The sequence below is a fragment of the Devosia honganensis genome (assembly GCF_042648785.1).
Lineage (GTDB): Bacteria > Pseudomonadota > Alphaproteobacteria > Rhizobiales > Devosiaceae > Devosia > Devosia honganensis.
This window is the reverse complement of sequence record NZ_JBHRYD010000001.1, coordinates 1,015,692-1,239,434: the sequence shown is the minus strand read 5'-3', so window position 1 is coordinate 1,239,434 and position 223,743 is coordinate 1,015,692. Positions and strand designations below refer to the sequence as shown.

General features: G+C 66.3%; 218 protein-coding genes, 2 tRNA genes and 3 pseudogenes (2 of these 223 running past the window's edge). 111 read left to right on the top strand and 112 right to left on the bottom strand.

The genetic code is table 11. The features are described 5' to 3' along the window. Both ACFOOL_RS05950 and ACFOOL_RS05945 read right to left on the bottom strand, forming a co-directional pair. A protein-coding gene (locus ACFOOL_RS05950; protein ID WP_323042947.1) for a multicopper oxidase family protein crosses the window boundary here: on the bottom strand, positions 1-132 show its start. Its footprint begins 1,377 nt before the window's first position; 132 of the gene's 1,509 nt are visible here — the first part of the coding sequence; it begins with the start codon at positions 130-132; its stop codon lies off the left edge, out of view. Positions 133-207: 75 nt separating this feature from the next. Further along, positions 208-588, bottom strand: a complete 381-nt coding sequence (locus ACFOOL_RS05945) for a hypothetical protein (protein ID WP_380095760.1) — start codon at positions 586-588, stop codon at positions 208-210. A gap of 94 nt (positions 589-682) precedes the next feature. Between ACFOOL_RS05945 and ACFOOL_RS05940 the strand changes: the two genes are divergently transcribed. The 9 genes from ACFOOL_RS05940 (at position 683) to ACFOOL_RS05900 (ending at position 13,801) form a co-directional block, all read left to right on the top strand. Next, on the top strand, positions 683-1,144 hold the full coding sequence (locus tag ACFOOL_RS05940) for a c-type cytochrome (RefSeq protein WP_197644582.1): 462 nt from the start codon (positions 683-685) through the stop codon (positions 1,142-1,144). 231 nt (positions 1,145-1,375) lie between these two features. Beyond that, the gene (locus ACFOOL_RS05935) at positions 1,376-2,653 is read left to right on the top strand and encodes a hypothetical protein (protein ID WP_380095758.1); all 1,278 of its coding nucleotides are present in this window, start codon (positions 1,376-1,378) and stop codon (positions 2,651-2,653) included. Positions 2,654-3,280: 627 nt separating this feature from the next. Continuing rightward, positions 3,281-3,487, top strand: coding sequence for a cold-shock protein (locus tag ACFOOL_RS05930; RefSeq protein WP_323013040.1), 207 nt, complete (start codon positions 3,281-3,283; stop codon positions 3,485-3,487). A 74-nt stretch (positions 3,488-3,561) separates the two neighbouring features. After that, entirely contained in the window at positions 3,562-3,810 is a 249-nt protein-coding gene (locus ACFOOL_RS05925) for a hypothetical protein (RefSeq protein ID WP_323013041.1), read from the top strand. 265 nt (positions 3,811-4,075) lie between these two features. Further along, entirely contained in the window at positions 4,076-4,342 is a 267-nt protein-coding gene (locus ACFOOL_RS05920) for a hypothetical protein (RefSeq protein ID WP_323013043.1), read from the top strand. A gap of 95 nt (positions 4,343-4,437) precedes the next feature. Continuing rightward, the gene (locus tag ACFOOL_RS05915) at positions 4,438-4,788 is read left to right on the top strand and encodes a hypothetical protein (protein ID WP_323013044.1); all 351 of its coding nucleotides are present in this window, start codon (positions 4,438-4,440) and stop codon (positions 4,786-4,788) included. Positions 4,789-4,845: 57 nt separating this feature from the next. Then, a complete protein-coding gene (locus ACFOOL_RS05910) occupies positions 4,846-5,070 on the top strand; it encodes a hypothetical protein (protein WP_323013045.1) in 225 nt (74 codons plus the stop codon). Positions 5,071-5,192: 122 nt separating this feature from the next. After that, entirely contained in the window at positions 5,193-5,327 is a 135-nt protein-coding gene (locus tag ACFOOL_RS05905; protein ID WP_323013046.1) for a hypothetical protein, read from the top strand. After that, positions 5,324-13,801 (top strand): GH36-type glycosyl hydrolase domain-containing protein, encoded by an 8,478-nt coding sequence (locus ACFOOL_RS05900; protein ID WP_380095755.1) that lies wholly within the window; start codon positions 5,324-5,326, stop codon positions 13,799-13,801. Before ACFOOL_RS05905 ends, ACFOOL_RS05900 begins: the two co-directional genes overlap by 4 nt. Before the next feature lie 90 nt (positions 13,802-13,891). On the opposite strand, the gene ACFOOL_RS05895 is transcribed toward ACFOOL_RS05900, so the two are convergent. Further along, positions 13,892-14,173 carry a hypothetical protein gene (locus ACFOOL_RS05895; protein ID WP_323013048.1) on the bottom strand — a complete coding sequence of 94 codons (282 nt, stop codon included), beginning with the start codon at positions 14,171-14,173 and terminating at the stop codon, positions 13,892-13,894. Between the two features lies 1 nt (position 14,174). Continuing rightward, positions 14,175-14,432: pseudogene (locus tag ACFOOL_RS05890) on the bottom strand (hypothetical protein); the annotation flags it as partial. A 128-nt stretch (positions 14,433-14,560) separates the two neighbouring features. Between ACFOOL_RS05890 and ACFOOL_RS05885 the strand changes: the two are divergent. Continuing rightward, positions 14,561-14,779 (top strand): hypothetical protein, encoded by a 219-nt coding sequence (locus tag ACFOOL_RS05885; RefSeq protein WP_380095753.1) that lies wholly within the window; start codon positions 14,561-14,563, stop codon positions 14,777-14,779. Between the two features lie 200 nt (positions 14,780-14,979). Here the strand turns inward: ACFOOL_RS05885 and ACFOOL_RS05880 are convergent. From ACFOOL_RS05880 to ACFOOL_RS05860, 5 genes and pseudogenes are all read right to left on the bottom strand, one after another. Further along, positions 14,980-15,780, bottom strand: a pseudogene (locus ACFOOL_RS05880) (IS91 family transposase); the annotation flags it as partial. After that, on the bottom strand, positions 15,714-16,649 hold the full coding sequence (locus ACFOOL_RS05875; protein WP_380095751.1) for a tyrosine-type recombinase/integrase: 936 nt from the start codon (positions 16,647-16,649) through the stop codon (positions 15,714-15,716). The pseudogene ACFOOL_RS05880 and the gene ACFOOL_RS05875, both read right to left, overlap by 67 nt. A 560-nt stretch (positions 16,650-17,209) precedes the next feature. Continuing rightward, positions 17,210-19,174: an AAA family ATPase gene (locus ACFOOL_RS05870; RefSeq protein WP_380095749.1), complete on the bottom strand. Its 1,965-nt coding sequence runs from the start codon at positions 19,172-19,174 to the stop codon at positions 17,210-17,212. An 86-nt stretch (positions 19,175-19,260) separates the two neighbouring features. After that, on the bottom strand, positions 19,261-20,496 hold the full coding sequence (locus tag ACFOOL_RS05865; protein ID WP_380095747.1) for a DUF4357 domain-containing protein: 1,236 nt from the start codon (positions 20,494-20,496) through the stop codon (positions 19,261-19,263). Between the two features lie 291 nt (positions 20,497-20,787). Continuing rightward, a complete protein-coding gene (locus ACFOOL_RS05860; protein ID WP_380095745.1) occupies positions 20,788-21,696 on the bottom strand; it encodes a helix-turn-helix domain-containing protein in 909 nt (302 codons plus the stop codon). Between the two features lie 154 nt (positions 21,697-21,850). Between ACFOOL_RS05860 and ACFOOL_RS05855 the strand changes: the two genes are divergently transcribed. Both ACFOOL_RS05855 and ACFOOL_RS05850 read left to right on the top strand, forming a co-directional pair. Continuing rightward, positions 21,851-22,450: a DNA-binding protein gene (locus ACFOOL_RS05855; protein WP_380095743.1), complete on the top strand. Its 600-nt coding sequence runs from the start codon at positions 21,851-21,853 to the stop codon at positions 22,448-22,450. Continuing rightward, the gene (locus tag ACFOOL_RS05850; protein ID WP_380095741.1) at positions 22,450-23,100 is read left to right on the top strand and encodes a hypothetical protein; all 651 of its coding nucleotides are present in this window, start codon (positions 22,450-22,452) and stop codon (positions 23,098-23,100) included. The genes ACFOOL_RS05855 and ACFOOL_RS05850 overlap by 1 nt, the downstream gene beginning before the upstream one ends. A 380-nt stretch (positions 23,101-23,480) precedes the next feature. Here the strand turns inward: ACFOOL_RS05850 and ACFOOL_RS05845 are convergent, their stop codons facing one another. The 9 genes from ACFOOL_RS05845 to lepA form a co-directional block, all read right to left on the bottom strand. Beyond that, complete coding sequence (locus ACFOOL_RS05845; protein WP_380095739.1) at positions 23,481-24,509, bottom strand: IS110 family transposase; 1,029 nt, start codon at positions 24,507-24,509, stop codon at positions 23,481-23,483. 586 nt (positions 24,510-25,095) lie between these two features. After that, on the bottom strand, positions 25,096-25,449 hold the full coding sequence (locus ACFOOL_RS05840; RefSeq protein ID WP_380095737.1) for a septal ring lytic transglycosylase RlpA family protein: 354 nt from the start codon (positions 25,447-25,449) through the stop codon (positions 25,096-25,098). Between the two features lie 435 nt (positions 25,450-25,884). Further along, positions 25,885-26,520 (bottom strand): peroxiredoxin, encoded by a 636-nt coding sequence (locus ACFOOL_RS05835; protein ID WP_380095735.1) that lies wholly within the window; start codon positions 26,518-26,520, stop codon positions 25,885-25,887. A 166-nt stretch (positions 26,521-26,686) separates the two neighbouring features. After that, a complete protein-coding gene (locus ACFOOL_RS05830; RefSeq protein ID WP_380095733.1) occupies positions 26,687-27,220 on the bottom strand; it encodes a CreA family protein in 534 nt (177 codons plus the stop codon). Positions 27,221-27,293: 73 nt separating this feature from the next. Then, positions 27,294-28,112: an amino acid ABC transporter permease gene (locus ACFOOL_RS05825; RefSeq protein ID WP_380095731.1), complete on the bottom strand. Its 819-nt coding sequence runs from the start codon at positions 28,110-28,112 to the stop codon at positions 27,294-27,296. Positions 28,113-28,258: 146 nt separating this feature from the next. Further along, a complete protein-coding gene (locus ACFOOL_RS05820) occupies positions 28,259-29,047 on the bottom strand; it encodes a substrate-binding periplasmic protein (RefSeq protein ID WP_380095729.1) in 789 nt (262 codons plus the stop codon). 75 nt (positions 29,048-29,122) lie between these two features. Beyond that, positions 29,123-29,491: a YegP family protein gene (locus tag ACFOOL_RS05815; RefSeq protein ID WP_380095727.1), complete on the bottom strand. Its 369-nt coding sequence runs from the start codon at positions 29,489-29,491 to the stop codon at positions 29,123-29,125. A gap of 103 nt (positions 29,492-29,594) precedes the next feature. Then, on the bottom strand, positions 29,595-30,215 hold the full coding sequence (locus ACFOOL_RS05810) for a DUF1236 domain-containing protein (RefSeq protein WP_380095725.1): 621 nt from the start codon (positions 30,213-30,215) through the stop codon (positions 29,595-29,597). A gap of 362 nt (positions 30,216-30,577) precedes the next feature. After that, entirely contained in the window at positions 30,578-32,383 is a 1,806-nt protein-coding gene (gene lepA, locus ACFOOL_RS05805; protein ID WP_380095723.1) for a translation elongation factor 4, read from the bottom strand. 234 nt (positions 32,384-32,617) lie between these two features. On the opposite strand from lepA, the gene ACFOOL_RS05800 reads away from it, so the two are divergent. Beyond that, complete coding sequence (locus ACFOOL_RS05800; protein ID WP_380095721.1) at positions 32,618-33,871, top strand: NAD(P)/FAD-dependent oxidoreductase; 1,254 nt, start codon at positions 32,618-32,620, stop codon at positions 33,869-33,871. Between the two features lie 31 nt (positions 33,872-33,902). Here the strand turns inward: ACFOOL_RS05800 and ACFOOL_RS05795 are convergent, their stop codons facing one another. The 3 genes from ACFOOL_RS05795 to ACFOOL_RS05785 are packed head-to-tail and all read right to left on the bottom strand — an operon-like array spanning position 33,903 to position 35,754. Next, positions 33,903-34,136: a Trm112 family protein gene (locus tag ACFOOL_RS05795; RefSeq protein WP_380095719.1), complete on the bottom strand. Its 234-nt coding sequence runs from the start codon at positions 34,134-34,136 to the stop codon at positions 33,903-33,905. Then, on the bottom strand, positions 34,136-34,801 hold the full coding sequence (locus ACFOOL_RS05790) for an LON peptidase substrate-binding domain-containing protein (RefSeq protein ID WP_380095717.1): 666 nt from the start codon (positions 34,799-34,801) through the stop codon (positions 34,136-34,138). The genes ACFOOL_RS05795 and ACFOOL_RS05790 overlap by 1 nt, the downstream gene beginning before the upstream one ends. An 11-nt stretch (positions 34,802-34,812) precedes the next feature. Further along, positions 34,813-35,754 carry a tetratricopeptide repeat protein gene (locus tag ACFOOL_RS05785; RefSeq protein ID WP_380095716.1) on the bottom strand — a complete coding sequence of 314 codons (942 nt, stop codon included), beginning with the start codon at positions 35,752-35,754 and terminating at the stop codon, positions 34,813-34,815. Between the two features lie 193 nt (positions 35,755-35,947). Between ACFOOL_RS05785 and ACFOOL_RS05780 the strand changes: the two genes are divergently transcribed. Continuing rightward, positions 35,948-36,022, top strand: a tRNA-Gly gene (locus ACFOOL_RS05780). Between the two features lie 139 nt (positions 36,023-36,161). Next, positions 36,162-36,548 (top strand): transposase, encoded by a 387-nt coding sequence (locus ACFOOL_RS05775; RefSeq protein ID WP_380095714.1) that lies wholly within the window; start codon positions 36,162-36,164, stop codon positions 36,546-36,548. Positions 36,549-36,648: 100 nt separating this feature from the next. Here ACFOOL_RS05775 and ACFOOL_RS05770 read toward each other — a convergent pair whose 3' ends face one another. Continuing rightward, a complete protein-coding gene (locus ACFOOL_RS05770; protein ID WP_380095932.1) occupies positions 36,649-37,257 on the bottom strand; it encodes an IclR family transcriptional regulator in 609 nt (202 codons plus the stop codon). Next, positions 37,258-37,413: pseudogene (locus tag ACFOOL_RS05765) on the bottom strand (helix-turn-helix domain-containing protein); the annotation flags it as partial. Positions 37,414-37,534: 121 nt separating this feature from the next. Here ACFOOL_RS05765 and ACFOOL_RS05760 point away from each other — a divergent pair. The 15 genes from ACFOOL_RS05760 (at position 37,535) to ACFOOL_RS05690 (ending at position 51,548) form a co-directional block, all read left to right on the top strand. Next, positions 37,535-37,915, top strand: a complete 381-nt coding sequence (locus ACFOOL_RS05760; protein WP_380095712.1) for a hypothetical protein — start codon at positions 37,535-37,537, stop codon at positions 37,913-37,915. Then, positions 37,912-39,327, top strand: a complete 1,416-nt coding sequence (locus tag ACFOOL_RS05755) for an MmgE/PrpD family protein (RefSeq protein WP_380095710.1) — start codon at positions 37,912-37,914, stop codon at positions 39,325-39,327. Before ACFOOL_RS05760 ends, ACFOOL_RS05755 begins: the two co-directional genes overlap by 4 nt. Then, the gene (locus tag ACFOOL_RS05750) at positions 39,324-40,661 is read left to right on the top strand and encodes an FAD-dependent oxidoreductase (protein WP_380095708.1); all 1,338 of its coding nucleotides are present in this window, start codon (positions 39,324-39,326) and stop codon (positions 40,659-40,661) included. Before ACFOOL_RS05755 ends, ACFOOL_RS05750 begins: the two co-directional genes overlap by 4 nt. Positions 40,662-40,715: 54 nt before the next feature. Then, positions 40,716-42,254: an ABC transporter substrate-binding protein gene (locus tag ACFOOL_RS05745; RefSeq protein ID WP_380095706.1), complete on the top strand. Its 1,539-nt coding sequence runs from the start codon at positions 40,716-40,718 to the stop codon at positions 42,252-42,254. A 63-nt stretch (positions 42,255-42,317) separates the two neighbouring features. Next, entirely contained in the window at positions 42,318-43,256 is a 939-nt protein-coding gene (locus tag ACFOOL_RS05740; protein WP_380095704.1) for an ABC transporter permease, read from the top strand. Continuing rightward, positions 43,256-44,089 (top strand): ABC transporter permease, encoded by an 834-nt coding sequence (locus tag ACFOOL_RS05735; protein ID WP_380095702.1) that lies wholly within the window; start codon positions 43,256-43,258, stop codon positions 44,087-44,089. The genes ACFOOL_RS05740 and ACFOOL_RS05735 overlap by 1 nt, the downstream gene beginning before the upstream one ends. Continuing rightward, complete coding sequence (locus tag ACFOOL_RS05730) at positions 44,089-45,099, top strand: ABC transporter ATP-binding protein (protein ID WP_380095700.1); 1,011 nt, start codon at positions 44,089-44,091, stop codon at positions 45,097-45,099. The genes ACFOOL_RS05735 and ACFOOL_RS05730 overlap by 1 nt, the downstream gene beginning before the upstream one ends. Beyond that, on the top strand, positions 45,096-46,100 hold the full coding sequence (locus ACFOOL_RS05725; RefSeq protein ID WP_380095698.1) for an ABC transporter ATP-binding protein: 1,005 nt from the start codon (positions 45,096-45,098) through the stop codon (positions 46,098-46,100). Before ACFOOL_RS05730 ends, ACFOOL_RS05725 begins: the two co-directional genes overlap by 4 nt. 230 nt (positions 46,101-46,330) lie before the next feature. Further along, positions 46,331-47,065 carry an SDR family NAD(P)-dependent oxidoreductase gene (locus ACFOOL_RS05720; RefSeq protein WP_380095696.1) on the top strand — a complete coding sequence of 245 codons (735 nt, stop codon included), beginning with the start codon at positions 46,331-46,333 and terminating at the stop codon, positions 47,063-47,065. A gap of 19 nt (positions 47,066-47,084) precedes the next feature. Next, positions 47,085-47,828 (top strand): carboxymuconolactone decarboxylase family protein, encoded by a 744-nt coding sequence (locus ACFOOL_RS05715; protein ID WP_380095694.1) that lies wholly within the window; start codon positions 47,085-47,087, stop codon positions 47,826-47,828. A gap of 118 nt (positions 47,829-47,946) precedes the next feature. Then, the gene (locus ACFOOL_RS05710) at positions 47,947-48,915 is read left to right on the top strand and encodes a Bug family tripartite tricarboxylate transporter substrate binding protein (RefSeq protein WP_380095692.1); all 969 of its coding nucleotides are present in this window, start codon (positions 47,947-47,949) and stop codon (positions 48,913-48,915) included. 56 nt (positions 48,916-48,971) lie between these two features. Then, complete coding sequence (locus ACFOOL_RS05705) at positions 48,972-49,667, top strand: hypothetical protein (RefSeq protein WP_380095690.1); 696 nt, start codon at positions 48,972-48,974, stop codon at positions 49,665-49,667. Beyond that, positions 49,664-50,629, top strand: a complete 966-nt coding sequence (locus ACFOOL_RS05700) for an SDR family NAD(P)-dependent oxidoreductase (RefSeq protein WP_380095688.1) — start codon at positions 49,664-49,666, stop codon at positions 50,627-50,629. Before ACFOOL_RS05705 ends, ACFOOL_RS05700 begins: the two co-directional genes overlap by 4 nt. A 19-nt stretch (positions 50,630-50,648) precedes the next feature. Next, on the top strand, positions 50,649-51,089 hold the full coding sequence (locus ACFOOL_RS05695) for a hypothetical protein (protein ID WP_380095686.1): 441 nt from the start codon (positions 50,649-50,651) through the stop codon (positions 51,087-51,089). Positions 51,090-51,101: 12 nt separating this feature from the next. Beyond that, positions 51,102-51,548 (top strand): MaoC family dehydratase, encoded by a 447-nt coding sequence (locus ACFOOL_RS05690; protein WP_380095684.1) that lies wholly within the window; start codon positions 51,102-51,104, stop codon positions 51,546-51,548. A gap of 163 nt (positions 51,549-51,711) precedes the next feature. Here ACFOOL_RS05690 and ACFOOL_RS05685 read toward each other — a convergent pair whose 3' ends face one another. Continuing rightward, the gene (locus ACFOOL_RS05685; RefSeq protein ID WP_380095682.1) at positions 51,712-53,784 is read right to left on the bottom strand and encodes a 3-hydroxyacyl-CoA dehydrogenase NAD-binding domain-containing protein; all 2,073 of its coding nucleotides are present in this window, start codon (positions 53,782-53,784) and stop codon (positions 51,712-51,714) included. Between the two features lie 207 nt (positions 53,785-53,991). Between ACFOOL_RS05685 and ACFOOL_RS05680 the strand changes: the two genes are divergently transcribed. The 5 genes from ACFOOL_RS05680 to ACFOOL_RS05660 all read left to right on the top strand — a co-directional run bounded on the left by ACFOOL_RS05680 (position 53,992) and on the right by ACFOOL_RS05660 (position 59,298). Beyond that, positions 53,992-54,438 carry a tripartite tricarboxylate transporter TctB family protein gene (locus ACFOOL_RS05680; protein WP_380095931.1) on the top strand — a complete coding sequence of 149 codons (447 nt, stop codon included), beginning with the start codon at positions 53,992-53,994 and terminating at the stop codon, positions 54,436-54,438. A gap of 15 nt (positions 54,439-54,453) precedes the next feature. Continuing rightward, positions 54,454-55,983, top strand: coding sequence for a tripartite tricarboxylate transporter permease (locus tag ACFOOL_RS05675; RefSeq protein WP_380095680.1), 1,530 nt, complete (start codon positions 54,454-54,456; stop codon positions 55,981-55,983). 2 nt (positions 55,984-55,985) lie between these two features. Next, positions 55,986-56,954 (top strand): LysR family transcriptional regulator, encoded by a 969-nt coding sequence (locus ACFOOL_RS05670; RefSeq protein WP_380095678.1) that lies wholly within the window; start codon positions 55,986-55,988, stop codon positions 56,952-56,954. A 150-nt stretch (positions 56,955-57,104) separates the two neighbouring features. After that, positions 57,105-58,328 (top strand): CaiB/BaiF CoA transferase family protein, encoded by a 1,224-nt coding sequence (locus tag ACFOOL_RS05665; protein WP_380095676.1) that lies wholly within the window; start codon positions 57,105-57,107, stop codon positions 58,326-58,328. Then, positions 58,321-59,298, top strand: a complete 978-nt coding sequence (locus ACFOOL_RS05660; protein ID WP_380095674.1) for a D-2-hydroxyacid dehydrogenase family protein — start codon at positions 58,321-58,323, stop codon at positions 59,296-59,298. The genes ACFOOL_RS05665 and ACFOOL_RS05660 overlap by 8 nt, the downstream gene beginning before the upstream one ends. Here the strand turns inward: ACFOOL_RS05660 and ACFOOL_RS05655 are convergent. Beyond that, positions 59,291-60,268, bottom strand: coding sequence for an MBL fold metallo-hydrolase (locus ACFOOL_RS05655; protein ID WP_380095672.1), 978 nt, complete (start codon positions 60,266-60,268; stop codon positions 59,291-59,293). The genes ACFOOL_RS05660 and ACFOOL_RS05655 overlap by 8 nt on opposite strands. Positions 60,269-60,467: 199 nt before the next feature. Here ACFOOL_RS05655 and ACFOOL_RS05650 point away from each other — a divergent pair, with 199 nt between their 5' ends. Further along, positions 60,468-62,081, top strand: coding sequence for a GMC family oxidoreductase (locus tag ACFOOL_RS05650; RefSeq protein ID WP_380095670.1), 1,614 nt, complete (start codon positions 60,468-60,470; stop codon positions 62,079-62,081). Position 62,082: 1 nt separating this feature from the next. Further along, positions 62,083-63,285: a 3-oxoadipyl-CoA thiolase gene (gene pcaF, locus ACFOOL_RS05645; RefSeq protein ID WP_380095668.1), complete on the top strand. Its 1,203-nt coding sequence runs from the start codon at positions 62,083-62,085 to the stop codon at positions 63,283-63,285. A gap of 81 nt (positions 63,286-63,366) precedes the next feature. On the opposite strand, the gene dmpG is transcribed toward pcaF, so the two are convergent. The 8 genes from dmpG to ACFOOL_RS05605 all read right to left on the bottom strand — a co-directional run bounded on the left by dmpG (position 63,367) and on the right by ACFOOL_RS05605 (position 71,783). Next, positions 63,367-64,389 carry a 4-hydroxy-2-oxovalerate aldolase gene (gene dmpG, locus ACFOOL_RS05640; RefSeq protein ID WP_380095666.1) on the bottom strand — a complete coding sequence of 341 codons (1,023 nt, stop codon included), beginning with the start codon at positions 64,387-64,389 and terminating at the stop codon, positions 63,367-63,369. A 7-nt stretch (positions 64,390-64,396) separates the two neighbouring features. Continuing rightward, positions 64,397-65,320 (bottom strand): acetaldehyde dehydrogenase (acetylating), encoded by a 924-nt coding sequence (locus ACFOOL_RS05635; protein ID WP_380095664.1) that lies wholly within the window; start codon positions 65,318-65,320, stop codon positions 64,397-64,399. A gap of 46 nt (positions 65,321-65,366) precedes the next feature. Then, a complete protein-coding gene (locus ACFOOL_RS05630; RefSeq protein WP_380095662.1) occupies positions 65,367-66,164 on the bottom strand; it encodes an HpcH/HpaI aldolase family protein in 798 nt (265 codons plus the stop codon). 30 nt (positions 66,165-66,194) lie between these two features. After that, positions 66,195-67,073 (bottom strand): LysR family transcriptional regulator, encoded by an 879-nt coding sequence (locus ACFOOL_RS05625; protein ID WP_380095661.1) that lies wholly within the window; start codon positions 67,071-67,073, stop codon positions 66,195-66,197. 104 nt (positions 67,074-67,177) lie between these two features. Beyond that, positions 67,178-67,843, bottom strand: coding sequence for a 4-carboxy-4-hydroxy-2-oxoadipate aldolase/oxaloacetate decarboxylase (locus ACFOOL_RS05620; protein ID WP_380095659.1), 666 nt, complete (start codon positions 67,841-67,843; stop codon positions 67,178-67,180). A 22-nt stretch (positions 67,844-67,865) separates the two neighbouring features. Then, positions 67,866-69,539 (bottom strand): ABC transporter permease, encoded by a 1,674-nt coding sequence (locus tag ACFOOL_RS05615; protein ID WP_380095657.1) that lies wholly within the window; start codon positions 69,537-69,539, stop codon positions 67,866-67,868. Further along, positions 69,536-70,693 carry an ABC transporter ATP-binding protein gene (locus ACFOOL_RS05610; protein ID WP_380095655.1) on the bottom strand — a complete coding sequence of 386 codons (1,158 nt, stop codon included), beginning with the start codon at positions 70,691-70,693 and terminating at the stop codon, positions 69,536-69,538. The genes ACFOOL_RS05615 and ACFOOL_RS05610 overlap by 4 nt, the downstream gene beginning before the upstream one ends. Before the next feature lie 64 nt (positions 70,694-70,757). Then, on the bottom strand, positions 70,758-71,783 hold the full coding sequence (locus ACFOOL_RS05605; protein WP_380095653.1) for an ABC transporter substrate-binding protein: 1,026 nt from the start codon (positions 71,781-71,783) through the stop codon (positions 70,758-70,760). Positions 71,784-71,923: 140 nt separating this feature from the next. On the opposite strand from ACFOOL_RS05605, the gene ACFOOL_RS05600 reads away from it, so the two are divergent. Beyond that, the gene (locus tag ACFOOL_RS05600; protein ID WP_380095651.1) at positions 71,924-72,958 is read left to right on the top strand and encodes an Ldh family oxidoreductase; all 1,035 of its coding nucleotides are present in this window, start codon (positions 71,924-71,926) and stop codon (positions 72,956-72,958) included. A 169-nt stretch (positions 72,959-73,127) separates the two neighbouring features. On the opposite strand, the gene ACFOOL_RS05595 is transcribed toward ACFOOL_RS05600, so the two are convergent. After that, the gene (locus tag ACFOOL_RS05595) at positions 73,128-73,694 is read right to left on the bottom strand and encodes a NifU family protein (RefSeq protein ID WP_380095649.1); all 567 of its coding nucleotides are present in this window, start codon (positions 73,692-73,694) and stop codon (positions 73,128-73,130) included. A gap of 123 nt (positions 73,695-73,817) precedes the next feature. Between ACFOOL_RS05595 and ACFOOL_RS05590 the strand changes: the two genes are divergently transcribed. Further along, a complete protein-coding gene (locus tag ACFOOL_RS05590; RefSeq protein ID WP_380095647.1) occupies positions 73,818-74,117 on the top strand; it encodes a DUF3817 domain-containing protein in 300 nt (99 codons plus the stop codon). 17 nt (positions 74,118-74,134) lie between these two features. Here ACFOOL_RS05590 and ACFOOL_RS05585 read toward each other — a convergent pair whose 3' ends face one another. From ACFOOL_RS05585 to ACFOOL_RS05540, 10 genes are all read right to left on the bottom strand, one after another. Further along, complete coding sequence (locus tag ACFOOL_RS05585) at positions 74,135-74,608, bottom strand: universal stress protein (RefSeq protein ID WP_380095646.1); 474 nt, start codon at positions 74,606-74,608, stop codon at positions 74,135-74,137. 19 nt (positions 74,609-74,627) lie between these two features. Further along, entirely contained in the window at positions 74,628-75,668 is a 1,041-nt protein-coding gene (gene trpS / locus ACFOOL_RS05580) for a tryptophan--tRNA ligase (RefSeq protein WP_380095644.1), read from the bottom strand. Between the two features lie 72 nt (positions 75,669-75,740). Beyond that, positions 75,741-77,318: a murein biosynthesis integral membrane protein MurJ gene (gene murJ / locus ACFOOL_RS05575; RefSeq protein WP_380095642.1), complete on the bottom strand. Its 1,578-nt coding sequence runs from the start codon at positions 77,316-77,318 to the stop codon at positions 75,741-75,743. Beyond that, complete coding sequence (locus ACFOOL_RS05570) at positions 77,311-80,106, bottom strand: [protein-PII] uridylyltransferase (RefSeq protein WP_380095640.1); 2,796 nt, start codon at positions 80,104-80,106, stop codon at positions 77,311-77,313. Before ACFOOL_RS05570 ends, murJ begins: the two co-directional genes overlap by 8 nt. Next, positions 80,087-82,798: a DNA mismatch repair protein MutS gene (mutS, locus tag ACFOOL_RS05565; protein WP_380095638.1), complete on the bottom strand. Its 2,712-nt coding sequence runs from the start codon at positions 82,796-82,798 to the stop codon at positions 80,087-80,089. The genes ACFOOL_RS05570 and mutS overlap by 20 nt, the downstream gene beginning before the upstream one ends. 120 nt (positions 82,799-82,918) lie before the next feature. Next, positions 82,919-83,740: a DUF2189 domain-containing protein gene (locus tag ACFOOL_RS05560; protein ID WP_380095636.1), complete on the bottom strand. Its 822-nt coding sequence runs from the start codon at positions 83,738-83,740 to the stop codon at positions 82,919-82,921. A 159-nt stretch (positions 83,741-83,899) separates the two neighbouring features. Next, a complete protein-coding gene (locus tag ACFOOL_RS05555) occupies positions 83,900-85,171 on the bottom strand; it encodes an O-acetylhomoserine aminocarboxypropyltransferase/cysteine synthase family protein (RefSeq protein WP_380095634.1) in 1,272 nt (423 codons plus the stop codon). A gap of 315 nt (positions 85,172-85,486) precedes the next feature. Next, positions 85,487-86,794, bottom strand: a complete 1,308-nt coding sequence (xylA, locus tag ACFOOL_RS05550; RefSeq protein ID WP_380095632.1) for a xylose isomerase — start codon at positions 86,792-86,794, stop codon at positions 85,487-85,489. Further along, entirely contained in the window at positions 86,791-88,254 is a 1,464-nt protein-coding gene (gene xylB, locus ACFOOL_RS05545) for a xylulokinase (protein ID WP_380095631.1), read from the bottom strand. The genes xylA and xylB overlap by 4 nt, the downstream gene beginning before the upstream one ends. Before the next feature lie 65 nt (positions 88,255-88,319). Then, entirely contained in the window at positions 88,320-89,363 is a 1,044-nt protein-coding gene (locus tag ACFOOL_RS05540) for a LacI family DNA-binding transcriptional regulator (protein WP_380095629.1), read from the bottom strand. Between the two features lie 134 nt (positions 89,364-89,497). On the opposite strand from ACFOOL_RS05540, the gene ACFOOL_RS05535 reads away from it, so the two are divergent. The 3 genes from ACFOOL_RS05535 to cfa all read left to right on the top strand — a co-directional run bounded on the left by ACFOOL_RS05535 (position 89,498) and on the right by cfa (position 92,557). Then, on the top strand, positions 89,498-90,508 hold the full coding sequence (locus ACFOOL_RS05535; RefSeq protein ID WP_380095627.1) for an aldose epimerase family protein: 1,011 nt from the start codon (positions 89,498-89,500) through the stop codon (positions 90,506-90,508). 155 nt (positions 90,509-90,663) lie between these two features. After that, positions 90,664-91,347 (top strand): helix-turn-helix transcriptional regulator, encoded by a 684-nt coding sequence (locus ACFOOL_RS05530; RefSeq protein ID WP_380095625.1) that lies wholly within the window; start codon positions 90,664-90,666, stop codon positions 91,345-91,347. A 97-nt stretch (positions 91,348-91,444) separates the two neighbouring features. Continuing rightward, positions 91,445-92,557, top strand: coding sequence for a cyclopropane fatty acyl phospholipid synthase (cfa, locus tag ACFOOL_RS05525; RefSeq protein WP_380095623.1), 1,113 nt, complete (start codon positions 91,445-91,447; stop codon positions 92,555-92,557). A gap of 39 nt (positions 92,558-92,596) precedes the next feature. On the opposite strand, the gene ACFOOL_RS05520 is transcribed toward cfa, so the two are convergent. Beyond that, positions 92,597-94,123 carry a YifB family Mg chelatase-like AAA ATPase gene (locus ACFOOL_RS05520; protein WP_380095621.1) on the bottom strand — a complete coding sequence of 509 codons (1,527 nt, stop codon included), beginning with the start codon at positions 94,121-94,123 and terminating at the stop codon, positions 92,597-92,599. A 189-nt stretch (positions 94,124-94,312) separates the two neighbouring features. Here ACFOOL_RS05520 and ACFOOL_RS05515 point away from each other — a divergent pair, with 189 nt between their 5' ends. From ACFOOL_RS05515 to ACFOOL_RS05500, 4 genes are all read left to right on the top strand, one after another. Continuing rightward, positions 94,313-95,152, top strand: a complete 840-nt coding sequence (locus ACFOOL_RS05515; protein WP_380095619.1) for a glycoside hydrolase family 25 protein — start codon at positions 94,313-94,315, stop codon at positions 95,150-95,152. 87 nt (positions 95,153-95,239) lie between these two features. Beyond that, on the top strand, positions 95,240-96,244 hold the full coding sequence (locus ACFOOL_RS05510; RefSeq protein WP_380095617.1) for an SPFH domain-containing protein: 1,005 nt from the start codon (positions 95,240-95,242) through the stop codon (positions 96,242-96,244). 10 nt (positions 96,245-96,254) lie between these two features. After that, the gene (locus ACFOOL_RS05505) at positions 96,255-96,728 is read left to right on the top strand and encodes an NfeD family protein (protein ID WP_380095616.1); all 474 of its coding nucleotides are present in this window, start codon (positions 96,255-96,257) and stop codon (positions 96,726-96,728) included. An 89-nt stretch (positions 96,729-96,817) separates the two neighbouring features. Continuing rightward, positions 96,818-98,077 carry an outer membrane beta-barrel protein gene (locus ACFOOL_RS05500; protein ID WP_380095614.1) on the top strand — a complete coding sequence of 420 codons (1,260 nt, stop codon included), beginning with the start codon at positions 96,818-96,820 and terminating at the stop codon, positions 98,075-98,077. Here the strand turns inward: ACFOOL_RS05500 and galU are convergent. Beyond that, complete coding sequence (galU, locus tag ACFOOL_RS05495) at positions 98,067-98,957, bottom strand: UTP--glucose-1-phosphate uridylyltransferase GalU (protein ID WP_380095613.1); 891 nt, start codon at positions 98,955-98,957, stop codon at positions 98,067-98,069. The two genes, ACFOOL_RS05500 and galU, sit on opposite strands and share 11 nt — an antisense overlap. Positions 98,958-99,059: 102 nt before the next feature. On the opposite strand from galU, the gene galE reads away from it, so the two are divergent. Beyond that, positions 99,060-100,046, top strand: coding sequence for a UDP-glucose 4-epimerase GalE (gene galE / locus ACFOOL_RS05490; protein ID WP_380095611.1), 987 nt, complete (start codon positions 99,060-99,062; stop codon positions 100,044-100,046). Positions 100,047-100,143: 97 nt separating this feature from the next. After that, positions 100,144-101,310: an SGNH/GDSL hydrolase family protein gene (locus ACFOOL_RS05485; RefSeq protein WP_380095609.1), complete on the top strand. Its 1,167-nt coding sequence runs from the start codon at positions 100,144-100,146 to the stop codon at positions 101,308-101,310. Between the two features lie 233 nt (positions 101,311-101,543). Here the strand turns inward: ACFOOL_RS05485 and ACFOOL_RS05480 are convergent, their stop codons facing one another. From ACFOOL_RS05480 to rsmI, 4 genes are read right to left on the bottom strand one after another with little or no spacing between them, the layout of a single operon-like run. Next, entirely contained in the window at positions 101,544-102,170 is a 627-nt protein-coding gene (locus ACFOOL_RS05480) for a MarC family protein (protein WP_380095607.1), read from the bottom strand. After that, on the bottom strand, positions 102,170-103,111 hold the full coding sequence (gene gshB, locus ACFOOL_RS05475) for a glutathione synthase (protein ID WP_380095605.1): 942 nt from the start codon (positions 103,109-103,111) through the stop codon (positions 102,170-102,172). The genes ACFOOL_RS05480 and gshB overlap by 1 nt, the downstream gene beginning before the upstream one ends. Before the next feature lie 7 nt (positions 103,112-103,118). Beyond that, positions 103,119-103,505 carry a YraN family protein gene (locus tag ACFOOL_RS05470; RefSeq protein ID WP_380095604.1) on the bottom strand — a complete coding sequence of 129 codons (387 nt, stop codon included), beginning with the start codon at positions 103,503-103,505 and terminating at the stop codon, positions 103,119-103,121. After that, positions 103,474-104,385, bottom strand: a complete 912-nt coding sequence (gene rsmI / locus ACFOOL_RS05465) for a 16S rRNA (cytidine(1402)-2'-O)-methyltransferase (protein ID WP_380095602.1) — start codon at positions 104,383-104,385, stop codon at positions 103,474-103,476. The genes ACFOOL_RS05470 and rsmI overlap by 32 nt, the downstream gene beginning before the upstream one ends. Before the next feature lie 112 nt (positions 104,386-104,497). Here rsmI and ACFOOL_RS05460 point away from each other — a divergent pair, with 112 nt between their 5' ends. Beyond that, complete coding sequence (locus ACFOOL_RS05460) at positions 104,498-105,670, top strand: penicillin-binding protein activator (RefSeq protein WP_380095600.1); 1,173 nt, start codon at positions 104,498-104,500, stop codon at positions 105,668-105,670. On the opposite strand, the gene hemW is transcribed toward ACFOOL_RS05460, so the two are convergent. The 3 genes from hemW to rph form a co-directional block, all read right to left on the bottom strand. Next, positions 105,667-106,866: a radical SAM family heme chaperone HemW gene (gene hemW, locus ACFOOL_RS05455; RefSeq protein ID WP_380095929.1), complete on the bottom strand. Its 1,200-nt coding sequence runs from the start codon at positions 106,864-106,866 to the stop codon at positions 105,667-105,669. The genes ACFOOL_RS05460 and hemW overlap by 4 nt on opposite strands. A gap of 81 nt (positions 106,867-106,947) precedes the next feature. After that, entirely contained in the window at positions 106,948-107,595 is a 648-nt protein-coding gene (locus tag ACFOOL_RS05450) for a non-canonical purine NTP pyrophosphatase (RefSeq protein ID WP_380095599.1), read from the bottom strand. A gap of 40 nt (positions 107,596-107,635) precedes the next feature. After that, positions 107,636-108,352 (bottom strand): ribonuclease PH, encoded by a 717-nt coding sequence (gene rph, locus ACFOOL_RS05445; RefSeq protein WP_380095927.1) that lies wholly within the window; start codon positions 108,350-108,352, stop codon positions 107,636-107,638. A gap of 141 nt (positions 108,353-108,493) precedes the next feature. Here rph and hrcA point away from each other — a divergent pair, with 141 nt between their 5' ends. Both hrcA and grpE read left to right on the top strand, forming a co-directional pair. After that, positions 108,494-109,579: a heat-inducible transcriptional repressor HrcA gene (hrcA, locus tag ACFOOL_RS05440; protein WP_380095597.1), complete on the top strand. Its 1,086-nt coding sequence runs from the start codon at positions 108,494-108,496 to the stop codon at positions 109,577-109,579. Positions 109,580-109,641: 62 nt separating this feature from the next. Next, complete coding sequence (gene grpE / locus ACFOOL_RS05435) at positions 109,642-110,235, top strand: nucleotide exchange factor GrpE (protein WP_380095595.1); 594 nt, start codon at positions 109,642-109,644, stop codon at positions 110,233-110,235. Between the two features lie 67 nt (positions 110,236-110,302). Here grpE and pncA read toward each other — a convergent pair whose 3' ends face one another. Further along, a complete protein-coding gene (gene pncA / locus ACFOOL_RS05430; RefSeq protein WP_380095593.1) occupies positions 110,303-110,938 on the bottom strand; it encodes a bifunctional nicotinamidase/pyrazinamidase in 636 nt (211 codons plus the stop codon). Further along, positions 110,928-112,712 (bottom strand): aminodeoxychorismate synthase component I, encoded by a 1,785-nt coding sequence (pabB, locus tag ACFOOL_RS05425; RefSeq protein WP_380095591.1) that lies wholly within the window; start codon positions 112,710-112,712, stop codon positions 110,928-110,930. The genes pncA and pabB overlap by 11 nt, the downstream gene beginning before the upstream one ends. Positions 112,713-112,941: 229 nt before the next feature. On the opposite strand from pabB, the gene dnaK reads away from it, so the two are divergent. Beyond that, positions 112,942-114,858, top strand: a complete 1,917-nt coding sequence (dnaK, locus tag ACFOOL_RS05420; protein WP_380095589.1) for a molecular chaperone DnaK — start codon at positions 112,942-112,944, stop codon at positions 114,856-114,858. Positions 114,859-115,083: 225 nt separating this feature from the next. Then, entirely contained in the window at positions 115,084-116,214 is a 1,131-nt protein-coding gene (dnaJ, locus tag ACFOOL_RS05415; RefSeq protein WP_380095588.1) for a molecular chaperone DnaJ, read from the top strand. Between the two features lie 94 nt (positions 116,215-116,308). Here the strand turns inward: dnaJ and ACFOOL_RS05410 are convergent, their stop codons facing one another. After that, a complete protein-coding gene (locus ACFOOL_RS05410) occupies positions 116,309-116,719 on the bottom strand; it encodes a VOC family protein (protein WP_380095586.1) in 411 nt (136 codons plus the stop codon). 123 nt (positions 116,720-116,842) lie between these two features. Here ACFOOL_RS05410 and ACFOOL_RS05405 point away from each other — a divergent pair, with 123 nt between their 5' ends. Both ACFOOL_RS05405 and pyrF read left to right on the top strand, forming a co-directional pair. Beyond that, on the top strand, positions 116,843-117,388 hold the full coding sequence (locus ACFOOL_RS05405) for an NADPH-dependent FMN reductase (RefSeq protein WP_380095584.1): 546 nt from the start codon (positions 116,843-116,845) through the stop codon (positions 117,386-117,388). Positions 117,389-117,461: 73 nt separating this feature from the next. Beyond that, entirely contained in the window at positions 117,462-118,163 is a 702-nt protein-coding gene (gene pyrF, locus ACFOOL_RS05400; RefSeq protein WP_380095582.1) for an orotidine-5'-phosphate decarboxylase, read from the top strand. A gap of 16 nt (positions 118,164-118,179) precedes the next feature. Here the strand turns inward: pyrF and ACFOOL_RS05395 are convergent, their stop codons facing one another. Together ACFOOL_RS05395 and ACFOOL_RS05390 are read right to left on the bottom strand one after the other, a co-directional pair. After that, positions 118,180-119,184: an adenosine kinase gene (locus ACFOOL_RS05395; RefSeq protein WP_380095580.1), complete on the bottom strand. Its 1,005-nt coding sequence runs from the start codon at positions 119,182-119,184 to the stop codon at positions 118,180-118,182. A 90-nt stretch (positions 119,185-119,274) separates the two neighbouring features. Continuing rightward, positions 119,275-119,838 (bottom strand): TetR/AcrR family transcriptional regulator, encoded by a 564-nt coding sequence (locus ACFOOL_RS05390; protein ID WP_380095578.1) that lies wholly within the window; start codon positions 119,836-119,838, stop codon positions 119,275-119,277. A 52-nt stretch (positions 119,839-119,890) separates the two neighbouring features. Here ACFOOL_RS05390 and ACFOOL_RS05385 point away from each other — a divergent pair, with 52 nt between their 5' ends. Continuing rightward, the gene (locus ACFOOL_RS05385) at positions 119,891-120,343 is read left to right on the top strand and encodes a DUF2214 family protein (RefSeq protein WP_380095576.1); all 453 of its coding nucleotides are present in this window, start codon (positions 119,891-119,893) and stop codon (positions 120,341-120,343) included. 3 nt (positions 120,344-120,346) lie between these two features. Here ACFOOL_RS05385 and nth read toward each other — a convergent pair whose 3' ends face one another. After that, on the bottom strand, positions 120,347-121,021 hold the full coding sequence (gene nth / locus ACFOOL_RS05380; RefSeq protein ID WP_380095574.1) for an endonuclease III: 675 nt from the start codon (positions 121,019-121,021) through the stop codon (positions 120,347-120,349). 48 nt (positions 121,022-121,069) lie between these two features. On the opposite strand from nth, the gene ACFOOL_RS05375 reads away from it, so the two are divergent. Then, a complete protein-coding gene (locus ACFOOL_RS05375; RefSeq protein ID WP_380095572.1) occupies positions 121,070-121,549 on the top strand; it encodes a DUF2244 domain-containing protein in 480 nt (159 codons plus the stop codon). 99 nt (positions 121,550-121,648) lie between these two features. Next, the gene (locus ACFOOL_RS05370; RefSeq protein WP_380095570.1) at positions 121,649-122,518 is read left to right on the top strand and encodes a methylated-DNA--[protein]-cysteine S-methyltransferase; all 870 of its coding nucleotides are present in this window, start codon (positions 121,649-121,651) and stop codon (positions 122,516-122,518) included. Between the two features lie 78 nt (positions 122,519-122,596). On the opposite strand, the gene ACFOOL_RS05365 is transcribed toward ACFOOL_RS05370, so the two are convergent. Then, a complete protein-coding gene (locus tag ACFOOL_RS05365) occupies positions 122,597-123,211 on the bottom strand; it encodes a 2,3-bisphosphoglycerate-dependent phosphoglycerate mutase (RefSeq protein ID WP_380095569.1) in 615 nt (204 codons plus the stop codon). 18 nt (positions 123,212-123,229) lie between these two features. Then, on the bottom strand, positions 123,230-124,039 hold the full coding sequence (gene dapB / locus ACFOOL_RS05360; RefSeq protein ID WP_380095567.1) for a 4-hydroxy-tetrahydrodipicolinate reductase: 810 nt from the start codon (positions 124,037-124,039) through the stop codon (positions 123,230-123,232). A 125-nt stretch (positions 124,040-124,164) separates the two neighbouring features. Here dapB and ACFOOL_RS05355 point away from each other — a divergent pair, with 125 nt between their 5' ends. Then, positions 124,165-124,515, top strand: coding sequence for a VOC family protein (locus ACFOOL_RS05355; protein WP_380095565.1), 351 nt, complete (start codon positions 124,165-124,167; stop codon positions 124,513-124,515). Here the strand turns inward: ACFOOL_RS05355 and coaA are convergent. The 8 genes from coaA to hisB all read right to left on the bottom strand — a co-directional run bounded on the left by coaA (position 124,512) and on the right by hisB (position 129,582). After that, positions 124,512-125,462 carry a type I pantothenate kinase gene (coaA, locus tag ACFOOL_RS05350; RefSeq protein WP_380095563.1) on the bottom strand — a complete coding sequence of 317 codons (951 nt, stop codon included), beginning with the start codon at positions 125,460-125,462 and terminating at the stop codon, positions 124,512-124,514. The genes ACFOOL_RS05355 and coaA overlap by 4 nt on opposite strands. Beyond that, complete coding sequence (locus tag ACFOOL_RS05345) at positions 125,459-125,779, bottom strand: phosphoribosyl-ATP diphosphatase (protein ID WP_380095561.1); 321 nt, start codon at positions 125,777-125,779, stop codon at positions 125,459-125,461. Before ACFOOL_RS05345 ends, coaA begins: the two co-directional genes overlap by 4 nt. Before the next feature lie 137 nt (positions 125,780-125,916). Beyond that, entirely contained in the window at positions 125,917-126,711 is a 795-nt protein-coding gene (gene hisF / locus ACFOOL_RS05340; protein WP_380095559.1) for an imidazole glycerol phosphate synthase subunit HisF, read from the bottom strand. 73 nt (positions 126,712-126,784) lie between these two features. Continuing rightward, positions 126,785-127,114, bottom strand: coding sequence for a hypothetical protein (locus tag ACFOOL_RS05335; RefSeq protein ID WP_380095557.1), 330 nt, complete (start codon positions 127,112-127,114; stop codon positions 126,785-126,787). Continuing rightward, positions 127,111-127,839, bottom strand: a complete 729-nt coding sequence (gene hisA / locus ACFOOL_RS05330) for a 1-(5-phosphoribosyl)-5-[(5-phosphoribosylamino)methylideneamino]imidazole-4-carboxamide isomerase (RefSeq protein WP_380095555.1) — start codon at positions 127,837-127,839, stop codon at positions 127,111-127,113. The genes ACFOOL_RS05335 and hisA overlap by 4 nt, the downstream gene beginning before the upstream one ends. A gap of 34 nt (positions 127,840-127,873) precedes the next feature. Next, positions 127,874-128,515 carry an imidazole glycerol phosphate synthase subunit HisH gene (gene hisH / locus ACFOOL_RS05325; RefSeq protein ID WP_380095553.1) on the bottom strand — a complete coding sequence of 214 codons (642 nt, stop codon included), beginning with the start codon at positions 128,513-128,515 and terminating at the stop codon, positions 127,874-127,876. Further along, positions 128,512-128,868 carry a hypothetical protein gene (locus ACFOOL_RS05320; RefSeq protein WP_380095552.1) on the bottom strand — a complete coding sequence of 119 codons (357 nt, stop codon included), beginning with the start codon at positions 128,866-128,868 and terminating at the stop codon, positions 128,512-128,514. The genes hisH and ACFOOL_RS05320 overlap by 4 nt, the downstream gene beginning before the upstream one ends. A gap of 126 nt (positions 128,869-128,994) precedes the next feature. Continuing rightward, positions 128,995-129,582: an imidazoleglycerol-phosphate dehydratase HisB gene (gene hisB / locus ACFOOL_RS05315; protein ID WP_380095551.1), complete on the bottom strand. Its 588-nt coding sequence runs from the start codon at positions 129,580-129,582 to the stop codon at positions 128,995-128,997. A 158-nt stretch (positions 129,583-129,740) separates the two neighbouring features. Here hisB and hslV point away from each other — a divergent pair, with 158 nt between their 5' ends. Further along, on the top strand, positions 129,741-130,298 hold the full coding sequence (gene hslV, locus ACFOOL_RS05310; RefSeq protein ID WP_380095550.1) for an ATP-dependent protease subunit HslV: 558 nt from the start codon (positions 129,741-129,743) through the stop codon (positions 130,296-130,298). A 74-nt stretch (positions 130,299-130,372) separates the two neighbouring features. Next, entirely contained in the window at positions 130,373-131,683 is a 1,311-nt protein-coding gene (gene hslU, locus ACFOOL_RS05305; RefSeq protein ID WP_380095548.1) for an ATP-dependent protease ATPase subunit HslU, read from the top strand. A 98-nt stretch (positions 131,684-131,781) separates the two neighbouring features. On the opposite strand, the gene ACFOOL_RS05300 is transcribed toward hslU, so the two are convergent. Genes ACFOOL_RS05300 through ACFOOL_RS05290 form a run of 3 tightly spaced genes read right to left on the bottom strand, consistent with a single transcriptional unit; the run spans position 131,782 to position 133,475 of the window. Beyond that, positions 131,782-132,153, bottom strand: a complete 372-nt coding sequence (locus ACFOOL_RS05300) for a helix-turn-helix domain-containing protein (protein WP_380095546.1) — start codon at positions 132,151-132,153, stop codon at positions 131,782-131,784. After that, entirely contained in the window at positions 132,150-132,731 is a 582-nt protein-coding gene (locus ACFOOL_RS05295; RefSeq protein ID WP_380095544.1) for a Smr/MutS family protein, read from the bottom strand. Before ACFOOL_RS05295 ends, ACFOOL_RS05300 begins: the two co-directional genes overlap by 4 nt. A gap of 27 nt (positions 132,732-132,758) precedes the next feature. Further along, positions 132,759-133,475 (bottom strand): Tim44/TimA family putative adaptor protein, encoded by a 717-nt coding sequence (locus ACFOOL_RS05290; RefSeq protein WP_380095542.1) that lies wholly within the window; start codon positions 133,473-133,475, stop codon positions 132,759-132,761. 163 nt (positions 133,476-133,638) lie between these two features. Between ACFOOL_RS05290 and ACFOOL_RS05285 the strand changes: the two genes are divergently transcribed. Together ACFOOL_RS05285 and secB are read left to right on the top strand one after the other, a co-directional pair. Continuing rightward, positions 133,639-134,100 carry an FxsA family protein gene (locus tag ACFOOL_RS05285; RefSeq protein WP_380095540.1) on the top strand — a complete coding sequence of 154 codons (462 nt, stop codon included), beginning with the start codon at positions 133,639-133,641 and terminating at the stop codon, positions 134,098-134,100. 86 nt (positions 134,101-134,186) lie between these two features. Next, the gene (secB, locus tag ACFOOL_RS05280; RefSeq protein ID WP_380095538.1) at positions 134,187-134,708 is read left to right on the top strand and encodes a protein-export chaperone SecB; all 522 of its coding nucleotides are present in this window, start codon (positions 134,187-134,189) and stop codon (positions 134,706-134,708) included. 72 nt (positions 134,709-134,780) lie between these two features. Here the strand turns inward: secB and dnaQ are convergent, their stop codons facing one another. Genes dnaQ through ACFOOL_RS05260 form a run of 4 tightly spaced genes read right to left on the bottom strand, consistent with a single transcriptional unit; the run spans position 134,781 to position 137,513 of the window. After that, positions 134,781-135,479 carry a DNA polymerase III subunit epsilon gene (gene dnaQ / locus ACFOOL_RS05275; protein WP_380095925.1) on the bottom strand — a complete coding sequence of 233 codons (699 nt, stop codon included), beginning with the start codon at positions 135,477-135,479 and terminating at the stop codon, positions 134,781-134,783. Continuing rightward, positions 135,479-136,075, bottom strand: coding sequence for a dephospho-CoA kinase (gene coaE, locus ACFOOL_RS05270; protein ID WP_380095536.1), 597 nt, complete (start codon positions 136,073-136,075; stop codon positions 135,479-135,481). Before coaE ends, dnaQ begins: the two co-directional genes overlap by 1 nt. 2 nt (positions 136,076-136,077) lie before the next feature. Then, positions 136,078-136,908, bottom strand: a complete 831-nt coding sequence (locus tag ACFOOL_RS05265; protein WP_380095534.1) for a shikimate dehydrogenase — start codon at positions 136,906-136,908, stop codon at positions 136,078-136,080. Then, complete coding sequence (locus tag ACFOOL_RS05260; protein WP_380095532.1) at positions 136,905-137,513, bottom strand: Maf family protein; 609 nt, start codon at positions 137,511-137,513, stop codon at positions 136,905-136,907. Before ACFOOL_RS05260 ends, ACFOOL_RS05265 begins: the two co-directional genes overlap by 4 nt. Before the next feature lie 439 nt (positions 137,514-137,952). On the opposite strand from ACFOOL_RS05260, the gene hemE reads away from it, so the two are divergent. From hemE to ACFOOL_RS05220, 8 genes are all read left to right on the top strand, one after another. After that, on the top strand, positions 137,953-138,987 hold the full coding sequence (hemE, locus tag ACFOOL_RS05255) for a uroporphyrinogen decarboxylase (protein ID WP_380095530.1): 1,035 nt from the start codon (positions 137,953-137,955) through the stop codon (positions 138,985-138,987). Positions 138,988-139,000: 13 nt separating this feature from the next. After that, entirely contained in the window at positions 139,001-139,426 is a 426-nt protein-coding gene (hemJ, locus tag ACFOOL_RS05250; RefSeq protein ID WP_380095528.1) for a protoporphyrinogen oxidase HemJ, read from the top strand. A 295-nt stretch (positions 139,427-139,721) separates the two neighbouring features. Then, on the top strand, positions 139,722-140,987 hold the full coding sequence (gene rho / locus ACFOOL_RS05245; RefSeq protein ID WP_380095526.1) for a transcription termination factor Rho: 1,266 nt from the start codon (positions 139,722-139,724) through the stop codon (positions 140,985-140,987). A 21-nt stretch (positions 140,988-141,008) separates the two neighbouring features. After that, complete coding sequence (gene mnmE, locus ACFOOL_RS05240; RefSeq protein ID WP_380095524.1) at positions 141,009-142,301, top strand: tRNA uridine-5-carboxymethylaminomethyl(34) synthesis GTPase MnmE; 1,293 nt, start codon at positions 141,009-141,011, stop codon at positions 142,299-142,301. A 164-nt stretch (positions 142,302-142,465) separates the two neighbouring features. Next, positions 142,466-144,331, top strand: a complete 1,866-nt coding sequence (gene mnmG, locus ACFOOL_RS05235) for a tRNA uridine-5-carboxymethylaminomethyl(34) synthesis enzyme MnmG (protein WP_380095522.1) — start codon at positions 142,466-142,468, stop codon at positions 144,329-144,331. Next, entirely contained in the window at positions 144,331-144,978 is a 648-nt protein-coding gene (rsmG, locus tag ACFOOL_RS05230; RefSeq protein ID WP_380095521.1) for a 16S rRNA (guanine(527)-N(7))-methyltransferase RsmG, read from the top strand. The genes mnmG and rsmG overlap by 1 nt, the downstream gene beginning before the upstream one ends. Positions 144,979-144,992: 14 nt before the next feature. Next, positions 144,993-145,793 (top strand): ParA family protein, encoded by an 801-nt coding sequence (locus ACFOOL_RS05225; protein ID WP_380095519.1) that lies wholly within the window; start codon positions 144,993-144,995, stop codon positions 145,791-145,793. 10 nt (positions 145,794-145,803) lie between these two features. Next, positions 145,804-146,676, top strand: a complete 873-nt coding sequence (locus tag ACFOOL_RS05220) for a ParB/RepB/Spo0J family partition protein (RefSeq protein ID WP_380095517.1) — start codon at positions 145,804-145,806, stop codon at positions 146,674-146,676. A 49-nt stretch (positions 146,677-146,725) separates the two neighbouring features. On the opposite strand, the gene holA is transcribed toward ACFOOL_RS05220, so the two are convergent. Both holA and leuS read right to left on the bottom strand, forming a co-directional pair. Continuing rightward, positions 146,726-147,748 carry a DNA polymerase III subunit delta gene (holA, locus tag ACFOOL_RS05215; protein ID WP_380095515.1) on the bottom strand — a complete coding sequence of 341 codons (1,023 nt, stop codon included), beginning with the start codon at positions 147,746-147,748 and terminating at the stop codon, positions 146,726-146,728. Between the two features lie 15 nt (positions 147,749-147,763). Next, a complete protein-coding gene (gene leuS / locus ACFOOL_RS05210; RefSeq protein ID WP_380095513.1) occupies positions 147,764-150,385 on the bottom strand; it encodes a leucine--tRNA ligase in 2,622 nt (873 codons plus the stop codon). A gap of 130 nt (positions 150,386-150,515) precedes the next feature. Between leuS and ACFOOL_RS05205 the strand changes: the two genes are divergently transcribed. From ACFOOL_RS05205 to ACFOOL_RS05195, 3 genes are all read left to right on the top strand, one after another. Further along, complete coding sequence (locus ACFOOL_RS05205; RefSeq protein WP_380095511.1) at positions 150,516-151,202, top strand: YggS family pyridoxal phosphate-dependent enzyme; 687 nt, start codon at positions 150,516-150,518, stop codon at positions 151,200-151,202. A 150-nt stretch (positions 151,203-151,352) separates the two neighbouring features. After that, entirely contained in the window at positions 151,353-152,036 is a 684-nt protein-coding gene (locus ACFOOL_RS05200) for a response regulator transcription factor (protein ID WP_380095509.1), read from the top strand. 119 nt (positions 152,037-152,155) lie between these two features. Further along, entirely contained in the window at positions 152,156-152,608 is a 453-nt protein-coding gene (locus tag ACFOOL_RS05195) for a Crp/Fnr family transcriptional regulator (protein WP_380095507.1), read from the top strand. Positions 152,609-152,618: 10 nt separating this feature from the next. Here ACFOOL_RS05195 and ACFOOL_RS05190 read toward each other — a convergent pair whose 3' ends face one another. The 4 genes from ACFOOL_RS05190 to rimM form a co-directional block, all read right to left on the bottom strand. Then, positions 152,619-153,431, bottom strand: coding sequence for an exodeoxyribonuclease III (locus ACFOOL_RS05190; RefSeq protein WP_380095505.1), 813 nt, complete (start codon positions 153,429-153,431; stop codon positions 152,619-152,621). A 138-nt stretch (positions 153,432-153,569) separates the two neighbouring features. After that, positions 153,570-154,124, bottom strand: a complete 555-nt coding sequence (gene rplS / locus ACFOOL_RS05185) for a 50S ribosomal protein L19 (protein ID WP_380095503.1) — start codon at positions 154,122-154,124, stop codon at positions 153,570-153,572. A 186-nt stretch (positions 154,125-154,310) separates the two neighbouring features. After that, positions 154,311-155,006, bottom strand: coding sequence for a tRNA (guanosine(37)-N1)-methyltransferase TrmD (trmD, locus tag ACFOOL_RS05180; RefSeq protein WP_380095501.1), 696 nt, complete (start codon positions 155,004-155,006; stop codon positions 154,311-154,313). Continuing rightward, entirely contained in the window at positions 155,003-155,539 is a 537-nt protein-coding gene (rimM, locus tag ACFOOL_RS05175; protein ID WP_380095499.1) for a ribosome maturation factor RimM, read from the bottom strand. Before rimM ends, trmD begins: the two co-directional genes overlap by 4 nt. A gap of 163 nt (positions 155,540-155,702) precedes the next feature. Between rimM and ACFOOL_RS05170 the strand changes: the two genes are divergently transcribed. Next, the gene (locus ACFOOL_RS05170; protein WP_380095497.1) at positions 155,703-156,002 is read left to right on the top strand and encodes a hypothetical protein; all 300 of its coding nucleotides are present in this window, start codon (positions 155,703-155,705) and stop codon (positions 156,000-156,002) included. A gap of 106 nt (positions 156,003-156,108) precedes the next feature. Here ACFOOL_RS05170 and ACFOOL_RS05165 read toward each other — a convergent pair whose 3' ends face one another. From ACFOOL_RS05165 to htpX, 7 genes are all read right to left on the bottom strand, one after another. Beyond that, the gene (locus ACFOOL_RS05165; RefSeq protein WP_380095923.1) at positions 156,109-156,483 is read right to left on the bottom strand and encodes a metallopeptidase family protein; all 375 of its coding nucleotides are present in this window, start codon (positions 156,481-156,483) and stop codon (positions 156,109-156,111) included. 53 nt (positions 156,484-156,536) lie between these two features. Next, positions 156,537-157,943, bottom strand: a complete 1,407-nt coding sequence (gene leuC / locus ACFOOL_RS05160) for a 3-isopropylmalate dehydratase large subunit (protein WP_380095495.1) — start codon at positions 157,941-157,943, stop codon at positions 156,537-156,539. Positions 157,944-158,049: 106 nt separating this feature from the next. After that, positions 158,050-159,411 carry a lipopolysaccharide biosynthesis protein gene (locus ACFOOL_RS05155; protein ID WP_380095494.1) on the bottom strand — a complete coding sequence of 454 codons (1,362 nt, stop codon included), beginning with the start codon at positions 159,409-159,411 and terminating at the stop codon, positions 158,050-158,052. Between the two features lie 137 nt (positions 159,412-159,548). Then, on the bottom strand, positions 159,549-161,132 hold the full coding sequence (gene purH / locus ACFOOL_RS05150; RefSeq protein ID WP_380095492.1) for a bifunctional phosphoribosylaminoimidazolecarboxamide formyltransferase/IMP cyclohydrolase: 1,584 nt from the start codon (positions 161,130-161,132) through the stop codon (positions 159,549-159,551). Between the two features lie 117 nt (positions 161,133-161,249). Next, complete coding sequence (locus ACFOOL_RS05145) at positions 161,250-162,866, bottom strand: heparinase II/III family protein (protein WP_380095490.1); 1,617 nt, start codon at positions 162,864-162,866, stop codon at positions 161,250-161,252. 108 nt (positions 162,867-162,974) lie between these two features. Beyond that, a complete protein-coding gene (locus tag ACFOOL_RS05140) occupies positions 162,975-164,276 on the bottom strand; it encodes an RsmB/NOP family class I SAM-dependent RNA methyltransferase (RefSeq protein WP_380095488.1) in 1,302 nt (433 codons plus the stop codon). A 48-nt stretch (positions 164,277-164,324) separates the two neighbouring features. Beyond that, positions 164,325-165,302, bottom strand: a complete 978-nt coding sequence (gene htpX, locus ACFOOL_RS05135) for a zinc metalloprotease HtpX (protein ID WP_380095486.1) — start codon at positions 165,300-165,302, stop codon at positions 164,325-164,327. A gap of 99 nt (positions 165,303-165,401) precedes the next feature. On the opposite strand from htpX, the gene ACFOOL_RS05130 reads away from it, so the two are divergent. Next, positions 165,402-165,611 (top strand): DUF1674 domain-containing protein, encoded by a 210-nt coding sequence (locus ACFOOL_RS05130; protein WP_380095484.1) that lies wholly within the window; start codon positions 165,402-165,404, stop codon positions 165,609-165,611. 395 nt (positions 165,612-166,006) lie between these two features. On the opposite strand, the gene ACFOOL_RS05125 is transcribed toward ACFOOL_RS05130, so the two are convergent. The 6 genes from ACFOOL_RS05125 to ccmA form a co-directional block, all read right to left on the bottom strand. Next, positions 166,007-166,150, bottom strand: coding sequence for a Flp family type IVb pilin (locus tag ACFOOL_RS05125; protein ID WP_380095482.1), 144 nt, complete (start codon positions 166,148-166,150; stop codon positions 166,007-166,009). A 75-nt stretch (positions 166,151-166,225) separates the two neighbouring features. Next, positions 166,226-166,759 carry a DsbE family thiol:disulfide interchange protein gene (locus tag ACFOOL_RS05120; RefSeq protein ID WP_380095480.1) on the bottom strand — a complete coding sequence of 178 codons (534 nt, stop codon included), beginning with the start codon at positions 166,757-166,759 and terminating at the stop codon, positions 166,226-166,228. Then, positions 166,759-166,908: a heme exporter protein CcmD gene (ccmD, locus tag ACFOOL_RS05115; RefSeq protein WP_380095479.1), complete on the bottom strand. Its 150-nt coding sequence runs from the start codon at positions 166,906-166,908 to the stop codon at positions 166,759-166,761. Before ccmD ends, ACFOOL_RS05120 begins: the two co-directional genes overlap by 1 nt. After that, positions 166,905-167,666, bottom strand: a complete 762-nt coding sequence (ccmC, locus tag ACFOOL_RS05110; protein WP_380095477.1) for a heme ABC transporter permease CcmC — start codon at positions 167,664-167,666, stop codon at positions 166,905-166,907. Before ccmC ends, ccmD begins: the two co-directional genes overlap by 4 nt. A gap of 9 nt (positions 167,667-167,675) precedes the next feature. Further along, on the bottom strand, positions 167,676-168,341 hold the full coding sequence (gene ccmB, locus ACFOOL_RS05105; protein ID WP_380095475.1) for a heme exporter protein CcmB: 666 nt from the start codon (positions 168,339-168,341) through the stop codon (positions 167,676-167,678). After that, on the bottom strand, positions 168,338-168,964 hold the full coding sequence (ccmA, locus tag ACFOOL_RS05100; RefSeq protein ID WP_380095473.1) for a heme ABC exporter ATP-binding protein CcmA: 627 nt from the start codon (positions 168,962-168,964) through the stop codon (positions 168,338-168,340). The genes ccmB and ccmA overlap by 4 nt, the downstream gene beginning before the upstream one ends. 154 nt (positions 168,965-169,118) lie before the next feature. On the opposite strand from ccmA, the gene acnA reads away from it, so the two are divergent. The 3 genes from acnA (at position 169,119) to ACFOOL_RS05085 (ending at position 173,679) form a co-directional block, all read left to right on the top strand. After that, positions 169,119-171,872: an aconitate hydratase AcnA gene (gene acnA, locus ACFOOL_RS05095; RefSeq protein ID WP_380095471.1), complete on the top strand. Its 2,754-nt coding sequence runs from the start codon at positions 169,119-169,121 to the stop codon at positions 171,870-171,872. A 227-nt stretch (positions 171,873-172,099) separates the two neighbouring features. Then, the gene (locus ACFOOL_RS05090) at positions 172,100-172,837 is read left to right on the top strand and encodes a DUF1223 domain-containing protein (protein WP_380095470.1); all 738 of its coding nucleotides are present in this window, start codon (positions 172,100-172,102) and stop codon (positions 172,835-172,837) included. A gap of 458 nt (positions 172,838-173,295) precedes the next feature. Next, entirely contained in the window at positions 173,296-173,679 is a 384-nt protein-coding gene (locus ACFOOL_RS05085) for a DUF2794 domain-containing protein (RefSeq protein WP_380095468.1), read from the top strand. A gap of 33 nt (positions 173,680-173,712) precedes the next feature. Here the strand turns inward: ACFOOL_RS05085 and ACFOOL_RS05080 are convergent, their stop codons facing one another. Both ACFOOL_RS05080 and ACFOOL_RS05075 read right to left on the bottom strand, forming a co-directional pair. Then, positions 173,713-174,210 (bottom strand): GNAT family N-acetyltransferase, encoded by a 498-nt coding sequence (locus tag ACFOOL_RS05080; RefSeq protein ID WP_380095466.1) that lies wholly within the window; start codon positions 174,208-174,210, stop codon positions 173,713-173,715. A 97-nt stretch (positions 174,211-174,307) separates the two neighbouring features. Next, complete coding sequence (locus ACFOOL_RS05075; RefSeq protein ID WP_380095464.1) at positions 174,308-175,033, bottom strand: Bax inhibitor-1/YccA family protein; 726 nt, start codon at positions 175,031-175,033, stop codon at positions 174,308-174,310. Between the two features lie 193 nt (positions 175,034-175,226). Here ACFOOL_RS05075 and thpR point away from each other — a divergent pair, with 193 nt between their 5' ends. The 7 genes from thpR (at position 175,227) to ACFOOL_RS05040 (ending at position 179,527) form a co-directional block, all read left to right on the top strand. After that, positions 175,227-175,766: an RNA 2',3'-cyclic phosphodiesterase gene (thpR, locus tag ACFOOL_RS05070; RefSeq protein ID WP_380095462.1), complete on the top strand. Its 540-nt coding sequence runs from the start codon at positions 175,227-175,229 to the stop codon at positions 175,764-175,766. 243 nt (positions 175,767-176,009) lie between these two features. After that, positions 176,010-176,531, top strand: coding sequence for an invasion associated locus B family protein (locus ACFOOL_RS05065; protein WP_380095460.1), 522 nt, complete (start codon positions 176,010-176,012; stop codon positions 176,529-176,531). 82 nt (positions 176,532-176,613) lie between these two features. After that, complete coding sequence (locus ACFOOL_RS05060) at positions 176,614-177,120, top strand: invasion associated locus B family protein (RefSeq protein ID WP_380095458.1); 507 nt, start codon at positions 176,614-176,616, stop codon at positions 177,118-177,120. Between the two features lie 105 nt (positions 177,121-177,225). Further along, positions 177,226-178,434: a 23S rRNA (adenine(2503)-C(2))-methyltransferase RlmN gene (gene rlmN, locus ACFOOL_RS05055; protein WP_380095456.1), complete on the top strand. Its 1,209-nt coding sequence runs from the start codon at positions 177,226-177,228 to the stop codon at positions 178,432-178,434. Beyond that, positions 178,434-178,832 (top strand): bleomycin resistance protein, encoded by a 399-nt coding sequence (locus ACFOOL_RS05050; protein WP_380095454.1) that lies wholly within the window; start codon positions 178,434-178,436, stop codon positions 178,830-178,832. The genes rlmN and ACFOOL_RS05050 overlap by 1 nt, the downstream gene beginning before the upstream one ends. Positions 178,833-178,895: 63 nt before the next feature. Beyond that, positions 178,896-179,129 carry a type II toxin-antitoxin system Phd/YefM family antitoxin gene (locus tag ACFOOL_RS05045; RefSeq protein WP_380095452.1) on the top strand — a complete coding sequence of 78 codons (234 nt, stop codon included), beginning with the start codon at positions 178,896-178,898 and terminating at the stop codon, positions 179,127-179,129. 5 nt (positions 179,130-179,134) lie between these two features. Next, positions 179,135-179,527, top strand: a complete 393-nt coding sequence (locus ACFOOL_RS05040) for a type II toxin-antitoxin system VapC family toxin (RefSeq protein WP_380095921.1) — start codon at positions 179,135-179,137, stop codon at positions 179,525-179,527. Here the strand turns inward: ACFOOL_RS05040 and ACFOOL_RS05035 are convergent, their stop codons facing one another. Beyond that, positions 179,528-180,376 (bottom strand): 23S rRNA (adenine(2030)-N(6))-methyltransferase RlmJ, encoded by an 849-nt coding sequence (locus ACFOOL_RS05035; protein ID WP_380095450.1) that lies wholly within the window; start codon positions 180,374-180,376, stop codon positions 179,528-179,530. Beyond that, positions 180,373-181,038, bottom strand: a complete 666-nt coding sequence (locus tag ACFOOL_RS05030) for a LysE family translocator (protein ID WP_380095449.1) — start codon at positions 181,036-181,038, stop codon at positions 180,373-180,375. The genes ACFOOL_RS05035 and ACFOOL_RS05030 overlap by 4 nt, the downstream gene beginning before the upstream one ends. Positions 181,039-181,135: 97 nt before the next feature. Between ACFOOL_RS05030 and ACFOOL_RS05025 the strand changes: the two genes are divergently transcribed. The 8 genes from ACFOOL_RS05025 to ACFOOL_RS04990 all read left to right on the top strand — a co-directional run bounded on the left by ACFOOL_RS05025 (position 181,136) and on the right by ACFOOL_RS04990 (position 191,208). Then, positions 181,136-182,359, top strand: coding sequence for an argininosuccinate synthase (locus tag ACFOOL_RS05025; protein WP_380095447.1), 1,224 nt, complete (start codon positions 181,136-181,138; stop codon positions 182,357-182,359). 32 nt (positions 182,360-182,391) lie between these two features. Further along, the gene (locus tag ACFOOL_RS05020) at positions 182,392-182,973 is read left to right on the top strand and encodes a phosphotransferase-like protein (RefSeq protein WP_380095445.1); all 582 of its coding nucleotides are present in this window, start codon (positions 182,392-182,394) and stop codon (positions 182,971-182,973) included. 80 nt (positions 182,974-183,053) lie between these two features. Next, on the top strand, positions 183,054-185,180 hold the full coding sequence (locus ACFOOL_RS05015) for a putative bifunctional diguanylate cyclase/phosphodiesterase (RefSeq protein WP_380095443.1): 2,127 nt from the start codon (positions 183,054-183,056) through the stop codon (positions 185,178-185,180). Positions 185,181-185,399: 219 nt separating this feature from the next. Further along, positions 185,400-187,214 carry a translational GTPase TypA gene (gene typA, locus ACFOOL_RS05010; protein ID WP_380095441.1) on the top strand — a complete coding sequence of 605 codons (1,815 nt, stop codon included), beginning with the start codon at positions 185,400-185,402 and terminating at the stop codon, positions 187,212-187,214. Between the two features lie 131 nt (positions 187,215-187,345). After that, the gene (locus ACFOOL_RS05005; protein WP_380095439.1) at positions 187,346-187,954 is read left to right on the top strand and encodes a DedA family protein; all 609 of its coding nucleotides are present in this window, start codon (positions 187,346-187,348) and stop codon (positions 187,952-187,954) included. A 365-nt stretch (positions 187,955-188,319) separates the two neighbouring features. Next, the gene (locus ACFOOL_RS05000) at positions 188,320-188,622 is read left to right on the top strand and encodes a YggT family protein (RefSeq protein ID WP_380095437.1); all 303 of its coding nucleotides are present in this window, start codon (positions 188,320-188,322) and stop codon (positions 188,620-188,622) included. After that, positions 188,603-188,923 carry a DUF167 family protein gene (locus ACFOOL_RS04995; RefSeq protein ID WP_380095435.1) on the top strand — a complete coding sequence of 107 codons (321 nt, stop codon included), beginning with the start codon at positions 188,603-188,605 and terminating at the stop codon, positions 188,921-188,923. Before ACFOOL_RS05000 ends, ACFOOL_RS04995 begins: the two co-directional genes overlap by 20 nt. A gap of 167 nt (positions 188,924-189,090) precedes the next feature. Next, complete coding sequence (locus ACFOOL_RS04990; RefSeq protein WP_380095433.1) at positions 189,091-191,208, top strand: sodium-translocating pyrophosphatase; 2,118 nt, start codon at positions 189,091-189,093, stop codon at positions 191,206-191,208. 127 nt (positions 191,209-191,335) lie between these two features. Here the strand turns inward: ACFOOL_RS04990 and ppa are convergent, their stop codons facing one another. The 3 genes from ppa to ACFOOL_RS04975 form a co-directional block, all read right to left on the bottom strand. Beyond that, positions 191,336-191,866 (bottom strand): inorganic diphosphatase, encoded by a 531-nt coding sequence (gene ppa / locus ACFOOL_RS04985; RefSeq protein WP_380095432.1) that lies wholly within the window; start codon positions 191,864-191,866, stop codon positions 191,336-191,338. Between the two features lie 108 nt (positions 191,867-191,974). Beyond that, complete coding sequence (locus ACFOOL_RS04980; RefSeq protein WP_380095430.1) at positions 191,975-192,424, bottom strand: universal stress protein; 450 nt, start codon at positions 192,422-192,424, stop codon at positions 191,975-191,977. 144 nt (positions 192,425-192,568) lie between these two features. After that, the gene (locus ACFOOL_RS04975) at positions 192,569-193,012 is read right to left on the bottom strand and encodes a tellurite resistance TerB family protein (RefSeq protein ID WP_380095428.1); all 444 of its coding nucleotides are present in this window, start codon (positions 193,010-193,012) and stop codon (positions 192,569-192,571) included. Positions 193,013-193,231: 219 nt separating this feature from the next. Here ACFOOL_RS04975 and ACFOOL_RS04970 point away from each other — a divergent pair, with 219 nt between their 5' ends. The 3 genes from ACFOOL_RS04970 to ACFOOL_RS04960 are packed head-to-tail and all read left to right on the top strand — an operon-like array spanning position 193,232 to position 199,006. Continuing rightward, positions 193,232-194,041, top strand: coding sequence for an ImuA family protein (locus tag ACFOOL_RS04970; protein ID WP_380095426.1), 810 nt, complete (start codon positions 193,232-193,234; stop codon positions 194,039-194,041). Then, positions 193,926-195,599 (top strand): Y-family DNA polymerase, encoded by a 1,674-nt coding sequence (locus ACFOOL_RS04965; protein ID WP_380095424.1) that lies wholly within the window; start codon positions 193,926-193,928, stop codon positions 195,597-195,599. Before ACFOOL_RS04970 ends, ACFOOL_RS04965 begins: the two co-directional genes overlap by 116 nt. After that, entirely contained in the window at positions 195,596-199,006 is a 3,411-nt protein-coding gene (locus ACFOOL_RS04960; protein ID WP_380095422.1) for an error-prone DNA polymerase, read from the top strand. Before ACFOOL_RS04965 ends, ACFOOL_RS04960 begins: the two co-directional genes overlap by 4 nt. A gap of 14 nt (positions 199,007-199,020) precedes the next feature. Here ACFOOL_RS04960 and ACFOOL_RS04955 read toward each other — a convergent pair whose 3' ends face one another. Then, on the bottom strand, positions 199,021-199,323 hold the full coding sequence (locus tag ACFOOL_RS04955) for a 4a-hydroxytetrahydrobiopterin dehydratase (protein ID WP_380095420.1): 303 nt from the start codon (positions 199,321-199,323) through the stop codon (positions 199,021-199,023). Between the two features lie 251 nt (positions 199,324-199,574). On the opposite strand from ACFOOL_RS04955, the gene ACFOOL_RS04950 reads away from it, so the two are divergent. Further along, positions 199,575-201,872: a putative bifunctional diguanylate cyclase/phosphodiesterase gene (locus ACFOOL_RS04950; RefSeq protein ID WP_380095416.1), complete on the top strand. Its 2,298-nt coding sequence runs from the start codon at positions 199,575-199,577 to the stop codon at positions 201,870-201,872. Positions 201,873-201,974: 102 nt separating this feature from the next. Then, a complete protein-coding gene (locus ACFOOL_RS04945; RefSeq protein WP_380095414.1) occupies positions 201,975-202,763 on the top strand; it encodes an N-acyl amino acid synthase FeeM domain-containing protein in 789 nt (262 codons plus the stop codon). 49 nt (positions 202,764-202,812) lie between these two features. Here ACFOOL_RS04945 and ACFOOL_RS04940 read toward each other — a convergent pair. The 5 genes from ACFOOL_RS04940 to hemC all read right to left on the bottom strand — a co-directional run bounded on the left by ACFOOL_RS04940 (position 202,813) and on the right by hemC (position 207,184). Beyond that, a tRNA-Thr gene (locus ACFOOL_RS04940) sits at positions 202,813-202,888 on the bottom strand. A 38-nt stretch (positions 202,889-202,926) separates the two neighbouring features. Continuing rightward, positions 202,927-204,306, bottom strand: coding sequence for a heme biosynthesis protein HemY (locus ACFOOL_RS04935; protein ID WP_380095412.1), 1,380 nt, complete (start codon positions 204,304-204,306; stop codon positions 202,927-202,929). Continuing rightward, positions 204,303-205,490, bottom strand: a complete 1,188-nt coding sequence (locus tag ACFOOL_RS04930; RefSeq protein WP_380095411.1) for a hypothetical protein — start codon at positions 205,488-205,490, stop codon at positions 204,303-204,305. The genes ACFOOL_RS04935 and ACFOOL_RS04930 overlap by 4 nt, the downstream gene beginning before the upstream one ends. A gap of 24 nt (positions 205,491-205,514) precedes the next feature. Then, positions 205,515-206,246 carry a uroporphyrinogen-III synthase gene (locus ACFOOL_RS04925; RefSeq protein ID WP_380095410.1) on the bottom strand — a complete coding sequence of 244 codons (732 nt, stop codon included), beginning with the start codon at positions 206,244-206,246 and terminating at the stop codon, positions 205,515-205,517. Continuing rightward, positions 206,246-207,184 (bottom strand): hydroxymethylbilane synthase, encoded by a 939-nt coding sequence (gene hemC, locus ACFOOL_RS04920; protein ID WP_380095408.1) that lies wholly within the window; start codon positions 207,182-207,184, stop codon positions 206,246-206,248. The genes ACFOOL_RS04925 and hemC overlap by 1 nt, the downstream gene beginning before the upstream one ends. 36 nt (positions 207,185-207,220) lie before the next feature. Between hemC and tsaD the strand changes: the two genes are divergently transcribed. The 4 genes from tsaD to ACFOOL_RS04900 are packed head-to-tail and all read left to right on the top strand — an operon-like array spanning position 207,221 to position 210,031. Beyond that, complete coding sequence (tsaD, locus tag ACFOOL_RS04915) at positions 207,221-208,321, top strand: tRNA (adenosine(37)-N6)-threonylcarbamoyltransferase complex transferase subunit TsaD (protein WP_380095406.1); 1,101 nt, start codon at positions 207,221-207,223, stop codon at positions 208,319-208,321. Continuing rightward, positions 208,311-209,297 carry an NAD(P)H-dependent glycerol-3-phosphate dehydrogenase gene (locus ACFOOL_RS04910; RefSeq protein ID WP_380095405.1) on the top strand — a complete coding sequence of 329 codons (987 nt, stop codon included), beginning with the start codon at positions 208,311-208,313 and terminating at the stop codon, positions 209,295-209,297. The genes tsaD and ACFOOL_RS04910 overlap by 11 nt, the downstream gene beginning before the upstream one ends. A gap of 1 nt (position 209,298) precedes the next feature. Next, complete coding sequence (locus ACFOOL_RS04905) at positions 209,299-209,592, top strand: YciI family protein (RefSeq protein WP_380095403.1); 294 nt, start codon at positions 209,299-209,301, stop codon at positions 209,590-209,592. 4 nt (positions 209,593-209,596) lie between these two features. After that, positions 209,597-210,031 carry an EVE domain-containing protein gene (locus ACFOOL_RS04900; RefSeq protein WP_380095402.1) on the top strand — a complete coding sequence of 145 codons (435 nt, stop codon included), beginning with the start codon at positions 209,597-209,599 and terminating at the stop codon, positions 210,029-210,031. Positions 210,032-210,054: 23 nt separating this feature from the next. On the opposite strand, the gene ACFOOL_RS04895 is transcribed toward ACFOOL_RS04900, so the two are convergent. The 4 genes from ACFOOL_RS04895 to dapF form a co-directional block, all read right to left on the bottom strand. Continuing rightward, positions 210,055-210,684, bottom strand: a complete 630-nt coding sequence (locus ACFOOL_RS04895) for a septation protein A (RefSeq protein WP_380095400.1) — start codon at positions 210,682-210,684, stop codon at positions 210,055-210,057. A 115-nt stretch (positions 210,685-210,799) separates the two neighbouring features. Further along, a complete protein-coding gene (ftsY, locus tag ACFOOL_RS04890; RefSeq protein ID WP_380095399.1) occupies positions 210,800-211,993 on the bottom strand; it encodes a signal recognition particle-docking protein FtsY in 1,194 nt (397 codons plus the stop codon). A gap of 23 nt (positions 211,994-212,016) precedes the next feature. Further along, complete coding sequence (gene mtaB / locus ACFOOL_RS04885; RefSeq protein ID WP_380095397.1) at positions 212,017-213,282, bottom strand: tRNA (N(6)-L-threonylcarbamoyladenosine(37)-C(2))-methylthiotransferase MtaB; 1,266 nt, start codon at positions 213,280-213,282, stop codon at positions 212,017-212,019. Continuing rightward, positions 213,282-214,130 (bottom strand): diaminopimelate epimerase, encoded by an 849-nt coding sequence (gene dapF, locus ACFOOL_RS04880; protein ID WP_380095919.1) that lies wholly within the window; start codon positions 214,128-214,130, stop codon positions 213,282-213,284. The genes mtaB and dapF overlap by 1 nt, the downstream gene beginning before the upstream one ends. A 307-nt stretch (positions 214,131-214,437) precedes the next feature. Here dapF and ACFOOL_RS04875 point away from each other — a divergent pair, with 307 nt between their 5' ends. The 8 genes from ACFOOL_RS04875 to ACFOOL_RS04840 all read left to right on the top strand — a co-directional run. Continuing rightward, a complete protein-coding gene (locus ACFOOL_RS04875; protein WP_380095395.1) occupies positions 214,438-215,397 on the top strand; it encodes a hypothetical protein in 960 nt (319 codons plus the stop codon). Then, a complete protein-coding gene (locus ACFOOL_RS04870; protein WP_380095393.1) occupies positions 215,394-216,596 on the top strand; it encodes a GNAT family N-acetyltransferase in 1,203 nt (400 codons plus the stop codon). Before ACFOOL_RS04875 ends, ACFOOL_RS04870 begins: the two co-directional genes overlap by 4 nt. 218 nt (positions 216,597-216,814) lie before the next feature. Next, positions 216,815-218,401, top strand: coding sequence for a signal recognition particle protein (gene ffh / locus ACFOOL_RS04865; protein ID WP_380095392.1), 1,587 nt, complete (start codon positions 216,815-216,817; stop codon positions 218,399-218,401). 31 nt (positions 218,402-218,432) lie between these two features. After that, positions 218,433-218,813, top strand: coding sequence for a 30S ribosomal protein S16 (rpsP, locus tag ACFOOL_RS04860; RefSeq protein ID WP_380095390.1), 381 nt, complete (start codon positions 218,433-218,435; stop codon positions 218,811-218,813). Between the two features lie 133 nt (positions 218,814-218,946). Next, positions 218,947-220,008 (top strand): aldo/keto reductase, encoded by a 1,062-nt coding sequence (locus tag ACFOOL_RS04855; RefSeq protein ID WP_380095388.1) that lies wholly within the window; start codon positions 218,947-218,949, stop codon positions 220,006-220,008. Then, a complete protein-coding gene (locus tag ACFOOL_RS04850) occupies positions 220,001-220,684 on the top strand; it encodes a fumarylacetoacetate hydrolase family protein (RefSeq protein ID WP_380095386.1) in 684 nt (227 codons plus the stop codon). The genes ACFOOL_RS04855 and ACFOOL_RS04850 overlap by 8 nt, the downstream gene beginning before the upstream one ends. Further along, positions 220,684-221,775 carry an ATP-dependent DNA helicase gene (locus ACFOOL_RS04845; protein ID WP_380095384.1) on the top strand — a complete coding sequence of 364 codons (1,092 nt, stop codon included), beginning with the start codon at positions 220,684-220,686 and terminating at the stop codon, positions 221,773-221,775. Before ACFOOL_RS04850 ends, ACFOOL_RS04845 begins: the two co-directional genes overlap by 1 nt. Before the next feature lie 213 nt (positions 221,776-221,988). Further along, positions 221,989-223,743 carry the 5' portion of a cation:proton antiporter domain-containing protein gene (locus ACFOOL_RS04840; RefSeq protein ID WP_380095382.1) on the top strand. The gene runs 426 nt beyond the window's last position, so the window shows 1,755 of its 2,181 coding nt (coding positions 1-1,755); it begins with the start codon at positions 221,989-221,991; its stop codon lies beyond the right edge, outside the window.

Below are 223,743 nucleotides of genomic sequence, written 5' to 3'. Positions count from 1 at the left end.
GTCCAGCGTCCGGGTGGCGGCGTGCAGCGACAGCGGGGCCAAGCCCTGCGCTGCCGCGATGCGGGGCAGATGCGCATGGGCCAGCACGGCTGCGCCAGCGGCAAGAAAGCCGCGTCTTGAAAGGGTATTCATGGTCGTCTCCTCGGGACAGCCTGTCCCGTTCATCAAAACCGACAGGACGCCGCGGGCCTCGGCCCGGACGCGTGATCAGAGGAGACGAAATTTGGGAGGTCGGTCGTTCAGCGCAGGTGCCCGGCTGGCGACGATTGCACCGGAGGGCAGGTCATGGCTGGCGGGCGCGTAATCGCTGCCAGAGCCTTCGCCAGGGGAGGTCAGGAAGACCGAAAGACCTGCGCAAAGCACCTCACAGGCTTCGGCATCACCTGAGCCGCAGTGCTGATCACCATCACAGGGATTTTCGCTGCCGGTCGCAACCTGCATCATCTCGCCGACATGCACCGAGTGATCCGGCTCTGCGCTCAAGCCCGCCGCATGCGCGGACGTCACCGTCGTTATGACGGCGATCGCGAGTACGGCAATCATGGTGATGAAGCGCGAGAACATGCGGGAAAGATAGGCGCTGGTCACGGGAATGTCCATTGCCCCCAACGTCGCGCCTCTGGCAGAAATTCAATCTCGGCATGTAGCCGATTGAAATTCTTCACCAGCAGTCATGCAACTCATGCGCAATGAACTCCGTAAGATCTTGTGGCTCGGGTTGCTCCTCGGCGGCCTGATCCTGGCGGTCCTCGTTGGATGGCATCAGGTCCGTACCGCGTCCACCGCCGCGTCATCTGCAGAAGTCTTCGAACAAGGCCGGCAGGTCTATGCGGACCAATGTGCGACCTGCCACGGTGCGCACCTCGAGGGGCAGCCGGACTGGAAGACGCCCCTTCCGTCCGGGCGTCTCCCGGCGCCACCGCACGATGCCGGCGGCCACACTTGGCACCATCCCGATGACATCCTGTTCCGCATCGTCAAGGAAGGCACGGCCGCCATCGTCGGGGGCGGCTATGAGAGCGACATGCCGGGGTTTGCCGATGTCCTCAGCGACGCCGAGATCCGGGCTGTCCTCGTCTATATCAAGAGCACCTGGCCAGCGCGCGAGCGGACCTACCAGGAGAATGTGTCGCAGGCACGCTGAGCGATGACGGCACCTTCGGGATGGAGCTTCGTTGCAGGCCGGAGCTGCCGAGCAACCGGCAGTTCAGTTTCACGAGGCCAGCCCGGTGACAGTTGAGACTGCCGGACAGAAGCGGCATATTTGGATCGGCATGATGGCGAAACTTTTGGGAGCGATTTTTGTGGGATTATTCATGGCTTACCTCGCGTTTGAAGCACGCTTGACCTTGGCGCAACCTCGGGGTTTCTCTCGATGAACAATCCGGGCTCCAGTTCATCGGATCGAGTTCAGGACCGCACGGAGCGGCTCAACAAGAACTGCTTCTGCGTTACACTGGACGTTCCATCGCTGCGCGAAGCGATGGAGCACGAGGCTGGTGAGCCGGCGTTCTTCGAGACGTTCATCCGCCCCAAAGCCCATCTGTTCTCGCACGTGCCAGTGTTCGTTTCGGCCACCACGGTGGATGAGATGCGCGCGATCGCAGTGGCCGTGGAGACCACCGCCCAACTCGCGACATACAAGGCCGCAGTCCTCTCCTGGGCGCCGGAAATCGCGCGGGCGGATCACGGCCCGCTCGGGGCTTTGATGGGCTACGACTTTCATCTTCGTGAAGACGGCCCCCGGTTGATCGAAATCAACACCAACGCCGGCGGCGCGTTTCTCAATGCCTTTCTTGCGAGGGCGCAGCGCGCGTGTTGCGCCGAAATGGACATCCCCCCGACGCTGCTATCCTTCGAGGACGCGGCGTTCCACATGTTCCAGAACGAATGGATTCGGCAGCGGGGAACGGGCGCGCCACAACGCATCGCCATCGTCGATGACAGTCCGCCGGAACAGTATCTCTATCCCGAGTTCGTGCTCGCGCGGCAGGTTTTCGCGGCACGAGGAGTAGACGCGGTCATCGCCGACGCCGGTCGCTTTCGCTACGACGATGGTCGGCTCAGCGTCGATGGAAAGGCAATCGATCTCGTTTACAACCGGGTCACCGATTTCGCCTTCGATCAGCCCGAGCACAAGGCACTGCAGGAAGCCTACCGGGATGGCGCGGTGGTCGTGACGCCGAATCCGCACAACCACGCGCTCCTTGCCGACAAGCGCAACCTTTCGCTTCTTTCGAATGCCGCGACGCTTGAGGCATGGGGAGTGGAGCCGAGATTTCGCGCCCTGCTCGATGCTGTGCCACGCACCGTCCTAGTCAATCCCGACAACGCTGATGCGCTTTGGAAATCCCGCAAGGATCTGTTCTTCAAGCCGACCGGCGGACATGGCGGCAAGGCGGTATATCGTGGCGACAAGCTGACGAAAGGAGTCTGGGCGGAGATCGCGGAGGGCGGATACGTTGCTCAGACGCTGGTCCGCCCCAGCGAGCGCATGATCAAGATCGACGCGACACCCCAGAGGCGCAAAATGGACGTGCGACTGTATACCTATGATGGGCAGGTGCTTCTGGTGGCCGCGCGCCTTTATCAAGGTCAGACCACGAACTTCAGGACGCCAGGGGGCGGGTTCGCGCCGGTGTTCGTGATCTGAAGCGAGAACCGGTGGGGTGCTGTAATAGCGTTGGACGACAATGTACTGCCTGATCCTGAACGGCTCGCTGGTGTGGGAGACGTCGCCGACATAGTAACGATCCAAGATACCGAGCGTCACCTGCTGTACGTAGCGTCGACGCGTGCGCGGGATCGGCTGGTACTCTCAGGTGTGGAGCCCGGCTCTGAATTCTTGGACGATCTCCGGTAGCGACCGGATCAGAGCCTGCCTTACAGCTGCGGTTGCCTCGCAATCCGCAAAAAATCTGAGGCCAACGCTGTCGGCTGCACTGCGCCCTCATTCCGGTCGTTCGAACATCTAATGCGTTTCGACAAAAGCGGAAGTGAACCTAGGCAGCCCAATGCTCTGCTTAATAATGTTCGGGCGGCGTTGGCGCTGCATGATCGCAGGTTCCCTGGAAATTCGAACTTGGCATGGCGTCGCCTTGCAAATGGTTCGTTGCATACCCATGTATCAATATACGTTTTCAGCCTCTATGGCGACCTGATCCCTCCGGCACAGCCGGGTGCTTAGCGATCCCCGATTTTGCGAACGTTTGTTCCTTGCCGCATATTGCGGCCGGGTAATAGTTCACGGCCATCGGCCGGGACTTTGAAAGACCAACATATGATCAGCGGCACCGTCAAATTCTACAATACCACCAAAGTTTTTCGCTTCATTGCGCCAGGTGATGGCAGCAAGGATGCCTTCGCCCATGCCAGCGCCGTCGAGCGAGCCGGGCTTTCAAGCTTGGGCGAAGGACAGAAGATTTCCTACGACATCGAAGATGGACGGGACGGCCGCGCTGCGGCCATCAACCTTAAGCTTCCCTGACCGGTAGTTTGCCTCCACATGACGCAAAACTGACATCGTTCAGATCCACCCGCCCATTGGAAGAAGAAATGGCTATGATCCGGTTCGATTATGCCGCCGCCGCCGAGCTCTTTCCAAGCAAGAGCACGTTTAAATCAGCCCGGGTCGGCTACCGGCGCTTCACCACCGCTGCCGAAGCCGTGCGGTATGCCATCGAGGACATGCCAGCTCCCCTGCTGCGCGGCTCCTCGCTGGAAGTTGAGGAGGAGCGCTTCGACGGCTTTCAGATACGCGGCCTTTATGATGCTGCCGCTTTCCCCCTCGTGCGCGTCGCGCGGACATAAAAGCAAACCAGCCGTCACAGTGAAAGTTCTTGCACCTGGCGGTTCGGCTCTAATTCGGCCGACGGCTCTTAAGCGGCGCTCGTGACGAGATAAACAACAACCCAAGGGAGAATATCGATGCCTATTCCGAGCAAGATCATTCCTTTCAAACGCCAGGTCTATCCCGCCTTGGCCTCGGCGCAGGGGACAGAATATCCCCGTTTCGAGGCGGAACGCGCGCGCCCGGGGTTGCCATTGCGGATTACCCCGGGCTCAAAGGAAAAGCATGAGCAGCACACCTTCAGCTAACCGGACAGTGACGTTCCTGCTCCCTTTCAAACTGCCGGGCATGCAGGAACCGCATATGGCGGGGACATTCGAGATTCTTGCGGAAGAGGAACAGCTCGACGTCATGTGGGACGCGCATCGCACAACATTAAGCATTCTGTTGCGTTATCCCGGCCGCACCGAAGCCTTGCCCGTTACCGCCGGCGATCTTGAAGAGGCGATCCTCAATGATCGCCATTCGAACATAAATTCAGCGCTGTCCTAAACCATCAGATCAGCGTTCGTATTGCGACAGCAGCATGCTAAGCTGATCCCGGCGCGCTATCCCGCGCGTTTTTCCCGATACAGATCGGATTTCTCGTGAACCTCCCGGATTGGACTAAACCCGCACTCTACGGTGCGGGTGTCGGCGCCATTGCCCTGGCCATTATTGGCTTCACCTGGGGTGGCTGGGTCACCGGCGGTAGTGCTCAGGACATGGCAACCAAACAATCGGCGGCTGATGTCGTCTCGGCCCTGACGCCATACTGCGTGCAGCGCTCCCTCGACGACATCAATGCCGCGGCGGTGCTGGTCGAGTTCAATGCGGCAAGTGCATCGGGGCGCCGAGCCGTCATCGAAAAAGCAGGATGGGCCACCCCGCTGGGATCTGATGTGCCCAATCGCGCCTTGGCGCAGGCCTGTCAGCTCGCCCTGCAAGCCGAAACCTGAGCGGCCGCGCTCTGGCGAGCATAGGGATGGCGATTTTGCGAGGCAGGAATGGCAACGATGTACCTGGTGCAGACGTTCAAGCAAGTAGGCCGGAAGCTTGTTGCCCATCCGATCCAAGCCGCCAAGACGGCTGAAAGCGCGATGGCAACGGCCGAGCGGCTCGCGCCGACACGTGCTGGTGTCATCGCCTTTTCCCAGGAGGTCGACGTGGAAACCGACACCTATGACGAGCCACGCGTATTGCTCAGGCTGGGCAATCTGCCACCGGGGCTCATGGAATAGGCGGAGTTGCGGGAACACGCGGTAGGCTGAGTCCTGCCCTCCCGGCCTGTCCCCTTTCACCAATAAATAATCCGGGCTTCTTCCGGACGGCCGCCCGGCCGCATCCGGGCCGAGGAGCAATCATGGCCAAGGAACATAAGCGCAGTAATCGCGAGTTCAAAAAGCCCAAAAAGGTGCGGGAACCGGTCGCCGAGGCAGCCGCGACGCTGTCGAGCAAAGCGGTGCTGGAACGGATCGACCCCAAGAAGAAACGATGACCAAAGCGGCCGCAGCCGCGGGCGGCCAGATGCGGGCCGCCAGTCCCTGGCTCGATTCCGCCCCGGTACGCGAGGAATTGTTCGGTGTTGAGCGGCTCGAACAACATGCGCGCAGCCTGGCTTCCGCCCAGCGCATAACCGACCGCCCGCCCGCCGTGCTCTCGCTGCACAAAAGACTGAGAAGCAATGCGGCCGTCCTGCTGGCGGCCTATCGTGCCAGCGCCATGGAGATGGACAGCGATCGTGGCGTCGTGCCGGCAGCTGAATGGCTCCTCGACAATTATCACCTGGTCGAGGAGCAAATTCGCGAAATCCACGACGATCTGCCGCCAAATTACTACCGGCAATTGCCCAAGCTCGCCGATGGTCCATTCGCGGGTTATCCGCGAGTTTTCGGGCTGGCCTGGGCGTTCATCGCCCATACCGACAGCCATTTCGACCCGGAAACGCTGACCCGGTTCATCGACGCCTACCAGCAGGTCCAGCCCCTGACCATCGGCGAATTATGGGCTGTGGCGATCACTTTACGCATCGTGCTGGTGGAGAATTTACGCCGGCTGGCGGACCAGATCACGGCCGGCCGCAAGGCGCGCGCCGAGGGCGACGCACTCGCCGACCTGCTGCTCGCCTCCGGCGGTGGCGCGGCAATGGCGCGGATATCCGAGGCGCCTCTCAACGAGCTGTTTGCAGCGCAATTGGCCAAGCGGCTGCGCGATCACGATCCGAGCACCACGCCGGCCCAAGGCTGGCTCGAAGCCCGTCTCGCCCGACAGAACAGCTCCATCGAGACGGTTGTGCTGCACGCCCAGCAGCGCCAGGGCGCATCCAATGTCACGGTGCGCAATATCATCACCAGCATGCGGCTGATCTCCGACATCGACTGGACGGACCTGTTCGAAAGCGTCAGCCTGGTCGATGCAAAGCTAGGCGAAGCCGATGGTTTCACCCGCATGGATTTCGTCACACGCGATCTCTATCGCGGCGCCATCGAGCATCTGGCACGCGGTTCGCAGCTCTCCGAGCTCGATATTGCCCAAGCAGCCCTGTCGGCCGTTCGACAAAGCGATACACGTGTCGAAGCGGACCGGCAGAGCGATACAGGTTATCACCTGTTGGGACGCGGACGGCCGGCGCTCGAACGGGCCATCGGTTTCCGCATGCCCGGCCGGCTGCGTTTCAGGCGGCTGGCCGGCCGCCTCGGAATAGGCGGATATGTCCTGTCCATCGCCATCATCACCTTCGCCTTGCTGGGGCTGACCGGCTGGAGCCTGGCGGGCCTGGGGCTTCCCATGGCGCTGCTCTGGACGTTTCTGGCATTGGCGCTGCTCCCGGCCAGCGAACTGGCGACCGCGCTCGTTAATCGCGCCATTGGCTGGGGATTGGGATCCTCAAGCCTGCCTGGTCTTGAACTGGCGGAGGGTGTGCCGCCGGAGCTGCGCACACTGGTCGTGGTCCCGACGCTGCTCGTGGATCAGAAAACTCTTCTCGAAGACATCGAGCGGCTCGAAGTCCATTACCTATCCGGCGCAGGCGGTGATATCAGCTTTGCCCTGCTTACGGACGGGCTGGACGCCAAGGAGCAAATCCTCGACGGCGATGCCGCGCTTCTCGGCCTCGGCCGGGAGGCCATCGCTGCGCTCAACGCCAGGCATGGTCGCGGTCCCGCGGGTGATCGCTTCCTGCTCCTTAACCGCGAGCGCCGCTTCAATGCCAGCGAAGGCGTGTGGATGGGCTGGGAGCGCAAGCGCGGCAAGCTGCATGAACTCAACCGGCTGCTGCGCGGAGCGACCGATACCAGCTTTGTTACCGAAACTGGGGACGTGCCGACGGTCCCAGCCGACGTGCGTTACGTCATCACCCTTGACGCGGATACGCGATTGCCACGCGATGCGGCGTTGCGCCTGATCGGCAAGATGGCCCACCCTCTCAACCGGCCCCGCTTCGATACGACAGGCCGCCGCGTCATCGACGGCTACGCCATCATGCAACCGCGCGTCACCCCATCTCTTCCCCTCGGGCGCGAGGGCTCGCTCTATCAGCGGGTCTTTTCGGCGCCCGGCGGCATCGACCCCTATGCGGCGGCTGTCTCCGACGTTTATCAGGATCTGTTCGGCGAAGGCTCCTATACCGGCAAGGGCATTTATGATGTCGATGCCTTCCAGACGGCGCTGGCCGGTCGCATCCCCGAAAATACATTGCTGAGCCATGACCTGTTCGAGGGCGTTTTCGCGCGGGCGGGATTGGCCTCGGACATCGAAGTGGTCGACGACTTTCCCGCGCGCTACGACGTGGCCGCACGACGGCAGCATCGCTGGACGCGCGGCGACTGGCAATTGCTGCCCTGGATCGGCTCGGATCGTTCCGTGCCGGCCGTGGGTCGCTGGAAGATGCTCGACAATCTGCGCCGGTCGCTGCTTGCGCCGGCCGCCTTTCTCGCATTGTCGCTTTGCTGCGTGATGCCGCTTCAAATCGGTATTGTCGCGGCTGCGGCGATCCTTGCCACGCTGGCAATCCCGGCACTGCTGCCGGCTCTGTTTGCCATCATTCCAAGGCGAGCTGGCCTGCAATGGCGCGCCCATCTGCGCGGCCTCCTTGGCGATCTCCGGATGGCGGGATTGCAGATTGGGCTTGGTCTTGCCTTTCTGCCCGATCAGGCCTGGCGCAATGGCGACGCCATCCTGCGCACGTTGTTCCGCCTCGCAGTGACGCGCCGGCATCTGCTCGAATGGACGACTTCGGCCAGTTCGGGCGGCCGGGCTCGACTTGCTCTCTCCGGCTTCTATCGAGACATGGCCGGGAGCACCGTTTTGGCGCTTCTCATGCTGGCTGCCGCGGTGATCGTCGCGCCGCTCACCTGGCCGCTGGCCGTGGCCTTCGGCACGATCTGGCTGGCCGCTCCTTCCATTGCCCTGCGCGTCAGCCGCGCGCCGCAGGCTCGGCTGGATAAGGCCCTTAGCGCCGCCGATGCCGACTATTTGCGCCTGACGGCGCGGCGCACCTGGCGCTTCTTCGAGACCTTCGTGACGCCCGAAGAGAACATGCTCCCGCCCGACAATTTCCAGGAAACGCCGCGTCCGGCCGTCGCCCACCGGACCTCCCCGACCAATATCGGGCTCTATTTCCTGTCAGCCGTGGCCGCACGCGATTTCGGCTGGGCCGGGACGCTCGAAACTATCGAGCGGCTGGAGGCCGGCCTTGCCACACTGGACAAACTCCCCCGCTACAGGGGGCATTTCTTCAACTGGTACGATACCCGTGAGCTAAGGGCACTCGACCCAGCCTATGTGTCGTCGGTCGATAGCGGCAATCTCGCGGGTCATTTGATCACCCTTGCCAATACCTGCGAAGATTGGGCGGAGGCGCTGCCGGCGGCCTCCTTCCAAGGGCTCTTCGATACGCTGACGCTTGCCAGACTGGCCTGCAAAGACGGCCCCGGTGAGGGCCATAGCGTGCTTTTGCCCGTTCTTGACGAAATCGCCGCCTTGCTGGCGGAGCCACGGTCCCTCGACCTCGTCACTCCGGCGCTGTTGCGCCTGATGGACAAGGCGCTCAAGTTGGTGAGTGCGTCGGCTCCGGTCCCGTCCGAGAGCGGCCCGAATCTTTTCTGGATCGTGGCCCTGCGCCGCGCCGTCGCGGAGGCAGCACGGGACCGGCAGGTTCTGCGCGACGATCCCGCGGCACCGGGAAATCGCCTCCTTACGCTGGCGCAGACCGCGCGCCGCATGGCGCTCGACATGGATTTTGCCTTCCTGCTCGATCCGGACAGGAAGCTGCTATCCATCGGTTATTCGCTGGCCGATAATGGCCTCGACAGCAATTGCTACGACCTGCTGGCCTCCGAGGCGCGGCTGGCCAGTCTCTTCGCTATTGCCAAGGGCGATGTCACCACCCGGCATTGGTTCCGGCTCGGCCGCACGGCGACCCCGCTAATGAATGGCGCGGCCCTGATCTCGTGGTCGGGCTCGATGTTCGAATATCTTATGCCCTCGCTGGTGATGCGCGCCCCGGCCGGTAGCCTTCTCGATGACACCAACCGGCTGATCGTTGGCCGCCAGCAGGCTTATGGCCGGGCGCGCAATGTGCCCTGGGGCATTTCCGAGTCCGCCTACAATGCGCGCGACTATGAGTTCACCTACCAATATTCCAATTTCGGCGTGCCCGGATTGGGGCTCAAGCGCGGATTGGCGAGCAATATAGTCATCGCGCCCTATGCCACCGGATTGGCCGCCATGGTCGATCCGCGGGAGGCAGCGGAGAATTTCCGGCGCTTCGAGGCCATGGGCGCCCTGGGCGTGCATGGTTTTTACGAGGCGCTCGACTTCACACGGTCAAGGCTGCCCGAGGACGAGGATGTCGCCATCGTGCGGTCCTACATGGCGCATCACCAGGGCATGACAATGGTTGCCCTGGCCAATGTGCTGGACAACGGGCGCATGCGGGAGCGGTTTCACCGCGAGCCGATCATCAAAGCCAGCGAACTGCTGCTGTCCGAGCGCATGCCGCGCGACGTCGCCGTCATCCGGCCGCGCGCCGAGGAGGTGAGGGCCTCCATTGGCCCGGCGATCAACGCAGTCCCTTCGGTCCGCCGCCTGAGCCTGCCGCGCGATGCGGCGCCCGCTACTCATCTTCTGTCCAATGGCCGCTATGCGGTGATGCTGACCGCATCAGGCAGCGGCTACAGCCGCTGGCGCGACATTGCCGTCACCCGCTGGCGCGAAGATGCCACCCGCGACGATTGCGGGGCCTATATTTTCCTCAAGGACACGCAGTCCGGCCTGGTCTTTTCTCCCACGGCGCAGCCGATGAACGAGGCAGGTGAAGCCTCTGTCATTTTCGGTGAGGACCATGCCCAGTTCCTGCGCCGGGACGGCACGCTGGCGACGGAAATGGATGTCCTGGTCTCGGGCGAGGATGATGGCGAGGTGCGGCGGGTTTGCCTGACCAATAGCAGCCGCAGGGCGCGCGAGATCGAGGTGACCTCCTATTTGGAGCTGGTTCTGACCACACCTGCAACCGACAATGCCCACCCCGCCTTTGCCAAGATGTTCGTGGAGACCGAATATGTCGCCGAATTCGACGCGCTGATAGCCACGCGCCGCCAGCGTTCGCCCTCTGAACCTGAAATCTGGGCCGCCCATTTCGCCGTCGTCGAAGGCGAAGTCATCGCCAACCCGCAGCATGAATCCGACCGCGCCCGGTTTCTCGGGCGCAACCGCGCCATTGGCAACGCCGCGGCCATCCATGACGGGAAAGCTTTGTCGAACACAGTAGGCACCGTGCTCGATCCGGTGTTCTCGCTGCGCCGGCATGTGCGCATACCACCCGGCAAGGTCGCCCGGATTACTTTCTGGACGCTGGTGGCTTCATCGCGGGCCGAACTGATGGAACTGATCGACAAGCACCACGACCGCAGCGCCTATGGGCGCGCCCGTACCCTGGCCTGGACGCAGGCTCAGGTGCAGCTCTATCACCTTGGCATCGCGCTCGATGAAGCTGCCGACTTCCAGCGGCTGGCCGCACCCATCCTTTACGCCGATCCGCGTTTCCGGCCCAGCTCCGACGTCATTGCCGCCGGCATGGGGCTGCAATCGGGCCTGTGGCCGCAGGCCATTTCCGGCGACCTGCCTATCGTGCTTCTGCGTATCGACGCGATGGAGGACATGGCGCAGGTGCGGCAAATCCTGCGGGCGCACGAATACTGGCGCATCAAACGATTGGCGGTCGACCTTGTGATCGTGAACGAGCGTGGTTCTTCCTATATACAAGATCTGCAGAACGCTATCGAAGCGGCCGTGCGCTCCAGCCAGTCCCGGCCGCGCTTTGACGACAGGCCGGCGCAAGGCTCGGTATATGTGCTCCGCGCCGACCTGATGACCCTGGAAACGCGCAACCTGCTCAACGCCGCCGCGCGCGTGGTGCTGGCGGCGCGTCGCGGTCCGATCAGCGACCAACTCGCCTACCATGCCGGCATGGACAAGACTTCTGTTCTTCCTATGGTGGTGCCCGGCAGCCTCGTCTCGGCCGAAAATGTTGAACAGCCCGACGATCTGGAATTCTTCAACGGACTGGGCGGCTTTGCCCGCAACGGCACGGAATATGTCACCGTGCTCGAAAACGGTGCCACCACCCCGGCGCCCTGGATCAATGTCGTCGCCAATGAAGGCCTCGGCTTTCAGGTATCGAGCGAAGGCAGTTTTCACGCTTGGGCGGGCAATAGCCGCGAAAACCAGATTACCCCTTGGTCGAACGATCCGGTCGTCGACCCAGTGGGGGAGGCGATCTATATCCGCGACGAGGAGACAATGGCGCTGTGGAGCCCTACGGCACAGCCCATTCGCGACCACGGACGGTATGTGGCGCGCCACGGTTTCGGCTATAGCCGCTTTAGTCATCGGGCTCACGGCATCGAAAGTGATCTGCTGTCCTATGTGCCGCTCGCCGACCCGATCAGGATATCGCGGCTCACCCTCATCAATCGCTCGGGACGAACGCGACGGCTGTCGGTCACCAGCTATGCCGAATTCGTGCTCGGCACGCAGCGCGGCGTCACCGCCCCATTCATCATCACGGTCATTGACCCGCAGACGGGCGCGCTGTTCGCGCGCAATAAATGGACGAGGGCATTTCCCAACCGGGTCGGCTTTGCTGATATGGGCGGACAGCAAACCGCCTGGACAGCCGACCGCACCGCCTTTCTCGGACGCAATGGCGATGCCGCGACACCGGCCGCACTCATTGGCCAGGCGGCATTGTCCAGAAAGGCCGGGGCCGGATTGGATCCTTGCGCCGCGCTGCAGACCAATATTGAACTGACGGCAGGCGAAAGCATCGAACTGGTCTGCCTTTTGGGCGAAGCGGAATCCGAGGCGTCGGCGCGCGACCTGATCGCGCGATATCGCGCTGCCGACCTCGACGCCGTGCTGGACGAAGTCACCGCGCATTGGCAATCGGTGCTAGGCGCAGTGCAGGTCACCACGCCCGATCGAGCCATGGACATCATGCTCAATGGCTGGCTGCTCTACCAGACCCTGGCCTGCCGCATCCAGGCGCGCTCCGCCTTCTACCAGGCCAGTGGCGCCTACGGTTTTCGCGACCAGTTACAGGACGGCATGGCACTGACCCTCTGCAGGCCCGGGGATACCCGCGCCCATATCCTGCGCGCTGCCGGACGGCAATTCATCGAAGGCGATGTGCAGCACTGGTGGCTGCCTCATTCCGGCCAGGGGGTGCGCACACGCATTTCCGATGATCGCGTGTGGCTGGCCTTCGCCGCTGCCAGCTATGCCACCACGACCGGCGACGAAAGCATCCTTAATGAAACCGTCCCGTTTCTGGAAGGCCAGAAACTCGCCGAAGGCGAGCACGATGCCTTCTTCCAGCCCATGGTGTCCGAACGTTCAGCGTCCTTGTTCGAGCACTGTGCCCTCGGCCTCGACCAGGCCGTCAAGCTCACAGGCGCTCATGGTTTGCCGCTCATGGGGACCGGGGACTGGAACGACGGCATGAATCGCGTGGGCGAGGGGGGCAAGGGCGAGAGCGTCTGGCTGGGCTGGCTGCTGATCAGTGCCATCGATCTCATCATGCCTTTCGCTGAACAGCGCGATCCCATGCGCGCCAAGCGCTGGAAGAACCATGCCGCCCGACTTAAGACCGCGCTGGAGCGCGAGGCCTGGGACGGCGCCTGGTACCGTCGCGCCACGTTTGACGATGGCTCCTGGCTGGGTTCGAAAGACAATGACGAGTGCTGCATCGATTCCATCGCCCAATCCTGGGCAGTGCTATCGGGTGCGGCCGATCCGATCCGCGCGCTCAACGCCATGGCCTCGCTCGACCGACACCTGATCCGCAGGGAGGATGGCATAGCATTGCTATTCACGCCACCATTCGACAAAACGTCACGCGACCCAGGCTACATCAAGGGCTATCCCCCGGGCTTGCGCGAGAATGGGGGGCAATATAGCCATGCCGCCATGTGGGCAATAATGGCGTTCGCCAGGCTTGGCCTCAGCGAAAAAGCCCACGATCTCTTTGCTCTGGTCAACCCTATTAACCACGCTTCGGATATTCAGTCCGTCGCGCGCTACAAGGTGGAGCCCTATGTCGTGGCGGCCGATGTCTATTCGGTGCCCCCGCACATCGGGCGCGGCGGCTGGACTTGGTACACGGGATCGGCGGGCTGGATGTATCGCGCCGGTATCGAAGGCATTCTGGGGCTGCGGCGGCAAGGCGACGTGCTGGTTGTCGATCCCTGCCTTCCGGCGGATTGGCCGGAGTTTTCCGCAACCCTAAGCCTGGCGGGTACAAGCTGCGAGGTCATCGTGCGTCGCCGAAATGAACCACTTGGAACACCCAGCAGCGCCACAATAGACGGGATAACGCTGCTGCCGCAAAAAGGTCTCTTCCAGCTCCCGCTCGATGGCGGCAAACATGTCCTTGCAGTGGAGCTGGAACGAAAGGCCCCGCCTGACCCTTGAGGCTGGCGAGTGGAGCCGATGTAAATTAACGGTTATGGACGCACACGCATCGCTTCCAGCAAATAGGCATCCGCTACGACGCGAGTTTTTTCAATGCAGCTGTAGTCTTGGCAGGTCATACGGCTTGGAAAAGAACAAGGCGCCCTGAGGAATATCCTTTGCCGTGACATTCCTGTGCCCTGAACCGACAATGACACCTGTGTTTGGATAGCTCTCGGCGACTCCGCGCGCAAGTTCGAGCCCGTCCATGGATCCGGGCATGTCCACATCTGAAAACAAAATGGAGATTTCTGTCGTCTGCTGCAGATAGGCGAATGGCTTCGATCTGCCACTGCGCTCGGCCATATGCTCCATATCGGGCATCGGGGCCATCAAGGTCTTCGGCGATGCAGACCGGGCAGACAAATACATTGCCGCGCGTCAGGGTCTCGCGGGTGAAGACCTGACCGGCGAGATCGTATGTGCGATCGCCCGTGCGAACCAATGTGCTCCTGCCGAAAATCGTGCCATCGGCTCCGCAGGCCTGAGCGAGGATCGCAACGCTGTCCGCCACGCCATCGACGATGGACTGGAAGGTGATGCCGATATCGTCGGCGAATTCACGGGCACCGCGACCGACCTTGAGGGCCACCCGCTAGCAGAAGCTCGCGGGCGTCTCGTCGGCTTGTGCGGGGAGCGAAAGGAAGGGATGGAGGATCATCAGCTGCTCCTCTTCATTTTCGCCGCAAGAGCAGCCTCGTCGTCGAGCATATCCAAGCGATGCGCCGCCACATCGATTTCCTATTCGTCGAAACCGCGCGACGTAAGGGACTCCAAGTGCTGCTGATCGAGCATGCCTATTTCGCCGACGATCCACGCTATGTCGCGGCGGAGCGGACAGGCGGCTACCGTGAAGAGTTTCGGCTGCCGGCAGGCGCCCGAAAGTCCCCGAAGAACGAACCCGCGGGCCACGGGATGGGGGCTATGGGTTTTTCCTGATTTGGCCAGTCTGGTGGCCGCCCAGATGGTGTGATCGGGCTGCAGCGCCAGGGTTGGACAGGTCTATGTTGCGGCCGTTGAGTTGGAGTCTGCCGCGACAGATAGGGCCGAGCGAGCGGGTGATGACGATCCATGTATGGAGGGGCGCGAGGTGTCTCGCAGGCTGCGATGGTGTTATCGCGGTCTGAGCACGTGATCGGTTAAGCCGGGTCATGGACGGTCTCCCGGGTTTGTGGCCTCGTGGTTGGCGGCGCCCGGGGCTGGCACCACGCCGCGAAGGTCTCGATGATCACCATGGTGCCGCCGCAGCAGGGACAGGGCGGGCGCGGGTCTGAGGTCTCGGCGGTCGGCGGTTCGTCCGTCGTCGGCGCCACCCCCAGCATGTCGCGGGCCCGGGCGAGGCAGTCCTTGCGGGCGGAGCTGGCGAGCAGGCCATAGTGCCGGATGCGGTGGAACCCACGGGGCAGAGTGTGCAGCAGGAAGCGGCGGATGAACTCGTCGGCGGCCAGGGTCATGACCTGCTGCCGGTTGGCGCCGCTGCGGCGATAATCCTTGTAGCGGAAGGTGATCTCGCTCCCGTCGAACCGGAGCAGGCGGCTGTTCGAGATCGCGACCCGGTGAGTGTAGCGGGAGAGATAGGCGAGCACGGCCTCAGGCCCTGCAAAGGGCGCTTTGGCATAGACCACCCAGCGTTTTCTGCGGACTGGTGCAAGGTGACGCTGGAAGGCTCGGCGATCGTTGAGCCCTGCCATCTGTCCGAAGAAGGCGAGCCGTCCGGCGTCGTGCAGCTCGAGCAGCCGGGTCAGGAATAACCGGCGGAACAGCGCCCCAAGGACCCGTACCGGCAGCAGGAAAGCCGGGCGCGACGAGATCCATCGCCCATCCGGTGTGATGCCGCCACCGGGCACGATCATATGGATATGGGGATGGTGGGTCATGGCCGAACCCCAGGTGTGGAGCACGGCGGTGATGCCGATGCGGGCGCCCAGATGCTTTGGGTCGGGCGGTCGAGCGGACTGGTAACGGCCCGCACCGTGCGCGTTGCCACCTTGGTGTAGAGGGCGGTGTTCTCCAGCTTGGCGTGACCGAGCAGCGCCTGGATAATGCGGATATCGACGCCGTCTTCCAGAAGATGGGTGGCAAAGCTGTGCCGCAAGGTGTGCGGGCCGACGCGCCTGGTAATCTCAGCCGCTTGGGCCGCCTCGACGACCACACGATAGAGCTGCCTGGTGCTGATCGGCTTGAGAGCGTGCTGGCCAGGAAACAGCCAGCCATCACGATGCAGTACGCCTTGGCGATGCCCGACCTGCCACCATTGACGCAACAGGGTCAGCAGATCGGGCGAGAGCATGGCGTTGCGATATTGCCCGCCTTTGCCGCGCTCGACCCGGATCAGCATGCGTTCGCTGTCGATATCGCGCGCCTTGAGCATGGCCACTTCGCCAACGCGCAGTCCGGCGCCATAGGCAACCGACAGCGCCGCCTGGTGCTTGAGGCTGGTGGTGGCGTTGAGCAGGCGCGCCACCTCGTCGCGGCTCAGCACCACTGGCAAATTGCGGGGACGGCTCACGCGCACCAGCTTGCGCGCCAGATCGGGCCGATCGAGGGTATTGGTGAAGAAGAACCGCAGCGCCGAGACCACGCTGTTCATGGTGGGCACCGGAACGCCGGCTTCACTCTGGGCCAGCTGGAACTGGCGCACATCCTCGGTGGTTGCGGTATCCGGCGATCGCCGAAGGAACGATGCGAAGCGTCCGACATCACGGATATAATTGCGCTGGGTCGCCGCCGAGAAGTGGCGCATGGTCATATCGTCGATCAGCTTCTGGCGCAGCGGGCTGACAGGGACGTTGGGAAGGATCGTAGTCATCGTTCGGCTCCTGAGTTGAAGGAGCCAAAAGGGAACGCCCGAACCACGCGATCCTCAATCCAACCGTGACGTCCGGTCCTTCGCCGTTATCTCACCGCGCGCCCTCCCGCGCCAGCGGGTTCGTTCTCCGGCCCCCAAGCGGTCCCCACACTTGGCACCGCGACAATGGTCCACAAGAGGGAGGGTACCACCATTCAGAGCTCCTTTGGTTCCCGTATGCCAACTCCGCGATCGGCTTGGTGGAATAAACACGTCTGAGATCATCGGACTCAAAAACCGATGGTAAGTACCCCCTGAACACCCCCGTTACTCCATCACTTTGTGACACTTTTCCGCAGATTGGTAACAGTTTTCTAGATCAAGAATCTGGAGAATACCGACCCCTCTCGGAGCCTGATTGGCGGCGAAGATGCCGTTGATCTCAATGAAGCCAGGTGCTTGAGAATCTGCGGTCTCGCCGCATCGGGTAGGCCACTTGGGTGTGGGGCGGAAGCTGCCACGCTGCCATGGGGCTCCGCTGAACCCGCATGGCAGCGAGAGCTTCGGTAATAGCCGGCCGACTACGGCTTGCTGGCGGCGTGCCCGGCAAGGAAGTCATCACCGAACAGGGCGGGACTGCTCCCGCTTGCTTCGATGCTCTGTTCCAGGTCGGCGGCATTCAGGACCCGCGCCTCAAGGAGGGCCTTCGCGACGTACATGATGGCGTCTCGTCGAGCGGAAACCATCTTGTCCACCTTGCCCTTGAGCCGCTGCAGGTCCTGTTCGACCTGCTGCTCCAGGGCAGGGTCCTGTCGCATCAGCTCAAGAGGATCGCCGGTACCGACCCGGTGCGAGAGGTAGCTGCCCAGACCCCATGCCGCATGCGCCGAGGCCAACAGGCTCGTGGCATTGCGCAGGTCCTGCTCAGCCCCAGCGCTCGCACCACTGCCCATCTGCTCGTCGGCTGATCGTCCGGCCAGTCCGACCATGACGAGTGTTTCGATGCCGCCGCGTGTCTGGGGGACGGTGGCGGTATCGAGCGTGGTGGTGCCTCTGGCATGGGCGGTCGGAACGATGGTCACGCGCCTGACAGGAATACCGAGCGCGTGCGCAATGACCGCATGTCCGGCCTCGTGAACGGCGCACGCCTCGAGCATGGACAGGGGGGTGTTGCCCTTGGGCGCTACGGCCTCTGTGAGATCAAGCAGGGCGAGAGGTCTGTTGCTCCTGCGTGCTGACCTACGGGCCTGCTTCACCCATGCCTCGATCGCGGCGGGCGTGGCGCCGTCTGCGAGGAGTGCAAGCGGGACCAGGTCCACCTGGGCGAGGTCGGACTTCAGATAGTAACGGAACACCGCACCGATCTCTTCGGTGGTAGACGGCGGCAGCAGCGGCACGAGCCGATCGAAACGTCCGGGGCGAACCAAAGCTGCGTCCAGACGGTCACCGAAATTGCTTGCCCCCAGGAGGATGACCGGACGCCCAGAAGCCTTCACTCGGTCGATGCCGGTCAGCACCGAATTGACGACAGGTTGCCACCATTCACGGTCCTTCTCCGACATGGCTGCCCGGTCCGGCAAGCTGTCCAATTCGTCAATGAATCCTATGGCTTGATGGTGCCTCAGCAGTTCCTCGAAGAAATCGTTCGCTCCCCGCATCACGCCGCCGAGGTACCCGTCTGTTGAGGTGAACCAGCGTCCGATCGTGGTGGTGACGAAAGGCCAGCCGGCGCTGCGCGCGACTGCCCCCGCCAACAGCGTCTTGCCCGTTCCGGGCGGACCCGTCAGAACAGCGTTCTGCAATTGCGACGCGGTGATCTCGCCGCGCCGAAGGCTCTCAATATCGTCCAGGATGGCCTCGCCGAAGCTGCGGGCAGAAGCGGTGAGCGGCAGTTCTTCGAAACGGGGGATGCGCGTGTCTGCCAATCTTGCCTTCGGCTGAGCCTTGGCCCGCCGCAGCCGCTGGGTGCTCTCTGCCGCGCTGGCGCCGAGCCGAATGGCGGCGGCGAGCTCGTGGAAGCCGAGTTCTTCGACATCGGCGTCGGTCAGCGAACGCGGCTTCTGGCCAGTGACACGCTTGATCATGCGGGAGACCAGCGTGCCGTTCGGCTTGGGGAGGGTTACAACGGCGTCGGCGGCGCCGAGCTGCACCCGGGTCAGCAGCCCGGCCGGATCATGGGTGATAATGGCGAGGCCGCGGATGTCACCGCGGGAATCGGAGAGGATCGCATCTTTAAGTTCCGGCTCGCCGCCGCGCGCCCGCTTGGTCACTGACCGGATCCGAACGCTGGAATTCATACCGGAGACCGCGAGACCCACGGCCTCACACCATTCGGCGGCGGGCACCTGGATGACCACCACAAAGGCCGACCTGCTGAAAAGAATCTGACGTGCCTTGGGTGTGAGTGCGGCATCAATCATGACCCGAGCGATGGCGGTCTGCACGCCGCCAATGGCGGCGAGCTCGCTCTCGAACTGGTCATCATCGAGTTCGGGGTCCTGACGAGATTGGGTGTGAGTGGGGCGGTTAAGGGTGTTGAGAGACATGACAGATCCTTTGCTGCGGCGGGAGCCGCGCATGAATGGGGAAAAGGGAGGTAGGGAGCTGCCCGCCCCAGGCGGGCAGCTAGGGGTCAGCGGGCGGGACCGAGGCGGCGCCCGGCGAAGGGTGCGAGGACCACATCGGGTATCTCGTCCACCTCCTGCCAGGCGGCGAGACCATGTCCCTTGCCGCCGGTCACGAACTGGGCAGCGCCTGAGCCGCTATCGAAGGCGAGATCGCGGGTAAGCCGGAGACAGGCGCCGTCCTCAACGAGGATCCCCGAGTAAAGGTACTCTGCGCGGAGGAGGCTGGTCGGGCTGTTGGCGGACGGCACGGCCTTGCGGCGCACCTGCGAGCCCGAAAGCACGGTCCAGCAGCCGGCCTGTTCGGCGGCATAGGCCTTGATGCCGACCGCAGAAAGCTCCAGCAGCCGGCCTTCGGGTGGACCACCAACGCGCAGGGGTGCGAGTTGTCCCCGTCCGGCGCGTGGACCGGCTGCATGGTGGCGGGCCGTACCGCCGAGACACAACAGCCCGTTTTCACGCAGGCCGAAAATCACCTGGGTGAGGAACTGGCGGAGCAGTGCGTACGAGGCCGGATCGGTGACGTCGCCGTCCGGAACGTTATCCTTGAGCAGATCCACGTCCCTTGAATGGTCCAGGGCCTGGTACGCCAGTCGCTCCAGTACCCTGGCTTCGGCCGCGCTGAGCTGGTCGTGCTTCTCAACAATACCGATGATCAGGTCCGGTACACTTGGTCTCGTCGCGTGTTCGCCGGCCAACAATCGCCCCGCCACGCTCTTGCCATAGCCGACATAGGCCCGGGGCCGATCACTGTCATACCAGACCAGCAAGTAGAACCCGGGTTGCGCGAGGGCCGCGATCTTGGCGATCTGGCGCCGCTCGTCACCAGGTACGGCGAAGATCTGCGGCTCCAGTGTGCGCAGCGCCAGCTCGAAAGGACTGGGCTCGCCGCCGGGCAGGCCAGCATGTCCAGGCTGCCCCTCGATCGCGGCGCCCTCCGCCTCCTCGGCAGTCTTGCTCACCCGGCGGATCTGCAAGTGCTGGTCGAAGGGTGCCGAGGTGTCGAATGCCAGCAGGCCGTGCTCGACCATGGCCAGCACCGCATCGACGGCGCCGGGCAGAGCCGCCATGCAGTCGCCGAGCGAAATGCCGTCGATCTCGTCGACCAAAGCAAGCACCTTTACCTGCAGCTCGGGCGTGATTGCCGGTGCGATCACAATGTCGGGGTGAAGAGGATGGACGGTGGAAGCGGAAGAAAGGGGGTTGCGAACGGACGCGCTGTCGCAATACTTGGCCTCAGCCATTTCGTGCTCCTGTGTACTCAGGACTATGGGATGGTCAGGTCGCTGATCAGAGGTACCAACTCTGATCGGCGGCCGCCCTGCTCAAGGCAGGAAGACCAGCTGAGGACGGAATTGTCCGTCAGCCTGTAAAGTTTGATCACCGGTTTCGGAAAACGCAAGCCTGAATCTTGCTGTCGTGTGAACATGGTTAACGAACAAACAGCAGTAACTGTTTTGGGCTAGGTCAGCCCGGCATCGGCATGCACGGTGGCACTGATCACCGCACAGGCTAGGCGCCGCGCGACCTGAACGTCATAGATCACCGTTTTCCCAGTGGATGTCCTCGGGTTGGTCCTGCCCTTCCGGCCCGTACAGGGCGGGATCCCGGCCAACTGCATAAACCGGATGGATCGAACGGACAGTGTCCAGGGGGATGAGTTGGGGCTGCCCGTGGGCGAGCGTAGCTACACAGAGGGACGTGTCCGTCTTTTCGAGCAGGGTGCGGACGAGGAACACAGGGCCAGCCTCTGGATCAACTACTCGCAGCGCTGCCATGCCCCCAAAGAAGAGGATGCTGGGCTTGGCGTAGACCAGTGAGTATGGCTCGATCGCAGGCATCATACTGTCATCGGGCATGGCGAGCGCGTAGGCGCCGGTGCTGCCCTCCAGCACCGGGAGGGACAAGGTCGACACTGGGAGCCCAGTCCCGCCCTGCACCGCCCCAGCGATGCCCTTGACCGGTTCGGTAAACAGGGGAATCCGGGTGCGAGGGTCGGGGCCAAGCGTTTCATCCCAGTGTCTACGCAGCGTCTGCAGCATTGCGGGCGAGATGAAGGATTGCGTGATCTTCGGGGTGTTGGCGCGGAATGGTCTTCTACGACCGGACTCCGTCGCTAGGTCAGCGTTCGGTGGCAGGCGCCGCGCGATTGGGGGAGCAGAAAGGAACTCCGGGAGAAGCTTTGCCAGCTCATCAGCGCTCTGGACTTCCCGTGGCGTCGGATCGGAGCTCTCACCCATTAAGTAGCTGGGCGTGGTGAGAAGGGCACGGGCCATTCTCGTCAAGTTATGGCTTTGAACGCTCTTTTTTCGCCCCTTTAAAAGGTCGCTCAACCAGCTCGGTGCAACGCCGGCACGGCGCGCTGCTTCTGCCTGGCTGATTTCCAGCACCGTGAGCCGTTCAAGGATTCGTTTACCAAGACGATCAACATCGTCGACGGGCATGTTGCAATTCTCCGCAACCTGAGCTAGGCCATCAGCATCATTCGATAAATCGTACGAAACGTAGCAAATGTAGGATGTGGCGTACACTCTACACGTGCCTACACCTCGACAGGCGTGATTTATCGTATATCAGCTGCCACCAAGGAGGGCAACCATGAACGACACGCGGACCGCGTCCGGCGGAGACGAAAAGACGAAGGGCTACGATCACGAGCTGGTGTGGGAAGCCTGTAACGCACTTGATGCAGAGGGGATCAAGCCAACGTATCAGGCCGTCCGGCAAAAGCTCGGCGGCAAGGGCTCCTTCTCCTATATTTCTGCAGGCATGAAGACCTGGACCCCGCCTCGCGCGGTGCCGGTGCCGGATCTGCCAGAGGAGATGGTGGAGCGCGTTAAGAGCTTCACGTCTGCCGTATGGCAAAGCGCAACTGCAGCTGCACGCGCAGAGTTCGCCATCGAACGAGAGTCACACTTGCAGCGTATCGGCGAATTGGAAACTGCTGTCGTTGACTATGAAACGGACCTGAAGGCGCTGAATGCGGAGGTTGCCAGCCTCCTCCAGCAAAAGAGTGCAAGCGACACTCGCATGGCGGAACTTGAGCAGCAGGTGATCGAACAGCGCGGCAAGATTGCCGTGTTTGAGCAGCTCGCATCGGGTCGTGGGTCCGCAAAGAAGCCGAGCCGAAGAGGGATCAAGCCGAGCCTTGTCCAGGAGGACACCCCGGCTCCATACAGCAGCGGGTTCACTTCCTGATGATCGTCACAACGCGGAATATGAAGGGTGGGGTGGGCAAGACGACGTTGTCAATGAACCTTCTCGCTGCTGCCCAACCTGGCGCATGTCTCATCGACGTCGAAGAAGAGGAGTGCGCTCAGTGGAGGCAGCGCGGTCGGCGCTTCTCCAAGAGCAGTTTCACCAACAGCCGGATGGCAGAGGCTGATTCTGAGGAAAAGCTCCACAGACTCCTTAGCGAGGCTCAACGGAGACGGTGGTCGATTATTATCAACACTCCTGGTGAGAGGGCGACGCCCCTGATCCGGGAAGCGGTAAAGGCCTCGACGCTGGTATTGATCCCGCTGACAGGCGATCAGGTAGAGCTGCCGAGGACCCTCAAGACTATTGAGGAGGTTCAGCAAAGCGGCACCGACTTCCTGCTTGTGCTGAACAAGGTAATGCCACGCGTCGCTGGCCGTGATGCGCGTAGTACTGCAGACATCCGGGAGATGCTTCAGCCCTACAGGAAGCACTTGTGGTCCGGCCAGATTACCCGAACATTGCTTTTCAATAGGGCTGCGATTGCTGGGGTGTCCGTATTCGATTTCACCAATCCGCCGCCCGCTGCAGCGGAGGTGTCAGAGCTTTGGAGGGCCCTTGTTCAACGCGCTCGCAGGTCTCAAAACTGATGGAAGGGTGGTCCGTTCGCGGTCATGTCGCTTCAGCCCCGCTTCGGCGGGGCTTCTTTTTTTGTCTCCCGCCATGGAAATGTTCATGCACCCAATCCAACTTGCCATCCACACTGTCAATCGTGTGTGGACGCCCGTCTGGATGCAAGCGGTTTTTCATTGGCTTTGGGCATGTGGTCAGGTGCTGTCGTGTGTCCGGCCTCATGATGCGGCCATTGCACGCCGCGGGCCCGTATGGAATACGCGGAGCGGATCCAAATCGGCGCGTCGCGCTGAGAATGCGCTTCGATTGACACTGGTTTTCCCGTTCCCGTCTCATTGACCGTTTACCCTTACCCTCCGATCGACCTGCTCACATCCCCCGACAACCCAGGTGCTGCTTACGCGGCGACAGCGCCTGGAACTCTGTAGATCCCGCCCTTCTGGATGAGGGCCCATGCGATCCTGGCGATACGGTTGGCCAGTGCCACCGCGACCACCATGCGCGGCTTTCTGGTCAACATGCGCGCCAGCCAGGATCCCTCGGGCGCTCCCTTCCGGTCGGCCCATCGAACAACCGTCATGGCCCCACTGATCAGAAGCCGCCGCAAGTCACGTTGCCCCATCTTTGAGGTGGAGCCCAGCCGTGTCTTGCCACCCGACGAGTTCTGCTTCGGCGTCAGCCCCAGCCATGCTGAGAAGTCGCGCCCTTTTTGAAAACTTTCGATCGGCGGCGCCAGGGCTTCGATAGCGGTTGCGCAGATCACACCGATGCCGGGGATTGTCATCAGGCGCTTTGCCGTGTCATCCCGGCGAGACCGGCCGCGCAATTCCTTTTCGAGTGAGCCGATGCGCTCGTTCAGCAGCGCAATGTGAGCGAACAGCATCTGGCACAAGGCGATGACGTCTGCCGACAATCCACTGTCGGGATCGTCCAGCGTTTCGGCGAGACGCTGGATATGAACTGGCCCATTGGCCGCCACAATGCCGTATTCGGCCATATGGCCGCGCAGCGCATTAATCGTCTGAGTGCGCTGGCGAACCAGCAGATCACGGGTTTTAAAGATCATCGCCGACGCCTGCTTTTCCACGCTCTTAACCGCAACAAAGCGCATCGTGGGGCGCATGGCTGCCTCCGCGATGGCTTCGGCATCGGCCATGTCGTTCTTCTGGCGTTTGACAAAGGGCTTCACGTAAATCGGCGCGATTAGGCGCACCTCATGACCAAGTCTCCCGATCTCTCGGGCCCAGTGATGCGCGCTGGCGCAGGCTTCCATCGCCACCGTGCATTTTGACATCGAGCTGAAGAAATCCAGCAGCTTTGCACGCGTCAACTTCGTGCGGAATGCCACCGACCCATCGGCTCGCGCTCCATGAGCCTGAAACACGTTTTTGGCCAAGTCCAACCCAATGATGCTAACCTCGTTCATGGACGCCTCCTCTGTAGCGGTTCTCGACACCGCAACCCTGGCATATAAATGCCGTCGGGGGGCGTCCACCCCATCGGCGCGGAACATTGACCCCCACTGGCGACTGTAACCATCAGGCCAGCAAGAGTCCCCCTCCTTTGCCGAGGCTGGTCGGCACCTCGGGCCATCGGGCGAGACCAAGGGTGGATGAAGGTACAAACCTGTGGTACAAAGACGCATACATTCGGGTGTGCCAAAGTGCCTGATTACCGGGACGACTGGCCAAAAGGTGGCGAGTCCCTCTCTCTCCGCCATTCATAACCGATTGATTTCGATAATCATTGATCAAATGGCCGGGCCTTCCAGCGGAAAGCCGGTCGCCGCCGCGTAGTTGGCGGGGCGACAGGCTTTAGCTGCGATTCCGGCAACCGCTCGAGGATTGCCCAGATCGCACCGGCCGCGCAAGGATATGGGGCGGTGGCGGAAGCGTTCTGGAGACTGGTTTCGACCTCTCCCTCACCCCTCGAAAGCCCGCGCTGAGCGCCACCGGGCAAGTCGCCGCCTCCCTGGAGGGAGGCTGCCTCATGGAAGTGCCGGAAGGGGTGGTTCAGCCTGCGGCGATGCACACCGAGGTGACCCCGCGGTTCTGGAAACCGAGGGCGGCGGCGGCGGCTTTGGAAAGATCGATGATGCGCTTGCCGTGGAAGGGGCCGCGATCGTTGATGGTGACGTTCACCGATTTACCGGTGCGCTGGTCGGTGACCTGCACCTGGGTCCCGAAGGGAAGGGTCCGGTGCGCTGCGGTCATGGCGTTCTGGTCGAAGACCTGGCCGGAGGCGGCTTTCTTGCCGTGGAATCCGGGGCCGTACCAGGAGGCGCCGCCACATTGGGCATGGGCCGCGGGGGAGAAGACGAGAAGGGCTGCGGCACATGCTGCGGCGATGACGGCTTTCTTAGTCAATGAACCTGGGCTCGCTGTAGTTGACGATGCCGGGCTGACTAGGAGGCGCGGGGGGCCAGAATGTGGGCATCGCCGCCACAATGCCGGCCGGCGGCCGCTCCGGCGGCGCAGCAGCAGGAAAATCCGTTAACCCTGACGTGAAGGAGGCTGTAAACCTTAGAATTCGAATCCGGTCTTTTGCCGAATCGGTTTCACGAAAAGGCCGGATTCCCGGAGCGGGTAAAATCGCTTTGCCCGGTGTGGCCGATGGGCAACGGTTCCGGGAAAGCGTGTCCGGCTGGCGGATTTTACCCGGAGCAGCGCGAAAAAGGCCGGAAAACCGGCTCCCGCAGACGCCAAGCGGGGCGAGAATGTGGCAAGAACGGGCCTTCACAGGCAAAAAAACGGGCGACGGCCATGCCATCGCCCGAGCGCATCAAGGCAGGAGGAAGAAAATCAGCCGCGCGGTTGCGGCACGATGCGCAGATATGGCTTCAACTCGGTCCAGCCCTCGGGATATTTCTGCCGGGCGGCCTCGTCGCTGACGGCCGGCACGATGATGACGTCCTCGCCCTGCTGCCAGTTGACCGGGGTAGCCACCTGATGCTCGGCAGTGAGCTGCAGGCTGTCGATGACGCGCAGCACCTCGTCGAAATTGCGCCCGGTCGAGGCGGGATATTCGATCTTGAGCTTGACCTTCTTGTCCGGCCCGATGACGAAGACCGACCGCACGGTGAGCGTATTGTCGGCATTGGGATGGATCATGTCGTAAAGGCGCGAGACCGTGCCGTCCGGATCGGCGAGCAGCGGGAAGTTGAGCGCCGTGCCCTGGGTTTCCTCGATATCCCTGGCCCAGCCGCCATGGTCCTCGAGCTTGTCGACGGACAGGCCCAGCACCTTGACGCCGCGCTTTTCGAATTCGGGCTTGAGCTTGGCGGTATAGCCCAGCTCGGTGGTGCACACGGGAGTGAAATTCTTCGGGTGGCTGAACAGCACCGCCCAGGATCCGTCGATATAGTCGTGGAAATGGATGGTGCCCTCGGTGGATTCGAGGGTGAAATCGGGGGCGGTGTCGCCGATCAATATCGCCATAATGGTATCCTCTTTGTCGCCCTCGGGCGAGACGCTGTGCCTGGCCCAGAATATCGTACCTGGTACCTGCGGTTAAAGGGTCGGTTTCCGGAACGGTTTTGCCTAGTTGGCCGTGCCGGCGCCAAGGCTTTGCCGGAAGCCGCCGAAAGCCGGAAAGCGGCGCCAGCTATTGGCCGGTCACCATGACCGAGCCCTGCATGGGCCGAGCCGCGGGAGCGCCGTGGGTCCAGGTGACGTCGCGCCCATCGAGCGGCACGACCGACAGGCTCATCTTGCCCGAGCCCTGCTGGATCTGGCGGGCATGGGCGAGATAGACGAGAGAATTATTGGCCGCGTCATAAAGGCGGGTGACGCGCAGCGACTTCCAGATCAGCGAGCGGCCCTGCTGGAAGATTTCCTCGCCCCCGCTCCTGAGGCTGATGTCTCCCACCACGATGGGGCCACCGTTGGCGGCGCAGTCGAGCGCCGAATAGGACGGGTCCTCGAACCAGTTGCCCTGGCTCAGGCGATCGATGAAGGAACGATTGAAAAAGGCGAGGTGGCACACGACCCCCTCCACCTCCGGATCGGCCACCGCCTCGATGGAAATATCGTTGCCGGTCCAGTCCACTCCGACGCTGCCCACATCGGCGGACCTGCCGCAGGCGGCAAGGGCGAGAGCAACGAAGGCGCCGAGCGCCAGACGGACAAAGGGATGCATGGGACGGCTCCGATCGGTGGTCGGCCTTAGAAATGGGACGGCAGCGGGCTTTGCGCAAGGCATCGCAGCCGGATCAGCGCCCGGCCTTGCGGTCCATGGTCCGCTCCAGCCAGCGCACCAGCAGCGAGAGCGAGATGGTCATGGTCAGGTAGAGGAAGGCGACGACGTTGTAGGTTTCGAAGAACAGGAAGCTGCTGGCCGCCGACAGCTTGCCCAACTGGGTGATGTCCTGCACCCCCAGCGCCGAGACCAGCGCCGAATCCTTGACCATGGAGACGAAATCATTGCCCAGGGGCGGCAGGATGGTGCGCAGCGCCTGCGGGAAGATGACGAGACGGAAGCAATGCCAGCGCGACAGGCCCAGCGAGCGGGCCGCCTCGATCTGGCCGCGCCCCACCGCCTCGATGCCGGCACGGAAGATCTCGGCGATGAAGGCCGAATAGCAGATGGTGAGCGCGAAAATGGCGCGCCAGACGAAATCGAAGCCGCGCACCGTGGCCGCCGGCACCCAGCCGGCCCCGATCAGCGGCGCCATGACCCAGTTGAAGGCCTCCACCATGGCCGGCGCGGCGACGAAGGCGATGTAGAACAGGAAGACCAGTATGGGGATGCCGCGGATGATCTCGACATAGAAGGTGGCGATCTCGCGCAGGACGCGGATGCCCGAGGTGCGCGCCAGGGCGATAAGGAGGCCGACAAGGGTGGCGGCGATGAAGGCGGCGAAGGTGACCCAGAGCGTGGTCAGCACGCCGCTCGACAACGCCCGGAAGATGCCGGCATAGGTGGAATTGCCGGTGATGGCCCACAGGCCGAGCACGAACAGCAGCAGGATGGCGAGCAGCCACCAGGGCAGGCGGGCGAAGAGCGAGGGACGGCGGGGGCGATAGGTCATCGGGCGGGTAACTCTTCGACCGGAAGGCCAGGGCCGTTGCGGCCGTCGCCGCCGGGACTGTCCCGGCGGCCCATGCATTTGATGTGCCATCGAAGGATTGCCGGGACAAGCCCGGCAATCCCATGCGGAGCGGGAAGGAAGGAAGCCTATTCCGCCGCGTAGTCGAAGAACCAGTAATTAATGCGCTCGTCGAGCCAGCCTTCCTCGCGCAACTGGTCGAGGGCGGCGTTGAAGGGCTCGACCAGGTCCGAGCCCGGCGTGAGGATGAAGCCGAGCGGATCGGACTTGATGCTCTCGCCCACCTGTTTGAAGGCGCCCGGGTCGGCGCCGATATAGCCGGTGGCGGCGGCCTGGTCGGCGATGATGGCGTCGACGTCCCCCGCCTTGACCGCCTGCACCGCGGCCCCGAAGCTGTCGAAGGTGCGGACGCGCGGATTGGCCTCGTCCCCGTCGAGCACGTCGTAAATGGCCGTGTAGAAGGAGGAGGTGCCGGCCTGGGCGCCGAACAGCAGGTCGGTATTCTCCGCGAAGCTCTCCGGCCCCTCGATGCGGTCCTCGTCGGCGCGGACGAGGAAATACTGCTCCACGGTGATGAACGGCTCGGTGAAATCGACCTGGCCGGCGCGCTCGGCGGTGATGGTGATGCCGTCGGCGCCGATGTCGAACTGGCCGGCGCGGACCGATTCGATCATGACGTCCCATGCGGTGAGATTCCAGTCCACCTCGGCATTGAGGCGGCGGGCCACCTCCTCGATGACGTCATATTCGAGCCCGATGCCCTCACCGCTCTCCGGATCGGCGAAATTGAGCGGGTAATAGGCGTTCTCGGTAACGGCGTGGATGGTGCGCCCGCCCAGATCGGGCAGGTCCTGGGCATGGGCAGGCACGGCAGCAAGCGCGAAGGCTGCGGCGAACAGGGCGAGGGTCTTGGTCATCTGGCGGTCTCCCGGAAACAGTCGCCGGGAGACTAGACCAACCGGCCCGACTTTGTGAATGGGCGGCGCTCCGGCTCAGGCCTCGTCGGCCAGTTCGGCGCCCGGGCCGTTCTTCTTCAGCGAGTCGATGGCGTTCTTGGCCGAGGCCTTGGAGGCGTAGGTCTCGGTGCGCACCATGGTTTCGCCATTGGAGGCGACGAAGCGCACGAAATGCTGGCCATCCTTGGAGGCGACGATCTCGAAGCGGTAGCCCGAGCCGGTCTCGTCCCGCGAGAGGTCGACGATGATGGCGTCCGGCGCGTTCTTTTTCAGCGAGTCGATGGCCGATCTGGCGCTGGCTTTCTGCTTGTAATTCTCCGACCAGAAGATCTTTTCCGAATTATAGGAAAAATCGAACTTGAACTGGTCGTTCGCGGCCGGAGTGATGTTGAATTTATGCGCCATGACGCTTGGCTCCCTTGAGTCTGGTGGGAGGAGACTAGCGCAATGGCAGGAATTGAAAACCCCGATATGCGTCGCCGGCGCGGGCATATCGGGGCAATGCGGGCTATTCGATCCACACGATGGTGCGGCTCGAGGGATCGATCAGCGCCGGCCGGTCATCGATATAAACATAGCCGTAATAAGGATCGTCCGGCAGCGGGGTGATGACCGTTCCTTCGGGCAGGACATAGCCCACCACGGGATCGCCCTGCGCATTGACCGGGGCCACCGGATTGGCGACGGCGAAATCGGCCGCTGACCGGCTCACCACATAGCCGGGCGAATAGACCAGGGTGGAACTGGCCATGTCCACGATCCATACCCGGCCATTGGCGTAGATATAGCCATGGGCCGGATCGCCCTCGACCGGATAGACGACGACGTCGGGCGGCAGCGCATAGCCGACGCCGAGCGCGCCATCGATATAGACCGGGTCGACTGGGGTGGCGGCGACATAATCGAGCGTCGAGGTTTCGATGCCCGCCTCGGCGCCGATCACCGCACCGGCGAAGCCGCCCACGATCGCCCCGATGGGGCCGCCAACCAGCCCGCCCACGACGGCGCCGGTCGCGCCGCCGCTGGTGGCACCGATGGCGGCACCGGCATCGGCATCGCCCTGGGCCATGGCCGGGACGGCAAGGACGAGCGAAAATGCGGCCATCGAGGCCAGAAACATCCTATTCATCTGATCTTCCTTTCCTGCAGCGCGGCCCGGACAGACCGCGCCTGCGGCTGGGGACGCCGCAGCGTCCGGTTTCGCCCCTGCACACGAACGGGGCGAAAAGGCCGAATGTTCCGGAAGCGGACGGAATGTGATGAAGGTGTGGAGCGGGTGCCCGCGGCCTGCCGCGGCGGCGCCGATATCTGTGCCCGCCCGCGAAGGGGGAGCAAAGGCCACGATTCCGCCTGACGATGAAAGGCCCTAAGATCGCTCCACCGGAGCGATTTTGCGCTTCTGGCCGGGGCTCGCCCTGCGAGCGCAGCTCTTCGGGCCTGACTGCCTAAAATCGCTCCACCGGAGCGATTTTGCGCCTCTGGCGCCGGCAGTCAGTCATCGCCCATTTTCAGGGCCTTGATGAAGGCTTCCTGGGGGATTTCGACCGAACCGAACTGGCGCATGCGCTTCTTGCCCGCCTTCTGCTTTTCGAGCAGCTTGCGCTTGCGCGTGGCGTCGCCGCCATAGCATTTGGCCGTCACGTCCTTGCGCATGGCGCGCACCGTCTCGCGAGCGACGATCTTGCCGCCGATCGCCGCCTGGATGGGAATGACGAACAGGTGCGGCGGGATCAGCTCCTTGAGCTTTTCGCACATCACCCGGCCGCGGCTCTCGGCCACCGAGCGGTGCACCAGCATGGAGAGCGCATCGACCGGCTCGGCATTGACCAGGATGGAGAGCTTGACCAGATCCCCCGGCCGATGCTCGGACAATTGGTAATCGAAGCTGGCATAGCCCTTCGAGATCGACTTGAGGCGGTCGTAAAAATCGAACACCACCTCGTTGAGCGGCAGGTCGTATTCGACCATGGCGCGCTGCCCCACATAGGAGAGGTTGCGCTGGATGCCGCGGCGGTCCTGGCAGAGCTTGAGGATCGCGCCCAGATATTCGTCCGGCGCCATGATGGTCGCCTTGATCCAGGGTTCGCGGATTTCCTCGATCTTCATCACGTCTGGCATGTCGGCCGGATTGTGCAAATCGATGGTCTCGCCGCTGGTCAGCTCGACCTCATAGACCACGGAGGGGGCGGTGGCGATGAGATCGAGATTGAACTCCCGCGAGAGCCGCTCCTGGATGATTTCCAGATGCAGCAATCCCAGGAAGCCGCAGCGGAAACCGAAGCCGAGCGCTGCCGACGTCTCCATTTCATAGGAGAAGGAGGCGTCGTTGAGCCGCAGCTTGCCCATGGCGGCACGCAATTCCTCGAAATCGGAGGCGTCGACCGGAAACAGGCCGCAGAACACCACCGGCTGGGCGGGCCGGAAGCCGGGCAAGGCCGCGGCGGTGGGCTTTTTGTCGTCGGTGATGGTGTCGCCCACATTGGTGTCGGCCACCTCCTTGATGGAGGCGGTGAACATGCCCAGCTCGCCTGGACCCAGCTCGGGCACTTCCACCAGCTTGGGGGTGAAGACGCCGACGCGGTCGAGCTCGTAGACGGCGCCCGAGGCCATCATGCGGATTCTCTGGTGCTTCTTCATCACCCCGTCGATGATGCGCACCAGCACCACGACGCCCAGATAGGTGTCGTACCAGCTATCGACCAGCAGCGCCTTGAGCGGCGCCCCGGCATCGCCCTCCGGCGCGGGCAGGCGATGCACGATGGCCTCGAGCACGGTGTCGATGCCCATGCCGGTCTTGGCCGAGATTTCGAGCGCGTCGGCGGCGTCGATGCCGATGACATCCTCGATCTGCGCCTTGACGCGCGGAATGTCGGCGGCGGGCAGGTCGACCTTGTTGAGCACCGGCACGATCTCGTGGTCGGCCTCGAGCGCGTGATAGACATTGGCGAGGGTCTGCGCCTCGACGCCCTGGGAGGCGTCCACCACCAGCAGCGAACCCTCCACCGCCGCCATCGAGCGGGAGACCTCATAGGCGAAGTCGACGTGGCCGGGCGTGTCGATGAGGTTGAGGATATAGGTTTCCCCGTCCTGGGCCTTGTAGCTCAGCCGCACCGTCTGAGCCTTGATGGTGATCCCGCGCTCGCGCTCGATCTCCATATTGTCGAGCACCTGCTCCTTCATCTCGCGCGTATCGAGTCCGCCCGTCGTCTGGATCAGGCGGTCGGCCAGGGTCGATTTGCCATGGTCGATATGAGCGACGATGGAAAAATTGCGGATATGGGAAAGCGGCGTTGTCATGCCGCGCTGATAGCAGAAGGCGCGATCCCCCGAAAGATGGTTTCCGTCACCTTAACCCGGCCTTCGGCGCCGCGGAGCGGCACGGACCTCGCGGGAGGGAATTTATTGTGCGTTTCCGCAATGAAATGCAGAAATTCCGGCGCAGTCGCGCCTATTGTCCGTCCGGATAGACTGAAAATGCCGTGACCGGTCTGCTAGTCTGGCGTGACGGGGTTGTCCGGCGTGGAGGGCGAGATGGACGATGTGATCATTCTGGGTGCGGGCATCGTCGGGGTGGCGACCGGTATCCATCTGCTGCGGCGCGGACGCGGAGTGACTCTCATCGACAAGAAGGAGCCGGGGCGGGAAACCTCCTTCGGCAATGCCGGCATCATCCAGCGCGAGGGGGTGCGGCCGCACCCGTTCCCGCGCGACCTGCAGACGCTGGCGCAGGTGGGGCTGCACCTGTCCACCGCCGCGCGCTACGAGCCGCTGGCGCTGCCCAGGCTGGCGCCGCCGCTTTTGCGCTATTGGTGGGAATCCTCGCCCGAGCACTATCGGCGCGTGGTGGAGAATTATGCGCCGCTGATCGGCCGCTCCATCCTCGCCCATGCCGACCTCATCGCCGAGGCCGGGCCGGACGCCGAAAAGCTGGTGGCGCGCAAGGGCTGGTATCTGGCCTTTCGCAGCCACGACAGGCTCGAGCGGGAAATCGCCAAGGCCGAGACCGACCGGACGCGGTTCGGCATCGGCTTCGAGGTGATGGACTGGCCGGAATTGAAAGCGGCCGAACCGCATCTGCGCGGCGGACTGGTCGGCGCCATCCACTGGACCGATCCCTGGACGGTACGCGATCCGGGGGCGCTGGTGACCGCCTATTTCAGGCTGTTCGAGCGCCTGGGCGGCAAATTCGTGCGCGGCGCCGCAGGGAAGCTGGAGCGCGAGGACGCCGGCTGGAGCGCCAGCGTCGAAGGGCAGCGCCATAGGGCAAAGCAGGCGGTGATCGCGCTCGGCCCCTGGGCGCCGGACGTGCTGGAGCCGCTGGGCTATCGCCTGCCGCTTTTCGTCAAGCGCGGTTATCACATGCATTATCGCGCCCCCGAGGGCGTCGCGCTCGAGCATGTCCTGCTCGATCCGGAAGTGGGCTATGCCATGGCCCCGATGGCGCAGGGCATCCGCATCACCACCGGGGCAGAATTCGCCATGCGCGACGCGGCCCCCACTCCCATCCAGCTCGGCAAGGCCGAAAAGGCGGCGCGGGAAATCTTCCCCCTCGGGGAACGGATCGACGGCCAGCCCTGGAAAGGCGCCCGCCCCTGCACGCCCGACATGATGCCGATCATCGGCAAGGCCCCGCGGCACGAGGGCCTTTACGCCGGGATCGGGCACGCCCATCACGGCTTCACCCTGGGCCCGGCCACCGGCGAATTGCTGGCCCAGGCTATGACCGGCGAGCCGACCGCCATCGACATCCACCCCTTCCGCATGGAGCGGTTCCTGGGGGGTTAGGCGCTTCCCCTGCCCGCAGGAAAGGTCGGCGTCAAGGCGCCCCCCCCGAATGCTTCCTGATCTCGTCGGGGTCGACATTGCGCGCCTCTTCGAGGCTGAGCAGGGGCACGCCCTTGACGATAGGGAAGGCGAGGCGCGCGGCGACGGAGATCAGCTCGGACCGGTCGGCGGAAAGGGTCAGCCGCGTCTTGGTGAGGGGGCAGACCAGCATTTCGAGCGCCCGCTTGTCCACCACGTGATGCGGTTCTGGCCGCGGGTCCGTCATCAGTTGATCGGCGCCGCGCCGGAGCCGCCGCGCGCCATCTCGTATTCGGTCATGGCGATCAGCGTCTCGGCCCGGGTCTCCAGCGTCGGGGCTTCCAGCAGGGCCTGTTTTTCTGCCGCGCCATAGGGCGAGACCATGCAGCAGAAATTGACCAGATCGGCCGTCCCGGTATCTTCGATCTCTTCCCAGTCGACCTCGATATGGGCGAATTCGGCATAGTCCCGCATCATTCTGACGAAGCGGGCGCGATCCACCTTGTCCTCGCCGAGATCGCGCGAGAAATCCGAGGCGAATTCCTCGACCGCGATCGCGCATTGGCGATAGGGCGTCGTCACCGTCAGCTCATGGGCCAGCCGGAAACGCGTCACTCCCTCGAGGATGATGAAATAGCGCTCCTCGCCGCTTTCCTCGAAATGGGTGATGCGCCCCAGGCAGCCGATCCGCTGCAGCGGCGCCCGGCCCCTGGGGCTTTCCTCGCTCGTGTCCTCGGGCTGGATGAGGCCGATCAGCCGGTCGCCGCGCAGCGCCGCATCCACCAGTTCGACATAGCGGGGTTCGAAGACGTTCAGCGGCCGATGGGCGTAAGGCAGCAGCAGGGCACCGCTCAGGGGAAAGACCGGAACGGATCTGGGCAGATCGGCCGGGCTGGTCGGTCGCCTGGACATGGCTCTTTCTCTCAGGAGAACAGCGCGGCCGACAGCAGCCGCCGGCCCTTGATCGTCGCCGGGTCCTTGGGGCCCCAGGCCTCGAAGAATTCCAGCAGCTTCTTGCGGGCGCCCTGCTCGTTCCAGTCGCGGTCCCGCTTGAACAGCGCCACCAGCGCTTCGGCCGCCTCGAGGCGCCGCCCCTCGGCGTTGAGCACGATGGCCAGCTCGAGCCGCGCCTGGTGGTCGTCCGGATTTGCGGCGATGGCCGCCTCCAGCGCCGCGGCCCCGGAAAGGCCGGCGGCCTCGTCGCGCAGGCGAATGGCATTGGCGAGAGCGGCATAGGCATCGCCCTCGCGCGCCGCCTCGGGCACCATGTCCAGCGTCGCCCGGGCCTGCTCCACCTCGTCGGCCTGCATATAGACCTCGGCCAGGCCGATCAGCGCCTCGGCATGGTCGGGCACGCGCTGCAGCACCATGGCATAGATCTGCGCCGCCTGGCCCAGCTCGCCCGCCTCGGCGGCCTGCCGCGCGGTCTTGAGCGCCTCGGCGATCTGGCCCTCGAGCGAATCGGCATCGGGCTGCCGCTCGGGCGCGGCGGCGATGACCCGTTCGGCAAAGCGCCTGACCTCGCTTTCGGGCATGGCGCCCATGAAGCCGTCGACGGGCCGGCCGCCGGAAAACGCGAAGACCGCGGGAATGGATTGCACCCCCAGCTGGCCGGCGATGGCGGGATGCTCGTCGATATTGATCTTGACGAGGCGGATCTGGCCGGCCTTTTCGGTGACCACCTTCTCGATCGCCGGTCCGAGCTGGCGGCAGGGGCCGCACCAGGGCGCCCAGAAGTCGACCAGCACCGGCGCCTCATGGGAGGCGTCGATCACATCGGCCTTGAAGCCGGCATCGCTGCCGTCGCGGACAAGGGAGGCGGTGGCGGTGGCGGCGGCGGGCGCGCCCTCGAAAGACATGGTCATGACAATGTGCTCTTCAGCATGGTGAATTGCGGGTCCAGCGATCCTTTTGCGCCGCCGGAGCCGCCGGTGGCAAGCCCCGATGCCCTCGGCCGCCCGACAAGATGGCACGGCGATGAAAATCCGGGTTGCAATCGGCGGGGCGATTGGGCATATAAGCGCGCGTCGAGGCACTTCCAAGTGCCCGGCGCGGAGCGCGGGTGTAGCTCAGGGGTAGAGCATAACCTTGCCAAGGTTAGGGTCGTGGGTTCGAATCCCATCGCCCGCTCCAAAATGCTCTTGTTAGCTCAAGGGTTTACGATCAAAAGGCTGGGCCTGGCGCCCGGCCTTTCGTTTTTTGGGCAGCACCGGGGCAGCACGCTAAAAGGCCGAATTGTGGCTAAAACCTGGCACTTCCAATACTCTATTCAATGCGGACATCTGTCGCGCGTCGGCGTGGTCAAATGCTGTGTCGGCCTTCGACGCAAAGTTTGAGGCACGATCGCGGAGATTGGCGTGGCGGTTGGACGCAAGCAATTGGCACGTCAAGTGGCGGAAGAACGAGCAAAACCCATTGCCTAGCCGATGATTTCAGCAGACCGGTCGCTATCCCCTTGTTGAAGGCGATTGCGCTTCCCAAGCGCCTACTCGCCGACAGGGCTTATGATGCCGACAGTCTCCGCAACTGGCTCAAGCGCACCAGGATCAAGGCCGCCATCCCGCCCTCGGCGGTATGCAGAACGCCATACCCGCTTCACCGAGAAGCCTATCGCCGCCGCAACGTCATCGAGCGCGTATTCTGCAAGCTGAAGAAGTAGCGACGCATCGCGACACGATACGATCGCCTCGCACAGAACCACATCTCAACTCTCGCTCTGGCCGCAATAATCTCAACCTGGATCTGAATGAGTCCTCAACTTAGTCCGACATCGATAATGCAGACGATACGCGTTCGGCTGTCTCGCGCAGCAGCGGGACGAGTTTCTCGGTGATCTCCGCGCTGGTGTAGTCAGTTGTCTGAACAGTCAGGCCGAGTGCTAGCCCCGGGAATTTGCTGGTGACGACGAGCACCGACGCGCCGGTGAAGCCGAGCGCGAGTTCTTCCTCCACGAGACTGTAGCCAAGTTCCTTCACCCGCTCGACCGCGCGCCGCAGGGTTTCCGGTGATGTGTTGGTTTTCGGAGTTAGCTGGGCCAGCGGAGCGGCCACCACGGCTTCGAGCGCCACATCCGAATTGGCGAGAAGAATGCGCCCCATCGCGGTGCAGTGAGCCGGAATGCGTGAGCCGACGCTTATTCGCATCGTGACCAGTCGTCGGATTTCCGGCGGAGGGGCGACGCGGGCCAGGTAAAGGATGTCGCGACCGTCCAGCACGCTCAGATTGGTGACGCCACCAGTCTGTGCTGCCAGTTGCTCAAGGAAAGGCGTCACCGTTGCTCCAATGCCAAGGCTGCGGAGCGCAGCATAACCCAGTTCCAGCACCGCAGGCGTCAGGTGGTAGCGCTTCGCGCCGGCGTCGACGGTCACATAACCCTCGGCAACCAGCGTTCTCATAAACCGCAGAACAGTCGGTTTGGGCAGTCCTGAGCCGTCAGCGATTTCGCCCAAAGTCGGAGTGGGGCGGTCATTGAAGAGGCGAAGAATCTGTAGACCTCGCGAAAGTGATCTGTTAAGAACATTCATTCTTCGAAACTCGATTTCATCTAGTGAAAAATAGGATGGTTTGACCTATGGCGCAAGAGAGAAAGTTCGGATCCCCAGAAAATGCGTTGACTCTGGTCAAAGTCGCTGAACTGGTCGCCCGATGAGCGAAGCAGATGTGCTCCGGCCGGGCCTCGATCGGCTTGTTGCTCTCTGGAACGAGCGTGGCGGCAGTCTCGTCTCGCGGCGCCTTGAGGGCGCGCTCGGTCGCAGTTTCCGGATCGAGGAGCTTGGTGGCCCTGTGTTTCACCTGCAGCTCACGCGTGAGCGGGCCTACCTCGGCGAAGGGCCGGGCGAGCACGCGCCTCATGCCGAAATCACTATGTGCCGTTCCGACTGGGCGCGCGTGCTGAGCGGCGAGTGGAGCATCATCGCCATCGTTCTCGCCGGCCGCGCTCCTTATCCAAAGCACCAACGTCGCTATCTCATGCAGCTTTCGCTCGTGCTGCAGACTCTCCTTCTGTCCGAGGCCAGTTCCAAATGACCGCCGCTACCGATCCTGCGCGCTACACTATTCCTCCGGCGACGGCGGAACTTGCGCGCTTTGCCACTGAATTGTCTTATGACGACATTCCCGCCGACGTGCTGACCATTGCCCGCGAGCAGGCCGTTGCAACCATCGGCTCATGTCTGTCCGGCAACCACATGGCGGCCATGGTCAGCATGGCTGACGGCATGGGTATCCTTGGAAGCGGTGAAGTTGCGACGGTCTTTGGCCGCGCCGAGCGCGTCCCGGCGCCGACCGCTGCGCTCTACAATGCCGGCACCGCCCAGGTCATCGAGTGGGACGACTGGGTCATCATCAGCCATTCCGGTGGCGCTGTTGTGCCCACCGCTTTCGCGGCCGGCGAGCAGGCCCGCGTCTCGGGTAAAGAGATTCTGACATCGATCGTCCTCGGCGATGAGGTGAATGCCCGTACGTCACGCGCCATGCAGCGCGGCGCGTATGTCGGCAATTCGATGCCCAACCACCAGATCGAGACTGCGCTGATGGCTGCCCGCCTGTTCGGCTGCGACTTGACCGAGACTCGATGCGCCGTGGGTCTTTCTGCATTCCTCGCGATGGAAAACTGCCCGATTGGCTGGACGTCGGACAGTAAGGTCCTCATCAATGGTCTCCCTGCGATGTGGGGTATTGTCTCTGCCAGTCTCGCCAAGGCTGGTCTGCGGGCCAATCAAGAAATCATCGAGCATCCCGCCGGCTTCATGAGCACGGTTTCCGAAGAAGTCGATGCTGACGAACTGGTCTTCGGGCTCGGCACCGAGTGGCATACGCGCACACTCAATACGAAACGGCATCCCTCCTGCGCCTACAATCTGCCTGCTATCGAATGCGCCATTGCGCTGCATGATCGCATTCCGGGCTTCGATCCCGCCCGCGTCGAGAACATCGTCGTTCATGGTCCCGGCGTGACGGCCTATGTCGCCGCCCGGTATCAGGCGGTAGAGCCGTCGCTTTACGAGGCGATCCGCGAAAAACGCTATTCGCACGTGCCGCTCTGCTTCGATGCCGGCTTTGCGACTGTCGCAAGCCTTGCCGATGGCGAGCTGACGTGGCGTCAGTACCAGGATGAGCGCATCTTCTCGCCAGAGATTCAGCGCCTCGCTGCGCGCGTCAGCTTCCGCACGGACGCCGCAATGCATCGCGCCTATTACGCCGACTATCAGTATGGCGCACGCGTTGTCCTGACGATGGATGACGGCCAGGAGTATGTGGAAGAGCGGCTGCAACTTCTCGGTGCGCGCGACCGCCCCTACGATCACGCTGACAAGTTCCGCGAGGGCGCTGAAGGCATCCTGTCGGCCGCCCAGACCGAAGAGGCGCTCGCAGCCCTCCGCGCGCTCGACACGGTCGACGACATCCGCGAAGTCGCGGCTCTGCTGAGGCCGAGATGACTGAGAAAAAGCACCTCGTTGAGCCGGCGCGGAAGACGCCTGTTCGTTATGAAGTCGATGTCCTTGTTGTCGGCGGTGGTTCTGCCGGGCTGATCGCAGCGGTTGCTGCCTCACGGCAAGGCGCGAGCGTATTGCTCGTGGAGCAGAACGGCTTCCTCGGCGGCACGCTGACCATGACTACGGTCGGCAGTATTTGTGGCCTCTATACCGTCGACGACGAGGAGGTGACTCCGATCATCGGGGGCATCGGCGCCGAACTGATGGCGCGCCTCGCGCAGGCTGGCGGGGCCCGTGGTCCCGAGCGCTGGTTGAAGACCGCGTCGATGCTCTACGACCCCGTGCTGCTGCGCCTGTTCGCAGACGACCTTGCGGCTGAAGCCGGTGTTGAGGTTGTACTTCACTCGACTGCCGTCGGGAGCGTGATCGAGGGAGAACGCCTAAACGGCGTAATCTTTGAAAGCGGAAGCGGACGCTGGGCGGCTCTTGCCAAGGTCGTGGTCGACACGACTGGCGATGGCGACATAATGGCGCTCAGCGGCGCGGCATTCGAGTATGACCGTGACGAGATTCAGGCCTCAACCGCGATGTTCCAGCTCGGTGGTGTCGATACAGAGCGCGCCATGCGCATCGGGCGCGAAGACCTCCATGGGTATCTCGAACAGGCGGTCGCTGCGGGCGTCGAATTGCCACGCACTGCCGGGGGGATGTTCAGTCTCCATCCCGGCTTTGCCCATATGAACATCACCCGCGTTCGTGGCAAGGATGCGGTGCTCGATCCGCTGGACGCAGCCGGGATTTCTGCCATCGAGGTCGAAGGGCGGAGACAGATTCAGCTCTACCACGACGCTTTCCGCCGCTTCGTGCCCGGTTTTGAGAGCAGTTTCGTAGCCGCAATCGGCTCACATATCGGGTTGCGGGAAAGCCGCCGCCTCTCGGGTGTCTACCGTCTCGAGCTCGAAGACGTGCTCGGCGCGGCGCGTTTCGATGATGTCATCGCCTGCGGAGCATGGCCGGTTGAAGATCATGCCGGAGGTCGTTCCACGCGGTGGGTCTTTCTGGAGCCAGGCACCTACTACCATCTGCCTTATCGCATGCTCTTGCCCCAGACCGTCGACGGCCTGCTAGTCGCCGGACGCTGCGCGTCTGCGAGCCACGATGCCCACGCCTCGATGCGTGTGGCAGGTATCTGTTTTGCGCTGGGTGAAGCGGCAGGCGTCGCCGCCGCCCAAGCAGCAGCTGGAGGAATTGCGCCGCGCGCCGTCGATGTCAGGCGGCTGCAGCGGCAGCTCATCGCTCAGGGGGCCTTCCTGGGTGATCCCGGAGGAGTGGGCTGAGCAGCGCTGCTGAACCCACGGTAACGACCAACAGAACTAACAGGGAGAAGAGAAGTGATCCGAATACTATCGGTCCTGACGGCCGCTTTGATAGGGCTAACGTCCATCACCGGCGCCCAGGCGCAAAGTTCAAACACGTTGACCGTGGCCGTGCCGTTCGAGCCGCAGACCCTCGACTCGATGTCGTCGACGACCGACCTCGTTGCGCTCATTACCGGCAGCGTGCTTGAGCCACTTTATGCATTTGATGCCGAGTGGAAGCCCGCACCTGTACTGGCCGCCCGCCTGCCCGAGATCAGCGCAGATGGCACTGAAGTCACCATTCCGCTGCGCACGGGCCTCAAGTTCCACGACGGCAGCAACATGGACGCCGCCGACGTTGTCGCTTCTCTGCAGCGCTGGATCAAGCTGTCCCCCCGCGGCCAGATCGCCGGGAAAGTGGTCACCGACATCGCCGCTGTCGATGACGCCTCGGTAAAGATCACGCTTTCGCAGCCCTTCGCGCCACTTCTGCCGCTGCTCTCCTTCAACACCGGCGCCGCCGTCGTGTTCCCCGAGGAAGTCATCGCCGGAAACCCGGACACTCCGATTACCGAGACGACTAAGATCGTCGGCACGGGCGTGTTTCAGCTGGCCGAACACGTGCCGGATCAATTCGTTCGCCTCGTGAAATACGAAGATTACACCTCCCCCGAGGGCGAGCCCTCGGGCTTTGCCGGGTCCCGCTCTGCAGGGGTCGACGAGATCCGCTTCTTCCCGGTGCCTGACGGCAATACCCGTCTGAGCGCCCTGATGTCGGGTCAGTATGACATCGTGCTCGGCCTCTCGCCCGAGGCCCACCCCCAAGTGTCCCGCAATGCCGACCTCGCGACCAACATCATCCGTCCCAGTGGCTGGCTGCTGTTCGTCGAGAACACCAAGAAGGGGCCAACGTCCAACGAGAAGTTTCGTCAGGCGGTGCAGGCTGCGCTGAACCACGACGACATCATGCTTGCCGCCTATGGCATCCCTGATTTCTACACGGTCAGCCCGAGCCTCTACGCCGAAGGAACGAGCTTCTACTCAGAAGCCGGTGCCGAACGCTACAATCAGAAGAACATCGAGACCGCAAAAGCGCTGCTGGCCGAGTCCGGCTACAATGGCGAACCGTTCCGCCTCCTGACCAGTCAGCAATACGACTTCGTCTTCAAAGCGGCTGTCGTAGCTTCAGAGAACCTTCGTGCCGCCGGCATCAATGTCGAGCTCGTCAACCTCGACTGGGCCAGCATGCTGCAGCAGCGCAACGACGACACGAGCTGGGAAGCGTTCATCAGCTTCTTCGGCTTCGTTCCCGAGCCCTCGCTGCTCGCGACGTTCAACCCCACCTGGTACGGCTGGTGGGATGACGCCGCCAAGACCGCCGCGATGGATGCGTTCACCTCTACCGTCGATCCGGCCGAACGCCTACAGAAGTGGGACGCGCTTCAGACCGAACTGCTGCAGCAGGCTCCATGGGTGCAGCTCGGCAGCTTTGCCGAAATGGTAGCGACGTCTGCGTCGGTTCAGGGTCTCCGTCCCGTTCCGTTCCTGCCGCTGTGGAACGTCACGAAGTAGTAAACGATAGCGGGCGCCCGGCCGATCGCCGGGCGCCTCCAAACCTCAAGGAGCGCCCTCGCGATGAGTTACACACTGCAGCGAATCGCCGGCATGATGGTCGTGATGTTCTTCGTCGTGAGCATCGTATTCCTTATCGTCCATATCGCCCCGGGAGATCCGGCGGTTGTAATGCTCGGTCCGAGCGCGTCCGAGGAACAGGTCGCAGCATTGCGCGCGGCCTGGGGCCTCGATCGGCCGCTGTTCGGCCAATATCTGCTCTTTCTTGGCCAGCTCGTGCAAGGCGACCTCGGACAATCCATCTTCCTTGGAAAGCCGGTGCTCGAACTACTCGCTGGACGCGCCGAGCCGACATTCTTCCTCACCATTTTCTCGACCGTTGTCGCCTGCCTCATCGCGATTCCGCTGGGGGTCTATGCCGCTTACCGGCGGAACAGTCTGTGGGATCGGCTCGCGACCTCGTTGGCAATGCTCGCCGCGAGCGTTCCGAGCTTCTGGCTCGGGCTCATTTTGATCCAGACGCTGTCACTGCAGTTCGGCTGGTTCCCGGTCTCCGGCTATGGCGGTCCCGGCGCCGACTTCATGACACGTCTTCACCACCTGTTTCTGCCGGCGGTTTCGCTCGGCATCTACTCGTCGGCTTTGATCCTCCGCTTCACGCGGGCAAGCATGCTGGACGTGCTGAGCGAAGACTACGTCCGCACGGCCCGCTCCAAGGGTATGGGCGAGTTTCGCGTCGTGATGAAGCACGCCTTCAAGAACGCGCTTGTTCCCATCGTCACTATTGTCGGTATGACCATGGCCTTGCTCGTTGCGGGGGCCGTCATCACTGAAATGGTGTTCGGTTTGCCCGGTGTCGGCAACCTCATTGTCACCTCGGTGCTGCGCCGTGACTATCCGGTCATCCAAGGCACGCTGCTCGTGGTTTCGCTGATCTACGTCCTCATGAACTTCCTGATTGACATGCTCTATCTCGTCATTGATCCGAGGGTGAAATACTGATGGGCGAAACGCTCTCGACGCTCCGCATGCGCCCGCTTGTTGCCACCGGGGTCCTGGTGCTCGGCACTATTGTCGTCCTCGCTGTGGCGGCTCCGCTGATCGCTCCGCACGATCCGGGTGCACTGGCAATTACCAACCGGCTTAAGCCGCCGGGCGGCGACTGGTGGTTCGGCACCGATGAGTTCGGGCGCGATATCTTCAGCCGCACTCTCCATGCAGGCCGGCTCTCGCTGCTGGTCGGCGCCGGCGTCGTCCTCATCTCGGGTATCATCGGCATTTTGCTCGGTATACTTGCCGGGTTCTTTCCACGGCTCGACACGATCGTCGCCCGCTTCATTGACGCGCTGATGGCGTTTCCGGACATTCTCCTCGCTGTGGCGCTGGTCGCTGCGCTTGGGCCCTCGCTTTTCACTGTCCTCGTGGCGCTGGGCGTAGTCTATGCGCCTCGTCTCGCCCGGGTCGTCCGCGCCTCGACGCTGATCATTCGCGAGTTACCCTATGTCGAGGCTGCACGCGCACTGGGCGTTCCCACATGGCGGATCATCGTCCGCCACGTACTGCGCAATCTGGCGTCACCGATCCTCGTGCAATGTACGTTCATCTTTGCCTACGCGATCCTCGCGGAAGCCGGCCTTTCGTTCCTCGGCCTCGGCGTCAACCCGGAGATTCCTACCTGGGGCACCATGATCGCCGGCGGCCGCTATTACGCCGGACAGGCCGACTGGATGACGGTGTTCCCGGGTCTTGCCATCATCCTCGCAGCGCTTTCGCTCCAGATGGTGGGTGACGGTCTTCGTGATCTTCTCGATCCGCGGCTGGGGCGCGACCTGTGATGGCACTCGACGAAGAACTCATCTTGTCAATCGACAACCTGCAGACGCATTTCGGCGTCCGGCAGATCGTCAAAGCGGTCGATGGCGTGCAGCTGCAGGTGCGCCGGGGCGAGACGGTCGCTCTGGTAGGTGAATCTGGTTCGGGCAAGTCTGTGACGAGCCTTTCCGTCATGCGGCTGCTGAGTCACCCCGGACGGATCGTAGGCGGCAGCATGCCGTTCCGGCGGACCGCTGGCGATGTAATTGATCTCGCCACCGCGTCAGAAAAGGAGATGCGTCGTATTCGCGGACGGGACATCGCGATGATCTTCCAGGAACCGATGACCTCGCTAAATCCGCTTCTAACCGTCGGTGACCAGATCGGAGAGATGATCGCGCTCCATTACCCGGTCTCCAAGTCCGAAGCACGTAGGCGGGCGAAAGAGATGCTGGAGCATGTCGAAATCCCTGGCGCCGCGAGCCGTCTCGACAACTACCCGCACGAGATGTCGGGTGGCATGCGGCAACGTGTGATGATCGCGCTTGCTCTTGCATGCGAGCCAGCCCTGCTCATCGCGGACGAGCCGACGACGGCGCTCGATGTTACTATCCAGGCACAGATCCTCGACCTGTTGCGCAGGCTGCAAGAGTCGAATGGTATGAGCGTCCTGTTCGTAACCCACAATCTTGGTGTCGTAGCGGAGATCGCACACAGCGTCGCTGTCATGTACGCAGGACGCATCGTCGAGCAGGCGCCGGTGGGCGATCTATTCGCCCAACCAAGCCACCCCTATACCCGTGGGCTCATGGCCTGCGTACCGAATGCTGCCTTACACCGGAGCAGCGATGGAGAGCGCCATCGGATGACGCCGATCCCCGGCGACGTTCCCAATCTTGTCTCTCCCCCTTCGGGTTGCGCCTTCCATCCGCGTTGTTCCTACGCCGTCGCACAGTGCACGACCGAACCGCCGTCACTCGCAATTGTCGGGGATCGACATTTGAGCCGCTGCTGGAGGAGCAACGAGGTATGAGTCCCAGCCCAGCCAATTCAGACATTCTTCTGTCGATAGAGGGCCTGAGCAAGGTGTTTCGCACCAAGCGCGGCACCGTGCACGCGGCCGAGGATGTGAGTTTCGCGGTCCGGCGTGGAAGCATTGTCGGCCTTGTCGGTGAATCCGGATCGGGCAAGACCACCGTTGGACGCACGCTGCTTCGGCTCACCGAACCGAGCGGTGGGCGGGCGATGTTCGATGGAGTCGATCTGTTCTCGCTACCGCCGCGAGAGATGCGTGACTACCGGCGCCGTCTGCAAATTGTCTTTCAAGATCCGATGTCGAGTCTCAACCCGCGTCTGAGGGTCGGTCAGATCATCGCCGAGGGCCTTGAGGTGCATGGCACATCGGCAGCGCGTCGTGAGAAGAGGGTCGCCGAACTCCTGTCGCAGGTAGGTCTCCGTCCAGAACACGCCACGCGCTTCCCGCACGAGTTCTCGGGCGGCCAGCGCCAGCGCATCGGCATTGCCCGCGCGCTGGCGGTGGAGCCCGAACTTATCATTGCCGATGAGCCGGTCTCCGCGCTCGATGTTTCAGTGCAGGCGCAGATCCTCAATCTGATCCTCGACCTGCAGCAGCGTTCGCCGCTCGCCATCCTGTTCATCGCTCACGACCTCGCGGTGGTCGAGTACATTTGCGACGAGGTTGTCGTCATGTATCTCGGCCGCATCATGGAGAAGGGGCCGAGTAAGGCCATCTACGCCGCACCACGCCACCCCTATACGCAGGCGCTGCTCGCGAGTGTGCCGCGGGCGGACCCTACCGCCACACGTGAGCGAGTGGTGCTGCAGGGAGATATTCCCAGTCCTCTCAATCCGCCCAGCGGCTGCGTGTTCCGTACCCGGTGCCGATTTGCGCTGCCGGTCTGCGCCGAGGCCGTGCCCCCGGCGGTCGACACGGGTGGCGGGCATGTTGTTGCCTGCATCCGCCGGGACGATCCGGAAGTGAAAGCTGCCGCCGGCGCTGTGGCGACAAACTAGCCGCCGAGAACGAGCGCTCAAAATTGAGGGCCGGCCTGTGCCACCCTGATCCACCTGGCAGTCCTGATCAGGTGTGCCGGTGCTGACGCCAATGGCGCTATCGTTTGGTCCTGGGATTTACGGTCCGTGTAAAGGAGGATTGCGCGACCGCCTATTGTTCCGGGATCGAAATTCCCCGTTCTTGTGTCGGAGAACCGCAAGACGATGACGAGCGGCCCAGGGAGACGATTTTGACATCTGTAGCTTTGGTGACGGGAGCGGCGGGAGGCATCGGGGCGGCGGCCGCCAGGCGGCTCGGGCGGGACGGGTTTGCCCTGGCAATTCACGATATCGACCCCGGGCGCGCCGGTGCGCTGGCCGACGAACTGGCCGCCGCCGGCGTCAGCGCCAGGCCCTATGTCGGGGACATCTCCGATGCCGCCTGCCTGCGCGCGCTGGCCGGCGAGATCGAGGAAGGGTTCGGCCCCATCGACCTGCTGGTCAACAATGCCGGCATCGGCGGGGACCGCGGCGGGATCGAAACGACGACGCCGGAGAGTCTCGAGCGGATGCTGGCCGTTCACGTCGCCGGACCGGTTTTCCTTACCCAGGCGGTGGTTGCGCATATGAAGATCAGGCGCCGGGGCCGCATCGTCATGATGTCTTCGACGCGGGGCGTCGCCGGCGCTCCCTATGGCGTCGCCTATAATGCGGCCAAGGGCGCCATCGTCAGCATCACCAAGGGCTGGGCGAAGGAGTTCGCCCCCTGGGGCATCACGGTCAATGCCGTGGCCCCCGGCTATGTCCGCACCGCCATGGCCGGCGCCGACGACGCGGCCGTCCGGGCCGGAAAAATCGCCGCTGTGCCCCTCGGACGCGAGGCCGACGCCGACGAGATCGCCGCGTGCATCGCGTTCCTGGCCGGGAAGGATGCCGGCTATCTCACCGGGCAGATCGTCGGGGTCAATGGCGGGTTGGTTATCTAGAAACCGGAGGCGAAACCGCATGGACAACACCCGGACCCGACTCGCCGACGAGGTTCGCCGGCTCCGCGGCTATTGGCATCCCTTCCATCAGGGCCTGCTGGAGCTGTCGCCCGACTATCTCGACGCCTATCTGCGGTTCCAGAACGCACCCGCCGAAGCGGGCAATCTCGAGCCCAAGCTGTGCGAATTCATCTATATCGCGGTCGATGGCGCCGTCAGCCACCTCTATGCCAGCGGCGCGGCGCGGCACATCCAGATGGCGCTGGAAAAGGGGGCGACGAAGGAAGAAGTGCTGGAAGTGATCCAGCTCACCACGCTTTCGGCGCATCTGACGCTGGAGACCGGCATGCCGGCGCTGCTCGCGGAAATGCAGTCGGCGGGGCAGTCCGCCGATATCGAGCTGGCGGCCGAACAGCAGGCCCGGAAGGAAAAGTTCATGGCGCTGACCGGTTATTGGCCGGAAGGAGCGGATGCCATGTTCCGCTATGCGCCGCGCTTCATCGACGCCTATTTGCGCTATGCCGAAATTCCCTATCGGGACGGGCCCTTGCCCCGCAAGGTCAAGGAGTTCGTCCGCATCGCCGTATGCGCCACGCCCGCCGGGCCGCAGCCCGAAAGCCTGCGCCGCCATATCGGCCTGGCCCTGCGCCATGGCGCCACGCCCGAGGAAATCGCCGATGTGCTGCAACTGAGCAGCGCCATCGCCATCCACACCTGCACCGCCACCATCCCCGCGCTGGTTGAAGCTGCCGGGCGGAAATAGCGCCATCTTTGCAGAAACAGCAAAGATGTTTGCCGCCGATTGCGCGTTGAGCCCGCTCGCGCGCTGTCCTTAGGTTCGTTACAGAATGCCGGTCGGCGTTCCCATAAGGAGGAGTTTCATGTCCATTCGTTTCCCAGCCGCGCTCGCGACGCTCGGCATGCTGTTGGTCGCGCCGGCCATCGCCCAGGACGCGCAAAGCTATCCCGAGCGCCCCGTCACCATCATCGTGCCCTATAATCCGGGCGGTTCCACCGATGCCGGCGCCCGCCTCATCGGCCAGTCCCTGAGCGAGCAGCTCGGCCAGCCTTTCGTGGTGGAAAACAAGCCCGGCGCGTCCGGCATCATCGGCACGGATTTCGTCGCCAAGTCCGATCCGGACGGGCAGACGGTGCTGGTGCACACATCCGCCATCGGCATCCATGCGGCGTTCAACGACAACCTGCCCTACGACACCAAGGACGATCTGCGCGCCGTCTCCATCATCGCCGGCGGCCCCTTCGTGCTGGTGGCCAATCCGCAATTGCCGGTCGAGAGCGTGCAGGAGCTGGTCGACTACGCCAAGGCGCATCCGGGCGAGCTCAATTTCGGCTCGGCGGGCGTGGGCGGCTCGGGCCACCTGATCGGCGAGCGCTTCAAGGCCTCCACCGGGATCGACATGGTCCACATCGCCTATGCCGGCGGCGGGCCCTCGCAGGTCGGCCTGATGGCCAATGAAGTGCAGATCGTCTTCGATACGCTGACCTCGATCCCGCTGATCAAGGAAGGCAAGCTCAAGGCCCTGGCCGTGACCTCCCAGGAGCGCTGGCCCGATCTGCCGGACGTTCCCACCATCGCCGAGGCCGGCTTCCCCGATGCCAGCGTCATGATCTGGATCGGCGCCTTCGTCCCCGAGGCGACGCCGGACGCGATCGTCGACAAGCTCAGCGCCGCCATCGCCGCCGCCGGTGCCGATGCCACCATCAGCGAGCGCCTGTTCGCCGTGGGCATGAACCCGGTGGGCAATACGCCCGAAGAGGCCGAGGCGACGCTCGATGCCGATATCGAGGGCTGGGAAGCGCTCGCGGCCACCGGCCTCACCATCAACTGATCCCTTCCTCCCCCGGCGAGGGCGGTTGCCGCCCTCGCCACCCCAGGCGGAAACCCATGTCCCAGAAATTGAGAATAGTGGTCGAAGCGGTCCCGCACGGGCCGTGGTCCGGCCTTGCCGACCATATCGAGGCGACGGGCGCCGAGGTGCTGGCCGTCTCCGGCGATGAAGGACCGATCGAGTTTCCCGCCGGCTGGGTCCCGGACGGTCTCGTCACCGTTCCCGCCCAGCACCAGCGCGCCCGGTTCGACCAGATCGACCTCGACCGCTGGGACACGGCGGCGCAGGAAGAGCTCGATCGGCGGTTCCATATCGCCCAGGCGGTGGCGCGCCGCATGCTCGAGGGCGATGGCGGCAGCCTCGTCCATCTGGTCGCGGCCGAGGGCCTGCCCGGACTGGCCGGAGCGGGCAGCGCCGCGAGCCTGTCCTATGCGGTGGCGGGCCTGTCGCGCGGCATCGCGCTCGACCTGCGCGACAGGGTGCGGTCCAATGTCATCGTGGCGGAGCCCGATGCGGCGGGCCTCGTGGCGGCAGTGACGCTGGCGCTCCATCTCTGCGGCGCGCAGGGGCGCGGCGTGAGCGGCCAGATCGCCGCGATCGATGCCGAAAATCTGCGGCTGTTCTCGCAATCGCGGCCCGTGCGGATCGCGCATCGCGACGGCGGCTGGGACGAAGCGAGCCTTGCCGCCCAGATCGGGCGCTGGGCGTCCTGCCTGCCGCGTCTCGAAGACATGGAAGGCGTGACGCAATGACGGCGCAGCCATCCACTCTCGAGGGCAAGGTCGCCATCGTCACCGGCGGGGGCGGCGGCATCGGCCGCGCCGTCTGCCGGCACATGGCGCGGCTCGGCGCGCACATCGTCGTCAACGATCTGGGCGTTTCCGTCGCCGGGGACAGCGAAGCGGCCAAGGCCGCCGACGTGGTGGTCGAAACCATTCGCGCCGAAGGCGGCGAGGCCGTCGCCAATACGCTCAGCGTCACCGAAAGAGCGTCGGGCCGGGCCATGGTCGAACAGGCCATGGACGTCTTCGGGCGCCTCGACATCGTCATCAACAATGCCGGCATCATCCGCATGGGCGCGTTCGACGAGGCTGCCGAAAGCGACTGGCAGGGCGTGCTGCGCACCAATCTCTACGGGGCGGTCTATCTCAGCCACGCCGCCGCGCAGGTGTTCGTGCGGCAGCGGAGCGGCGCCTTCGTGCATATGTCCTCGGCGGGCGGGCTGATCGGCAGCACCGGGCAGACCAATTACGGCGCCGCCAAGCTCGGCATTGTCGGGCTGTCGCAGACGCTGGCGCGGGATCTGGGGCCGCTGGGCATCCGCTCCAACTGCATGGTGCCCTCAAGCACCAGCCGCATGACCGAACTGACCGACAATGCGCGCAGGCATCTGATGACGCCGGAGGCGCTGGACAATCTGCGCCGCGCCCGGCAGGCCTCGGTGCCCGACCATATGGCCCCGGTCATCGCCTTTCTGGGCAGCGACGCGGCCGCCGGCGTCAACGGCCAGATCATCGGGGCGCGCGGCAGCGAGCTTTACCTTTACGGCCATCCCGCGCCCAGGCGCGACCTGTCGAGCCGCAATGGCTGGTCGCCCGGCTGGCTCGCGGACAATCTGGCCGCCGCCTGGGAGCCGTTCCTGACCCCGCTCGAAGTCATCACCGATGTCTTCCGCTGGGCCCCGGCGCCCGGCTCGGCTCCATCCGATTCCTAAATCAGCAAGAGAGGCAGAAATGGCCACGGGAAATTTCGTCACCGATCTGGACAAGGGCGACGTGCTCGGACCGGTCGAATATACGCTCAGCTCCTTCGTCATCCGCGAATATGCCCATATCGTGGAGATGCACCAGGAGTGCTTCCAGGGCGCCGACGACCTGATCATGCCGCCCACGCTGATCCATCTGGACAAGCTGCGGCTCTATAATGCCGCCTGCCCCGCCGGCACCGGTCCCACCGCCCGCATCCACTACGAATATGACGCCGAGGTCTTCGCGCCGGCGCGCGTCGGGGACCGGCTGAGCGTCGTCGGGCGCATCCTCGACCGCTTCCTCAAGAAGGGCCGCGAATATGTGCTGCTCGAAATGGAGCTGACCAATGTGGCCACGGGGCAATTGCTGCTGCGCTACCGCGATCAGGTGATCCTGGCCTATTCCCCCAAGTCCGACGCCGCCTAAGGAGTATCCGTCATGTCCCCCATCCTTGAAGCCGGCACCGAGTTCCGCACCCGTCCTCGCGCCATGACGCGCGAGCGCATGCGCTGGTATGTCGATGGCCAGCCCACCATCGCCGCCGATGACGGCCGCGTGCATACCCAGCCGCCCACCATCCATGACGACGACGACTATGCCCGCTCCCAGGGCCTGCCCGGCATCATCGCCGACGGCATGATCTCGACCAACTGGATCCAGGGGCTGCTGGTGGACGTGTTCGGGCCGCAATTCGCCTGCCGCAGCCGCCTCACCACCAAATATATCGCGCCGATCTACGAGAACATGCAGGTCATCGCCTGCGCCAGGGTCAGCAAAGTGATCAGCAACGAGGCCGGCAAGGTCGTCCACCATCTCGAGGTCTGGTGCGAGGACGACAAGGGCAAGAAGCTCACCGTCGGCTCCGCCATGGTCGAGGCCGCCTGAGTTCGACCAATGAGGGGGCGGCAGGTTCGCTCCGTCCCCTTACCGGCTTGGCGGGACGCAGACCCGGTCCAGTCGCCCTCCGATATCTCCCCAGCCGCCGCGAGCTGAATTGCCGGGACCAGCCGGCAATGACGAAGGAAACCCTCTCCCGATCCTTGCCCGCTCAATCCCTGTCGCGCAGGGGCGCGAGGAGAGCGGCGACATCGCCGCGGCGGAAGCCCCAGCCGGCACGATTGGCCGCCAGCTCGACCATGGCCTCCACCCGCCTGTTCTCCATCAGGGCGGCCTGGAACAGCGGGCCGCCCCTGGACTTGGAAAAGCCGTAGCCATTGGTCAGCACCACGTCGATATCCTCCGCCGAGCGGGCAATGCCCTCCTCGACGATCAGCGCCGCCTCGTTGACGATGGCGCCCAGGATCGCGTCCGCGATGGTCCTGGCGTCGGGAGCCGGACGGCCGTGCCGGGCGGCATTGGCCCGGACCAGCCCGGTGACCACGTCGGACGGCCGGGGGCCGCCCTTGTCGTCGTAATCGTACCAGCCGGCATTGGTTTTTCGGCCCAGCCGGCCCAGTTCGCACACCGCGTCGGGCAGGGTGACGTAGCGCTCGCGCGGATCGCGGCTGGCCGCCTTGCTCCGCCGCAGCCGCCAGGCGATGTCGAGCCCGGAAATGTCGGAGACGGCGAAAAGGCCCATGGCAAAGCCGAGGCCGGTGGCGGCCGCGTCGATCTCCTGGGGCAGCGCCCCGTCGTCGAGGGCATATTCGCACTGGGCCCGGTAGCGGGCATAGATGCGGTTGCCGATGAAGCCTTCGCCCGGCCGGGCCAGCACCGGCAGCTTGCCGATCCGCTTGGCGAGGGCGAAGGCGGTCGCCAGCACCGGCGCCGCCGTCGCCTCGCATTGCACGATCTCGAGCAGCTTCATGCGCGGGACGGGAGCGAAGAAATGCAGGCCCAGGAAATTTTCCGGCCGCCCGCTGGCCGCGGCCAGGGCCTCGATATCGAGATAGGAGGTGTTGGTGGCCAGGATCGCCCCGTCCTTCAGCACGTCGCCGAGCCGCGAAATCACCCCGGTCTTGATCTCCATGTCCTCGAAGACCGCCTCGATCACCAGATCGGCTCCGCCCAGCCGCTCCACCTCGGGGCCGCTGTCCAGCCCCGACAGGCGTTCGGCGGCGCTGGAGCCGGCGAGCTTGCCCAGCCTTTCCAGATCGGCCAGCGTGCTGCCGATGGCCTGGCGGGCGCGGTCCAGCGCCGCCGCGTCGCTGTCCACCAGCGTCACCGGCAGGCCGGCGGCGAGCAGCACCGCGGCGATGCCGGCACCCATCGTGCCGGCGCCGACCACGCCGGCGCTCCCGATGGATCGCGGCGCATCGGCGACCGGCGGCTTGGCGGCGGCCCTTTCGGCAAAGAAATTATAGCGCAGGGCGGTAGCTTCCTCCCCCACCCGCAGGCGCTGGAAGGCGGCGCGTTCGAGACGCAGCGCCTCCTCGACCGGCGTGGTTTCGATCAGCCGCACGGCGGCAATGGCCTCCTTGACGCATTCGCGCCCGCGCCCCCTGGCGAGGGCGGCAGCGGCGGCGGCCTCGATCTCGTCGGGACCGGCCGGCGGCGGCGTCAGGCGGGCGGCGAGACGCTTGCCCCGCCCCGCAAGGAAGGCGATGGCGTCGCCGACGAGGTCCTCGCCGGCCAGCGCGTCAATCATGCCGAGTTCCAGCGCCTCGGAGGCGGGCACGCGGCGGGAGGACGCGATGATCTCGATGCCGCGCGGCAGGCCGACAAGGCGCGGCAGGCGCTGGGTGCCGCCGGCGCCGGGGATCATGCCCAACCCCACCTCGGGCAGGCCGACCGTGGCGCCGGGGGCGGCGATGCGCCAGTCGCAGGCCAGCGCCAGTTCGTAGCCGCCGCCCAGCGCCGCGCCATGGATGGCGGCGATCACCGGAACGGGACAGGCCTCGATCGCGGCCAGCACCTCGGGCAGTTCGGGCGGGGGCAGGGCCTTGCCGAATTCCTTGATGTCGGACCCCACTATGAAAGTCCTGCCGGCGCCGGCGACGACGACGCAGGAGGCCTCGGCGCCGACCTGCCGCAAGGCGGCCATCAGCCCCTGGCGCACCGCCGCCGAGCTGGCATTGACCGGAGGATTGTCGATGATTATCACGGCGGCGTCGCCCCGGCGATCCAGCCATACGGCCGGGCTCGTGGGGATGGCGGCGGCTGAATATCGAATTTCGGTCACGGGCGGCCTCGCGGCGGAATGGCAGGATGTGCCAATGCTGTAGCGTGTTTGCCCGCGGCTTTATTTTGCAAATCCTGCAAAGATCGTTTGTGGCGTTTTGCAGTTTTTCTGCGGCCCGTGACCTGCACGATAGGCGGAACGGCTCACAGCAGCCGGTCAACACGGTCCATGCCGATCATGGACGAGAGGGAGGCACCGTTGAGCGCGATGGTCGTTTCGCCCCGGTCCGAGCGGATCGGTGGCCTGGTCATTCTTCTGATCGGACTGGGCATTGCCGGCCAGTCCTTCTCCTATCCCCTGGGCAGCCTCAACAATATGGGCCCGGGCTTCTTCCCGCTGATCGCCGGCCTGGCCATGGCGCTGCTGGGCGGGCTGGTGTTCTGGAAGGTTCCGGATGCGGGCCAGCCCATGGAGGGCGGACGGCTCTCGCTGCGCCCGGCCCTGTTCGTCTTCGCCGGCCTCCTGGCCTGGGCGCTGCTGCTGCGGCCGGCCGGGCTGATCCTGGCGACGGTGGCCATGGCGCTGCTGGCCGCCTTCGCCTATCCGCGCCCGAACCCGGTCCGCATCGCCATCACCGTCGTGATCTTGCCGGTCCTGGGCTGGCTCCTGTTCATCTACGGCCTGGGCATGCCCATGCGTGCCTTCCCCTGGTAAGTTAGGACAGCCATCATGGATTATCTGTCGGCCATTCAGTTGGGCTTTGCCACCGCGCTGCAATGGGACAACCTGCTGTTCTGCCTCGTCGGCGTGGCGCTGGGAACCGTGGTGGGGCTGCTGCCGGGCATCGGCGCGCTGTCCACCATTTCCATGCTGCTGCCGCTCACCTTCTACATGGAGCCGACCACGGCCATCATCATGCTGGCGGGCGTGTTCTACGGCGCGCAATATGGCGGCTCCATCGCCTCCATCCTGCTCAACATCCCCGGCACGGCGACCAATGCCATCACCTGTCTCGACGGCTATCCGCTGGCCAAGCAGGGCCGGGCCGGGGTGGCGCTGGCGGTCACCACGCTGTCCTCCTTCGTGGGCGGGTCCTTCGCCATTCTGGTGCTGATGCTGCTGGGCCCGCTGCTGGCCGAAGTGGCGCTGGCCTTCGGCGCGCCCGAATATACCGCCATCATGGTCTTCGGGCTCATCGCCGCATCGACATTGTCGGGCGGCTCCATGCTCAAGGGCCTCGCCATGGTCGTCGCCGGCGTCGCCCTGGGCAGCGTCGGCATCGACATGAATACCGGCGTGCAGCGCTTCCAGTTCGGCATGCCCGAGCTCTCGGACGGGCTCAGCATCGTGGCGCTGGCCATGGGCCTGTTCGGCGTCGCCGAGATCCTGGTCAACCTGATGCGCAGCGACGGCAGCCCCTTCAAGGTGCACGAGGTCACCCTGCGCTCGCTGATCCCGACCCGCAAGGACGTCAAGGAAAGCACCATGCCCACCGTGCGCGGCACGCTGATCGGCACCGTGCTGGGCGTTCTGCCGGGCACCGGCGCGACCATCGCCTCGTTCATGGCCTATGCCACCGAGAAGCGGGTCTCGCGCACCCCGGGCATTTTCGGCAAGGGCGCCATGGCGGGCATCGCCGCGCCCGAAGCCTCCAACAACGCCGCCGTACAATCGGCCTTCATCCCCACCCTCAGCCTGGGCATTCCGGGCGACGCGGTGATGGCGGTGATGCTGGGCGCGCTGATGATCCATGGCATCGCGCCCGGGCCGGGCCTCGTCAACCAGCATCCGGAACTGTTCTGGGGCCTCATCGCCAGCTTCTGGATCGGCAATGTGATCCTGCTGGTGCTGAACCTGCCCTTTATCGGGCTGTTCGTGCGCATCCTCAAGATTCCCTATGACGCGCTCTACGTAGCCATGCTGTTCTTCATCTGCGTGGGGGTGTTTTCCATCCAGAACAGCGTCTTCGACATCTTCGTGGTCATCGCCTTCGGCATTGTGGGCGTGTTCATGATCCTGGGCGGCTATCCGGCGGCGCCCCTCCTGCTCGGCTTCATTCTGGGACCGATGATCGAGGAGAACATGCGAAGGGCGCTGCTGATCTCGCGCGGCTCGTTCGAGGTCTTCGTGTCCACCCCGGTTTCGGCCACCTTCATCGTGCTGAGCGTGCTGACGCTGATTGCGACGGCGGGCCTGCCCCTGCTAAGACGGGGCATCAGGAAGGCGACCAGCGACGTCACCGTCGAGAACGAGGGATAGAAGTGAAGGACAAAGCCGTTCAAACGCCATCGGGGCAGGGTGAACGGCGCAATGTGCAGGACCTGCCCAGCCTGCGCGACATGGAATTGTTCGTCATCGTGGTGCAGGCCGGCAGCTTTTCGGCCGCCGGCCGCCGCGTTGGGCTCTCCCCCGCCTCGGTGTCGCGCTATATCAACGCGCTCGAGGACCGGCTCGGGGTACGCCTGCTCAACCGCACCAGCCGGAAATTGTCGCTGAGCGACATGGGCGCCATCTTCTTCCAGCGCGCCGAGCGCATCCTCAACGACGTGCGCGAAACCCAGATCGAGGTGACCCAGGAACATGTGCGCCCGCAAGGGACGCTGCACGTGCATTCGCGCATGCTGGTGGGGCTGCAATATATCGCCCCGGCCCTGCCGGCCTTTCTGGCGCAATATCCCGAGATCACCGTCGACCTGACGCTCTCCAACGACGATGTCGACATCATCGAGCACAATATCGACGTCGATATCCGCATCGGCCAACTGGCCGATTCCTCGCTGATCGCCCGCAAGCTGGTGGATAGCGAGCGCGTTTTGTGCGCGACGCCCGATTACCTCGCCAGCCGCCCGCCCATTACCGAACCCCGCGACCTGCTCGAGCATAATTGCCTGGCCTATCGCATCAATCTGGGCGGGGTGACCTGGCGGTTCCTGGCGGCGGACGGGCAGTTGATCGAGGTGCCGGTGACCGGCTCCATGCGCACCAATAGCGGTCCGGCCCTGCATATCGCCATGATGGAGGGGCTGGGCATCTCGCTCATGCCGGACTGGGCGGTGGCGCGCGAGCTGGCGGCGGGGCGGCTGGTCCGGCTCCTGCCGCAATACCGGATCAGCTTCACCTCCTTCGAGAACGCGGTCTATGCGGTCTATTCCCCGACCCGGCACCTGCCGGTCAAGGCCCGGGTGTTCATCGACTATCTGGCAAGGCACTTCCAGTCGGTACGCGTCTGAGGCGGACCGGCCCTTCGCCGACCGGCGGCGCCTTTTCATTTTCTGCAACAATTCTGCGCGCTTTATGCCCGTTATCGCCATGATGTGGCGATGCTAGCTCTTGGGGACGTCCGGGCCGGTGATGCGCCGGACGCCATCGGGAGTTCGGGTGTGTCGGTAAAAGTTCTGGGCGGAATCAAGGTGCTCGATTTTTCGCGTGTGTTCGCCGGTCCGGCGGCCACGCAGGTGCTGGGCGACATGGGCGCCGACATCCTCAAGATCGAGCCGCCCGGGGGCGACGAGGCGCGCTATTACGGGATGACCCGGGAGCGGCTGGAAAAATTCGGCGGCACCAGCCCCTCCTTCCTCGCCCTCAACCGCAACAAGCGCAGCATGGAAATCGACCTGCGCCATGAGGACGGCAAGGCCATCGCCCGCAAGCTGGCCGCCGGCGTCGACGTGGTGGTGCACAATTACCGCCCCGGCGTCATGGAGCGGCTGGGGCTGGGCTATGAGGCGCTGGCGGAGCATAATCCCCGGCTGATCTATGCCGAATTCTCCGCCTATGGCCGTCAGGGCCCGCTCTCGCATGTGGGGGCCAACGATCTGGCCCTGCAGGCCCATAGCGGCCTCATCAGCATCACCGGCGAGCCCGGCCGGTCGCCGGTGCGGTGCGGCTCGGCCATCGTCGACCTGCATGGCAGCCTGGCGCTGGTGGCAGGCATTCTGGGGGCGATCATCCATCGCGGCCAGACCGGCAGGGGCCAGCGCGTCGAGGCCTCGCTCATGCTCAGCGCCGCCCATCTGATGAGCTATTTCTATACCGAATACTGGATGGACGGCACCATGCACCAGCCCATGGGCACCGCCAACCATCTCAGCGTGCCCAACCAGGCCTTCCCCGCCGCCGATGGCGAGGTGGTCATCATCGCCTCGACCGACGAGATGTGGCAGCGCTTCGCCCATGCCATGGGGCCGGAAACGCTCGATATTCCCGAATTTTCCCACGTCTTCGCGCGGCGGCAGAACCGGGTGACGCTGGTGGAGGCGGTCTCGGCCATCACCCGCACCAAGACCTGCGCCCAGATCATCGACATCCTGGGCAAGGCCAAGGTGGTGGTCGCCAAGATCAACACGATCGGCGAGGCCGCCGACAATCCCCAGCTCGTCGCCGCCAATGGCCGCATCGACCTGCAGGTGGGCGAGCACAGCGTGGGCAGCGTCGCCTCGCCCTTCCAGCTCGAGGCGGTGGACATGAATAGCGCCACGACGCCGCCCGCCCTGGGCCACCACACCGACGATATCCTGGCCGAGTTCGGTTTTTCGCGTGACGAGATCGATAGCTTCCGCCAGTCTGGGGCTTTCGGCAAGGCCAAAGCGACCATGGATGCCTGACGCCCCGCAAGACCGTCCGCTCGTCTGCGTCGTCCTCGACGACTATCAGGACGCGGCCGCCGCCGCCGCGCCCTGGGAGCGCCTCGCCCCGCGCGTCGCGGTCAGCTTCGAGCGCCGCCATATCGGCCGCCGCGACGCCCTCGTCGAGCGGCTGGGCGATGCCGACATCGTCGTCGCCAATCGGGAGCGCACCCGGTTCGACGCCGCGCTATTGGCCAGCCTGCCGCGCCTCAAACTGCTGGTGACCACCGGCATGGGCAATGCCGCCATCGACATGGCGGCGGCGCGGGCGCGCAATATCGAGGTGCGCGGCACCGGCAGCGCCGGCGAGCCCACGGTGGAGCTGGCCTGGGCGCTGATCCTGGGGCTCGCCCGCCGGCTCGTGCCCGAAGCCAATGGATTGCGGGAAGGCCGCTGGCAATCCTCGCTCGGCTTCGGCCTCAAGGGCCGAACGCTCGGCCTGGTGGGGCTGGGTCGGGTCGGCACCGGCGTTGCCGCGGTGGGCCGGGCCCTGGGCATGGAGGTTCTCGCCTGGTCGCCCAATCTCACCCCGGAGCGCGCCCTGGCCGCCGGCGCGCGGCGCAGCTCCGGCCTCGAGGCCCTTTTCGCCGCAGCGGACATCGTCTCGCTGCACGCCCCGCTCACCGAAAGCAGCAAAGGGCTGGTCGACGCGCCCCTGCTCGCGCGGATGCGGCCCGGCGCCTATCTGGTCAATACCGCGCGGGCGGGTCTGGTGGACGAAGCCGCCCTGCTGGAGGCCCTGCGGAGCGGCCGTCTCGCCGGGGCCGCGCTCGATGTCTTCTGGGAAGAGCCGCTGCCCGCCGTCCATCCGCTGCTCGCCCTGCCCAATGTGCTGGCGACGCCACATCTGGGCTATGTGACCGACCACAATTACGCGCGCTATTTCAGCGACGCAGTGGAGAATATCGAGGCCTGGCTCGCGGGGCGGCCGATCCGCGTCCTCAACTGATTGTTTCGAAGCGGAAGACGCCCTCGTCATCGACATGCCGGCGCAGCCGGCCGCGATGCCAGAGGTGATTGGCGAGGCCGAGCGCCATGCCCGGGAGCAATTCGGCGAATCGCCGCCCCGCCTGTTCGGAAAAAACCAGTCCCACCATCTCCAGGGGCGACTTCGCCCCCGCCAGCCCAGCATGCAACCGCCCCAGCCGCTGCTCATGCCGGCGCCGCAGCGCCTCCGCCTGCGCACCAAGGCCGCGAAAGGGCGCCCCATGGCCCGGCAGCACCAGCAGGCTGTCGGGCAACACCAGCAGGCCCTCGAGAAAGACCAGGTAATCGGCAAGGGGATCGGCTTCGGGGGCGTCGGCCCAGACGGAAATATGCGGCCCCGCCCCGGCCAGCACCTGGTCGCCGGCCAGGAACAGGCTCCGGTCCGCCGCCAGCAGGCATGCCGCGCGGACGGAATGGCCCCCGCCCAGCACCACCTGCCAGTCCATGCCGCCCAGACGGAGCTCCATGCCCGCTTCGAGGGGCGTGAAGTCCTGTGGAAACGGGTCGAGGGCGGAATAGTCGATGGGCGATGCCGTGGCGGCAACGGCGGAAGCAATGCCCAACCGGCGGCGAAAGGCCTGCAAGCCCGCCCGTCCCGCTTCCGGCGCCGTGCCGATGGTTCGCGAGAGCCGGTCGTGCTCCTGCCTGGTCATCAGCAGCGGCACGCCGTGGCGGCGCATCAGGGCCGGGACCTGCCCGGCATGGTCGCGGTGCATATGGGTGCAGAGGATGGCCTCGACACCCGCCACCTCGCCCGCCGTCTCGCTTTGCGCCCAGAGCGCCGCGGTCTCGGCGCCCGGCATGCCGGTATCGACGATGAGCTGCGTGCCCTTTTCGCCCAAGATCCAGGCATTGACCGGGGCGAAGCGGTGCATGGGGCAGACGAGGCGCCTGACCGCGGGAGCGACATGATCGATCGGGGAAGGGATCACGGGGGAAAGGCCTTGACGATATCGGCGCCAAGATAAGCTTTTCGCGCGTCCCGGCAAGCCGTCATGCCGCGCAGCACCTTTGCAGGCCGGCCGGCGCAACCCCGCCCATCCCCCCGGATTCTTGCACAGCATATGCGCAAATCTTCCCGTTTTCGCAGCAATTTCCGCACGATAGAGTGCGGCGAAAAAGGAGCGCGGCATGAGCGATCAGGAATTTGATTTCGTCGTCTGCGGCGGCGGTTCGGCGGGGTGCGTGCTGGCCAACCGCCTCTCGGAGAACGGCAAATATACCGTCGCTTTGCTCGAGGCGGGCGGCAAGGACGACTGGATTTGGTTCCACATTCCGGTGGGCTATCTCTTCGCCATCGGCAATCCGCGTTCCGACTGGCTGTTCCGCACCGAGGGCACGCCGGGGCTCAACGGGCGGGAGCTCGCCTATCCGCGCGGCAAGGTGCTGGGCGGCTCTTCGGCCATCAATGCCATGATCTATATGCGCGGCCAGGCCGCCGATTACGACCGCTGGCGCGATATGGGGCTCGACGGCTGGGGCTGGGACGACGTGCTGCCGGTGTTCAAGCGGCACGAGGACAATTGGCGCGGGGCGGGACCGCTTCACGGCGCCGGCGGCGAATGGCGCATCGAGCAGCCGCGCCTGCGCTGGCGGGTGCTCGATTCCTTCATCGAGGCCGCCGAAAGCGCCGGCATTCCGCGCAGCGAGGATTTCAACACCGGCAGCAACGAGGGCTGCGGCTATTTCGACGTCAACCAGAAGCGCGGCCGCCGCTGGAGCGCGGCGCGCGGCTTCCTGCGCCCGGCGCTGGGGCGCCCCAATCTGACGGTGATGACCGATGTGCTGGTCGACCGGGTGCTGACGGAAGCGGGCAGGGCGCGCGGCGTCGGCATATTGCGGGGCGGCGTCCCCGGCACCATCCGGGCGCGGCGCGAGGTCATCCTCTCGGCGGGCGCGGTGGCCAGCCCCGCCATTCTGGAGCGCTCCGGCATCGGCGACGGGGGACGCCTGCAGAGCCTGGGGATCGCGGTGGTGCGGGACCTGCCCGGCGTCGGCGCCAATCTGCAGGATCATCTGCAGCTACGCCCCATCTACAAGGTCGCGAACGTCCCCACCATGAACATGCTCTACCGCTCGCTGCTGCGGCGCGGCATGATGGGGCTGGAATACCTGCTGCTGCGGCGCGGCGCGCTCACCATGGCGCCGTCGCAATTGGGGGCGTTCACCCGGTCTTCGGACCGGCACGCGACGCCCAATCTCCAGTTCCACGTCCAGCCGCTCTCGCTCGACAAGTTCGGCGACGCCATGCACGGCTTTCCCGCCATCACGGTCAGCGTCTGCAATCTGCGGCCGACGAGCCGCGGCAGCGTCCATATCCGCTCGCGGGACGCGCGGGACGCGCCCGCCATCGCGCCCAACTACCTCGCCTCCGAGGAGGACCGGCTGGTGGCGGCGGAATCGATCCGGTGCGCTCGCCGGATCATGCACCAGCCCGCCATGGCCGGATACCGGCCCGAGGAATTCCGGCCCGGCGCGCATCTGGAGAGCGACGCCGATCTGGCCAGGGTCGCCGGAGATATCGGCACCACCATCTTCCACCCCGTGGGCACGGCCCGGATGGGCGCCGCCGCCGATCCGCTGGCGGTGCTCGACAAGGACCTGCGGGTCTTCGGGGTCGAGGGGCTGCGCGTCGCCGATGCCTCCGCCATGCCCTTCATCACCTCGGGCAATACCAATTCGCCCACCATCATGATCGCCGAGAAGGCCTCCGCCGCCATTCTCCAGCATGCCGGAGCCAACTGACATGGCCGAAGCCTATATCTGCGCCTATCGTCGCACGCCCATCGGCCGCTTCGGCGGGGCGCTCTCTTCCGTGCGCCCCGACGATCTGGGCGCGGTGCCGCTCAAGGCGCTGCTGTCGGAACATGCCGGCCTCGATTGGGACGCGGTCGACGACGTGATCTTCGGCAATGCCAATCAGGCCGGCGAGGACAACCGCAACGTCGCCCGCATGAGCCTGCTGCTGGCGGGCCTGCCGGTCGGCATCCCGGGCACCACCATCAACCGGCTCTGCGGCTCGGGCATGGATGCGGTGCTGATCGCGGCGCGGGCGATCCGGGCGGGCGAGGCCGAGCTGGTGATCGCGGGGGGCACCGAATCCATGTCGCGCGCGCCCTTCGTGCTGCCCAAGGCCGAAACGGCGTTTTCCCGCACGGCGGAGATCCATGACACCACCATTGGCTGGCGCTTCGTCAATCCGCTGCTCGAAGCCCGATATGGCGTCGAATCCATGCCCGAGACCGGCGAGATCGTGGCGCGGGAATTCGGCGTCGGCCGCGACGCCCAGGACGCCTTCGCCGCGCGCAGCCAGGAAAAGGCCGCGGCGGCGCAGCGGAACGGGCGCCTCGCCCGCGAGATCGTGCCGGTCGCCGTTCCGCAGCGGCGAGGCGAGCCGATCACCATCGATACCGACGAGCATCCGCGTCACGGCACGACGCCGGAGACGCTGGGCAGGCTCCGGCCGCTCTTTGCCGGCGGCACGGTGACGGCGGGCAATGCCTCGGGCGTCAATGACGGCGCAGCGGCGCTGATCGTCGCCTCGGAAGCGGCGGCGAAACGGCACGGGCTGACGCCCATCGCCCGCATATTGGGCGGCGCCGTCGCCGGCGTGCCGCCCCGCATCATGGGCATGGGCCCGGCCCCGGCCAGCCGCAAGCTGTTGGCGCGGCTCGGCCTGACGCCAGCCGATTTCGGGGTGATCGAGCTCAACGAGGCCTTCGCCAGCCAGGGCATCGCGGTGCTGCGGGAGCTGGGGATCGAGGAGGGCGACCCGCGGGTCAACCCTAATGGCGGGGCCATTGCCCTTGGCCATCCGCTGGGCATGAGCGGCGCGCGGATCACCGGCACCGCCGCCCTCGAGCTGGGTCTTTCCGGCGCCCGGCGGGCGCTGGCCACCATGTGCATCGGGGTCGGCCAGGGCATCGCCATCGCGCTGGAGCGGGTCTGATCCGCGCCGCCGGCGATGGCGGCCCTCCCACGGGAAGACGACGATCCTGGAAAGAAGCCCCCTGATCGATCGTCCGACCCCTCAGGCCCCGGCCTTCCGCGCCCAGGCCAGGTCGAGCGCCACGTCGAGGATCATGTCCTCCTGGCCGCCCACCATCTTGCGGCGGCCCAGCTCGAGCAGGATGGAGCGGGCGTCGAGGTCGTGTTCGGCGGCGGCGATTTCGGCGTGGCGGAGGAACGAGGAATAGACGCCGGCTCGCCCCAGCGACAGGGTTTCCCGGTCGACGCGCACCGGGCGCTGCTGGAGCGGGCGCACCAGGTCGTCGGCCGCGTCCATCAGCGCGAACAGCTCGCAGCCGTGATCGAGGCCCATGCTGTCGGCGACTGCAACGAACGCCTCGAGCGGGGCGTTGCCGGCCCCGGCCCCCATGCCCGCCAGCGAGGCATCGACCCGGACCGCGCCCTCTTCCACCGCCACGATGGCATTGGCGACGCCCAGCGACAGGTTGTGATGGGTGTGGATGCCCACCTGCGTCTCGGCCTCGAGCACCTGGCGCAGTTGGCGCACCCGCTCGCGCGTGCCCTCCATGGTCAGCGCGCCGGCCGAATCGGTCACATAGACGCAATTGGCGCCGTAGGATTCCATCAGCCGCGCCTGCTCGGCCAGCGCCCCGGGCTCGAGCATATGCGCCATCATCAGGAAGCCGCTGACGTCCATGCCCATGGCGCGGGCATGGGCGATATGCTGGGCCGACACGTCGGCTTCCGAGCAATGCGTCGCCACCCGCACCGATTTCACCCCCAGCTTATGGACGCGCTCCAGGTCCTCGATGTCGCCGATGCCGGGGATGAGCAGCGTCGTCAGCACGGCCGAGCGGAGCTCGGCGGCCACCGCGCCGATCCATTCGTCGTCGCTGTGCCGGCCGAAGCCGTAATTGAAGCTGGAGCCCGAAAGGCCGTCGCCATGCGCCACCTCGATGGCATCGACGCCGGCGGCGTCGAGCGCCCGGGCGATGCGGGTCACCGTCTCGAGGCTCATCTGGTGCAGCACCGGATGCATCCCGTCGCGCAGGGTCACGTCCTGGATATAAAGACGATTGGTCATGTCGGCCTCACAATGCCCGGGAGTGATCTTCCGCCGTGCGCAGGGCGGCGGCGGTCATGATGTCCAGATTGCCGGCATAGGCCGGCAGGTAGTGGGCCGCGCCCTCGACCTCGAGCAGCACCGTCACCTTTAGCCCCTCCTCGCCCGGCGCGACGCCCGGCACCAGCGCGGCACGGGCGGCGGCGTAGCGCTCGAACTGCACCGCCTGCTTGAGCCGGTAGCCGGGCACGTAGGACTGCACCCGGGCCACCATGGCGGCGATCGAGGCGCGCAGCGCCGCCTCGTCCTCGCCCAATGCGAAGGCATGGACCGTGTCGCGCATGATCAGCGGCGGCTCGGCCGGATTGAGGATGATGATGGCCTTGCCCCTCTCGGCGCCGCCCACGCTCTCTATGGCGCGCGCCGTGGTCTGGGTGAACTCGTCGATATTGGCGCGCGTGCCGGGGCCGGCCGAGCGCGAGGCGATGGAAGCGACGATCTCGGCATAGGGGACGCGGGCGACCTGCGCGATGGCGGCGACGATGGGGATGGTCGCCTGGCCGCCGCAGGTGACCATGTTGACGTTGGCGGCGCCCCTGTGGCCGCTTCCATTGACTGCCGGCACGACGAAGGGGCCGATGGCGGCGGGCGTGAGGTCGATGGCGAGCTTGCCGTCCGCGCGCAGGATTTCCGCATGCTGCAGATGCGCCCGGGCCGAGGTCGCGTCGAAGACGATGTCGATATCCCCGTAATCGGGCAGGCGGCGCAGCCCCTCGATGCCCTCGCTGGTGGTGCGCACCCCCAGGCGGGCGGCCCGGGCGAGGCCGTCCGACTGCGGATCGACCCCGACCAGCGCGGCCATCTCCAGCGCGCCATTGGTGCTGCGCAGGATCTTGATCATCAGGTCGGTGCCGATATTGCCCGAGCCGATGATCGCCACTTTTCTTGCCATGCCCCGTGCCTTTCCGGAAAAATGCGAAAATTGCAGCGCCCGGCGCTCAGGCCGGCGCCGCCGCCATGTTGCCGAACGTCTTCACCTTGGGCTCGAGCGCCAGGCGGACCATGAGCACGTCATGGGAGAATTCGATCATGTTGACCCCGAAGCCGACGCATTGGCGGGCCAGTTCGTCGTCGAGCCCCACGCCGAACATCATGTGCTTGCCCGCCGCCCGCGCCGCCCGCGCGGTGGCGATCAGCGCCTTCCTGGTTTCCGCGGCGATCTCGGCCGGCGCGCGCGCGCCCAGCGACAGCCCGAAATCCCCGGGGCCGAACAGCACGAAGTCGAAGCCCGGCACCGCCATGATGGCGTCCAGCTCGGGGATGGCCTCGATGCTCTCGATCATGATGCCGACCAGCAATTCGCGATTGGAATAGTCCACCCATTCGGCGGAACCGCGCCGGCCCCATTCCCCGGCCAGCGACAGCGGCCCGAGACCCCGGCTGCCCAAAGGCGGGAAGCGGGCGGCATCGACCACTCTTGCGGCATCGGCGGGGTCGCGCACATTGGGCACGACCACCCCGCCGGCGCCGATCTCGAAGGCCTTGCGCGGCAGATAGGGATCGTCGCGATCGAGCCGGATGATCGGCACCACCCCCGCCAGCAGCGCCGCCCGCACCATGTGGTCCATGGAATCGTCGCGGCGCCAGGCATGCTCGGAATCGATGCGCACGAAATCGACCCCGCTATGGGCGACCGCCTCCACGATATTGGGCGAATAGGAATAGATCGCCGAGCCGGTGACGCAGAGGCCGGCTTCGAGTTTCTGTCGCAGTTTGTTGGGCGATCGCAAGGGCATGGTTCTTCCTGGATGGGGGAGGGCGGGGACCTAGGGGCCGGCGGCCACGGAGGTCAGCAAATGGTAAAATTGCCCGGCGATGCGATGATCGAAGGCATCGGCATGGGCCAGATAGATGGCGCGCCCGCCCGGATAATCGACGATGGGCGCGGCGAACAATTGCCCGGCCTCGAGTTCCTGGCGCACCGCCACGGTGGTGTAGACGGCCTGGCCCAGCCCGTTGATGACGGCATTCTTGAGGGCGGTGTGCCCGTCGATCTCGAGCACCACCCGGAGCGAGATGCCGCGCCGCGCGGTCTCCTGCTCGAGCAGCCGGCGGGTGGGATGCTCCATCGTGGTCAGCACCAGGTCGAGCTCGCCCAGTTCGGCGAAGCGATAGCTCGGCTTGAGCGGCCGGTTGGAGAGGACGACCATGGGCTCGCTGGCGAGGGGCCGCTCGAAGCGGCTGAACTCGACGTCGAGCGTGGTGGCGATATCGAGTTCGCCCCCGGCCACCAGCCGGTTCGCCTCCTCGTTGCGGACCTCCATGATGGTCAGCTTCAGGTCGGGAAAGCGCAGCCGGGCGAGCTTCATGATCTCCTCGCCGTAATTGGTCTGCCAGGAGGGCAGCAGCCCCAGCCGCACGATGCCGACCTGCCGGATCATGTCGGAATGCTCGCGCATGGCGAATTCGGCCACCGCCACCGCCTCGAGGACCTGCCGCGCATGGCCGGCCAGCACCTCGCCGGCCGGCGTCAGCCGCACGCCGCGCGGCAGCCGGTCGAACAGTTTCACGCCGGTCAGGCGCTCCAGTTCCGCCGTATGATGGCTGAGGGCCGGCTGGGCTATGTTGAGCTCGCGGGCGGCGGCGGCCATGGAGCCGCTGCGGGCCACCGCCAGGAAATATTTCAGGCGCCGAATGTCCAGCATCGTACCACTGATCGTTATGTCTGCTGGCTGATACATAGTTCGGCGCTCGATCCGATACGAGAAGGACTTTGCGGCGGGCGGGCGCCCGGCCGGGAAAGCCCGGTCTAGAGATCCCAGGTGCAGCCCTTGGCGCGCATGGCCGCGATGCGGTCGCTGAAGTCGACCTCGCCGCGCAGGAAGGCCTCGATCATGGCGGCTTCGGCGTCCTCGCGCGCCTGGCAGGCGGCGGCGAGCGCCTGCGGCTCCTTTCGGACCACCACCACGCCGTCGTCATCGCCCACGATGATGTCCCCGGGGGCGATCAGCTCGCCCCCCACGGTCACCGGATGGCCCACCGTGCCCAGCGTCTCCTTGGAGGTTCCCTTGATGGAGAGGCCCAGGGAGAAGACCGGGAAGCCGGACTGGCGCAGGCCGGCCCCGTCGCGTACGCCGGCATCGATCACCAGACCGGCGATGCCACGCCCCACGCAGGCGGCGGCCAGCACGTCGCCGAACCCGCCCTGCTCGGGATTGTTGCCGGCGCTGACCACGAGGATATCGCCCGGCTGCGCCCGGTTGATGGCCTCGAAGATCATCAGATTGTCCCCGATATGGCACTGGGCGGTGAGCGCCGGTCCGAAGACGTGGAGACCCTGGCGGACCGGCTTGATGCGGCCGTCCAGCGCCCCCAGCCGGCCCTGGGCCTCGTGGATGGTGGCGGTGGAATATTTGCCGATGGCGGCGATGTCGGCGGCGGCGGGGCGGGTGAAGGCGGTGATGACGTGCGGCATGTTTGAATCCTGTGCGAAGGGGTCAGCGGCGGCCGAACAGCCGGCCGACCCCGAAGATCAGGCCGATGACGCCGATATTGATGATGCAGAGCATGACGGAGAGCGCCGCCAGGACGCCGAAGGTGCCGGCCTCCCAGACGCTGAGAATGGCAAAGCCCACGACGGGATTGTTGGGGCCCGACAGCAGCGCCGCCGCCGACAGGTCGCCCATCATATGGACGAAGACGATGGCCATGCCCGAGAGGAAGCCGGGGATGGCGAGCGGCACGATCACCTTGCGGACCGTGCGTCCCTCCCCGGCCCCGGCGATGCTGGAGGCCTCGCGCAGGTCGCGGCCGATCTGGTTGACGGTGGCGCTGGCGGCGATGGCGCCGGGCGGCAGGTACATGACCACGAAGGCCATCAGCAGGATGGTGGTGGTGCCCGAAAGGAAGAACGGGGCGCCGGCAAAGGCCGACAGGAAGGCCACCGCCAGGATCATGTTGGGGATCGCCGCCGAGGACTTGATGGCCCCGTCCACCAGCGAGCTGAGCAGGCCGAAGCGGTTGATCGAGAAGATGGCGACCACGATGGCGATGACCATGGCGATCACCGCGCCGGTGCCGGACAGGAACAGGCTGTTGCCCAGCGAGCCGGAGACCAGCCGGTTGACGAACAGCGCCTGGTGGTAATTGCCGAAATTGAGCGCCAGCCAGTTGATCTTGGGCGTCCAGAAGGGCTGCAGGGAGACGATGAGCAGCGCGCCGATGGGCACGATGGAGGTCATGGCGAGATAGGCGAGCGAGCCGAGCCGGAACGGCCATTTCCAGCCCCCCAGGTCGATCACGCCAGTGCTGGTGGCCCGGCCGCCGACCGTGGCCGCCTTGCCGCTGCGCGTCATCCTGACCTCGATCCACCACAGCGCCAGCACCGCCAGCAGCATGATGATGCCCAGCGCCTGCGCCTCGGCCAGCTTGGGCGGGAAGTCGCGGTTGAGCAGGAACACGATCCGCGTGGTCAGCACGTCGATCTTGGCGGTGGTGGCAATGACGCTGGGGATCGAATAGACGCCCAGCGAGGTGATGGTGACCAGGAGGGCCGCCGAGATCAGCGCCGGGCGGATGGCCGGCAGCGACACGGTGCGCAGGATGCGCAGGGGAGCCGCGCCATTGATCCGCGCCGCCTCCTCCAGCGCCGGGTCGAGATTGCGCAGGGCGGCCGAGACGATCAGGTAGACATAGGGCACGGCGTTGATGGTGTAGACGAAGATCAGCCCGCCCCAGCTATAGATGTTCAGCTCCAGCCCGAAGGGCAGCAGCGCCAGCAGGCCGTTGAGGAAGCCCACCCGCGGCGCGCCCAGGAACACCCAGCCGATGGCGAGCGCCACATTGGGGATCAGCAGCGGGATGATCGGCAGCAGCGTGCCCAGCATGCCGATGCTGGCATTGGTGCGCACATTGCCCCAGGCCATGACCGCGCCGATGGCCAGGGCGAGGACCGTGCTGGAGCCGACGATGACGAAGGTGTTGAACAGGACCGGCGCCAGCCAGGGCTGGGTCAGCACCCCCAGGGCATCGGAGAACCCGCCGCCGGTGCCGCCGAAGGCCAGGCTGTGGACCATCCGCCCCAGCGGGTAGAACAGCAGCACGGCGATGAGCGCGGCGCATAGCAGGGTGAGCAGGGTGAACGGCCGCAGCCGCGCGACCAGGGCCGTCATGGCGCCGTCCCGGGCACGAGCACGACCTGCCGGTGGGCGATGGTGACGAACGCTTCGGCGCCGGCGGGGAAGGCCTCGAGCCGACTCTGATCCTGCACCCAGACGGTGGCGAGCACGCCCCCGCCCAGCTCGACCACCACCTCGGTATGGGCCCCGGAGAACATCTGGGTGACGACGCGGGCCGGCAGCGACGAATGCTCCGCCTGTTCGGAGGCGGCGTGGCTCAGCCGCAGGTTTTCCGGGCGCGTCACCACGCCCACCGACCGGCCGTTCGCCGCCTCGACATTGGCGAGCCCTTCGGGGGCGACGGCGATGCGCCCGAAGGCGCCCTCCACCATGGCGCCCTCGGGGCCGGTGGCGGCGATGGCGCCGGGCCAGATATTGGCGACGCCCACGAAGCGGGCGACATAGTCGCTGGGCGGGCGGTTATAGACGTTGCGCGGCGTATCGAGCGCGGCGACGACCCCGGCATCGAGCACGGCGACGCGATGGCCCAGCTCCATGGCCTCGGTCTGGTCATGGGTGACATAAAGCCCCGAAAAGCCCAGCGAGCGCTGCATGGATTGCAGCTCGAAGCGCAATTGCGCCCGGACCTGGGCGTCGACATTGGACAGGGGCTCATCGAACAGCACCACCGAGGAACCGCTCACCAGCGCCCGCGCCAGCGCCACGCGCTGCTGCTGGCCGCCGCTGATCTGGCTGGGATATTGCTGCTCGAGGCCGGCGACGCCCACCATGGCCAGCACCTTGCTGACCCGCGCGCCGATATCGCCGGCGGGGGCGCGGCGCGACTGGAGCGGATAGGCGACGTTCTGGGCCACCGTCATATGCGGCCAGAGCGCGTAGGACTGGAACACCATCGAGAGCTCGCGCTGCTCGGCGGGCAGGTAGATGCCCCGCTTGGCGGAGAAGACCACCTTGCCGTCGATGACGATCTCGCCCTCGTCCGGCCGCTCCAGCCCCGCCACGCAGCGCAGCAGCGTGGTCTTGCCGCAGCCGCTGGGCCCCAGCAGGACCACCAGTTCGTCGCCGGCGACCTCGAGGCTGATATCGTTGACCGGCGTGATGCTGGCCCCGCCTTCGCGGCGATAGCGCTTCACCAGATTGGTGATCTCGATACGGGGGGATTTTGCTGGCGCCGCAGCTATGACCATGACCGGCCTCGCCTGTTCGAAGCGGCCCGGCCGGTGGGTCCGGCCGGGCCGTGAGTGAGGGAAATCAGGGCTGCAGGCCCACGAGGCCGAACACCCGCTCCGCGTCCTCGGCGGGGATGACGTCGCGCGCCGGGGTGAACTCTTCCGGCAGCAGCTTGGCGCAGGCCGCGTCCTCGATGCCGATATTGGGCACGCCGCTGAACTCGCACTGGATCACCTGGGCTTCGGGCGAGAGCAGCCAGTTGGCGAACACCAGCGCGGCGTTCTTGTGGGCCGCCCCTTCGGGCACGGCGAAGCCGGCGCTGGTCACGTGGCTGAGGCCCTCGGGGCTGTACATGCCGATCGGCGCCCCCTGCTCGCGCACCGCGGCGGACTGGCTGGGAATGGTGGGCACCAGGATGTCGAACGCGCCCGCGGCCACCTGCTGGGAGGCGGAGGAGGCGGTGCCGACGATCTCGGGCTCATTGGCCATGAAGCCGGTAAACCACTCGTCGCCATAGAGCCGCTCCATGTTGAGCAGGAAGGAGACCTGGTTGGCCGAGTTGCGCGGATCGACCAGGGCGACCTTGTTCTTCCAGCGCGGATCGGCCAGATCCTCCCAGGAGGCGAGGTGGGCGTCCAGATCGTCCTGGCTGACGGTGTCGGTATTGTAGGTGACGAGCTGGATGTCGTTGGAGAAGATCTGGTAGCTCGCATTCTCGGGGGTGACGATGATCTGCTGCTCGCCCAGCACCGGCAGGTTTTCCGGGGTCAGCGGCACGAACAGTTCCGGGCGCTCCTGGAACAGGGCGGAGGAATGCGCCGCCAGCAGATCGGCCTGGGTGACGCCGGCATCGTGCTCGCTGATGAAGCGGGTGAACAACTGCCCGGAGGGCAGGCGGATATGGGTGACGCGGATCTCGGGGAAGCTGGCCTCGAAGGCGGCGATCTTGGCTTCCATCTCCGCATCGGGCGAGGAAGTATAGACCAGGACTTCCCCTTCCGCCTTGGCGGCGGCCAGGATGTCCTCGGGCGACTGGGCCAGCGCGCCGCCGATCTGGGCGAGGCTGGCAAAGGCGGCGAAGGCGATGGGCAGTGAGGCTGATTTCATGATGAACTCCCTTTTCGGGGACGCTTAGGAATATCGGCGATGCGTGACAAATAGAGAGTGTCGGGCTAGATATAAACGATCCTTATATCACTTTTCCGGGGCGCCGGGCGTGGCCGACCCCTTCCATAGGAAAGCACGCGATGACGACGATCGGGGACGGCGCTTCCCTCACCCTGTCCTGGCGGGAACTGCTGGAGCTGGCGGAGGGTTTTCTCACCGCGCACGGGCTGTCGCCGGAGCAGGCGCGGGCGCTCGCCCTCTCATTGTGCCGGGCGGAGCGCGACGACAGCCGCTCGCACGGATTGCAGCGCCTGCCCGGTACGCTGGAGACCATGGCCCATCCCGCCTTCAACAGGAAGGCCGATCCGCGCGCCGAGATGCTGACCCCGGCCATCATCCGCGTCGATGCCGATTACGGCTTTTCCAGTCTTGCGGTCGAGCGCGGCCTGCCGCCGCTCATGGAAGCGGCGCGGAGCCTGGGCATCGCCGTTCTGGCGGTCAATAACGGCTTTCACGCCACCGCATTGTGGCCCGTGCTCGAGGAGATCGCGGCGCAGGGCCTGGCGGGGCTGTCCATGAACCCGACCCATGACTGGGTGGCGCCCGCCGGCGGCAGCGGCGGCGTTCTGGGCACCAATCCCATCGGCTTTTCCTGGCCGCGCCGGGGCCGTCCGCCCTATGTCTTCGATTTCGCCACCAGCGCCGGGGCGCGCGCCGAGATCGCCCTGCGCCGGCAGCAGGGCCGGGCGCTGCCGCCCGGCTGGGGCCTCGACCGCGAGGGCCGCCCCAGCACCGATCCCGCCGCCGTCCTCGCCGGCGCCATGCTGCCCTTTGGCGGCCACAAGGGTTCGGCCCTGGCAACCATGATCGAATTGCTCGCCGGCCCCTTCATCGCCGACCGCACCAGCCGGCAATCGGCCCTGTTCGATGACGGCGCCCGCGCCGCGCCCTGCCATGGCGAATTGATCGTCGCCTTCGATCCCGTCCTCGTCGGCGCCGCTTCGGGGCAGGGAAACGATGCCGAGGCCGCCGCCGAGGACCTCTTCGCACGTATCGAGCAACAGGGCGGGCGGCTGCCCGGCGCGCGTCGCCACGCCGCGCGGGCCCGCGCGAAAACCGAGGGCATTTCCATTTCCCGCCCGCTCCACGAGAAAATCCTCGCCCTGATGCCGTAAGCGGCCGGGCTTTCACAGCTTGATCCGGTGCCGCCCGCAACGGTTTCATCCCGGTGGTCCATGCGATGCCGCGGGAGGGAAGGGGCGCCGGAAAAGACCAGAGCCCGATGATCGCTCATCGGGCTCCCGGCTTGCTGCGAAACGAAAGCGCCCTGGGACGGCGCTGAACTCAGATCTGCTGCACGGCCTCGACGCCCGGCACGAAATGGCGCAACAGGTTCTCGATGCCGTTCTTGAGCGTGGCGGTGGAGGAGGGGCAGCCGGAGCAGGCGCCCTGCATATGCAGGAACACGGTGCCTTCCTTGAACCCCCTGAAGATGATGTCGCCGCCATCCATGGCGACGGCGGGGCGGACGCGGGTGGCCAGAAGCTCCTTGATGACTTCCACCATCTCCTTGTCGTCCTCGTCGAAGAACTCTTCGCCCGCCTCGTCGGCGGCGGCGTCGGCCTGCTCTTCGAGCAGCACCGGCTTGCCGGACAGGAAATGGTCCATGATGACGCCGAGAATGGCCGGCTTGATATGGGCCCAGTCGGTGTCGTCCTTGGTGACCGAAATGAAATCGGCGCCCAGGAACACCCCGGTCACCCCGGAAATGGCGAACAGGCCGGTGGCCAGCGGCGAAATGGCGGCGGCGTCGATCGAGCGGAAATCGCGCGGCTCGCCGGTCAGCACGTCGCGGCCCGGCAGGAACTTCAGCGTCGCCGGATTGGGCGTGGCTTCGGTCTGGATGAACATGCAATGCTCCCGCGCGTTACGATTAGAACGCTTCTAAAATAGACTTTTGGCGGCAGGATGCAAGGGGGATTTGCGACATCGGGCCGCGTGGCGGGCAGGGCGGGCATGCATTAGAAGCCCGCCATGATACGGACCTTCCGATATATCGGCCTTGCCGAGGGCGTGACCACGCTCGCCCTGTTCCTCGTCGCCATGCCGGCGAAATACTGGTTCGGCTATCCCGATCTGGTGCCCCCGGTCGGCATGATCCATGGGATCGCCTTCGTCTTCTACATCCTGGCCATGCCGGCCTGCCTGCGGGGCCGGGGCTTTACGCCCTGGGAGTGGACGCGCACTGCCCTGGCGTCCTTTTTCCCCTTCGGCACCTTCCTCAACGATCCCCTGCTCGCCCGCAAGCAGCAGCAGGCCGGGGCTCCGGCCTAACCGGGCGGGCCATCGTCCTAGCAGATGGCGATGATCTCCTCGTCGGTCATGCGGCCGGGCACGATGGTGAGCGGAATGGGCAGGATATTGGCGCGGGCGGCGAAGTGGTTGACCAGCGGGCCCGGGCCCTCGGCCGAGCGGGAGGCGGCCAGCACCAGGATGGCGATGTCCTGGTCCTTACCGATGAGGGTTTCGATCTGCTCGGGGCCGTTGCCCTCGCGCACCACGGTCTCGGTGCGGATGCCGCCGATCTCGCGGATGCGCGCCAGGCGCTGGTCGAGATTGCGCTCGGCCTCCTCCACCGCCTCGGCGCGCAGCACGTCCTCGACGCCCAGCCCGATGAATTCGGGCTTGGGCACCACGCTCATCAGCACCACCGTGCCGCCGGTGCGCTTGACCCGGAAGGCCGCGAAGGTCAGGGCGCGGTCGCATTCCTCGGTCTCGTCGATGACGACGAGGAATTTGCGTTTATATTCGACATCGGAAACCAAGCGCGCCTCCTGTTAGCCGTTAGCGGATGAAGCCCACGATGCGGCGTACCTCGTCCATGGTCGTCTCGGCGATGGCGCGGGCGCGTCCCGCCCCCTCGCGCAGCACCGCGTCGATGGTCGCCGGATCGTCGAGCAGGCGGCGCATCTCCCCCGAAATGGGCGCGAGCACCGAGACCGCCAGCTCGGCCAGGGCCGGCTTGAACACGCCCCAGCCCTGGCCGCCGAATTCGGCCAGCACGTCCTGTTTATCGCGGTCCGAGAGGGCGGCATAGATGCCCACCAGATTGTCCGCCTCGGGACGGCCGGCCAGTTCCTCCACCGCGTGCGGCAGCTCGGCCGGGTCGGTGGTGGCCCGCTTGATCTTGCGGGCGATGGCGTCGGCATCGTCGAGCAGGGAGATGCGCGACTGGTCGGACGGGTCCGACTTGCTCATCTTCTTGGTGCCGTCGCGCAGGCTCATGATGCGGGTGGCCGGGCCGGCGATCAGCGGGTCGGTCATGGGGAAGAAGGCGCCGTCCATAGCGCCCAGCCCCTCGGCGGCGATGGCGGCGGCATAATCGTTGTTGAACTTGGCGGCGATGTCGCGCGTCAGCTCCAGATGCTGCTTCTGGTCGTCGCCCACCGGCACGTGGGTGGCCTTGTAGAGCAGGATGTCGGCGGCCATCAGCGAAGGATAGGCGAGCAGCCCCAGCGAGACGTTCTCGCTGTTCCTGCCGGCCTTGTCCTTGAACTGGGTCATGCGGTTCATCCAGCCGATGCGCGCGACGCAGTTGAACACCCAGGCGAGCTCGGCATGCTGGCCGACCTGGGACTGGTTGAAGACGATGGAGCGGGCCGGATCGATGCCGGCGGCGATGAAGGCGGCGGCCACTTCGCGGGTGGCGCGGCGCAGCGCGTCGGGCTCCTGCCAGACGGTGACGGCGTGCATGTCGACCACGCAATAGATGGTCTCATGGGTATCCTGCAGGGGCACGAAGCGGCGGATGGCGCCGAGATAATTGCCCAGATGCAGGTCGCCCGAAGGCTGGATGCCGGAAAAGACGCGCTGGGTGAAAGCCATTGGAGAGCCTGGAACCTACGAAAAACCCGGTCTGGCTGTTAGCACGCTTCCGGCGCCCGGAACAATGCGCTCTCAGCCCCGGCCCAGCCGGCGCAGCAATTGCCCCAGCCTCTGGGTGCCGCTGACATGGATGAGGGTGAAATAGAGGGCCAGGCCGAACAGCACCAGCGCGGCGAGCGTCCCGGCCTGGCGCCAGAGCGGCGCATCGGCGGCCAGATGGGCGGCGCCGCGCCCGGCCAGCAGGAACAATGCCGCCCCCATGGCGAGGCTGATGGCGAGGATGGCCAATTGCGCCCGCCATTGCGGCCAGGCCAGGGCGAAGTGCCCCCGCCGGGCCAGGGTGGCGCCCAGCAGCAGCACGTTGAGCCAGGACGAGGCGGCGGTGGCGATGGCTATGCCGACATGGAAAAGCTGGGGAAACAGCCAGAGCGAGAGCCCGATATTGGCGACGACGGAGATGCCGGCGAACAGGGTGGGGGTCAGCGTGTCCTCGCGGGCGAAGAACCCCGGCTGCAGCACCCTGATCAGCACGAAAGCGGGCAGGCCGGCGGAAAAGCCGATCAGCGCCTGGGCGGTCTGGGTGGTGGCCAGGGCGCCGAAGGCGCCGCGCTCGAACAGCACCCGCACGATGGGCTCGGCCAGCGTCATCAGCGCCACCGCCGCCGGCACGGTCAGCAGCATGGCGACGAACAGCGCCTGCTCCTGGCTGGCGCCGGCCTCGCGCTCGCGCCCGCCCTTGAGGTGCCGGGACAATTCGGGCAGCAGCACGGTGCCGATGGCGATGCCGATGATGCCCAGCGGCAATTGGTAGAGCCGGTCGGCATAGGCGAGCACGGAAATGGCGTTGTCGGCGCCCGAGGCGATGATGGTGCCCACGAAGATGTTGATCTGGGTGATGCCCCCGGCCAGGATCGCCGGCACCGCCAGCGCCCAGAAGCGCCGCACTTCCGGATCGAGCCGGGGCAGGCGGAAGGCGGGGCGGAAGCCGGCCCGCTCGATCGCCGCCCAGACCAGCACCAGTTGCGCGACGCCCCCGGCCAGCGTGGCCAGCGCCACCCAGATGGTGGCGCTTTCCGGCTCCTGCACGAAGAACACTGCCAGCGGCACCAGCATGGCGATGGTGACGAGGTTGAGCAGCACCGGGGCGAAGGCGGCGGCGAAGAACCGGCCCAGCGTGTTGAGAATGGCCCCATAGGCCGCCATCACCGACATGCAGGCCAGATAGGGGAACATGATGCGGGTGAGCAGCACGGTGAGGTCGAATTTTTCCCTGTCGTCGACGAAGCCGGGCACGAAGGCCAGCATGATCTGGGGCATGAAGATCTCGGCCAGCACCGTCACCAGCACCAGCATGGCGACGAGCCAGCTCATGATGCGCGCCGCCAGGAGCTTCGCCCCCGCCTCGCCCGCCTGTTCCAGCGCCCCCGAGAACATCGGCACGAAGGCGGTGTTGAAGGCGCCCTCGGCGAACAGCCGGCGGAACAGGTTGGGAAAGCGGAAGGCGGCGAAGAAGGCGTCGGCGGCCGGCCCGGTGCCCAGGACCGCCGCCATCAGCGCATCGCGCACGAAGCCGGCGACCCGGCTCATCAGCGTCAGCGACCCCACCGAGACGAAATTGCGGAACAGGCTCATGCCCCCGCCCTCAGCCATTGCCCGGCCTCTTGTCCTCGGGCCGCTCGAAAACCCCCATCAGCGCGTCGTGGATCTTCTTCTGCCGGGCGCCGGCGTCGATCTTCTGCCCGGTGAGGTCGGTGACGTAGAAGACGTCCACCGCCTTTTCGCCATAGGTGCCGATATGGGCCGAGCCGATGGTGAGGCTGAGATCGGAGATTTCCCGGGTGAGGGCGTAAAGCAGGCCGATGCGGTCGAGGCCCGAGACCTCGATGACGGTGAATTTCTCCGAGATGGCGTTGGAGACCGAGACCTGGGCCGGCACCTCGAAGGGCCGCAGGCGCCGGTTGTGGCGCGAGACCTTGCCCAGGTCGATGAGCACCTGGCGCTGGCCCTGGAGCAATTGCCGGACCGTGTCGATGATGCGGGTGGCGCGGACCTTCTCGTCCTCGTCGGAGGTGAAGGAGCGCCGCAGGCGGAAGGTGTCGATGGCGCGGCCGTCGCGGCTGGAGAAGATCTGCGCGCCGATGATCGAGGCGTCCTGCATGGTGCAGGCCCCGGCGATGAGCGAGAGCAGGCGCGGATGGTCGGGCGTGTAGAAGCTGACCTCGGTGATGCCCTCGAAGGCCCGCACCCTTATGGAGCCGGCAAAGGGCTGGGCGGCGAGGTCGGCGGTGCGGATCATGCGGGCGTGCTCGACCTGCAGTTCCGGCTCGGCCCGCAGCCAGTAATGGTCGTAATGGCGCGCCACATAGGCGGCGACGTCCTCCTCCGGCCAGCGCGCGAGCGAGGCGGCCAGCGCCGCTTTGGCCTCCTCCACCCGGTCGACATGGCTCACCTGGCTGTGGCCGCCCGAGAGCAGCGGCTCGGTGGCGTAGTAGAGCGCCCGCAGCAGGGAGCCCTTCCAGCCGGTCCAGGTGCCCGGCCCCACGGCGCGGATGTCGCAGGCGGTGAGAATCATCAGCAGCGCCAGGCGCTGGGGCGACTGCACCACGTCGGCGAAGGCCCTGGCGGTCTCGGGGTCCTGGATATCGCGCGACTGGGCGATCTCGCTCATCAGCAGGTGATATTCGATCAGCCAGGCGACGGTGTCGGTCTCGGCCGGCGTCAGCCCGAAGCGGGGGCAGAGGCGCCGGGCGATGCGGGCCCCGGCGATGGAATGGTCCTCGGGGCGGCCCTTGGCGATGTCGTGCAGGAACAGCGCCACATAGAGCAGGCGCGTATCGTTGAGCTGGGGCAGCAATTCATGGGTGAGGGGCAGCTCGTCGCACAGCCCGCCATTGGCGATGTCGGCCATGACCCCGACCGAGCGGATCAGGTGCTCGTCCACCGTATAGTGATGGTACATGTTAAACTGCATCAGCGCGACGATCTTGCCGAAATCGGGGACGAAACGGCCCAGCACGCCGCTCTCGTTCATCTGCCGCAGCATGCGCTCGACCGAGGCCGGGCTGGTCAGGATGGCGAGGAAATGCGCATTGGCGCGCGGATCGTTGCGCAGCGTGTTGTCGATGAGGCGCAGCGAATCGCGGATGCGCTTGATGGCATCGGGGTGGAACAGCAATTCCTCCCGCCCCGCCACCATGAACATGCGAATGAGGTTGACCGGGTCCTTCTCGAAGATATCGGGCGCGGCGATGTTGAGGCGCCCGGTCTCGAGCACGAAATCGGCCTCGCCCGCGATATGGCTGCGGCCGGGCCGGAAGGGGGCGAGCACCCGCCCCACCAGGTCCATGTCCTTGGCATGGTGGAATTCGAGCGAGGCGCTGATGATGCGGGTGAGGTCGCCCACATCCTTGGCGACGAGGAAATAGCGCTTCATGAAGCGCTCGACCCCCAGCATGCCCAGCCTTTCGGCATAGCCCATGCGGCGCGCCAGCTCGGGCTGCATGTCGAAGGTCAGCTTCTCCTCGGCGCGGCCGGTGACGAAGTGCAGGTGGCAGCGCACCGCCCAGAGGAAGTCCTCGGCGCGCGAGAACAGCCGGTATTCGGCGGGAGAGAGCACGCCTTTTTCCACCAGGCCCTGGCTGGTGCGCACGGCAAAGAAATATTTGCCGATCCAGAACAGCGTGTTGAGATCGCGCAGCCCGCCCTTGCCGTCCTTGATATTGGGCTCGACCACATAGCGGGAATTGCCCATCTGCCGGTGGCGCTCGTCGCGCTCGGCCATCTTGGCGGCGATGAACTGGGGGCCGGTGCCGGGCATGATCTCGGTTTCGAAGCGCTCGACCAATTGCTCGAAAAGCGCCTTGTCGCCGGTGAGGAAGCGGGCTTCGAGCGTGGCGGTGCGCACGGTCATGTCGGCCCGCGCCATGCGGATGCACTCGTCCACCGAACGCACCGCGTGCCCCACTTTCTGGCCCAGGTCCCAGAGCATGTAGAGGATGTATTCGGTGACCTGCTCGCCCCAGGGGGTCTGCTTGTAGGGCAGGATGAACAGCAGGTCGATATCCGAGCCGGGCGCCAGCGTGCCCCGGCCATAGCCCCCCACCGCCGAGAGCGCCACGGCCTCGGCGCCCGAGGGGTTGTCGACCGGATAGACCCGCGTGGTGGCGAAGCGATGGATGGCGCGGATGATCTCGTCCTGCGCCCCCGACAGGGCCCGGGCGCAGCGCATGCCCTTGCCGCTGGCCAGCAATTCGGCCTCGGCGCCGGCCCGCGCCTCGAGCAGGGCGGCGCGCATATGGGCGAGCACCGCGGCGCGCACCTCCGCCGAGCGGGCCGGCCGGTCCCCCATGAGGGCGTCGAGCTCCTCCATCAGGGCCCCGGCGGTCCGCAGCGCGAAGGGCGGCTTTTTGGGCCGGGCCTCAGTGTCGGCGAGCGTCATCGCGGAGTTTCTTCAACTGGTAGAGCGCCTCGATCGCCTCGCGGGGGGTCATCTCGTCGGGCCGGACGGCGTCGAGCGCTTCGTGAACGGGGTCCGTGCCCTGCGGCGCCGGAGCGGGCCGGTGTGCGAACAGCGGCAGATCGTCTAGCACGCTGGCCTTCTGGCCGGAAGAGGCGGTGCCGGCGGAACGCTGCTCGAGCAGGTCGAGCACCTGCCGGGCGCGGGCGATGACCGGCTCGGGCAATCCGGCAAGCCGCGCCACCTGGATGCCGTAGGAGCGGTCGGCGGCGCCCGGCCCCACCTCGTGCAGGAACACCACCTCGCCCTCCCATTCGCGCACCTTCATGGTGACGTTGGCGACGCGGGACAGGGTCTTGGCCAGGCTGGTCAGCTCGTGGAAATGGGTGGCGAACAGCGCCCGGCAGCCGGTGGTCTCGTGCAGCGCCTCCACCGAGGCCCAGGCGATGGAAAGCCCGTCAAAGGTGGCGGTGCCGCGCCCGATCTCGTCCAGCACCACCAGCGAGCGGCGCGTGGCGCGGTTGAGGATGGCGGCGGTCTCGACCATTTCCACCATGAAGGTGGAGCGGCCATGGGCGATGTCGTCGCTGGCCCCGACGCGCGAGAACAGTCGGTCCACCACCCCGATATGGGCGGCGTCGGCCGGCACGAAGCAGCCCATCTGCGCCATGATGGCGATCAGCGCGTTCTGCCGCAGGAAGGTGGACTTGCCGCCCATATTGGGGCCGGTGACCAGCCACAGGCTGCCCCCGCCGGCCGCCTCGCTGCCCGACAGGTCGGCATCGTTGGCGACGAAGCTGCGCCCCTCGGCCTTGACCGTCAGCTCCACCACCGGATGGCGGCCGCCGCTGACGGCGAAGGCGAGGCTGTCGTCGACCTGCGGCCGGCAATAGAACCTTGTGGCGGAAATCTCGGCCAGCGCCGCGGTGACGTCGAGCTCGGCCAGCGCGTCGGCGAGGCCCTGCAGATGCGGGGTCGCCTCCAGCACGGCGCCGCGCAGCCGGGCAAAGACCGCCAGCTCGATCTCCAGCGCCGCCTGCTGCGCCCGGGCGATGCGCCCTTCGAGCTCGGCCAGCTCCGTGGTGGTGAAGCGCATGGCATTGGCCAAGGTCTGGCGGTGGATGAAGGTTTCGCGCAGGGGCGGCTCGAGCAGCCTGCCGCCATGGGCCGCCGGCACCTCGACGAAATAGCCCAGGACGCCATTGTGCCGGATCTTGAGCGAGCGGATATCGGTCTCGTCCACCAGCCGCGCCTGCAGGGCGGCGACGACGGCGCGGGTTTCCCGGCCCAGCGAGCGCTCCTCGTCCAGCCCGCCGTCATAGCCGGGGCGCACGAAGCCGCCGTCACGCGACAAAAGCGGCAAGTCGTCGTCGAGCGCCAGCGCCAGCTCCGAGGCCAGCGGGCCCGGGGCCTCCTTCAGGATGCCGGTCAGCCGCGCCAGCACCGGGGGCAGGTCGGGTTGCGCCGCCAATTGGCCGGCCAGGTCCAGCGCCGCCGCGACCGCCCTGCCGATGGCGGCCAGATCGCGCGGGCCGCCGCGCTCCAGCGCCAGCCGCGACAGGGCCCGGGCCAGGTCCGGCGCCGCCTTCAGCTCCTGGCGCAGCCGGGCGCGCAGCAGCGTGTCCTCGACCAGCCTGCCCACCGCGTCGAGCCGGGCATTGATGGCGTCGGCATCGCGCAGGGGCGCGGCGAGCCGGCTCGCCAAGAGCCGCGCCCCCGGCGCCGAGACGGTCAGGTCGATGGCGTGGCGGAGCGAGCCGCGCGCCTCGCCGCGCTGGGTCTGGAGCAGTTCGAGGCTGCCGCGCGTCGCCGCGTCGATGGCCAGCACCGCCTCGGCTTGGGCGCGCGGCGGGCGCAGCGGGGCCTGCCGTCCCTTCTGGCTGTCCTCCACATAGGCGACCAGCGCCCCCAGGGCGGCGCGGCCGGCGCGGGAAAGGCTGGTGGGGTCGAAGCCGGAAGCGGCGAAGACCCGCCGCAGCAGCGGCAGCGCCGCCTCGCTGTCCAGCGCCTCTTGCGGCAGGGTGGCGGCCAGCTCTTTCCAGGCGGGCGGAAGAAGATGGCGCTCGGCGAGGGCCGCGCTGGTGGCCTCGGTCAGCAGCAGCTCGGCCGGGGCGATGCGGGCCATTTCGTCGGCCAGGGCCTCGGCGGGCAGATCGGCGATGAAGGTTTCGCCGGTGGAGATATCGGCCCAGGCAAGTGCGAAGTCGGTCTCGCCATGGCGCACCATGGAAAGGGCGGCGAGGTAATTGGCCGAGCGGGCGTCCAGGTGATCGTCCTCGGTCAGCGTGCCGGGGGTGACGAGGCGCACCACGTCGCGCTTGACCACGGATTTGGAGCCGCGCTTCCTGGCCTCGGCCGGGTCCTCCACCTGTTCGCAGATGGCGACGCGGTGCCCCAGCTTGATCAGCCTGTTGAGATAATCGTTGGCGGCGTGGATGGGCACGCCGCACATCGGGATATCCTCGCCCTGATGCCGGCCGCGCTTGGTGAGGACGATGCCCAGCGCCGCGCTGGCGATCTCGGCGTCCTCGAAGAACAATTCGTAGAAATCGCCCATGCGGTAGAACAGCAGATAGCCGGGATTGACCGCCTTGATCTCGAAATATTGCGCCATCATCGGCGTGGGCGCCGTGGCCGTGGCGGCGGGTTCGGCCTCGAAAGGGGTCTGGTCCATGGGCGCTGGCGGTCAAGGCTCCGGAAGAAGCGCAGACCTTAGGCGGTTCGCATCGAGAATCCAACCGGCCCGCCATCCTGCGGCGGGCCGATCGCGCTTTGTGTCCAGATTTTTTTGGCGCTACTGCTCCATGGACCTGATCATCGAGGCCGGCTCGACCAGCAGCCGGTAGAGATGCCAGGTGGCGTGGCCGAAAATGGGCAGGACCACCGCCAGCCCCACAAACAGCGGCAGGGCGCCCAGGAACAGGCCCGCCCCGACGATGACGCCCCAGGCCAGGAGCGGCACGGGATTGTGCCAGACCGCCCGCAGCGAGGTTTCCACCGCCACATAGGCGCCCACGTCGCGGTCGAGCAGCAGCGGGAAGGCGATGACGCTGGTGCACAGGGCCGCCAGCGCGAACAGCGCCCCCAGCCCGGTGCCCAGGATGAGCAGCGTCGCGCCGCCCGGCGCGCCCGTCACCTGGGCGAGGAGCGCGGTCAGCGTATGGGGCGGGGCGGCGCCGAACAGGCTTTCGTAGAGGGCCTGGGCGCTGGCCAGCCACAGGGTGAACATGACGAACAGCAGCACGCCCACCGCCACGATGCCGCCCATGGCGGGGGAATGGACGACCCTGATGGCGTCGCGCCAGGAGGGGTCGAGCCCGGCCTCGCGGCGGCGGGAGATCTCGTAGAGCGGCAGGGCGGCGAGCGGGCCGATAAGCGCGAAGCCGCCCACCAGCGGATAGAGCAGCGGCCAGGTGTTGAAGCCGTTCATCCAGATGGTGAGGACGATGCCGATGATCGGATAGATCAGCATCAGCAGGACGTAATGGCTGGGGCGGGCCCAGAAATCGGCGGCGCCCCGCGCCAGCGCAAGGCCCAGATCGGCAAGGGTGATGTGGCGGATGACGGGCAGGTCCAACCTGTCGCCGGCGCCGGTCATGACGTGGATATGGGCCATCTCGGGAACTCCTCCGTCGGGGGGAGGCCGCAGGTCGGCGGCGCCGCGCATGGCCGGGCGAGACGCAGGAACTGCGGCCGCTGGAGGAGGAAGCATAGACCCGGGCCGGGGCGCTGTCGCCCCGGCTCGGCAAGAATTGATCGGCGCCCGGGCCGCCCGTCAGGCCTTGGCGAGGGCCTGCTCGATATCGGCGATGATGTCGTCGATATGCTCGATGCCCACCGAAATGCGCACCAGGTCCTCCGAGACCCCGGCCTTTTCCAGCTCCTCGGGCGAGAGCTGGCGGTGGGTGGTGGAGGCGGGATGGGTGGCCAGCGACTTGGCGTCGCCGATATTGACCAGCCGCAGGATCATGCCCAGGGCGTCGATGAAGCGGGCGCCGGCCTGTTTGCCGCCCTTGATGCCGAAGGAGAGGATGCCCGAGCCCGAGCCCTTGGAGATCTTTTTCGCCGTTTCGTGATAGGGGCTGTCGGCGAGGCCGGCATAGGCCACCCATTCCACCTTGGGATGGGCCTTGAGATATTCGGCCACCTTCTGGGCGTTCTCGCAGTGGCGCTCCATCCGCAGGCCCAGCGTTTCGAGGCCCTGCAGGATGAGGAAGGCGTTGAAGGGCGAGAGCGCGGCGCCGGTATTGCGCAGCGGCACGACGCGGGCGCGCCCGATATAGGCGGCCGGCCCCAGCGCCTCGGTATAGACGACGCCGTGATAGGAGGGATCGGGCTCGTTGAGGATGGGGAAGCGGTCCTTGTTGGCCTTCCAGTCGAACTTGCCGCTGTCGACGATGATGCCGCCGATCGAATTGCCGTGGCCGCCGATATATTTGGTCAGCGCATGCACGACGATATCGGCACCGAAATCGAAGGGCCGGGTCAGATAGGGGGTGGCGACGGTATTGTCGACGATCACCGGCACGCCGTGGCGATGGGCGATCTCGGCGATGCGCTCGATATCGACGACGTTGCCGGCCGGATTGCCGATGGATTCGAGAAACACCGCCTTGGTCCGGGCATCGATGGATTTTTCAAAACCCTCGAAATCGTCGTGGCGGACCAGCCGCGTCTCGATGCCCTGGCGCGGGAAGGTGTGGACGAACAGGTTGTAGGTGCCGCCATAGAGCTGGGAGATGGAGACGATGTTGTCGCCGGCCTCGGCGATGGTCTGGATGGCATAGGTGATGGCGGACATGCCCGAGGCCAGCGCCAGCGCCCCGATGCCGCCCTCCATCTCGGCCACCCGCGCCTCCAGCACCGCCGTGGTGGGGTTCATGATGCGGGTATAGATATTGCCCGCCACCTTGAGGTCGAACAGATCCGCCCCGTGCTGGGTGTCGTCGAAGGTATAGGAGGTGGTCTGGTAGATGGGCACGGCGGCGGCCTTGGTGGTGGCCTCCGATTCGTAGCCGTGATGCAGGGCGATGGATTCGAGCTTCATGGGGTGCCTCCGAAGGTTCTTGTTGGGCGCCACAATCCTCTGTCGACCCGGAAATGACAAGGCGCCGAAGGGGCAAGCCGTCCTCTCCCGCGCCCCATTATTGGAACGAAAACCCAAAATCCGATCCGCGGGGGCTTTCCGCGCATATCGCGTGCGGAACGCTCCCCTCCCCCTGGCAGAGAGGGGAACTGCCTATGGAAATCCGTGAGGCCGGCTCCTTCGCCTCATTGCCCACACGGCCGCTGTGCTTCCCTCGGGTCAAGCCCGAGGGAAGCCGGTGCGGGGGAGAGCCAGGAGCCAGAACGAGCCCGCCGGTCACACGAAGCGGTTGACCAGGTTTTCCAGATATTCCTGGCGGCCCGAGCGCGGCTGGGGATTGATGGCGTCGCTCTCGACCCGCGCCGCGATGTCGGCGAGGCTGAGCTTGCCGGCGAGGATGTCCCGGCCCAGCCCCGTGTCCCAGCCGGCATAGCGCTCCGCCAGCAGCCGGTCGAACTCGCCATCGGCGATCATCGCCGCGGCGCCCTTGAGCCCGCGCGCCAGCGTGTCGAGCCCGCCGATATGGCCGTGCAGCAGGTCGGCGGGATCGAGCGACTGGCGGCGCACCTTGGCGTCGAAATTGAAGCCGCCCTTGCCCAGCCCGCCCTGCTTGAGGATGAAGTAGAAGGCCAGCGCCATTTCCCCGGGATTGTTGGGGAACTGGTCGGTGTCCCAGCCCGATTGCAGGTCGTTGCGGTTGGCGTCGACCGAGCCCAGCATGCCCAGCGAGGAGGCCACCGCCAGTTCGTGCTCGAAGGAGTGGCCGGCAAGGAAGGCGTGGCCCACCTCGATATTGCATTTCACCTCCTTTTCGAGGCCGTAGCGCTGCAGGAAGCCGTAAACCGTGGCCACGTCGTAATCGTATTGGTGCTTGGTGGGCTCCTGCGGCTTGGGCTCGATGAGGATCTGGCCGGTAAAGCCGATCTTCTTGGCGTGCTCGATCACCAGCGTCAGGAACCGCGCCATCTGGTCCGATTCCTGGCCGATACGGGTGTTGAGCAGGGTCTCGTAGCCCTCGCGCCCGCCCCAGAGCACGTAGTTCTCGCCGCCCAGCTCGTGGGTCAGCTCCAGGACGTTCTTCACCTGGCCGGCGGCATAGGCGAACACTTCCGGATCGGGATTGGTGGCGGCGCCGGCCATGAAGCGGCGATTGGAGAACAGGTTGGCCGTGCCCCAGAGCAGCTTGGTGCGGCCGGTTTCCATCTTGCGGGCGATGATCTCGCCGATCTCGCGCACATTCCTGTTGCTTTCGGCCAGGGTCGCGCCCTCGGGGGCGATATCGACGTCATGGAAGCAGAAGAAGGGCACGTCGAGCAGGTCGAAGAACTCGAAGGCGACGTCCGCCTTGAGCCGGGCACCCTCCATGCCCTTGTCGTACCAGGGCCGGTCGAAGGTGCGCCCGCCGAACGGGTCGCCGCCCTCGGCCGCGAAGCTGTGCCAATAGGCGATGGCGGGACGGATATGGTCCTCCATCCTTTTGCCGGCGACCATCTCGTCCTTGTTGTAGTGCCGATAGGCCAGCGGATTGGTGCTGTCCGGCCCTTCATACTTGACCTGCGACAGGCCCTTGAAAAAATCCGTCACTGACGTGCCTCCTCGATGGGGTGATAGAGCGCGCGGAAGCGCGCATATTGGTCGGAATAGGCGGCCGACAGCGCGCTGTCGGGCGCGATGGCGGCCTTGATGGGCGGCATGGACATGATTGCCTGGGGCGAGGCCCCCTCGGCGGCGCACAGGCCCAGCCTCGCGGCGCCGAGCGCGCCGCCGAAATCGCCGTCCTCGGGCAGGGCGATCTCCATGTCGAGATTGGTGGCCAGCAGTTTCAGCCACAGCGCCGAGCGGCTGCCCCCGCCCACCGCCAGCAACCGGTCGATCCTGGTGCCGGCATCGGCCAGCACGCGCTGGCAGTCGCGCATGGCGAAGGCGACGCCCTCCATCACCGCCTGGGCCAGCTGCGCCGCATCGGTGGATTGGGAGAGGCCGACAAAGGAGCCCCGGGCATGGGCATTGTTGTGCGGGGTGCGCTCGCCCGACAGATAGGGCAGGAAGATGGTTTCGCCCGGCCCCTTGAAACCCGCCTCGGCGGCGCCGGACAGCTCGGCCTGCTTGCGGCCGGTGATGCGCGAAAGCCAGTTGAGGCTGTCGGTGGCCGACAGGATGACGCCCATCTGGTGCCAGGTGTCGGGAATGGCGTGGCAGAAGGCGTGCACCGCCCCTTCGGTATTGGGGCTGAATTTTTCGTTGGAGACGAAGAGCACGCCCGAGGTGCCCAGCGAAACGAAGCCCTCGCCGGGGCGGATGGCGCCGATGCCGCAGGCGGCGGCCGCGTTGTCGCCGGCCCCGCCGGCCACCACCACCGCGTCGGACATGCCCCAGCGGGCGGCCAGCGCCGGCTTGAGCTGGGCGGCGGGGGCCGAGCCCTCGACGAGGCGCGGCATGTGCTCGCGCGTGAGGCCGGTCACGGCCAGCAATTCGTCCGACCAGTCGCGGCGGGCGACGTCGAGCCAGAGCGTGCCGGCGGCGTCGGACATCTCCTCCACATGCTCGCCGGTCAGGAGCAGGCGCACATAGGCCTTGGGCAGCAGCACCTTCCTGATCTGCCGGTAGATGTCGGGCTCGTGCTTGCGCACCCAGGCGATCTTGGGGGCGGTGAAGCCGGGCATGGCGATATTGCCCGAAACCGTCCGCAGGCCGGGAAAGGCCGCTTCCATCTCGGCGCATTCGGCGGCGGAGCGCCCGTCATTCCACAGGATGCAGGGGCGCAGCACCGCGTCGTTCTCGCCCAGCAGCGTCGCCCCGTGCATGTGACCGGAAAGGCCGATGCCGCGCACCGCCGCCAGTTCCCTGGCATGGCTTTGTTTCAGGGCGTCGATGGCGGCGAGGGTGGCGGTCCACCAGTCGGCGGGGTTCTGCTCGGACCAGCCGGGGCGGGGCCGCACCGGCTCGACGGCGGGCGCCGAAGCCTCGCCCAGGGCCTTGCCATGGGCGTCGATCAGCAGCGCCTTGACGCCGGACGTGCCGATATCAATGCCGAGATAGGTCATGAGGCACGTACCTCAATTTTACCGGACGCAAGCATCGCACCTTCCTCCCAACGCTCGATATCGGCTTACCTGAGATTGTCGCGCAGGAAAATCCCAATTTCAATGGGGTCGGTCGCGGCATGGCGCGCCGTGCCCAGCGCCAGGGTGCGCGCGGCGGCGATGGCCTCGCGGATTTCCCCGTCCGGGTTCTGGTCCAGCACCACGTCGATGGCCCCCTCCTGCAGGCCCGCCCGGGTCGGGGTGGTCAGTTCGTGGGCGATGACGCGGATGCTCCCGGCCCGGCCCGAGGCGTCCAGCGCCGCCACCAGCCCGGCATTGCCGGCGCCCAGATTATAGAGGCCGGACAGGTCCGGGCGCTCGCGCAGCAGCGCCGCGACGAGATTTGCCGTCATCTCGGGATCGTCATGGCCCTCGAGCGGCCCGACCAGGACGATGGCGGGAAACTCCTCGGCGAGGGCGGCGCGGAACCCCTCCAGCCGCTCGGCATGGTCGCGTAGCTGCAGCGAACCGGCCACCACCCCCACCGTGCCGCCGGCGGGCAGGAAACGCCCGATAAGGGATGCGGCGGTGCGCCCGGCCGCCACATTGTCGATGCCGATGAAATGGCGGCGGGCCGAGCCGGGCAGGTCCGAAACCAGCGTCATCACCGCGATGCCGCGCCGGCAGGCCGCGTCCACGGCGGCGAGCACCGCCGCCTCGTCGCCCGAGACGATGACGGCGCAGTCGCAATCGTGCGGGCCGAGCCCGGCGAGGTCCCGCGCCAGCGCCGAGGCGTCGAGCGCCCGCACCCGGCGCAGCTCGAGATGGATGCGGTCGGCCAGCGCCAGGGGCGAGCGCCGCAGCACCGCGTCGGCGAGGCTGTCCATGAACTCATTGCCGCCATCGGGGATGAAGAACACCATTTTGAGGTCGCGCGCCCGCGCCATCAGCGAGGCGTTGAGGTCGCGCGAAAAGCCGATCCGGGCGATCGCCGCCTCGACCTTTTCGGCGGTGGCGGCACGCACGCCGGGCCGGCCGTTGAGCACCCGGTCGACCGTGGCCAGCGACACCCCGGCCGCCCGCGCCACGTCATGGACCGTCGCCCGCCGCCTCGTGTTTTCCTCGCTCAAACCGCTCCTCCCGCAGCTTTTGCCGGTGCCGCGCCAGAGTTGTGGGCCGGGACGCAAAGGTCAAGTGCGGCGTTGCGCGGCGGGGGCGAATAAGGCTACAGCTCCGCCCCGGAACACCGGGGAAGGGGATGCAGATGGCAATCGCGGTTTCAACCTTTGGCGAATTTCGGGAACAGCGGGTCGACCAGTTCCGTCTCACCAGCGATACCGGCGTCGTCGTCGACATCATCGGCTTTGGCGTGGCGGTGCGCGACTGGCGGGTGCCGGTCAAGGGCGGCATGCGCGCAGTGGCGCTGGGTTTCGAGGAATTCGCCCCCTATCCCCTGCACAGCCCGCATTTCGGCTCGCTGGCCGGGCGCGTCGCCAACCGCATCAAGGATGCCAGCTTCACCCTCGACGGGATCACCTACGATCTGCCCGCCAATGCCGGCACGCTGCAATTGCATGGCGGCGAGGAGGGGCTGGGCCGGCAGGTGTGGACCGGCCAGGTCGACAATGCCAACAATGCCGTGCGCTTCAGCCATTTCTCCCCGGACGGGGCCATGGGCTATCCGGGCAATGTCAATTTCTCCGCCACCTATACGCTCGATGGCAACCGGCTGCGGCTGGAGCTCAGCGCCACCACCGACCGCCCGACGCCCATCAGCCTGGTGCAGCACCAATATTTCAATCTGGGCACCACCGACACGGTGCTCGACCATACCATCCAGGTCGAGTCCGGCGCCTATACCGAGCTCGGCGCCGACCTGGCCCCCACCGGAGCTATCCTCCCCTCGGCCGGCACCGCCTATGATCTGCGGACGCCGCGCACCATGCGCGATGCCGGCGGCGCGCCGGTCGACTACGATATCGGCATGGTGCTCGACACCGGGCGGCGCAATGCCGACCCCATCGCCACCGTGGCGGCGCCCGGGGACGAGCTGACGCTCAAGCTGTGGAGCGACCGCCCGGGCGTGCAGGTCTACAATTCCGTCTGGACCGACGTGCCGGTGCCGGGGATCGAGGGACGGCGCTACGGCAAATATTCGGGCTTCTGCCTCGAGGACCAGGCCTTTGCCGATGCCCTGCACAATCCGCATTTCCCCAATATCATCTATTCGCCCGACCGGCCCTATCGCCATTGGTGCGAATTCGAGATCGCCTGACCCGTGAAATGCGAATGAAATGCTAACGATGTGCTGACATTGGACCGGGCCCTGCGACAATGATGCCAAGGGCCTGCTGACGCTTTCTGTCCGGTCCGCCCCGGATGCTCCTGCGACCCGAAAGACGCGCAGGAGGTCTCCATGGAGACGCTCGCATGGACAAGACCGAACGGCTGTTTTCCATCATGGACGCCCTCCGGCGCCACCGGCGCCCGGTCACGGCGGCGGCGCTGGCCGAGGAGCAGGGCGTCTCCGTCCGCACGCTCTATCGCGACATCCGCACCCTTATCGGGCTGGGGGCTCCGATCGATGGCGAAGCGGGAATCGGCTATATGCTGAAGCCCGGTTTTTTCCTTCCACCGCTTATGTTTACGCCCGAGGAGCTGGAGGCGCTGGTGCTGGGCGCGCGCTGGGTCGAGAGCCAGCCGGACGAGGATCTGGGCGCCGCCGCCCGCAACGCCCTGGCCAAGATCGCCACCGCCTCGCCCGAGGATCTGCGCGACCGGATCAGCGATACGGCGCTCTGGCCGGTGGCGCTGTGGAGCCAGCGCCGCCCGGTGCCGGTGCTGGGCGAGATCCGCCGCGCCATGCGCCAGGAAATGGCCGTCGCCATCGATTACGAGGACGAGCAAGGCCGCGCCACCAGCCGCACGATCTGGCCGGTCGGTCTGGCTTTTTATGAAGGAAAACAAACGATTGCGGCCTGGTGCCTGCTGCGCGGGGACTTCCGCAATTTCCGCACCGACCGCATCGTGCGTCTCACCGTCACCGACCAGCGCTACGGCAAGCGGCGCGCCGTGCTGGAGCGGGAATGGCACGAGAGCTGGGCGGCGGAGTGATGGTTTCACGTGAATCGTCCGCCTCGCGGGACGCTTGATCGGCGCGCGACGATGGGATTAAACTCCCGGCGTCTCTGGTTAAATCCCCGTGCCAGCCATGACCTCGCCTGCCAAACGGTTCGTGCTCGAACAGCTTTCGCGCGCCGGCGTCAGCCTCGACCCGGACGCCGCCGATGTCGCCATCAGGGATGAACGCCTCTATGACCGCGTCCTGCGCGAGGGGACGCTGGGGCTGGGCGAGAGCTATATGGACGGCTGGTGGGAGGCCAAGCCGCTCGACGCCTTCCTGTTCAAGCTCGCCAGCGCCCGCATCCAGGACGCCTTTCCCCGCGACCTGCCGCTGCTCTGGAGCATAGTGCGCGGGCGCCTGTTCAATCTCCAGCGCCTGCGGGCGCGGGAGGTGGGCGAGAAACATTACGACATCGGCAACGATCTTTACGCCGCCATGCTGGACCCGCGCATGGTCTATTCCTGCGGCTACTGGGCCCAGGCCGATACGCTGGAGGCGGCGCAGGAGGCCAAGCTGGACCTCATCTGCCGCAAGATCGGCCTGCAACCGGGCATGAGCGTGCTCGATATCGGCTCGGGCTGGGGCGGCTTGCTCAATTTCGCCGCCGAACGGTACGGTGTCACCGGGCTGGGCGTCACCGTGAGCGGGGAGCAGGCGGCGCTGGCCAATCAGCGCGCCGGCAGCCTGCCGGTCGAGACCCGGCTCATGGATTACGCCACGCTCGAGGGCCAGTTCGACCGCATCGTCTCGGTGGGCATGTTCGAGCATGTGGGCTATAAGAACTACCCCGCCTTCCTCGAAAAAGTCCGGCGGCTGCTCAAGCCGGACGGATTGTTCCTGCTGCACTCCATCGGGGGCAATCACTCCGCCACCCATGGCGATCCCTGGACGGAAAAATACATCTTCCCCAATGGCATGCTGCCCTCCATCGCCCAGATCGGGGCGGCGGCGGAAGGCCGGTTCGTGATGGAGGACTGGCACAATTTCGGCGCCGATTACGACCGTACGCTGATGGCCTGGCTGGCCAATTTCGAGGCGGCCTGGCCGGCGCTGTCGGCCCGCTATGACGAGCGCTTCCGGCGCATGTGGCGCTTTTACCTGTCGGTATCCGCCGCCTTGTTCCGCGCCCGGCAGATCAATCTTTGGCAGATCGTCTTCTCGCCCTGGGGCGTTCCCGGGGGCTACCGGCGGGTCGGCTGACGGCGGCGCGATTCACGTGAAACGTCGCCGCCCCGTGGTTCAGGCCGCGCCGGAGGTGACCCGATAGCTCAGCGCCTCGGCGATATGGGGCCGGGCGACCTTGTCCGCGCCCGCCAGGTCGGCGAGCGTGCGCGCGACCTTGAGTACGCGATGATAGGCGCGGGCCGACAGGCTGAAGCGCTCCGCCGCCTGCAAGAGCAGGCTGCGGCTGTCGTCGTCGGGCTCGACCAGCCTCTCGATAAGGGCCGCCGGGGCGGCGGCATTGGTGAGAATACCGGGATGGCCCGCTCCCTCATAGCGGGCGCGCTGGCGGGCGCGAGCCGCCTCCACCCGCCGGGCAACGGACGCCGAGGGTTCCGCATCGGCGGCGGGGGCGATCATGTCGGCGGCGGAAACGGCCGGCACCTCGATCCGGATATCGATGCGATCGAGAAAGGGCCCGGAAATGCGGGCCTGATAATCCGCGGCGCAGGCGGCGCCGCGCTTGCAGCTATGGCCCGGCGTGCCGGCGAGGCCGCATTTGCAGGGATTCATCGCCGCCACCAGCTGAAAGCGGCTCGGATAGGAAACCCTCGCATTGGCGCGGGCGATCACCGTCTCGCCGCTTTCGAGCGGCTGGCGCAGGCTGTCGAGCACGGCGGGCGAGAACTCGGGCAATTCGTCGAGGAACAGCACGCCGTTATGCGCCAGGCTCGCTTCTCCCGGCCGCACCTTGATGCCGCCGCCCACCAGCGCCGCCATGGAGGCCGAATGGTGCGGGGCGCGGAAGGGCCGGCGGTCCGAGAGCGCTCCACCGGCCAGTTCCCCCGCAATCGACTGGATCATCGAGATGTCGAGCAGTTCGCGCGGGCTGAGCGGGGGCAGGATGGAGGGGAGGCGCGACGCCAGCATGGTCTTGCCCGCCCCCGGCGGCCCGACCATCAACATATTGTGGCCGCCCGCCGCCGCGACCTCCAGCGCCCGCCTGGCGACCGCCTGGCCCCGGATATCGGCGAGGTCGGGCAGGTCCTCGGCCGCGGCGGAGCGGCGAACGGGAAGCGGGCGGGCCTGCAATTGCCGGCCGGTCAGATGGTTGACCAGCGCCAGCAGGCCGTCGGCGGCGACGATGTCGACGTCCTCGCCCGCCCAGGCGGCCTCGGAGCCGGAGGCAGCGGGACAGATGATGCCCAGGCCCCTCGCATGGGCGGCGATGGCGGCGGGCAGCACGCCCCCGACATGGGCCAGCCGCCCGTCGAGCCCCAATTCGCCCAGCGCCATGAAGCCGTGCAGCGCGTCCTGGGGAATGGCGCCCAGCGCGCCCATCAGCGCCAGGGCGATGGGCAGGTCGTAATGGCTGCCTTCCTTGGGGAGATCGGCAGGAGCCAGATTGATGGTGATGCGCTTGGGCGGCAGGCCGAGTCCGGAGGCGGTCAGGGCGGCGCGGACCCGTTCGCCGCTCTCGCGCACCGCCTTGTCGGGCAGGCCGACCAGCACGAAGCCCGGCATTCCCGGCGCGATCTGCGCCTGAACGTCGACCGGCACCGCATCGATGCCCTGAAACGCGACCGTGGCTACGCGGGTGACCATTTTCGGCTTTGCCCCCAAATCCGCCGGCAAAGGCTAGCAGAAGCGGCGCGGCGCCTCAAGAACGTAAAGCGAACGGATTGCGGCATGTTAACCATGCCCGCTGCCACACTGGTTACCCTAAACCTCCGTTAACCGCTGCATGTTGAATCAAATGCCAGATCAGGTGTTGCGTCCCGAGTGTTTTCAAGCATGGCCATTGTCCGGTTTCCGCATTCGTTTTCCCGTTTCGCCCGTGGGGCGGCGATCGGCCTCATGGCGGCGGCGCTGGCGGCCTGCGCCAGCGGCGGCGGGCTCTACGGCGCCATACCGGGGGACAATCGCCCGCATTCGGCGGTCGACCGGGCCCGCACCATGCCCATTCAGGGCATCGACGTCGCCCGCTATCAGGAGAACGTGGATTTTCCCGTGGCGCGTGCGGCCGGCATCCATTTCGTCTTCATGAAGGCCACCGAGGGCAAGGACTATATCGACCCCAATTTCCGGGTGAACTGGGAGCGGGCGCGCGATGCCGGCATGCCGCGCGGCGCCTATCATTTCATGACCTGGTGCTCGCTGGCGTCCGAGCAGGCCGCCTGGTTCGTGCAGAACGTCCCCTACGATCCCAGCGCCCTGCCGCCGGTGCTGGACCTGGAATGGAACAATCATTCGAGCTGCAAGACCAAGCCCAACCGCGCCGATGCACTGGAAAAGATCCGGCTGATGCTGGAGGTGATGGAGCGCCATACCGGCAAGCTGCCCATCATCTATACCGACATGAACTTCCACCGCGACATTCTCGAGGGCGAATATTTCCCCAATGCCTTCTGGCTGCGCTCGACCGCCGCCGAGCCGCATGAGCGCTACAAGAACCGTCCCTGGACCTTCTGGCAATATACCCAGACCGGGGTGGTGCGCGGGGTGCGGGGCGAGGTCGACCGCAACGTCTTTTACGGCAACCAGAACGATTGGCTGATGTTCCTCCATACCGGATGCGACCCGCGCGCCCTCGCGGCCCTGCAGGCGAGCGGGCGGTGCCTGCCGGCCAAATAGCGGCCTGCGCGACGGCGCAGAATGCGGGTAGGCATCCGCCCCGCCGATGCAATAGTGTGCCGGCACGATGCGCCAATGGAGACGGTGATGAATATTTTCGGCGGACTGGGGCTGGACGGGCTGAGCACGGTCCTCATCGGCCTGGGCATATTGCTGGTCCTGGTGCTGTTCGCCGGCGCCAAGACGGTGCCGCAGGGCTATAATTTCACCGTCGAGCGCTTCGGCCGCTATACCCGGACGCTCAAGCCCGGCCTCAACCTGATCGTGCCGTTCATCGATACCATCGGCAAGCGGCTGAACGTGATGGAGCAGGTGCTGGACGTGCCGCACCAGGAGGTGATCACCCGCGACAACGCCACCGTCACCGCCAATGGCGTCACCTTCTACCAGATCCTCGACGCCGCCTCGGCCGCCTATGAGGTGGCCCATCTGGAAAACGCCATCCTCAACCTCACCATGACCAATATCCGCTCGGTCATGGGCTCGATGGATCTGGACGAGCTGCTCAGCCATCGCGACGAGATCAACGACCGGGTGCTGCGGGTGGTGGATACGGCGGTGGCGCCCTGGGGCGTCAAGATCACCCGCATCGAGATCAAGGACATCGATCCGCCCAAGGATCTGGTGGAATCCATGGGGCGGCAGATGAAGGCCGAGCGCGAGAAGCGCGCCACCATTCTGGAGGCGGAGGGTCGCCGGCAGGCGGCCATTCTCAAGGCCGAAGGGGAAAAGCAGGCGCAGGTGCTGGAGGCCGAGGGGCGGCGGGAAGCGGCCTTCCGCGATGCCGAGGCGCGCGAGCGCGCCGCCGAGGCCGAGGCCAAGGCGACGCAACTAGTTTCCGACGCCATCGCCGCGGGCGACGTCCAGGCCATCAATTATTTCGTCGCCAATAATTACATCAAGGCGCTGGAGGAGATCGCCACCTCGCCCAATCAGAAGCTGCTGATGCTGCCCGTCGAGGCCGCCAGCGTCATCGGCTCCATCGGCGGGATCGCCGAAATCGCCCGCGAAACCTTCGGTGGCGACCGGACCGCCCCGGCGGCGCGCGCCGGCCGGCCGCCCGCCGCCGGCCCCGCAACGGACCACAACTAGGCGAAACCGCATGGACCTCATCGCCTTTCTCGCCGCCTACGGCCCCTGGAGCTGGATCGTCGCCGGGCTGGTGCTGCTGGCGCTCGAGCTGGTGGTTCCCGGCGGCTTCCTGGTCTGGATGGGCATTGCCGGCATATTGACCGGTCTCCTCACCCTCTTCCAGCCGCTGCCCTGGGCGGTCCAGTTCCTGATCTTCGGCATATTGTCGCTGGTCTCGATCCTGGTCTGGCTGCGGGTGACCCGCAATCGCCGGACCGGAACCGACCGGCCGCTGCTCAACCGGCGCACCGACCACTTCATCGGCCAGGAAGCGGTGCTGGACCAGCCGATCAGCGGCGGCTTCGGCCGGCTGGCGCTGGGCGACACCACCTGGCGCATCGCCGGGCCGGACCTGCCGGCGGGACGGCGCATCCGCATCGTGGGCGCGGAGGGCGCAGTGCTGCGCGTCGAGCCGGTCCCGGAGCCCGGCGCAAGCATTCGTTAACCATAAACTGAAAGGATTGCGGCGGACGCCCCCATGAGCGTCCGGGCGGTGCGGGCCTGGGCGCGCGCCGATTTCCAACGGAGCAGGGCTTGGCCGGGCGAAATCTCAAAATGCTGCTCGTCACGCTGGCCGCGCTGCTGGCGGCCGGGACGGCGCTGGCCGACCCGCCCGGCCCCGCCTCGGACGGCGAAAGACTGCGCCCGGGCCTTTATCCCGCGGCTCCGGTTCCCGAGGGCTTCGGCGTGCCGGCGGAGCCCGGCCATCCGCCCTTCGACATCGACTGGTCCATCGGTCTCAAGGGCACGCTCACGGGCTCCACCGATGGCAGCAGCTTCGTCACCACGCTCACCCCGCAATTCACCGCCATCCACGAGGGGCGCCGCACCGATCTCACAATCGAGGGGCAGGCCGATCTGGCCCGTCCGCAGGATGGACGGATCGAGGTTCCGGCGCTGCGCCTCGGACTGTCGAGCACCACGGCGCTCGATCGCCGGACGCGCCTTTCGGGCCGGGCCGCGCTCGAGCTCAGCCGGCAATTGCCGGGCACGCCCGGCCTCGACCCCCGCATCATCGAGCCGCCGCACATCCTCACCGGCGCGATCGGCGCCGGTATCGAGCGCCGCTTCGGTCGCTTCAACCTCGGCGTCAACGGCGATTTGTCGCGCACGCTCTACGGCCCCACCACCCGCACCGATAGCGGCCTGACCGACAATTCCGACCAGAATGTCTGGAGCGGCGAGGCCCGCCTGCGCCTGGGCTATCAGGCAACGCCGATCCTCGAGGTGTTCGGGGAGGCCACCCTGGGCCGCGACTGGTTCGACCGGCCGGCGCCGGGCCTCGGCCTGCGCACCGACGCCACCGGTCGGGCGCTGCGCGCCGGCCTCGCCGGCAAGTGGAACGGCATCCTTTCGGCCAGCGCCTCCATCGGCGTCGGCCAGCACGATTTCGACGCCCCGGGCATCGCCGATATCACCACGCGGCTCTACGACGTCAAGGTGGTCTTCACCCCCGATCCCACGCTCAATCTCACCGCCGCCCTGTCCACCGGCATCGAGCCGACCGGGGCCGATTCAGCAGGAACGGCGCGAGTGTCGCACCGGGCCGTGGCCGAAATCGACTATACGGTCAATTCGTGGCTGCGCCTGCGCGCTTCGGCCGATTGGGGCCATAGCACGCTTGAGGGGAGCGATGAAACCGAGCGGCGGCACGGCTTCGGCACCGGCGCCGACTACCGCCTCGGCAAGCACACCGCCCTGGCGGCCGACTACCGCTACGGCCACAGCGACAATAGCCGCAGCGGCGTCTTCGACGCCCATACCGTGAGCCTGGGCATCACGCTCAGGCGCTGAACTCCTCGCCCAGATCGAGCTTGCGCAATTCGCGCAGGAAGCCGGGACGGATATCCTCGCGATCGAGGGCGTAGACCACATTGGCCGTCAGAAAGCCGATCTTGGCGCCGCAGTCGAAGCTCTGGCCCTCATATTTGACGCCGGTGAAGGGCTGGCGGGTCATCAGGGTCTGCATGGCGTCGGTAATCTGGATCTCGCCCCCGGCGCCGCGCGTCTGGTTGGCGAGCAGGCCGAAGATTTCCGGCTGCAGAATGTAGCGGCCCGAAATGATGAGATTGGAGGGTGCATCCTCGCGCCGGGGCTTTTCGACCATGCCGGTAATGGCAAAGCCCTTGTCGGGCCCCTCGCCGCGGGCCACCACGCCATAGGCGGACACTTCGCTTTCCGGAACCTCCTCGACGGCGACGACATTGCCGCCCTTTTGCTCATAGGCCTCCATCATCTGGCTGAGGACCCCCGGCTCACCCTTGAACAGCATGTCGGGCAGCAGCAGGGCGAAAGGCGCGTCGCCAACGATGTCGCGGGCGCACCAGACCGCATGGCCGAGGCCCAGCGGCTCCTGCTGGCGGGTGAAGCTGGTGCGGCCGGCCGAGGGCAGGTCCTTGCGCAGTTCGGTGAGCGCCTCGGTCTTGCCGCGCTGCTCCAGCGTCGTCTCGAGCTCGAACTGGCGGTCGAAATGGTCCTCGATGACGCCCTTGTTGCGCCCGGTGACGAAGACGAAGTGCTCGATGCCGGCCTCGCGCGCCTCGTCCACCGCATATTGGATCAGCGGCCGGTCGACCACCGTGAGCATCTCCTTGGGCATGGCCTTGGTGGCGGGCAGGAAGCGGGTTCCCAGCCCGGCAACGGGAAAGACGGCGGTGCGGACGCGTTTGGTCACGTGGAAATTCTCCCTACTCGATGCTGATCGGTCATAAAGCTAAATCAACATCTGATCGATATCGTTGCGGCCAGATAGCATTTCCAAGCGGAGAGACAAAGCATGACCGTTCTGGTGACCGGCGGGGCCGGCTATATCGGCAGCCATATGGTGCTCAACCTGGCCGATAGCGGCGAAGACGTGGTAGTGCTGGACAATCTGGTCACGGGCTTCGACTGGGCCATCGACGCAAGGGCCCGGTTCGAGCCGGGCAATGCCGGCGATATCGATCTGGTGACCGGGCTCATCGGGAAGTACGGCATCACCGAGATCGTGCATTTCGCCGGCTCTATCGTCGTGCCCGAATCGGTCGCGGATCCCCTCAAATATTACGCCAACAACACCGCCACCTCGCGCAATCTGATCGAGGCGGCGGTCAGGGGCGGGGTGAAGCACTTTATCTTTTCCTCGACCGCCGCCGTCTATGGCATGACCGGGCTGGCCCCGGTGGTGGAGGACACGCCGTTGCACCCCATGTCGCCCTATGGCCGGTCCAAGCTGATGACCGAATGGATGCTGGCCGATGTCGCGGCCGCCCATGACATCACCTATGGGGTCTTGCGCTATTTCAACGTGGCGGGCGCCGATCCGCAGAAGCGCTCGGGCCAGTCGACGCCGGAGGCGACGCATCTGATCAAGGTCGCCTGCCAGACCGCGCTGGGCCAGCGCGCCAAGATGGATATTTTCGGCACTGATTACGAAACGCCGGACGGCACCTGCGTGCGCGACTATATCCACGTCACCGACCTCATCGCCGCCCATGCGCTGCTCTTGCGGCACCTGCGCGCGGGCGAGGAGAGCGCGACGCTCAACTGCGCCTATGGCCGGGGTTATTCGGTGCGCGAGGTGGTGGAAACGGTGCGCCGTGTCTCGGGTGTCGATTTCCGCGCCGACGAGGGCCCGCGCCGCCCCGGCGATCCGGCCTCCATCACCGCTACCGGCGAAAAGGTGCGGCAGATGCTGGGCTGGATGCCCCGGCATGACGACCTCGATGAAATCGTCGAGACCGCCTATGCCTGGGAGCGCTATCTGGCGACCCGCAACAGTTAGCGGGAACGTCGCCGGCGCTGCGGTAAAGGCCTCGGGAGCGGCGTGGCCTTGCCGGCGGGCCGATGCTAGAAACGGCCGGTCCGGAGCGGAATTGCTGATGAAGCGCCTCGTCCTTGCCATGCTGATTGCCTGTTTCGTCCTGGCGGATGCCGCGCCGGCGCTGGCCCAGGCTGTCGCGGGCGACCGCATGCTGGTGGCCCAGCAGGAACAGCCCCGGCGCCGCACGCTTTTCGACCTGCTGTTCGGCGCGGAACCGACGCCCCCGCCCCCGCCGGTACAGCAGACCCAGCCGCGCCGCGCCGCGCCCGCCGCCGCCTTGCCGCCGCCCAAGCCGCAGGTGGAAAAGGCGCCCGGTGCCACCCGGCTCGCCGTGTTCGGGGATTCGCTCGCCATCGATCTCAGCCGGGCGCTGGAGCGCTTCTACGCCGAAGACCCGAACCTGATCGTCATCGGGCAGGGGGTCAGTTCGTCCGGTTTCGTGCGCGACGACTACTTCGACTGGAACGGTGCCCTGGCCGAGCAGATCGCCGCCGACAGCTTCGATCTGGCCGTGGTGATCATCGGCATCAATGACCGCCAGGAAATCAGATCGGAGGGACGGACCTATCCGGCGCTGAGCGATGGCTGGGTGGCGGCCTATCAGGACCGGCTCAACAGGTTTCTCGGCCAGTTGCGGGCGGCGCGCAAGCCGGTGATCTGGCTGGGCCTGCCGCCGATGTCGCGCAGCGAGTATTCCAGCGCCATCAGCCAGATCAGCGCCCTGCACCGCATGGCGGCCTTTTCCGGGGGCGCCGAGTTTCTCGATATCTATGACCGCTTCCTGGGGGAAGACGGCAGATATTCCTCCTACGGCCCCGACGTCAGCGGACAGAACGCGCTGATGCGCAAGGATGACGGCATCCATTTTTCCAATGCCGGCTCGGACAAGCTGGCCTTCTATATCAGCCAGTCCATCCGTGGCTTCTATCGCGGGGGCGGGGTGAGCCTCGCCGTTGCCGACCCGCTGGCCGGCACCGACGCCGCGAGCATGCTGCGCCCGCCCTTTCAGGGTCTGGGCCAGACCCGGCTGCTGGAAGTGGCTGGCGCGGTGATGCCGCTCAGCCGGGCGCCGTCCCGGGCGGGCGACCTGGTGATCGCCAAGGACCCAGGCGCCAGGCAGGACGGATTTTCTTTGGAGCAATTGCTGGAGGCGCCGATGGGCCGGGTGGATGCTTTCGGCCTCGGGCTCATCCCGCCCGAGCCGGCGGGAGAGGCGCCGCGATAACGGGCGAGACACCCGCCGGGAACGTCAGCATTTCCGAGCGGGCCGCGCCGGCACCGGCGGCGCTGGTGGCCATGATGGCGAAGATGAGCAGAACCAGCGCAGCGGCAATACGCATCGGACGGACCCTTCGAAACCGGACGGTTCCGCATGTCTGCTCCCCCGGACCCCAGGGGTCAATGCCAGGGTAAAGACATGCTTAAAGGTGCAATTCGATGCATATATGAGGCAGGCCGTCAGGAGGCCAAAAGGCCACTGGCCGCGATGCCATCGAAGACGAACTGCACCGCCAGCGCCGCCAGCAATATGCCCACGACGCGCGAAACCACCGAAAGTCCGGTAAGGCCGAGCAGTCTCTGGATGGGAATGGCGATCAGCAGGGTGAGCCAGGCCAGCGCCAGGATCGCCACGATAGCGGCGAGGACCAGCCAGAAGTCGAGATCGGTCCGGGCGCCGGTGGTCAGCAGGATGACGGCGCTGATGGCGCCGGGCCCGGCCATGAGCGGCATGGCGAGGGGAAAGACCGAGATATCATGGCTCTGGCGCGCCTCGATTTCCTCCTCGTCGGTGGTGCCGGTGCCGCCTGAATGACGGGCGAAGACCATGTCGATGGCGATGAGCAGCAGCAGCACGCCGCCCGCCGTGCGCAGCGCCGGAATGGTGATGCCGAACAGGTCGAGGATGGAATTGCCCAGAAAGGCGAAGAACAAGAGGATGGCCAGCGCCACCAGGACGCCGCGCGTCGCGAAGACGCGGCGCTGCGCCGGGGTGTTGTCCTTGGTCAGCGCGGCGAAGAGAAAGGCGATATCGGCGACGCCTACCGTGGCGAAGAGCGTCGCGAAGGCCACGAGGAAGGTGTTCATCACCGCCGCCGCTCGATGGCGTCCCAGATCATCACCGCGATGTCTGGGCCGCCGAAACGCTTGATTTCGCGGATGCCCGTGGGCGAGGTGACGTTGATCTCGGTGAGGTAGCCGCCGATGACGTCGATGCCGACGAAGATCATGTCGCGTTCCTTGAGCGCCGGGGCGATGGCGGCGCAGATCTCGAACTCGCGTTCGGTGAGCGGGGAGAGCTCGGGCCGGCCGCCCACATGCATGTTGGAGCGCGCCTCGCCATCGGCGGGAATGCGGTTGAGCCCCATGACCGGCTCGCCATCGACGATGATGATGCGCTTGTCGCCCTGGCGCACGTCCGGCAGATATTTCTGGATCATGAAGGGTTCGCGGTAATTGACCTCGAACAGCTCGAGCAGGCTCGCCAGATTGTGGTCGCCCTCCTGGATGAAGAAGACGCCGGCCCCGCCATTGCCGTAAAGCGGCTTGACGATGATATTGCCATGCTCCTTGCGGAAGGCATGGATTTCCTCGCGGTCGCGCGTCACCAGGGTCGGCGGCATAAGGTCGGGAAATTCGGTGACCAGGATCTTTTCGGGCGCGTTGCGCACGGCGGCGGGCGGATTGACCACCAGCGTTTGGGGATGGAGGCGCTCGAGCAGATGGGTGAGCGTGATATAGTTCATGTCGAAGGGCGGATCCTGGCGCATATGGATCACATCCTGGGTGGACAGATCGATGCGCGTGGCCTCGCCGAGCGTATAGTGTTCGCCCTTGGGCTTGTCGAAAACGCGAATCGGGGCGGCCAGGGCCGAGACCACGTCGCCCTGCAGCGACAAGGTATCGGGCGTGTAGTGCAGGAGCGCATGTCCGCGCGCCTGCGCTTCCAGCATCAGGGCAAAGGTGGAATCGCCCAGCGGATTGATGGTGGCGACATGGTCCATCTGGACGGCGACTTTGAGCGACATGGAACCCTCAGAAAGCGGGAAAGGCGTTGATGAGATGGCGCGGCCAGCGCCGGGGTGCAAGGAAAATCACGTCGAAGCGGAAATCCCGGCCGTTTTCGGCCGGATGGCGGGCGAGCCAGTACTGCGCCGCGCGGACGATGCGGGCGCGATTGACCGCTTCGAGCGCCATGGCCTCGTCGCCCGGGCGCAGGCGAGTCTTCACCTCGACGAAGACGATGGCATCGCCCTTTTCGGCCACGAGATCGATTTCTCCCACCGGCGTTTTGAAGCGCCGGTCGCGGATGCGGTAAAACCTCATTTGCAGGAACAGCGCCGCCAGCGCCTCGCCGCGGCCGCCGCTGCGCTGGGCCGCAAGGCGCCGCTCAGTCCCGGGGCTTGAGCGCGAGCGCGGCATCGTAGACATCCTTGCGCTTGAGGCCGAAGCGCGCGGCGATCTCGTCGACGGCGGCGCGCAGCGGCTGCCCGTCCATGGCGCCTTTCAGCGCCGCCTGCCAATCGGCGGGGGCGGGGGCGTCGGCCTGGGTGGCACCGGCGATAACGATCACCGCTTCGCCTTTGGTCTCGGCGGCGGCCAGATGGGTCGCCAGGTCGTCGAGCGTGCCGCGATGGGTGCGCTCGAACCGTTTGGTCAGCTCCAGCGCCACCACGGCCTGGCGGGGACCGAAGACCTCGTTCATGGCAGCGAGGCTGGCGCCGAGACGGCGGGGGGATTCGTAGAACAGCAGTGTTTCACGTGAATCGACGAGTTTTTTCAAGGCGTTGGTCCGGGCGCCGGCCTTGGCCGGCAGGAAGCCGTGAAAGCAGAAGGCATCGGTGGGCAGGCCCGCCACCACCAGCGCCGCGAGCAGTGCCGAGGCGCCGGGGATGGGAAAGACCGGCAGGTTCTGCTCGGCCAGACCCCGCACGAGCGGAAAGCCGGGATCGGAAAGCAGCGGCGTTCCGGCGTCGGAAATCAGCGCGATGGCGGCGCCGCCTTCGATGCGCCGGGCAATGTCCCCCGCCCGTTCGCGTTCGTTATGCTCATGAAACGCCTGTCTTTTTCCCTTGATGCCATAGTGATCGAGCAGGCGGGAGGAGGTGCGGGTGTCCTCGCACAGGATCAGATCGGCGGCGGCGAGGGTTTCGAGGGCGCGCAGGGTGATGTCGCGCAGATTGCCGATAGGGGTGGCCACCACGTAAAGCCCCGGCGCCAGGGGCGGTGCCTCGAAGCGGGTGCCGGCCAGGAAATAGTCGCGGCGCTCGTCTTCCATCTCGTGCCTTGCCCTTTCAAGCATTGCTTAACCTTGCAGGGTCACCTTGTTAGCACATCGTGAGCATTTCGGACCGCATCTCGTGGCACTTGGGGATAAAACCGCCAGCTGGACACGCCGCTCGGCCATTGCCGGGATGGCCGGGCTGCTTGCGGCCTGTTCGGGAGGATCGTTCCAGCTCGGCTCGCGCACCCTGACCCTGCCCTGGGGTGAGGACGGGGACACAAATGCCGCCCCGGGCGGAACGGGTCCAACGCTGCCGGCGGAGCGATTCGGACGCGGGCCGGTGCCGGTGGCGCTGTTGCTGCCGCTTTCGGGCGACCCGACCCTTGCCCAGCTCGGCCGTGGACTGGCCAATGCCAGCAGATTGGCCATCGATTTCATCGAGACCAATCCCAATATCGGGGAGAACATCACCGTCTCGCTGCGCGATACCGGCTCGAGCGCCAGCGGCGCGGCCCAGGCCGCCAATGCGGCGCTGGCCGAAGGCGCGAAGCTGATCCTGGGACCGGTGACGGCAGAAGAGGTCGCGGCGGCGGGCAATGTGGCGCAGGCCGCCCAGGTGCCGCTGATCGGCTTTGCCAATAATGGCAGCGTCGCCGGGCCGGGCGTCTATGTGCTCAACGTCCTGCCGGACACAGAAATGAAGCGGGCGCTGACCTATCTGCGCGAAGCGGGGAGGCGCGGACCGGCCGGCATCTTTCCGGCGACGCCCTATGGCGAGGCGCTGGCGACCGCCTTTCGCCAGCAGGCCGTCGCCGCCGGCTTTTCGCCCAGCGCCGTCTATACCTTTTCCGATCCGAGCGAGGCGCCGCAGATCGTCGATCAGGCCAGGCCGCTGATCGAGCGCGGCATGATCGACGCGCTGTTCATTCCCGACCGGGGAACGGCGGCGAATTTCGCCACGCTGCTCGTGCAATCGGGTGTCGGGGACGAACTGGTGCTGGTGGGCTCGGCCGACTGGGCCAACGATCCGGGGCTTGCCGCCAATCCGGCGCTGGCGGGCGCGATCTTTCCGGCAGTGGACGAGGCGGGGCGCAATGCCATTGCCGGGGAATATCAGGCCCGGTTCGGCACGCCGCCGCCGCCAATGGCCACCATCGCCTATACGGCGACCATTCTGGCCAATGTGAACACGCTCTCGCTCGCCAATCCGCCCTATGATGCGGCCCTTCTCACCAGCCCGTCCGGCTTTGCCGGGCGCGATGGGCTTTTTCGCTTCCACGCCAATGGCCGCAGCGATTACGCGCTGGTGATCCGCAAGCTCGGTGCAGGCGGCGCCACGACGGTGGAGGGAGCCGAGCTTTAGGCCGCCAGATCCGCGACCACGGCGTCCAGCACCGGAAAGCCCTTGTCGGTGACGCGGATATTGCCGTTGGGCAGGGTTTCGACGAAGCCGTAACCCTTGAGGGTCTCGATCTGGCGCTCGGAGATGCCGCGGCCGGAAATGGCCATGAAGCGGGACGGCGAGATGCCTTCCTTGAGCCTGAGGCCCATGACGAGGAATTCGTCGCCCTGTTCCTCCCAGGTGAGGATGTCGTCGGTGGTCATGCCATGGCCATCGGCCGCCACCCGCTTCAGCCAGTCGAAGGGCATGCGCTCGGTGGCGGTGGCATGACGCTGGTGATTGACCAGCAACCGGCCATGGGCGCCCGGACCGATGCCGGCATATTCGCCATAGCGCCAATAGAGCATGTTGTGCCGGCTTTCCTGGCCGGGCACGGCATGATTGGAAATCTCATAGGCGGGCATGCCGGCCGAGGCGGTCAGCTCCTGGGTCAGCTCGTAGAAATCGGCGGCCAGGTCCTCGTCGGGCAGCTTCAGCTTGCCGGCATTGAACAGGTCGTAATAGCGCGTGCCCTGCTCGATGGTGAGCTGGTAGAGGCTGACATGGCCGCGCGCCAGCCACAGGGCCTCCTTGAGCTCGTCTTCCCAATCCTCCAGCGTCTGCCTGGGACGGGCATAGATGAGATCGAAGCTGGAGCGCTCGAAAATGGACTGAGCCAGGCGCACCGCCGCGACGGCCTCGTCGACGCTGTGGCGGCGGCCCAGTTCGGCCAGCGGCTTGTCGCGCAGCGATTGCACGCCCAGCGACACCCGGTTGACCCCGGCGGTGCGGAAACCGCGGAAGCGGTCGGCCTCGACGCTGGTGGGATTGGCCTCGAGGGTGACCTCGGCCCCGGGATCGACCTGCCAGGCCCCAGCAATGGCATCGAGAATGGCGCCGACGGCCTGTGGCGACATCAGCGAGGGCGTGCCACCGCCGAAAAACACCGATTGCACCAGCCGGCCCGGGGCCAGCGCGGCCATATGGGCGATCTCGCGCTTATAGCCCTCGACGAAAGCCTCCTCGTCGAAGGGGCCGCGATGGACGTGGGAATTGAAATCGCAATAGGGGCATTTGGCTGCGCAGAAGGGCCAGTGGACATAGACCCCGAAAAGATCGTTGGGGGTGGTCATGGCCGCAAGTCCCCCGCCACCGCCGGGCTTGTCCCGCTGGTCCACGGTGCGCGGCGGCATCGCTGGATTGCCGGGACAAGCCCGGCAATGCCGAGGACCGAGACAGCGGGGCCCATGACCAAAAGATCACCCATGATCGATCTGGTTCTCCACGAATTGCGCGAAGGCGCGGGCGCGGTGGGAAAGGCCGTTTTCCCCCGGGGACCATGAATGCTTCACCGCGGCCGCCATTTCGCCGAAAGTGGTGTCATGGCCATCGGGCATGAACATGGGATCATAACCATGGCCCTGATCGCCACGCGGCGGCCAGACCAGCGTGCCATCGCAGCGTCCCACATAGAGCACGTCGCGTCCATCGGGATGAGCCAGGCACAAGGTGGCGTTGAAATAGGCGCGGCGCAGCGCTGGGGAGGTGGCGTTGGCCGCCTGCAAGGCGTCCTCCACCCGCTTCATGGCCCGGTTGAAATCGCGGGGCATGCCGGCCCAGTCGGCGGTATAGACGCCCGGATCGCCCCCCAGCGCCTCGACGCACAGGCCGCTATCGTCCGAGAGCGCCAGCATGTCGGCGCCCCGGGCGGCGGCATGGGCCTTGGTGCGGGCGTTTTCGGCAAAGGTGGTGCCGGTTTCCTCCGGCTCGGGCAGGCCCAGTTCGCCCGCCGACACCAGGATCAGCCCGAAGGGCTCGAACAGCTCGCGGAATTCCCGCAGCTTGCCGGCATTGTGGGTGGCGATGACCAGGCGGTCGCCGGCGCGGAGGCGGGGGATGGCGGTCATCTGCCAGCTCCCTCGGAGGGGGGCCTAATTGCAAAAAAAATCATGCGCCCAGGGCCGATTTCTGCATCAGGGTCAATTCGCCGATGCCCTGTTCGGCCAGGCCCATGAGGCTGTTCAATTCGGCGCGATCGAAGGGTGCGCCCTCGGCGGTCCCCTGGATCTCGACGAATTTGCCCGATCCGGTCATGACGAAATTGGCGTCGGTCTCGGCCTCGACGTCCTCGAGATAGTCGAGGTCGAGCACCGGGGTGCCGCGATAAATGCCGCAGGAAATCGCCGCCACCGAATCCCTTAGCACCTTGCCTCTGGTCAATTGCCTCGCCTCCATCCAGCCTATGGCATCGGCGAGCGCCACATAGGCGCCGGTGATGGCGGCGGTGCGGGTGCCGCCATCGGCTTCGAGCACGTCGCAATCGAGGGTGATCTGGACTTCGCCCAGCGCCTCGAGATCGACCACGGCGCGCAGGGAGCGCCCGATCAGGCGCTGGATTTCCTGGGTGCGCCCCGATTGCCGGCCGGAAGCGGCCTCGCGGCGGGTGCGGGTGCCGGTGGCGCGGGGCAGCATGCCGTATTCGGCGGTGACCCAGCCCTTGCCCTTGCCGCGCAGCCATCCGGGAACCGTGGTTTCCACCGAGGCGGTGCACAGCACCTTGGTGTCGCCGAAAGCGACGAGGCAGGAGCCTTCGGCCTTCATCGCGGCATTGCGCTCTATGGTCACCGCCCGCATCTGCGAGGGCTCTCGTCCGGACGGCCGCATGGTGGTTCCACTTGTCGTTGACATTAACCGCCTCTTAACCCTCCTCGGGCCGGGCCACAAGCGCCGCCCGCTTGGCGGGCGGGGAGGAAGGGCTTAAATGAAGGAGCAGGGTTAAAGCCGAAGAGTTTATTCAAAACCACCATGACCAGGCCGGCCGAAGACTTCCTCTCCGTGCTCAACAGCCGCAGCCAGGACATTTTCCGGCGGCTGGTGGAGCGCTATCTCGACACCGGCATGCCGGTGGGCTCGCGCGACCTGTCGCGGCTGTTGCAGGTGGAACTCTCGCCGGCCTCGGTCCGCAATGTGATGGCGGATCTCGAGGATCTGGGGCTGATCGCGGCCCCGCACACTTCGGCGGGCCGCGCCCCGACCCAGCAGGGCCTGCGGTTCTTCGTCGACGCCATGCTGGAAGTGGGGAAGGTGGACGAGACCGAGCGCAGCACCATTGCCCGCCATATCGAGGGCACCGCGGAGCGCGGGCAGGTGGAGGACCTGCTCACCGAGGCCTCCTCGCTGTTGTCCGGCCTCAGCCACGGCGCGGGCGTGGTCATCGCCAGCAAGGCCGACATGGTGCTCCGGCACATCGAATTCGTGCGGCTCGACGCGACGCGGGCCATGGCCATCCTCGTCGGCGAGGACGGGCAGGTGGAAAACCGCGTGCTCGAGCTGCCGCCCGGCTATACGGCCAGTGCGCTGACCCAGGCGAGCAACTATCTCGCCAATTACGTGGTGGGGCGCACGCTCTCGGAGGCGCGGCGGGTGCTCGGCGAGCGCCGGGCCGAGCAGCGGGCGGAACTGGACGAGCTGACCCAGCGCCTCGTGGAGGCGGGCATCGCCACCCTGACCACGAGCGGCGACGCCACGCCCACGGTGATCGTGCGCGGGCGGGCCAATCTGATCAACGACGCCATGGCCAGCGACGAGCTGGCCCGGATGCGGCAATTGTTCGACGAGCTGGAAAGCAAGGACGGGCTGCTCGACCTTCTGGGCGACGCGGAGCGGGCGCAGGGCGTGCGCATCTTCATCGGCTCGGAGAACAAGCTGTTTTCGCTGTCCGGTTCCTCGGTGATTCTCTCGCCCTACAAGGACGCCAATGACCGGATCGTGGGCGTGCTCGGCGTCATCGGCCCGACGCGGCTCAATTATGCCCGCATCGTGCCGGTGGTGGACTATACCGCCAATGTCATTTCCGCGATGATGGCGCGCAAGCGTGGCGGGAAGACTTGAATATTGACGCCGTCTAGCCGATATGCGGGGCAGATTTTTCCCTATCAACGGATAAAGACCAGATGAGCGACGAAAACGCCGCCCAGGGCGAAACGCCGGAAACCGAGCTGCCGGAAACCGAGACGCCCGAAGTCGACCCCGTCGAGGCGCTCAGGACCGAGAATGCCGACCTCAAGGACAAGCTGCTGCGCACCATCGCCGAGATGGAAAATCTCCGGAAGCGCAATGAACGCGACGTCGCCGATACGCGCTCCTACGCCATTGCCGGTTTCGCCCGCGACATGCTGAGCGCCACCGACGCGCTCAACCGGGCGCTGCTGGTGATCCCGCAGGATGCGCGCGAGGCGGCGGACGGCACGCTCAAAAGCCTCATCGAGGGCATCGAGCTGGCCGAACGCGAGACGCAGCGCCTGCTGGCCAAGCATGGTGTCAAGCAGATCGAATCGGCGGGCCGGAAATTCGATCCCCACAAGCACCAGGCCATGTTCGAGGTGCCCAATACCGAAGTGCCCGAGGGCACGGTGGTCCAGGTGGTGCAGGAGGGCTTCGAGATCGGCGAGCGCGTGCTGCGGCCCGCAATGGTGGGCGTCGCCAAGGGCGGCCCGGCTGCGGCGCCCGCCGCCAACGGCGCCGAAGGCGTGGACAAGAGCGCCTGATTTCCGGCTTTTCGCGATATAAAAAGGGCGCCGATGGCGCCCTTTTTCTTGGATTTGGTCCTGCTGCTCAGCCCAGGATCTGCCGGCTCATGATCCGTTCCACCCCGGCGTCCTTCATGTCCGCCCAGGCCTGTTGCAGCGACCCGCCAGTGTCGATGGCGCGGGTGGCGTCCTCGATCACGGTAACGTCGAAGCCGCCGGCGGCGCCGTCGATGGCGGTCCAGGCGACGCAGAAATCGGTGGCGAGGCCCACGATATAGAGCCGCCCGGCCTCGCGTTCGCCCAGATAGCCGGCCAGCCCGGTCAGGGTCTGGCGATCCGCCTCCTGAAAGCCCGAATAGGAGTCGATGGCCCGGTCATAACCCTTGCGGATGATGAGCTGGGCGTGGGGAATATCGAGTTCGGCGCTCAGTTCGGCGCCATGGCTGTTCCAGACGCAGTGGTCGGGCCAGAGCACCTGGGTGCCGTATTCCAGTTCGATGGTCTGGAAGGGCGCCTTGCCCTCATGCTGGCTGGCAAAGGAAACATGATCGGCCGGATGCCAGTCCTGGGTGAGGACGACATGGGTGAATTTTTTCGCCAGCGCATTGACCAGCGGCACGATCTCGTCGCCGCCGGCAACCGCCAGGCTGCCGCCCGGCAGGAAGTCGTATTGCATGTCGACGACGACCAGCACGTCCTCGGGAGCGATCTCAATTGTCATCTTGATTGGTCCTTACCCATTGGGCGCGGAGGAGGCCGCGCACGGAATTGCCCAGGAAGATTGCCTCGGCGTCCTCGAGATCGGCAAGGGTGAGGACGCGTTCCTCGGTCTGGCCGGTGGCGATGAATTCGGCCCGCAACGTGCCGGGCAGGAGGCCCGCGGCGAGCGGCGGGGTGAGGAGGCGCCCGTCGAGCCGGATGAAGAGCGAGGTGAAGGAGCCCTCGGTCAGTTCGCCGCGCTCATTGCGAAAAACCACTTCATCCACCCCCAGCGCCTCCTGGGCGCGCTGGCGCGGCGCATCGAGAAAAGCGCGGTTGGTGGTCTTGTGGGCCAGCCAGACCGAACCCGAATCGAGCGGCTCGGCCGCCAGGGCGAAGCGGAAATGCGCCGGAGCGGGCGGCAGGGGCGTCGCGGTGAGCTCGATGCCGGCATCGGACAGGGTGAGACGGACGCGCATCGGCCCGGTCCAGCCCTGCGCCGCCGCCTCCAAACGCCGCTTCACCGCGTCGCCGCGTGGGTCGAGGGCAAAATAGGCGGCGGAGGCCGCGAGGCGGTCGAGATGGCGCTCGAGCAGCACATAGCCGGTTTCGGCGGACCATTTCAGCGTCTCGATCAGGGTGACCGGCGGGGCCGGATCGGCGAGGAAATTCAACTTGAGCAGGGCCTCCTGATATTCCGCGTCGAGGCGGCTGTCGGCGACGATGCCGCCGCCGATGCCGATCTCGCCCCGGCCGTCCGAAGCGATGATGGCGGTGCGGATGGCGACGTTGAAGGCGAAATCGCCGTTCGGGGCGATATAGCCGATCGAGCCGGTATAAAGGCCGCGGGGGCCGGCTTCCAGCGCATGGATGATTTCCATGGCGCGCAACTTGGGCGCGCCGGTGACCGAGCCGCAGGGAAAGAGATTTTCCAGCACCGCGACGATCCCAGTTCCGGGCTTTTTCACCGCCTCTATGCCCGAGGTCATGGCGTGGAGGCTGCGATAGGTCTCGACGGTGAACAGGTCCGTCACCCGCACCGAACCGGTCTCGGCGATGCGGCCCAAATCGTTGCGCAAGAGATCGACGATCATCAGGTTCTCGGCGCGGTTCTTGACATCGGCGGCGAGGGCGGCGCGGCTGGCCTCGTCGTCGGCCGGGATGGGCGCGCGCTTCAGCGTGCCCTTCATCGGCCTGGCCCGCAACAGCGCGCCCGTGCCGGCGACGAACAGCTCGGGCGAGCGGGAGAGGACGACATGATCGCCGGCATGGATGAGCGCACCATAGGCGACGGGCTGGCTGGCGGCGAGCGTGCGGTAGAGCCCCAGCACGTCGCCTTCGAGCCGGAAGCGCGCCTTCATGGTGAGATTGACCTGATAGACGTCGCCGGCGGCGATCAGTTCCTGCACCTGCGCGAATGCCTCGCCATAGGCGGCGGGATCGAGAACGGGCTCGATCGCGGTGGCCCTGCCCTCGGGCGCGGCGGCCAGCAGGGCGGCGACCGCCGCAGGCTCCATCCGCTCCGGCGCGTCGTAGAGCCCGAACCACAGCAATGGCGTGGCGCTGCGGGCGGGCAGCAGGTCCCCCAAGCGCTCCTCGAACAGAAAGCCCAGCTCATAGGCGAGATAGCCCGCCGCCCAAAACCCCTCGCGGCCCGCTTCGGCAAGGCGCCGCAACGCCAGCCGGGCTTCGGCCGCCTCATGCGCCACCAGCACCTCGCGCGGGGCGGCAAAGAGCAGATTCTGGCCCTGAGGATCGCGATTGTCGTGCAGCAGCACGGTGCCGGAGGTGAACATGGCGCCTTCTTATGAAATTTCCGCGCCGCTTGGAATCGCCCTTCACCCGGAAGGAGCCAAAACAGCCGAGACGCGCGCTTGAAGCCCCGTGCGCACCCCCCTATATACGCCCCAGGCTCCGAAAGGGGCACGGATCAAACCTACGAGGGACCCGGGCCCGGCTGGGCCGCGAAGCTGCTTTTGCTCAAGAGGGCTTCATGTCGGGTTCGCTGAAAGAGAGGCAGAAATAATGGCTAAAGTCATCGGTATCGACCTGGGTACCACCAATAGCTGCGTGGCCGTGATGGACGGCAGCAATCCCAAGGTCATCGAAAATGCGGAAGGCGCGCGCACCACGCCCTCCATGGTCGCCTTTTCCAAGGACGGCGAGCGGCTGGTGGGCCAGCCGGCCAAGCGCCAGGCGGTCACCAATCCCGAAAACACCCTGTTCGCGGTCAAGCGCCTGATCGGCCGCCGCTACGACGACAAGGTCGTGGCCAAGGACAAGAACCTCGTGCCCTTCAAGATCGTGGCCGCCGACAATGGCGACGCCTGGGTCGAGGCGGGGGGCGAGAAATATTCGCCCAGCCAGATTTCGGCGATGATCCTGCAGAAGATGAAGGAGACCGCCGAGAGCTATCTGGGCGAGACCGTGACCCAGGCCGTCATCACCGTGCCGGCCTATTTCAACGACAGCCAGCGCCAGGCCACCAAGGACGCCGGCCGCATCGCCGGCCTCGAAGTGCTGCGCATCATCAACGAGCCCACCGCGGCGGCGCTTGCCTATGGCCTCGACAAGAAGAACCACGGCACCATCGCGGTCTATGACCTGGGCGGCGGCACCTTCGACATTTCCATCCTCGAGATCGGCGATGGCGTGTTCGAGGTGAAGTCGACCAATGGCGACACCTTCCTGGGCGGCGAGGACTTCGACATGCGCCTCGTCGACTATCTCGCCGACGAGTTCAAGCGCGAGCAGGGCATCGACCTGCGCACCGACAAGCTGGCTCTGCAGCGCCTCAAGGAAGCGGCGGAAAAGGCCAAGATCGAGCTGTCGAGCGCGACCCAGACCGAAATCAACCTGCCCTTCATCACCGCCGACGCCTCCGGCCCCAAGCACCTGACCCTCAAGCTCTCGCGCTCCAAGCTCGAAAGCCTGGTGGAAGAGCTGATCGCCCGCACCATCGAGCCGTGCAAGCAGGCGATGAAGGATGCCGGGGTTTCGGCCAGCCAGATCGACGAGGTCGTGCTGGTGGGCGGCATGAGCCGCATGCCCAAGGTGCAGGAAGCGGTCAAGCAGCTCTTCGGCAAGGACCCGCACAAGGGCGTCAACCCTGACGAGGTGGTGGCGCTGGGCGCGGCCATCCAGGGCGGCGTGCTGCAGGGCGACGTCAAGGACGTGCTGCTGCTCGACGTGACCCCGCTCTCGCTGGGCATCGAGACCCTGGGGGGCGTGTTCACCCGCCTCATCGACCGCAACACCACCATCCCGACCAAGAAGGGCCAGACCTTCTCGACCGCCGAGGACAACCAGAGCGCGGTGACCATCCGCGTCTTCCAGGGCGAGCGCGAAATGGCGGCGGACAACAAGCTGCTGGGCAATTTCGACCTGGCGGGCATTCCCCCCGCGCCGCGCGGCGTGCCGCAGATCGAGGTGACCTTCGACATCGACGCCAACGGCATCGTCAACGTCTCGGCCAAGGACAAGGGCACCGGCAAGGAGCAGCAGATCCGCATCCAGGCCTCGGGCGGGCTGTCGGACGCCGATATCGAGCAGATGGTCAAGGACGCCGAGGCCAATGCCGAAGCCGACAAGCAGAAGCGCGAGGCGGTGGAAGCCAAGAACCAGGGCGAATCGCTGATCCATTCGACCGAAAAGTCGCTCAAGGACTATGGCGACAAGGTTTCGGCCGAGGACAAGGCCGCCATCGAGACCGCCATCGCCGATCTCAAATCGGTGCTGGAGGGCGATGACGCCGAAGCCATCAAGGAAAAGACCTCGACCCTGGCCGAGGCCTCGATGAAGCTGGGCGAGGCCATGTACAAGGCCAGCCAGGAAGAAGCCGAAGCCAAGGCCAGCGGCGCCGCCGAAACCGACGACGATGTGGTCGATGCCGATTTCGAGGAGGTCAAGGACAGCGACGACGACGACAAGAAGTCGGCGTAATCCTGGCCCGATGAAGATGAGGCCCCGGTGGAAACGCCGGGGCTTTTCGTTTGCGCGGGGGCTCGAAATGTTCCACGTGAATCCGTGGCGGTTGATCGGGCCATTCACCCTTGCTAAGAGGCGCGCGCCTGCCCATATGCGGAAAAAGATGCCGGCCGTGCCGGCTTTGTTCATTTCAGTCCAGCGCGACGATCCTGACCGGCGCGACCCAGGAGACAGACCACCTTGGCCAAACGCGACTTCTACGAGGTTCTCGGTTGCCAGAAGGGCGCCGGCGACGCGGCCCTCAAGAGTGCCTATCGCAAGCTCGCCATGCAGTTCCATCCCGATCGCAATCCGGGCAATGGCGAGGCGGAAAGCCGGTTCAAGGAAATCAACGAGGCCTATGACACGCTCAAGGACCCGCAAAAGCGCGCGGCCTATGACCGGTTCGGCCATGCCGCCTTCGAAAATGGCGGGGGGCGGCCCGGCGGCGGGTTCGGCCCGGAATTCACCTCCTCCATGTCCGATATCTTCGAGGATATCTTCGGCGATTTCATGGGCGGGGGCCGCCGGGGCGGGGGCGGCGCGGCACGGATGCGCGGCTCCGACCTGCGCTATAATCTCGAAATCGACCTCGAGGAAAGTTTCGAGGGCCGCACCGTCGAGATCGACGTGCCGACCCTGGCCGCCTGCGACACCTGCGAGGGCTCGGGCGCCAAGCCGGGCACCGGCACCCATACCTGCCGGCAGTGCAACGGCCACGGCAAGGTGCGCGCGGCGCAGGGCTTCTTCACCATCGAGCGCACCTGTCCGGTCTGCCAGGGCCGGGGCCAGATGATGGACCAGCCCTGCACCGATTGCGGCGGGCAGGGCCGGCGGCAGCAGCATCGCAAGCTCTCGGTCGACATCCCCAAAGGCATCGAGGACGGCACCCGCATCCGCCTCGCCAATGAGGGCGAGGCGGGCCTGCGGGGCGGACCGCCCGGCGATCTTTACATCTTCGTTTCCATCCGCCCGCATCAATTGTTCCAGCGCGATGGCGCCGATCTTTACGCGCGCGTGCCCATCGCCATGACGACGGCGGCGCTGGGCGGGGAATTCGAGGTGCCCACGCTCGACAATGGACGGGCCAAGGTGAAGGTGCCGGCCGGTACCCAGCCCGGCCAGCGGGTGCGCCTCAAGGCCAAGGGCATGCCGGTGCTGCGCTCCAAGGATGTGGGCGACCTCTACGTGCAGCTCGACATCGAAACGCCGCAGAACCTGTCGCGCCGGCAGCGCGAATTGCTGGAAGAATTCGCGCGGCTGGAAACCGAGGAAACCAGCCCCACCTCGGGCGGCTTTTTCGACAAGCTCAAGAAAATGTTCGAGGCTTGAGCCCGGCGCCACGCGCCAAATCGCCCCGGTGGGGCGATTTGAGGGCTCAAGGCCACGAAGGCCATGCCCGAGTGGCGGGGAGGCCCGCGCCGCCTCATTCCGCCGGCGGCTCGGCGCTCATGTCCATCCACAGATATTCCCACACATGGCCGTCGATATCGGCGATGGCGCGCGAATACATGAAGCCCAGATCCTGTGCCGGCCTGGTCTCGCTGCCGCCGGCCGCGAGGCCCGCCTCGGCGATACGGTCCACCGCTTCGCGGCTGTCGCGCGACAGCGCATAGAGCGCCTGCACTTCCTTTTTGGCATCGGGGATGGGCAGCGGCGAGAATTCCCTGAACTTGGCGTGGGTCAGCACCATCACGTAGATGGTGTCGCTAATGACGATGCAGGCGGCGGTCTCGTCGGTGAACTGCGGATTGTGCTCGAAGCCCAGCGCCTTGTAATAGGCCATGGAGGCGGCGAGGTCGCGGACCGGGACATTGACGAAGATCATCGTGGACATGTTTGGCTCCCTTTGGTTAAGCCGTCGCGTGAAGGCTGCGCCATGGATGGCCATGCAGCCGATGCTCTTGCCTAGACGAGCGGGCCGGGCCAATTTCGACACGCATTCGATCCGGGAGTTGAAATGAAGACGGCGCTCACCCTTTCGGGGTCCATCCGCAAGGGGTCCTATAACCGCGTGCTGCAGCAGCATGTCGGCCGCAAGCTGGCCGAAGCCGGAGTGGAGATACGGGAAATCGACCTCGGGGATTTTCCCATGCCGGTCTTCAACGAGGATTTCGAGCCGGACCGGGTGCCCGAGGCGGCGGGCCGGCTGGCCGAGCTCTGGCGCAGCCACGACATCGTCTTCATCGCCAGCCCGGAATATAATGGCGGGCTGAGCCCGCTGCTGGTCAACACGGTCACCTGGCTGTCGCGCCAGCGCCCCAGCCCCTTCCGCCACGCGGTGTTCGGCATAGGCGGGGTGAGCTCGGGCAAATACGGCACCATCTGGGGGCTGAGCCATTTGCGCGAATCGCTGACCAAGGTGGGGACGCTGGTGGTGCCGACCCTGCTCGGCATCGGCCCGGCCGAAGAGGCGTTCGACGCGAATGGCAATCCGGTCGAACCGGCCATCATCCGCAAGGTCGACCAGATCGTGCACGAGCTGACGCATTTCAGCCGGGGCTAGGATCGTCGCGCCGCTTGCCGCTGCGGTGGAATTGGTCTAGGCGAGTGCCGGTTGCAGCAGCGGGAGAGAGACCATGGCCGGCCAGTTGATCGTGGGTCTCGACGTTTCGACGCGCGCCCGGGCCGAGGAAATCGTCGTCGCGCTGGGCGATAGCGTGGATTTCTACAAGATCGGCTATCAGTGCTTTTACGGCGCCGACGGCTTCGCCCTGGGCAAGGAACTGCTCCGGGCCGGCAAGAAGGTGTTCTTCGACCTCAAGCTGCTCGACATCGACAATACGGTGGAAAAGGGCGTGGCCGCCATCGCCGCGACCGGCGCCACCATGCTGACCATCCACGCCTATCCGCGCACCATGCGCGCCGCCATGCGGGGTGCGGCGGGCTCCGGGCTCTGCGTGCTGGGGGTGACCGTGCTCACCTCCATGGACGACAATGACGTCAGGGAGGCCGGCTATGAGCGGGACGCGGCGGGACTGGTGGCGCTGCGCGCCCAGCAGGCGCGCGAGGCCGGGATCGGCGGTGTCGTCGCCTCGCCGCACGAGGCCGAGATGGTGCGCACCATCATGGGACCGAAACCGGCCATCGTCACCCCGGGCATCCGCCGCGCCGGCAGCGCCATGGGCGACCAGAAGCGCGCCATGACCCCGGCCGAGGCGCTGGCGGCGGGCGCCACCCATCTGGTGGTAGCCCGGCCCATCGTCGAGGCGCCCGATCCGGGCGCGGCCGCTCGGGCGATCCTGGCCGAGATGGCGGGGAAGCGGACGAGCTTCGCCTGAGGCGAGGGGCAGCGCCTCAGCCGACGAGGCCATGCCGGCGCGACAGGTCCTCGAGGTCGAGCTGGGGACGGGCGCCGATATGGGAAATCACTTCCGAGGCGGCCAGGCACCCGGTGCGCAGCGACGCGTCCATGGTCTGGCCGCGCGCCATGCCCAAGAGGAAGCCGGCGGCGAACAGATCTCCCGCCCCGGTGGCGTCCACCACCTTGTCGACCGGAAAGGCCGGCACCGAGACGACCTCGCCATTGAACACCGCCATGGCGCCGTCGGCCCCCATGGTGATGGCCGCTACCTCGGCATCCCTGGCGATCTCGCGCACCGCCGCGCCCAGATCATCGGTCTGGTAGAGCGATTTCAGCTCATGGATATTAGCGAAGACGTAGTCGACGGTCTTCGAGCGGATGAGGTCGAGGAATTCGGCGCGGTAGCGATCGACGCAGAACGGGTCCGAGAGGGTGAAGGCGGCGGCCCGTTCCTCCCGATGGGCGTAATGGGCGGCCTTGACGAAGGCCTTCTTGGCCTCGACCGGATCCCACAGAAAGCCTTCCATATAAGTGATGGCGGCGCCGCCGATCTCGTCGGCATGGATATCGGCCTCGGTGAGCTGATGGCAGGCGCCCAGATAGGTGTTCATGGTGCGCTCGCCGTCCTCGGACAGGAAGATCATCGAGCGGGCGGTGAGCGCGCCGTCTTGCAGCGGCGTGGTGGCGTAGTGGACGCCGATTCCGGTGAGATCGGCGGCGAAGACATCGCCCAGCGGATCGGCCGCCACCTTGCCCACAAAGGCGGCGCGGCCGCCCAGCGAGGCGACGCCGGCGGCGGTATTGGCGGCCGAGCCGCCCGAAATCTGCTGCCGGTCCGGCGGCATCTTGGCGTAGAGCTCCTCGGCCCGATCGGTCTCGATCAGGTGCATGATGCCCTTCTGCATGCCTTCGCGCTCGATGAAGCCGGGCTCGACCGGGGCGATGATGTCGACGATCGCATTGCCGATGGTCAGCACGTCGAAGCGGGTCTGGGTCATGAAGGAAACGGTCCGGGTTGGAAAAGGGCCGTCAGCGGGTTTAGAGCATCGCTCGCCGCGGGGCAATCTCGCTTGCCCCCCGGGCCCGGGTCACAGCCCCCCGACGATCTCGGCGATCAGCGCCTCGGTGTCCTCGCCGGCGCGAAGGGCGATCTGGCCGTCGAGCAGCAGCACGGCGAGGCCATGCACCCTGGCCCAGGCGGCCAGCGCCTTGATACGGCCCGCCGCCCGCACGTCCGCCCCTGCGATGTGGCGCAGCGTGTCGAAGGCCGCGTCGGCCGCCATGCGCAGGCCGGGCCGGCCGTTTTTCCTGAGCCGGGGCGAGAACATGAGGCGGAAGAGATTGGCGTTTTCCAGCGCGAAGAGCACATAGGTCTTGCCCATCGCCGCCATGGGATCGTCAAATCCCGCTTTGGCCACATCCTCCATGCGGGCGGTGAAACGCTGGAAACCGGTAACCGCCAGCGCCTCCAGCAGGGCCGCCTTGCCGTCGAAATGACGATAGGGCGCCGCCGGAGAAACGCCGACGGCCCGCGCCAGGTCGCGCAGGGCGAGCCCGGCCTCGCCCTCGCGCTCCAGGATGACCAGTGCCGCCTCGAGCAGGGCCTGGCGCAGATTGCCGTGATGATAGGGATGATTGCGCGATGTTGACATCGCTCACATATGCGCGGATCATGTAAGCGATGTCAACATGGAGGCCCGGAGCATGGATTGGGACCTGTTCCTGGCGGCGGCGCATCATCTGGCGGTGTTCGCGCTGGTGGCGGTCTTCGCCGCCGAATTCGCACTGGTCCGGCCCGGCCTTGCCGGGCCGCGCCTCGCGCAGTTGGCACGGCTCGATGCCGCCTATGGCGCCACGGCGGCGCTGGTGGTGGCGGTGGGGCTGTGCCGGATCTTCTTCGGCGCGGTGGACGCAGGCTATTATTGGGGCAATCACGCCTTCTGGGGAAAGATGGCGGCCTTCCTCATCATGGGTCTCCTCACCATTCCGCCCACTCTCAGCATCCGTCGCTGGCGCGATGCTTCGAAGGACGTGCAAGGCTACGAACCGCCGGCGAAGGAAATCGCCGCCAGCCGCCGCTTCATCCATCTGCAGGCCGGCGCGCTGCTCCTCATCCCCGTCTTCGCCGCGGCGATGGCGCGCGGTTACGGCAGCTAGGGATCATCCGCGCCCGGGGAGGGGCGTTTTCGGCTCGAACAGGCACCATTGCGCGATGGGGCAGCGCCAGCACTCGGGCTTCCTAGCCTTGCAGATATAGCGGCCATGCAGGATCAGCCAGTGATGGGCATGGAGCATGAACCGCTCGGGCACGACGCGGTGCAGGGCTTTTTCCACTTCGAGCGGGGTCTTGCCGGGGGCGAGACCGGTACGGTTGCCGACGCGGAACAGATGGGTGTCGACGGCGATGGTAGGCTGCTTGAACCAGATATTGAGCACCACATTGGCGGTCTTGCGCCCCACGCCCGGCAGCGCCTCGAGGGAAGCGCGATCCCCCGGCACCTCGCCGCCATGCTGCTCGATAAGGATCTGGGACAGCGCGAAGACGTTCTTCGCCTTGCCGCGATAAAGGCCGATGGTGCGGATCAGTTCGGTGATGCGCTCGATCCCCAGCGCCACCATGGCGGCGGGAGAGGGCGCGAGCTCGAACAGTTTTTTGGTGGCCTTGTTGACCCCCGCATCGGTGGCCTGGGCGGAGAGCACCACCGCCACCAGCAGGGTGAAGGCATTGAGGTAATCGAGCTCGCCCCTGGGCTCGGGCTCGATCTCGGCAAAGCGCGAAAAGATCGCCTCCACCTCCTGCTTGCCCAGTTTTTTCACTTTTTTGGTGCCTGCCATTCTCTCGGCCTCAATTCTCTGTCAGTATTTCGAGGAAGAGACGGACGGATGCAAGCCACCACCACCACACCCCTGTTCGCCGCCACGCTGCGGCCCGATCGATCGCTGCGGGCGACCGGCGGCTGGATCGGCCTTGTCCTGGCCGCCATCATCGGCACGCCGGTTCTCGTCGCCATCCCTGAATTCCTGCTGCCGGGCCTTGTCGCCTATGGGCTGGCGGGGGGCGGGCTCACCGCCTTCGGCATCCGCCAGGCGCGGCGCGGGCGGATGGTCCAGCGGGTGACCCTGTGGCAGGACCAGCTCGAGATCGCCGTCACCGCCCCGGACGGAAGCCGCTCGCTGCGCCGGTTCGAACCGAAATTTCTGCGCCTCCGGCTCGAGCGCGATGCCTATGAGCGCACCGTCGGCGTGGTGCTGCGCCATGGCGAGGAGGAAATCGAGCTGGGACCGTTCCTCTCCTCCGATGAAAAGGCGAGCTTCGCCAGGGCGTTCGGCGCCGCGTTGCGCCAGGCGCGCAAGGCCGCCTGAGGTCCGAGCGCGCGTTTCATTCTCCGGCGCGTCAATTCCGGGTCGCTTCGCGGCCGGCCGGGCCCTACATAGGGACGACCCATCAGGAAAGGTCCCGGCATGAACCAATATCGCAGCATCGCGCCGGACAGCGACTATGACGCCATCCGCGCCGCCATCCGTTATCTGAGCGAGAACGGCCCCGATACCACCGACCTCGCCCGCTTCGCCCGCGCCCTGGGAATGAACGAGCGGCAATTGACCGATCTGTTCCGGCGCTGGTGCGGCCTGTCGCCCAAGAGCTTCGCGCAGGCGGTGGCGCTCGACCACGCCAAGAGCCTGCTGCGCGACCGGGCGAGCGTGCTCGAGACCACCTATGAGGTGGGCCTGTCCTCGACCTCGCGCCTGCACGATCTGTTCGTCACCTATGAAGCCATGCCGCCCGGCATATTCCGGGCCGGGGGCGCGGGCATCGACATGATCTGGGGCGCGGCGCCCTCGCCCTTCGGCACGGCGGTGATCACCGCCACCGATTACGGCCTTTCGGGGCTGGGCTTCGCCGATGCGGAACTGAGCGTCGAGGCGGCATTCGCCGATCTGGCGAGGCGCTGGCCCAATGCGCGTTTCACCCGCGACGACAAGCGGGTCGCACCGCTCGCCGCCCGGATATTCGATCCCGCCCGCTGGTCGGCCGCCCAGCCGGTTCGGGTGGTGCTGATCGGCACCGATTTCGAGGTCAAGGTCTGGGAGACGCTGCTCGAAATCCCCTGCGGCGAGGCCACGACCTATGCCAGCGTCGCCAAGAGGATCGGCCGGCCCAATGCCTCCCGCGCCGTGGGCGCCGCCGTGGGCAAGAATCCGATCAGCTTCGTCGTGCCCTGCCACCGCGTCATCGGCACCTCGGGGGCCCTCACCGGCTATCACTGGGGCGTGCCGCGCAAGCGCGCCATATTGGGCTGGGAGGCCGGCGTGGTCTCGGCTACGCGCTGAGCAGGGTTTCACGTGAATCCGTGAGGGCCTTGTACTACCGCTTGCGCGAGGACGCCCCCGGGTGGGGCGTGAAACGCCTTAAAGGACCACGCGTTCGACCAGCTTGCCGTCCGGGCCGATGCGGTAGAGCGTGGGTTCGCCGGTGGCGATTTCGCGGGCGAGAATCTCCTCCGGGCTCAGGCCCTCGATGGCCATGACCAGCGCGCGCAGCGAATTGCCGTGGGCGGCGATCAGCGCGGTCTTGCCCTGCTTGAGCCGGGGCAGGATTTCCGCCTCGTAATAGGGCAGGGTGCGGGCTGCCGTATCCTTGAGGCTTTCGCCGCCCGGCGGGGGCACGTCATAGGAGCGGCGCCAGACATGCACCTGCTCCTCGCCCCATCTGGCGCGGGCATCGTCCTTGTTGAGACCCGACAGGTCGCCATAATCGCGTTCGTTGAGCGCCACGTTGCGGGTGATGGTGAGGTTCTCGATCCCCATCTCCTCCAGCATCAGGTCCAGCGTATGCTGGGCCCGCCGCAGGGCGGAGGTGTAGTAGAGGTCGGGCAGGATGCCGGCGGCCTTGAGGGCGCGGCCGGTGGCGCGCGCCTCCTCGATGCCCTGTTCGGTAAGATCGGGATTGCGCCAGCCGGTGAACAGGTTCTTGAGGTTCCATTCGCTCTGGCCGTGGCGGACCAGGATCAGCGTGCCGGTCATTATTTTTACCTTCCCGTTTCAGTCGTTGAGGCCGAGCACATCGGCCATGGAATAGACGCCCTTTCGCTGCCGGGCGGCCCAGAGCGCGGCGCGGATGGCGCCGTTGGCGTAGATGGTGCGGTCCTGGGCGCGGTGAACCAGTTCGATGCGCTCGGAGGGGCCGGCCAGGATCACCGAGTGATCGCCGATGACATTGCCGCCGCGCAGCGTGGCAAAGCCGATCGTGCCGGCCTGGCGCGGGCCGGTATGGCCGTCGCGCACGCGCACCGAATGGTCCGCGAGGCTGATCGCGCGGCCCTTCGCCACCGCCTCGCCCAGCATCAGCGCCGTGCCCGAGGGGGCGTCGACCTTGAGATTGTGGTGCATTTCCAGCACTTCGGCGTCGTAATCGGGCAGCGCCGCCGCCGCCCGTTCGACCAGGGCGGCCAGGGCCACCACGCCGGGGGAGAAATTGCCCGACTTGACGATGCGCGCCCCCTGCGTTCCCGCCTCGGCGATGGCGGCGTCGTCGGCCTCGGAACAGCCGGTGGTGCCGATGATGTGGACGAGGCCGTATCGGGCGGCGAGGCGGGCGAGGGCGACGCTGGCGGCAGGGGCGGTGAAATCGATGATAGCATCGGTCGCCGCGAGCGCCGCCGGATCGTCGGACACGGCAATGTCCAGGGGCTCGATGCCGGCCAGGCTGCCGGCGTCCCTGCCGATGGCGGGAGACCCGGGCCGGTCCAGCGCGCCGGCCAGCACCAGGTCGGGATGGGCGGCGACGGCCCTGATATTGGCTGCGCCCATGCGGCCGCCGGCTCCCGCCACGATGGTGCGCAACTGCGTCATGCCGAAATACTCCCGGGGCAAGATGTCCTCCCGCCTAATAGCAGCGCCGGGCCGTGCCGCCAACCATGGTGCCCGCCCGCCGGGCTGTGCTACGATTCGCCGATATCTGGACAACGGACCCGCCCATGACCCTGACCAATGTGCTGGCCGGCCTCGCCGTTGAGGATCTCGGCCAATCCCTCGTGTGGTACGAATATCTGTTCGGCCGCCCCGCCGACGCCCGCCCCATGGCCGATGTGGCCGAATGGAAGCTGCCGGGCGGGGGCTGGGTCCACGTCATGACCGACGAGGACCGGGCCGGCGCCAGCGTGATCCTTTTGATCGTCGACGATATCGGGGAGGAACTGGCGCGGCTGGAAACGCACGGCATCAAGCCGGTCGCCAAGGCGATCGGCGACTTCTTCAAGACCGCCAAATTGCGCGATCCGGACGGCAATCTGATCGTCCTCAGCCAGCCGCAGCAGGGCACCTACTAAAGCCGGCGCAGCTTGACCTCCTCCACCCGGTGATCGGCGCCCTTCTTGAGGATGAGATCGGCGCGCCCACGGGTGGGCAGCACGTTTTCGAGCAGGTTGGGCAGGTTGATGGTCTCCCACACATTGCGGCCGAAGACGCCCGCTTCCTGCTCGCTCATTTCCGAGAATTTACGGAAAAACGAGGTGGGGTCGCGGAAGGCGGTTTCGCGCAGGCGGAAGAAGCGGGTGATGTACCACTCGCGCAGGTCCTCGACATCGGCGTCGATATAGATGGAAAAATCGATGAAGTCGGAGGCGAACAGGATGGGGGCGCCGGTGCTGGGCAATTCGCCGGGCTGGAGGATATTGAGACCCTCGACGATGAGGATGTCGGGCCGGTCGATGATCACCTCCTCGCCCGGCACCACGTCATAGACCAGATGCGAATAGACCGGCACACTCACCCCGGCCTTGCCCGACTTGATATCGGCGAGAAAGGCGACGAAGCGGGCGCGGTCATAGCTTTCAGGAAAGCCCTTGCGCTGCATCAGCCCGCGCTCTTCGAGAACCCGGTTGGGATAAAGGAAGCCGTCGGTGGTGACCAGATCGACCTTGGGGCTCGAGGGCCAGCGGCTGAGCAGCGCCTGCAGGATGCGCGCGGTGGTGGACTTGCCCACCGCCACCGAGCCGGCGACGCCGATGATGAACGGCACCTTGTCGTCCGGCGCATGCAGAAAACGCGACGACACCCGGTGCAGGCCCTGGATGGCCTCGACGTAATAGGCGAGCAGGCGCGAGAGCGGCAGGTAGATCTCCTCGGCCTCGGCGAGGGAAATCGGGTCGGTAAGGGCACGCAGCCGGTCGATATCGGCCGCGGTCAGCGTCATGGGCTGGCCGTTGCGCAGCTCGCTCCATTCGGCCTTGGTGAAATGGCGGTAGGGATCGAGGATCGCAGGACGGGACGTCATCGGCGCTTCTCCCGGCGCGCGGCTTTTTCGGCAAGGCCCGAGCTTGCGGTGCGGGCGTCGAGCTCGTCCATCACCGCGGCGAGCGGCACGCCAGCGGCGCGCAGCACCACCAGCAGGTGATAAAGCAGATCGGCGCTTTCCTTGACCAGTTCCTCGCGATCGCCGGTGACGGCGGCGATCACCGCCTCGACGGCCTCCTCGCCCAGTTTCTGGGCCGCCTTGCCGATGCCGCGGGCGATGAGCTGGGCGGTGTAGCTGTCCTCGGGCGAAGCGGCGGCGCGTTCAGCGAGGCGCGCTTCAAGTTCTTCTAGGTTCATCGGTGTGTCCCCTCCGCTGGGGTGCCATAAATCACGATGCGGCCGCTTTCGTAACCTGCAACCTTCGGCTCAGACCGCCCATCATTCCGGCATCGCTCCCAGGGCCTTCTTGCCTTCCACGGCTTCACCGGAGCCATTCATCCGCCCTGCGGACCGGCTGCGAAGTCCATGCGCATGGGAATGCCATGCTCGGCCATGTACCGCTTGGCCTGGGGAATGGTGAAGGTGCCGAAATGGAAGATCGAGGCGGCAAGGACCGCGCTGGCGTGGCCCTGGGTGACCCCCTCGACCAGATGCTGGAGCGTGCCCACGCCGCCCGAGGCGATCACCGGCACTTCCACCGCATCGGCGACGGCGCGGGTGAGGGCGAGATCGAAGCCGGAGCGGGTGCCGTCGCGATCCATGGAGGTGACCAGCAACTCGCCGGCGCCGCGCTCGGCCATCTTCACGGCAAACTCCACCGCGTCGAGGCCGGTCGGCCGGCGGCCGCCATGGGTGTGGATTTCCCACCCCTCCCCGGCGCCGGGCCGGCTTTTGGCATCGACCGAGACGACGATGCACTGATTGCCGAACTTGTCGGCGGCGCGGGCGATGAAATCGGGATCGGTCACGGCGGCGGAATTGATCGCCACCTTGTCGGCCCCGGCCAGGAGCAGCTTGCGGATATCCTCGATGCTCCTGACGCCGCCGCCCACCGTCACCGGCATGAAGCAATGCTCGGCGGTGCGGGCCACCACGTCGAAAATGGTGTCGCGGCCCTCATGGCTGGCGGTGATGTCGAGAAAGGTCAATTCGTCCGCCCCGGCCGCGTCGTAGGCCATGGCCGCTTCCACCGGATCGCCGGCGTCGACCAGATCGACGAAGCGCACGCCTTTGACGACGCGGCCGCCGGCGACATCGAGGCACGGAATGATACGGATCTTGAGGCTCACGGGCGTTCCTTGTCCAATAGAAGTGCCAGGTCCAGTTGCGATGCCGGATCTGGCGATGATACCGGGTCCGGGGTCATTTCGGCGCTCCCCGCTGCATCCGCCCCCAGGCGAGACGGTGAATGACGAGGATGACCAGCCAGACCAGCAATGCTCCCCCGCCCAGCGGCAGGGTGGCGAGCATGAACCAGCCCATGACGCCGGTGGCATAGAGCAGCCCGCCCCAATCGGACCCCAGCACCATGCAGGGCTGGGCATAGGCCTCGTTCACCGCGCAGCCATGGGCATCGGCCACCAGATAGGTGAAATAGACCGAAGCGAGCGGCCAGAGGGCGAAAACCGCGATGGCGGCAAGGAGCAGCCAGTAGATCCACCAGGGGAATCGCACCGGCCGGTCCTCGCTCATGCCGCCCTCAAAAGCGCCAGCGCCCGGGCCGCATCGATCCTGCCGTCATACAGCGCGCGCCCGGAAATGGCCCCTTCGAGGATGGCGCAGTCGGGTTGCGCCAGGCGCTCGATATCGGCCATGGAGGCCAGGCCCCCCGAAGCGATGACGGGAATGGCGGTGGCCCGGGCCAGCGCCAGCGTCGCGTCCCAGTTGATGCCGGCCAGAACCCCGTCGCGGTCGATATCGGTATGGATGATCGCGGCGACCCCCGCGCCCTCGAAGCGCTTGGCCAGCTCGACGACCGAAAGTTCCGAGGTTTCGGCCCAGCCCTCGACCGCCACCATGCCGGCGCGGGCGTCGATGCCTACCGCGACCCGGCCGGGCCATTTGAGCGCCGCCTCCTTCACCAGCGCCGGATCGCGCACCGCCACGGTGCCCAGGATGACCCGCGCCAGGCCCTTGTCGAGCCAGGATTCGATATGGGCGAGAGTGCGGATGCCACCGCCCAGCTGCACCGGAAAGCGCACATTTTCGAGGATCGCCTCGACGGCGGCGCCATTGACGCTCTCACCGGCAAAGGCGCCGTTGAGATCGACCACATGCAGATATCGGAACCCCTGCTCCTCGAAGCTTCTGGCCTGGGCGGCGGGATCGTCGTTGAAGACGGTGACCTCGTTCATGTCGCCCAGCTTGAGGCGCACGCATTGCCCGTCCTTGAGGTCGATGGCGGGAAACAGGATCATGGACAGGCTCCAGCAGGGATCGGCATCAAATCCATCACGGCGACCAATTGAGAAAATTCTCGATGAGATGCAGGCCCAGCGCCTGGCTCTTTTCCGGATGGAACTGCGTGCCGAAAATATTGTCGCGGCCGACACAGGCGGTGAGCCGGCCCCCGTAATCGGTGGTGGCGACCAGCGTTTCGGGATCGTCCGGCACCAGATGGTAGGAATGGACGAAATAGGCGTGAAGGTCGGCGGGAATGCCGGCCAGCAGGGCGTGGGGCCGGACCGCCGCGATGGTGTTCCAGCCCATATGGGGGATTTTCAGCGCCGGATCGGCGGGAGCGATCCGTTCCACCGCCCCACCGATCCAGCCCAGGCCGGGCGTCGTCGCCTTCTCGCGCCCCTCGCCGGCCAGAAGCTGCATGCCCACGCAGACCCCGAGAAAGGGCGTGCCGCCGGACAGCACCTTTTCCTCCAGCGCCCCGACCATGCCCGGAACGGCGTCGAGCCCGGCCTTGCAATCGGCGAAGGCGCCGACTCCGGGCAACACGATGCGCTGGGCCCGGCGCACAAGGTCGGGATCGGCGGTGACGACGATGTCGTCGCCCCGGCCCATCCGGCCGGCCACATATTGAAAGGCCTTGGCGGCGGACCGCAGATTGCCGGCGCCATAATCGACGATGGCGACGCTCACGAACCGGCCTCCATGAGGGCGACCCGCGCCAGGTCTTCATCGGGAGCGAAGCGATAGCCGGCCGGCGCATATCCGCGCCGCAGCAGGGCGCGGCGCCGCGCCCCCGGCGCGCTGAAGCCAAAGGCCAGCGCCAGGAGCAGATAGAGCCAGAAGGACAGGTTCGGCTCGAGATAGACGTCGAGCACCGCAATGCCGGCCACGCCGGCGACGAACAGCGCCAACTGCCCCCAGAGACGATGCGCCAAAGCGTGGACGGGCGGCAACAGCGCCGCGAACCACGAGAAGCGCTCGCCGACGGCCACCGGCGGGGCCGCGGCGTCGGTCCGGGATCGATAGAGGGCGAAAAGGGTCACGGGGATGCTCCCAGGACGAAATGAGGACCACTTAGGGCAAAAAGGATTGCGGGCCAATCCCCATTGCACCTCCGGCGCGCGGCCGCCCGCGCCGCAACCCTGCGGCCGGGAAGCCCGGCACGCCGGCTAGAGCGTGCCCTTGGTGCTGGGCACGCGGCCGGCCTGGCGCGGATCGATCTCGACCGCTTCGCGCAGGGCCCGCGCCACCGCCTTGAACATGGACTCGGCCAGATGATGGTTGTTGTCGAAATAGAAATTCTCGACATGCAGCGTGATGCCGGCATTGACGGCGAAGGCCTGGAAGAATTCGCGGAACAGTTCGGTATCGATCTCGCCGATCTTGTCCTGGCTGAATTCGGCCCGGAAGACGAGGAAGGCGCGGCCGGAGACGTCCAGCGCCGCCCGTGTCAGCGTGCCGTCCATGGGCAGGTCGCAACTGGCATAGCGGCGAATGCCCTTCTTGTCGCCGAGCGCCTCTTTCACCGCCTGGCCGAGCGCGATGCCCACGTCCTCGACCGTGTGGTGATAATCGATATGGACGTCGCCCGTGCATGCGACCGTCATGTCGATCAGCGAATGGCGCGCCAACTGGTCCAGCATATGGTCGAAAAAGCCCACGCCGGTGCGCATGTCGTGCCGGCCGGTGCCGTCGAGATCGACGGAGACGGAAATCTCGGTCTCGTTGGTCTTGCGGGCGATAGCGGCTTGGCGCATGGGGATTCTCCGGAACTCGAGCGCTCCCTAGCAGATATAACCGCAGGGTTAAAGATCGGCGCGGCGGGAGGGCCGGGCCTTTCCGCTGCGCTGTCCTTCTGTTGCAATCGCGGGCGCGGCTCCTAAATATCATGCGACAGTTCGGAGTATCTCCCCCAATGAGTGACACTAATTTTCCCGGCTGGCACGGGACCACCATCGTTTCCGTGCGCAAGGGCAACAAGGTCGTGGTGGCCGGCGATGGCCAGGTCTCCATGGGCCAGACGGTGATGAAGCACACCGCCAAAAAAGTCCGGCGGCTGGCGGACGGCAAGGTGATCGGCGGTTTCGCCGGCTCCACCGCCGACGCCTTCACGCTTTTCGAGCGGCTGGAGACCAAGCTCGAGCAATATCCCGACCAGTTGATGCGCGCGGCCGTGGAACTGGCCAAGGACTGGCGCACCGACCGTTATCTGCGCAAGCTCGAGGCGATGATGATCGTCGCCGACAAGACCGATACGCTGGTGCTGACCGGCAATGGCGACGTGCTGACTCCCGACCACGGCGTCATCGCCATCGGCTCGGGCGGCAATTACGCCCATTCGGCGGCGCTGGCCCTGCATCAAGCCACCGAGCTCGACGCCGAGGACATCGCCCGCCGCGCCATGCAGATCGCGCAAGAGATCTGCGTCTATACCAATGGCAATGTGACGCTCGAGACCATCGAGCTGAACTGACCCTTATCTGCCGCGCCGGCCTTGGAGGCGGCGCCTTTGGGCCGGCTGTCGCAGCGGCCCGGAAAGTGACCGGAATGAACGAGACCAATTTTTCCCCGCGCGAGATCGTTTCCGAGCTCGACCGCCATATCGTGGGCCAGCAGGACGCCAAGCGCGCCGTTGCCGTGGCGCTGCGCAATCGCTGGCGCCGGCAGCAGCTCTCGCCCGACCTGCGCCGCGAGGTGACCCCGAAGAACATCCTGATGATCGGGCCCACCGGCGTGGGCAAGACCGAGATTTCGCGCCGCCTCGCCCGCCTCGCCCAGGCGCCCTTCGTCAAGGTGGAGGCCACCAAGTTCACCGAGGTGGGCTATGTGGGGCGCGATGTCGAGCAGATCGTGCGCGACCTGGTGGAGGCCGGCATCACCGTGCTGCGCGACAAAAGGCGGCGCGACGTCGAGGCCCAGGCCCATCACAATGCCGAGGAAAGGGTGCTGGACGCGCTGGTGGGAACCTCGGCGACGCCTTCGACCCGCGACAGCTTCCGCAACAAGCTGCGCAATAACGAGCTCGACGACAAGGAAGTCGAAATCGAGATGCAGCCCGGACCCGGCACCGGGGGCTTCGAGATCCCCGGCATGCCCAATGGCGGCATCGGCATGATCAATCTTTCCGACATGTTCAAGCAGGCCATGGGCGGACGTGGGGTCAAGCGCAAGATCAAGGTCAAGGACGCCTATGAGCCGCTGATCGCCGAGGAGGCGGACAAGCTGCTGGACCAGGAACAGCTCAAGGCCGAGGCCATCGAGCTGGTGGAAAACCACGGCATCGTCTTCATCGACGAGATCGACAAGGTTGCGGCTCGCGAGGGCGGCGTGCAGGGCGGTCCGTCGCGCGAAGGCGTGCAGCGGGACCTCTTGCCGCTGATCGAGGGCACGACCGTCGCCACCAAATACGGGCCGGTCAAGACCGACCACATCCTCTTCATCGCCTCGGGCGCCTTCCACGTCTCCAAGCCGTCCGACCTCCTGCCCGAACTGCAGGGCCGCCTGCCCATCCGGGTGGAGCTCAAGGCGCTGACGCGCGAGGATTTCATCGGCATACTGAGCGACACCGAGGCCAGCCTCATCAAGCAATATGTGGCGCTGATGCAGACCGAGGGCGTGACGCTGGAGGTGACCCAGGACGCCATCGAGGCGATCGCCGACGCGGCAGTCAAGGTCAACGGCTCGGTGGAAAATATCGGCGCAAGGCGCCTGCAGACGGTGATGGAGCGGCTGGTGGAGGAAATCTCCTTCGACGCCCCCGACCGCGCCGGCCAGACCGTCACCATCGATGCCGCCTTCGTGCGCGACAAGGTGGGGGTGCTGGCCGGAGACACCGACCTGAGCAAATTCGTGCTGTAGGCGCCTGCCCGCCGCCACCCGGTTCATCCGGCTGCAAAACTGGAGAATAGGGCGGACAATGAGGTAGGAGAGGCTGAGCCCTTCGGCGGGTGTCGTGGCTAGCTCCGCCGCCGCCCCGCCCGCCGCACCACCTCGTCCCGGAGGAATTTGAGGTCCTCGGGGTCGAGCGTGCCGATATTGTCGCGCAGCCGGTTGGTGAGCTCGGTGGCATCGGGCGGCATTCCGCCCGTGTCGATGCTGACCTTGGGATCGCTGATTTCGGCGAGGCGCTGCAATTCCTCCGCCTCGTCCCAGATGACGTTGAAAAAGGCGATGATGCGGTGGAGGAGGAAACTGGTGGGCACGCCGCGCCGCCCGTGCTCGAGCGCCGAGAGATAGGCACTGGAGACGTTGAGGGCCGCCGCCATCTCCTTGAGGGAGATGCCGCGCGCCCGGCGCATGGCCCGCAATTTGGCGCCCAGCGGGGTCATGGCCGCCGCAGGCGCACATACCAGGCGCCCTCCCCGCCATGGCCGCGCGCCGCCATGCTCCAGCCGGATACCAGATGGGCGAGGCCCGGCTCGGACAGCCAGATGGGCAACATGGTGCGCAGAACGCCGCGCTGGGTCATGGCCGCCACGTAATCGCTGTCGGTCTTCACCCCCTTGCCGGTGATGACCAGCACGGTGCGGTCTCCGCGCCCCGCGCGCGCCGCGATATAGCGCCGCAAGGCGGCGCGCGCCTCCGTCTGGGTCATGCCGTGCAGGTCGATGGTGCCGTCGATCTCGATGCGGCCGCGGCGCAGCTTCCTGTGAATGGCGGGATCGACCGCCTTGCCCGCACCGGCGGGGCCGGCGACCGGCGCCTGATAGGCGGGCAGGAAAGGTTTTCCGGCCGCGAGGGGTTTCAGGGGCGCACCGAGCGATGGAGCCGGCTCGGTCTCGGGGACGGGCAGGGGGCCACTCCCCAGCCGGAGCAGGCCCTTGCGGCGCAACGGCTCGACCGTCGCCGCCACCGTGGTCCAGAGGTGAAAATCGTGAGGCAGGCGCCTTGTGCCGCGCTTTGACATGGTGGGACCGGCCCGCCTCGGACCGGATCAGTCGATCTGGCTGGTGGCGACGACCTTCCAATTGGGGTCGCGCGACCTGGGATTGCGCGAGAAGGTCCATTCGTCGGCGATAAGCTGCACCTGCTCGGCGTCGCCCTCCACCACATTGCCGTCGCGGTCGCGGGTGGCCGAGACCACTTCCGCGTGGAAACGCACCGTCACCGAGACGTTCTTCCTGTCGTATTCGGCTTCGGAAATCTCGATCCGGGGCAGGCCCACAAAAGTGAAATCCACCTTCTGGCCGGCGGCCTCGCGCTCGGCGATGGCGCGCTGGAAGCTTTCGAAAATATCCTTGTCGAGCAGGTTCTTCAGCGTCTGGCGGTCGCCCTCGGCAAAGGCGGTGACGATCATCTCATAGGCCTGCTTGGCGCCGTCGAGGAAATATTTCGGCGTGAAGCCCGAATCGGCCTCGGCCACGGCGCGCAGGCCGGCGGCGATGGTCTCGTCGCCCTGGGCGGTCTGCTCGATCTCGGCTTCGAGCTTGCGGGCGCGGCGTTCCTCATCGAGGTCGGGCTGGGCCGGACGGGGACGCAGCGGCACCACCTTCTCCTCGGCCTGCTGCTTTTCGGTGGCAACGGAACGGCTGCGGTCCACCGGCGGACGCTCGTTGCCGGTCCGCGTGCCCAGAACCGAACGCAGCCGAAACAGGACGAACACGGCCACGACGATGGCGATGAGGGTCGGCAGATCGAGAAAATCGTCCATAAAGCTGGCACCTTGTGGGGCGAATGGAAAAAAACGGCGGGCGGCGCTCGTTCGACGCCATCACGCGCCTATATATAGGCAAAGCTTTAGCCCGAAACCAGTTCACGATCGGGCGAATTGCGTTTTTGCCGCGCCCCGGGCGCCACAAGCAAGGATTTCATCATTGGCCCGTCTGATCCTTTGGGGCTTTGCGGCCCTGCCGCTCGTCGAGATCGCCCTGTTCATCGTGGTGGGCCGCGCCATCGGCCTCCTGCCCACCCTGTTGCTGGTCATCCTGGCGGCGCTTGCCGGCGGGCTGCTGCTGCGCCAGCAGGGCCTGGGGGCGATCGCGCGCCTCCGCAGCAGCGTCGATGGCGGCACCGTGCCGGGCCGCGCCATGTTCGACGCCATGCTGATCGGGGTCGCGGCGATGCTCCTGGTGCTGCCCGGCTTTCTGAGCGACGCGGTGGCGCTGGCGCTGCTGGTGCCGGGCGTGCGGAGCCTGATCTTCGAGGCATTGCGCAAGCGGGTGCGGGTGGTGGAAACCACCACCACCTATCGCCGCCATGCCGATCCCGGCGCCCCGCTTCTGGAGGAGGAGACGCCCGCCGATCCGGACGAAAAGCACTGGCCCGGCGGGCGCTGAACGGTCCGCCGCTTGTTCGCACCGGGCAAAAGTGCTAGCCAGCCGCCCAGCACTTCCCGAAAGTCCGCTCGGAAAAGGACCCAGTAATGGCCGACGATACCCAGGGCGCGGCGGCGCCGCAGCCCGGCAACCAGCCCAGCATGAACCTGGTGGGCCAGTATATCCGCGATCTCTCCTTCGAAAATCCCGGGGCGCCCGGCACCCTGCTCGCCGGCGGCGGCAATCCGGCTTTCAACGTCTCGATCTCGGTGGGCGTCAAGAAGCAGAACGAGGAAGTCTATGCGGTCGAGTTGACGCTCAACGCCAAGGCCAACCGCGAAGAATCGGTGTTGTTCAACGTCGAACTGGTCTATGGCGGCATTTTCCGCATCAAGAACGTGCCCGAGGCCCAGCTTTCGGCGCTGCTGATGATCGAGTGCCCGCGGCTGATCTTCCCCTTCGCGCGTCAGGTGCTGGCCAGCGTCACCCAGCAGGGCGGCTTCCCGCCGCTGATGATGGAGCCGGTGGATTTTTCCGCCATCTACCGGCAGAACCTGGCCAAGCTCGCCGCCCAGGGCGGCGGTGCCGCCGCTCCGGCACCAGGCGAAGAGGCTCCCAAGCCCAACTGAGCCCTCCGGGACAAAAATCCGAAATAAGAAAAGCCCCGGTCGATGCCGGGGCTTTTTTCATCTCCGTGGCGGCTATGGCTGGCGCTGTTCCTCATAACGCGCCCACAGCGCTCCTTCGCCCAGCGAGGCGACGAAGGCGGCATGGGCTTCCGCCTCCATGGCGCTGACGCGGCCGGGCAGGGGAGCGGGGCGGGGCGGCACGGCGATGCGCGCCGCGGTTACGATGGTGGTTTCGATTTCAGCCACCAGCGCCAGGCTCACCTGCTTGCCGCCGATCAGCTCGAGATAGACCTCCGCGAGAATCTGGCTGTCGAGCAGCGCGCCATGCAAGGTGCGGCGGGAATTGTCGATGCCGTAATGCTTGCACAGGGCATCGAGGCTGACGCGGGCGCCTGGGTGCTTCTGGCGCGCCACCATCACCGTGTCGATGACGGGATTGTCGAGCCCGGGCAGCCCTGCCCACTCCATCTCGGCATTGAGAAAGCCCATGTCGAAGGCGGCATTGTGGATGACCAAAGTGGCATCGCCGATAAAGGCGCGGAATTCCTCCGCCACCATCCGGAACACCGGCTTGTCGGCAAGGAAATCCTCGCTGAGGCCATGGACGCGGAAGGCCTCCTCGGGCATGGACCGTTCGGGATTGATATAGACGTGATGCGTACGGCCGGTGGGGATGTGGTTGACCAGTTCGACGCAGCCGATCTCCACCAGCCGGTCCCCGCCTTGCGGCGACAGGCCCGTGGTTTCGGTGTCGAGCACGATTTCCCTGATCATCTTTCCTCCTGCCCCGCGCGCACCCGGTCGACCAGCGCCGCCACCATGGCCTCGATTTCGGCGCGCGGCCGGGCCGTATCGAACAGATAGGCGGCGCGCCTCATCTTCTCGGCCTGCGGTAGCTGCCGGGCAAGCAGGGCATCGCGTTTTTCCACCGTCATGCCCGGCCGCGCCATGATGCGCTCGTTCTGGATTGCCTCGTCCACATGGGTGACGGCGATGGCATCGAACCCGTAATCATGGCCGCTTTCGAATAGCAGCGGCACCTCGACCACGGCAAGGGCATGGCCCGCTTTCTCCGCCTCGGCGAGGAAGCGGGCGATCCGCTGGCGCACCAGGGGATGGACCAGGGCCTCGAGCCGGGAGAACCCCGAGGGGTCGGCGGCGAGGCGCCGGGCCAGTTCCGCCCGGTCGATGGCGCCATCGCGCGCCACGCCGGGAAACAGCGCCTCGACCGGGGCCACGGCCTCCCCCGCATAAAGCTCCGCCACCGCCTTGTCGGCGGAAAAGACCGGCACGCCGCATTTGCCGAAGGCCTCGAGCAATGTCGACTTGCCGGTGGCGATGGAGCCGGTGATGCCGATCGTCCACATGCTCAACCGTCCAGCGTCGCTTCGATCCGGGCGCGCAGGGCAGGGGTCACCTCGGGCGTCGTGCCGAACCATGCGGCAAAGCCCGGCACGGCCTGGTGCAGCAACATGCCCAGCCCGTCGACGATACGCAGCCCGCGGCTGCGCGCCTCGGCCAGCAGCGGGGTGACGAGCGGGGTATAGACGATATCGGTGACCAGCGCGGTTTTGGGCAACTGGCCGGGATCGAGCCAGTCGAAGCGGCTGCCATGCATGCCGACGGAGCTGGTATTGATCACGAGTCCGGTTTTTGGCGCGAGGTGCTCGAAAGCCTCGAAGCCATGGGCCGTGAAAGGTCCCTCGATCTGCCCGATCAGCGCCTCGGCATTGGCCGGGGTGCGGTTGAGCACGTGCACCTTCCCCCGATAGCGCCGCCGCAACGCGACCAGCACTGCCCGCGCCGCGCCGCCGGCCCCGATAACGATGGCGTCCTCGTCGCTGTCCGCCCAGCCGGGTGCTCCGGCATCGAGATTGCCCAGAAAGCCCAGATAATCGGTATTGGTGCCCAGCACCTTGCCGTCCCGCACCACCAGCGTGTTCACCGCCCCGATGGTGCGCGCCAATGCGTCGACCTCGTCGCAGAGCGCAAACACCGCCTCCTTGTGTGGAATGGTGACATTGCCGCCGGCGAATTCCCCCGCCCGCAGCCGGTCGAAAAACCCGGCCAGCGCGTCCGGGGCCACATCGATGGCCTCATAGCTGCCATCGATGCCGTATCGGGCCAGCCAGGCGCCGTGGATGAGCGGGGAGCGCGAATGGGCGATGGGGTGCCCGATGACGAAGGCCTTCGTGGTCAATTTCTATCCTGGGCGTGCAAAAGCTCGGGGGCCAGGTCGCGCAAGGCCGCCAGGAGCGGCAAGAGCGGCAGACCCAATATGGTGAAATAATCGCCGGCCACCGTCTCGAAGAGGCGGATGGACGGTCCCTCGAGCCGATAGCCGCCCACGGAACCGAGAATGGCATCGCCCTCCAGGTCCAGCACATGGTCGCGTTCGTCCGGCGAAAATTCGATCATGGTCAGTTCGGCCGTTTCGACCTCCGACCAGAGCGGCGTCCCGTCGCGCACCAGGGTCGCGGCGGCATGGAGGCGATGGGTCTTGCCGCGCAGGCGCTCGAGCTGGGCGATGGCGGCATCCCTATCCTCCGGCTTGTGCAAAAGCTCGGGACCCAGCGCCAGGGTCTGGTCGGCGCCGATCACCAGGGCGCCCGGATGGCGTTCGGACACCCATTCGGCCTTGTGCCGGGCCAGCATCATGGCAACGTCGCGGCCATCGGCTCCCGCGTCCAGCAGTTCCGCTTCCAGCCGGCGCTCCTCGATCGGCGCCGGCATGACGGCAAAATGCAATCCGGCCTTTTCCAGCAGGGCTTTGCGGGTGGGACTGCTCGACGCCAGGATCAGCATGGGGCCATGTTTTCCACACTGTCATCCCCAGCTCAAGCCGGAACTGTGACAATGACTCGCAAGTTCGGCGGATCGCGAAACTTGTTCGACTTGGCTAATGAATGATTAACAGTCCGTTTCGGCGGTGAGGCGGAGCCGGCATGGGAAAGCTCTGGGGAAAAGCCGGATGCGGCCGAGGGCGGATATGAACGCTTCATCCACAGGTGGAATCGAATCGTTGACTCCGGACTCGCCGGATTAAGCTTTCGTTAACCATTCACTCCTTGGTGGGAGCCAGATAGGGGCCGCTCGTGATTCACACTTCGTTAATCTTTGGCATGCGCGCAAGTGTCACCGCGGGGCCGGTTGTGGATGGCGCGGAATTACAGCAAAACACCGTCATGAAGATAAAGATGAGAAGAAGAAAAGATTCTTTTGAAGGTTTGAAAGGGGCGAGGCGATGAACCCTGTGGTGCACAAGCCGCTGCTGGCGACGGTGCTGGGCCAGCGGCAGGACCGCCCGCCCATGTGGATCATGCGGCAGGCGGGACGCTACCTGCCCGAATACCGCCAGACCCGCGCCCGGGCCGGCGGCTTTCTGGAGCTGTGCTATACGCCCGAGCTGGCCGTCGAGGTCACCCTGCAGCCGCTGCGGCGGTTCGATCTCGATGCCGCGATCCTGTTTTCCGACATTCTGGTGATCCCGGACGCCCTGGGCCAGCCCGTGCGTTTCGAGCCGGGCGAGGGCCCGCTGCTCGATCCGCTCGACGAGAAGGGCATCGAGGCGCTGGATCGGAGCCGGGCGCTCGAGCATCTGGCGCCGGTCCTGGAAACGGTGCGCCGGCTGCGGGCGACGCTGGCGCCCGACAAGACGCTGATCGGGTTCTGCGGCGCGCCCTGGACGGTGGCGACCTATATGCTGGGCGGGCGCGGCTCGCCCGATCAATGGGCGGCGCGGCGCTTCGCGCTCGAACACGGCAAGGCCTTCGACCGGCTCATGGACATATTGGTCGAGACCAGCATCGATTATCTGGCGGCGCAACTGGACGCCGGCGCCGATGTGGTGCAGCTCTTCGAGAGCTGGGCCCTCAATCTCGACGATGCGGCCTTTGCCCGGCAGGTGATGGAGCCCAATAGGCGGATCGTCGAGGGCTTGCGCGCCCGGGTGCCCGATGCGCCGGTGATCGGCTTTCCGCGCGGCGGCGCGGGCAATCTGGCGCGCTATGTCGCCCATACCGGGGTGAATGTAGTGGGGATCGACTATGCCACGCCGCTCGATTTCGTGCGCAACACCCTGCCGCCCAGCCAGCCGGTACAGGGTAATCTCGATCCGCTGCGGCTGGTCATGGGCGGCGACGCCATGGAAAGCCAGGTCGAGGCCATCCTGACCGCGTTCCGCGACCGGCCCCACATTTTCAATCTGGGCCATGGCATCGTGCCCGAGACCCCGATCGCCCATGTGGAGCGGCTGGTCGAACTGGTGAAATCCGCGTGAGGAACGAACGGCGATGATCGAGTGGTTCAAGGCGCTGCATGTCATTTCTGTCATCGCCTGGATGGCGGGGCTGCTCTATCTGCCGCGGCTTTTCGTCTATCACGCGACGGCCGAGACCGGATCGGCGCAGTCGGAAACCTTCAAGGTGATGGAACGGCGCCTGCTCAGGGCTATCACCACGCCGGCGATGATCGCCACCTGGCTGTTCGGCCTCGCCATGGTGTTTCACGGCATCGTGGACTGGGGATCGGTCTGGCCCTGGATCAAGGCGGCGCTGGTGCTGGCGCTTTCGGGCTATCACGGCCTGCTGGCCCGGCACGTCAAGGCCTTCGCCGGCGACCGCAACGAGCGGCCGCAGAAATATTTCCGCCTGATCAACGAGGTGCCGACCGTGTTGATGATCGGCATCGTCATCATGGTCATCGTCAAGCCGTTCTAGGTGTTTCGCACCATCCCCCCTTTGCGGAGAAGGTGCCTGCGGGCCAGGGTCGGATGGTTCATCGTGGCCGGGGCGCAAGGATCGCTCCGGCCCGTTTCCCCACCCCGCCATGGGTGGGTTTCACGTGAATCGCATCGCCGGTATTTTGATTAATTCTTGAAAACGGCGCCGGATCACGTTACATGGGGCGCGAGGTACCCCTTCGGCGCGACCGCCCTGGTTGCAGCGCGGTGCCGCTCCTTCCCCACGTTTGGTGCTTCTTTCCAACGATATCCCTCAAGGGTCCATCGCATACATGCAGAATATCAAGCTCAGTGAGCTCAAGGCCAAGTCGCCGGCTGAACTCTTGGCCTTCGCCGAGGAAAACGCGGTCGAAAACGCATCGACCATGCGCAAGCAGGAGTTGATGTTCGCCATCCTCAAGGAGTTGGCGGCCAAGGACATCAATATCGTGGGGGAAGGCGTCGTCGAGGTTCTGCCCGATGGGTTCGGTTTCCTGCGCTCTCCTGATGCCAATTACCTGCCCGGTCCGGACGATATCTATGTCAGCCCCAGCCAGATCCGCCGCTTCGGGCTGAGGACCGGCGACACGGTGGAGGGCGAGATTCGCTCTCCCAAGGAAGGCGAGCGCTACTTTGCGCTGCTGAAAGTCTCGACCATCAATTTCGAGGACCCCGAGGCCGTTCGCCACAAGGTCAATTTCGACAATCTCACGCCGCTCTATCCCGAAGAACGGCTGCATATGGAACTGCCCGATCCGACCCTGAAGGATCGCTCGGCCCGCCTTCTCGATCTGGTGACGCCGCTGGGCAAGGGGCAGCGCGCCTTGATCGTTGCGCCGCCGCGCACCGGTAAGACCGTATTGTTGCAAAATATTGCACAATCGATCGCGACCAATCACCCCGAATGCTATCTGATCGTGCTGCTCATCGACGAGCGGCCCGAGGAAGTCACCGACATGCAGCGCTCGGTGCGCGGCGAGGTGATCTCCTCCACTTTCGACGAACCGGCCAGCCGTCACGTCCAGGTCGCCGAAATGGTGATCGAGAAGGCCAAGCGCCTGGTCGAGCATAAGCGCGACGTCGTCATCCTGCTCGATTCCATCACCCGTCTGGGGCGGGCCTACAACACCGTGGTCCCCAGCTCCGGCAAGGTGCTCACCGGCGGCGTCGACGCCAATGCGCTGCAGCGTCCCAAGCGCTTCTTCGGCGCGGCGCGCAATATCGAGGGCGGCGGTTCGCTGACCATCATCTCGACCGCGCTCATCGACACCGGCAGCCGCATGGACGAAGTGATTTTCGAGGAGTTCAAGGGCACCGGCAACTCGGAAATCATCCTTGATCGCAAGGTCGCCGACAAGCGCATCTTCCCCGCGCTCGACATCACCAAGTCGGGCACGCGCAAGGAGGAGCTGCTGGTCGAGCCGGATATCCTCAAGAAGATGTATGTGCTGCGCCGCATCCTCAACCCCATGGGCACGATCGACGCCATGGAGTTCCTGATGGACAAGGTTCGCCAGACCAAGACTAATTCCGACTTCTTCGATTCGATGAATACCTAGGCATCCATGGAGGGATCGGCCGTGCCGGCGGGCGATACGATCATGGCGCTGTCCTCCGGCACCCTGCCGGCCGGCGTGGCGGTCATCCGCCTCTCCGGCCCCCTGGTCCGGCCGGTGCTGGATGCAATTGCCGGCGGGGTGCCGCCGCCGCGCCGCATGGTCCTGCGTCATATCGGGGCAGGGCGGGCGCTGGATCAGGGTCTGGTCGTCCATTTTCCCGCCCCGCATAGTTTCACCGGGGAGGACTGCGCCGAGCTCCACGTCCATGGCTCCCCGGCGGGGGTGAAGGCCATTCTCGCGCAATTGCGCGACCGGGGGCTGCGTCTCGCCCAGGCCGGGGAGTTCACCCGCCGCGCCTTCGAGAACGGCAAGCTGGACCTGGTGGCGATCGAAGGCCTTGGCGACCTGCTCGGCGCCGAGACCGAAAAGCAACGCCAGCAGGCCCTGTCCCGGTATGACGGCCGGCTCAGCGAGGAAATCGAGCGCTGGCGCGATATCCTCCTCGACCTGCGGGCCGAAATCGAGGCGCGACTCGATTTTTCCGACGAGGGCGATGTTTCCGAGGAGCTGCCTCCGGACTGGCTCGGCCAGCTCGGCGGGCTCGAAACCATGCTCACCGAAGCCCTGGCCTCCATCGATAGCGGCCGCATCGTGCGCGAGGGGATCAGGGTAGCGCTGGCCGGCGCTCCCAATGCCGGCAAATCCAGCCTGATCAACGCCCTGGCAAAGTCGGATATCGCCATCGTCACCGACGAGGCCGGGACCACCCGCGACGTGCGCGAAGTGCCGCTCGACATCGGCGGCCAGCTCTTCATCCTGCTCGACCTCGCCGGTCTCCGCGCCACCGAGAGCCGGGCCGAGGCCGAAGGCATCCGCCGCGCCGAAAAGGCCATAGCGGCGGCGGAAATCGTGCTCTGGCTGCAGGCTCCCGATACGCCGCCGGCAGAGCTGCCGGAGACCGTGGGGCAAGTGTTGACCATCGCCACCAAGATGGATCTGGGACGGAAAGCCACTGCCGATATCAGCCTTTCTGCGCAAACCGGTGCCGGGCTGGATGAGCTCGTCGCCCGCTTGCGCGCTATCGGCGAGACCCTGGGCGGGGCCGAACCGTCGCTGATCAGCCATGAACGCGACCGTCTGGCGCTGACCGCTGCCCTCGACGCCCTGCGCGAGACGCGCGCCGCGCTGGCGGACTGGGAACTGGCCGCCGAATCGCTCCGTCTCGCCAGCGCGGCGTTGGAGAGGCTGATCGGCCGGCTGGATGCGGAAAAAATCCTCGACCGACTGTTCGCCGGCTTCTGCATCGGCAAGTGACCCGGCATCGCCGGCACCCTGCTGATTCACGTGAAACGTCCAACCTTGCCGCAGGTGAGAAGGCCGATAGCGGGCTCGAATAGCGGCCATGCCGGGCGCACTGGCGACTTGCAATTGATTCACGTGAAACATTCGCCTATGTCGGGGACCTTGGAGATCAGCTCATGACCGATTACGGAGTCATCGTGGTTGGCGGCGGCCATGCCGGCGTCGAGGCCGCAGCGGCGGCGGCGCGTCTGGGCGTTGCCACCGCCCTCGTCACCCATCGTTTCGCCACCATCGGTGAGATGAGCTGCAACCCGGCCATTGGCGGGCTGGGCAAGGGCCATCTGGTGCGCGAGATCGACGCGCTCGACGGCCTAATGGCGCGGGTCGCCGATCAGGCCGGCATCCAGTTCCGCGTGCTCAACCGCCGCAAGGGGCCGGCCGTTCGCGGCCCGCGAGCCCAGGCCGACCGCAAGCTCTACCGCGAGGCCATGCAGGCGGCTATTGCCGCGCAGCCGCATCTGGACGTGATCGAGGGCGAAGTCGACGATCTCGAGCTGCGCGGCGATGCCGTCAGCGGGGTTGCACTGCTCGACGGGAGGCGCTTTTCCGCCCGTGCCGTGGTGCTGACCACCGGCACATTCCTGCGCGGGCTGATCCATCGCGGCGAGGAGACCATCCCCGCCGGCCGGGTCGGCGAAAAGCCGGTCCTGGGCTTGTCGGTGCGGCTCGAAAATCTCGGCCTGACGCTGGGCCGCCTCAAGACCGGCACGCCGGCGCGGCTCGACGGCACCAGCATCGACTATTCGGGTCTGGAGGCGCAGGCGGGCGATCCGGTCCCCGAGCCGTTCTCCGCCCTGACCGCCTCCATCACCACGCCGCAGATTGCCTGCCATATCACCCACACCACCGCCGAGGCGCACCGCATCATTCAGGCGAACCTGCACCGTTCGGCCATGTATTCGGGGCGCATCAAGTCGCGCGGGCCGCGCTATTGTCCCTCCATCGAGGACAAGGTGGTGCGTTTCGCCGACCGGCAGAGCCATCAGATCTTCCTCGAGCCGGAGGGGCTCGATGACGACACCATCTATCCTAACGGTGTTTCTAGTTCGCTTCCGGCCGATGTGCAGGAGGCTTTTCTGCGCACCATGCCGGGCCTCGAAAACGTCCGCATCATCCGGCCCGGCTACGCCATCGAATACGACCATGTGGATCCGCGCGAGCTGCGCTCCACCCTGGAGCTGAAACGCCAGAAGGGGCTCTATCTCGCCGGCCAGATCAACGGCACGACCGGCTATGAGGAAGCGGGCGCGCAGGGGCTTCTGGCCGGCGCCAATGCGGCGCTGGCGGTGAAGGGCGAGACACCCCTGGTGCTGTCGCGCACCGAAAGCTATCTGGGGGTCATGATCGACGATCTGGTGACGCGCGGGGTCAGCGAGCCCTATCGCATGTTTACCTCGCGGGCCGAATTCCGCCTGCATCTGCGCGCCGACAATGCCGATCAGCGGCTTTCGCCGCTTGGCATCGCGGTCGGCCTGGTGGGCCCGGAGCGGGCGGCCTTGCATGGCGGAAAGACCGCCGCATTGGAGCAGGGAAGGCGATTGCTGAAGCATTTGTCCACCTCGCCCAGCGCGGCGCGCAAGGCCGGCCTCGCTGTCAACGAGGACGGCAAGCGCCGCACCGCGTTCGACCTGCTTTCCTATCCCGATCTGGACCTGGCCGATCTGACGCGGCTCTGGCCGGAACTGGCCGCGCTGGCGCCCGAGATCATCGAGCAGATTTCGGTCGACGCGCAATATGCCGTCTATCTCGACCGGCAGCGCGCCGATATCGAAAGCCTGCGCCGCGACGAACAGCGGGCCATTCCCGACGGCATGGATTATATGAACATCCCCGGCCTTTCCATCGAGCTGCGCCAGAAGCTCGATGCCCAGCGGCCCCAAACCATCGCCCAGGCCCAGGCACTCGACGGCATGACGCCCGCCGCCATTACCCTGCTGCTGGCGGTGGTGCGGCGCGGCGGCGCCCTGCGCAAGGCCGGCTGATGGAGGAGAATGCCGCCATTGCGGCCTATCGCGATCATTTCAGCCGCGCCCCGGGCGAGGTGCGGGCGGATCTGGAATCCTATGCCAATCTGCTGCGCAAATGGCAGCAGGTGCAGAATCTGGTTTCACGTGAAACATTGGATCAGGTCTGGACCCGGCATTTCGCCGACAGCCTGCAAATCCTGCCATTGCTGACGCCGGAGGATCGGCTCCTGCTCGATCTGGGCAGTGGCGGCGGCTTTCCGGCGCTACCGCTGGCAATCGCCAGCAAGGGAACGGAACGCCGCTTCGTGCTGGTGGAGCCGACGGCGCGTAAGGCCAGTTTCCTGCGCACCGTGATCCGTGAGCTGGGGCTGTCGGCAATGGTGATCGCGCGGCGCAGCGAGGAGGTTGATTCACGTGAAACAGGCCTGCCCGACGTGATCACGTCCCGGGCGCTGGCGGCGCTGCCGCAGCTTTGCGCCTGGATGGCCCCGTTTTTCGGGCCGAAAACCCGCGCCATCTTGCATAAAGGGCGCGAACATGTTGAAGAGCTAACGGAAGCGGGTGCGCATTGGCAGCATGACGTGCTAATAAGGCCCAGTGACACCGATCCGGGCGGCGTGATCCTCACAATTACGAATCTGCACGGAAAATCAATGCGTTAGACGCGGAGGCCAGATTGGCGCCCCGGATTCTTACATTGGCCAACCAGAAGGGCGGCGTCGGCAAGACCACGACGGCGATCAATCTGGCGACGGCGCTGGCGGCGATCGGCGAACGGGTGCTGATCGTCGATCTCGACCCGCAGGGCAACGCCTCGACGGGGCTGGGCATTTCGCGCACGGATCGGGCCGTTTCCGCCTATGACGTGCTGGTCGGCGAGGCGGGCGTCGCCGAGGCGGCGATCATGACCAGCGTGCCCAACGTCGCCATCGTGCCTTCCACCATGGACCTGCTGGGGGTGGAGCTGACCATTGCCGGGCAGGCGGATCGTGCCTTCAAATTGCGCAATGCGTTCAAGGCCCTGGACGATCTGACCATCAATGGCAGGACGGTCAGCTATGTGCTGATCGATTGCCCGCCCTCGCTCAATTTGCTGACGGTCAATTCGCTGGTGGCGGCGGATGCGGTGCTGGTGCCGCTGCAATGCGAGTTCTTCGCGCTCGAGGGGTTGAGCCAGCTTTTGCAGACCATCGAGCAGATCCGCTCGACGCTCAATCCCCGCCTGTCGATCCAGGGCGTGGTGATGACCATGTTCGACAAGCGCAACAATCTGTCCGAACAGGTGCTGAACGACGTGCGCAGCGAGATGGGCGAGCTGGTTTACGATACGGTGATTCCCCGCAATGTCCGCCTCAGCGAGGCGCCGTCCTACGGCAAGCCCGCCCTGCTCTACGATCTCAAATGTGCCGGCAGCCAGGCCTATCTGCGCCTCGCCACCGAAGTCATCCGCCGCGAGCGGCGGCTGAACGCAGCCTAGGAGTGTCACGATGACCGAAAAACCGACGCGATTGGGACGGGGTCTGGCGGCGTTGATCGGCGACATGGCGGCGCTGGAAGGCGCCCGGGTCACCGAATCCGGTTCGGGCGGCAAGCGCCTGCCGGTGGACTTCATCATTGCCAACCGCGCCAATCCGCGCCGCAGCTTCGATCCCGACCAGCTCGAGGAACTGACCAATTCGATCCGCGAAAAGGGCGTCATGTCGCCACTGCTGGTGCGGCCCACCGACGATCCCGATATTTACGAGCTGATCGCCGGCGAACGGCGCTGGCGGGCGGCGCAGAGGGCGGGCCTGCACGACGTTCCGGTGATCATCCGCGAGGTCGACGACAAGGAAGCGCTGGAACTCGCCATCATCGAGAACGTGCAGCGCGCCGATCTTAACCCGCTGGAAGAGGCCATGGGCTATGGACAGCTCATCGAGCAGTTCGATTATACCCAGCAGGACCTCGCCCAGGTCATCGGCAAGTCGCGCTCGCATGTCGCCAATACGCTGCGGCTGCTGCGGCTGCCCGAAGACGTGCGCACCATGGTGGCCAGCGGCACGCTGACCGCCGGCCACGCAAGGACGCTGATCACCGTGGAGGATCCGGCCGGGCTGGCCCGGCAGATCGTCGACAAGGGCCTCTCCGTGCGCGAGGCCGAGGCGCTCAGCCAGCAGCGCGACCTGCCGCCCCGCCGCCCTGCCCTGGAGAAGCCGCGCGATGCCGATACGCTGGCGCTGGAGCGCCGGCTGGCCGACGCGCTGGGGCTGACCGTGGCGCTCAACCATTCCGAGCGCGGCGGCCGGCTGGAAATCCGCTACCGCACGCTGGAACAGCTCGACGATCTCTGTCTGCGGCTCACCGGCCGGACCGGCTGACGTCGTCGCGCCGGATTGTTCCACGTGAAACGGCCCCTCGGGCCCGGCCTCAATGGGTGGCGGCCAGCATGCACAGGGCAAGGGTGGTGCGGCGCAGCACGGTTTCGGCCAGTGCCGGGCGGCGGCGGCTGTCGGAAGTGGCCTGCAGGAGGCGTTCGCTGGCCGTGGCCAGCGCCGCGTCGCTCCACAGGCGCAATTGCTGCTCCAGCGCATTGATGCGGGAGAAATGCGGCTTGGGGCGAAGTCCGTCGAGCACGGCGCGGGGCGTCCTGCCGCCATCCACTTCAGTGCGCCAGCGGCGCAGATTGGCGAAGTGGCCGGTTAGCATGGCCAGCAATTGCTGTGGATTGACCGAGGCGGCGAGGGCCCGGTTGAGCGCCTGTTCGAGCTTTTCGGCATGCCCGCCGCCGGTGGCGTCCAGAATGGCGTCGATGGCGAGGGCGCCGTTGTCGGCGCAGAGCAACAGCACGTCCTCCCGGGTCAGCGCCTTGCCGGCAGCGGCGTAAAGCACCAGTTTTTCCAGCTCCCGCCTTGTCACCTCGCGGTCATTGCCCAGAATGTCGCGCAGGGTGGGGATGACGTCGGCATCGGTGCGGATGCCGGCCTGGTTGAAGGTGTCGCGCATCAGCGCGGCCAGCGTCTCGTCGGTGTCGGGATAGCAGGGCAGGGCGCGTCCCAGCTTCGCCGCCTCCACCAACGCCCGCAAGGCGTCGCGCGGCGGCAGATTGTCGGCCTCCAGCACGATGGCGGCGCCGCCCGGGTCGTCGCGCAGCTCGGTCAGCGGCATTACCAGCGCCTTGCCGGCATTGCGCACGCGGATGATGCGCTTGCCGCCGAACAGCGACACGGAGCGCGCCTCGAGCACCAGCAGCGAGGGGTCGGCGACCAGTTCCGGGCCGTCGAAAACGGTGATATTGGCCGCGCCGGGATCGTCGCCGCTCAAATGGCGGATCAGCCTTTGCGCGGTTTCGCGCACCAGGCCGCCATCAGGCCCGTAAGCGAGGAAAATGCCCTCGCTGAGGTCGGGGCGCGCCAGATAGCGCGCCACTTCATGGGCCTTGAGGGCGGTCATGGCCGGTGAGCCGGGCTAGAGAACGACATTGACGATGCGGTCGGGAACGACCACGATCTTCTTCGGGGTCTTGCCGTCCAGCGCCTTTTGCACGGCCTCCAGGGCCAGCACCAGCGCCTCGACCTCGGCGGCGGGCAGGCCCTTGGCGACGGCGATCTGGGCGCGGCGCTTGCCGTTGATCTGGATGGGCAGGGTGATTTCGTCGTCCACCAGCAAGGCGGGATCGACCGCGGGCCAGGGAGCATCGGCGACCAGGCCTTCCTTACCCAGCGCTTCCCAGCAGCTTTCGGCCAGATGCGGCATCATCGGGCTGATCAGGATGACCAGCTTTTCGGCGCCTTCGGCCAATGCGGCGCGCAGGGCCGGTCCGGCCCCCGCTTCCCTCGCCGGGGTCAGTGCATGGCTCAGCGCATTGGTCAGCTCGTAAATCTGCGCCACGGCGCGGTTGAAGCGCAGCGCCTCGATATCCTGGCCGACGCCCTCCACCGCGCGATGCACGGTGCGGCGCAGGGCCAGGGCCTCATCGGCGTTTTCGGAAACAATCTCCGGAGACTGTTTCTCGATATCGACCAGATCGGCAATCAGCCGCCATACGCGCTGCTGGAACCGGCCGGCGCCCTCGACGCCCGCCTCGGTCCATTGCACGTCGCGTTCCGGGGGCGAATCCGACAGCATGAACCAGCGCGCCGTATCGGCGCCGTAGCTGCCCACGATCTCGTCGGGATCGACGACGTTCCGCTTGGACTTGCTCATCTTCTCCACCGGCCCGATGCGGATCGGCGCCCCGGTGCCGGCGTGGCGGGCGCTGCGGGTGTCGCCGGCGGTCTCGAGCACCACTTCGGTGGGGGCGACCCATTCGCCACGCTCGTTCCTGTAGGTCTCGTGGGTCACCATGCCCTGGGTGAACAGGCCCTTGAACGGCTCGTCCAGGTCCACATGGCCGGTGGCCTTCATGGCACGGGTGAAGAAGCGCGAATAGAGCAGGTGCAGGATGGCGTGCTCGACGCCCCCGATATACTGGTCCACCGGCAGCCAGCGATTGGCCACCGCCGGAATGGTGGGGGTCTCGGCCTCGGGCGCGGTGAAGCGGGTGTAATACCAGGAGCTGTCCACGAAGGTGTCCATGGTGTCGGTCTCGCGCCGCGCCGGGGCGCCGCATTGCGGGCAGGCGACGTGCTTCCAGCTCGGATGATGGTCGAGCGCATTGCCGGGCTTGTCGAAGCTGACATCCTCGGGCAGCACCACCGGCAGGTCCTTGCGGGGCACGGGCACGGTGCCGCAGACCTCGCAATGGATCACCGGGATGGGACAGCCCCAATAGCGCTGGCGCGAAATGCCCCAGTCGCGGAGGCGGTAATTGACCTCGACGCGGCCCTGGGGCCGGCCATCCACAATGCGGGCGCCGAAGAATTCGGCGATGGTCTTTTTGGCCTGCTCGATCGTCAGCCCGTCGAGAAAGCCGGAATTGAAGATGGTGCCGGCCTCGCCATAGGCTTCCGCGCCGATGGCGAAATCCTGCGGATCGGCGCCGGGCGGCAGGACCACCGGGACGACCTGCAAATCGTATTTGCGGGCGAAGTCGAGATCGCGCTGGTCGTGGGCGGGACAGCCGAAAATGGCGCCGGTGCCGTAGTCCATCAGCACGAAATTGGCGACATAGACGGGCAGGGTGGCGCCCTCGATCACCGGATGGTTCACGAAAAGGCCGGTGAAGACGCCTTTTTTCTCCGCCTTTTCCAGCGTCTCGGTGGCGGTGCCGTGGCGATGGAATTCGGCGACGAATGCGGCGAGCTCCTCATGTCCGGCGGCCAGCTCGGCGGTCAGGGGATGGTCGGGCGACAGCGCGATGAAGGAGGCGCCGAAAATGGTGTCCGGCCTCGTGGTGAACACCTCGATGGCGCCGGCCTGCGTGCGCTCATTGGGCTCCAGCGCGAACAACAGGCGCAGGCCTTCGGACTTGCCGATCCAGTTACGCTGCATGATGCGCACCTTTTCCGGCCAGTCCTTGAGCCTGTCGAGCGCTTCGAGCAGGTCCTCGGCATAGTCCGAAATCCGGAAGAACCATTGCGTCAGCTCGCGCTGTTCGACCACGGCGCCCGAGCGCCAGCCCTTGCCGTCGATCACCTGCTCATTGGCGAGCACGGTCATGTCCACCGGGTCCCAGTTGACCTTGGAACTCTTGCGGGTGACGAGGCCGGCTTCCAGCATGTCGAGGAACATGGCCTGCTGGTGGCGATAATAGTCGGGCGAGCAGGTGGCGATCTCGCGCGTCCAGTCGATGGACAGGCCCATGGATTTGAGCTGGACCTTCATCGCCTCGATATTCTGATAGGTCCAGGTGCCCGGATGGGTCTTGCGCTCGATGGCGGCGTTCTCCGCCGGCAGGCCGAAGGCGTCCCAGCCCATGGGGTGGAGCACGTTCTTGCCGCGGGCGCGATGATAGCGCGCCACCACGTCGCCCATGGCATAATTGCGCACATGGCCCATATGGATGCGCCCGGAGGGGTAGGGGAACATCTCGAGGACGTAGTAGGGCTCGCGCGGGTCGTCATTGGCGGTGACGAAGCTCTGGCGCTCGTCCCAGATCTTTTGCCATTTCGGTTCGCTTTCGCGCGGATTGTAGCGTTCGCCGCTCAACTGTCTCGTCCTTGCAGATGTAACGCCTGGCTTGTCGCAAAGGGCGGCGCAGCTTGCGTTTTCGGGGAATTTTGGCTACCGGACCATCATCAGAAATCCCCCATCAGGTCAACAGAAACGGGGCCGCCTCATGGCCGACAGCGTCGCAAGCGCCCGAAGCGCGCTCGACAATATCCGCTCCCGCATGGAAAAGGCCCGCCGCCGCTTCGGCGCCCCGCCCGCGGCGGTGGAGCTGGTGGCGGTGTCCAAGACCTTTTCGGCCGGGGCCATCGCGCCGTTCCTCGCAGCCGGCCAGCGGGTCTTCGGGGAGAACCGCGTCCAGGAGGCCAGGGAGAAATGGCCCGCCCTGCGGGAGGCCTATCCCGATTTGAGCCTGCATCTGATCGGGCCGCTCCAGACCAACAAGGCGCGCGACGCGGTGGCGCTGTTCGACGTGATCCAGTCGGTCGATCGCGACCGGCTGGCGGCGCTCCTCGCCCGGGAAATGGCGCGGGCGGAAAAGCGGCTGCCCTGCTTCGTCCAGGTCAATATCGGCGGTGAGGCGCAGAAGGCGGGAATCGCCGTGGCCGAAACGGTGGATTTCGTGCGCCGCTGCCGGCAGGAGCACGGGCTCGATATTGCGGGGCTGATGTGCATTCCGCCCGAGGGCGCGCCGCCGGGCCCCTATTTCGCCCTGCTCGCGACGCTGGGGGGCGAGGCGGGCGTCGACAGCCTTTCCATGGGCATGAGCGGGGATTTCGAAACCGCCATCGCCATGGGCGCCACCCATGTGCGGGTCGGCTCGGCGCTGTTCGGCCAGCGTCCGCCATCGGGCTGAACGACCGGGATCGGCGGCTGCCGCTTGCAACTTTTGACCGGATGATCGCGTTCCTCGCGGGAGAAATAACGCCGATGTGATTCACCGGCCAAAAACCGGTCGCAATAATGTGACCTTGGTCGGTCGGGACGAAAAAGACCGGAGAAAACAATGAACAAGCGACGCATCCTTGTCGTGGACGACGACGCGGACCTGCGCCAGACCCTGGTGGAGCAGCTCCAGGGCGAGCCTGATTTCGACATTCTCCAGGCCGGGACGGCGGATGACGCGCTCAAGGCGGTGCGCGAGCAGAATATCGAGCTGGTCATCCTCGATGTGGGCCTGCCCGACATGGATGGGCGCGAGGCGGTCAGGCTGATGCGCGAGGAGGGCTATAAGAGCCCGGTGCTGATGCTGACCGGCCACGACACCGACGCCGACGAGATCAAGGGGTTCGAAGCGGGCGCCAATGACTACCTGACCAAGCCGTTCCGCTATCCGGTGCTGCTGGCCCGCATCCAGGCGGCGCTGCGCCAGCGCGACCAGAGCGAGGATGCGACCTTCACCATCGGCCAGTACAGCTTCCAGCCGGCGGCCAAGCTGCTCGAGACCAATGACGGCATCAAGGTGCGGCTGACCGACAAGGAAACCTCGATCCTCAAATATCTCTACCGGCAGGGTCCCAGGACCATCACCCGCGACGTGCTGCTCAAGGAGGTCTGGGGCTACAACAACCGCGTCACCACCCATACGCTGGAGACCCATATCTACCGGCTGCGCCAGAAGATCGAGCGCGATCCCTCCAATGCGCGGCTGCTGGTGACCGAGGATGGCGGCTATCGCCTCGTGCCCTGAAGCCGGGACAAGCGGGACAAAACGGTTCATTCCTGCGGCGAACTGACTTATAGCTTGCAGCCGATGCCGCCTGCGCCATGCGGGTGGCGCAGCCGCATGCGGGTCCGGGGCTCATGAGAATGGACGATGCGGCCGGGGTTCTGGCCCGGGCCGATTTCTTCGACATCTGCGACGACGAGCAATTGCGCATGCTGGGCTTTGCCGGCGACCGCCGGCATTTTCCCGCCGACGCCGTCATCTACCAGGCCGGCGAGGTCCCCCCCGGCGCCTATGTGCTGATCGAGGGCACGGTCAGGGCCAGGCATGAAGGCGCCGAAGCGGGCAAGCCCTATGCGCTGAGCGAGCCGGGCAGCGTGCTCTCCCCCACCGCGCTGATCCTCGACAAGCCCCGTCCGGTGACCTTCACCGCCGTCACCGATTGCGACCTGCTCTTCGTGCCGCGCACCGCCTTCCTCAAGCTGGCCCGCCAGTCCCCCGAGCTGGCCCAGCGCGCCGCCCAGCGCATCGAGCAGAATCTGGGACGCTACATGCACGCGCTCGAGCCGCTGCGCAGCCGCCTGCGCGGAGCGTAGCGCGACCCTCTCAGGGCCGCACGAAACGGGCGATGACGGGCACGTGGTCCGACGGTTTGTCGGTCCAGCCGCGGGCGGGCTTGATGATTTCGGCGCCGATGGAGCGCTCGGCGATGTCGGCGGTGGACCAGATATGGTCCAGGCGCCGGCCCCGGTCCGATTTCTCCCAGTTGAGGCCGCGATAGCTCCACCAGCTATAGAGCTTCTGGTCATAGGGCACGTGCTTGCGCACCAGGTCGACCCAGCCATGGCCTCCCGTCAGCAGGGCATTGAGCGCCTCGGTCTCGACGGGCGTGTGGCTGACCACCTTGAGCAGCTGCCTGTGGCTCCAGACGTCGTTTTCGTGCGGGGCGATGTTGAAGTCGCCGGCGATGAGCTGGGCGCGCTGGAAGACCGGCTCGGCGAACCAGGTCCTGAGCTCTTCGAGAAAGCCCAGCTTATGCTTGAATTTCGGGTTGACCAGCGGGTCGGGCTCGTCGCCGCCGGCGGGAATGTAGAAATTGTGCAGAGTGAAGGGGCCGTGGCCCAGATCGGTCAGCGCCGAGACGTGGCGCGATTCGGGGATTTCGCAGAAGACGCGGCTCGAAATGTCGGTGAGGGGGAATTTCGAGACGATGGCGACGCCGTGATAGCCTTTTTGCCCGTGCACGGCCATGTGCGGATAGCCGGCCTCGATGAAGGCATTGCGCGGAAACTGGTCGTTGGTGCACTTGATTTCCTGCAGCATCAGCACGTCCGGCCGGTATTGGGCGAGGAAATCCAGCACCATGGGCAGGCGCAGGCGAATCGAGTTGATGTTCCAGGTGACGATGGACTGGGTCATGGCTTCCGGAGGAGATGGCGGATGGGGCTTGCCCCTGTTATCGCCAAGCGGGCGGCGGGGGTAAAGCCGGAACTGACGGGCCATGAAAAAGCCCGGCGCGATGGCCGGGCTTCGATATGGCGCGCAAAGGGGGCCGGACTATTCGCTCTTGGCCTCGGTCTCGGCGGCGGCGGCCTCCTGCTCGGCTGCGGCAGCAGCAGCGGCGGCTTCGGCGTCCTTGGCGGCCTGTTCGGCGGCGAAGGCCTCGGCGGCAGCGATCTTTTCGGCTTCGCGCGCCTCGCGGGCGGCCTGGGCGGCTTCGCGCTCGCCGGCCTCGATCTTGCGGGTGCGGGCATTGGTCGATTCGAAGATACGGGCCGACTTGCCGCGGCGGTCGCGCAGGTAATAGAGCTTGGCGCGCCGCACCTTGCCGCGCTTGATCACCTCGATCGAGGCGATATTGGGCGAGTAGATCGGGAATACGCGTTCCACGCCCTCGCCATAGGAAATCTTGCGGACGGTGAAGTTTTCCTGGATGCCGCCGCCGGAGCGGGCGATCACCACGCCTTCATAGGCCTGCAGGCGTTCCTTTTCGCCTTCGCGGATCTTGACCCAGACCTTGACGGTATCGCCATGGCTGAACTGGGGGATTTCGCGCTGGGCGGCAAGGTCGGCGAGCTGCTCGGCTTCGAGCTGCTGAATGATATTGCTCATGATTTCGATCCGTTCTGATCTTTTCGCTGGAGCGACTCTTACGGGCCATCTGGGCCCCGTCGCCCGGTCTTGGTTGGTAACGGAGGGCAGTCTTCTTGTTCTTGACGCGGCGCCGGTCCGAACGCCGGACGCGCAACTGCGCGGCTCATAGGCGAAAACCGCGCGGGAGTCCAGTGTTTCCGGCCGTTAGGGGGAAGGATCGTCGGGCAGGAGATCGGGCCGCCGCTCGCGGGTCAGCGCCAGCGACTGCTCGTGCCGCCAGCGGGCGATGCGGCCGTGGTCGCCCGAAATCAGCACGTCGGGGATGGCGCGCCCCTCGAAGCTCTGGGGCCGGGTATAATGCGGATATTCCAGCAGGCCCGCCTCGAAGCTTTCCTCGCGCCGGCTCTCGGGCGCCCCCAGCACGCCGGGGATCAGGCGCACCACCGCTTCCAGCAGCACCATGGCGGCCACCTCGCCGCCGGCCAGCACATAATCGCCGATGGAAATCTCCTCGAGCCCGCGCGCCTCGATCACCCGCTGGTCCACCCCCTCGAAACGGCCGCAGACGATCACCGCGCCGGGGCCTTCGGCCAGCTCATGGGCGCGGGCCTGGGTCAGCCTGCGGCCGCGCGGCGACATCAGCAGGCGCGGGCGCGGATCGTTCCGGGGCGACACGGCGTCGATGGCCCGGGCCAGCACGTCGGGCTTGAGCACCATGCCGGCGCCGCCCCCCGAGGGGGTGTCGTCCACGGTGCGGTGGCGATCAGGGGCGAAATCGCGCAATTGCGTGGTCCGCAGCCGCCACAATCCCGCCTCGAGCCCGCGCCCCAGCACCGAAGCGCCCAGCGGGCCGGGAAACAGCTCGGGAAACAGGGTGACGATGTCGGCGGAAAAGCTCAATTGCGCTCTTCCCCGCCGGGCTCGGTCTCGAGCGGCGGCACGATGACCAGATAGCCCTCCTCGATATGGACGGCCGGCACCACTGCCCGGGTGAAGGGCAAGAGGAAGGTGTCGCCGGAGCGCGGGTCGCGGATCTCGATCAGGTCCCCGGCGCCGTAATTGGGCACGGCGATCACCTGCCCGATGCTGACGCCGCTTTCGAGCCGCGCATCGAGCCCGATCAGGTCGGCATGGTAGAAATCGTCCTCGTCCTCGATGGCGGGCAGCCGGTCGCGGTCGATATAGAGCGAGACGCCGTTGAGCGCTTCGGCGGCGTTGCGGTCGCTGATGCCCGCGAGCCGGGCGATCAGTACGTTCTTGCTGCGCCGGGCCGCGGCGATGGTGATGACGAGGCCGGGGCGGTCGGTCTCCAGCGGCCCATAGGCGGCGATGGCGGTGGGGTCCTGGGTGTGGGAGACGAGCCGCACCTCGCCCCTGATGCCGTGCGCGGCGCCGATCTTGCCCAGCAGGATGCGGTTGGTCTGGTCAGCCATCTCGTCTCGCCCGGTGTTCCCGCGCTCCATAGCAGGCCATGGGGGAAGCGCAAATAGGCCGGTTGCGCCGCAGCCGCTCCATGCGGGGCGCGCCGCGGTTTTCCGGCACGGAACCTTGCATGGCTTCGCCGCTTTCTCAAGCAGGGCCAGCATGGAGGCAATAATGTCCCGCATACTCACCGATCGCCAGGAGATCCGCCAATGGGCCGCGGCAAGGGGCGGCAATCCCGTCCTGATGGAGGTGCCCGACGGCAGCCGCTCGCGCACCATATTGCAGCTCGCCTTCGGGCAGGACGCGCTCAATGCCGATGGCAATGAGGGGCCGGACCGGATCGATGGCTTTCAGCTGGTGAGCTGGGAGGAATGGTTCGTGGCGCTCGAAAACGGCCGCCTGGCGCTGATGGTCTCGGACGACCCCGCGGGCGGCAACGAGGCCGAATACAGCTTTATCGACCGCGATTAGAGCGTCGGACCGAAAAGCGTATTCGCGGTTTTCAGCACATCCGATGCGCAGACAAGGAGCTGGAGCGGCAGTCTGCGCTCGATGGAACGCACGCCGCTCTAATCGCTCAGTCGCGCTCCTCGGCCTCCGCCGCGGCCTCGATGGCTTCCATCTCCTCGTCCGAGAAGCCGAAATGATGGCCCAATTCGTGGATCAGCACATGGGTGATGACCTCGCCCAGCGTGTTGTCGTCGTGCTCGGCCCAATAGTCGAGAATGGCGCGGCGATAGAGGAAGACGGTGTTGGGCAATTGCCCGGTCTGGGGCACGGCGCCGTCCTCGGTCATGCCGATGCCGGAAAACAGCCCCATCAATTCGAAGGGGCTGTCCATGCCGAAACCCTCGAGCACGTCGTCCTCGGCGAACTCGGCCACCGAGCAGGTGACCTCGGCGGCCAGCGACTTGAACGGCTCGGGCAGCTCGGCCAGGGCCTTCGAGGCCATGGTCTCGAAGTCGTCGAGCGTCGGGGCGTAGAGTCCCGACCAGGAGGCGCCGGTCACTTCCACTCGCGAATATCGACGAAATGGCCGGCGATGGCGGCGGCGGCGGCCATGGCGGGCGAGACCAGATGGGTCCGACCCTTGAAACCCTGGCGGCCCTCGAAATTGCGGTTCGAGGTCGAGGCGCAGCGCTCCTCGGGCTTGAGCTTGTCCGGGTTCATGGCCAGGCACATCGAGCAGCCCGGCTCGCGCCATTCGAAGCCGGCATTCTTGAAGATGGCGTCGAGCCCCTCCTGCTCGGCCTGTTCCTTGACCAGGCCGGAGCCCGGCACCACCATGGCCGAGATGTGGGAGGCGATCTTGCGGTCGCCGATCATGGCGGCGGCGGCGCGCAAATCCTCGATGCGGCCATTGGTGCACGAGCCGATGAAGACGCGGTCGAGCTTGATGTCGGTCATCTTGGTGCCGGGCTTGAGGCCCATATAGTCCAGGGCCCGCCATTTGGAGGCGCGCTTGGTCTCGTCGGCGATGGCGTAGGGATCGGGCACCGCGCCCTGGATCGAGACCACGTCCTCGGGCGAGGAGCCCCAGGAGACGATGGGCGGCAGATTGGCCGCATCGAGCACCACGACCTTGTCGAAATGGGCGCCCTCGTCCGAATAGAGCGTCTTCCAATAGTCGAGCGCCATGTCCCAGGCGGCGCCCTTGGGGGCGCGCGGGCGGCCCTTCACATAGGCGAAGGTCTTTTCGTCCGGGGCGATGAGGCCGGCGCGGGCGCCCCCCTCGATGGTCATGTTGCACACCGTCATGCGGCCTTCCATCGAGAGCGAGCGGATGGCCTCGCCGGCGAACTCGATCACATGGCCGTTGCCGCCGGCGGTGCCGGTTTCCCCGATGATGGCGAGGATGATGTCCTTGGCGGTGACCCCGGGGGGCAATTGCCCGTCGACGCGCACCAGCATGTTCTTGGCCTTTTGCTGGATCAGCGTCTGGGTGGCCAGCACATGCTCGACTTCCGAGGTGCCGATGCCGTGCGCCAGGGCGCCGAAGGCGCCGTGGGTGGAGGTATGGCTGTCGCCGCATACGATGGTCATGCCGGGCAGGGTGAAGCCCTGTTCGGGGCCGACGATGTGCACGATGCCCTGGCGCTTGTCGAAGGCGTCGTAATATTCGATGCCGAATTCGCTGGTGTTCTCGGCCAGCGCCGCGATCTGGGTGGCGCTCTCGGGGTCCGGATTGGGCAGGGAGCGGTCGGTGGTGGGCACGTTGTGGTCGACCACGGCCAGGGTGCGCTCGGGATGGCGCACCGTGCGGCCGTTCATGCGCAGGCCCTCGAAGGCCTGGGGGCTGGTGACCTCGTGCACCAGATGCCGGTCGATATAGAGCAGGCTCGTGCCGTCCTCGTTGTTCTGGACCAGATGGTCGTCCCAGATCTTGTCGTAGAGCGTGCGGGCCTTGGTCATCTTCATCTTCCAGGGGCAGGAATGAAACTTTTGAGCGGTTCTAATCCCAAGCCGGGGCGGTGGTCAAGCACAACCGTACTCTCGGGTACGGTTGCCGGAGGCGGGCCTAGCCGCTTTCGGCCGCGCGCGGAGGGCGGATGGAAAGGACGCCGAAAAGGCTGGTATCGAGGCCGATCCGCTGCCGGCACCACAGCGCGATGCCGATCTGGGCGAGGATGCGGGCCGTCATATTGACGGCGGCGGCGCCCACTACGCCGAAAAACGGGATGGCCGCGATCTGGACCAGCAGCCCGAGGCCCATGGTGATGCCGAAAATCACCACATAGGGCCGCTCGTGCCCGGTCATCATCATCACGATCTTGGAGGGGCCGGTCGCCGCGTCGAACAACAGGCCGAAGGAGAGCAGCACCAGCACCAGCCAGCCCCCGGCATAGTCGGGGCCGAAAAGCCCCAGCACGGCGTCGCCGAAGCCGGCGAACAGGGCGAAGACGGCGAGCGAGAAGATGAAGCCGGCCCAGGAGCACAGCGCCACCACCGCCTGGGCCTGGCGCATATTGCCGGCGTGATAGTGTTCGGCCACCATGGGCGCGATCACCAGTTCGATGGCGAAGGTGAACAGCGTCATCAGCCCGGCGGTGCGGAAGGCGTTGAAATACAGCCCCGAGCTTTCGAGGTCGAGCATCAGCCCCACCAGGATCACGTCGGCATTGAGCGCAACGGTCTCGATCAGCGCGCCCAGCAGCAGCCAGCGGCTGAGCCCGCCCCAGCGGTGCCAATGCGCCCGCATCGGAGCGATTTCGGGCAGGATGGCATAGCCCCGCCGCATGGCCGTCCACATCTGCAGCGCCAGCGCGCCCAGCAGCAGGGCGGCCGCCAGCACCAGCGCGTCGGGGCCGCTGAGCACGATGCCGGCGGCGAACAGCAGCAGCACCAGCACCGGCAGCGCCAGGCGCCAGCCAATGTCGCGCGGCAGCAGCGCCGTCCACAGCGAGCCCTGGGCGCGCAGGGCCGAGGAATTGTACTCGGCCAGCGCCAGGGGCAGAACGATGATGGCGGCGGCATAGAAATGGCTGACCGTCTCGCCGGCGGGGAGAAAGGGCCGGGCGGCGAAGGCCAGCAGGCACAGCAGCGCCGCCACCGCGAGGCTGGCGCCGATGGTGACGCCCGATCCGGCGGCGATGGCATGGCGCGCCCCCGCCTCGTCGCCCTTGCCGCGCCGTTCCGACCAGAGGCGCAGCACCGCCAGGGGCTGGCCGGCCCCCGCCAATATGGCCAGGATCGTCGCCAGCGCCAGGCCGAAGGCGAAATGGCCGTATTCGTCGGGGGTCTGGGTGCGCGAGAGCACCACATAGGTGAGATAGGTGAGCCCGGCCGTCGCCACCTTGATGCCGAGCGAGCCGAAGGAGCGCCAGAGCCCGGTGCGCAACAGGGCGCTGAGATCGCCTGGAATGATGAGCCGTCTGGGCATGCCTGGTTACGGCTCTCCGTTTCCCTCGTCCGCGCGCAACCGCGCATCACCGGTCATCCTCTCATGACGGTCTCAAGAAGCCCTTACCGGAACGGTGCGGGAAACATTATATTTCGGTAAGGTGTCGTTCCCGCTCCTCAATGGCGGAAATGGCGCATCCCGGTCATCACCATGGCGATGCCGGCGGCGTCGGCGGCGGCGATCACCTCGTCGTCGCGCATGGAGCCGCCCGGCTGGATCACCGCCGTGGCCCCGGCCGCGACCAGCGCCTCGAGCCCGTCGGCAAAGGGGAAGAAGGCATCCGAGGCGACGACCGAGCCCTGGGTCAGCGCCCCCTCGATCCCGGCCGCCTCGGCGGCGTCGATCGACTTGCGGTGGGCGACGCGGGCCGAATCCACCCGGCTCATCTGCCCGGCGCCGATGCCGGCGGTGGCGCCGTCCTTCACATAGACGATGGCGTTGGACTTGACGTGCTTGGCCACCTTGGCGGCGAGCTTGAGGTCCACCAGCTCCCGCTCGGTGGGCTGGCGCCTCGTGACCACCTTCAATTCGCAATCGTCGACATTGCGGTTGTCGCGGCCCTGGACCAGGAGCCCCCCCGCCACCGATTTCACCGTCAGCCCGCTTTCCTTGGGGTCGGCGACGCCGCCGGTCAGCAGCAGGCGCAGATTCTTCTTGGCGGCGATGATCGCCTGCGCTTCGGGCGTCGCGGCCGGCGCGACGATCACCTCGGTGAACACCTTGACGATTTCGGCGGCGGTCTCGGCGTCGATCTCGCGATTGGTGGCGACGATGCCGCCAAAGGCCGAGACCGGATCGGTGCGCAGCGCCTTGCGATAGGCGGTGGCCAAATCGGCGGCCACGGCGACGCCGCAGGGATTGGCGTGCTTGATGATGGCGACGGCTGCGGCGGCTTCCGGGTCGAATTCGCACACCAGCTCGAAGGCGGCGTCGGTATCGTTGATATTGTTGTAGGAGAGCGTCTTGCCCTGCACCTGCGTGGCGGTGGCGACGCCGGGACGGGCATCGCCGGTCTTGTAGAAGGCGGCCCATTGATGCGGGTTCTCGCCATAGCGCATCACTTCGCTCAGCGTGCCGGCGAAGCTGCGCCAGCTCACGTCCTCGAAGCCGATTTCCCCCGCGAACCAGGAGGCGATGGCGCTGTCATAGGCGGCGGTGCGGGCATAGGCCTTGGCGGCGAGCCGCTGGCGTAATTCGAAGGGGATGCCGCCATCGCGGACGGCCTCGAGAATGGCGGGATAGTCGGCCGGGTCGACCACCACGGTGACGAAGGCGTGGTTCTTGGCGGCGGAGCGCACCATGGCCGGGCCGCCGATATCGATGTTCTCGATGATCTGTTCATAGGAGGCGCCCGAGGCCACGGTCTTTTCGAACGGGTAGAGATTGACCGCCACCAGATCGATGGGGCCGATCCCATGCGCGTCCATCGCCGCCTGATGCTCTTGGTTGTCGCGCACCGACAGCAGCCCGCCATGCACCTTGGGATGCAGGGTCTTGACGCGCCCGTCCATCATTTCGGGAAAGCCGGTGAGCTCGGAAATCTCGCGCACGGCAAGGCCCGCCTCGCGGATCAGCCGATGGGTGCCGCCGGTCGAGACCAGCTCCACCCCTGCCCCGGCGAGCCCGGCGGCGAACTCCGCCATGCCCGATTTGTCGAAAACCGAAAGCAGTGCCCGCCCGACCTTAACCGTCTTGCCCATAATTCGCGTCTCGCCGTGGAGTGAAGGAGGAAATGCGAGCGCTCGCTAGCACGAAGCGGGCCCCAGGCCAATCGCTTTGCCGCGCCGGCGCAGGGTTGTGATGATCGATGCAGGGGCCTATGGCTGCTCGAGCGTGAAGATCCAGGCCACTTCCCGGCCCGCCTCGGCCGCCGCTTCGAGCACCAGTTGCCGCGTGCGGTGGAAGCCGAGATAGGCCGATTGGCGCACGCTGTCCTCCTCGTGGAACTGCGCGCCTTCCCACAGAAAGCTCCACACCGTGCCATTGGGCAGGACCAGCCGCGCCATGCCCTCGCTGCCGGCGCGGCGCACGGCGATGCCCGGCCCCAGATGGAAGCGGATGGCGAGCTGCCCGCGCGGCGCGCCGCGGGCGAGGATGCGGTCCTGTCCCACCAGGGTGGTGCCGTCCGCGAGCAGGGTCAGCCGCCGCTCGATCTCGGCGCCGAAGCGGGGGGCATAGCCGGCGCTGGTCATGGCCAGCATGTGCTCGGCCGTGTCGAGGGTCATGGGCGGGATCGGCGCGCCTGCGCGCCCGCTGCGCGCCGTCATGTCCTCGTCGTCGAGCGTGGGTGCCGAATGGGCGATGCCCTGGCGGAAAAGCTCGCGCCCGGAGACGAGGTCGGAGGGGGCCGGCCCGCAACTGCCCACGATGAGCTCGTTGCCATGGGCGAATTCGAAGGCGAGCGCGCCGGCATGGGCCTCGCCGTCGAGCCCCGGGGGCGGGGGCAGGCCGCAATCGGCGATCACCACGGTTTCGCCGGCCCGCAGCACGCCATAGCCGCCCAGCAGGCGCGAGCGCCGCGTCGCGCCCGGGCCATTGGCCTGCACCGCCACCAGCACGTCGTGGGGCAATTGTCCGCAGCCGTTGAAATAGACCGGTTCGCCGCTCGACAGCGTCAGCGCGTCGAGCGCCTCGTGCATGCGGTCGATGCGGTTGGCCAGTTCGGCGGCGACGGGGCTGCCGTGCCGGCCCAGGGCGCGCCTGAGGCTCGCCAGCTCCACCAGCAGCGCCAGTTGCAGCTTCGGATTGCGCGACAGGTGCAGCCCCTCGCCGTCGAGCTGGCGGGCGAGGACTGCGTCGAGCCGGGCCACGTAAGGGTCGATTTCGGGCACGTCGCCGATATCGCACAATTCGGCGCCCAGCAGCCCGATGGCGGCGAACAGCGTCTCCACCGGATCGGCGGCCAGCGTGCCGCGCACCCTGAGGCTCTGCACCTGGGCGCCGAGGCTGCGCTGGATGGTGCGGGTCTGCTCGGGGGTGGCGCCATCGAGCAGCAGCGTCAGGTGCCGCAGCCAGTTGAGCACGCGCTGGGCGGTCAGCGTCAGCGTCCAGCTATCGGCCTCGAACTGGCCCTCGCGGCCGATCCAGTCGAGCACCAGGGTACGGGCGAAGAGCCTTTCGCCCGGATCGCGGCAGTCGCGGAAATGCCGCAGCCAGGAAAAGCTGTGCAGATTGTTCCACCAGTCGGGATGGTCGACATCGAGGGAAAAGGGGGAGGCGCCGCCGGTCTCGAACAGTTTTGAGGCCAGCAGGTAGCGCCCCTGCATCATCTCGCGCACCGCTTCGCGGTCGGCGGGGCGGAAATCGGGCAGGTCGCCGGCAAAGGCGTGGTCGGCCTGGCCGCGCCAGGTCCAGCGCAGCAGCGGCATGGTCACGAGCGAATCGGCAAGGCCGAGCGCCAGCCGGCGGCCCGTCCGCGTCAGCCCCGCGCTCACGATCCGTCCCTCCCTTCTGGCGGGAGGGCGGCTTGCCTGCCGATCATGCTCGCTCTCACCGGTTGGATCCTCATTGGCGCCGCGCCATGCGGCTTGCTGGCCAAGCCCTTAACCCGTTCGCCGGAATCGCGCCACGAAGAACCCGTCCATCCCCGCATTTCCCCGGCCCAGCCGCATGGAAGGGTGGGTGCGGACGTAACCTTCCCGGGTCACCGCCCCATCGAGCCCGGGCAGCGCCTCCGGGGCGATGGGCAGGCGTTCGAGCCCGGGCAGGGCATGCAGGGCCCAGTCCGCCTGCGCCTCGCCTTCCTCCGGCTCCAGCGAACAGACGCAGTAGATCAGCGTGCCGCCTACCGCAAGACAGCGCAGCGCATTGGCCAGCAGCGTCCGCTGTAGCTGCACCCGGCCGGCAATGTCCTCGGCGGATCGATGCCAGAGCACTTCGGGATGGCGGCGGAAAGTGCCGGTGGCCGAGCAGGGCGCGTCGAGCAGCACCCCGTCGAACAGGGTGGCGGGGGCGAAATTGCCGGCATCGGCCTCGACGATGTCGGGCCGGTAGCCCAGCCGGTCCATATTGGCGCGCAGCCGCTCGAGCCGGCGCGCATCGTTGTCGAGCGCGGTTACCCGGTAGCCGGCCTTGAGCAATTGCGCGGTCTTGCCGCCCGGGGCGGCGCACAGGTCGAGCACGGCGCTGCCGGCGGGCAGCTCCATGAAGCGGGCGGGCAGGGCGGCGGCGACATCCTGCACCCACCAGCGGCCCTCGGCGTAGAAAGGCAGGGCGTCCACCGGGCGGTCGCGCCGTTCCAGCCGCACGCTGTCGGCGATGAGCGGTTCGGCGTCCAGCACCGCCGCGAGATCGTCCCCGTCGTCGCGCAGCGTCAGGTCGAGCGGCGCGCCGGCGAGAAGGGCTTCGGCAAAGCCCTGCAGCGCGGCCTCGCCATAGGCCTCGCCCCAGCTCCGGCGGAACCGGGCCGGCAGCAGCAGCGCCTCGTCCAGGGTGCCGTAGCGGGCGGAGCCGGCCTGCGCCCGGCGCAGCACCGCGTTCATCAGCCCCGCCAGGTGCCGGGCCTTGCCGTCGCGCTTGGTCGCCTCGACGGCGAGGAAGAGGGCGCTGTGGGCGCCCAGATCGGGCAGGAACACCAATTGCGCCAGCGACAGGCGCAGCAGGGCCTCGAAACTGCCCGAGCGCGGCGGCAGGCCCTTGTCGAGCAGTTCGGCCAGCATGGCGTCGATCTGGCCGTGGCGCCGCAGGGCGGTGGTGATGAGGCGGTTGGCCAGGGCCCGGTCGCGGCCATCGGCCAGGTCTTCCGGTCCCAGGGGCGAAAAATGCTCGCCGCCCAGCACGGCCTTGAGCCGCCGGGCGGCGGCGAGGCGGAGCTTCAGTCCCGCCGGTTCGGTGCGTTGCGTCACGTCGTCAACCCTGCTGCCCGCCCGTCCCGAAACGGGGTAGGGCCGTTGCTATCCCCAGGGGCCGCTGGCCCCGCCATCGCCGCGACCGGCGCTGGGCACGCGCCAGCCGCCGCCATTGCGGGAGGCGCCAACGGGAGCGCGGGGGCCGGGGCGCGGCGCGGGCTCCTTATCGTCCAGGCGCATCTCGGCCGCAAGCCTGCGCAGCGCCTCGATGCGGTTGCCGGTGTCGGGATGGGTGGAAAACAGATTGTCCATGCGCGCGCCGCTGAGCGGATTGACGATATACATATGCGCCATGGCCGGATTGCGCTCGGCGGCCATGTTGACCTGCCTTCCGGCGCCATTGGCGATCTTGGCCAGCGCCGAGGCGAGGGCCAGCGGGTCGCCCGAGATCGTCGCGCCGTCCTTGTCGGCTTCGTATTCGCGCGTCCGGCTAACCGCCATCTGCACGATCATGGCGGCGACGGGCGCGAGGAACACCATCAGCAGCGCGCCGATGCCGCCCAGGGGGTTGTCGCGATTATTGCCGCCGCCGAAGAACAGGCCGAACTGCGCCAGCGCCGAAATGGCGCCGGCCAGCGTCGCGGTGATGGTCATGGTCAGCGTGTCGCGGTTCTTGATATGGGCCAGCTCGTGCGCCACCACGCCGGCCACCTCGCGGGTGTCGAGCTGGCGCAGCAGGCCCGAGGACACCGCCACGGCGGCATTGGCCGGGTCGCGGCCGGTGGCGAAGGCATTGGGCTGGTCGGTCTCGATCACATAGACGGCCGGAGTGGGGATGCCGGCGCGCCGGGACAGCACGTCCACCATGTCGTGCAGTTCGGGGGCGCGCGAGCGCTCGACCGGCACCGCGTTCTGCATGCGCAGCACCAGCTTGTCCGAGTTCCAATAGGCGAACAGATTGGTCGCCGCGGCGAAGATCAGCGCGACGATCATGCCGCCGGTGCCGCCGATGAAATAGCCCACCGCCATGAACAGGGCCGTCATCCCGGCGAGCAGGACGAAGGTGCGGAGGGTGTTGAACATGCGCGAACCCCTTGGGTTGGATCTTTCCAGCAACTATGTTGTGCGTGGCGCGGTTCCGCGCAAGCATGGATGACTCAATTGTAATATCGGGGCGGAAAGATGAACGAGAACGATGCGGGCCAGCCCGGGACCGGGGTATCTGGAAAGCTGTCGCCGGCCGCCCGGCGGGCGCTGGCCGAAGCCGAGGCGCGCCGCGCCGCCATCGATGCGGCCACCGCCGATGCGCCCCCCGAAAAAGGCGGCCGCGGCGGGCTCGAGCCGGGCCGTTACGGCGACTGGGAAATCAAGGGCCTGACCAGCGATTTCTAGCGCCTTTCACTGTCAGGCGGATCAGCCCCTTCGCCTCCCTCCCCCTTGAGGGGAGGGATCGAGGGCGGGGGTTGGGGAATATCCGGGAGTCCGCTTGATTCATCGAGAATATCAATGGAGCGGAACCCCCTCCCCTCGAGGGGGGAGTGTTTACAATGGGCTGCTGGCACAATTTATCCCCCACACCGGGCTTCCCTCGGGCTTGACCCGAGGGCCTCTGTCCACGTGCAAGAAACTCGGGTTTCGGGGCTCCCAGGCCGGCCCTCGGGTCGAGCCCGAGGGCAGCACAGCGTTGGTGTGGGCAATAACGATCGAACCAGAAGCGTCCAAAGTAAACACTCCCCCTCAAGGGGGAGGGAAGCGAAGGAGCCAGCTTCACGGATAAGGGAACGCCGCTACCCCAGAATGTCGGTGATGTTGTAGCCCGCCGCCGAGACGGCGAAGGTGGTCGCCACGGTGATGATGGCCGCGATCAGCGCGTATTCGACCGGGGTGACCCCCTGCTGGTTCCGGACGAAATTCACGAGGCGACGCAGCATGGACCAAACCTGGTTGGGGGACGGAAGAACTGGGCCGCACCCTGCCAAAAAGAATCTGAACGCCAGGTGAATGGGTCAGCTTCGTGCCTTTTCGATGGCCGGCAGCAATTCCTCGACGATGGCGCGCGGGGTCAATGGCCCCACATGCTTGTAGACGATCACGCCTTCCGCATCGACGAGGAAGGTTTCGGGCACGCCATAGACCCCCCAGTCGATGGAGACGCGCCGGTCGCGGTCGGCGCCCACCGCGTCATAGGGATTGCCCAGCTCGGCCAGGAATGCCCGGGCGTTTTCCGGCGCGTCGGAATGATTGATGCCGAACAGGCGCACCCCGCTATCGGCCTTGAGGGCCTCGAGCAGGGGATGCTCGTCGCGGCAGGGGATGCACCAGCTGGCGAAGACGTTGACCACGGTGGGCTCGCCGGCCAGCGTCGCGGTCTCGAAGCCGGGCACGTCCAGCCCCTCGACCGGGGCCAGGGCGAAGCGCGGCGCCGGCTTGTCGATCAGCACCGAGCGCACCAGGCTCGAATCGCGGTCGATGGTGAAGGCGAAGACCGCGACCAGGGCCACGAGGGCGATGAGCGGCAGGGCGAAGAAGGCGTAACGCATCAGCGGCTTTTGGGATCGGAGAGGGCCTCGAGCCGGGCGCTGGTGCGGCGGCCGTCGAACACGGTCCACAGGACCAGGGCGGCGACGCCCAGGAAGACGCCGGCATAGGCCAGGACGATGAAGGCGGCGTGCTGCCCCAGCTCGATCATCGGGCGTCCCCCCGCGCCGCGCGGCGCTCCAGCGTCATCACCCTTCGGCGGCGGATCTCGGTATGCATGGCCACCAGTTGCAGCGTGGCGAACAGGAAGGTGAAGGCGAAGAACATCAGGAACAGCGGCAGCAGGATCGAGAAGGGCATTTTCGGCCCCTCGGGGGTGAAGACGCTGGCCGGCTGGTGCAGCGTCGACCACCAGTCCACCGAGAACTTGATGATGGGCACGTTGATGGCGCCCACCAGGGTGAAGGCGGCCACCACCCGGGCGGCGCGCAACTGGTCGTCGAAGGCGCGCCACAGCGCCACGATCCCCAGATAGATGAACAGCAGGATCAGGGTCGAGGTCATGCGCCCGTCCCATTCCCAGAACGTGCCCCAGGTGGGCCGCCCCCACATCGAGCCGGTGAACAGCGCCATGGCGGTGAAGGCGGCGCCCATGGGGGCGGCGGCCTTCATCGAGACGTCGGCCAGGGGATGGCGCCAGACCAGCGTGCCCAGCGCCGAAACGGCCATGGTGGCGTAGATGAACTGCCCCAGCCAGGCGGTGGGGACGTGCACATACATGATGCGCACCGTGTCGCCCATCTGGTAGTCCGCCGGAGAGGCGAAGAAGGCGAACCACAGGCCGGCCAGGAACAGCGCCAGGGTCAGGATGGCCAGGGGCCAGATCAGCGGGCGCGTCCAGGCCATGAACTGCCCGGGATGGGCCAGCCGGTTCCACCAGCTCATTTTGGGTGTGGTCTCGATGGTCATAGCGGGGCTCTACTCTTCCCCCCAGCCTATCGCAAGCGCGGACGCAAAGGGAGAGAGCGCCAGCGCCATGAGACTGAGTGCCGCAAGAAACAGCATGGCGGCAGCGGCCTGGTCGGGTCCGCCCAGCGGCGAAATGGCCCCGACCCCGAAGATCAGCACGGGCACAGAGAGCGGGGCGATGAGGATGGGCGCTAGCAGCCCGCCGCGCCGCGTGGCCGCGGTTACCGCCGCGCCGAACGTGCCGAAGGCGGCCAGCGCCGGGGTGCCCAGCGCCAGCGAGGCCAGGGTGCGCCAGAAGGTCGGCTCGTCCATGGCCAGGATCATGGCGAGGAAGGGCGAGGCGAGGATGAGCGGCAGGGCGGCGGTCAGCCAGTGGGCGATCACTTTTGCGGCAATGGCGGCGGCAAGCGGCAATTCGGCCAGCCGGTAGAGGGTCAGCGTGCCGTCCTCGCGGTCGGGCCGGAACAGCCGGTCCAGCCCCAGCAGCATCGAGAGGAAGGCGGCGATCCAGACGATGCCGGGGGCGATGCGCGCCAGCAATTGCCGGTCCGGCCCCACCGCGAAGGGCACGATGGCGCCTACGATGACGAAGAACAGCACCAGGGTCAGCATGTCGCTGCCCCCGGCAAGGGCGAGGCGCAATTCCCGCCTCAGGACGCTGCGAAAGCCGCTCATGCCGCGCCCCCCAGGGTGAGAGTGGCCAGTCCATCGGCGGCGATGGCGTCGTGGGTGGCGATCACAGCCAGCCCGCCCGCGGCGAAATGCTCCTCCAGCAGACTGCCGAGCAGCGCCTGTCCCTCGGCATCGAGCGCGGCGCTGGGCTCGTCCAGCAGCCAGAGCGGGCGGCGCGACACCAGCAGCCGCGCCAGCGCCAGGCGCCGCTGCTGGCCGGCCGAGAGATAGGCGGCGTCGAGCCGGGCGAGCCGGCCCAGCCCGACGCGCTCCAGCGCCGCCCCGGCCGGCATGCCCGTGGCGCCGTTGATGGCGGCCCAGAATTTCAGCGTCTCGGCCACGCCCAGCCGGGCGCGGACGGCGTTGCGGTGCCCGCAATGGTGGAGGATTTTCCCCGCTTCGGGGTCGTGGCCCTCGATCTCGATCGTGCCGGCCAGCGGCGGCAGCAGGCCGGCCAGGGTGAGCAGCAGGGTGGACTTGCCGGCCCCGTTGGGGCCGCGCAGCAGCAGGCCCGTGCCCGGCGCCACCGCGAGGGCGAGGTTTCGGGCCAGCACCATGCCGCCCCGCCCGCAGGCGAGGTCCGAGGTTCTGAGGAAAAGCCGTGGAAAGACTTGCCGTTGCGTCATGGCCCCATCTCGTATTGAACCCAAGGCATGACTGGCAAGGGCCCGGGCAATTGACTATAAGTCATTGAGATTGGAGTCATTCCAGAAATCGCGGCTCTTTCGCTCGGCCCCATCTGCCCGGAAACCGCGTCAGCAGCAAGAAGGGCGGATCATCATGACCTCGATAGACAGCTTCAAATCCAAGTCGACCCTCACCGTCGGCGACCGGACCTATACCTATTATTCCATCGCCGAGGCGGAAAAGAACGGCCTTCCCGGCATTTCCCGGCTGCCCGGCTCGATGAAGGTGGTGCTGGAGAACCTGCTGCGCTTCGAGGACGACCGCACCGTCAAGAAGCAGGATATCCTGGCCATCGCCGAATGGCTCAAGACCCGCACCTCCGAATATGAGATCCAGTACCGCCCGGCGCGGGTGCTGATGCAGGATTTCACCGGCGTGCCGGCGGTGGTGGACCTGGCCGCCATGCGCGACGCCACCGCTAGGCTGGGCGCCGATCCGCAGAAGATCAACCCGCTGGTGCCGGTGGATCTGGTCATCGACCATTCGGTGATGGTGGACAGCTTCGGCACGCCGCTGTCCTTCGCGCAGAATGTCGAGCTCGAATATGAGCGCAATGGCGAGCGCTATGAATTCCTGCGCTGGGGCCAGTCGGCCTTCGACAATTTCCGCGTCGTGCCCCCCGGCACCGGCATCTGCCACCAGGTGAACCTGGAATATCTGGCCCAGACGGTGTGGACCAAGGACGAAAACGGCGAGACCGTCGCCTATCCCGACACGCTGGTGGGCACCGATTCGCACACCACCATGGTCAATGGCCTGGCGGTGCTGGGCTGGGGCGTGGGCGGCATCGAGGCCGAGGCGGCCATGCTGGGCCAGCCCATCACCATGCTCATCCCCGAGGTCGTCGGCTTCAAGCTGACCGGCCGGATCAACGAGGGCATCACCGCCACCGACCTGGTGCTCACCGTCACCGAAATGCTGCGCAAGAAGGGCGTGGTGGGCAAGTTTGTCGAATTCTTCGGGCCGGGCCTCGACTATCTCAGCCTCGAGGATCAGGCCACCATCGCCAATATGGCGCCCGAATACGGCGCCACCTGCGGCTTCTTCCCGGTCGATGCCGATACGCTCAAATATCTGGCCACCACCGGGCGCGATCCCGAGCGCGTGGCGCTGGTGGAGGCCTATTCCAAGGCCCAGGGCATGTTCCGCACCGCCGAGACGCCCGATCCGGTGTTCACCGACACGCTGGAGCTGGACCTTTCCACCGTCGTGCCCTCCATGTCCGGGCCCAAGCGCCCGCAGGACCGCGTGGCGCTCAAGGACGCCGCATCCGCCTTCGCCCAGGTGCTGCCCGAATTGTCCGGCGGCCGCATCGAGCGCACCCGCCTGCCGGAAGACAAGCAGGAATCGCGCTTCGTCGACGAAGGCGCCACCGGCGTCGACGACATTCCCGAGGAGGCCGCCTTCCCGGTCAAGGGCGAGAGCTTCGGGCTCGAGGACGGCCATGTGGTGATCGCCGCCATCACCTCGTGCACCAATACCTCCAATCCCTCGGTGCTGGTCGCGGCCGGGCTCGTCGCCCGCAAGGCGCGGGCGCTGGGGCTCAACCGCAAGCCCTGGGTCAAGACCTCGCTGGCGCCCGGCTCGCAGGTGGTGACCGATTATCTCACCGCCGCAGGGCTGCAGGACGATCTGGACGCCATCGGCTTCAATCTCGTCGGCTATGGCTGCACCACCTGCATCGGCAATTCCGGCCCGCTGCCGCAGGCCATTTCCGACTGCATCAACGAGAACCAGCTGGTGGCCTGCTCGGTGCTCTCGGGCAACCGCAATTTCGAGGGACGGGTCAATCCGGACGTGCGCGCCAACTATCTGGCCTCCCCGCCGCTGGTGGTGGCCTATGCGCTGGCCGGCTCGCTCCATGTCGACGTCACCACCGAGCCCCTGGGCACGGACCGGGACGGCAAGCCGGTCTATCTCAAGGACATCTGGCCCACCAATCACGAGATCGCCGAGATCGTGCGCGAGCATGTCAATGCCGAGATGTTCCGCTCGCGCTATTCGGACGTGTTCAAGGGCGACGAGCACTGGCAGGCCATCGCCGTGGAGGGCGGCCAGACCTATGGCTGGAATTCCGCGTCCACCTATGTGCAGAACCCGCCCTATTTCGACGACCTGACCATGGAGCCCAAGCCGGTGGCCGATGTGGAGGGCGCGCGGGTGCTGGCGCTGTTCCTCGATTCCATCACCACCGACCACATCTCCCCGGCCGGCTCGTTCAAGGCCGCGACGCCGGCGGGCCAGTATCTCACCGAGCGCCAGGTGGCCCCGCGGGACTTCAATTCCTACGGCGCCCGCCGCGGCAATCACGAGGTGATGATGCGCGGCACCTTCGCCAATATCCGCATCAAGAACATGATGCTGGACGGGGTCGAGGGCGGCTTCACCAGGGGCCCCTCCGGCGGGCAGATGCCGATCTACGACGCGGCCATGGCCTATCAGGCCCAGGGCACGCCGCTGGTGGTGTTCGCGGGCAAGGAATATGGCACCGGCTCCTCGCGCGACTGGGCGGCCAAGGGCACCAATCTGCTCGGCATCAAGGCGGTCATCGCCCAGAGCTTCGAGCGCATCCACCGCTCCAACCTGGTGGGCATGGGCGTCATCCCGCTGCAGTTCAAGGAGGGCGAGAGCTGGCAGAGCCTCGGGCTCGACGGCTCGGAAACCGTCGATATCGCCGGGGTGGCCGAGATCGAGCCGCGCGCCATGGTCAAGGTGAAGATCACCCGCGCCAATGGCGAGGCGCTCGAGATCGAGACCCGCTGCCGCATCGATACCGCCAACGAGCTCGACTATTTCAAGAGCGGCGGCATCCTGCACTACGTGCTGCGCAGCCTGGTGGCGGCATAGAGCATCGGACCGGAAAGTGCGCAGCGGTTTCCGGACCGATCCGATGCGATCATAAACGGCATGGAGCGCTCGATCCGATTTTATCGGATCGTTCGGCGCTCCGGGCTCGAGAATGGCGGTCCCGGGGGGCCGCCATTTTTTCTCACGGGGATCGCCATGCGCGCAACACGCGCTCTCACCCTCTTTTGACTAGGCAGGGCGGCCGGCTCCGGCCTACAACCATGCCCATGTCCGCCCGCCTCCTCGTCGGCCTCATCCTGGGTCCTGCCATCTCGCTCGCGCTTGCCGGCGCGCCCGCGGCCGGGGACGCGCGGGAAAATCCCAAGGCGGTGGTGGAATTGTTCACCAGCCAGGGCTGCGCGTCCTGCCCGCCCGCCGATGCGCTGCTCACCAGCCTGGCCCAGCGCGAGGACGTGGTGGCGCTGGCCTATCACGTCGATTACTGGGACTATATCGGCTGGGAGGACACGTTCGGGGACAAGGGCTTTTCCGATCGCCAGCGCGCCTATGCGCGTAGCTGGGGCTCCTCGCGCATCTTCACCCCGCAAATGGTGGTCAACGGCGCCGAGGGCGTGGTGGGCTCGCGCCGCGATGCGGTGCACGACGCGGTCACCTCGGCGCAACTGCCCCTCGCGGTCGGGCTGGAGGCGCATGGCGACATGCTCCGCGTGGTGGTGCCGGCCGATCCCGGCCTCGAGGATGCGGTCATCTGGCTGGTCAGCTATCTGGACCGGGCCGATGTCGTCATCGAAAGGGGCGAGAACGCCGGCAAGACCATGGTTTACACCCAGGTGGTCACCGGGCGGCAGATCGTGGGCATGTGGGAGGCAGAGGCGGGCGCCGAGATCAAGCTGCCGCTCACCGAGCTGGGCCAGGCCGACCATGCCGGCTTCGCCGTCCTCGTGCAGCAGGAGCGCAACGGCCTGCCCGGCCCCATACTGGGCGCCGCCGCCTATAGTTTTTGAAGCCTGTTACGAGCTCGCGGTTTTCCAAGATATCCTTCCCGCTCACGGTGTCATTCCCGCGAACGCGGGAATCTCCGTTCCCCTTCCGCCGATCGAACAGGGATTCCCGCATGCGCGGGAATGACCCGGTGGGAAGGCGGGAATATCGCCTCGTAACGAGATGACGCAGAGGAAAAACCTGCAACAGGATTTTCCGAAAAAAAAGCGCCCGTTCCGGGGGCTGGAACGAGCGCGACTGACTTTCGGTCAACTTGAAAAGGGAGGCTGGCAACCGGACGTCTTGGTTTGGGGGCTCGGTCGGTCCGGTTGCCAGCCACTGGAGGCAATGCTTGGAAGATGCCGGGTCAATGGGGCGTGGTCAGGGAAAAAACATGGCTGAAATGGGGAATTTTGGCCCCTTGCCTAAAGCGGCGAATGAGCCGATCATGACGGCGAGGTGACACAGGATAGAGGGCCGCGTGCAGGGTCCCCCCGATAAGTCCAGGCGCAATCTGGCACTGGTGCATGTGGGTGAGCCGCAGGCGCATCCGGGGCGGAGCGTGGCGCCGGTCATCGCCTTCGACCGCCGCGAGCTGATGCAGATCCTGTCGGTCTATGGCCGCAAGGTCGCGGCGGGGGAATGGCGCGACTACGCCATGGACTTCCTCAAGGACCGGGCGCTGTTCTCCATCTATGCCCGGGTCTCCGAGCGTCCGCTCTTCGTCGTCGAGAAAGATCCCCGCCTGCGCCAGCGCCAGGGCCAGTACATGGTGGTCAACCAGCAGGGCCGCATCCTCAGGCGCGGCCATGACCTGGCGCAGGTGCTGCGGGTGCTCGATCCCGACCTGATGGTGGTGGGATAGGGCAGCTCCCGCATGTTCTGAAACCGGCCCCGCCTATAGCATCTTTTGCAGATGCACGACGTCGTGCCAGCGGTCGAACTTGAACCCCACGCCGGTGAAATAGCCGACGCGCTGGAAGCCGAAGCTTTCGTGCAGGCGCACCGAATTGTCGGTGTCGGCGGTGATCACCGCCAGCATCTGCCGGAAGCCGGCTGCCCTGGCCTGGAGCAGCAATTCGCCCAGCAGCAGCCGGCCGATGCCCTTTCCGGTCTCGGCCGGATCGAGATAGATGGAATCCTCGGCGGTGAAGCGATAGGCGGCGCGGGGGCGGTAGAAGCTGGCAGAGGCATAGCCCAGGACCGCGCCGGCCCGCTCGGCCACGATCAGCGGATGGCCGAGCAGTTTCAGCCCGGCATATTTCTGCGCGATCTCCGCCTCGCCGGGCGGCTCGATATCGAAGGTGGCGGCGCTGGTCTCGACATAATGGCGATAGATCGCGGTGATGGCGGGAATGTCGGACCAGGAGAAGGTGCGAAGGACGATATCGGTCATTTGAGCCACGCGCAGGAAAAAGGGGCCGCGGCTTTTTGTAAGCCGCGGCCCCTTTTGGCGTCCAAACAATTCGCCCGCTTCGTGCGAGCCTTTTCCCTTACTCGCGGTTGCCGAACAGGCGCAGCAGCATCAGGAAGAGGTTGATGAAGTCGAGATAGAGCGAAAGCGCGCCCATGATGGCGTTCTTGGTCATCACGTCGGCGCCATAGGCTTCCGAGTAGCTTTCCTTGATCTTCTGGGTGTCATAGGCGGTCAGCCCGGTGAAGATCAGCACGCCCACCACGGAGATGACGAACTCCATCATCGAGGACTGCATGAAGATGTTCACGATCGAGGCGATGATGATGCCGATAAGGCCCATGAACAGGAAGCTGCCCATGCCGGTCAGGTCGCGCTTGGTGGTGTAGCCGTAAAGGCTCATCGCGCCGAAAGTGGCGGCGGTGATGAAGAACACCTTGGCGATGGAGGTGCCGGTATAGACTAGGAAGATCGAGGACAGCGACAGGCCCATCACGGCCGCGAAGGCCCAGAACACGGCCTGCGCCGCGCCCACCGAGAGCTTGTTGATGCCGAAGCTCAGCACCAGCACGAAGGCCAGCGGGGAGAGCATGAGCACCCAGGCCAGGGGGCTCGCATAGAGCAGTTCGGCATTGGCCTGGCTGGCCATTGCCCACTGGCTGGTGAAATAGGCGACCAGGCCGGTCACCACCAGCCCGAGGCCCATATAGTTGTAGACGCGCAACATGTAGCTGCGCAGGCCCTCGTCGATGGCCAAGGCCGAGCCGGCCCGCGCATTGAGGGTCTGACGGTCATATTCAGCCATTCAGGTTTCCTTTCCCAATAGAAGCAGCGGTTCAGTGACCGCCGGGGGCAATTGGCGTTGCCACTTGCGGGGGAATATGGGGAGTGACCGGTTGATTGACAAGAAGAAATGGACGCCTGCGACACCGGGACTGGCCCGTTGAACCGATTGTGTTAGGGTCGGGGGACGAATCGCGGACCCGAGGAAGATCAGGATGCCCCGGCTGTTCACCGGCCTCGAAATCCCCGCCGATGTCGAGTTCGCCCTGTCGCTGAAGCGGGGCGGCCTGTTCGGCGCCCGCTGGATCGATCCGGAAAACTACCACATCACCCTGCGCTTCATCGGCGATGTCGACGGGCAGACCGCCGACGAGGTGGCTTCCGGCCTCGACCGGCTCTCCAATTCGCTGCAATTTCCCGTGCGGCTCACCCATCTCGACATTTTCGGCGGCGACAAGCCCCGCTCGCTGTTCGCCGGGGTCGAGCCCAGCGTGGCGCTGACCCGGCTGCAGGCGGCGCATGAACGCGTGTTGCAGCAGATCGGGCTGGCGCCCGAGGGCCGCAAATTCGTGCCCCATGTCACCCTCGCGCGGCTGCGCGGCACCGCGCCCGAGGACGTGGCCCGCTTCATCGCCGAAGCGCCGCGCTTCGAGGCGCTGAGCTTCGTCCCGGCGCGCTTCGTGCTGTTTTCCAGCCGCGATTCGGTGGGCGGCGGCCCCTATCTGGTCGAGCAGGGCTATCCGCTGGCGGCGTAGCGAAAATCCGCCCGCCCCCGGGGGCGGCGTCGGATCGCGACATTGTTAGCGCGCCGTTAACCCTTGCGGCCCAGAGCTGCCCCGTCGGCCCGGCCCATGCCCCAATGCCGCCGCCTTTGGCTTTCATTTGAGGCAAATGCCTGCTTTTTCCAGCGGGTTTGACACCTTGGTAACCATGTTCGGGCCAGACTGGGCGGGCAGCGAAGCTTTCGAACAGCAGCAAGACAAGAGGAAGAATTGGTGATGACGACGAAAACCGGCAGCCTCGCAATCGGGCTCGCGGTCGCTTCTGTCATGGCGCTGGCGCCCGCCGCCCAGGCACAGCAGGCGACCGAGCTGGGCACTTTCAACGCCTGGTCGGCCTATACCGCATCCGATCAGAGCGGGCTGTTGTGTTTCATCATTTCCGAGCCGATCCGCAGCGAGCCCTCGGGCGTCAACCGCGATCCGGTCAAGTTCCTGATCGTGCACCGCAAGGGCATGGGCTCCAAGAACGAGGTCCAGACCCAGATCGGCTATCCCTACAATACCACCGACGCCAAGGCGAGCGCCGCCGTCGACGGCAAGAGCTATGTCATGGCGGCGCGCGGCTCGACCGCCTGGCTGGCCTCGAGCGGGGACGAGCCGGGCTTCGTGTCCGCCTTCAAGGCCGGCAACCAGATGGTGGTGCGCGGCACCAGCCAGCGCGGCACCGATACGGTCGACACCTATTCGCTCGCCGGCGCCACCGCGGCGATGAACGCCATCGACGCGGCCTGCCAGTAAAGGCTTGCCCCGCCCGCGGGAAACACCCTAACTGGGCGCCGGCCCCGCCGCCGCCCGGACCCTTGCCAAGAGCCGACCAGCCATGACCCGAACCGCCCCGCTATCGCTCGCCCTCCTGCTTGCCCTCGCCGCCGCCCTGCCGGCAGAGGCGCAATCGGCGCGGGTGCTGGGCGATTTCCGCGACTGGTCGAGCTATGCGGCCGATGATGGCGGCGGCACGATCTGCTTCGCCATGACCCGGCCCAAGAGCACCGAGCCGACGCCGGCCGGCTATGGCGAGGCCTATCTCTACGTCACCAACCGGCCGGGCGAGGACGTGGCGAACGAGTTCAACGTCGTGGCCGGCTACACCTTCCAGACCGGCTCCATGGCCATCGCCCGGGTGGGCGGGCAGGAATTCCCCCTCTTCACCCAGGGCGACGCGGCCTGGCTCGACGATGCCGCCCAGGCCGCCAATCTGGCCGCCGCCATCCGCGCCGGCGCCAATATCGTCATCGAGGGCACCGCCGCCGACGGCGCGCGCATCGTCCAGACCTATTCGCTTTCCGGCGCCACCGCCGCCCAGCAGGCCACCGGCGCCGAGTGCTGAGGCGGCCCGCTCGAGTCCGCCTCCCGCCGGCGTGACTTTGCGCTTTGGCCGGTCCTGTGATATTGGCCGCCCACTTCCCGCATCCTTCGAGCTCCCGTGCCTGCCATGAGCATTGCGCTGAACCTTGACCATTCCAGTGCCGTCCGCCCCGCTTCGGCGAGCCGGCCCTCGTTGATCGGCCTCTCCAAGCACGAGCTGGCCGAAACGCTCGTCGCCCATGAGGTGGTGCCGGAAAAGGAAGCGCGCATGCGCTCGAGCCAGTTGTGGAACTGGCTCTATGTCAACGGCGTCACCTCGTTCGAGCGCATGACCAATATGGCCCGCCCGGTGCGCCAGAAGCTGGGCGACGTCTTCACGCTCGACCGGCCCGAGATCGTCAGCGAGCAGGTGTCGGTCGACGGTACGCGCAAATGGCTGTTCCGCTTCCGCGATCCGCAGAACCCCAATTTCCCGCCGGTCGAGGTGGAAACCGTCTATATCCCGGAAAGCGACCGGGGGACGCTGTGCGTCTCCTCGCAGGTGGGGTGCACGCTGACCTGCTCGTTCTGCCATACCGGCACGCAGAAGCTGGTGCGCAATCTGACGGCGGGGGAAATCCTGGGGCAGGTGCTGATGGCCCGCGAGCGGCTGGGCGATTTCCCCGGCGGCAGCCGGCCCGACGATGGCGGTCTCGTGCCGGGCGGAGAAAGCCGCGCCATCACCAATATCGTCATGATGGGCATGGGCGAGCCGCTCTATAATTACGACAATGTGAAGCAGGCCCTGCTCATCGCCTCGGCGGGCGACGGCATGGCGCTCTCGAAGCGCCGCATCACCCTCTCGACCTCGGGCGTCGTGCCCTATATCGAGCCGACCGGCCGCGAGATCGACGTCATGCTGGCCATATCGCTGCATGCGGTGCGCGACGATCTGCGCGACGTCCTGGTGCCGATCAACAAGAAATGGCCCATCGCCGAGCTGCTCGAGGCCTGCCGCACCTATCCCGGCCTTTCCAACGCCCGCCGCATCACCTTCGAATATGTGATGCTGGACGGGATCAACGACAGCGACGCGGAGGCGCGCGAACTGGTGCGGTTGCTGGCCGGCATCCCGGCCAAGATCAACCTCATTCCGTTCAATCCCTGGCCCGGCTCCAATTACGGCACCTCGCCCTCGAGCCGCATCGAGCGCTTCGCCGACATCGTCAACCGCGCCGGCTATGCCAGCCCGGTGCGCACCCCGCGCGGCCGCGACATCTTTGCCGCCTGCGGACAGCTCAAAAGCGAGAGCGAACGCCTCAGCCGCAAGGACCGCGAGGCGTTGCTGGCGTTGTAATGGCGGCGCTGGTCCCCGAGCTTTCGGTGTCCGACATCGCCGCCAGCCGGCGCTTTTATTGCGACTTGCTGGGATTTTCGGTGCGTTACGAGCGTCCCGAAGAGGGGTTTGCCTATCTGGCGCTGGGCCCGGCCGAATTGATGCTCGACCAATTGGGCAAAGGCCGGGACTGGCTGACCGGGCCATTGCAGGCCCCGTTCGGGCGGGGCGTCAATTTCCAGATCGAGGTTGCGGCCATCGATCCACTCCTCCAGCGGTTGGCCGCGGCACACGTAAAACTGTTCCAGCCGGTGGAGACGAAAACCTATCGCACCGCGACGGGCGCCCTGACGCAACGCCAGTTCTGCGTCGAGGACCCCGACGGCTATCTGCTGCGCTTCTTTGAACGGCTGATATGATCGGCCACGGGCCATTGCTGGCAATCCTGCTCCGATAGCTTATATTCGGGCAATGGAGGCATGATGAAGGTTTCCGTACAAGTCGCAGAGACGAAGCTGTCCGAACTGATCGATGCCGCCCTTTCCGGAGAGGAAGTGGTGATCGACAAGGACGGCCTGGCAGCCGTAAAAATCGTCCCGATCCAGAAATCGAAGCCATTCAAATTTGGATTGCTGGAGGGCAAGGTCGGAACGGTTCCCGACTTTTTCGAACCCATGGGTGAGGATGATCTTACTGCATGGGAAGGCGGGCCTTGAGCAGTGTGCTGCTCGATACCCATATTTGGGCTTGGTCACTCGTAAGTCCGAAAAGCCTGTCGCAGAATGCAATGGAAGCTATTGGTTCTGCTGGGAGTGTTTGTGTCAGCACGATCTCACTGTTTGAGATTGGCCAAAAAGTGCGGCTCGGCAAATGGGACGCCATGGCGCCTTATGTCGATCGGCTGATCGGACTTGCCGACGAACAGAGGGTCTCGCTGATTCCGGTATCGTCCGCGATAAGCCTCACCGCAGCGACACTGGATTGGTCCCATCGGGACCCGTTCGACCGGCTGATCTGTGCGACTGCGCTGGTGGAAGCCCTGGTGCTGATAAGTGCGGACGATGCCTTCGACAATCCAGTCATCGCGTCCCAATTGCCGGGCCGTATTCGGTAGCTATTCCGCCGCCACCCAATCCACGCTCCAGCTCCCCCGCCCCTCCTCGCCCAGCAGGTCCGCCAGGGCCGGCAGCAGCGCTGCCATTTCTGCTTCCAGCACGAAGGGCGGGTTGACCACGATCATGCCGGTGCCGTGGAGGCGCGGCGGGGTCGCGGGGCGGCGGACGCGCAGCTCCAGCCGCAATATTTTGCGGATTCCGGTGGCCTCGAGCGCCTTCACATAAGCCGCCACCTCGTCCGGCGCCTTGAGCGGATACCAATAGGCGTAGATGCCGCCGGGCCAGCGTTTGTGGGCCTTTTCGAGGCTCTGCACCATGCGCGCGAATTCACCCTTTTCCTCGAAGGGCGGGTCGACGAGGACGAGGCCGCGCTTTTCCTTGGGCGGCAAATGGGTGCCCATGGCGGCCCAGCCGTCGAGCCGCGTCACCCTGGTCTGGATGTCGCCGGCGAAATTCTCCTTCAATGCCTCGGCGTCGGCCGGATGCAGCTCCAGCGCCATCAGCCGGTCCTGTCCGCGCAGCATGTGGCGGGCGATGAAGGGCGAGCCGGGATAATAGCGCAACACGCCATCGGGGTTCTGCGCCCGCACCGCCGCGAGATAGGGTGCGGCCAGTGCCGCCGCCGCTTCGGGCAGGCCGCGCTCGACCAGGGGGGCGATGCCCTCCAGCCATTCGCCGGTGCGCTCGGCCGCATCGGCGTAAAGATCGTAGAGCCCGACCCCGGCATGGGTGTCGATGACGCGGAAGGGCGCGTCCTTGCGCGTCAGATAGGCGATAATGCGGGTGAGCACGAGATGCTTGACCACGTCGGCGAAATTGCCGGCATGGAAGGCGTGGCGGTAATTCACTTGCGGCCTTCGGTGAACAGGATGGCGGCGGCGAAGCCGGCAAACACGGCGGCGAAGCTCCAGTTGAGCGCCCGGCCCACCCATTGGCTCTCCCGCAGCGTCCGGGTCAGCCATTCGGCGAACAGGATCACCCCCACCACCACCGGCAGGGAGACGATGACGAATTCGGCGCCGAGAAAGATCAGCTTGCCCGCCGCTGCCGGGTCGCCCGCCGAGACGAATTGCGGCAGGAAGGTCACGAAGAACAGCGCCACCTTGGGATTGGTGAGATTGATGCCCAGCCCGGTGAGGAAGCTCCGGCGCAAAGGCGGGCTCTCGCCGTCCTCCCGCACCACGCTGATGCCGGTGCCGGCGCGGATCGCCTGGATGGCGAGCCATGCGAGATAGAGCGCGCCGGCGATCTTGAGCGCCCAGAACAGGGCCGGCGCGGTGACGATCAGCACCGAGATGCCCAGCGCCACCAGCAGCGTGTGCACGCCGATGCCGGTCAGCGCGCCCAGAAGGGTGACGAAACCATGCGTCCGGCCCCAGTTCATGGTGCGTGACACGAACAGCGCCATGTCCGGGCCCGGCGTCACCGCCAGCAGCAGCGCGGCCAGGGCGAAGGCGAGGATGACGGGCAGGTCGGGAACGAAGGCGGGCATGGCGGCGGTCTCGGGCAAGAATCTTGCGCGCGGACAATTGCACCAATGCGCCTGTCTGACTAGGGTGCGCCCGATTTCGGGCCGTTCCCGGCCGTCACCAAGAAGATGCGACACAATGGCGAATGACATCAGAAAAGTCGTGCTGGCCTATTCGGGCGGGCTCGATACCTCGATCATCCTCAAATGGCTCCAGGAAACCTATGGCTGCGAGGTGGTGACCTTCACCGCCGATCTGGGGCAGGGCGAGGAGCTGGAGCCGGCCCGCAAGAAGGCCGAGATGTTCGGCATCAAGGATATCCGCATCGAGGATTTGCGCGAGGAATTCGTGCGTGACTTCGTCTTTCCCATGTTTCGCGCCAATGCCCTATACGAGGGGCTTTATCTCCTGGGCACCTCCATCGCCCGGCCGCTGATCGCCAAGCGTCTCGTCGAGATCGCGCGGGAGACCGGGGCCGACGCCATCTCCCACGGCGCCACCGGCAAGGGCAACGACCAGGTGCGGTTCGAACTGGCCGCCAATGCGCTCGACCCCTCGATCAGGGTCATCGCGCCCTGGCGCGAATGGGACCTGATGAGCCGCACGGCGCTGATCGACTATGCCGAGAAGAACCAGATCCCGGTGCCCAAGGACAAGCGCGGCGAGGCGCCGTTCTCGGTCGACGCCAATCTGCTGCACACCTCCTCGGAGGGAAAGGTGCTGGAGGATCCGGGCATGGAAGCGCCCGACTATGTGTTCCAGCGCACCGTCGATCCCGAACGGGCCCCCGACACGCCGCAACATGTCCGGATCGGCTTCGAAAAGGGCGATGCGGTGTCGGTCGACGGGGTGCGCCTGTCCCCCGCCGGCCTGCTCGAAAAGCTCAACGAGCTGGGCGGCAGGCACGGTGTGGGCCGGCTGGACCTGGTGGAAAACCGCTTCGTTGGCATGAAGTCGCGCGGGGTTTACGAGACGCCCGGCGGCACCGTCCTCTGGCACGCCCATCGCGGCATCGAATCGATCACGCTCGATCGCGGCGCGGCCCATCTCAAGGACGAGCTGATGCCCAGATATGCCGAGCTCATCTATAACGGCTTCTGGTTCTCGCCCGAGCGCGAAATGCTGCAGGCGCTGATCGACAACAGCCAGGAATTCGTCACCGGCGAGGTCACCGTCAAGCTCTACAAGGGCTCGGCCAATGTGGTGGCGCGCACCTCGCCCTACAGCCTTTATTCGGAAGACCTCGTCACCTTCGAGGAAGGCGCCGTGGCCTATGACCACAAGGATGCCGAAGGCTTCATCCGCCTCAACGGCCTCCGGCTCAAGACCTGGGCCGCCCGCAACGCCAGGGCGCGCGACTGAGCCCCTCCCGTAGGACGCGGGCGGGCGCCGCCATGCCGGGGCGCGTCCTCATCCTCAACGGGGCGCCGCGGGCCGGCAAGTCGGCGCTGGCCCGGGCGGTGCAGGCCCAGGTGCCGGGCAGTTGGGTCAATTGGGGGGTGGACGGCTTCAACGCCGCGCTGCCGCCCGCGCTCCTGCCCGGCATCGGGCTGCGGCCCGGGGGCGAGCGGCCCGATCTCGAAACCCGTCTGCCCGGGCTGTTCGCCGGCTATTTCGCCGCCATGGCGGGGCTGGCGCGGCGCGGGCTGGACGTGGTGGCGGATCTGGGCCTGCATGCCGATTATGCCACCCCTTTCGATCCCATGACGGTGCTCCGGCGCGAGCTGGCCGGCCTGCCGGTCGTCCTCGTGGGCGTCGATTGCGCCCTCGACATCGTCATGGCCCGCCGCAATGCCGATCCGCGCGACGGTTTTTATGCCTCGGGCCCGGGCGTTCCCGCGCCGGTCGCGCGCTGGCAGGCGGCGGTCCATGAGGGCAAGCGCTATCATATGCGGCTGGACATGGGCGCGCTGACGCCCGAACAGGGGGCCGCCCGCCTGGCCCGGCTGCTGACGGGGGACGGCCCGATTGCGTAAGGCCGGCTTAATCCCGCGTTAAGCGGGGTTCACTAGCCTTCGCCCAGCGCCGAAAAATGGCTTTTGGACTGGGGGCTCCGATGCGTTCGGAAGAGGCCGTGAAACTGGGCGAGGTGGCCGAGGCGCTGCTGCTCGACGCCGCGCTCGAAAGCATCCCTTACGGGTTCTGCGTCTGGTCGCCGCAATTCCGCCTGGTGATGTGGAACAAGCATTACCGCGATTTCTACGGGTTTTCCGAGGATGCCATCCATCGCGGCATGACGCTGGAGGACATCATCCATCTCTCGGCGCGGCTGGGCAACCATCCCGGCCTCAGCCCCGAAATCTTCTACGAGAACTATACCAGCGAATTGCTGGCCAATCGCGGCGGGGAGCGCCACAAGTCGCAGGAGGTGCTGCTGGGCGGGCGCGTGGTGGAAACCGCCCATGTCTATTCCCCGCAACTGGGCTGGGTGGTGACCCATGAGGACATCACCGAGGAGATCGCGCGCTCGGAAAGCCAGCAGAAGCGCAAGCTCGAGCTGGAGCGGCAGAACATCCGGCTCGACGCGGCGGTCAACAATATCTCGATCGGGCTGTGCATGATGGATGCGCGCGGGCGGCTGGTCATCTGCAACGAGCCCTATGCGCGCATCTACAACCTGCCCATCAGCCTGTTGCGGCCCGGAACCCAGCTCGAGGACATTCTGGGACATCTGTTCGACATGGGCATGAGCGCCAGCGGCACGCGCGCGGAATATATCGCCTGGCGGCGCGAGATCATTTCCCGGCGCGAATACGGCAAGAACGTCCACGACCTCAACGGCCGCACCATATTGATGCAGCACCATCCGATGAAGGACGGGGGCTGGGTCTCGACCCATGAGGATATCACCGAGCAGCGCCAGGCCGAGGCCCGCATCCAGCATCTGGCCCGCCACGACGCGCTGACCGACCTGCCCAACCGCATCGAGTTCCTCGAGCAGATGGCGCGTACCGAGGCGGGGCTGGAGCGCGGCGAGATGGCGGCGGTGCTCTATATCGACCTCGATCATTTCAAGGCGGTCAACGACACGCTGGGCCATGCGGTGGGCGACGAGGTCATCAAGCAGGCCGCGGTGCGCCTGTGGGGCACGACGCGGGAAACCGACCTGTTGGCGCGGCTGGGCGGGGACGAGTTCGCGCTGCTGCTGCGTCCCGTCGAGGGCGTCGACGCCGCCGCGCGGGTCGCCGACCGCATCGTCAAGGCGATGCGGGCGCCGATGAATATCGGGGGCCAGCAGATCGAGATCGGCGCCAGCGTCGGCATCGCGGTGGGCCCGGGCGACGGGGCCACCACCGACCAGCTGGTCAAGAACGCCGATCTGGCGCTCTACAAGGCCAAGAGCGAGGGCCGCTCGACCTATCATTTCTTCGAGACCGGCATGGATGCCGAATTGCAGCAGCGCCGCTCCATCGAGGCGGGGCTGCGCCTCGCCATGCAGCGGGAGGAGCTGCGCCTGATGTTCCAGCCGCTGCTGGGGCTGGCGGAAGGCCGGATCACCTGCGTCGAGGCGCTTTTGCGCTGGGATCACGACGAGCGCACCGTCTCGCCGGCCGAGTTCATTCCCGTGGCCGAGGAAACCGGCCTCATCGTGCCCATCGGCGAGTGGGTGCTGCACGAGGCCTGCAGGGCGGCCGCCGCCTGGCCGGAGGAGGTGCGCGTCGCGGTCAATCTCTCGCCGGTGCAGTTCCGCCACAAGGATCTGGTGGGGCAGGTGCGCTCGGCGCTCGCCGCCACCGGGCTCGCCCCGACCAGGCTGGAGCTGGAGATCACCGAATCGCTGCTCCTGACCGACAGCGAAAGCACCATCGCGGCGCTGCATGCGCTGCGCGCCATGGGGGTGCGCATCTCCATGGACGATTTCGGCACCGGCTATTCCTCGCTGTCCTATCTGCGCTCCTTTCCCTTCGACAAGATCAAGATCGACCGCACCTTCATGCGCGACCTGACCACGCGCGGCGACAGCCAGGCCATCATCCGGGCCGTCATCGGGCTGGCGCAGGCGCTGGGCATGGCCACCACCGCCGAGGGGGTGGAAACCGAGGAGCAGCTCGCCATGGTGCGCGATCACGGCGTCTCGGAGGTGCAGGGGTTCCTGTTCTCGCCGCCGCTCAAGCCCCGGGCGCTGGCCAATCTGCTCAATTCCGGGCGGATGCGGGGCCAGGCCCGCAAAAAGGCCTCCTGAGCGGGCGCCGCGCCTTGCGCGCTCCGGCCCGCGATCGCGCCCGGCGCTATAAAACCTTGTGAAAACCGCCTCTTTGCGCTATGCAGCGCCCGACCCTGCCGAGCGGCCCCCTATCCGGCGCCGGCGCATTCATACCGCATGACCTGCCTGACCGGCCCACCAGAGAACGCTCCCGTGGGGCGGCTTCGCGGATCATGCCAACAAGGCTGATCGCTACCCATGTCCCTGCGCAACATCGCCATCATCGCCCATGTCGACCACGGCAAGACCACGCTGATCGACGTGCTGCTCAAGCAGTCCGGCGCCTTCCGCGAGAACGAACGCGTCGAGGAACGCGTCATGGACAGCGACGACATCGAGCGCGAGCGCGGCATCACCATCCTGGCCAAGATCACCTCCATCCTGTGGAAGGGCACCCGCATCAACATCGTCGACACGCCCGGCCACGCCGATTTCGGCGGCGAGGTGGAGCGCATCCTGTCGATGGTCGACGGGGTGGTGATCCTGGTGGACGCGGCCGAGGGTCCGATGCCCCAGACCAAGTTCGTGCTGTCCAAGGCGCTGGCCAAGGGCCTCCGGCCCATCGTCGCCATCAACAAGATCGACAAGGCCGACGAGCGGCACCTGGAAGTGCTGGACGAGGTGTTCGACCTGTTCGTGGCGCTCGACGCCTCCTCCGAGCAGCTCGATTTCCCCGTGCTCTACGGCTCGGCCAAGCAGGGCTGGATGGCGCTCGACCCCGCCGGCCCCCGGGAGAGCTTCGAGCCGCTGCTCGACAAGATCATCGAGCACGTGCCGGCCCCCGAGGTGGAGGAAGGCGGTTTCCGCATGCTGGTCACCACCATCGAGCGCAATCCGTTCCTGGGGCGCATCCTGACCGGCCGCATCGCCGCCGGCACGGTCAAGGCCAACGATCCGGTGCACACGCTCAACCGCGAGGGCAAGGAGGTCGAGAAGGGCCGCATCTCCAAGGTGCTGGCCTTTCGCGGCCTCGAGCGCAGCCCCATCGAAATGGGCGAGGCGGGCGACATCGTCGCCATTGCCGGGCTCGAGACCTCGACCGTGGCCGACACCATCTGCGCCCCGGCGATCGCCGAGCCCATCGCCGCCCGTCCCATCGACCCGCCCACCCTGTCGGTCACCTTCCGCATCAATGACGGGCCGCTGGCCGGGCGCGAGGGCGACAAGGTGCAGTCGCGCGTCATCCGCGAGCGGCTGCTGCGCGAGGCCGAGGGCAATGTGGCCATCCGCGTCACCCCCGGCGCCGACGGCGACAGTTTCGACGTCGCCGGGCGCGGCGAATTGCAGCTCGCCGTGCTCATCGAGAACATGCGCCGCGAGGGGTTCGAGCTCACCATCGGGCGCCCGCGCGTGCTGTTCAAGGAGGAGGACGGGCAGCGCCTCGAGCCGGTCGAGGAAGTCATCATCGACGTCGACGACGAGTTCACCGGCACGGTGGTGCAGAAGCTCACCGAGCGCCGCGGCGAATTGACCGATATGCGCCCCTCGGGCATCGGGCGCACCCGCATCACCCTGGTGGTGCCGACGCGGGCCCTGATCGGCTACCAGCCCGAACTGCTCTCGGACACGCGCGGCACGGCGATCTTCAACCGCCTGTTCCATTCCTTCGTGCCCTATAAGGGAGACCTGCCGGGGCGGCGCACCGGGGTTCTGATCTCCAACGCCACCGGCCAGGCCGTCGCCTATGCGCTGTGGAACCTGGAGGAGCGCGGCCCGATGATGATCGATCCGGGCGTCGACATATATGAGGGCATGATCATCGGCGAGCATTCCCGCGAGAACGACCTCGAGGTCAATCCGCTCAGGGGCAAGCAGCTCACCAATATCCGCACCACCTCCAAGGACGAGGCGGTGCGCCTCACCCCGCCCAAGAAGCTCACCCTCGAACAGTCGCTGGGCTATATCGCCGAGGACGAATATGTCGAGGTGACGCCCAAATCCATCCGCCTGCGCAAGATCTGGCTCGATCCGCACGAGCGCAAGCGCCAGAGCCGCGCCGCCAAATCGGCTTGACCTGCCGTTAGGGTCTGGCTGCTAATGTCCACCGCGTCATTGCCCGGCTCGTCCGGGCAATGCATTTTCGGGGCCCGGCACGGACCGCCGGATGCGCCCGGCGGTGACGATGGAAGCAGGAGTATCTCCATATGACCGACTGGATCATCCAGACCATCACCGATCTGGGCTATGTCGGGATTTTTCTCGTCATGCTGGCCGAATCGCTGTTTCCGCCCATTCCCTCCGAGCTCATCATTCCCTTTGCCGGCTTCGCCGCCGCCAATGGGCAGCTCGACCTGTTCTGGGTGCTGTTCACCGCCACTTTGGGGGCGGTGGTGGGCATGCTGCCCTGGTATTTCGCCGGGCGCCTGTTCGGGCTCGAGCGGGTGCGCTGGCTGGCCGACCGCTATGGACGCCTCGTCACCATGAATGCCGGCGAGATCGACGTGGCGGTGGGGTTCTTCCGCCGCTACGGCCCGGCCATCGTGCTGTTCGGGCGGCTGCTGCCGATCATCCGTACGCTGATCTCCATTCCCGCCGGCCTGTCGCGCATGCGCCTGCCGGTGTTCCTCGCCGCCTCGGCCACCGGGGCGCTGGTCTGGAACATCTTCCTCACCATGGCCGGCTATATCCTGCACGAGCATTACGAGCTGATCGAGATCGTGCTCGATCCGCTCAGCTACGGGGTGCTGGCCGCGGTGGTGCTGCTCTATCTGTTCCGCGTCGCCACCTGGAAGCCGAGCCGGGCCGGGCGGTAGCACGGACCCCGCCTCGCAGAATGCGAGACCCCTTGCATTCTGCCTCGCGGATTTGCGCCGCCTTCGGGCAAAATTCACCCTTGCGCAACCTTTGGCCGCGGCCTTGCCGGCCCCGCGCCGCTGGCACGCTTCCTGCAAGAACGGGTGTGTCCGGAAAGGAAGTTCTGCGTACCGGGCAGTCAGTCATTGGGGCTCCGCATCGCCAGTACGGTGCGGAGCCCCGGGCTTGTCCCCTGAAAGCGGATCGCGATCTTCCCGATTCGCTCCATCCGCTCTAATGTCCCGTTCGCTCGCATGTCCACGCCCTGGAACCGGTGTCGCGGACATGCTCGGAATAGTCCTGACCCTCGCTTCCGGAGACGCCCATGCGCGCCGTGCTCGACCTCATCCTGATCCTCCTGCAGCTCTATTGGTGGGTGCTGCTCATCATGATCGTCATGAGCTGGCTGATTTCGTTCAATGTCATCAATACGCGCAATCAGTTCGTGGCCACGGTCTGGCGGGTGATCAACCAGCTCACCGAGCCGGTGCTGAACCCGATCCGGCGCTTCATGCCGAATTTCTCCGGCCTCGACCTGTCGCCGCTGGTGGCCTTCCTCATCATCTTCTTCATCCAGTCGCTGATCGGCTATTACCTCTATCCCGCCGTTGTCCGCGCCGGCATCTGACTGGTTCCGGGCCGGCGCGTCGGGCCTGCGGCTGCATTTGCGGGTCACGCCCAATGCCGGGCGCGACGCCATCGAGGGGGTGGAGCGGCGCGATGACGGGCTGGCGGTGCTGCGGGTGCGCGTCGCCGCTGTGCCCGACCGGGGCAAGGCCAATGCGGCGGTGATCGCGCTGCTGGCCCGGGCGCTGGGCGTGCCCAGGTCCAGCCTCTCCATCGCCAGCGGCGAGACCGGCCGCCTGAAGACCCTCGCCCTGTCCGGCGATGCCGCCGAACTGGCGATCCGCGCCCGCAAGCTGGGCTGAGCCCTGTCCGCCCCGCGGCATTTCATCGCGATATCCATTGCTTAAGCCCGCAATCGGGTTAATCTGCGCCCTTGGAAGGGGCCCGATGGAGGGCGGGTGACGGACCGGGCGGCAAGACCCGGCCGGGCCGGCGCGGACCCCCGAAGCACATTTCGAGGGACTTTCTTATGGATCTGGCACTTTGGCTGATCGTTCTGTGTGGCGGTCTGTCTATCGTTTATGGCGTGCTGACGACGCAGGGGCTGATGAAGGCCGATGCGGGCTCGGCGCGGATGCAGGAGATTTCGGCGGCGGTGCGCGAAGGCGCCTCGGCCTATCTCAGGCGCCAATACACCACCATCGCCGTGGTCGGCGTCGTCATTCTCATCGCCGCCTGGCTGCTGCTGGGCGTCTATGCCGCCATCGGCTTCCTGATCGGGGCGGTGCTGTCGGGCGCGGCCGGCTTCATCGGCATGAACGTTTCCGTGCGCGCCAATGTGCGCGTGGCGCAGGCGGCGGTGGGCTCGCTAGGCAAGGGGCTCGACCTGGCCTTCAAGTCCGGCGCGGTCACCGGCATGCTGGTGGCGGGGCTGGGCCTTCTGGGCGTGACGCTCTATTTCATCGTCCTCACCCGCTTCGTCGGTCTCGCATTCAACGATCGCGACGTCATCGATTCGCTGGTGGCGCTGGGCTTCGGCGCCTCGCTGATCTCCATCTTCGCCCGGCTGGGCGGCGGCATCTTCACCAAGGGCGCCGATGTGGGCGGGGACATGGTGGGCAAGGTCGAGGCCGGCATTCCCGAGGACGATCCGCGCAATCCCGCCACCATCGCCGACAATGTGGGCGACAATGTCGGGGACTGCGCCGGCATGGCGGCGGACCTGTTCGAAACCTATGTGGTCACCATCGTCGCCACCATGGTGCTGGCCGCCATCATCCTGCCCGAGGCCTACCGGCTGATCGGCATGGTGCTGCCGCTGGCCATTGGCGGGGCCTGCGTGGTCACCTCGATCATCGGCACCTATTTCGTCAAGCTGGGCGCCGACAACAACATCATGGGGGCGCTCTACAAGGGCGTCGTCGCCTCGGGCGTGCTGTCGCTGGTGGCGCTGCTGCCGGTGCTCTGGCTGCTGTTCGGCGACATGAACGCGGTCATCGACACCGCCGACAAGAGCTTCACCCCCTGGCACCTGTTCTGGTGCGGCGCGGTGGGCCTGGTGATCACCGGGCTCATCATCGTCATCACCGAATACTATACCGGCACCGGCCGGCGCCCGGTCAATTCCATCGCCGAGGCCTCGGTCACCGGCCATGGCACCAATGTCATCCAGGGGCTGGCGGTATCGCTGGAATCGACGGCGCTGCCGGCGCTGGTCATCATTGCCGGCATCATCGTCACCTATTCGCTGGCGGGCCTGTTCGGCATCGCGGTGGCGGTCGCCACCATGCTGGCGCTGGCCGGCATGATCGTGGCGCTCGACGCGTTCGGCCCGGTCACCGACAATGCCGGCGGCATCGCCGAGATGGCCGGGCTCGACGCCTCGGTGCGCCAGAACACCGACGCGCTCGATGCGGTGGGCAATACCACCAAGGCGGTCACCAAGGGCTATGCCATCGGCTCGGCAGGCCTGGGCGCGCTGGTGCTGTTCGCTGCCTATACCGAGGACCTCAAGCACTATTTCGCCGATCTGGCGGTCAGCTTCGACCTCGCCAATCCCTATGTGGTGGTGGGGCTGCTGTTCGGGGGGCTGCTGCCGTTCCTCTTCGGGGGCATGTCGATGACGGCGGTGGGCCGTGCCGCGCAGGCGGTGGTGGTGGAGGTCCGGCGCCAGTTCAAGGAAAAGCCGGGTATCATGGAAGGCACGGAAAAGCCCGATTACGGCCGGGCGGTCGACATGCTGACCAAGGCGGCGATCAAGGAAATGGTGGTGCCCTCGCTGCTGCCGGTGCTCTCCCCGATCGTGGTCTATGTCGTCATCCTGTGGATCGCCGGCCAGGCCAACGCCTTCTCCTCGCTGGGGGCCATGCTCATGGGCGTCATCGTCACCGGGCTCTATGTCGCCATCTCGATGACGGCGGGCGGCGGCGCCTGGGATAATGCCAAGAAGAGCTTCGAGGACGGGTTCACCGACAGCCAGGGCGTCACCCACCAGAAGGGCTCGGAGGCGCACAAGGCCTCGGTCACCGGCGACACCGTCGGCGACCCCTATAAGGACACCGCCGGCCCGGCGGTGAACCCGATGATCAAGATCACCAATATCGTCGCCCTGCTGCTGCTCGCCGTACTGGCGCGCATGGGCGGCTAGAGCATCGGACCGAAAAGTGCGAAGCGGTTTTCGGACTGGTCCGATGCGATCATAAACAGATCGAGCGCTCCAGGCCTGATCCGCCGACAAGCCGCGCCACCCGGTTCTTCCGGGTGGCGCATGCCGCTCAGGCCTTTTTCGCCATCTCGATGGAATCGAGGATCACCTTGCGGGCCTCGTCGATGCCGCCGATGCGGTCGATGCGGGCCCATTTGCCGGGCTCGAGGTCCTTGTAGTGGGTGAAGAAGTGCTTGACCCGCTCGAGCTGGATCTCGGGCAGGTCGCCGATATCGGAGATGGCGTCGTACATGCGGGTCAGCTTGGAGACCGGCACGGCGATGATCTTCTCGTCCTGGCCGCCATCGTCCTCCATGAACAGCACGCCCACCGGCCGGCTGCGCACCACGGCGCCGGGCACCAGCGGGCGCGAGTTCATCACGATCACGTCGAGCGGATCGCCGTCGCCGCACAGCGTATGGGGCACGAAGCCGTAATTGCCCGGATAGCGCATCGGCGTATAGAGGAAGCGGTCGACGAACAGCGCGCCGGACGCCTTGTCGATCTCGTATTTGATCGGTTCGCCCCCCAGGGGCACTTCGATGATGACGTTGAGGTCGTCGGGCGGGTTCTTGCCGATGGAAATCGCGTCGATATTCATGTTGTCTTTATTGGTGGTTCGGGAAGGGGACGGAACTGGGCAGGTTCTGCCCATAACCGCCCCCTAAAGGCAAGGCGCAATTGTGCGTGACCGGCGCTGCGGCCGCCCCTATTTGACGATCAGCACCGGGATGGGGGAGCGGGCCAGCACTTCGGCGGCCTGGCTGCCCAGCAGCAGCCGTCCCAGCCCCCGCCGGCCATGCGAGCCCATGACGATGAGGTCGCAGCCGCGTTCGGCCGCGATGTCCACGATGGTGTCGGCGGGGCGGCGGCGCGGCAGGTGCAGGGTCTCGATGGCGACGCCGGCGGCTTCGGCCCGCTGCCGTGCGGCGGCGAGGAGCCGTTCGGCCTCGGCGGCATAGCTCTGCTCGAGGCGGGCGACAATGGGGCCGGCATCGATGGTGCCGAACCCGCCCGAGCCGATGCCGGTGCTGACCGGGTCGGTGGCGGTCAGCACCAGCACCCTGGCGCCATGGCTGCGGGCGAGGTCCAGCGCGGATGCGAGGGCCCTGTCGGCCGGTTCGGATCCATCGGTGGCGATCAGCAGGTTCTTGAACATCGGCAGGTCTCCTTCTGCGTCATTCTGGCATTTCCGGTGCGGCGGCATGTTGATCTGGATCAGACGGGGCGGCGGCGCGCGAAAGTGGCCGGGAGGCGATGGGATGGTGGTCCGGATGCTAACGATGTGCTGGCGTTCGCGCCATCATTGGCTCGATATGTGGCCGCGTATCTGGTTGCGCAGGGCGGTGCGGTCGCGGGCGGAGACGCCGATCAGCTCGGCGATGCGCCAGACCATGTTGTCCTCGAGCTCGTGGTTCTTGCGGTCGGCGAAAACCACCGTCCACATCATGCGCACGATCTCGATGCGGTCTTCCAGCTCCAGCCGGGTCAAGTCCTTGGTGAACTTGTAGAAATCGACGGCCTCGGCGTCCCGCCGGGCGGCCTCGCGCAGCAATCTGTCCACGGCGGCCGCATCGAGGCCATAATGGTCCATCAGCACGCCGCGGATGGCCTCGCGCTCGGGCTCGCGTATGGAGCCGTCCACGGCCGCCAGATGCACCAGCAGCGCGGCCACGGCCAGTTTGGGGTCATGCGGGTCGGCCGGCGGCTCGGTCTTGCCGAACAGGCGGGTCAGGGCCTCGAACATGGCGGTGGGTTCCGTCGTCGATGGTCTTCGGGTCGCGCGCCGGGCGGCAGGCGCACCGACACTCAGCCATCCGCCGCGCCGGCTCAATGGCCCGGCGCCGATTTGGCGCGCTCTTGTCGGGGGCTGATGCAGCCGGGACACACCGGATGAGAAGGGACTCGACTCCGGGCGGATTCGGAGTCTAAATGTTCCTGTTTTGTTCTTAACTGCGGTCGTGTCATGCACAGTTCAGGCCAGCAATCGCGGCTTGCCGCCTTGCGGGCGGTCATCGCCGATATCGAGCGCAAGCCGGCGCTGCTGGAGCGCCGGGCAGGGTTCGAGCCCGAAGCGGATGGCGGTTTCCCGGCCCTTGGCGGCGGGCTGGTGCAGGAGGTGTTCACCGATGCCGCGCGCAATGGCGGGGCGAGCCTCGCCTTCGCGCTGGGGCAGGGGCAGGCCCTGCTGACCGCCCGGCGGCCGGCCCTGCTCTATCTGCAACTGATTGGGGACGAACAGTTTTTCGGCCTGCCCTATGGCCCGGGACTATGGGGCTTCGGCTTCGATCCGGCCCGGCTGGTCATGGTGCGGGCGCAGGATATGGCCGAACTGCTCTGGGCCACCGAGGAGGCGCTGGCCTGTACGGCGGCGGCGGCCATCGTGACCGATATCGGCGGGGCCCCCGGGCCGCTCGATTTCACCGCCAGCCGGCGCCTCGGCCTGCGGGCGGTCGAAAGCGGCACCTCGTTGTTTTTGCTGCGCTATGGGCGTGCGCGCGCGCCCAGCGCGGCGCATCTGCGCTGGCATCTCTCGCCCCGGGCCAGCGGCTCGGGGGCCTTTGACCGCCGGGCGCCGGGCGCTTGGCGCTGGCAGGTCCGGCTCGAGCGCGGCGCGAGGATCAAGCATCGGGGCGAATGGCTCCTGGAATGGACGGAAAATGGTTTTGCAACGCTCCCTGTTCGGTCCGGACAACCGCAGCGGCGCCGCGACGGAGCGGCGCTTTCTGGTGCTGTTCCTGCCGCATTGGCCGACCGATTATCTCAAACGGCATGATCCCGGGCTCAAGGCGCCGCTGGCGCTTTACGAGCGGGTCAAGGGCGGTCTGCGCCTGGCGGCGCTCGATATGGAGGCGATGCGGCTCGGCCTGCGTCCGGGCCAGAACCTGGCCGATGCGCGGGCGCAGGTGCCCGATCTGGGCGTGCGGGAACTGGACCGGGATTTTTTCGAAAGCGCCTTCGCCGATTTCGCCGACTGGCACTCCAATGCCAGCCCGCTGGTCTCGGTCCTCACCGACGCCGCGCCCTATGGCGATCTGGTGCTCGACATCACCGGGGTGGCGCATCTGTTCGGCGGCGAGAACGCCATGCTGCGGCATTTGCTCGTCCGCCTGCGGGCCCTCGGCTATGCCGCCGCCGGGGCCGTCGCCTCCACGATCGGGGCGGCCTGGGGGGTGAGCCATTTCGCCCGCAGCCAGGTGGTGGCGCCCGCCGCGCTGGAGGCCAGTGTCGATGCCCTGCCGGTGGCGGCGCTGCGGCTCGGGGACAGGCAGATCGCGACCCTGGCCCAGATGGGCCTCAAATTCGTCGGCGACCTGCGCAGCCGGCCGCGCAAGCCCTTGCAGGCCCGGTTCGGCGCCTCCCTGCTCACCCGTCTCGACCAGGCCTATGGGCTGGTCGCGGAGCGCATGGCGCCGCGCCTGCCCGTGCCCGAGCATTTCGTCGAACGGCGCCTTGCCGATCCGATCGCCCTCCTGGACGATGTGCTGATGGTCGCCCATGACCTCGCCGTGCAGCTGGGCTGCCGTTTCGAGGCCGAGGGGCTGGGGGCGCAGGCCTTTCACCTGTTTTTGTACCGGGTCGACCACAAGGTAATGTCGCTTTCGCTCAATGCGGCGCGGCTGACGCGCGACCCGGCCCATATCGCCGAGCTTTTCCGCCAGCGCGCCCGGCGGCTGGAGGGCGAATACGATGCCGGTTTCGGCATCGACATGGTGCGGCTGGCCGCCAGCTCCCTCGACCGGCTCGAGGCGGTGCAATACGGCGCCTTTGCCGCTCCGAGCGGGGAGGAGGACCTCGATCGGCTGCTCGACCGGCTGGCCAGCCGGCTGGGCGCCGGGGCGGTGCTGCGCAGCCAGTTCGTCGCCAGCCATGTGCCCGAGCGGGCCGTGCGGCTGGTGCCGGCCGTGACGATGGCGGCGGCCGGCATTCCCCCGGACCTGCCCCGGCGCCACAGGCCGCTGCGCCTGCTGCCCGTGCCCGAAAACGTGGCGATCAATGCCGAAGTGCCCGATGGCCTGCCCGCCTCGATGGTCTGGCGGCGGCAGGCTTATCGGCTGGTGCGGGCCGCCGGCCCCGAGCGGCTGGGGGCCGAATGGTGGCGCAGCGGCGAGCGCCTGCAACTGGCGCCGCCGCCGCCGGAAACAGAGGATTCCGGCATGGCGGACCAGGACCGGCCCTTCGTTGCCGACCTGCCGATCTTCGATCCGCTGGCGGGCACGCGGGACTATTATGCCGTCGAGGACGAGGAAGGCCGGCGCTTCTGGGTGTTCCGGCAGGGTTTTCATAGGAGGGAGCGCCCGGCCTCCTGGTATCTGCACGGGTTTTTTCCATGAGCGCGGTTCTCCCCTTTCCCGGCATCAAAAGCGCGGCGCCGGCCATATCCGCGCCGCCTCCGGCCTATGCGGAACTGATCGTCACCAGCAATTTCTCCTTCCTGCGCGGCGGCTCCCATCCCGAGGAACTGGTGGCGGCCGCCATGCAGATGGGCCTTGCGGCCCTGGGATTGTGCGACCGCAACAGCTTTGCCGGGGTGGTGCGCGGCTATGTGGCGGCACGGGACAACCAGGCCCTCAATCCGGCGTTCCGCTATCTGGTGGGGGTGCGGCTCTGCTTTGCCGACGGCACGCCCGACATCGTCGCCTATCCTTGTGACAGGGCGGCCTATGGCCGGCTGTGCAAGCTGCTGACGCTGGGGAACAGGCGGGGCGAGAAGGGCAGGCCGCGGCTGGTCTTCGACGACCTGTTCGGCGCGGGCCATCCGGTTTCGGAAGCCGAGCAGGGGCCGGTGGAGGATTTTTCGCAAGGCCAGCTCTTCATCCTCATGCCCGACGAGACGGATTGGGGCCTGACCGGCAAGGTGTTGGACCGGCTCGCCCGGCAGGCGGCGGGCCGGGTCTGGGTTGCGGGCACGCCGCGTTTCGATGGCGGGGACCGGGCGCGGCTCGCCCGCATCGACGCGCTGGCCCGGCGCCATGACGCCCGCATGATCGCCAGCAACGACGTCTTTTATCACGAGCCGGACCGGCGCATGCTCCTCGACGTGGTGACCTGCATCCGCGAGCACGTCACCCTGGAGGAGGCCGGCTTCCGCCTCAGCGCCAATGCGGAGCGGCATCTCAAGCCGCCGCGCGAAATGGCCCGGCTTCTCGCCGATTACCCCGATGCCATCGCCCAGACGCGGGCCTTCGTCGAGCGCATCGCCTTCTCGCTCGGCCAGCTGGAATATAATTATCCCGAGGAAACCACGGGAACGGGCGAAACGGCCCAGCAGACCCTGGAGCGCCTGACCTGGGCCGGCGCGGCGAAACGCTTTCCCGAAGGCGTGCCGCCCGAGATCGCCGCGACCATAAGAAAAGAGCTGCGGCTGATCGGGGAAAAACTCTATGCCGCCTATTTCCTCACCGTGCACGACATCGTCCATTTCGCCCGCTATGAGCGCGGCATATTGTGCCAGGGGCGAGGGTCGGCGGCCAATTCCACGGTCTGCTATTGCCTCGAGATCACCGAGGTGGACCCGCGCAAGGCCAATCTGGTCTTCGGGCGCTTCATCTCCACCGAGCGGGACGAGCCGCCCGATATCGACGTCGATTTCGAGCACGAACGGCGCGAGGAGGTGATGCAATATGTCTATCGGAAATATGGCGGCAGGCGCACCGGGCTGACGGCCAATGTCATCTGCTACCGCTCCCGCAGCGCCATAAGGGAAACGGCCAAGGCGTTCGGGATTTCGGACGACACCATCGCCGCCCTCAACCAGCTCCATTGGGGCTGGGGCAGCAAGCTCGACCTCAAGGATCTGGCCGGTCTCGGCTTCAACCCCCACGATCCGGTCTTTGCCCAGATGTTCGAGGTGGCCAGAGTGCTGCGCGGTTTTCCGCGCCATCTCTCCCAACATGTGGGCGGCTTCGTCATCACGCGGGATTCGCTGGAAAGCCTGGTGCCGATCGGCAAGTCCGCCATGGACAGCCGCACCATCATCGAATGGAACAAGGACGATATCGACGCCCTCAAGATCCTCAAGGTCGACATATTGGCGCTGGGCATGCTGACCTGCCTCAGGCGCGCCTTCGGATTGATGAAAGATCATTACGGACGCAAGGTGGAGCTGGCCGGCCTGCTGGCCGAGGAATATGCGCATCCCGACCGCGCCAGGCCGGTCTATGAGATGACGCACCGGGCCGATACGATCGGAGTGTTCCAGATCGAAAGCCGGGCGCAGATGACCATGCTGCCGCGCCTGAAGCCGGAAAAATTCTACGACCTGGTGATCGAGGTCGCCATCGTGCGGCCGGGGCCGATCCAGGGCGGCATGGTCCATCCCTATCTCAGGCGCCGCGAGGGCACCGAACCGTGGCGGGCCGACCCCGCCGATCCGCTCGACAAGGTGCTGGAAAGGACGTTGGGCATTCCCCTGTTCCAGGAACAGGCCATGCAGATGGCCATTGTCGGGGCCGGATTCACCCCCGACGAGGCCGACCAGTTGCGCCGGGCCATGGCCGCCTGGCGCCGCACCGGCAGGATCGAGATCTTCAAGAAGCGGTTCATCTCCGGGATGATGAAAAATCCCCGGCGCCGATACAGCGAGGAATTCGCCCGGCGCTGCTTCTCGCAGATCGAGGGTTTTGCCGAATACGGCTTTCCCGAAAGCCATGCGGCCAGTTTCGCGCTGCTGGTCTATGCCTCCTGCTGGCTCAAATGCCATTATCCGGACGTGTTCGCCTGCGCGCTGCTCAATTCGCAGCCCATGGGGTTTTACGCGCCCAGCCAGATCGTGCGCGACGCCATCGAGCATGGTGTCGAGGTCCGGCCCGCCGACATCAATCTTTCCCGCCTCGACTGCACGCTGGAAGACGATGGCTGGGCCATAAGGGACCATATCCATGCCCGGCATGGCGCGATGGTTCCGCACATAAAATCGCAAAAGGCGCTGCGGCTCGGCCTGCGCCAGGTCGAAGGGCTGGCGAAAAAGGATATCGAGATCGTCATCGACCGGCGGGGCGGAGGCTATGGCTCCGTCTGCGACCTCTGGCTGCGCACCGGCGTCTCCATCGCCAGCCTCGAAAAACTGGCGCGGGCGGATGCTTTCGCGTCGCTGGGGCTGAGCCGCCGCGACGCGCTCTGGGCGGTCCGGGGACTGGAGGGCACGCATGGCGCTGAAACCCTGCCGCTTTTCGCCGCCACGACCGCGGCGGGAAGCGGCGCGGCGGAAGAGCCGGCCGCGCTGCCGCCCATGCAGAAAGGCGAGGAGGTGATCCAGGATTATGCGACGCTATCCCTGTCGCTCAAGGGCCACCCGGTACAATTCCTGCGCCCGATGCTCATGGCGCGCGGCACCACCAAGGCAGGCAATCTGCCCTCCATCCCCTCGGGCCTGCGCATCGAAATGGCCGGACTGGTCCTGGTGCGCCAGCGTCCTGGAACGGCCAGCGGGGTGATCTTCGCCACGCTGGAGGACGAGACCGGCATCGGCAATGTCGTCATCTGGCCGAAAGTCTTCAAAGCCCATCGCAAGATCGTGCTGTCGAGCCGCCTCCTGGCGGTCCGGGGAAAAGTGCAATCCGAAAAGGGGGTGATCCATATCATCGCCGAGACCATGGAGGATCTGACGCCGCATCTGCTCGATCTCGCCCATGGCAGGAGGGTGGACGAGGAAGGGCGCGACCGCCATGGCCGGAGGGAGATGGAACAGGCGAGGCAGCAGGCCTATGCGGCCCTGCCCGGAGGCCGGAACTTTCACTAAAGGCGCTTGTCCGGTCAGGCCGGGGCGCGCTCCAGCAGGCGGTCGATCTCGCCGGCAAGGGCGATATCCTTGGCGCTGATCCCGCCGGCGTCGTGGGTCGAGAGGCTGATTCGCACCGTCGAATAGGAATTGGACCAGTCGGGATGATGGCCCTCCTTTTCGGCCAGCAGCGCCACCTGCGTCATGAAGGCGAAAGCCCGGGAGAAATCGGGAAAGCCGAACTCCCGCGTGATGGCGTTTTCCGCCGCGTCATGGCGCCATTGCGGCAGTTTCGCCAAAGCTTCGTCCCGCTCCGCGGATGCAAGTTTTTCGACCATGGATGTCTCCTATCCGTCCCAACCGGTTAAGCCCGGATTTACCTTTTGCGCAGGATTGGACCGGCAAACCCGGCCCCGAACCGCAACCGCAACATCATCTTAACTGCCGCCGGTTCCATCTGCTCGCTCGTACGCCCGCTGAAACGAGACCAACGCCATCATGCGTCAAAAGCTCCACCGCCAAGGGAAATGGCCTTGTCGGTCCCCTCGACCGGGGAAGGATTTTCCCTGCGTGGGCAGGGAGAGCTGACATGTTCGAGGCCGCGCACAAGATTCTTCCGCCCGTCGACTATGTCTCGATGATTCGTTCGCTCTATGCGGATCGCCGCTCCATGTTGCTGGGCGCCTTCGGCTCGGCGCTGGCCGCAGCGGTGGCGGCGCTGGAGGCGAACTCGGCCATATTGGGCGTCATCGCCGGCCTGTTCGTGCTGAACGGCGTCATGCGCAATGTGGACATGCGCGCCTTCGACCGGGTGGAGCTGGCCGACGACGATGTCGAGGAGGCGCGGCGCTGGGAGTGGCGCGCCACGCTGGGTGCCGCATCCATCGCCCTGCTCTATGGCGCGTGGTGCATGATCAGCTTCTGGATCGTGGACGATGCCTTTGCCGAGCTGACCGCGGCGAGCGTCTCGGTATCGGTGCTGGTGGGCGTGTCACAGCGCAACTTCGCCATCGACCGGCTGATGACCATCCAGGTCCTCCTCATCGCCCTGCCGCTGGTGCTCGGCCTGCTGCTGGTGGGCAATATCTATTATGCCCTGCTGACCCTGCTGCTGCTGCCCTTCTTCATCAGCCTGAGGCGGATCGCCGGCAATTCCCGCGACATATTCCTGCGCGCCGTGCACGGGCGGATAGAGGCCGCTTCGCTGGCGACGCAGCTGGACGCGGCGCTCGACACGCTCGATCATGGCCTCATGATGCTGGACGGCAATGGCATCATCGAAGTGGTCAATGCGCGGGCGCTCGACGCCTTCAGGATGGGCGACGCCGATGCCTGGATCGGCCGGCCTTTCAGCAGATTGTGCACCAAAGTGGTCGGGACCGGGCGCCTCTCCCGGATGGCCTGCGACCAGATCGTCTCCCTGATCGAGGCCGGCTCCAACGGCAAGGTGCTGCTGACCGCCGTAACCGGCGGCTATTACGAAGTCTCGGTGTCCTCGCGCGACGACAAGACGGTGCTGCTGTTCGAGGACATCTCGGCCCGGATCGTGGCGGAGGAGCGCATCAGCTACATGGCGCGCTACGACGCCCTGACCAATCTGCCCAATCGGGCCTATTTCGCCGAGCAGGTGGCCGAGGCGCTGGCCGACCGGCCGAAGGGGCACGCCGCCCTCTTCGTCATCGATCTCGACGATTTCAAGCATGTCAACGACACGATGGGCCATCTGGCGGGTGATCAGCTGCTGAGCGAGGTGGGCCGCCTGCTGCCCCGGATTTTCGGGGAAAACGCTATTTGCGGCCGCCTGGGCGGGGACGAATTCGTGGCCTTCCGGGCCTTTGTCGAGGATGCGGGGCAGGCGCAGGATTATGCCGATCGGCTGCTTGGGGCGATGCGGGAAGGATTTTCCATACCGGGACGGCGGATCGACATGAGCGTCAGTATCGGGCTGGCGGCATCCGACGATCCGTCCGAAGACCTCGAGACCATGATGATCAAGGCCGATCTCGCCCTTTACGAGGCCAAATCGGGCGGCAAGGGCCGGGTCGTCCAGTTCCACGAGCGCATGGACACCGAATACAAGATGCGCCAGCAGCTCAAGCTGGATCTCAAGACGGCCATCGACGAGGGCCGGCTGAAACTCGCCTATCAGCCGATCATCAATCCGCGCACCAACCGGATCGCCGGCTGCGAGGCCCTGGCGCGCTGGACCCATCCGCTATACGGGCCGATCTCGCCCACGACCTTCATCCCCATCGCCGAGGAAACCGGGATGATCACCGATCTGACCGCCTTCGTGCTGTCGGCGGCGACGCGGGATTGCCGTGCCTGGCCGGGCGATATCTCAGTCGCCGTCAACATCTCGGCGCGGGACTTCCGCGCCTGCGACGTCGAGGAACTGGTCACCGGCGTGCTGGAAAACACCGGGCTGCCGGCGGTACGCCTCGAGATCGAGGTCACCGAGACCGCACTCATCGAGGAGCAGGAGGCGGCCGGTGCCGCCCTGCAATCGCTGCATCGCCTGGGCGTGGGCATTGCGCTCGACGATTTCGGCACGGGCTATTCCTCGCTCAGCTATCTGCGCTCCATGCCCTTTACCAAGCTCAAGATCGACCGCAGCTTCGTCGCCGATATCGAGACCGATCCGGAGGCCCTGCGCCTGCTCACCAATGTCGCCCAACTGGGCAAGGACCTCTCCCTGCAGATCACGGTCGAGGGCGTGGAAACGGATGGCCAGCTGGCCATCATCACCGGCAAGACCGGGGTGGATTTCGTCCAGGGTTTCCTTTACGGCCCGCCGCTCAGCTTCGATGCGATGACGCGCCTGCTCGCTTCGCACTATCCAAGCGGCGCCGTGCCCGAGCTGCGGCTGGTGGCGTCGCGGAAATAGCGGCCCCGTTTCCGAAATTAACCATCTTGCACGCTCAACCTTCTGCAAGGGTTAATCATTTGTTAACGTCGGTTAATCAGGTCCTAATGCCACGGAAGCAGAATGGTCATCGACCCCGACAGTGCGGCGGCAGCGCGTGCGGGAGCGCCTTCGCGGTTTTCCGACAGTTTGATGGATGTCCTGGATCGGGTCAGCTATGCCCGGGTCGATCCGGGCGTGATCGACGATCCGATCTATAGACTGCGCTATCGCGCCTATACGCGCGAAGGCTTCATGGATCACAATCCCGAAGAAATCTGCATCGACGATCTGGATGAAACGCCCAACGGCATGAGCTTCGGCATCTATATCGACGGGGCGCTGGTGAGCTCGATCCGGCTGCATCATCTGACGCGGGAGCATCGGGCCTCGCCCAGCATGAAGGTGTTTCCCGACGTGCTGGGGCCGATGCTCGACCGCGGCATGACCTTCATCGATCCGAGCCGCTTCACCGCCGATCACGAGGCCTCGCTCGCCTATCCGGCCATGCCGTTCCTGACCTTGCGCATCGCCGCCATGGCCTCGGTGCATTTCGCGGTCGACCAGTGCCTGGCGCTGGTGCGGCCGGAGCACGGGCCCTTCTACAAGCGGGTTTTCGGTTCGGAGCAGATCGGCGAAACGCGCGCCTATCCCGGCCTTTACTTCCCGGTCGCGCTCTATGGCGCCAGTGTCGATTCCATCCGCTCGCGCGTGGCCCGGCGCTTCCCGTTCTTCCTCTCGACTGCCGAGGAACGAAGCCTGCTGTTTTCGCAAACCGGCCCCCAAGACGCGGTCCTGCGGATCAGGGCCTCGGCTCGCGACGCCTATGAGGCCGCCAGGCGCTCGCTGGAGGATTGCACCCCCGTGTCATAGGGAAACCCCGGGCGGACAGGGTGCGATGGCGAACGATTTCGTCAGGAAATGGTGCCGCTTGTCAGACTCGAACTGACGACCCCATCATTACGAATGATGTGCTCTACCAACTGAGCTAAAGCGGCGGCCGGGCAGGGCGTGCCCTGAGCGGATGGCGGGTCTTTTACTGGGGGTTTGCGGTTGGTGCAAGGGGCAAGGCGGGCTCGTTTGCGGGCAGGACGGGCAGCGGCTCCGCCGGCGGCAGGGGCGCGGGCCGGCTGTTGCTGGCTACGGGGACTTTCCACTCGAACGCATCGAGGCGGCCGGTCACCGGCGAGACCGGCTCCCATTCGTCGCTGACGATGCCATCGGCGGTCCAGGCCGGGTCGCGGGGGGCGCGCACGGCGCGGGCCAGCCATTCGCGGGCCTTGCCCTGGTCGCCGCTCTGACCTTCCTCGATCTCGGCCATCAGGCTCGCCACGCCCTGAGTGGCATCGGCTCCGGCGAAGGGTTCGAGGGCCTGGCGGGCGCGGGGCCAGTCATAGGCGTCGATGGCGGCCCGGGCCAGAGCCATGCCGGCGGCGCGATGTGGCGGCGGCATCTCGATGATCTCCCCCAGGCGCCGCAGCCGCTCCACCGCCGAGGCGCCCGGCTGGGCATGGGCGTAGAGTGCCGCCACGTCGGGATGGCCGGTGGCGCGCCAGATGCGGCGCAACAGGCTCTGGGCCCGCCGCGTCTCGCCGCGATGGGCATAGATGCGCGCGGCGATGAGCGCAGCCGGCACGAAATCGGGCAGCAGCTTGAGGGCCGTGAGCGCGTGATCGAGCGCGCCATTGGGGTTGCCGGCCTCGCTTTCGCGGGCTCGCGCCGTCTCGATGACGGCCTGCCGGCGGCGTTTGCGCGCCTTTTCCTCGCGGCTGGCCGCCGGTTCGGCATTGACCATGGCGACGGCCTCCGCCCATTGGCCGCGCCGCGCCAGATCGTCGAATACGGCTTCCGCCGCCCAGCCGGTTTCGGGCGCGAGGGCGAGCGCCTTGCGGGCGAAGGTCAGCGCCGCCTCCGGCCGGTGCTGGGTCCGCGCCTGGTCATAAAGCCCGGTCAAGGCGGCCACAGCGGTCTTTTCGCTGGCGATCAGGACGCGATAATGCTCGCGGGCCGACTGCATGTCCCCCAAGGCCAGATCTGCGCGCGCCTCGAGCAGTCGGGCGGCGCCGTTCTCGGGCAGACGGGCCTGTGCCTCGCGCGCCATGATGCGGGCGCGGGCCGGATCGCCCGATTGCAGGGCGATCACCGCGTCGGAAAGTGCCTCCACGCCCTGCTCGCGCCTGCGCCTCGCGCGCCGTCTCGCCATGGAGGCCGGGGCCGCCAGGATGCGGCGGATGACGGCCCAGGCGAGGATCACCAGCGCGGCCGCCAGAAGCAGAATGACGACGGCGGTGCCCACGCGCGGTTGCATGCGGTAGCCCGCCAGTTCCAGCGTCAACGTGCCGGGCAGCGCGATGATCCAGGCCGCCAGGCCAGCGACGATCAAACTGCCTATGATCCAGGAGGCGAGACGGATCATCCTCCATTTTCTCCGGCAAGGGCCCGGCTGCGCAGATCGGCGAGAAAGGCTTGGGCATCGGCAAGAACCGCGATATCGCCGGCCGCACCGCCGGATGCGGCGCGCATCGGCTCGGGCAGCGTGGCGAGTTCGGCCGCGGCCACCGCGAAATCGCGCCGTGCCACCGCCGTTTCGAGGCGGGCAACGATGGCGTCCGGAGCATCCCCTTCCACGGCGCCGGAGGGACGCATGGCGACGATGCCGCGGAACCAGTCGGCGGCCGCCTCCTGCCAGTCGGTATCGGCAGGGGCGGGGCGTCCGGCCAGCATGTCTGGCAGCGCCGCCTGTAGGGCGCTGGCCACCTCGTCCGGACGAGGCAGGCCCATACCTGCCCGACCGGCGATGGCTTCGGGAATGGCCGCCTCCGGCCAGGCCCGTCGCAACGCCGCCAGTTCCGCCTCATAGGGACGGCCCGTCGCAAAAGCCGTTTCGAGGCCGGAGAAGACAAGCGGCAGGCGCGCGGCGCCGTCCCCGGCCGCTTCCGAGGCGCTGATGGCGGCGTCGAGCGTGGCGACACGATCCCCGATCTCGTTCAGTTCCGCTTCCAGCGCCCTGATGGCTTCGGCTTCGCCGGTCCCGGCGGTGGGCTGGGCCGCCGAGCCGGAGCTGGCCGCCAGTTCGTCAAGCCGAGCCGCGAGGCCGGCGATGTCTTCGGCCAGCGCCGCATCGGCCTCGGTGGGCGTGGATGCGGGCGGTTCGGCCGGCCGCGCTTCGAGGTTGGCGAGGCGAATGTCGAGGGCCGCGAACTCGTTCCGAATGGTCGTGTCGGCCTGTTCCAGCTCGGGAATGGCGGCGGCGAACTGGGCAAGATGCGGATCGGCGGGGGTGGGCGCCTGTACGGGAGCGGGCCAAAGGCCCGACCAGGCAAGAGCATAGGCGGCGCCGAGCCCGATCGCGCCACCCAGCAGGGCGGAGAGAATAAACGCTCCGCCGGATCCGGCGGGCCGGTCATCGGCGCGCGGCGGTGTGGAAATGGGCGGTGGCGATCCGGTTTTCGGATCCGGCTTGCTCCCGGTTTTCGGCTCCGGCGCGGCGTCCGCTGCCGGTCGGGCGGTGCCTTCCAGCACCGGCGGCCGGACCGGGCCGGATTTTCCCGTGGATTTGGGATCGGTGGATGGCGTGTCGTTGCCGGTCGCGTCAGCCATGAGCCTTCCTCTCGTTCCTGCCGATCATGACCCAGATTGCTCGCGGGCAAAAGCCAGGGCCAGGGCCATCATCGCTTCCTCGCTGGGATGATCCGCCAGCAAAACGCGGCTGAAATGGTTTTCGAGCAGGGGTGCGGCGACATTTTCCGCGAGACACAGCATGGGCAGGCTGCGGCGCTGGCCCGGAGGAACCGCCGCTCCGGCGAGGGTGCAGAAGATTTCCGCGCTGCGGCGGGAATAGAGCAACACCGCCCCGATCTCCCCTCGGACGAGCGCGGATGCGGCGTCTTCAGGCAGGGCCGGCCGCGCCACCATTTCATAGACCGGCACGGTGACGACCATCAGCCCGTGCGGGGCAAGGGCCTGCGCCAGATCGCCGCTCATATGGCGTGCCGCCGGATAGAAGACCGGGCCTTCGAGCCGGGCGAGGGCGATGGTGGTAACCAGCGAGCCCAACGTGCCTTCGGCGGGAGTGACGTCCGTAAAACCGAGAAGGCGCGCCTCATGGGCGGTTCGGTGGCCGACGGCGAAGACGGACATCTCGAGGAAAGGCTCATGGGCCTTCCGGTCCGCGAGCGCCCGCAGCGCATTGGTGCTGGTGAGGGCCAGGGCGGCGAAGCCTTGCGGCGAGGGCAGGTTGGCGGGCAGGTTCCGACGGGTCATCAGCGGGGCTGCGAGTGCGTCGATATCGAGCGCGGCGAGCCTGTCGCGCGTCGCCTGGGCGTCCGGCTCGGGCCGGGTGACGAGCATCCGCATCAGGCGTTCCATCGGCTGAGCCAGTCGGGGCCCGCCTGGGCCAGCAAGTCGCTGCCGACCTTCTGGCCGAGCGATCGCGGGTCGCTGCCGCTGGCTTCGGCGCGGAAGCTGACCTGGCCATCGAGGCTGAGGATCTCGCCCTTGAGCGTCAGCAGGTCGCCGGCGCGGCTGGTCAGGGCGCCCACCGGGGTGCGGCAGGAGCCGTCGAGCACAGCCAGCATGGCGCGCTCGGCTGCGATGGCGGCATGGGTCGGGGCATGGTCGAGCGGAGCGACGATCTCGGCAAAGTGCCGGTCATCGGCGCGGATGGCGATGCCGATCGCGCCCTGGGCGGGGGCGGGCATGAAGTCCTCGGGATCGAGAATGGCGGTGGCGCGATGGGCCTCGCCGAGCCGGTTGAGCCCGGCCAGGGCCAGCAGCGTGGCATCGGCCACCCCGTCGAGCAGCTTTTGCAGCCGCGTATGCACATTGCCGCGGAACGGCACGATCCTGAGATCGGGGCGCAGGCGCCTGGCCTGGGCGGCACGGCGGATGGAGGAGGTGCCGAAACGGGCGCCCTCGGGCAGAAAGTCGATTCCCCTCGCCGACACCGACAAAAAAGCGTCGCGGACGTCCTCTCGCTCGAGAAAGGCCGCCAGCTCCATGCCGGGCGCGAGGCCGGTCGCCACATCCTTGCTCGAATGCACGCCGATATCGATGCGGCCGGACAAGAGGGCCTCGTCGATTTCCTTGGTGAACACTCCCTTGCCGCCGATATCGGACAGCGTGGTGTTCTCGGTCTGGCTGCGATCGCCGCCAGTGGAAAAGACCTCGATCCCGATCGCCTCCTCCCCGACGCCATGGGCGGCGGCTAAACGCTCGCGCACCAGTTTGGCCTGGGCCAGCGCCAGTGGGCTGCCGCGAGTTCCGATCCGGGCGAAGAGGTTGGGCGATTGCATTGGCAAGGGGTCCTATAGTAGGCGATAGGCTCTCGAATGGGAGTAGACCAGTTCGTCGTGACCGGGCAAGCGCAAGCCATCGTTCTGGGGATTGAAACCAGCTGCGACGAAACCGCCGCGGCCGTCGTCGTCCGCGACGATTCGGGCCGGGGAGCGATCCTGTCCAATGTGGTACGCTCCCAGTTTGACGAACATGCGGCATTTGGCGGCGTGGTGCCGGAACTGGCGGCGCGGGCTCATGTGGAATGGCTCGATCATATCATCGCCCAAGCGGTGGAAGAGGCCGGCATCGCGCTGGGCGATATCGACGCCGTCGCCGCCACTGCCGGGCCGGGACTGATCGGCGGGGTTCTAGTGGGGCTGACCACGGGCAAGGCGCTGGCCGCCGCGCTGGACAAGACGCTGATCGCCGTCAATCATCTGGAAGCCCATGCGCTGACGGCGCGACTGACCGATGAAGTGCAATTTCCCTATCTCATGCTGCTGGTCTCGGGCGGGCACAGCCAGTTTGTGCTGGTCCGGGACGTGGGGGACTATGAACGCTGGGGCGGCACGATCGACGACGCGCTGGGGGAAGCCTTCGACAAGGTAGCGAAGCTGCTGAGTCTCGGCCATCCGGGCGGCCCGGCGGTCGAGCGCATCGCCCGGGAGGGCGATCCGGAACGGTTCAGGTTTCCCCGGCCCTTGCTGCGCGAGGAGCGGCTCGATTTCTCCTTTTCCGGGCTCAAGACGGCGGTGCGGCTCAAGGCCGAGGCCCTGGCGCCTCTTGCCGAGCAGGACGTGGCCGATATCGCCGCCGGGTTCCAGGCGGCGGTAACCGAGATCGTCGCCACGCGCTCGCGTCAGGCGCTGGCCCGCTTCCGGACGGAATTCCCCGAAGCCGAGCCGCAACTGGTGGTGGCCGGCGGCGTTGCGGCCAATGCAAGGATCGGAGCCGCCCTGCGTGAGACGGCCGGAGCGATGGGGGCGAGGCTGGTAGTGCCGCCGGCGGCGCTGTGCACCGACAATGGCGCCATGGTGGCCTGGGTGGGCGCCGAGCGGCTGGCGCTCGGGGTCAAGGACGGACTCGAGGTGGCGGCGCGGCCGCGCTGGCCGCTCGACACGCCGGACATGAAGGTGGAAACCGATGCGGCTTGAGACGGTTTCGGTGATCGGCGGCGGCGCCTGGGGAACGGCCCTGGCGCAAGCCGCTGCCATGGCGGGGCGGTCCGTATCGCTGGTGGTGCGCGACGCCGACAAGGCGGCGCGCATCAATTCGAGCCGTTGCAATGAAGCCGCGCTGCCCGGCCAGGCTTTGTCGCCTGCCGTCACCGCCGTGGCCGAGGCCGCGTCCGCCGATATCGTCATCCTGGCGGTGCCGGCGCAGGCGACGCGGGGGCTGCTCGCCGCCCTCGATCCGGCGCTGCTGGCGGGCCGGCCGGTGGTGCTGTCGGCCAAGGGGCTCGAGACCGGAACACTGGCGCGGCAGAGCGAAATTCTTGCCGACATGGCCCCCGACGCCATGGGCTTCGTCTTGTCCGGCCCAAGCTTTGCCGCCGATGTCGCGGCGGGCCGCCCGACGGCGGTGACCCTGGCCGGGGACGACGCCAGCGACGCCTCCGATCTGGCCTCGGCGCTGGCGGGACCGAGTTTTCGCCCTTATGCCGCCGACGACCGCATCGGCGTCGAGATCGCCGGCGCGCTCAAGAACGTCTATGCGCTGGCTTGCGGTGCGGTAGAGGGCGCCAATCTGGGCGCCTCCGCCCGCGCCGCGCTGATCGCCCGCGGCTATGCCGAAATGGCGCGCATGGTGACGGCCATGGGCGGGTCGGCCCATACGTTGACAGGCCTTGCCGGGCTGGGCGACCTCACCCTGACCTGCACCTCGATCCAGTCGCGCAACTACCAGTTCGGCATGGCGCTCGGGGCTGGTCGCCGCACCGGGGATATCCTGGCCGGCGGCGCGGCGCTGGCCGAGGGCGTCGCCACGGCGCCGGTCGCGGCGGCCCTGGCCCGCAGCCTCGATGTCGAGGTGCCGCTGATCGATGCCGTCGACGCCGTCATCACCGGAAAATCCGAGATCGCCGCTATCGTCGCAGGACTGATGTCCCGCCCGCTCAAAAAGGAACACTGACATGCTCTACGCCATGATCGCCAAGGACGCACCCGGCTCCGGCCAGCTCCGCCTCGACACGCGACCTGCCCACCTCAACCATCTCGAGGCGCTGGGCAAGAAGCTGGTCTTCGCCGGGGCGCTGCTCGACGCCCAGGATCAGCCCGAAGGGTCGCTTGTGGTGTTCGAGGCCGAAACGCTTGAGGAGGCGCACCGGATGGCCGAGGCCGATCCGTTCGTCGCGGCGGGCGTTTTCGGCAGCATCGAGATCAGGCGCTGGCGGCTGGCGATCAACACCAGCGGCGCGGAGCTTTGAAGCAATGGCCTATTGGCTGATGAAATCCGAGCCGGACGAATTTTCCTTCGACGATCTCGTGGCCAAGACCGAAAGGGGCGAGGCGGAGGAGTGGACCGGCGTGCGCAATTATGCGGCGCGCAACAATATGAAGGCCATGCAGGTGGGCGACGAGGCCTTCTTCTACCACTCCAATATCGGCAAGGAGATCGTCGGCATCATGAAGATCGTGGCGCCGGCCCATCCCGACAGCACTGCCGAGCGCAATGCCAAGGGGGAGGTGGTGTGGGAGTGCGTCGATGTGCAATCGGTCCGGCCCCTGCCGCGTCCGGTGAGCCTTGCCGAGATCAAGGCGACGCCCGCGCTGGCCGAGCTCGAACTGGTCCGGCTCTCACGCCTTTCCGTCTCCAAGGTCGGCGCGGAGGAATGGCGCCTCATCTGTGGAATGGGCGGCCTCTAACCGGCTCGGGACGCTTATGCGGATCAGCCCTCCGCCGCGACCGGCGGGGACTGGTCCGGTTCCGCCGGCGGCGCGTATTTGTTGAGCAGCGGCACTTGGGTCATGGAGAAGATCACCGTCAGCGGCATGATGCCCCAGACCTTGAAGGCGACCCAGAAATCGGTGGGGAAATTACGCCAGACCACTTCGTTAAGCACGGCCAGAACCACGAAGAACAGGCCCCAGTTGAGGGTCAGCTTCCACCAGCCCTCGGCGCGGAGCCGATAGACGTCGCCGAAGACATAGCGGAGCAGCGACTGGCCGAACACCAGTCCGCCCAGCAGCACCGAGGCGAAGAGCACATTGGTTATGGTGGGCTTCATCTTGATGAAGGTGTCGTCCTGCAGCCACAGGGTGAGGCCGCCAAAGACCAGCACCACGACACCGGTGACCAGCGGCATCACGGCGACTTTTTTCAGGATCAGCCAGGACAGGGCCAAGGAGACGACCATGGCCACCATGAACCAGGCGGTGGCTACGAAGATATCGGCCCGTCCGTTCATGATGAAAAACAGAACCAGCGGACCCAATTCCAGCGCCAGCTTGACGATCTGCGGCCTGAGTTCGCTCCAATCGAGTTCGGGTTCGGCTTTTTCGGTCATTTGTCGTTCCATGGCGTTCCGATCACTGTGATGGCAGCGGAAGCGTGTTGCAAGCCGAATAGCGGACAAGAGTGGTCGGATTTGGGCTGAAGGTGCGGATCGCCGCGCCTTGCGCCAAGGGACGGTTTCACTCGTGACCGGCGATGGCGCGGGCGAAATCGCCGGCCGCGAAGGGCTCCAGGTCCTCGACCCCTTCCCCCACCCCGATGAAATGCACCGGCAAGCCGAATTTCCCGGCGATGGCGACGAGGATACCGCCGCGGGCGGTGCCGTCGAGCTTGGTCATGACAAGCCCCGTCACTCCCGCCCGCTGGCCGAAGATCTCCACCTGGCTGAGGGCGTTCTGGCCGGTGGTGGCATCGAGCGTCAGCAGGGTGGCGTGCGGGGCGGTGGGGTCGATCTTCTTGATGACGCGGATGATCTTTTCGAGCTCGCTCATCAATTCGTCGCGATTTTGCAGGCGACCCGCGGTGTCGATGATGAGAACGTCGCGTTCTTCTTGCTTGGCGCGGGTCACCGCATCGAAGGCGAGGCCCGAGGCGTCGGCGCCGGCTGGCTTGGCGATCACCGGCGCGCCGGTGCGCTGGCCCCAGACCTGAAGCTGTTCGATGGCGGCGGCGCGGAAGGTGTCGCCGGCCGCCAGCATGACCGATTTGCCTTCGTTCACCAGCTTTTGGGCCAGCTTGCCGATGGTGGTGGTCTTGCCCGAGCCGTTGACCCCGATCATCAGGATCACGAAAGGCCGGTGCTTCGTATCGATAATGAGGGGGCGGGCGACGGGAGCCAGCGCCTTTTCGACCTCGGCGGACAGCACTGCGCGGACGTCTTCGCCGGAAACGTCCTTGTCGAACCGGTCCCGGCGCAGCGTCTCGGTGATGGCCATGGCCGTTTCCACGCCCAGATCGGCCTGGATCAGCACGTCCTCCAGCTCCTCCAGCGTGGCCGCGTCGAGTCGGCGCTTGGTGAAGACCGAGGTGATCGAGCTCGAAAGCGTATCGGAGGAGCGCTTGAGGCCGGACGCGAGGCGCGCGAACCAGCCCTGCGGCCGGGCCGGCTCGGCGATGGCGGCCGGGGCATCAACGAACTGATCCTGCACGTCCTCGATATAGTCAGGCGTGGTTTCGGGCGGGCCGGGCGGCGGTGTCGCCTTGTCAGGCGCCGGGGGCTCGGCCGGAACAGGCTCCGGCTGCGGTTCGGGAACGGGGGGAACGGGATCGGGCGCGGCCGGGTTTTCGGGCAGCGTCTCTTCGGGGGCAGGGGTCGGCGCCGGCTGATTGCCGCCGAAAAGGCGCTGGAAAAAGCCGGGTTTCTTCTCGCTCATGCTGGCTCCATACCCTTGCGCATTCAGGCCGCCGCGACGTGCAGGGCGTCGCCGATCAGACCATCCCTGTCGGTGCCGGTGATGTGCACGCGAAGCAGGTTCCCCGCCTCCGCGCCGGGAACGCGTACGGGAATGAAATGTTCGGTACGGCCCAGGCCCGCGCGTTCGACCAGCACGTTCTCGCTGGCGCCGAGCCGGGATCGGCACAGCGCCTCGAATTGCCGGTCGCCCGCCTCGCGCAGCAGCGCGGCGCGCTGGCGGGCGATGCCCCGGCCGACCTGCGGCATGCGCGCGGCTGGGGTGCCGGGACGCGGCGAATAGGGAAAGGCGTGGATATAGGTCAGGCCCGCCTCGGCGATGAAGGACAGCGAATTTTCGAACATCGCGTCGGTCTCGGTGGGAAAGCCGGCGATGATATCGGCGCCGAAGACCATGTCGGGGCGGCGCTGGCGGAGCTTTTCCACCACAGCCAGGGCATCGTCGCGCAAATGCCGGCGCTTCATGCGCTTGAGGATCAGATCGTCGCCCGATTGCAGCGACAGATGCAGATGCGGCATCAGCCGCTCGTCGCTCACCGCATCGTAGAGCGCCGGGTCGGCCTCGATGGAATCGATGGAGGAAATGCGCAGCCGCGGCAGGTCCGGCACATGTCTGAGGATCGCCTGGGTCAGCTTGCCCAGAGTCGATCCGCCGGGCAGGTCGGGGCCATAGGAGGTGATGTCGACCCCGGTGAGCACCACTTCGGCATAGCCGTTGCCGACCAGTTTCCTGACCTGCTCGACCACCAGCCCCATCGGCACCGAGCGCGAGGGCCCTCGGCCGAAGGGAATAATGCAGAAGGTGCAGCGATGATCGCAGCCGTTCTGCACCTGGACGAAGGCGCGGGTGCGCCCATCCATGCCCTCGATGAGGTGCCCGGCGGTTTCGCGCACGCTCATGATGTCGTTGACCTGCACCTTGTCGTTGAGCGGCGTGCCGAAGACCATGGGCTCGTAGCTTTCGGCTTTGAGCTTGTCGGCATTGCCGATGACGAGGTCGACCTCCTCCATGTCGCCGAAACTGCGCGCCTCGGTCTGGGCGGCGCAGCCGGTGACGATGATGCGTGCCTGGGGATGGTCGCGCCGCGCCTTGCGCACGGCCTGCTTGGCCTGGCGCACCGCCTCGGCGGTCACCGCGCAGGTATTGATGATGACGGCATTGTCGAGGCCCGCCTTTTCGGCTTCGGCCTTCATCACCTCGCTCTCATAGGCGTTGAGCCGGCAGCCGAATGTCAGCGTCTCGACGGCCATCAGGCGGCCTCGCCCCGGGTCCAGGCGCCGGTGGCCGGATCGAGCCGGCCGCGCCATTCGAGTTCCGCCGGGCCGGTCAGGGTCACATGGTCGTCGGGCTGCCACTCGACCGTCAACTCGCCACCCGGCAGGGTCAGCCTGGCCTTGCGGGCCGTGCGTCGGGTGCGCGCGCCATTGACCAGGGCGGCACAGGCGGCGGTGCCGCAGGCTCTGGTGAGGCCGGCGCCGCGTTCCCAGGTCCGGAGCACGACATGGTCGGGCTGCATCACCTGAGCGATGGAGATATTGCAGCGCTCGGGAAAAAGCGGGTGATTTTCGAGCAGCGGCCCGAAGCGGTCGAGCGCATAGGACCAGACATCGTCCTTCACCCAGAAGGTGGCGTGCGGATTGCCCATGGAGAGGACGGAGGGCGAATGCAGGACCGGCGCGTCGATCGGGCCGATCTGCAATTCGATGGCGCGCGTATCGGCGAATTCCTCATTGAGGGGAATGTCGTACCAGGCGAATTTGGGCGTGCCCATATCGACGGTGATGAGGCCATCCCCGGTTTCCTCGCCGAAAAGAATGCCGGCGGGGGTCTCGAAGGTGAAGCGCTGCCGTCCCTGCTCGACCGACAGCGCCTGCACCACGCAGCGCATGCCATTACCGCAGGACTGGGCGCGCGATCCGTCCGAATTGATGATCTCGATATAATTGGCCGTGCCTGGCGTACGGGGATCGTGGATGGCCATGATCTGGTCGAAGCGCGTTTCCGGCTGTGCGTTGATGGCGATGGCCGCCTCGGTGGTGACGCGACCGCCCCGGCCGCGCAGATCGACCACGATGATCTGGTTTCCCAGCCCGTTCATCTTGAGAAAGGGAATGTCGCTCACGGCGGTTTCCAAAATCCGGCTACGCATCGGAGCGGCCACCCGATCCAATACATCGTTCGTAGCCTATATGGCGGAAGTAGCGCGAAAATGCCAGTGCGGGCAGCAAGGTTCCGGCGGTGCGCCTGGTGTCCGGCCCCGGGGAGGAGGCGCGATTTTCTTTCATTCCTAACTATTTGCCCGAGGCATGTTCTTAACCAGACAGGGAGCTTTCTCGTGCGGATGATCGGGATGGGTCTAAAATGATCCGTGCCATCCTCGTCGTCCGCAGCATCGGAGTCCGACCATGAACATGCCGCTCATTTCCGATCAGATCATCACCGACTGGCAGCCGCACCATCCCCAGCTCTGGGGCAGCCAGCCGCTGCGCCTCAGCCACAGCCTCGCCGGCTCGACGCTTTTTTCGGATGCGGCGCTGGCCAGCCTGATCGACCGGACCCCGCGCGAGGGCTATCACGTCAATTACTCGCAGAAGACGCCCGGCAATCCACCGAAACGGCGGGAGGGGGAGATCCGGGATCTTTCCGGCGCCGAGGTGATCGAGACCGTCCGCAAGGGCAATATCTGGGTCAATCTCACCGCGCCGGCCAAGACCGACCCGGCCTATGGCGAATTGCTCGATGAGCTCTATGCCGAATTCGAGGGGCGGGTGCCGGGCTTCAAGTCCTACAAGCGCAACCTGACCATCCTCATCTCCTCGCCCAATGTGTCGGTGAAATACCATTCCGACGTGCCGGGACAGTCGCTCTGGCAGGTCCGGGGCACCAAGAAGGTCTATGTCTATCCGGCCCAGGCGCCGTTCATCTCGCAGCCGGCGCTGGAAAAGCTGATCCTGGGGCAATTGCGCGAGACCGACATGCCTTACGAGCCCTGGTTCGACGACTTTGCCCAGGTCTACGATCTCGGGGCGGGGCAGATGCTGCATTGGCCGCTCAACGGGCCGCACCGGGTGGTCAATCACGACATGCTCAATGTCAGCTTCACCACCGAGCACTGGACCGACGAGTTGCGCAGGCACTATGCGGTCAACTACGCCAATGGCGTGCTGCGCTCGAAACTGGGGGCGCGGCGGCTCAACCAGCAGGTGACGGGCCTGTCCTATCTCTCCAAGCTGGGCCTGGCCGGGGTGGTCAAGTTCTCCCCGCTCAACCCACAAAAGAAGAAGGTCTATACGGTCGACTTCCAGGTCGATCCGACGGCGCCCGAAGGGGTCCGGGATATTCCCGCGCAAACATTCGAGAAATGAGCCTGATCGACACATTCGGCTGGAGCGGACGGCGCGATGCTCCGGCTCGTGCGCTGTCCGGTCTGGGGCGGACTTGCAAGGTGGTGCGCACGCGCGAGGCGCTCGAGGCACTGACCCCGGCCTGGCTGGAGCTGGAAGAGCGCTGTGCGGGGCCCAATCTCTTCCAGAGCCTGGGCTGGGCGCGGGCTATCTTCGATTTCGAGGCGGCGCGCGGCAATGCGGCGTTCGATCCGGTGATCGTGACGCTTCGAGAGGGCCCGCGTCTGGTGGCGTTACTGCCGCTGGAGCGTATCCATACCGGCATGCGCCGGGTGCTGGCGCCTTTGGGCCATGCCTTCGGGCAATATGCCGATTTGTTGATGGCCCCCGACCTTGAGGCGCGAGGGACGGTGGCCCGCATGCTGCAATCCGCCATAAAGGCGGCGCCGTGCGACGTGGTGAGCTTCCACAAGGTGCGGAAGGGCTCGCTCCTGGCGCTGGGCATGCCCGATACGGCAATCGAGACGGGCACCGCCGAGGGAGCGCCCTATGTCGCGCTCGACGTCTATGCGGATTTTGCCGGCTACTTCTCCACCATCCGCACCAAAACGCGCAAAAACATGCGCAATGCCCGCAATCGGCTGGCCCGCGAGGGCGTGGTGGCGCATAGCGTGGTCACCGGTCGGGACGAGCAGTTCGCCCTGATCGAGCGCACCGTTGCGGGCCGGGCGGGGCGGCTCCGGGAGCAGGGCCTGACCTCGCGCGCCTTCCGCGATGCCGGCTTTGCCGATTTCTGCAAGAAACTGGTGGGGCGCGGCGATCTGGAGCTCCTGGCCTTTTCGCTCACCCATGGCGGCAGGCCCATCGCGGAGCAATGGGGGTTCGTGCATGGCGGCCGCTACTATGCCTTCGTCGCATCGCGGGACTTCTCCAATTCCGACGAGAGCCCGGGCAAGCTGCATCTGGGCGAGATCACCCGCGCCTGTTTCGAGCGCGGCCTTGCCGGCTGCGATCTGGGCGTGCCCGCCATGCCCTACAAGCTCACCTGGGCAACCGATACGGTGGCCGTCCGCGACCATGCCCTGCCCGTCACGCCCAGGGGGTGGCTGCTGATCCAGCTCTGGGACGTATTTGCGCGGCCGCGGGTCAAGGCGGGATTGCTCAGAATACCGGCCCGCTGGCGCGCCGGCATCATGCGCCTTGCGGGCCATGGCCACTGAGCGCCGCATTTTCTTGACTCCGGGTCCCGCATCCCCTAAACGCAGCCCGTTCATCAGGCGACTTGCTCCTGACCAGCCGACCGGGACCCCCAGAGGTATAAAGCGATCCCGGAGGCCAACACCCGCCAGCGCGTTGCGCCCGCGGGTGGGTTTGGTGTTTGGCCCGGCGGACCTTATCTCTCCCGGGGAATCGGCCTCGTGAGCGAAAAGGAAACTTCATGTTCGAGAGCTTAAGCGACCGGCTTGGCAAGATATTCGACGGGCTTCGCGGACGCGGCGCGCTCAATGCGGCGGATGTCGACGCGGCCATGCGCGAAATCCGCAGGGCGCTGATCGAAGCCGACGTCTCCCTCGAAGTGGTCCGAGCCTTCGTCGAACAGGTGCGGGCCCGCGCCGTGGGCGCGGAGGTCACCCGCTCGGTGACGCCGGGCCAGCAGGTGGTCAAGATCGTCAATGACGAATTGGTCGCGGTGCTGGGTTCGGATGCGGTGGGCATCGACCTCAATGCGCCGGCGCCGGTCACGCTGCTGATGGTGGGCCTGCAGGGCTCGGGCAAGACCACCACCACCGCCAAGATCGCCAAGCGTCTCAAGGACAGGCAGCGCAAGAAGGTGCTGCTGGCCTCGCTCGACACGCGCCGTCCCGCCGCCATGGAGCAGTTGCGCGTGCTGGGCGAGCAGGTTGGGGTCGACACCCTGCCCATCGTCGCCACCGAAACTCCCCTCGAGATCGCCCGCCGCGCCGAGCGTGAAGGCCGTCTGGGCGGCTATGACGTCCTCATCCTCGACACGGCCGGCCGTACCCATATCGACGACGAGCTGATGGCCGAGACGGTCGCCATCAAGGATATCGCCAATCCCCACGAAATCCTGCTGGTGGTCGACGCGCTGACCGGCCAGGACGCCATCAATGTGGCCCGCAGCTTCGACGGTCGCCTGGATGTCACCGGCATCGTCATGACGCGAGTAGATGGTGACGGGCGGGGCGGTGCCGCGCTCTCCATGCGCGCCGCGACCGGCAAGCCGATCAAGCTGATCGGTGTGGGCGAGAAGATGGACGCGCTGGAGGATTTCCATCCGGCGCGCATCGCCGACCGTATCCTGGGCATGGGCGACATCGTCTCGCTGGTCGAAAAGGCCGCCGAGCACGTCTCGGCCGAAGACGCGGCCAAGATGGCCAAGAAGCTCAAGAAGGGCGCCTTCGATCTCGAGGACCTTCGCGCCCAGCTCACGCAGATGAAGAAGATGGGCGGCATGGGCGGGCTCATGGGCCTGCTGCCGGGAGCGGGCCAGCTCAAGAAGGCCATGGCCGGCGCCAATGTCGACGAGAAGGTTTTCGACCGCCAGATCGCCATCATCAATTCGATGACGCGGAAGGAACGCGCCAATCCGGACCTGCTCAATGCCTCGCGTCGCAAGCGCATCGCCGCCGGCGCCGGGGTGGAGGTCTCGGAGATCAACAAGCTCACCAAGCAGCATCGCCAGATGGCGGACATGATGAAAAAAGTGTCCAAGGGCGGCATGGGGTCGCTGGCCGGCATGTTCGGCGGCAAGATGGGCGGAATGCTGGGCGGCATGCCCGACCTGTCGAAAATGGACCCTGCCCAGCTTGAGCAGATGGCGCGCCAGGCCGGGATCGATCCCGCGCAGTTGAAGGGCCTGCCCTCGGCCGATCTGCCCGCCTCCCTGCCCGAAAAGCTTCCCGCCGATGTGGGAAGCCTGCTCAAATCCTCTGGTGGTCCGGCCCTGCCGGGCCTCGGGGGCACGCGTTTCCCAGGCCTGCCCGGCCTGGGCAAAAAGAAATAGTCACCAAACCGAACCAACCACAGGACTGAAAATGGCTCTCAAGCTTCGTCTCGCCCGCGCCGGCACCAAGAAGCGCCCCTTCTATCACATCGTCGTCGCGGATGCCCGCACCCCGCGTGATGGCCGCTTCATCGAAAAGCTGGGCACGTTCAACCCGCTCCTGGCCAAGGATGCCGAGAACCGCGTCGTGCTGAATGTCGAGCGCGCCCAGCACTGGCTCTCCACCGGCGCCCAGCCGACCGATCGGGTGCTGCGCTTCCTCGATGCGGCGGGCCTGGTCAAGCGCCCTGCCCGCAACAATCCCAAGAAGGGCGTGCCCGGCGACAAGGCGAAGGAGCGCGCCGAGGAGCGTGCCGCCAAGGAAGCGGCGGTGAACGAGGCTCCCGCGGCCGAAGAAGCCGTCGCCGAATAGGCCATTCGCCTTGCCGAACCGCACGAAGCCCCGGAGATCGCCTCCGGGGCTTTTGCTTTGGCGCCATCTGCGCGATTGACCCGGTCGCGGCAACCCTTTAGCCCTTGTAGCGCCGGAACAAAGGAGGAATATCATGGACTATCGCTATCTGGGGCGCTCGGGACTCAAGGTTTCCGTGCTGACCATGGGCACCATGACCTTCGGCGGCAGCGAGCGGATCGGTCATACCGACATGGCGGGGGCGGAGCGGCAGGTGGACCTGTGCCTCGATGCCGGCATCAATCTCTACGATACGGCCAATGTCTACAATGCCGGGATTTCCGAGGAGATTCTGGGCGAGGTTCTCGCTGCCAACGGGCGCCGGCAAAAGGCGCTGATCGCGACGAAGGTGCGCTTCAAGATGGGCGAGGGGCCAAATGAGATCGGCCTGTCGCGCCACCACATCATTGCCCAGGCGGAGGCCAGCCTGCGGCGGCTGCGGACCGATGTGATCGATCTTTACCAAGTGCATGAATGGGATGGGATGACCCCCGTCGAGGAGACGATGGAAGCGCTCGATACGCTCGTGCGGCAGGGCAAGGTCCGCTATATCGGCTGCTCCAACTATTCGGGCTGGCACATCATGAAGGCGCTTATGGCGGCCGAACGGCGGCAGGCTGAGCGCTTCGTTTCCCAGCAGATCCATTATTCGCTGCACAGCCGCGACGCCGAATATGAACTGGTGCCGATCTCGCAGGATCAGGGCCTGGGGATCCTGGTCTGGTCCCCGCTCGCGGGCGGGCTGCTCTCGGGTAAATACCGGCGCAGCGGCGGTCCGGACGTGGGCCGGCACGTGGGCGGCTTTCGCGAGCCGCCGGTCTATGACTGGGAAAAGCTCTACGATCTCATCGACGTGCTGGTCGGGATCGCCGAGGCGCGCAACGTCTCGGGTGCGCAGGTGGCCCTTGCCTGGCTCCTGGGCCGGCCGGGCGTCACCTCCGCGATCATCGGCGGGCGCAACGAGGCGCAGTTCTCCGACAATATCGCCGCCGCCAGTCTCAGGCTGAGCGAAGAGGAGCGAGCAAGCCTGGATGCGATCAGCCGGCCGCCCCTGCTTTACCCCTATTGGCATCAGTCCTTTACCGCGCAGGACCGGCTGAGTGCCGTCGATCTCGATCTGATCGGACCCTATGCGGAGGAATTCAGGCGTGGCTGAACTCGTCTTTCCGGCGCCGCCTCCGGTCCTGATCCCCGTCAAGGGCGGGAGCTTTTTTCCGGTGCGCCGCCTTTATTGCGTGGGGCGCAATTACGCAGACCACGCCCGGGAAATGGGGAATGATCCGCGTGACCCGCCCTTCTTTTTCGCCAAGCCCGCCGATGCCGTGACCATCGATGGCGGCCCCATTGCCTATCCGCCGTGCACGGACGACCTCCAGCATGAGATCGAGCTGGTGGTCGCCATCGGCGCCGATGGCAGCGATATCGGGGCGGGGGAGGCGCTTTCTCACATCTTCGGCTACGCCGCCGGGCTCGACATGACACGGCGCGACCTGCAGGCGGAGGCGAAAAAGGCCGGGCGGCCCTGGACCATGGCCAAGGGCTTCGATCAATCCGCCCCGATCGGCGTCATCGTCCGGGCCGGCGAGATCGGCCATCCCGAGCGCGGCGCCATCACGCTGGCGGTCAATGGCGGGGTAAGGCAACGGGGCGACCTGGCGGATCAGATCTGGAGCGTGCCCGAGACCATCGCTTTTCTCAGCCGCTTCGTTGCCCTCCGGGCGGGCGATCTCATCATGACCGGCACACCTTCCGGCGTCGGGGCGGTGCGGCGACGCGACGTGCTGGAGGGAGCGATCGAGGGCGTGGGGACGGTCTCGACGGTGATCGCCTGATGGCGCCGGTCTGGTCGGCGCAGCAGGATGCGGCCCTGGTAGCGGTGTCCAGATGGCTCAAGGATCGCAACGGGCCACAGGTCTTTCGCCTCTTCGGCTGGGCCGGGACCGGCAAGTCGACCCTGGCCGTGCATCTAGCGCAGGATATGCGCAATGTCCGCTATGCGGCCTTCACCGGCAAGGCGGCGATGGTGATGCGCAAGCGCGGCTGCAAGGGCGCCCAGACCATTCACAGCCTCATCTATACGCTGGTCAGCGAGAAGGAGGGCGAGCCGCGCTTCGTGCTCGATCCGGAAAGCCCTGCCGCCGATGCGGACCTGATCGTCATCGACGAGGTGTCGATGGTGGACGAGCAATTGGGCGCGGACCTCCTCTCCTTCGGGGTGAAGGTGCTGGTGCTGGGCGATCCGTTCCAATTGCCGCCGGTGCAGGGCGCGGGGTTCTTCATCAATGAAGAGCCCGACATCATGCTGACCGAAATCCACCGTCAGGCGGCGGATAACCCCATCATCCAATTGTCCATGGCGGTGCGCGAGGGCGGCGTTCTCGAGCATGGGCGCTATGGGGAGAGCCTGGTGGTCGGGCGCAACGCGGTGGACCGGGACGCGGTGCTGGAGGCCGATCAGGTGCTGGTGGGCCGCAACAAGACGCGCCTCACCTATAATGATCGCATGCGTGAACTGAAGGGTCTGCCCTTCCACGAGCCGGTGGTGGGGGACCGCATGGTGTGCTTGCGGAACAATCCGCGCAAACGCCTGCTCAACGGGCAGATCTGGATCGTCACCGACGTGACGCGCCGCTCCAACGGCAAATATTCGCTGCTGCTGGCCGACGACGAGGGCAAGGGCGAAACCCGCGTCCTCACCCACAAGGCGTTCCTCTCGGGCGAGGAAGACGCGATGAGCTGGCCCGAACGGCGGCAATTCGACGAATTCACCTTCGGTTACTGCCTCACCGTCCATAAGGCGCAGGGTAGCCAGTGGGACAATGTCTATCTGTTCGATGAAAGCTTCGTGTTTCGCGAAGAGCGGGCACGCTGGCTCTATACCGGGATCACCCGGGCGGCGGAACGGATCACCGTCGTGAGCTGAGGCCGGCCTATCACTTCGGCTTTGGCACGGATCATCATCCGGCCACGCAATTTCCCGAGGGGAACAAAGTTCAGACAAACTTGGCCCCGCCAATGAATATCGGCCAGCCGACGCAGGGCACGGCCGGGCCGATCCGGCCAGGAACGCTTGCAACGATCCGGTCGATACCCCATCCTGAAAGTCGAGTTACGCCTCGTTGACGCGGAGCCGCACATGCAGCCTTACACCCCACTGGTCTTGACCATCGTTACAGGTCTGGCGCTGGCCTATCTTTTCGGCCTGGCGGCAAGGCAGCTCAGAATACCGGCGCTGGTGGGCTATCTGGTCGCCGGCATCCTGGTCGGGCCGCTCCTTGCCGGCAATGCCGCCGGCCCGGAACTGGGCGGGCTGCTGGCGGAATTGGGGCTGATCCTGCTGATGTTCGGCGTGGGCCTGCAGTTCTCGCTCCGCGATCTGCTGGACGTTCGCATTCCGGCGCTGGCCGGCGCCGTGGTGCAGATCGGCTGCGCGACCGCGCTGGGGTTCGGGCTGGGACTGTTGCTGGGCTGGGACGTGGGGGCGGCGCTGCTTTTCGGGCTGGCCCTGTCGGGAGCCTCCAGCGTCGTGGTGCACAAGGCACTGGAGAACCGGCACCTGCTCGATACCGAAGGAGGCAGGCTCGCCAGGGGCTGGCTGAGCGTCGGCAATTTCGTTCTGGTGCTGGTCGTGGTGCTGATGCCCCTGCTGGCCCGTCTCGATGGCACCGCGACGGATCTCTATGATCCCTTCGCCTCCTTTATCGAGAGGATGACTTCGGCCCGGCTCGATCTGTGGGGTGGTCTCGTCCTCGCCGTGGTGAAGCTGGCCGCCTTTGCCGGGTTCATGCTGGTGGTGGGGCGACGGGTCATCCCCTGGGCGCTCGGTATCACCGCCTTGGCAGGGAGCCGTGAACTGCTCCGGCTCGCAGTGCCGGCTATCGCCCTGGGCTTGGCGCTGGGATCGGCCGCGCTGTTCGGCGTGCCGCTGGCGCTCGGGGCCTTCCTTGCCGGCATGATGTTCGGCGAAAGCGATATGCCGCGCCGGGCCGCAAGAGACATGCTGCCCCTGCGCGAGGCCTTTGCCGTATTGTTCTTCCTCGGCCTGGGCATGGCGTTCGAACCCGGCGTTCTGGTCGAGAACGCCCTGCCGGTTTTGGGCGTTCTGCTCATCGTCCTTGTGGGCAAGGCGGTGGCGTCCCTGGTCGTTCTCATCCTTTTCCGCCGCCCGGTTCATCTGGCGCTGTCCCTGTCGGCCTCGCTGGCCCAGATCGGGGAATTTTCCTTCATCCTTGCCGGCGCGGGAGTGGCGCTCTCCCTCTTGCCGGCCGTCGGCCGCGATCTGGTGCTGGCCGGGATGGTCCTGTCCATCGCGCTCAATCCGGCTCTTTTCTGGATAGCCGGCCTGATCCGGCCGCGCGTCGAGGCCCGGGTGGGCCAGGACCATCGGACGAGCGAACCGATCGAGCCTTCCCTCGAGGCGGAGGAGGCGGAGGAGGCGATGGGCGCCGGCGACCTGGCGAAGCGGCCAGCCGGTCATATCGTTCTTGCGGGCTATGGCACGGTCGGCCGGATCGTGGCCGCCGGTATCAGGAATGACGGCGGCTCCCTGGTCCTGATCGAGGATTCCGAGGCGGAAGCGTCGGCAGCCCGTATGGAAGGCCTCGATGTGACCTTCGGCAATGCCGTGAGACCCGAGGTGCTCCGCCTCGCCGGCCTCCCCGAGGCGCGCATGCTCCTGCTCGCCGTTCCGGACGGCTTCGAGGCGGGCGCGGTCTGCGCCAGCGCCCGCAGGCTCAAGCCGGACCTGAAAATCATCGCCTGCGCCGCCTCGGACGAGGAAGAGGCCCTTCTTCGCCGCGTGGGCGCCGGCACGATCATCCGTGGCGAGCGGGAAGCGGGCAAGGCGATTCTGGCCGTCCTGCGGGATGCGGGCCATGGCGTTCCGGAAGCG

Excerpts from the sequence above, each read along its gene's own strand:
- ACFOOL_RS05395 (WP_380095580.1), bottom strand. The coding sequence starts at position 119,184 with ATGACCCAGACCCGCTTCGACGTGCTGACCATCGGCAATGCGATCGTC.
- coaA (WP_380095563.1), bottom strand. The coding sequence starts at position 125,462 with ATGACGTCCCGTCCTGCGATCCTCGATCCCTACCGCCATTTCACCAAG.
- ACFOOL_RS04980 (WP_380095430.1), bottom strand. The coding sequence starts at position 192,424 with ATGTTCAAGAACCTGCTGATCGCCACCGATGGATCCGAACCGGCCGAC.
- ACFOOL_RS05785 (WP_380095716.1), bottom strand. The coding sequence starts at position 35,754 with ATGACCATGTCTTTCGAGGGCGCGCCCGCCGCCGCCACCGCCACCGCC.
- ccmD (WP_380095479.1), bottom strand. The coding sequence starts at position 166,908 with ATGATCGAGCTGGGGCAGCACGCCGCCTTCATCGTCCTGGCCTATGCC.
- ACFOOL_RS05520 (WP_380095621.1), bottom strand. The coding sequence starts at position 94,123 with ATGGTCACCCGCGTAGCCACGGTCGCGTTTCAGGGCATCGATGCGGTG.
- ACFOOL_RS04870 (WP_380095393.1), top strand. The coding sequence starts at position 215,394 with ATGAGCCTGATCGACACATTCGGCTGGAGCGGACGGCGCGATGCTCCG.
- mnmG (WP_380095522.1), top strand. The coding sequence starts at position 142,466 with ATGACCGATTACGGAGTCATCGTGGTTGGCGGCGGCCATGCCGGCGTC.
- ACFOOL_RS05895 (WP_323013048.1), bottom strand. The coding sequence starts at position 14,173 with ATGGCCCCGATGCCCGATATGGAGCATATGGCCGAGCGCAGTGGCAGA.
- xylB (WP_380095631.1), bottom strand. The coding sequence starts at position 88,254 with ATGACCTATCTCGGCATTGATATCGGCACGTCCGGCGTCAAGGCGCTG.
- gshB (WP_380095605.1), bottom strand. The coding sequence starts at position 103,111 with ATGTCGCTCAAAGTCGCCGTCCAGATGGACCATGTCGCCACCATCAAT.
- ACFOOL_RS05605 (WP_380095653.1), bottom strand. The coding sequence starts at position 71,783 with ATGAAATCAGCCTCACTGCCCATCGCCTTCGCCGCCTTTGCCAGCCTC.
- ACFOOL_RS05650 (WP_380095670.1), top strand. The coding sequence starts at position 60,468 with ATGAGCGATCAGGAATTTGATTTCGTCGTCTGCGGCGGCGGTTCGGCG.
- ACFOOL_RS05260 (WP_380095532.1), bottom strand. The coding sequence starts at position 137,513 with ATGCTGATCCTGGCGTCGAGCAGTCCCACCCGCAAAGCCCTGCTGGAA.
- hemE (WP_380095530.1), top strand. The coding sequence starts at position 137,953 with ATGAACCCTGTGGTGCACAAGCCGCTGCTGGCGACGGTGCTGGGCCAG.
- ACFOOL_RS05750 (WP_380095708.1), top strand. The coding sequence starts at position 39,324 with ATGACTGAGAAAAAGCACCTCGTTGAGCCGGCGCGGAAGACGCCTGTT.
- ACFOOL_RS05710 (WP_380095692.1), top strand. The coding sequence starts at position 47,947 with ATGTCCATTCGTTTCCCAGCCGCGCTCGCGACGCTCGGCATGCTGTTG.
- ACFOOL_RS04960 (WP_380095422.1), top strand. The coding sequence starts at position 195,596 with ATGAGCGCGGTTCTCCCCTTTCCCGGCATCAAAAGCGCGGCGCCGGCC.
- ACFOOL_RS04875 (WP_380095395.1), top strand. The coding sequence starts at position 214,438 with ATGAACATGCCGCTCATTTCCGATCAGATCATCACCGACTGGCAGCCG.
- cfa (WP_380095623.1), top strand. The coding sequence starts at position 91,445 with ATGACCTCGCCTGCCAAACGGTTCGTGCTCGAACAGCTTTCGCGCGCC.
- ACFOOL_RS05165 (WP_380095923.1), bottom strand. The coding sequence starts at position 156,483 with ATGGCCTCGAAGGCCCTGGCCGAGCTGCCCGAGCCGTTCAAGTCGCTG.
- ACFOOL_RS05535 (WP_380095627.1), top strand. The coding sequence starts at position 89,498 with ATGGCAATCGCGGTTTCAACCTTTGGCGAATTTCGGGAACAGCGGGTC.
- ACFOOL_RS05300 (WP_380095546.1), bottom strand. The coding sequence starts at position 132,153 with ATGACCCCGCTGGGCGCCAAATTGCGGGCCATGCGCCGGGCGCGCGGC.
- ACFOOL_RS05900 (WP_380095755.1), top strand. The coding sequence starts at position 5,324 with ATGACCAAAGCGGCCGCAGCCGCGGGCGGCCAGATGCGGGCCGCCAGT.
- pncA (WP_380095593.1), bottom strand. The coding sequence starts at position 110,938 with ATGACAATTGAGATCGCTCCCGAGGACGTGCTGGTCGTCGTCGACATG.
- ftsY (WP_380095399.1), bottom strand. The coding sequence starts at position 211,993 with ATGAGCGAGAAGAAACCCGGCTTTTTCCAGCGCCTTTTCGGCGGCAAT.
- hslV (WP_380095550.1), top strand. The coding sequence starts at position 129,741 with ATGAGTGACACTAATTTTCCCGGCTGGCACGGGACCACCATCGTTTCC.
- hemC (WP_380095408.1), bottom strand. The coding sequence starts at position 207,184 with ATGCAATCGCCCAACCTCTTCGCCCGGATCGGAACTCGCGGCAGCCCA.
- leuC (WP_380095495.1), bottom strand. The coding sequence starts at position 157,943 with ATGACCAAGGCCCGCACGCTCTACGACAAGATCTGGGACGACCATCTG.
- ACFOOL_RS05385 (WP_380095576.1), top strand. The coding sequence starts at position 119,891 with ATGGATTGGGACCTGTTCCTGGCGGCGGCGCATCATCTGGCGGTGTTC.
- ACFOOL_RS05000 (WP_380095437.1), top strand. The coding sequence starts at position 188,320 with ATGCGCGCCGTGCTCGACCTCATCCTGATCCTCCTGCAGCTCTATTGG.
- rho (WP_380095526.1), top strand. The coding sequence starts at position 139,722 with ATGCAGAATATCAAGCTCAGTGAGCTCAAGGCCAAGTCGCCGGCTGAA.
- ACFOOL_RS04930 (WP_380095411.1), bottom strand. The coding sequence starts at position 205,490 with ATGGCTGACGCGACCGGCAACGACACGCCATCCACCGATCCCAAATCC.
- ACFOOL_RS04895 (WP_380095400.1), bottom strand. The coding sequence starts at position 210,684 with ATGGAACGACAAATGACCGAAAAAGCCGAACCCGAACTCGATTGGAGC.
- dnaK (WP_380095589.1), top strand. The coding sequence starts at position 112,942 with ATGGCTAAAGTCATCGGTATCGACCTGGGTACCACCAATAGCTGCGTG.
- ACFOOL_RS05740 (WP_380095704.1), top strand. The coding sequence starts at position 42,318 with ATGAGTTACACACTGCAGCGAATCGCCGGCATGATGGTCGTGATGTTC.
- ACFOOL_RS05730 (WP_380095700.1), top strand. The coding sequence starts at position 44,089 with ATGGCACTCGACGAAGAACTCATCTTGTCAATCGACAACCTGCAGACG.
- ACFOOL_RS05155 (WP_380095494.1), bottom strand. The coding sequence starts at position 159,411 with ATGCCCAGACGGCTCATCATTCCAGGCGATCTCAGCGCCCTGTTGCGC.
- ffh (WP_380095392.1), top strand. The coding sequence starts at position 216,815 with ATGTTCGAGAGCTTAAGCGACCGGCTTGGCAAGATATTCGACGGGCTT.
- ACFOOL_RS04945 (WP_380095414.1), top strand. The coding sequence starts at position 201,975 with ATGGTCATCGACCCCGACAGTGCGGCGGCAGCGCGTGCGGGAGCGCCT.
- ACFOOL_RS05775 (WP_380095714.1), top strand. The coding sequence starts at position 36,162 with ATGCGGACATCTGTCGCGCGTCGGCGTGGTCAAATGCTGTGTCGGCCT.
- ACFOOL_RS05870 (WP_380095749.1), bottom strand. The coding sequence starts at position 19,174 with ATGTCTCTCAACACCCTTAACCGCCCCACTCACACCCAATCTCGTCAG.
- trpS (WP_380095644.1), bottom strand. The coding sequence starts at position 75,668 with ATGGCTTTCACCCAGCGCGTCTTTTCCGGCATCCAGCCTTCGGGCGAC.
- galE (WP_380095611.1), top strand. The coding sequence starts at position 99,060 with ATGACCGTTCTGGTGACCGGCGGGGCCGGCTATATCGGCAGCCATATG.
- ACFOOL_RS05125 (WP_380095482.1), bottom strand. The coding sequence starts at position 166,150 with ATGCTGCGTCGCCTCGTGAATTTCGTCCGGAACCAGCAGGGGGTCACC.
- ACFOOL_RS05130 (WP_380095484.1), top strand. The coding sequence starts at position 165,402 with ATGAACGAGAACGATGCGGGCCAGCCCGGGACCGGGGTATCTGGAAAG.
- ACFOOL_RS05020 (WP_380095445.1), top strand. The coding sequence starts at position 182,392 with ATGCCGGGGCGCGTCCTCATCCTCAACGGGGCGCCGCGGGCCGGCAAG.
- dapF (WP_380095919.1), bottom strand. The coding sequence starts at position 214,130 with ATGAACGGGCTGGGAAACCAGATCATCGTGGTCGATCTGCGCGGCCGG.
- ACFOOL_RS05860 (WP_380095745.1), bottom strand. The coding sequence starts at position 21,696 with ATGCCCGTCGACGATGTTGATCGTCTTGGTAAACGAATCCTTGAACGG.
- ACFOOL_RS05060 (WP_380095458.1), top strand. The coding sequence starts at position 176,614 with ATGACCCGAACCGCCCCGCTATCGCTCGCCCTCCTGCTTGCCCTCGCC.
- ACFOOL_RS05615 (WP_380095657.1), bottom strand. The coding sequence starts at position 69,539 with ATGACGGCCCTGGTCGCGCGGCTGCGGCCGTTCACCCTGCTCACCCTG.
- ACFOOL_RS05935 (WP_380095758.1), top strand. The coding sequence starts at position 1,376 with ATGAACAATCCGGGCTCCAGTTCATCGGATCGAGTTCAGGACCGCACG.
- rpsP (WP_380095390.1), top strand. The coding sequence starts at position 218,433 with ATGGCTCTCAAGCTTCGTCTCGCCCGCGCCGGCACCAAGAAGCGCCCC.
- typA (WP_380095441.1), top strand. The coding sequence starts at position 185,400 with ATGTCCCTGCGCAACATCGCCATCATCGCCCATGTCGACCACGGCAAG.
- ACFOOL_RS04935 (WP_380095412.1), bottom strand. The coding sequence starts at position 204,306 with ATGATCCGTCTCGCCTCCTGGATCATAGGCAGTTTGATCGTCGCTGGC.
- ACFOOL_RS05660 (WP_380095674.1), top strand. The coding sequence starts at position 58,321 with ATGCCTGACGCCCCGCAAGACCGTCCGCTCGTCTGCGTCGTCCTCGAC.
- ACFOOL_RS05625 (WP_380095661.1), bottom strand. The coding sequence starts at position 67,073 with ATGCTGGACATTCGGCGCCTGAAATATTTCCTGGCGGTGGCCCGCAGC.
- ACFOOL_RS05910 (WP_323013045.1), top strand. The coding sequence starts at position 4,846 with ATGTACCTGGTGCAGACGTTCAAGCAAGTAGGCCGGAAGCTTGTTGCC.
- ACFOOL_RS05905 (WP_323013046.1), top strand. The coding sequence starts at position 5,193 with ATGGCCAAGGAACATAAGCGCAGTAATCGCGAGTTCAAAAAGCCCAAA.
- ACFOOL_RS05630 (WP_380095662.1), bottom strand. The coding sequence starts at position 66,164 with ATGCCCTTGCGATCGCCCAACAAACTGCGACAGAAACTCGAAGCCGGC.
- ACFOOL_RS05790 (WP_380095717.1), bottom strand. The coding sequence starts at position 34,801 with ATGTCCAGGCGACCGACCAGCCCGGCCGATCTGCCCAGATCCGTTCCG.
- grpE (WP_380095595.1), top strand. The coding sequence starts at position 109,642 with ATGAGCGACGAAAACGCCGCCCAGGGCGAAACGCCGGAAACCGAGCTG.
- ACFOOL_RS05825 (WP_380095731.1), bottom strand. The coding sequence starts at position 28,112 with ATGACCTATCGCCCCCGCCGTCCCTCGCTCTTCGCCCGCCTGCCCTGG.
- htpX (WP_380095486.1), bottom strand. The coding sequence starts at position 165,302 with ATGTTCAACACCCTCCGCACCTTCGTCCTGCTCGCCGGGATGACGGCC.
- ACFOOL_RS05940 (WP_197644582.1), top strand. The coding sequence starts at position 683 with ATGCGCAATGAACTCCGTAAGATCTTGTGGCTCGGGTTGCTCCTCGGC.
- ACFOOL_RS05335 (WP_380095557.1), bottom strand. The coding sequence starts at position 127,114 with ATGAGCGAGGACCGGCCGGTGCGATTCCCCTGGTGGATCTACTGGCTG.
- rsmG (WP_380095521.1), top strand. The coding sequence starts at position 144,331 with ATGGAGGAGAATGCCGCCATTGCGGCCTATCGCGATCATTTCAGCCGC.
- ACFOOL_RS04955 (WP_380095420.1), bottom strand. The coding sequence starts at position 199,323 with ATGGTCGAAAAACTTGCATCCGCGGAGCGGGACGAAGCTTTGGCGAAA.
- coaE (WP_380095536.1), bottom strand. The coding sequence starts at position 136,075 with ATGTGGACGATCGGCATCACCGGCTCCATCGCCACCGGCAAGTCGACA.
- ACFOOL_RS05050 (WP_380095454.1), top strand. The coding sequence starts at position 178,434 with ATGGCGGCGCTGGTCCCCGAGCTTTCGGTGTCCGACATCGCCGCCAGC.
- ACFOOL_RS04965 (WP_380095424.1), top strand. The coding sequence starts at position 193,926 with ATGGTTTTGCAACGCTCCCTGTTCGGTCCGGACAACCGCAGCGGCGCC.
- murJ (WP_380095642.1), bottom strand. The coding sequence starts at position 77,318 with ATGGCTGAGGGCGGGGGCATGAGCCTGTTCCGCAATTTCGTCTCGGTG.
- ACFOOL_RS05170 (WP_380095497.1), top strand. The coding sequence starts at position 155,703 with ATGTCCCGCATACTCACCGATCGCCAGGAGATCCGCCAATGGGCCGCG.
- ACFOOL_RS05930 (WP_323013040.1), top strand. The coding sequence starts at position 3,281 with ATGATCAGCGGCACCGTCAAATTCTACAATACCACCAAAGTTTTTCGC.
- ACFOOL_RS05555 (WP_380095634.1), bottom strand. The coding sequence starts at position 85,171 with ATGAAGCTCGAATCCATCGCCCTGCATCACGGCTACGAATCGGAGGCC.
- ACFOOL_RS05405 (WP_380095584.1), top strand. The coding sequence starts at position 116,843 with ATGAAGACGGCGCTCACCCTTTCGGGGTCCATCCGCAAGGGGTCCTAT.
- rlmN (WP_380095456.1), top strand. The coding sequence starts at position 177,226 with ATGAGCATTGCGCTGAACCTTGACCATTCCAGTGCCGTCCGCCCCGCT.
- ACFOOL_RS05845 (WP_380095739.1), bottom strand. The coding sequence starts at position 24,509 with ATGAACGAGGTTAGCATCATTGGGTTGGACTTGGCCAAAAACGTGTTT.
- ACFOOL_RS05485 (WP_380095609.1), top strand. The coding sequence starts at position 100,144 with ATGAAGCGCCTCGTCCTTGCCATGCTGATTGCCTGTTTCGTCCTGGCG.
- ACFOOL_RS04845 (WP_380095384.1), top strand. The coding sequence starts at position 220,684 with ATGGCGCCGGTCTGGTCGGCGCAGCAGGATGCGGCCCTGGTAGCGGTG.
- ACFOOL_RS05365 (WP_380095569.1), bottom strand. The coding sequence starts at position 123,211 with ATGACCGGCACGCTGATCCTGGTCCGCCACGGCCAGAGCGAATGGAAC.
- ACFOOL_RS05200 (WP_380095509.1), top strand. The coding sequence starts at position 151,353 with ATGAACAAGCGACGCATCCTTGTCGTGGACGACGACGCGGACCTGCGC.
- ACFOOL_RS05855 (WP_380095743.1), top strand. The coding sequence starts at position 21,851 with ATGAACGACACGCGGACCGCGTCCGGCGGAGACGAAAAGACGAAGGGC.
- ACFOOL_RS05925 (WP_323013041.1), top strand. The coding sequence starts at position 3,562 with ATGATCCGGTTCGATTATGCCGCCGCCGCCGAGCTCTTTCCAAGCAAG.
- ACFOOL_RS05410 (WP_380095586.1), bottom strand. The coding sequence starts at position 116,719 with ATGTCCACGATGATCTTCGTCAATGTCCCGGTCCGCGACCTCGCCGCC.
- ACFOOL_RS05355 (WP_380095565.1), top strand. The coding sequence starts at position 124,165 with ATGACCCTGACCAATGTGCTGGCCGGCCTCGCCGTTGAGGATCTCGGC.
- pabB (WP_380095591.1), bottom strand. The coding sequence starts at position 112,712 with ATGTTCACCTCCGGCACCGTGCTGCTGCACGACAATCGCGATCCTCAG.
- ACFOOL_RS05820 (WP_380095729.1), bottom strand. The coding sequence starts at position 29,047 with ATGACCAAGACCCTCGCCCTGTTCGCCGCAGCCTTCGCGCTTGCTGCC.
- ACFOOL_RS05570 (WP_380095640.1), bottom strand. The coding sequence starts at position 80,106 with ATGACGCTCGCCGACACTGAGGCCCGGCCCAAAAAGCCGCCCTTCGCG.
- hisA (WP_380095555.1), bottom strand. The coding sequence starts at position 127,839 with ATGATCCTGTTTCCCGCCATCGACCTCAAGGACGGGCAATGCGTGCGC.
- ACFOOL_RS05920 (WP_323013043.1), top strand. The coding sequence starts at position 4,076 with ATGAGCAGCACACCTTCAGCTAACCGGACAGTGACGTTCCTGCTCCCT.
- ACFOOL_RS05695 (WP_380095686.1), top strand. The coding sequence starts at position 50,649 with ATGGCCACGGGAAATTTCGTCACCGATCTGGACAAGGGCGACGTGCTC.
- ACFOOL_RS05690 (WP_380095684.1), top strand. The coding sequence starts at position 51,102 with ATGTCCCCCATCCTTGAAGCCGGCACCGAGTTCCGCACCCGTCCTCGC.
- ACFOOL_RS05205 (WP_380095511.1), top strand. The coding sequence starts at position 150,516 with ATGGCCGACAGCGTCGCAAGCGCCCGAAGCGCGCTCGACAATATCCGC.
- ccmA (WP_380095473.1), bottom strand. The coding sequence starts at position 168,964 with ATGACGCAACGGCAAGTCTTTCCACGGCTTTTCCTCAGAACCTCGGAC.
- rplS (WP_380095503.1), bottom strand. The coding sequence starts at position 154,124 with ATGAGCAATATCATTCAGCAGCTCGAAGCCGAGCAGCTCGCCGACCTT.
- ACFOOL_RS04975 (WP_380095428.1), bottom strand. The coding sequence starts at position 193,012 with ATGTTCGAGGCCCTGACCCGCCTGTTCGGCAAGACCGAGCCGCCGGCC.
- ACFOOL_RS05075 (WP_380095464.1), bottom strand. The coding sequence starts at position 175,033 with ATGGCTGAATATGACCGTCAGACCCTCAATGCGCGGGCCGGCTCGGCC.
- ACFOOL_RS05705 (WP_380095690.1), top strand. The coding sequence starts at position 48,972 with ATGTCCCAGAAATTGAGAATAGTGGTCGAAGCGGTCCCGCACGGGCCG.
- ACFOOL_RS05515 (WP_380095619.1), top strand. The coding sequence starts at position 94,313 with ATGGCCATTGTCCGGTTTCCGCATTCGTTTTCCCGTTTCGCCCGTGGG.
- hemJ (WP_380095528.1), top strand. The coding sequence starts at position 139,001 with ATGATCGAGTGGTTCAAGGCGCTGCATGTCATTTCTGTCATCGCCTGG.
- ACFOOL_RS05290 (WP_380095542.1), bottom strand. The coding sequence starts at position 133,475 with ATGGACGATTTTCTCGATCTGCCGACCCTCATCGCCATCGTCGTGGCC.
- ACFOOL_RS05810 (WP_380095725.1), bottom strand. The coding sequence starts at position 30,215 with ATGAATAGGATGTTTCTGGCCTCGATGGCCGCATTTTCGCTCGTCCTT.
- pyrF (WP_380095582.1), top strand. The coding sequence starts at position 117,462 with ATGGCCGGCCAGTTGATCGTGGGTCTCGACGTTTCGACGCGCGCCCGG.
- ACFOOL_RS05675 (WP_380095680.1), top strand. The coding sequence starts at position 54,454 with ATGGATTATCTGTCGGCCATTCAGTTGGGCTTTGCCACCGCGCTGCAA.
- ACFOOL_RS05760 (WP_380095712.1), top strand. The coding sequence starts at position 37,535 with ATGAGCGAAGCAGATGTGCTCCGGCCGGGCCTCGATCGGCTTGTTGCT.
- ACFOOL_RS05680 (WP_380095931.1), top strand. The coding sequence starts at position 53,992 with ATGGTCGTTTCGCCCCGGTCCGAGCGGATCGGTGGCCTGGTCATTCTT.
- ACFOOL_RS05375 (WP_380095572.1), top strand. The coding sequence starts at position 121,070 with ATGCAAGCCACCACCACCACACCCCTGTTCGCCGCCACGCTGCGGCCC.
- ACFOOL_RS05080 (WP_380095466.1), bottom strand. The coding sequence starts at position 174,210 with ATGACCGATATCGTCCTTCGCACCTTCTCCTGGTCCGACATTCCCGCC.
- purH (WP_380095492.1), bottom strand. The coding sequence starts at position 161,132 with ATGGGCAAGACGGTTAAGGTCGGGCGGGCACTGCTTTCGGTTTTCGAC.
- ACFOOL_RS04970 (WP_380095426.1), top strand. The coding sequence starts at position 193,232 with ATGCACAGTTCAGGCCAGCAATCGCGGCTTGCCGCCTTGCGGGCGGTC.
- ppa (WP_380095432.1), bottom strand. The coding sequence starts at position 191,866 with ATGAATATCGACGCGATTTCCATCGGCAAGAACCCGCCCGACGACCTC.
- ACFOOL_RS04950 (WP_380095416.1), top strand. The coding sequence starts at position 199,575 with ATGTTCGAGGCCGCGCACAAGATTCTTCCGCCCGTCGACTATGTCTCG.
- pcaF (WP_380095668.1), top strand. The coding sequence starts at position 62,083 with ATGGCCGAAGCCTATATCTGCGCCTATCGTCGCACGCCCATCGGCCGC.
- ACFOOL_RS05045 (WP_380095452.1), top strand. The coding sequence starts at position 178,896 with ATGAAGGTTTCCGTACAAGTCGCAGAGACGAAGCTGTCCGAACTGATC.
- ACFOOL_RS05530 (WP_380095625.1), top strand. The coding sequence starts at position 90,664 with ATGGACAAGACCGAACGGCTGTTTTCCATCATGGACGCCCTCCGGCGC.
- hrcA (WP_380095597.1), top strand. The coding sequence starts at position 108,494 with ATGACCAGGCCGGCCGAAGACTTCCTCTCCGTGCTCAACAGCCGCAGC.
- ACFOOL_RS04905 (WP_380095403.1), top strand. The coding sequence starts at position 209,299 with ATGCTCTACGCCATGATCGCCAAGGACGCACCCGGCTCCGGCCAGCTC.
- mtaB (WP_380095397.1), bottom strand. The coding sequence starts at position 213,282 with ATGGCCGTCGAGACGCTGACATTCGGCTGCCGGCTCAACGCCTATGAG.
- ACFOOL_RS05120 (WP_380095480.1), bottom strand. The coding sequence starts at position 166,759 with ATGCGTTACGCCTTCTTCGCCCTGCCGCTCATCGCCCTCGTGGCCCTG.
- holA (WP_380095515.1), bottom strand. The coding sequence starts at position 147,748 with ATGACCGCCCTCAAGGCCCATGAAGTGGCGCGCTATCTGGCGCGCCCC.
- ACFOOL_RS05480 (WP_380095607.1), bottom strand. The coding sequence starts at position 102,170 with ATGAACACCTTCCTCGTGGCCTTCGCGACGCTCTTCGCCACGGTAGGC.
- ACFOOL_RS05595 (WP_380095649.1), bottom strand. The coding sequence starts at position 73,694 with ATGTTCATCCAGACCGAAGCCACGCCCAATCCGGCGACGCTGAAGTTC.
- ACFOOL_RS05885 (WP_380095753.1), top strand. The coding sequence starts at position 14,561 with ATGCGCCGCCACATCGATTTCCTATTCGTCGAAACCGCGCGACGTAAG.
- ccmB (WP_380095475.1), bottom strand. The coding sequence starts at position 168,341 with ATGAGCGGCTTTCGCAGCGTCCTGAGGCGGGAATTGCGCCTCGCCCTT.
- ACFOOL_RS05005 (WP_380095439.1), top strand. The coding sequence starts at position 187,346 with ATGACCGACTGGATCATCCAGACCATCACCGATCTGGGCTATGTCGGG.
- ACFOOL_RS05450 (WP_380095599.1), bottom strand. The coding sequence starts at position 107,595 with ATGACCGCCATCCCCCGCCTCCGCGCCGGCGACCGCCTGGTCATCGCC.
- ACFOOL_RS05090 (WP_380095470.1), top strand. The coding sequence starts at position 172,100 with ATGTCCGCCCGCCTCCTCGTCGGCCTCATCCTGGGTCCTGCCATCTCG.
- tsaD (WP_380095406.1), top strand. The coding sequence starts at position 207,221 with ATGGGAGTAGACCAGTTCGTCGTGACCGGGCAAGCGCAAGCCATCGTT.
- ACFOOL_RS05370 (WP_380095570.1), top strand. The coding sequence starts at position 121,649 with ATGAACCAATATCGCAGCATCGCGCCGGACAGCGACTATGACGCCATC.
- mutS (WP_380095638.1), bottom strand. The coding sequence starts at position 82,798 with ATGGACCAGACCCCTTTCGAGGCCGAACCCGCCGCCACGGCCACGGCG.
- ACFOOL_RS05725 (WP_380095698.1), top strand. The coding sequence starts at position 45,096 with ATGAGTCCCAGCCCAGCCAATTCAGACATTCTTCTGTCGATAGAGGGC.
- ACFOOL_RS05295 (WP_380095544.1), bottom strand. The coding sequence starts at position 132,731 with ATGTCAAAGCGCGGCACAAGGCGCCTGCCTCACGATTTTCACCTCTGG.
- secB (WP_380095538.1), top strand. The coding sequence starts at position 134,187 with ATGGCCGACGATACCCAGGGCGCGGCGGCGCCGCAGCCCGGCAACCAG.
- lepA (WP_380095723.1), bottom strand. The coding sequence starts at position 32,383 with ATGACAACGCCGCTTTCCCATATCCGCAATTTTTCCATCGTCGCTCAT.
- ACFOOL_RS05590 (WP_380095647.1), top strand. The coding sequence starts at position 73,818 with ATGATACGGACCTTCCGATATATCGGCCTTGCCGAGGGCGTGACCACG.
- thpR (WP_380095462.1), top strand. The coding sequence starts at position 175,227 with ATGCCCCGGCTGTTCACCGGCCTCGAAATCCCCGCCGATGTCGAGTTC.
- ACFOOL_RS05715 (WP_380095694.1), top strand. The coding sequence starts at position 47,085 with ATGGACAACACCCGGACCCGACTCGCCGACGAGGTTCGCCGGCTCCGC.
- ACFOOL_RS05510 (WP_380095617.1), top strand. The coding sequence starts at position 95,240 with ATGAATATTTTCGGCGGACTGGGGCTGGACGGGCTGAGCACGGTCCTC.
- ACFOOL_RS05635 (WP_380095664.1), bottom strand. The coding sequence starts at position 65,320 with ATGGCAAGAAAAGTGGCGATCATCGGCTCGGGCAATATCGGCACCGAC.
- ACFOOL_RS05830 (WP_380095733.1), bottom strand. The coding sequence starts at position 27,220 with ATGCATCCCTTTGTCCGTCTGGCGCTCGGCGCCTTCGTTGCTCTCGCC.
- rimM (WP_380095499.1), bottom strand. The coding sequence starts at position 155,539 with ATGGCTGACCAGACCAACCGCATCCTGCTGGGCAAGATCGGCGCCGCG.
- ACFOOL_RS05755 (WP_380095710.1), top strand. The coding sequence starts at position 37,912 with ATGACCGCCGCTACCGATCCTGCGCGCTACACTATTCCTCCGGCGACG.
- acnA (WP_380095471.1), top strand. The coding sequence starts at position 169,119 with ATGACCTCGATAGACAGCTTCAAATCCAAGTCGACCCTCACCGTCGGC.
- ACFOOL_RS05015 (WP_380095443.1), top strand. The coding sequence starts at position 183,054 with ATGCGTTCGGAAGAGGCCGTGAAACTGGGCGAGGTGGCCGAGGCGCTG.
- rph (WP_380095927.1), bottom strand. The coding sequence starts at position 108,352 with ATGCGGCCGTCCGGACGAGAGCCCTCGCAGATGCGGGCGGTGACCATA.
- dapB (WP_380095567.1), bottom strand. The coding sequence starts at position 124,039 with ATGACGCAGTTGCGCACCATCGTGGCGGGAGCCGGCGGCCGCATGGGC.
- ACFOOL_RS05875 (WP_380095751.1), bottom strand. The coding sequence starts at position 16,649 with ATGACTACGATCCTTCCCAACGTCCCTGTCAGCCCGCTGCGCCAGAAG.
- ACFOOL_RS05835 (WP_380095735.1), bottom strand. The coding sequence starts at position 26,520 with ATGGCGATATTGATCGGCGACACCGCCCCCGATTTCACCCTCGAATCC.
- nth (WP_380095574.1), bottom strand. The coding sequence starts at position 121,021 with ATGGCAGGCACCAAAAAAGTGAAAAAACTGGGCAAGCAGGAGGTGGAG.
- ccmC (WP_380095477.1), bottom strand. The coding sequence starts at position 167,666 with ATGACCATCGAGACCACACCCAAAATGAGCTGGTGGAACCGGCTGGCC.
- rsmI (WP_380095602.1), bottom strand. The coding sequence starts at position 104,385 with ATGCTTGAAAGGGCAAGGCACGAGATGGAAGACGAGCGCCGCGACTAT.
- ACFOOL_RS04855 (WP_380095388.1), top strand. The coding sequence starts at position 218,947 with ATGGACTATCGCTATCTGGGGCGCTCGGGACTCAAGGTTTCCGTGCTG.
- hslU (WP_380095548.1), top strand. The coding sequence starts at position 130,373 with ATGAACGAGACCAATTTTTCCCCGCGCGAGATCGTTTCCGAGCTCGAC.
- ACFOOL_RS05065 (WP_380095460.1), top strand. The coding sequence starts at position 176,010 with ATGACGACGAAAACCGGCAGCCTCGCAATCGGGCTCGCGGTCGCTTCT.
- ACFOOL_RS05345 (WP_380095561.1), bottom strand. The coding sequence starts at position 125,779 with ATGAACCTAGAAGAACTTGAAGCGCGCCTCGCTGAACGCGCCGCCGCT.
- dmpG (WP_380095666.1), bottom strand. The coding sequence starts at position 64,389 with ATGACCAATCGTCTTTATATCCAGGACGTGACCCTGCGCGACGGGATG.
- ACFOOL_RS05220 (WP_380095517.1), top strand. The coding sequence starts at position 145,804 with ATGACCGAAAAACCGACGCGATTGGGACGGGGTCTGGCGGCGTTGATC.
- ACFOOL_RS05025 (WP_380095447.1), top strand. The coding sequence starts at position 181,136 with ATGGCGAATGACATCAGAAAAGTCGTGCTGGCCTATTCGGGCGGGCTC.
- ACFOOL_RS05850 (WP_380095741.1), top strand. The coding sequence starts at position 22,450 with ATGATCGTCACAACGCGGAATATGAAGGGTGGGGTGGGCAAGACGACG.
- ACFOOL_RS05195 (WP_380095507.1), top strand. The coding sequence starts at position 152,156 with ATGGACGATGCGGCCGGGGTTCTGGCCCGGGCCGATTTCTTCGACATC.
- ACFOOL_RS05865 (WP_380095747.1), bottom strand. The coding sequence starts at position 20,496 with ATGGCTGAGGCCAAGTATTGCGACAGCGCGTCCGTTCGCAACCCCCTT.
- ACFOOL_RS05505 (WP_380095616.1), top strand. The coding sequence starts at position 96,255 with ATGGACCTCATCGCCTTTCTCGCCGCCTACGGCCCCTGGAGCTGGATC.
- hisB (WP_380095551.1), bottom strand. The coding sequence starts at position 129,582 with ATGCGCCAAGCCGCTATCGCCCGCAAGACCAACGAGACCGAGATTTCC.
- ACFOOL_RS05700 (WP_380095688.1), top strand. The coding sequence starts at position 49,664 with ATGACGGCGCAGCCATCCACTCTCGAGGGCAAGGTCGCCATCGTCACC.
- ACFOOL_RS05800 (WP_380095721.1), top strand. The coding sequence starts at position 32,618 with ATGGACGATGTGATCATTCTGGGTGCGGGCATCGTCGGGGTGGCGACC.
- ACFOOL_RS04900 (WP_380095402.1), top strand. The coding sequence starts at position 209,597 with ATGGCCTATTGGCTGATGAAATCCGAGCCGGACGAATTTTCCTTCGAC.
- ACFOOL_RS05560 (WP_380095636.1), bottom strand. The coding sequence starts at position 83,740 with ATGGCCCATATCCACGTCATGACCGGCGCCGGCGACAGGTTGGACCTG.
- ACFOOL_RS04990 (WP_380095433.1), top strand. The coding sequence starts at position 189,091 with ATGGATCTGGCACTTTGGCTGATCGTTCTGTGTGGCGGTCTGTCTATC.
- ACFOOL_RS05470 (WP_380095604.1), bottom strand. The coding sequence starts at position 103,505 with ATGCCGCGCTCGCGCTCAAGCCCCGGGACTGAGCGGCGCCTTGCGGCC.
- ACFOOL_RS05390 (WP_380095578.1), bottom strand. The coding sequence starts at position 119,838 with ATGTCAACATCGCGCAATCATCCCTATCATCACGGCAATCTGCGCCAG.
- ACFOOL_RS05735 (WP_380095702.1), top strand. The coding sequence starts at position 43,256 with ATGGGCGAAACGCTCTCGACGCTCCGCATGCGCCCGCTTGTTGCCACC.
- ACFOOL_RS05815 (WP_380095727.1), bottom strand. The coding sequence starts at position 29,491 with ATGGCGCATAAATTCAACATCACTCCGGCCGCGAACGACCAGTTCAAG.
- ACFOOL_RS04925 (WP_380095410.1), bottom strand. The coding sequence starts at position 206,246 with ATGCGGATGCTCGTCACCCGGCCCGAGCCGGACGCCCAGGCGACGCGC.
- ACFOOL_RS04910 (WP_380095405.1), top strand. The coding sequence starts at position 208,311 with ATGCGGCTTGAGACGGTTTCGGTGATCGGCGGCGGCGCCTGGGGAACG.
- ACFOOL_RS05795 (WP_380095719.1), bottom strand. The coding sequence starts at position 34,136 with ATGACGGACCCGCGGCCAGAACCGCATCACGTGGTGGACAAGCGGGCG.
- ACFOOL_RS05620 (WP_380095659.1), bottom strand. The coding sequence starts at position 67,843 with ATGCCGCACGTCATCACCGCCTTCACCCGCCCCGCCGCCGCCGACATC.
- ACFOOL_RS05610 (WP_380095655.1), bottom strand. The coding sequence starts at position 70,693 with ATGGTCATAGCTGCGGCGCCAGCAAAATCCCCCCGTATCGAGATCACC.
- ACFOOL_RS05190 (WP_380095505.1), bottom strand. The coding sequence starts at position 153,431 with ATGACCCAGTCCATCGTCACCTGGAACATCAACTCGATTCGCCTGCGC.
- ACFOOL_RS05600 (WP_380095651.1), top strand. The coding sequence starts at position 71,924 with ATGACGACGATCGGGGACGGCGCTTCCCTCACCCTGTCCTGGCGGGAA.
- ACFOOL_RS05460 (WP_380095600.1), top strand. The coding sequence starts at position 104,498 with ATGGCCGGGCTGCTTGCGGCCTGTTCGGGAGGATCGTTCCAGCTCGGC.